The following is a 230,686-nucleotide window of genomic DNA, read 5'->3' on the forward strand; positions in this document are numbered from 1 at the left end:
CAAAAACAAAATTCTTTGTATGAAACAAAATTCATAGACTTTAATAAATCGGATTTACTAAAGTCAGATTTCAAGAACACAACATTTAAATTAGTAAAACAAGTTTTAAACAAAAAAAAGCAATATAGAATTGTTCTCTATAGTTTATTAAATAATAAGAAGAAAGATTCAATAGAATTTTATAGAAATAAAAAAAATGCAACACCGAATTATAATTATGTATGTCTTTCTTATTTAGATTTAAAACATAATGCAGTTTGGCAAATAAAATATTTTACACCAGGTTCAGAAATTATCTTATATAAAAAAATTGATATTAGTAATGATGGCAGTCTTCAATCCGATATTCTTTATTATTTAGATGAATCTTTAGATGTTGAAATGTCAAAGAATGATTTATATTTTAATTAAAAGAAAATATAATAAGCGTCTCGCTCGTGATAATTAGTTTGGATTAAATTTCTAAAGCATATTATATCTTAATTTAGATTGCGTGCACGAACGAGACGCTCGCGCTAGCTAAAGATTAGTAAGATTTGTATATAAAAGTAGAATAAAATAAAAATTGAAATGAGAAAAAAGTTTTTTTTTAAAGGTTCTAATATTAACCCTAAGTTTAATTTCATGCAATAAAAAGAAAGAAAAAGATTTAGAATTTAAAAAAGACAACAAAGAACTCATTGAAGATAATTTGACTGTTAATAATAATACAAAAGATAATATGGAAGATTATAAAGCAAAATATAAATCAAAAAAATACAATCCCAGAATCGAAAAAGATTGTGATTTAAATATGGATGGTCAAATAGATAAAATTATAATTTTTGAACCTTCTGAAATAACTAATAATAAGCTAACAAAAGAATCACCTGTTTGCGTTTTTATCAAGAAAGAAAAGGGCTATGATATTTTTGAAAATAAAAACATTATTTACACTTCTTTTTTTAATTCGATGGCTGAAGGTCTTCAAGATTTAGTGGTGAAAGATAATTATTTCACATTTGAAGAAAATAATCAAGCTGGAGATATTAAAGGAAATGATTATATAACTTTTAAGTATGACTTAAAATCTAACAAAATTCTATTACACAAATATAGTTTTGAATTAGTTAGTTTTGATGGTGAAAATGATAAAAATTTCACTTATGATAATACAGTATTTGGAAAAATATTCTTTAAAGATTTCGATATAGATGCTATAAAAGGGAAGATTAATAATCTAAAAAATGAGGTTCGTTGAAGAAAAACGCACCAAATCTAGATTTTTTTTGTAAGAAAAAAACTTTTAATTAGACATAGTGTTACAAGAGTATTTAATTAAACAATGAAATAAATTTTATATGAAAATTGAAAATTTGACTGAAGATACAGCTGCAAAAAGTAATAAAAAAAAGAAAATTATAATATTTATTTTTTTGCTGCTAGTCATTATTAGTGTGCTTGGATATGTTAGTTATGTCCATGGTAAACCTACAACTTCTAGTTATGAAAGGGATAAACCACGAATATTTACAATTAGTGAATATGACAAAATCAGCGAGAGTTTTAAGAAAGTAATTCATCAATTATTTTTACAAAATGATTATTTAACGGACGGAACATATTTCTTTACTAAAATACCAAGTAGGGCAAATAAAGTTATTGCCTACGGCAATTTTTCTAATAAAAAGCAATATAATGGAGTAGCTCAGGCTTATGACGAAGGATATATTAATGATGATATTGCTGTTGTTTTAGAAAAGAATGATTTTAGAAGCAGCGCTATTTTTTTACTATCTGAAAATGGTGATGTATTATATTATAAAGAATTTGAAGATGAACTACCAACAATTAAATCTTTTAAAAAAGGGGCTAAAATTTTCATGGATAGTGCTGTTCTACAAAAAGCACCATCTGATGGTATTTTAATATTTACTAAAAATGAGAAAAGAGTATTGATATATGTTCCGGAGAAGAACATATTTGAAATATTTTATCAATATACAAACGAAGATTTGAAGAATAGAGAAATTGATATGGACGATGATTATGAAGAGGAAGATATTGATTCAGTTAAAACGGCAAATAAATTTAGAGAACCTCTAAATATTGTAAATGATAGTTTAGAAAAAAAATAGTTTTTTTGGCCTTCAATATATATTATCTTACTTCTGCATAATCCTTTGTGCAAAATATTATTAAAAATCGTTGCTCAATAAAAACTTTTCAGTGCAAATTCATAATAACTCCTAAAACAATTTCCAAAAACAAATAAACCTTAATTACTAGCCACCACTGCTAATAATTATCCCTAAAAAACCTTATGTAATTCAATTGCATGAGGCATTTTGCTATGGAATAAACTTAAAAAAAGAATAAAGAATAAATCATGATAGAAAAATTAAATCACTTTCCGGTCAACTGGATAGATGGAATGAAAATCAATAAAAGTCATTTTTTGGCAATGCAGGACAATGTTTCTGAATTGGTAAATGATGCAATCGGAATTCACACCACACCAATAAGTTACGGATTATTAGATTCTGGAAATCACAGTAAAGAATCGACCAAAATTACTTTAGGAATCGATAATCACAAACTTTTGCGAGTTAGAGTAGAAGAATGTCATGCCATTACACCAAACGGCTCGAGAATCGAAATCAGTAAGGCAAATACAGATACGCTGGATCTTCAGGTTCCGTATCCAGAAGATACGTATGAAATAAAAGATGGTGAACAAATAGAATTGCTTGCCTGTATTTCGGTTAACTCCAGAAAGAGAATTCCGTTTGGAGAACCTGATCCAGATGAGGTTCCGCCAAGATATCCTTATACACAACCAGAATATAAACTTCACTTAATTAAAGCAGAAGAGTTCCGATCAGGAATCGGTTATGGAGGTTTTTATCTGGCAATTGGAAAAATTTTAATTGGTGACACAACTGTTTTAGACGAAAATTATATCCCGGCTTCAGTTACAGTGGGCTGCCATTCAAAATTGACAGATATGCAGGCGCAAATTGCGAGATCATTTGGTCAAATAGAGATTTATTCTGTTCAAATTTCCCAAAAAATCAATCGATTTCAGCAGTCTGGTGTTTTAGCACAAACGGTAATACAATTGTCAGACAATACCAGTTATTTCTTAGGCAATTGTTTAACACAGTTTCGCTGGTTTTCGTTGCACCAGCATCCAGCTGCAATGTTGAGTACTGTAGTTTCTTTTGCCAGAGTAATGAAAAATTTTATTGATTCTAAATCAGGAGCAGGAAAAGAAGAACTTTTAAACTATTTCGCTGAATGGTGTGATTTATCTCAAGGTGATTTGGAAGTTCTTTTTACAACATTAATTAACACAAATTACGATCATGTTCACATTGACAAAACTGCAACATTGACTATGAATTTCCTTTCGAAAATCGAAAAACTGTTCGACACTTTAAGCAAACTGGATTACATCGGAAAGAAAAAAGAAAACATCGAATTATTTGTGGCAGAAACCGAAAAGAAAGATATCGTTCACAATCCAAAAAGACATGGCTTTTTCATTAAAGATTAATTATAAAGTAAATATAAATTATGGAAGTTTTAAATAAAAAAGAGCGTCAAAAGGCATTTTACGCCTTTTTGTGTGCCTTTATCATCACTTTTATCGTGATGTTTTCTGCATTAGCATTTAACCTTTATCTGCCGACGGCTGAAAATAAAATATTGAAAGCAGAGAATGAAATGATGAAAAGAGAATACGATTATCAAACCAGTTTTTCAATCAAAATTGATAGCGTGAGAATGACAATCGATTCTATTAATTCGCCTAAAGTAGATAATGATTTTCAACAGCGTTTGGCAAATGTTATGGTGGCTAATATTTATCAGAAAATACCAAAAGACACTACAGACAATAAGCGATTGTATAACAATATTATTCTGGCGTATAAAAATATTATCGATTATAAAAAACAAATCAGAAGCCTTACACACAATGCACATTTAATAGACAGTTTAAATCAGTCGGCTAAGACATACAAAGAAGAATTAGAAAAAGTTAGTCGCGATTTAGATGTATGTCGTCAGATTTATCAAAATCAGTAAATATCAATTAAAAATAATAACTATTTAAATTTAAAATTATGTTGTCAAACTACGGAATTGGAGGGAACGAAGTAAAAATCGATGCAGATGAAGCGATCATTGCAATACCTCAAAACAGAACACTTGTAGCACAAAAACTAACTGTTGATGCCCCAATTAAACCAGAATTGGTTGAAGGAATTACGAATGTAGAAAAAGCTTTTGAGCACTTTAAACCAGAAGTAAAAGTGAATTTTGAAAACGCTGACGGAGCTACAAAAGTGGAAGCTTTAAAGTTCAAAAATTTAGGAGATTTTGGTGTAAAGGGAATTACGGCTCAAAGTAGTTTTCTTTCTGATTTGGAAACTGAAAAAGATCAATATCAAAAAATTATTCGTCAGTTAAAATCAAATAAAATTTTGAAAGCCGCTTTGGAAGATGGCGAAGCAAAAAAAGCTTTATTGGAAAGCCTTGGAACGTTGATTAACGAATTAAAAGAAAATAAATAATATTAAAAAATAAAAGATATGTCAAATAAACAAGCACACCAAAATATCGGAGAAGATACTGCAGTTTTAGAACGTAAAGTTTCGGGTGTTTCTATTGAGAAAAATGTTGAGAAATTAGCTAAATATGGTGGATTTGATTTACTGGAAATGGCAATTGAAGGAATTCAAAACCTAAATCCGGACAGAAAAGCAAGAAGAAAAATTTTCCTTGGAGAAGTTAATAAAACCAAAGAAAGAGAAACATTAAAAAAAACTTTAGAATTATGGTCTTCGATTTTAAGCAACAATGAAGCTTTAACCGACATGGTGGCGCAATGTGAAGATAAATGCAAAGAGTCTGAGGTATTGTTAAAAAAGAACCTTGCTAAAGCCGTTGAAGACACAAGAGAAATTGAAGCTGCTTATAGAACTGTTGCCTTGTTTTTCAAAAACACAGAAACAGACAAAGTTAAAAACGTTACAATTGTAAATGCTGATATTGAACAGTTAAAAGATCTTGATAATACTCGTTTTATCGATGCAATTCACTCAGAATTAGTAGATAATTATGATCGTTTAGATCTTAAAAACAATTATGGTATTCTAGTTATTCCAGGATATTTAGGATCAAATAAAGTAATCGAAAAATGGGCAAAAATTGCACATGAAAACAAAGTAATGTTGGTTACCGACTTTGAACATCTTGACGAACCGGATGATGTTATGGAAATGTTCGATGCAGCTTCATTAACTGGAGGCGATGCTTATCGTTCTAACGTAATTATGACTTGCAACTGGTTGGTAGGACGCGGCAGATTTGATCAAATAGGAGAAAGCGAAGACTTACACATTGCGCCTTCGGCAGCTTTGGCTGGAAAAATCTATAAAACATTGATGTCTCAGGTAACTGCGGGTAAAAAATTTGGAGGAATAAATGAAGTTGACGGTGTTAAGTTTGATCTTAAGAAAAGTGAAATCGCCAATCTTGAAAACCTTGGTTTAGTGCCAATGGTAAACGAGTACGGAAAAGTAATGGCTTTCTCTGCAAAAACATTATTCAGCGGAGATAATCTAGGTTTGCAAACATATTCTGTAGTTCGTGTTTTTGATTATGTGACAAAAGTATTGATGGATTTCCTTAACCGTCGTGCGTTTGAAAACTTTACGGCAAAAACGCGTAAAGAAATAATGAATCAAATTGTAGCTTTTCTTGATGGAATCACTGGTCCAGATAAATTAATTGAGAATTTCGAAATCAGAAGATTTGAACAAGATCCAATCCAAAAAGATAGAATTTACATGGATATTCATATGAAACCATACTTTCCAGCTAAAAATTTCCTTATCAAAATGGATGGTCATAAAGGCGATGACGGAACTGAATGGGATACAGATTACGAACAAAAGTAATTTTCAAATAAATGAAAGGAAACACAATTTTTGTGTTTCCTTTTTAAACAAATTATTGATCTTTTGAATGATCAAACCAAATAATTCAAATTCATGAAAGCTCTCAAAATTTTATTTTTAATTGTATTTTTTTCTAATTCATTTTCAGTTTCGGCACAAAAAATAAAACCGATAGATACTTTAAACTGTCCTATTTCGCAAAAAGAATTATTACTGGATAAAAAGAATTTTGCAAGTGTGCCTCCAATACTACTTCGTGTTTACAATGAAGATTTTGAATATGCTGTTTTTCAACTCGGAAAACGAAAACGAAAAATATACTTATACTTTAAAATTTTTACTGATAATGTGTGTGTCAAACAAAAACAACCTTTAGAATTATATTTCAAATCAGGAGAGTTATATATCTTAAAAAATTCATTTTCTGTTAATTGCGATGGAACAGCCGTATTGCAATTACGACAAAAGGATATAAAGAAAATAATGGCAAACAATATTAATTCAATTAAATTTTTTACGCTTAAAAAAGATTATGAGTTTAGTCCAAATAGTGTTGATAATGATAATTTAAAAGAATACCTGAACTGTTTGAAATTGTATAAAGTAAAAAAGCGTTAAAAATTAATATTGAATTTTTGTAATTGAAATTTTAAGATATGGCTATACCAGAATTAAATCTTTCGTTAGGTCTAACAGATAATAATGGTTCTGTTTTTTATGCAGGGAGTGGGGAAGGAGAAATCATTGTAAGAACAGATTCGGCTTTAAAACAGCATACAATTGATATTGTAATTTCTGAAAAGCAAATAGGAACTGTGAATTTGAAAACGAATTTAGGTACTGCAGAAATTCCCAATGAGATTGAAGTTCCTACTTATCAAATGATTGTAACAGACAGTAAAACAGATGAAAAGGAAATGTATCTCGTTACGCGGGACACTTACTTTTTTAAAGAACAAAAAACTAAAAAAGGATTATGGAATTTTCTTGGATTAAAGTTTTTAGCTACTAAAAATTTTCTTTTCGAAAACATTTCCTTCGAACCTTTAAACGAGGCAATTGAAAGTTTTGATATTTCGAAATACAGAAAATTAAATCAAGATGAATTGACTTATTCTTTTCAACAAGAAGGAATCAATATTCAGATTTATGCTGGTGACATAAATAATCTTAAAGTTCAAAAAGGAACAAGTTGCTTTGTAATTGTTGATGAAAAAAGAGGACAGCGTTTTATTGGAGATATTTTATATCGTGAAAAGTTTTTGAAACTTACTCCGAAAGTAAAACTTCACATTATAAAAAGGAAAATGGTTTCTAAATCTATAGAAACTAATAAAAAGGGTCAAACAGAAAAGCTAATTTATATTTAAAGAAATGAAAGGTGCTTTTTATAAACTGCCAATAGATTTTAATGCAATACTCCAAAAGAAAGAACTGGAAAAAACTTCGATAGAACATTCTATTGCACAGCAAGTAATTCTTTTAGCCACAACCACATTTGGAGAATGCAAATTTGACGAAACTTTTGGGTCTAAAATCTGGGAAATAGATTTTGATTTATTAATGAATGAAAATACATTAAAAGAGACAATCTCTAAAACAATGAAACAATCGTTGCTTTTGCATGAAAACAGAATAAAAGTAAATGAACTCAAAGTAGAATTGTCAGAAACAATGTATTTGGTTGATAATATAAGCAGATCAAAAAAAAGAGTTGATATAATCATTGATGCAACAATAAAAAGCACTAATAGAGGATTTAATTTTAGAGGATACTTCTTCGTTGGACCACTTTCTTACAAATAATAAAAAATATTTTTTGTAAAAATTAAGTGCATAGAGACTGTATACAGTTTTGGTTAAAATTATAAGTTTTTATTTATTTAAAAATAAAATTATGTAAGAAATAATTTATATATTTACAATATGAATAAATAAATTAATAACTAAAAATTTTTATTATGTCGTTTTTAACATCATTGACAGTTGCAGGAAAAGATTACAAAGTACTTAACGTAAGTTATGATTTAGCTCAGGAAACTGATGCTTCTGGTCGTCCATCTACGGTAACACGTGGAGGAAGAATTATGATCGAAGTAGAATCAACTGGCAGTACAGAATTGTTCGAATGGATGACAAACAATTTCGAAAGAAAAGACGGGTCAGTAAAATTCATTAAACGTGATTCTAATGCTACTTTAAAAGAGTTGAAATTTACTGAGGCTTACATGGTGAAGTACAAAGAAAACTTTGATCATAACAGTGACAATCCGTTAACGGAGACTTTTATGATTTCTGCACGTAAAATTTCGATGGGCGGAGGTGAATTTGATAATGCTTGGGTATAAAACTCAGGACTTCATCAAACTTAATTAAGCTTGAAACTATTAAAGGAAGTCCATACAAGGACTTCCTTTTTTATTAAATACCCAATAATACACTAACTAAAATATATATAAAATGAGCTTTTTATCAAAATTACAAATCGACGGTGAAGAATATAATGTACTTGAATTTAACATAGATTTTAAACAAGAGATTGATAATTCGAGCAAACCAATCGGAAATGCAAAAGGTGGAATTATAAAAATAATAATTGAGGCAACACAAAACAGCCTATTTCTATCGTGGATGTTAAATAGTGATTTGACTAAAGATGGGAAAATTATTTTTTACAGAAGAGATGCTTTAAGTAAAATGAAAGAACTAACGTTTGAAAAAGCATATTGTATCAACTATCACGAACAATTTACAAGTACAACAGAAGTGCCAATGAAAATCACAATGGAATTAGTAAGTAAAGAACTGACTTTTGGCGATGCAAAATTCTCCAATAACTGGATTGCTTTAGACTAAGTTTTTAATAAACAAAAAATACTATTTCATTATGGGACATTTTTCAGAACAGGTACACATAACTATCGGCAGTTTTACACAAAATATTATTTATTATGATTTAAAGCTGTCACAGAAAATGGCAGGTCATCACCATTTTTCATTTGTGTGGCAATATACGGCTAAAGCAGTTATAAACCCGGTTGATCAGGCGCAGGCAATGCGAAAATACATTGGCGATGAAGTGATTTTTACTTTTAAGAGCGTGACTGGTATCAAGCTTATGAGCAAAGGAATTATTACTGAATTATCTTCTATTGATAGACACGGCAGTGCAGCCGGTCTGCATATTACAGGAATAAGCCATAGCAAAGTAATTGACGATCTGCCAAAATCCAGAACCTATCTGGAAAGAGGAATGGATGACATTGTGCTTGATTTATTGTCTGAAGGACCAACAGAATTTTATCAGAGAGAATCTATTAGATCAACTTATCTAAAAGAATTCAATTATATGGCGCAGTACAACGAAACCAATTTTGAATTTCTAACAAGACTGGCATCACGATACGGCCAGTGGTTTTATTTTGACGGAATGCGCATGCAGTTTGGACAGCTTAAAAACTCAAAAATTAAACTCATTAACGGAGCTTCTCTGCATAGTTTTAAGATTCAAGCCAATATGACTGCGCACACCATTTCGTTAGCAGGTTATGATTATAATAATGCAGCTGGAATTCGCGATGCAGCAGCAAAAACAGCTACAGGCAGTAAGGACAGTTTTGCTTCTATAGTAGGATTTAATCAAGGCACCGTAACACAAGGTGAATTGAGTATTGGCGCTTATACAAATAACGCACAAAATAAAGAAGAAATACAGGAAATGGTCACGCTGCAAACAGCAGGAAGTGATGCAAACAGTGTGTATTACAGCGGAATATCTTATTTTCCTTTAGGATTAGGACAGACATTTACTATTGTAAATCAAACCATAGAACACCAGCTTGTCTGTATCGAAGCCACACACCACTCAGAAGTTCATGGCAATTATACCTGCGAATTCAAAGCGATTCCTGCTGATGTTTCCGCGCCGCATTATACCAATACAAAAGTTTTTGCCAAAGCAGAAACACAACCTGCGAAAATTGCAGATAACAATGATCCCGAAGGTCTCGGACGCATAAAAGTGGAATTCTATTGGGGAGCGGCAACCAAAACAAGTCAGTGGATCAGAATGATTCAGCCACATACCGGAGCCGGAAAAGGTTTTTATTTTATCCCAGAAATTGGAGAAGAAGTTTTGGTTGGTTTTGAAGGAGGAAATTCCCAAAATCCTTATGTAATGGGTGCGCATTACAATGGAAGTGAAACATCAGGTCATAATACTCCTAAAAATGATTTAAAGGTTATACAAACCCGTTCTGGAATTATAATTATCCTAAATGATGCTGATGGAAGTGTTTTAATTGAAGATCCAAGTGGGAACAAATATTTTATGGATGGAAACGGAAGTATGACTTGCGATGCTCCTAAAAATCTAACACTAAATGCAGGAGAAGACATCAATATAAATGCTGGGCAAAATATGATAACCAATGTTGGTCTTAATAAAACCAATACAGTTGGAGGCAATTATACAGAAATTATTACAGGGTCAAAATTCCTAACTATAGGAATTAATTTCATCCTAAATGTTACAGGAAGCGTACGTGAATGGATAAAAGGAAACAAAGAAACTGAAAGTAAAGATATCAAAAAACGCGCTAAAGAAATATTCATAAATAGTACAGAAGAAAATATTACGATGCTTGGCGCTAAAAATGTAAATAACCATAGTGGTGAAACCTCTAAAAACGGATAATCATGAGTATCATAAGTATTATAGAAGGAAGACTTACCGAAACGGCTACTGGCAATATAGAAATACATGCTACTGAAGGAGATCTTACAATAGCAGCAGCCAAACATAACAGACAGTACGGAGAAGAAGGCATAAATTATCATAATTATGAACCGCTGCATCCTGATGATTCGATGTCTGATGAAAAAATCGTGCGATTAAATCTGTTTTTTGATGGAACACAAAACAATAAAACAAATACAGAAGCAGGAAAAGAACATGAAAATTCCAACCATCTGGATGACAGTTATACCAATGATTATTCTAATGTAGCGCGTGGTTATGATGCGGTAGACCCAAATAAGGAAAACCAAATTAGGATTTATATAGAAGGAATTGGTACGGAAGATTCAGAAAGCGAAACTACTTTTTTTGGAAATATGCCCGACAACTCAGGAATTCCGCAGGGCGAAGGAGAACGAGGGGTTAAAGCCAAAGTGACTAAAGCTTGTTTTTTGTCTGCTGAAAGTTTACAGAAATATGCAGGAAAGAAAATGATACTTGAGGTAAATGTATATGGTTTTAGCCGAGGAGCAACAGCTGCTAGGCATTTTCTGCATGTGGCCACCACGCCAGCCGTAACCCATACACCACTGCTTAGCAGTAAGGAAACAGCCCTGCCTCCGTACGGTCTGAAGGGAGTGACCTATGCAAAAACGGATGAAACGGATGCACTGGTAAAAAAGCATGGCTTTTTTGGCGCCTGTCTGGCAGCTCAGGGATTTACTCCTAATGAAATTATTTTCAGATTTATTGGTTTATACGATACTGTTGCTGCTTATGGGGTAGACCATCGAGGCAAAGAAGTTTTTGGTGTCAGCATTATTGATAACGATACCAAACAGTTAGGATTAGATGCTGTAAAAAAAGCCTCTTTTGTATTGCAGTTTGCGGCCGATGATGAGCATCGCGATAATTTTGATTTAACCAACATTGACAGTGCTGGAATAAACGGCTTAGAAATCACGCTGCCAGGAGTGCATTCTGATATTGGGGGCTGTTATGTAGAGAATGATTCTGAAAGAGTAGATCTTTTTTATGAGCCTTATTTTAATAGGGAATGCGAAAAATTCAAAGAAATATTGATTGAGGAAGGCTGGTATAGTCCTGATCAATTGCATATTATTCATTCGTACACTAAAGATTTTACCCAAAAAGTACCAGAAGAATACAATGATAATCCCGTAGGATATTACGGTTTGGTAGGTATAAAAAAAGAAGTTCACAGGACGTATGATAAAGTGTCGCTCAATCGGATGTTTCATTATTCGAAACAATTTGATGTGTTTTATAAAACTTTAAATATAAATGATCATAAGATAAAAGACCCATTTTTAATGGGCGTAGACAAACAGTTAGTGCATTATATCAACACCTGTACGCATGTAAGAAATCAATATGTAAAACGGTTTAATGAAGGTGAAAATGTTCAAAAAGAATATTTAGCAGAAGTAAAAAAAATGCATTATAAGGATTTTATTCATGCAAATGATTTGAAGACACTTAGAAGAGAGTACCTGCATTGGTCTGCCAGTGCAACTAAATTTGGGTTGGGTCCCAGAGTAGGAGGTATAAAAAAAGCAACAGAAAGAACCCGTAACATACAATATGGATAGACTAATTAAAATTGTAGTCAGTGTAGTATTCTTACTACTTTTTATTCAAATAATACAATGCCAGATGAAAAAAAACTTACCGGAATTTTATGTTGAGATATCTGCTCCAGATAGCAAGTATGACGTAACTCCTATTTACGATACCATAAAAACTTTAGAAGGAGTTTATGCAGGTTTGCCTTATGGGAGCTCTTCTGGAAGATGGGGTGATTCAGGTTCTACATGGACAGCACAACGCGGAACTCCCATTGGAGCGGATATAACTTTTTATTCCCGCTATGAAGATGTTTTTTATCGTTTAAATGTCGATTTTCCTATAGATACTATTAAGGATTATATGGAAAGAGCCTATGCGAGAATAGATGATGAAAACGGAGAAACACAGGAATATAAAAAACTGGGTCGAGGCCACAAATCTTCGAGCGGAAACTCGTACGACAGTTTCAGCACTCTTGTTTTTGGTTTTGCGCCAAAAGGGATGGTGGTAGTGTGGTTAAATTTTGGGATTACCCGTATAGAGCTAGGCAGATATCAGGCAGAGATACTATCAGATACAGTAATTATTGAAAAAATAAAGAAAAAATATTTAAAGAAATATGGTTTAACTTCTGAAAGATATGATGAAGCGGCTAAAGAATATTTTCTTACAGATGCAAGCCCTCAAAAATGGTACAATTATCGCAGCCGTTACAATTGGCGCCCCGTAGTGATTTCAGAAAATCCTAAAACAGAACTCATACAAGTTCAGACTTCGTTTTACAATGGCGAAATAGAATGTATGCTTCGCCCATGGGTAATTGATCCTGTTTATAAAGAAAGAGCAGTTCCGTCAGAAATTAATGTAGTCTGGATGACAGGCAAAAAAGACGAAGATAAAAAACAGGCTTATCTCTATTTTAGTTGGGAAAAAGTAAATGAAGTTTTTAAAAAATCAGGTGGTAAAATTGATGTGCAGATCAAAATCTCGAAAGAAAATAACGTTGCGCTTATGCTCAATGGTAAGCCCTTTGAAGCAGACAGTACAAGGGTATTTGATTGGTCACCTAGTATGCTGGGCGGAATGATGTATAAAAATATAAAGTAGAGAGATAAAAAAGTAATTAGGAATAAATAGGTAAAGATAATATTCGCCTGAACTTAATTATGATTTATTTAAATTAAAAATTTATTATGAATAGACATATATTAATTGTGTTCATTATTTTCGGTTTTATAAGCTGTAATAATGCACAAAATAATAGATTGCCAGAAGAATATAAAAATTATAAGTCCTTAGATTCGATAGAAATCAAAGATACAATACAGTTTGGAAATCATTATTTGAAATTATTGTTTAAAAGCTTCGATCCGATTGAAGTAGTATTGTTGCCATCAAAGGAATTAATTGTAGTCACAACGAATAAAAAAGAAGGTTTTGATATTATAAAAAACTTTTTTAAATTAAATAAAAAAGGTGAGATTATAGATAGTATATCATTTGTTGAGAACTACAAAATGGGAAAAGAAGAACTGCTAAATAACTATATAGTTAACAAAAAACAAAAATATTTTAGAACTTGGCCATTAGACGGAAAAAAAAATAAGATAAAATTTATTTTACAAAATGAGAGAATGAACGCAGATCGTGTTACTGAAAAAAAAATGATAGATGAAATATTCAATAAAGCACAATTTAGAATAATTGATTATGATTTTAATTACGTTGAATCTAAAGATGATTCAAAAGTGATAAAAAAACAAAATGATGAAATAGAACCTGAAATTATAGAATTAAATAGAACAGTATACATAATTGTTTATTTAATGAACGGCGAATGGTTTAACTACTACACGTTTACAGATATTTCAAAACGAATTTCGCTGGATGAACTATTAAGTTCAAGAGAAGGCTCCAACACCTTATTCAAAAAATATAATAAAGCTGAAAAAGATTGGGAAATATTGGTAAATAAAAATATAGTTTATAAATACTTTCATAAGATTAAGAATCAAAAAATAATAATCCCAGGCGGAGGTAATACTTCTTATCAATCTGATTGGTGGAAAGGTCAATTATTTTCAAATATCGTTGTTAGTAATGATACTCTTAAAATATATGATTCATTATTTCTTGATGAAAACTGGCCATCAAAAACACCTATAATTATTAATAAAAAACAAATAGGTTCTTTACATAGAGGTGAAAGAGAATATTTTGAATCGTTAATGTATTATTTGAATAAATCTTTAAATTATAGTTTATTTACGAATGATGAAAAAAAATTATATATAATAAGAGAAAAAGATTCAATAAAATAAACTAAGATTATAATAGATAGATCTCCACCGGCTATCGCGAACGTCTCGATCATTCTGTTACCATTTCTCTTTCCTAAAATAAGTTTATACAAAAACAAAAAAATAAATAAACTTTTTTGAGGAAAAGACAATCAAACAATAGCTATATGTCTTTTTCAGTATTTATATTATTAAAAAATAAATTCAAATCAAATATAAAGATCACATTAATCTTTATCACCTTATTCTTATCCAGCTGTACCCAAAGCACTTTTTCGGGCTATGTACATGATTTTGACTCAAACAAACCCATTAAAAATGTCAGCATCAATATCAACGGAAACAGTATACAAACAGACAGCACTGGTTACTTTAGTCTGAATGTGAAATCAAAATCAAATTGTATCATAAACTTAAAAAGAGAAGGTTATGAAAATAAAAAAGTCTATCGAAAATCAGATCTTTCTAAACACGATACTTTGCAAAAAAGTAAAAATACAACCATTTATATGTTTAGAAACGACAGCGAGTTTTTGAAAAAATAAAATGTTTTTAGAAAAATGAATTTGTAATTCAATTACACTGAAAAAATGATATCATGAGACAAGAACGAATAAAAGACAGAGTATTAAAAAGAGCGGCCAAATCATGGGGATTTTCAGATGTAGAAATGGAAACATCTTTTGATCCAGTTGTATCGATGATGTTAAACGCATTATCCTATGAATTGGAAAAAATTGCCCACGAACTCGAAGATTCTAAAACCCGTGTAGTCGAGAGAGTATTAGAAATTATGTTTCCAGAAGTGACATCGGGAGCAAAACCCGCAAGAGCAATTCTGCATGCATTGCCAATAGAAAATAATATAAAAGTTTCTCTGCAAAATCAAATGACGGCAAGCAGAAGAATTCATAATATTTATAATCCGCTTGCACCAATTACAAAAGAGATAGTACTTGCGCCAACTCTCGAAGTAAAACTGTCTGCCTGCGAAGTAAAATATATTGCTTACGAAAGAAATTTATATCAAATCTCGAATCTTTTTTATAAAGATGTTGTTAGAGATTACAATCATACTTTGCCATCTGGAGAGATTTTTTTAGGAATTGAATTAAGCGATGAAAAAGTAATAGAGATCGAAGATTTAATGTTGTATATCGACATTAAAAACACCCATCAAAAAGAAATGTTTCATTATTATTTAAAACAAATGAAATGTTTTCTTGATGATAAAGAGATAAAAGTAAAAGAAGGTTATAATGTACCTCTTAATAATCTTGATATTGAAGGAATTATCAATAACAATTATTCTAATCTTACTGAAATCATGCAGGAAGTTAATGAGTTTTATTTCGATAATTTTTACACTTTAAAAGGAAGTTTAAAATATAAAAACATAAAAGAATATGCTGCTGAATATAAGCCTTTTGAAGAAGCTGTAGAAAGTGATAAATCTGTTATTTGGCTAAAAATGATATTTCCAGAATCACTAGTTCCAGAAATTATCGATAATGTTTCTTTTACAGCAAACTGTTTTCCAGTAATCAATAAGAAGAAACATGATCTAACCAAGACGCTAGACACTTTTTTATCTTATGTAGCATTAGATACTAAAAATGATATCTTTCTTGATATAGACGCTGTTGTAGATGGACTTAACAAACGTTATGAAATAAAAGAATTTAAAGAAGGCATTTTGGAAGAAGGAAGTGCTGTATTGAGAACAGAAGGGGTTTCCAGATTTGATTCTAGAACAGCTTCTCAGTTATTGCAAAACGTTTTAGATTTATTAAAAGATGAAAGTTCGTCTTTTGCTGGTTTAGGAAAAGATTTTATGAATAGCTCTTTGGTCGAAATTAACCAATTGTTAAATTCTGTAGAACAGCAAGCCAAAGAGAGTAGTTTTTCTAAAAATAATGATCCTTATTTAATGATTAAGCCTAAAGCTGATGATTCAATAGGGAAATCATTTAAAATTACTTATTGGTCAACATGTGCAGAGGAAGGAAATGATATTAAAGCCGGAACTGTTTTAGAATGCAAAGATGATTTATTTTTTGTGAGTCATACAACAACTCTTATGACGAATACAGTTGGCGGATTGAACAAACAAAACAATAAAGACAGGATTTTAGCTTACAGAAATGCTTTATTAACCCGTGGAAGAATCGTTACATTTGCTGATATCAAGGCCTTCGGATTTAATCATTTTAAAAACTCAATAGAAGATATCAGAATAGAAAAAGGAACACGAAAAGAAATATCTGTTACAGCTGGATTTAGCCGAACAGTTGATATTCATATCAAGACAAATCCTGAAGAAAAACAACATTTGTCAAAATCAGAATGGGAATATTTATGCGAAAGCTTCATGAAAAATCTTAAAAATAGATCGTCAAATGTGTTTCCATATAGAATGTTTATTGACTAAATAAAAACCGCCGAAAAGAAATTTTCGGCGGTTTTGTTTAATTGAGGTTTTATTTTGGTTTTACTGGTATTTTTTATCCGTAAGCGTTTTCATAAAAGCAACAAGCGCTTTTTCTTCTTTTATCGTTAAATTTAGTTTATCAAATGGTAGGGTTTGATTTTCCACTTCGTAACCTAAACCAATTCCGCCACCTTTATTGTAAAATGAAACCACTTCTTCTAGCGTTTTGAAAACTCCGTTATGCATGTATGGCGCTGTAACAGCTGAATTTCTTACGGTTGGTGTTTTGAAAGCGCCAACCAATTGCGGCATTTGATTGTATAAGTAACGCCCCTTGTCTGGACTTAGAGATTTTCCCGATGCTTCATTAGGAGTTCCGATAACTTCATGTTCGGTTTTGGAATAACTTGGCGGAACTGTTCCGTTAAACAATGGCGTAAAATGACAAGTTGCACATTTTGCTTTTCCCATGAAAAGATTCATTCCGTCAATTTCTTCATTATTCAAAGCAGTTTTATTTCCTCTCATATATTCATCAAACCTTGAATCAAAACTATTTAAAGAGCGTACATAACTGGCAATCGCATTTTGAATCTGCCAAGCTTCTGGTTTTGATGTTTTTGGATATGCTTTTTTAAAGAGTTCGACATATTTTTTATCTGTTTGAATTTTAGCATGAATATTCTCCATTGAGCCATGCATTTCATCTTTATTCTGAATTACATCTACACTTTGTTTTTCTAAATCCAATTGACGCATATCCCAAAATTGTGCATTTTGCAAAGACGCATAGGTTAGAGTAGGAGTATTTCTGGCTAAATTTATTCCAGTTAATGATACGTTTGTTTTTAAACCGTCTGTAAAAGCCTTTTCAGGATTATGGCAGCTTGCACAGCTTCGATCGTTATTTTTAGAAAGGCTTTTATCGTAAAATAATTTTTCACCCAAAACGGCTTTTTCTTTTGTAAAATTATAATCTTCCGAAAGTACAAAGGCATTTACATCAAAAGCCTCTTTGTCAAATAAAGTTTCAATTGATGGTTTTAACGGACTAGATTTTTTTACATTTTTAATTTTTTCTTCTTTTTGAAATGCTTTTAATTTTTTAGAAATCGGATTTAGATATTCGCTAATGAAAACCGCACGATTAAAAGAATTAAAATTATTATTCTTAGCACAATATTCTTGAGCCTTTTTTGTAATTTCTTTTAATTTAGATAATGATTTATTATCAGTATTAATTTTTTCAAGGGTTTCAGGAATTGAGATTAAACTTTCTCCAGTTTCGAGAATTGAGGACTGTAAAATCGGACTATCAAAACCTGTTATTCCTAGAGCAATAACCCTGAAAACATTCTGCTGAATGGCGTCTAGCACATAATCATCGCTTATAGCTATTACATCAAAAGTGTTATTAAGCTGTTTAATATTTGCTCGAAAAATATTTAATTCTCGTATTAAATCTTCTTTACTTTTGATGTCATATTCTGGATAAATAATTTCTTCCATAACCTGAAATCCGTGAGGTTCAAAAGATCTGTTTTCTTCAAGTTCCATTTCGTCAAGAGCAGGACCGTTCATGAATCTGGCTGTTTCCGGAATAAAATATTCAATTGCCCATTCAGTCCTTTTATATACTAAACGTGATTTTTTAAATTGCTCTACAATTTCTTTTTGTGATGAATTGTTTGTTACCAGTTTTTGAAATTTTGCAATTTCATTATCTAGTTTACTTAAATTAATAAGCAATTCTTGTTTAACTGTAGATTTTGATGTTTTGTTTTCTTTACAGGAAATGAAGAAACAAAATATTATAAATAGAAAAGTAAAATGGTTGAATTTCATAATGGTGTTGTAATAGAAACAACCCTTACTGTAAAATAAGGGTTGTCAAATAGATTTTGATAGAAATTTATCGCTGTACGTTTCTAATAATTACAGTTTGTCCACCTTCTTTGTTAGTTTGAGTTCCAGAACCATCTGCATTTTTAAATGCATCGCTCTGCCAAGTGTGTGGGTGAATATTTACCGTAAAAGTGTTTGGAACACCGATAATATCTGAAATGTCTTCCATAGCACCATATTCCCAGCTTCCAAATCTCATTTCGCCAGTTTGGTTGTATAGTGTATTCCATGCCACATCAGTTCTTTTGTGGTTCATGTTTAACCATGCTTTGTTTTGTTTTGAAGCAATGCTGTACTGCCAAATGTATGAATCGTGTTGAGCGGCTGTGTAATAGCTGTCACCATCTTCCTGAATGTAAACGTAGTTTTCAGTCACACATAAGTTATCTGGATTAATGATTCCAGTTCCAGGAGTACTATCACCTTCAACAGCTAATTCTAAAGTTCCTTTTAAAGGGTTTGTAGCATCAAGTTTCAATTTATAAACTCTTCCCCACATGGTATAACCTTCAACCGGAGCATTATTTGTTGCTTGACCAGTAGCAGTAAAATAGATTTCTCTGTTGTTAGTTGCTCTTCCTTTTCTGTAATCTACGTCTTCAACTCTAGAAAAACGAATCGCTTTTAAGTCATTTACAGTAGTGTTAATTACAGCTCCGGTTAAGTTTTTTGCATTTGGAATTTCAACAAATTCAACTGGATATGAGTTGTTTAATGTTATTGTTGTTTCAACCTGATTTCCATCAGTTCTTTTTAAAGCATATAATTTTCCGTTATTTAAGTCACCAACTGTACTTACATACATAATTAGCTGACCTGCACTTACGTGAGAAGTTGCGTAAGATTGATCTTCTCCAATTAAAATAACTGTTTTTCCAGGATAAGCTTCTTTTGGAAGCGGAACAGCATTTTCCATACTTGCTTTTCCTAAAGCAGGTAAAACTCTGTCTGTTCTTGCTTTATCTGAAGACAAACCTAAAGGATTAATTCCGTGTACCATACTTTCTTGACCGCTTTCTCCAGCCGTTAAAAAGATAGGACCAAATCCGTGGATTTCTGGCGTTGCTAAAGTTGCAGAACACAAACGTGTTAAACCTCCAACGCCATCAACTATATAATCACCTTTAACTGGTTTAAAAGTTTTATCTAAATATACTCTTGAAACTGATTGTAAGATTTCGTGGTTTGTAATCAAAATATAACCATCACTGTTTGGATCTTTCATTAATCCCGCACCATCTGGCTGCGCTCCGTAAACAAACGAAGGTGATTGTGGTAAAATATCAGAACTTGCAATTAAAGTGCTGATTTTTAAGCTTTCGAATCCAGTCATCGGATAAACAAAAGCAGGTACTTTTGATTGAGATGTAAAATCGATGCTAGCATTTACATCGTTTTTAGAATCTTTGTCATCATTTTGACAGCTTACTAAGGAAAGACTCGCTATTCCAAATAAAGCAATAGATTTAAGAAGGTTAGTTTTCATAATTGTTTTTTGTGTTTTTTTTTCGATAGAGCAAAGCTATCTTTCTAAAACAAAATACAGGTTATGTTAATTTTTTATTAATGCTAATAATTGTAAGTCTAATATTATCAAATAGTAAATTGGAAGTTTAGAATGTAAATTTAAGACTCATAAAAAAATCTTAAAGAGGCTTAAAAAGCTGATTTAGATTTACTGCTTTCTTATCTTTTAGTTTTTTAACAATCTTAAGAAAGGCAATTGCAGTAATGTACGCATCGCCCAAAGCGGTATGTCTGTCTTTTTTAGAAATATCAAATTTATCGGCAAGATCGTCTAAAGTATAATGATCTTTTCGCTCAAACAAATGAGATTGAATTAGCGTTTTTTTATATAAATAGGCTGTATCGAGAGTTTTGTTTGTCAATTGCGGAAGTCCGTTTCTTTCCAGCGCTTTATTAATCATGGTAACATCAAAAATAGTGTGATGAGCAATAATTATAGAATCGCCCAGAAAATCTAAAAACTGCTGTAAAGCCTCTAATTCAGTTGGACGTTTGACAAGTAAATCTTTTAAAATACCATGAATTTGTGCGGTAGATTTATCATAATGATCTTGTTTAAGATAAACCTCAAAACTTTGCTGAACATTTATAATTCCGTTTTGAAGAACCAGAGCACCAATGCATAGCATACGATCATTCTCATAATCAAAACCAGTGGTTTCTGTATCTAAAACAACAAAACGAGTTTCTTCGATTGTGATATTTTCATCAAAGAGATTGTTTTCTTCTTTTTTCCAAAAATTGAATAAACTCATTATTATACCAGATTTGAAATGTTAAAACGAACCGAAATTAATTCCTGAAGCTCTTTAATGGTTTTAAAAGTACGTTTCAATTTAATTTTTTCCATTTTGGTTAAAGATTCCAATTCAATAAACTGACCAGAATCATGATGCAAAAGTCCTTGTTTTGTTCTAAATTTTAATAAAGCTTTGAATGAATAAGAACACGATAAATATAATTCTCTATTATTAGTTTCCAATTCAGCTAATTTTTCAAATCGCTCTGCTGTATTGCTGATTCCTTTAATAGAATGCGATAAAATTAAAACGCGTGCAGCATCTGTAAGCGGCATTAAAGCTCTTCGTTTAATATCAAAATTGTCTTTGTTTGCACCGTCTTGTTCAACCAAAAATTGTCTAAAGAAACCTGTAGGAGACGGACTTTGCAAAGCTCCGCTCACTAAATGCATATAGAAAATCGGATTTGCTTTTATAGTTTCAAAAATATAATCTGACAACTGACTTACAATTTCTGTATCGCCATATGTAGAGCTATAATCAAAGAAAATGAAAGATAATAAAACCTCATTCTTTCCTGGATTAGTAATCCAATGATGCACTTGAGCTTTCCAATCATCTAAACTCATACACCATTTTGGACTCGAAGCCATCATATCGGCTGGGCAATAATCATATCCAATTTCAAAAAGACCTTTATTGACAAGTCCAGCAAATTTTTGAAAATAAATTCTGGTTTCATCTCTAAAAACTTCATTTACATTTTCGTAAACAATAGCATTATCTTGATCGGTATGCAACATTTGTTCACCTCTTCCTTGACTTCCCATTGCTAGCCAGGCAAATTTTACTGGTGGAGGACTACTCATTTTATCGATACAAATTTCGATTACACGAGTAGTGCAAGCTTCATTTAGTTCTGTAATAATTTTGGTAATTAAGGTCATCGGAATATTTTGATCCAAATAGCCTTGCAACAATTGCATTATTTGGTTTCGAATCGGTTTTATTTCCTTGATTTTTTTGGTACGTTTTAAAGCTTTTATTAAAACCGCAGGATTGTTTCCAAGCGCAACCATAACATCATGTTTCGATAAAATACCAACAGCTTTTGTATTTACAGTTCCGTCTTTGGTTAAACATAAATGGCTGATATTGCTTTTCATCATCGCCATTTGAGCTTCGGTAACGGTCATTTTTTTGGGATACGTAATAACAGGTTTTGTCATTATCGTTTCGGCTGTTGTTGTAATTGGGAAATCTCCAGTTACAATTTTATTACGAAGATCTTTGTCGGTCAAAATACCGATTGGAAGCATTTCATCTACAATCAGAATGGCTCCAACTTTCTTTTTATTCATAATGATAGCAACATCGCGAACGGTTGTAGACGGACTGCAAGTCACAATTTTTTTAGAATATTTTATAGGAGCTAAATCAAAAGAATGATTGTTAGAATGAAGATTATCATCTAACAAATCATCACCGTATAATTTATCTTTATGAATGTCAGAATACGGATTTCGAGTATTTGAAGCGTAACTTTCAATCAAGAAATTACCAACATTTCTGTTTTCGAGCGCATAAGGTTTAAAAACCGCAATTGGAATAGCGTACAAAATACTTTCCTCGTGCGCGACGGCTTCCATAATATAATTTTCTTGTGCCAAAAGCGGACGAAGACCGAAAATATCACCTTCATCGCACATGTCTAAAACGGTATTTTTAGTGCTTTTTTTTAGAGCAACAGCGCCTTTGTGAACCACATAAAAAGAATCGTGAGTTTTGTCGTTTTCTGCAAATATAACGGCATCTTTTTCTTTATAAATAATAGAAATCTGTTCGGACAGTTTTTCTAAATCTTTCTGATGTAAAAAATTAAAGGGCGGATAACCTTTTAAAAAGTCAGCAACTCTCTGCGAAATGGTATTTTTCATGTGGCTAGATTAAAGTTCTAAAGTACTATTTTAAATAGAAATGTAAAAGAAACACGTTTATTTTTTGAGTGACAAAGGGACAGAGTTGCAAAGAGACAAAGGTTTTGCTCACAGTTTTGTCATCCCGAGGAACGAGGGATCTTCACAAGTAACTCAATAAAGTTTTTCAATCCAAAAAAAAGCTCCTAAAATGGAGCTTAAATTTTTATAAAATCAAGAATTATTCAACTTTATGAACTGTGCCGCGCTGTTTTTCTTCAGAGCCGACCATTCCAAATTCAAAAGTATAGGAATCTTTAGAAGTCGTTAAAATTTTCATGCTGATAGCTTTTTCTTCAGCCATGTTTTTGGGATGCTTTTTTTGCAGAATATATTCGCAATCACTTACCCAACGAATGGTTGCGGTATCTGTTTTTCCTTCAAAAGTTTCGATTTCGATATCATCTTTGCGTTCAAAAAAAGTTGTTTTTTTTACGCCATTTACTTCGTATTCAAATTTAAATTTTCCGGTTTTAAAATCTTTGCAATTGTGTTCGGCATTATAACAAGAAACTAATGCCAAAAAAGGAAATAAGAATATAATTTTTTTCATTTTTTTTATGCTTTAAGCTTTAGGCAATAGGCTTTAAGCTCGATTAATAAGCGGTTTTGCTTATTGCATATAGCGTAAAGCTTATAGCTTTTATCATTTCAGTCTTTTTAATTCATCGTCAGTAAAGTTCTTAATTTCTTTTTCTTTGGCAAACTTTTCAGCGTTGTAATTTCCTGATTTATTTTTCGGAATCGATAAACTGTTCCATTCGCCTTTTTTCAATTGTTTGGCATAAAAAACAATCTGTCCGATATGATATGGATAATGTGCCAATTGACGATTTATGGCTTCGATAACTGTATGTCCTTCGTTTCTAATATAAATGATGTCTGAAAGCTGCGCTGGAGTTAAATTTTCTAAAGCATTTTCAAGGCAATTCCAGCCTTTATTCCAAAGTTCTAAAACTTCTTCTTTTGATTTTAAATCATTTTCGAATTCAGAATCTCGGTTTCGCCATTCTTTTTCTCCATCTGTGGTTAAAAAATCGGTCCAACGCGAAAGCATATTTCCTGAAATGTGTTTTATAATCGTAGCAATGCTGTTTGTGTCTTCATTAAAAGCAATAAAAAGCTGTTCTGGCTCAAGTTGATTTATTGCTTTTTCGCCAAGCATTTTATAATACAAAAATTGCTTTTTGGCACTTTCTAAATAAGAAAAATCAGCACTCATATTTATACAATTTTAATGTCATATTTATCCAGAAGCCCGACAATTCCTTCATTAGAAAATTGCGCTTTTTTCATCGGATTAAATTCAGGATCGATTTTGTAATTGTAAGCCGTTTTAAAGTTAACTCCCGCCAATTGTGTCTCGTTGAAAATAGCTCCGTCAAGATTGCAATTGTCAAAAACAGAACTTGTTAAATTCGTTCCGATAAAAGTTACTTCGCGAACCGAAGAATTGATGAATTTAGTTTTAGGCATTTTTTTGTTTGAAAATAAAGCGTAATCTAAAACGCATTCTTCAAACTGGACTTGAAATAAGAAATCGTCACATTCGTTAAAAGCGATTCCAAGAAGTTTACAGTTTCTAAAAGTGACATTTTTTAAACTAGTTCCCGCTAGACTTGTCATAGATAAATTGCAGTCAATAAATTCGCAATCTAAAAAAGTATTGGAACCAAAATTGCTGCTAGAAAAATCACAATTTTTAAAAACACAATCTTCAAACTCTCGATTATTTATTTTTTTGTTGATGTAAACAACTTTTTCAAATGTTTTCTGAATGTGAATTATATCTTCCATGAATGTTTTTTTGATTTTCGAGCATTATGGCGAACTCGCAAAATGTAAATTGAGTCGACAGTTATTTGATAAGAAATACTATATTCATAAACAGAATAAACTCTGAAAGTACCATCATTATTAGTTTTCTGTTTATCTAGTTTGTAAATTTCAGATTGTGTTTTAAGTATTTCGGTACTTTCAAACACGGTATTAATTACTTTATCTGCAATTTTGATAGATTTACTTTCGAAGAAAATATAAAAATGAATGTCTTCTAATTGATTCAAAGCATTGCTTGACCAAATTATTTTCTTCCCCATTTTTTCGCAATTTCTTTAGCCTGATCTTCGGTATAGAAATCACCTTTTTTGATACTATCTAAGGCATTTTCTATATCTAAATTATAAGCTGCATCCGAGTCAATTGCGGTATTATTAATTGAAAGTAAAAGGTTTTTTAGTTTTTCTACAAAAGAGGGATCTTTTACTTTATCAATTTCTTGATGAATCCAGTTAATTTCTGCTTGTATATCCATAACAAAGAATTTTAGTAAAGATACAAATTAGTCGTTAAATATACCTTTCATGATGATTTTCAATCCCAAAAAGATTAAAAACATAGAAGACAAACAAGCTACAATTCCAATTCCTAAAACAAGATAATGCCAATTTGTATGCTGATTCATAAATGCATTATAAATCATTGATGGCCCAAGAAACATCAGAGGCAAAGCGCCAGTTAGATATTTAACTCCTTTTCTTAGTAATTCTTTATTTGTTGCCATGACTTTTTGTTTCAAGTTTTCTTTGTTTCAAGTTTCAACTTACTTGACTTGTATTGAACCGCAAAGTACGCAAAGTTTTTTTAGATTAGAAACTTTAAATAAAGCGAAAAGTTCGCAAAGCTTTAAGAAAAAACCTTGCGAACCTTGCGTAAACCTTTGCGAACTTAGCGGTTAAATTATTAGTTAAGAATTATAATTATCGACAGCATTTCTAACGCTGCCATATTTTTTCAATAATTCTGATGCAACTTCATAAGAAACAGGAATTTCTCCCATAATCATTTTTACGCCGCGATCAACTAACTTAATGTTGCTCAATTGCATATCGACCATTTTGTTTCCGCGGACTTTGCCAAGCTGAATCATTGCTGCGGTCGAAATCATATTTAGTACCAATTTCTGAGCCGTTCCAGCTTTCATTCTCGAACTTCCTGTAATAAATTCTGGTCCGACAACAACTTCAATCGGAAATTGTGCTGTCAGAGCCAACGGACTTCCTGCGTTACAAGTAATACAACCCGTTATAATATTGTTTTGATTGCATGTTTCTAAACCTCCAATTACGTAAGGAGTTGTGCCAGAAGCCGCAATTCCAATCACGACATCATTAGAAGTAATATTATGATTCTGAAGATCAATCCAAGCTTGCGTCGGGTTGTCTTCGGCATTTTCTACAGCGCGTCTTATAGCGGTGTCGCCACCTGCAATAATACCATTTACTAAATCGAAAGGAACACCAAAAGTTGGCGGACATTCCGAAGCATCAACAACACCGAGACGTCCAGAAGTTCCAGCTCCAATATAAAACAATCTGCCTCCTAATTTTAGTTTTTCAACTATTTGCGGAATCAAAGCTTCTATTTGAGGCAAAGCTTTTTCGACCGCATAAGGAACGGTTTTGTCTTCTTGATTAATATTGGATAACAATTCATGAACAGACATTTTTTCTAAATGTTCATATTTTGATGTTTGTTCAGTAGTTTTCGTAAATGTCATTTTTATCGTTATTTAGACTGGTCAAAATTAACATTTTTTATCTCAATTTTGAAATTTAGTATACAAACTCACAAAGATTTAAAGTTTTGTTTGTCCTGTTGCGAATGCTTTCTTACATCTTCATTAAAAGAACTAAAATATTATATTTGTTAAAATTTTAAAAGATAAATGGATAAAATAGATTTATTGCAGGGAATTGGTCGAATTTCAGTTTTTGTTTCGTTATTGCTTGCATTTTTTTTATTAACTGTCAAAACCGAAAATAAATTGGCAAACCGATTATTTGCCTGTTTTTTTATTTGTTCGGCTATTGATCTTAGCGGTTTTTTTATTGAAGCAACTAATAGATTTGAACTTAATTTAGAGATTTTTAGATCTACTGCTTGTCTACTGGCAATGCCATTATTTTATCTTTTCGTCTTGGCAGTCTGTTATTCTGATTTTAAATTAAAATGGAAACATCTTGCGCATTTGATTCCATTTGTAGTGGTAAATCTGGTTTTTATACCCAGAATTTATCTGAGTTTTGACTTGACTTTAGAAGAATTTTTAAAGACTTTAAATCTAAAACCTGAAATTTACTTTATTCAGATTTTAATTGAATTTCAATATGCTTTCTATATTATAAGTGTCTTTTTGATTTTGCGAAAATACAGAGAAATCTATCTAGAAAATTATGCGAATCCAAGTTCAGCGACTTATAAATGGCTTTTTCAAATAACTTGTGTTTTTCTTATTTCGCATTCTGTTGTTGCTTTAAAAAATATATTGCGTTATAGCGGTTTTAAAGAAATATTTCTTTGGGCAAATGTATTAGTCGGAAGTATTGCTTTGTTTATAACATGTTGGTTTATAATGAAAGCACTTAATCATCCGGAGCTTTTTAGAGGAGTTAATTCTAAATTGAAATTAGCGAAAGACATTCTTCCTGAGGTTGAAGAAAAAACAGAATCAGTAGAAGAACAAAACGATTTGATCAAGATTCAGATTTTAAATTTGAAACAATATATGATCGAAAAAGAGCCTTTTCTAGATCCTTCGTTGACGATTCAGGAACTGAGCAATCAGATTAATATTCCTGTTCGAGAATTATCTATTTTGATTAATCATCATATGGATCAGCATTTTTTTGATTTTGTGAATGAATATCGAATTCAAAAAGCAATGCATCTTTTAAAAGATGAATCGAAAAAACAATTAACCGTTCTAGAAATTTTATACGAAGTAGGTTTTAACTCGAAATCTTCTTTTAATACTTCTTTCAAAAAATATACAAATTTAACGCCGACAGCTTATAGAAATGCTTTGTGATTTTAATTCTAAAATGTAAACTCTTAAATTTCTATTTTTGTAAAGATGCTTAAAAATAATTAATGGATATAATTAGCTTTTTAACTGGCATGGCCAAAATATCAGTTTTTGTTTCTTTATTGTTAGCAATTTTTTTGCTAACAGTAAAAACAAAAAATAAATTAGCAAACAGCCTATTTGCTTTGTATTTGATATTTTTTGCGATTGATAACAGCGGTATTTTCATCGATGACAACTTCATTAAAAACCATTTTAATTTAGAGTTTTTCAGATGGACTATTTGCGCTCTCATTCTGCCTGCTTTCTATTTATATGTGCTGTCAGTTTGTTTTGCAGATTTTAGATTAAAAGCGAAACATTTATGGCATCTAATTCCATTTATAATTACAAATGCGGTTTTTTTATTCAGGCTATATCTTTTAAATGATGGAGCAAAAATGCTTTTTTATAACCATCGCGATCAATCGCCAGAAATGTCTTTTTTGTTTCTTGTTTTAGGTCTTCAAACTATATTATATAGTATAGGAGTGTTTTTGATTCTTAAAAAGTATCGAACAATCTATCAGGAAAACTATACTAATCCTAGAACTTCTATTTTTAAGTGGCTGTTTCAAATTGCAATTGTACTTTTTGTTTTGTATTATTTATCGATACTTAAAAATCTTGTGAGATATGCCAACCTTGATTTTTTATGGATTTGGTCTAATACAATCTTGCAATTTCTTGTTCTAACAGTAACTTGTTGGTTTGTTTTAAAGGCTTTAAACTATCCAGAACTTTTTAGAGGAATCGATTCTAAATTGCTATTAACGAAAGATATTCTTTCTAAAGAAAATGAAAATCTTGCTGAAAAAAAAGAAAATCAAAACGATGCGATTACGAATCAAATTTTGATGTTGAAACAATATATGATCGAAAAAGAACCTTTTCTAGATCCGTCGCTTACAATTCAGCAACTTTCTAGTCAGATTGATATTCCGGTTCGAGAATTATCGATTTTGATTAATCATCATATGAACCAGCATTTTTTTGATTTTGTAAACGAACATCGAATTCAAAAAGCGATGAAGATCTTAAAAGATAAATCAAAAAATCAGCTTACGGTTTTAGAAATTTTGTATGAAGTTGGTTTTAATTCAAAATCTTCTTTTAATACTTCTTTCAAAAAATATACAAATTTAACGCCAACAGCTTACAGAAACGCTTCATAATTAAGGTTTTGTAAAAAGTCGTACTTCATGCTGAATAAAGTCGAACCAATTTCTAATCCAGAAATTGGTTCGACTTTTTTTTGTCGGTCGCGTACTCAGGATTTCTAAGGCAACTTTGCTTCAAATTAATCAAACAAGTTTAAAATTTAGAAATCATGAAAAAAACGAACCTGCTTATTTTTTTATTATTGCCTCTTTTTTGTTTGTCACAAACGTCATTTAAATTAAGTGGAAAAATTGCCGACGAAAAAGCACCGATAGCATGGACAGATGTCATAGTCTTAAATCAAGAAGGAAAAATCATAAACGGAATTACAACAAAAGAAGACGGTAGTTTTGAATTAATTCTTGACAAAGGATTTTGTAAAATAAAAATAAGTCCGATTGGATATTCGGAATTTGAAAAAGATATGACAATTGAAAAAGACGCCAATCTAGGCTTGATTATTTTTAAAGAAAAAGTGACAAATCTGGGCGAAGTTGTCATTCAAACTAAAAAAAATACCATCGAACAAAAAACAGATCGTTTGGTTTATAATCTTGAAAATAACGTAACAAATACTGGAGGCGATGCTTTGAGTGCTATAAATACAGCGCCAGGTGTTGCAGTACAAAACAATGCAATTAATATTCTTGGAAAAGGAGTTTCGAGAGTTATGATTGATGGAAGAATGATAGAATTAACGGGTGAAGAACTGAATAATTTCCTGAAATCTATTTCGGCTAGCGATATTAAAAATATAGAAATTATTAGTAATCCTTCGTCAAAATACGAAGCCGAAGGAACTGGCGGACTTATTAATGTTGTGATGAAAAAAGGAGCTCGAAATTCTTGGAAAAACTCAACGACAGCTTCATACGATCAAAATAAATATGGAATTTATGCTTTGAGAAATAACTTTTTTTATAATAAAGATAAGTTTCGATTTTCGGCAAGTATTAATGGAAAAGGAGGTTACAGAAGTATTAAAGAATCACTGGATATGTATTTTACTGAAGGACCTTCGAAGATGAAAGCGGGAACAAAATTAAATGAAGAAAATTTATCTGGTAAAATTGCTTTAGATTATGATCTTTCTGAAAAAACGACGATTGGTTTTCAGATTTTAAAAGATAAAAGCAATCCAGATTTTGACACAGATATTAGAATTAATAACTACAATTCTCAAAATCAATTGAATAATTATATAATTAATGAAAGTTTTTTGGATAGAAAATCTGGTAATGAAACTTATAACGTTCATTTAATTACAAAACTCGATTCTCTAAACCGTAAATTATCATTTGATGCAGATTATTTTAATTACAACTCACAATTTGATAGAGATTTTGTTGCCAATAATTATGATGCAGATGGAAATTTTGTAGACGTAAATCAGTCAGGGAGAAATCTTTCGAATCAAGATATTGATAATTTGAGTTTTAAGGTAGATATGGAACATCCGTTTAAGGCTTTAAATCTATCTTATGGCGCAAAAATGAGCTTTACAAAAAGCAACAGTAATGTCGTTTTTTACAATACGATTACAGGAACTCCGGTTTTAGATTCTAATCAGACAAATCAATTTAGATATACAGAAAATAATCAGGCGGTTTATATTAGCGGAGATAAAAAAATCAATGAAAAATGGAATTTTCAATTAGGATTTCGATTAGAAAATACGCAAACAAAAGGATTTTCAGAAACCTTAAATCAAGAAACTGTAAATAATTATTTTAAATTGTTTCCGACTTTTTATACTTCTTATCAAAGAAATGAAAACAATAGTTTTAGTTTTAATTATGGAAAAAGAATTCGCAGACCTGGTTTTTCGATGCTGAATCCGTTTCGAGTTTACATCAGCAGTAATAGTTATTCTGAGGGAAATCCGTTTTTGAAACCTTCTTTTAACGATAATTTTGAATTTACGCATTCGTATAAAAAAACATTGAGAACGAGTATTTTTTTAAATTCGATTAAAGATGGTTATGGCGTGATATTTACTTCGAATCCAGAAACAATGACACAGATTATAACTAGAGAGAATTATTTTAAAGGTCTTAATTACGGAATTGGAGAAACTTATTCAGTTAGTATCGCAAATTGGTGGGAAAGTGAGAATTCGTTATATCTTTTAGGATCTGATATTAAATTTATAAAAGATATTAATGCAACGCCTGTAAATGGTCTTCAGCTTGATTTTTCAACAAATAACACTTTTTCATTAGGTAAAAATTCTAAACTGCAAATTGATTTTAATTATACATCGCCATACAAAAGCGGATTGTATGATACAGGTTACACATCGAGTTTGAACATTGGTTTTAAACAAGATTTATTGAATAAAGCAATGCAGATTTCTTTTTTACTGAATGATGTTTTCTATACTTCTTATTTAAAAAATGACGTTTCGATTGTAAATGGTGTAAAACAAGTTTACAGTCAAAAAGAAAGTAACCGATTTGTTCGTTTAACTGTTGTTTACAATTTTGGAAATAATAAAATCAATGTAAAAGAACGTGCTTTTGGAAATCAAGACGAGAAGAAAAGAACGGGGAATTAGGTAGTTATTAATTTTTACCAGAAATATAAAACCTAAAATCCATAACAGCAGTGATGTCACTCTGAGCGAAGTCGAAGAGCACAACGTAAAGGGCTTCGACTTCGCTCAGCCTGACACTGTGAACAGAACTTGAAACCTGAAATTTAAAACTTGAAACTTTTTTTGCGTGAGGGATAGGAGCAAATTACCGAAGTAATGCGGATAGCCCGACCGAATTTGCGAAAGGCGCACATAAGCGGTTTGCTGAATAGCGCCTTTTGTGAATTTGGTCACGCCCTAATTATAAAAAGAACGCCAATAAAATTCCGAGAACTATCATAGAAACTTTAGCAACATTGAATTTGTGTCCTTCACTGCTTTCAAAAATTATAGTTGATGAAATGTGGAATAAAATACCAATTACGATTGCTGTTATTTCGGTGTAATAATCGTTTAAAATAGGTAGAAATTCAGAAGCAACAGTTCCTAACGGAGTCATAATTGCGAAAGTTAACATGAAGGCAAAAATGGCTTTTTTATTTAAATCGGCATTGATGAAAAATGTCGTTAAAATTACGGCAATCGGTAAATGATGAATGGCAATTCCGATTGCAAGACCTTGATGATGGCTTACCGGAAATCCTTCTAAAAAAGCATGAATACATAAACTGATAAACAAAAGCCACGGAATTTGCGACATTTTTGCATGACCGTGAACGTGTCCGTGTTCGGCGCCTTTTGAGAAAAATTCGAGCACAATCTGAAATAAAATTCCGATCATAATAAAGATTCCAATATTATGATTATGAGATTCGTAAACCTCAGGAAGAAGATGCATTACAGTTAAAGACAATAAAAAAGAACCGCTAAATGCCAGCAGTAATTTTAAATTGGTTTTGTTTTTTGGTTTAATAAACAAAGCCACGCCATATCCTAAAAGTACAGAAAATAAGGGTAGTAAATAGTTCATTTTTTATTGTTTAATCGTTGATTTGTTAATCGGATAATTGTTTTTTTGTTTAGCGATTAAACGGTTAAACAATTAAACGATTAATCAATTTACTTAAAAATCATGATTAATCTTTCGCTTTCGGTTTTGTGGAATTTTTTAAGCTTGTAATCTCCGAAAATATCTAGAAGATAAATTCCAGCTTCGTCCATCAAATCCTGAAAGTCTTTCAAAGTTAGTGCTTTTACTTTTTCTGTAAAATGATATTTTCTGCCTTGATCTTCAAAATCAATTTCTTTAAAAATATGTCCATCTTCAACATATCTTTTAATATGAAAATCAATGTCTTCAACCGTTTTCACTTCTTCTGGCACAAGATTTTCAATCACATTTGCTACGTTCATGAAATCAATTACAGCGAATCCGTATTCTGATAAACTTTCTTTAATTGCTTTTAAAGTTGTCAGGTTATCATCATCATTTTCGAAATAACCAAAACTGGTAAAAAGATTGAAAATAGCATCAAATTTTTCTTCAAAAGGTTCGCGCATGTCGTGCACTTTAAAGTGAAGTGTTTCGTTGCTGTTTTTACTGGCTTCTTCGATACTGTTTTCAGATAAATCTGCACCTAAGACATTATATCCTAATTGATTTAAATAAATAGAATGACGACCTTTTCCGCAAGCTAAATCCAATACTTTTGCTTTTTCAGGCAAATTAAGATAGTGCGTTAAATTGTCCATGAAAATTTGAGCTTCACGGTAATTTCGATCCTTATAAAGAATGTGATAATATGGGGTGTCAAACCACGAAGAATACCAGTTTTGATCGTGGCCTTCCGGATTTAGGTTTGATTCGTTATGCTTTTCAGACATTTATTCTATTTCAATTAATTCAAAGTCCGGCAAATTTAGTGTATTTTTGCCGAAAAATAACTATTTCGCTGTTATAGGTATTAGCGATTAGCTTTTTTTAATTGAAAAGAAATGGAAGAAAATTTTAAAATGATTGCCAAATGTTTTTTTGGCTTTGAAGAAATATTAGAAAAAGAATTACGCGCACTTGGAGCTCAAGATGTTGAAAGAGGCGTGAGAATGGTGAGCTTTAAAGGAGATAAAGGTTTTATGTATAAAGCCAATTTGTCTTTACGTACGGCGCTAAAAGTCTTAAAACCTATTTACTCTTTTAGAGCAAATAACGAACAGGCACTATATAAAGGGATTTCTGGTGTGAATTGGTCTAAACTTTTAAATGCAAATCAGACTTTTGTAATAGATTCGACGGTTCATTCTACTTATTTCAACCATTCTGAATTTGTTTCTCAAAAATGTAAAGATGCAATTGTAGATCAGTTTAGAGAAAGAACAGGTCAGCGCCCTAGTATTGATAAACAATATCCGGATTTACGAATTAATATTCATATTGATAAAGATCAGGTTTCTGTTGCTTTAGATACTTCAGGAGCTTCTCTTCATCAGCGTGGTTATAGAACAGCAACCAATATTGCTCCGATTAATGAGGTTTTGGCAGCAGGAATTCTTTTGCTTTCTGGCTGGGATGGTCAAAGTCATTTTTTAGATCCAATGTGCGGTTCTGGAACTTTCTTGGCAGAGGCGGCTATGATTGCTTGCAATATTCCGGCTAACATTAACAGAAAAGAATTTGCTTTTGAAAAATGGAAAGACTGGGATAATGATTTATTTGATACTATTATCGAGAGTTTAATGAAAAAAACGAGAGAGTTTCATTATACAATTAAAGGTTTTGATAAAGCTCCAAGTGCTGTTAGTAAAGCAAAAGACAATATCAGAAATGCCAATTTAGAAGATTATATATCGATTAGCGAAGATAATTTCTTCGATACTGAAAAAGAAGTGGAAGGGAAACTTCATATCGTTTTCAATCCGCCTTACGATGAGCGTTTGGATATTCATATGGAAAGATTTTACGCTAATATCGGAGATACTTTAAAGAAAAATTATCCAGGAACAAACGCTTGGTTTATTACAGCAAATCTAGAAGCGCTAAAATTTGTTGGATTAAAACCTTCAAGAAAAATCAAACTTTTCAACGGAAGCCTTGAAGCTCGTTTGGTAAAATACGAAATGTACGAAGGAAGCAAGAGAACGAAATTTCAGGTTTCTGAATAAGGTTCTAAGAGATTTAGTTTACGAAATTAGTAATAACACAATTTAGGTTCGAAATTTAAGTTCTAAAGTAAAAACCTTAGAACCTTAGCATCAGAACCTCAGTAACTTTTAAAAAACATGTCAAAATTACAATTAAGAGCTTTTTTATATCAATTAGGCGCATTTGCAGTCCTTTTTCTAGCATTCCGATATTTGATTGACGCTTATACTGGATTAACAGGATTCTGGATTCCGATGACTGCATTTATTGTGGGAACTATTGTTGGTCCAAAATTTCAAGCCGTAAGAACTAAAGACGGAGAAAAGCTTTTTATGAAATGGCTTTTTATTAAAGGAATTAAAGAAATCGGATAATGTTTCTTTTTGTAACGCTACTTTGATTCATACGCAATCAGCAATTAATTTTCAGTTAATTTGGTTTAGGTACTCAGGTTCTAAGCCACTAAGGTTCTAAGTTTTAATCTTAACAAAATAAAAAAAGCGGTAAATTCAACTTGAATTTACCGCTTTTTTATCTTAGTATCTCAGTATCTTAGCATCTTAAAAAAAAACTATTTTTTCTTCTTAGCTGTTTCTTTTACTACTTCAGAAGCCATTGTTTTCTTTTTGTAGATTGGAATAAAGTAGGAAACAGTATAATTAAATCCAACTCCAAAACTTCCGTCATACGTTCTGTTAAAACCTGGAATGTATAGGTTTTCAAAATCAGAAGGTTCGTTATTCATAACCAAAAGCTTAAGCTGAACTCCAAAACCAACAAAAACGTTTCTTACAACTTGCGCTTTCAGTCCTAAACCAACTTCTAACCAACCAGCAGTTAAACCGCTATATTTTTGATCTTTAGATATTTCAGGAAGTTCTCCCCAATACGGATTCGGATTGTAGATTTTATAGCTATGCAATTCTTGGTTAAAAGTACTAAAGCCGCCTCGCATTCCAATCGTGATAAGATTTTCCATATCCAGCCAGTTTTGGTAGAAGTTATAATCAAATCCACCTTTTATGTAAGTTCCAGAAGCCGAAGAAGTTAATCTATCATCGTTTGTTGTTTTATCTTCATAACCTAATTCGGCTGCTAAATAGTATTTTTTGGTTAATCTCCAATCTCCAACAAATTCAATTCCTTTATAATCTTTATCATAAAGTCCGCGAGTAAGTTTGTATAAATCTACACCTACGCGAAGCCCATAGCGATCTGTTTTTACTACGCTGTCTTTTTTTACATCCTGAACCTCTTTTTTTACAGTTTCAGTTTGCGGTTTTTGGGTTTTTACTTCTGTATCTTTTTTGTCTTTTTTATCTTTTGAAATCTCTGGTACGTCTTGAGCTTGTAATAAAAATACCGAAAATAATAAACAAATACTAGTAATAAACTTCAACGTGTGTTTCATTTTCAGAGTCGATATTTGGGTTAATTAATTGAACTGTAGACATCCAAACGGTGTCTCCATCTGGGTCTGTACGAGCAATTGACTTTACATTAAAAATAGTTTTAAAACCGCAAGCTCTCGATACATATACATTTTGAGTACTATAATTAATAGTCAAAACATCTGTATTTCTTTCTGCAGGAATGGTACTAGTAGCGTTATAAATTAATCTATAAGTTGTAATACTGTCATTAACTTTTAATGGTAATTGTATTTTGCTTACACCTGCAAAAGTAAGTCCAGTTGCTACATCCTTACCTTCACCAACAGCTGTTAAATTTGTTATTTTTCTTTCTACAGTTGGGTCGTCACTATAGTAAAATGTAATAACCAATCTAGGTGTAGTTGGTGTATTGGCATCGCAGATATCATCTTTCTCGCAGCTAGATAAGCCAAAAGTAAAAAGCAATAACAGAGAGACTAGTTTTTTCATCTATATTTTTTATCGAAGTTCTAAAAGTACAACATTTTCAACATGATGTGTCTGCGGAAACATATCAACAGGTCTAACACGCGTTACTTTGTATTTTTCATCCATTAAAGCCAAGTCACGTGCCTGTGTTGCAGAATTACAGCTAACATAAACCACTTTTTTTGGAGCAATTTTTAAAATTTGTTCTACAACATCTTTATGCATTCCGTCACGAGGCGGATCTGTTATAATAACATCTGGTTTTCCGTGCTGTGCAATAAAAGCTTCATTAAAGACTACCTTCATGTCTCCAACAAAAAACTCACAATTGGTAATATTATTGCGTTCTGCATTGGCTTTAGCGTCAATAATTGCTTCAGGAACACTTTCTACTCCGATTACTTTTTTTGCTTTTTTCGATACAAATTGTGCAATTGTTCCTGTTCCTGTGTATAAATCGTAAACTGTTTCGTTTCCAGTCAGGCCAGCAAATTCTCTCGTAATTTTGTATAATTCGTAAGCTTGGTCAGAATTAGTTTGGTAGAAAGATTTAGCATTAATACTAAATTTTAAACCTTCCATTTCTTCCAATATATAATTTCTTCCTTTATAAAGAATAACTTCTTGATCGTAAATTGTATCGTTTGGTTTTCCGTTTACAACATATTGTAATGAAGTAATTTGAGGGAATTTCTCGTATAAATGATCTAGAATTAATTCTCTGTTTGCTTTATCTTCTTCGAAAAACTGAATTAAAACCATAATCTCGCCAGTAGAAACTGTACGAATCATTACGGTTCTCAATAATCCAGAATGTTCTCTCGGATTGAAAAAAGCAAGATTATTTTCATTTGCAAATGCTCTGATTTCGTTACGAATCGCATTAGAAGGATCTTCTTGTAGATGACATTTATTAATATCAAGAATTTTATCCCACATTTTCGGAATATGAAAACCTAAAGCATTTCTGTTTCCTAAATCTTCAGTGCTTCCAATTTCTTTTTCAGTTAACCAACGGCTGTTCGAAAAAGAAAATTCCATTTTATTTCTGTAGAAAAACTGTTTTTCAGAACCTAAAATATCTTCAAATTCTGGAAGTTCGATTTTTCCTATTCTTTGCAAATGATTTTTAACTTCATTTTGTTTAAAAGCAAGCTGTTGGCCATACTTCATATTCTGCCATTTACATCCTCCACAAACGCCAAAATGTTCGCAAATCGGATCTACTCTGTAGTCAGATAATTCATGAAATTTTACGGCTTTACCTTCGTAATAAGCCTTTCTTTTTTTAAATGTCTGTACGTCCACAACATCTCCAGGTACCACATTCGGAATAAAGATTACTTTTCCGTCAGGTGCTTTGGCTACTGAAACGCCTTTTGCACCAGCGTCAAGAACTTGAATTTGATGAAAGACAACTTTGTCTGTATTTTTTCTTCCCATAGCGCAAAAATAAGCCTTTGAAAACTTTTACAAATTTTATTTATAAAATTTTTTAGAAATTCTTTAAAAAATTAGTTTACTTCAGTTTAAAAGTTAATTTTGTTTGTGTAATAAACCCAAAGAATTACAGTTTTAACCTACTATTATTGTTGCTTTATGAAGTTGTATCATACGCTCTCTCAAATAAGCTTTCTTAAAAGAAGTTATGCTTTTAAATTTCTATTTGTTGCATTTATCGGTATTCATATTCCTTTAATCGGAATTTTGTTTTTTGTACTTTATTTTCAGCACAATATTTCGCCAACATCCATTCTTGTTTTTTCTTTGGTAATGACGCTTATTGCAACTGGATTGACACTTCTTATTTTAAATCGATTAATAAAACCAATTCAGACAGCATCTAAAGCATTGGCCGATTACAGAAATTCACGAAAATTATCGGCATTACCAACAGAATATACAGACGAAGCCGGTTTATTAATGTGTAATATTCAAGAATCTATTTATGAGGCAGAAGGTTTTATTAATGAAAAACAAGATTTAATTTATATGCTTTCGCATGATTTGAAAAACTTTGCTGGAAATCCGCAAGGTTTGGCTAAATTGATCATAAGCGAAGAACCTACCGATTCTGTAAAAAATCTCGCTGAATTAATCTGTGAATCTACGAATCTTCAATTTAGATATATTGAAAATTTCATCAAGCTTTTAAAAGAACAAGATGAAGTGGTAAAAATCAATCAAGACATTAAAACCATTTTATTTCCAAATATACTTCCTTTTATTAATGAACAAGTTGAACAACGTTTATTAGACAAAAAAATAAAACTGAATTTAGTTTTAGAATGTGTCGAGGCTAAACTTAAAATTGATGAAGGTTTATTAATTCAGGTTTTAGTGAATTTGATCAGTAATGCCGTTAAGTTTTCTTATTTTGAAAGTGAGATTAAAGTCCGAATTTTTGCAGAAGATTCAAAGCTGATTTTGACTGTAAAAGACAGCGGAATTGGTTTTGATAAACATCAAATAGAAGAATTATTTAAGAAATTTACCAAAATGAGCCGTCTCGGAACCGCAAATGAAGGTTCTACCGGAATTGGACTGTATCTCTGCAAAAAAATAATAGAACGAAATAAAGGTCGATTGACAGCATCGAGCGACGGAAAAAATAGAGGTGCCGAATTTAGAATCGAGTTTGATATCTAATTTTCGTTCGTTTTTAGTACAATGCTTTTGCGTAACTTAATTTAGGTTTTCCATCAACACAATCTACCCCGGTTGGTGGTATTATAACTTCGCAGGTTGACATTATATTCCATTTTATGTCATATGCAGTTTGTGCGTCGGTGTATGCTTTTACTTTGGCAAGAAATGCTTCTTTGTTTATTTTTTTTGAGTATGGAATGTAAAGTGCTACGCCTCCACAAGCCTTAGTGCCAAGTGGAGTAAAATCCCAATCTTTTGCATCGGTACATGATTGCGTAGTGGCCAGAGAAAGCGTAATAATCTCCTGATGCATTTTTTCTAGTTTTGCTGCATCTTGTTCTTGAGTTGTGGCTTCATCATTTGTACAAGAAGCTAAAAATAAAGTTGCAAGTAAAATAAAACTTAGTCTTTTCATGGTTAGTGATTTTATAGTTAGTTTTATTATTAGATGCGGTGATTCACAAATGGTTGCGTGAATCTAAAAAAAAACTGAGATACATGAACAAAAAAAATGCAGTATCTCAGATTTAAAATATCTTTAAGAAATTACCAAAGCTGGTGAACAGCTGGTTTTATAAGATCGTTATAAATTTTATTCATTTCAGAAATTTGTTCTGAAGTTAATTTCGGAGTATCGTAAACCGATAAATTTGATAAAACATGATCTGTTTTAGATGCGCCAGGAATAATACAGCTAACTTCATTAAAACTCAAAATCCATTGCAGCGCGATTGGAGCAAGGTTTTGCGATTCTGGAAATAGCGCCTTTAAAGCTTCAACAGCTTTTAAACCTAAATCATAATCAATTCCAGAGAAAGTTTCTCCTTTATCAAAAGCTTCGCCGTTTCGGTTAAAATTACGGTGATCTTGAGAATCGAAAGTTGTTTTTGAATCAAATTTACCTGTTAAAAGTCCGCTTGCTAGAGGAACTCTCGCAATAATTCCGATGTCTTTCTTTTTTGCTTCAGAGAAAAATAATTCTGAAGGACGCTGACGAAATAAATTGAAAATAATCTGAACCGTAGTTACATTGTCATATTCAATTGCTTTTAATGCTTCTTCAACTTTTTCGACACTTACACCAAGATTAAGGATTTTTCCCTGTTCTTTTAATCGGTCGAAAAGTTCAAATATTTCAGGACGATAATATACTTCTGTTGGCGGACAATGTAATTGAATCAAATCCAAAGTTTCTAAACCAGTTCTTTTCAAACTGTCTTCTACAAATTTTTGAAGCACTTTTGGGGAATAACCTTCATTTACGTGAGGATTAATCTGTCGTCCGCATTTTGTGGCAACAAAAATTCGTTCAGAACGAGAGCGAACAACTCTTCCAACGGCAGTTTCGCTTAAGCCATTTTCATAAACATCGGCAGTATCAATAAAATTAACGCCATTGTCAATCGCAGTATTCAAAAGTTCGTCGGCAGTTTTATCATCAAATCCCGATCCCCATTTTCCGCCAACTTGCCAAGTTCCAAGTGAGATTTCAGATATATTAAAGTTTGTTTTTCCTAGTTTTCTGTAGTTCATTTTTTTCTTTTAAGGTTCAAAGGTTCAGAGATGCAAAGCGGCAAAGGTTTTTTTTGTTTCAAAGGTTTGGAAAGAGGCAAAGTTTTTTTACTACGTTTAAAAACCTTTGAACCTCTGAGCCTTTGTAACTTTGAACCTTTTAATCGAACAAATCCGAAGATAAATAACGATCGCCTCTATCGCAGATAACGGCAACGATAACTCCAGATTCTAATTTTTCGGCAATTTTTAAGGCAACTGCAACAGAACCTCCGCTGCTCATTCCTGCAAAAACACCTTCTTCAAGCGCTAATCTTTTGGTCATTTCTCGAGCTTCTTCTTCGCTTACATCGACAACGGTGTCAACTTTAGAAGCATCAAAAATTTTCGGAAGATATTCTTGTGGCCATTTACGAATTCCAGGAATCTGAGAACCGTCGCTCGGTTGTGCGCCAACAATCTGAACATTAGGATTTTTTTCTTTTAAATAAGTAGAAGTTCCAATAATAGTTCCTGTTGTTCCCATTGCGGAAACGAAATGCGTTACAGTTCCGTCAGTATCGTTCCATATTTCGGGACCAGTTGTTTTATAATGTGCTTTCCAGTTGTCGTCGTTTGCAAATTGATTCAGCATTAAATAACCGCCTTGTGCTACTTTTTTATCTGCATAATCTCTAGAGCCAATAATTCCTTCGCTGGCAGGCGTTAAAATAACAGTTGCACCGTAAGCACGCATAGTTTGAGTTCTTTCTTTTGTTGAATCTTCAGGAAGAACTAATTCTATTTCTATACCAAATAATTGAGCAATCATTGCAAGTGCAATTCCAGTATTTCCGCTCGTTGCTTCAATTAATTTATCACCTTTTTTAATTTCGCCTCTTTCTAAAGCAGCCGCAATCATATTATAAGCAGCTCGGTCCTTTACACTTCCTCCAGGATTATTTCCTTCGAGTTTAAGCAAAAGCTTTACATTTTTATTTTTAACCAAATTGACCGTTTCCATTAACGGAGTATTGCCAATCAGGTTTAGTAACTTATGTGAATTCATTTTATTTTTTTTCTTTGATTTTAACTTCAGTTGTAGTGGTATTCAAAACGATAGAATCTGCTGGAACAGATTTTGTAATCCAAGCATTTCCTCCAACAACACTATTTTTTCCGATTGTAGTTTTGCCTCCCAAAATGGTTGCGTTGGCGTAAATACAGACATTATCTTCAACTGTTGGATGCCTTTTTGCATTCTTCATTTCTTTACTTACGCTCAAAGCTCCAAGCGTAACACCTTGATAGATTTTTACATGTTTTTTGATAACAGTTGTTTCACCAATTACAATTCCGGTAGCATGATCTATAAAAAATGGCGATTCGATACTAGCGCCGGCATGAATATCAGTTCCTGTAATTCTATGCGCATATTCGCTCATTAAACGAGAAAAAAGCAATAAATCTAAGTGATACAATTCATGGCTTAACCTGTAAATAGCAATCGCATAAAATCCAGGATAACCTAGATAAACTTCATCAATACTATTAGAAGCTGGATCATTTTCTAAAATATATTCGGCATCTTGATTTAATTTTTCTAAAACGCCAGGAAGTTTTTCAAGAAATCTTTCCCAAATAGATCCGCATAAATTTTGCGGTTTTTTACAAGCTAAAACAGCGATTTCTTTAAAACGGATTTCTAACTCACTAATGCTTTCGTCTAAAGCTGCATTTGAATCAAAAAGGGTGTAAAAAAGCTTCTCTGTAAAATCTTCTGTTTTTGTTTTAATGCCGTAATTTATGTGCGAATGGCTCTTTAAAGCCTTTATATTTTGTATGATATTGTCTTTTGTCACAATGGTAAGAATGAATGAATAATTTTGGAACGTTAAAAGTAAGGTGTTTTTTGGAAATAAAGTCACGATTTAACTAAAGAAATTTTCTCTAGAATATCATATTTGTGATAAAAAAGTAATTGTAAACGAGATCTTTTTATATCATTCTTAAGAAGTTATTTACGTAAATTAGCCTATAAAATTTACAAAAATGAAAAACAATCAAACATTTAAAAGCGCTATTTCGGGGCTTTCTTTTTCTGAAAACGAGAAAATCTACGGGAAATCTATTCATGATCCAATTTTGGGTTTAATTAAAAAAGAATTTCCCGATTTTAATGATGATGATTGTATCGCCGTAAACGAGTTGAATTTGTATCGTCAAAAGTACATTTCGAATTACCTTTCAACAGAAATTGGAGCGCTTTCGGCTATGGAGAAAAGCGTTATTTCTTCTTTAAAAGATGATAAATCTATTGTAAGCACTGTAGAAGATGAGGAAGAAACACGAAATCTCGGACAAAGAGTGGCAGATCGAGTAGCAGATTTTGGAGGAAGCTGGACTTTTATTATCTCTTTTGTTGTTTTTATCACTATTTGGATCAGTTCAAATGTTTTAATTTTTCAAAATAAAGGTTTCGATCCATATCCGTTTATTCTCTTAAATTTAATTCTTTCTTGCGTTGCAGCTTTGCAAGCGCCGGTGATTATGATGAGTCAGAATCGTCAGGAAGAAAAAGATAGAAATCGAGCTAAAAAAGATTATATGATTAACCTAAAATCGGAATTAGAAATCAGAATGATTCATGATAAAATTGATCATTTGATTATGCATCAACAACAAGAATTAATCGAAATTCAGAAAGTTCAAATTGAGATGATGAATGATATTTTGGATCAGATTAAGAAATAAAAGAGAATTAAAATTTTAATTTTTTATCCCGAAGTTTCGGGACCAAATTCAAAAAAGGAGCAAAGCGACTTTTAGAAAATCTAAAATCTAATCCCGAGGCTTCGGGACTAAAATCTAAAAATAAAAGTGTTTTAAGTAATAACCTCCAAGCATAAAAAAGAGGTTTAAAATTGACATTCTCCAAATCAGTTTTTTATAGTTTTTAGATTTGTCTAAAAAATGAAGCGCTATAAAGCCGAAGAGCAAAAGGCAAGAAAATATCGCTGGATACTTTTTAAAAGCTGCTAAAAATTCGCCTTGAAAAAGTAAGAATAAAGAACGCTGAAAACCACAGCCCAAACAGTCAAAACCGAAGATGGATTTGAAGAGGCAAGGAATCATATATCGCTCTAAATTCATTGTAATTATTTTTGCAATTTTACTAAAAAAATATGACAAACGATTGGAGTAGAATGGAAGTGCTATTTGAAAGTTTTATACTTTTGAGATCTTAAACTTTGAATGAATGAAAGCTTTTAAAATTATAATAATGATTCTTGCGATTTCGGTTGCGTTGTATGAGCAAGTTTCAAAAGAAAAAAATATCTATATCATGATTGTTGCGATTGTAGTTTTCATGTTTGGAATGATGCAGCTGAGCGCAAAAACGCCAAGTAAAAATAACGATAAATAAGAGTAGGATGTTGGTAAAAGGAGATAAGGTTTCGGTACTCGACGAAGCCATAAACGGAACAGTTGTTTCGGTCAAAAACAATGAAGTTTTAATAGAAACTACAGATGGATTTATGATGACATTTTTTGTCAATGAATTGATTAAAATACAGGATTCCAGTAATTTAATGAATTCTATTAAAAGAATTAATTTAGATGAAGTTTCGAAAGAAAAAACAGAGCCAAAACCGAGAAGTTTTGTTAAAGAAAAGAAAGATAAACGTGATTTTGGAGTTCCAGAATTTGATCTTCATATAGAAAAATTAGTTCCAAATAAACGCGGAATGTCGAATTATGATATTTTGACTTTGCAGACCGAAACTGCAAAAAAACATATCGAATTTGCTATAAGAAACCGCATTCCGAAAATCGTTTTTATTCATGGCGTTGGCGAAGGAATTTTAAAAGCCGAACTAGATTTTTTATTAGGGCGTTATGACGGAATTGATTTTCAAGATGCCAATTATCAAAAATATGGTCTTGGCGCAACAGAAGTTTATTTTAAACAAAACAATAAATAAAATAAATTTCGAGTGCTTTAAAAGGTTCTTTTTAGGACATAAAAAACGTCTGTTTTTCGATCTGATTTATCTTAAAATCAGCTTCAGAAAACAGACGTTTTTTGTAAGAATATTTTATTTGGATTTCTGTAGAAATCTGCTCGTTTTATAAAGGCGCACTTTTAGTAATTGTTCCAAGAACGAAACTGGTTCCAAGTTTAAAAGAGGTTTTTCCTTTTTTCAAAACTACATTTTTAAGTACTATAGTATGTATAAGATTTTGTGCTACTCTTTCGGTCGAAACTTCTATAATGCCACCTAATTGTCCTTCCCATGTTTGATCAACAGTTGGAGTTTCTGGCTTTTTTTCTGCACAGATTGCAGCGTCTGTAAAAATACCTGTACCCGATTTTACTGTTCGATAATATACATTATTTTTTGTTGCTGTAATTGCGCTTTGATTAGGCTTATCAACAGGGGTAGCTTGAGTTCCAAATAAAGTTGTATCAATGTTTTCAACAGATAGGTAGAAAGAAGTATTGAAATTATAAATTCCGTTCATATAAGAACATTCTCTAACAGGCTGATCGACTACAAATGTTAAATTTGCCGCAGGTACGTTAGTAACATAATTTCCAAAAACAAATTTTTCGTTAGTTTGAACCCCAGAAGGTTTAGAAAATGTGATGTTTCTAAAAATTACACTGTGCGTGTATCCTGTTATTCGTGAACTTCCATCGGTTGCATTAGGAATTTCATTTGCATTACTCTCAATTTCTATTACTCCGTCTGTACCAATCCATTCTTCTGTTATTTTTGGAGTACTCGGCGGAATTGTGCCGCAAATGTTTGTAGCAGCTACAGTTCCATCGTATGCTCTATAAACTGCTCGATAAGAACCGTTTCCTTTTGCATCTATAGTGTAAGTATAAATAGAATCATTTTCATTTCTGAACGATCCCACTGGCATTTGAAGCAAAAGAGCTTCCTGAGTTTTTAATTTATAAACTAAAGTGCTAGTCGCTGCATCGCCGCAGGCTTCAGCTTCAGTTGTATCTCCAAAATCTATAGTATCTACAGTTAAATCTCCATCATCGCATCCATTCAAAATAAGAGCAAATAATAAGAGGGCAGCATATTTTTTCATTGTAAAATTTATTTTGGTCAAAAATAGTGAAAAAAATGCCAAATGATATTTAAGATTTGACAATTGATATTTCTTAACTTTGCAGCAATGAAAAAAGTATATCTAGATAACGCCTCAACAACAGCAATGCGTCCTGAAGTAGTTCAGGAAATGACTAAAATAATGCTGGAGGATTATGGAAATCCATCTTCTACGCATAGTTTCGGACGAAACGGTAAAACTATTATAGAGCTTTCTAGAAAAAGTATTGCTAAGTATTTAAATTGTACTGCTCAGGAAATTATTTTTACTTCTGGCGGAACGGAAGCTGATAATTGGATTCTTCGCTCGGCTGTAGAAGATTTAAAAATAGAAAGAATTATTACTTCAAAAATAGAACATCATGCCGTTTTGCATACGGTTTGGACGCTTAAAGAAGAATACAATATTCAAGTTGATTATGTAAATGTAAATGCTGACGGAAGTTTGGATTTAACGCATTTATCTAATTTGTTATCCGATGAAAAGAAAACTTTGGTGAGCTTAATGCATGTAAACAACGAAACTGGAGCTATTTTAGATTTAGATCGCGTTAGTTTGATTTGCAAGCAATACAATGCATTATTTCATTCGGATACGGTTCAGTCTATCGGAAAAACAGAAATAGATCTGCAAAAAACTCCAGTTGACTTTATTCTGGCAAGTGCACATAAATTTCACGGACCAAAAGGAATTGGATTTGCTTTTGTTCGAAAAAATTCTGGTCTGCAGCCGTTGCTTTTTGGAGGAGAACAGGAAAAAGGACTTCGCGCTGGAACAGAAGCCGTGCATCAAATTGCTGGAATGGCAAAAGCTTTGGTTATTTCTTATGAAAAACTAGACGAAGAAAGAGCCTACATAACAGAACTAAAAAACTATCTAGTTGAACAATTAGAAATTCATTTTCCAGATTTTAGAATTAATGGAAAAAAAGACGATTTTTATAATATCGTAAACATTATTCTGCCTTTTTCATCTGATAAAACATCGATGCTTCTTTTTAGTTTAGATATGAAAGGAATTGCGGTTTCTCGAGGAAGCGCCTGTCAATCTGGAAGTATAAAACCTTCACATGTTTTAAACGAAATGCTTTCTGATGAGGATTTAAAATTACCAAATCTCCGAATTTCATTTAGCCATTATAACACCAAAGAAGATATCGATTGGCTTATTGAAAGCCTTAAAGAAATTGATAATTGATAATTGATAATTATCAATTATCAATTATTTACGAATAACCTTAACCTGCGAATCGTTTGTTAATTTGATAATAGTTGAAGATTTTCCGTTGATTTTATCTTGGTTTAGGTTTACAACATAATCAACACCATTTATGATTTCTGGACTAATGTCTTTGAAAGCAATCGGTGTTGGCTGACCTGAAATGTTAGCAGAAGTTGAAACCAAAGGTTTTTTCATTCTCTCCATCAATTTATAGCAAAAAGGTTCTTTTACCAATCGAACGCCCAACGATTTGTCGGCAGCAATAATATTTGGAGCGACATTTCTAGCATCATCAAGAATTAAAGTAGTAGGTTTGTCTGATAAATCCCAGATTTGCCAAGCAACTTCAGGAATGTTTTTAAAAACATTGTACATCATCTTTTCTCCATTCATCAAAACAATCATGCTTTGGGTTTCTGCACGTTGTTTTAATTTATAAATTTTAGCAACAGCATCGGCATTAGTAGCATCGCAGCCAATTCCCCAAACAGTATCAGTCGGATAAAGAATGATTCCGCCTTCTTTAATCACTTCGTATGCTTTAATTATTTCTTCGTTCATTGTAAACAGCAATATATAATTCAGTTGCAAAAATAATCTTTATAGTTGGTAAAAAGTTTAAATTTAATTGACAATAATTAAGTTTTTGTGATTTATAAGATTATTTTTGTTGCTTAAGATAGAAGGTCAGGAAAAACAGACAATATAAAGCGCTAATTTTGTTTCGCTTTTTTACTTCTTAATTATGAATAATCTTAAAATACCACATGGATAAAAAAGCAGCAAAAATTGTTATTCCTGTATACAAGGAATATTTTGGAGAACTTGAAGAAAAATCATTTTTACAATGCTGTAAAGTTTTAAAAGATTATGAAATTGTAATCGTGCATCCAGAAGGATTAAATTGTACTTATCTAACAGAAAAGTATAATAATTTAAGCTTTAAAAGTTTTTCTAAACACTATTTTGCTACGATTGACGGGTACAATGAATTGCTGTTGTCTTCTATATTTTACGAAAGTTTTTTAGATGCTGAATATATTTTAATTTATCAGCTTGACGCTTTTGTTTTTAGAGATGATTTGATGAAATGGTGTCAAAAAGGTTATGATTACATTGGTGCGCCTTGGATTGCCACTTCTACAGATTCTTTCGGAATGAATATTTTTAATAAAGTAGCAAGATTGTTTAGATCGAAAAAGAAAAATGCTCGCGAACAGACTTTCTTTAAAGTAGGTAATGGCGGTTTTTCTTTGCGCAAAGTAGCTTCACATTATAACATTTCAAAAGAGCAGCAACAGTTTATAACTGAAGTTTTAAACGAAACGGATAAAAAAATCTACGCTATAGAAGATGTTTTCTGGTCGTTGAAAGCAATTGAATTTGATCCTAATTTTACAATTCCTGATTATAATGAGGCAGTTTATTTTGCTATTGATCGTAAACCAAATTTGGCAATGAAATTAACAAATAATGAACTTCCTTTTGGCTGTCACGCCATTAATAAACCAAAAGTAATTGACTTTTGGAAACCTATAATTGATCAATATTAGATAATACTTTTATAAAAAGCGTAATAATGTTTTTGCATAGTGCTAAGGTCGTGATTCTTTTTAACTAGTTCAAAAGCATTTGATTTTACATATTCGCTTAAATCTGAATTTTTTAAAATTTCGAGTACTTTTTCAGACAATGTTTCACTGTCTTTGATTGGTGTAAGAAAGCCCGTTTTTCCATCTGCAACGACTTCAGGAATTCCTCCTGCCATAGTAGAAACAACGGGAACTTTAGATGCAAAAGCTTCATATATTGTTAAAGGGAGTCCTTCAGTCACAGAAGTAAGTAAAAAAACATTAAACTCAGGTAATAAGTCTATTGTGTTTCTAAAACCGGTAAAATAAATGTCTTTTTTTAAATCATTGGCATCGGCATAATTGATTAGATCATTTTTTAAAGGCCCATCTCCAATAACTACAAATTTGATAGTTAAGGAGCAGCTTTTAGCTTTAATTTTTTTTGCTGTATCAATAAAAGTATAAATATCTTTTTGGTTTGTTAATCCAGCGATATTGCCAATTATCAAGGTTTCTGGAGAAAGACTAAATTCTTTATGAGCAAACTGTAGTTTGTTTTTAGAGAAAATTTTTCTACATCTATTGAATCGTAAATTGTAATTAATCGGCTTTTGTCTTTAATTATTTTGTCAAATATAGATTCAACAGCTTTAGAAACACAAATAATCTTCTTAATCCTAGGGTGAGAATATTTGTGTCTATTTAAAAATTTATCTTTGATTTTGTTGTTTCTTTTTCTGCTCAAAATAAGCGTTATAGATTTATTTAAAAACTTTAAAGCTATTAGAGCAGCATTTAATGCAGATGAATCATGTATGTGTAAAATATTGATATTTTCCTTATTGCAAATATTAATTATCGCAAGAGTTAGATTGAATAATTTTAGTCTGTTTTTTGTATAAGTGAAATAATCAGCTTTATCATTTTTACAAATTGAAGATAAAATAGAATTATTTGGACATAGAATGTATTGCTTAATATCACTTTTTTCTTTTAATAGCTTGTAAACGGTGTACATTTGAGCGTCACCACCTCTCAATTCAGTTATTGAAGTGACATTTAATATTTTCATTATTTTTTAAATTTTTGCAAAAATATAAGAAAAATATTACTTTAAAGAATAAATGATTTCTTTTTATTATTCTATGGAAGCATTTAACTATTTTTGAAGTTTTAAAACATAGATACTTATTATGCCTCTAGAAATTAGCGAAAAATTTAAAGTAGACGAGAAAGATATAAAAGAGATCCTGAATAATTTTAGCTCTTCTGGCGAACTTTTTGGCAACGGTGATCGTAATAAAATTAAATTGTTCAAATTAGACGGAAAAACGATTAATATTAAATCATTTAAGATTCCGAATCTAATAAATAAAATTGCTTATAAATATTTTAGAAAATCAAAAGCGAGACGTTCTTTCGAGTACGCCACAATTTTATTAGAAAAAGGAATTGGAACTCCAGCACCTCTTGCATTTCTTGAAAATTTTAATTTTTTAGGTTTAAAAGACAGTTATTATGTAAGCGAGCATTTGATAACAGAATTAACATATAGAGAACTTGTAGAAATTCCTGATTTTCCAGATCATGAAACTATTTTAAGACAGTTTACTAAGTTTTGTTTCGATCTTCACGAAAAAGGGGTGGAGTTTTTAGATCATTCTCCAGGAAATACTTTAATAAAAAAAATAGACGAGAATAATTACGCATTCTTTTTGGTTGATTTAAACCGAATGAATTTTCATAATTCTATGAGTTTTGAACAACGTATGAATAATTTTAGACGTTTAACTCCTAAGAAAGAAATGATTGCGGTAATGAGTAACGAATATTCTAAATTCTATACCGAGAAAAGCGAAGCCGAAATCTTCGAAAATATGTGGCAAGCTACCGTCGATTTTCAAGAAAGTTTCGCAAAAAAGAAAAGAATAAAAAAGAAACTTAAATTCTGGAAATCCTAAATTTCGCCGTATTTTTTCGCTTTTTCATGTAAAATATTTTTCTGTCTAATTATTATCGTAATTGTTGTTCCTGTCTTTATTTTTATATATTTATAAAAAACTAACAAATGAACTACGATAATAAACCAGATTCTTATTACAGTAAAATGCGTTTCGAGATGTTAAAATATCTTCCAAAGGATTCGCAAAAAATATTAGAAATCGGCTGTGGAAATGGCTGTTTTGGAGAATATCTTAAAAAAGAAAATAATAGAGAAGTTTGGGGTATTGAGTTAATGCCAGAAGAAGGCAAAGAAGCAGAAAAAGTTTTAGATAGAGTTTTTATCGGAAAGTGTGAAGATTTTATTGATCAATTGCCAGATAATTATTTTGATGCCATTTATTGTAATGATGTTTTAGAGCATTTATTTGATCCGTATTCTTTGTTAAAAGATTTAAAATCAAAACTTTCTAAAAAAGGTGTTGTAATTAGTTCTATTCCAAATATTAGATATCATAATCAATTTAAGATGTTTTTATTTAGTAAAAATTGGAAATACCAAGATCACGGTATTATGGATTTTACTCACATGCGATTCTTTACAGGAAAAAGTATAGAAAGAATGTATAAAGACGCAGGATATTTAGTAAAAACTCACGAAGGAATAAACAAAACAAAGTCCATAAAACCTTATTTGTTTAATATTTTGTTTTTATTTACGCAGTTGGATATTTTCTATCTTCAATATGCTACAGTTGCTTCGAAATCCTGATTTTTTTAAGTTCTTGAAAACGAGCTGAAACACTCAAAGCATTTAAATAGCAAATAGTCAAACCCTTTTTGCCGTCCAAAAAACCTAAACGAATCACAAATTGATTTAAGAATTGATATGCAGGACGGATATAAAAATGAAAAAAATTAGGTTTGGTGTTTTTTGAAAGTTCTTCTTGAGCTTTTAATTTTCCGTAAAAAATCATTTTTTGTTTATAATCATCAAAGGTGGAGTAAGAAAAGTGAATTAATTTATTTTTTAATTTTCTTACTTCGCCATTTATAACCAGTTTTTCGTGAACGATTTTTTCATGATTATAAAAAGCATTTTCCTTCTTAAAAAGACGAATAATTTTATCAGTCTGCCAACCGCTGAATCTCAGTCTTTTATCTTTAAACATAAAAGTTCGGTACATAAAATAGGCTACAGCTTTATTTTCTTCATTAATAGCGGTTTCGATTTCTTTTTTTAGATTTGGAGTTACTCTTTCGTCGGCATCAATAAAAAGAATCCAAGAATTTGAAGCTAAATTTATGGCGTAATTACGTTGAGAAGCAAAGTTTTCAAAAGAATGCTGAACTGTTTTTACATTCTTGAAAGATGAAGCAATCTCAAATGTTCTGTCAGAACTAAAAGAATCTACTACAATAATTTCGTCGGCAAATGAAAGATTTTCCAAAACATTTTGAATGTTTTGTTCTTCATTTCGCGTAATAATTAATGCTGATAATAATTGTTTTTCTGAAGAAATCATTGCCATTAATTAAAGCCGTTTTGTTTTAAAAACAATTTGATTCTATCTTCAAAAAAATCAGGTAAAAACTTCTCATATAAAGAGAGTGATTCTTTTTTGAGCATTTTCTCTGTTTTGTTTTCAAACAGAGCTGGTCTATAATCTTTTAAATGAACCGAAAGATGATGAATTCCGTCTTCAAAAGTCGCCCAGATTTTCTTTTCAATCCAAGGAGAAAAAATTATAAAAGAAGGTTTTTCTAATGCTTTTGCCATATTTATAGCGCCTCCGTCATTTCCGATAATAGCGTCGCATTGATTGACTAATCCAATAAAAGATCTTAAATCTCCGCCTAATAAATCGAAATAAATCTTGCTTTGTGTAGAAGGTTTACAAGTATTAAAAACAGTTTTAGCTTCTTCTAATTGTTTCGGAAAATAGTTAAAAAGGATATTTACGTCAGCATTGTCTGCCACATAATCTACCACTTTCGCCATAAATTCTAGCGGATAAGTTTTAAGTTTTTCGCTTCCTAAAAGGCTTATCATAATTGTTTTTCTGTTTTTATTAACCTGATGTTTTTCAAAAAGTGCGATTGCATCTTGATTTTCTTTTTCAGAAACAAACAATTTCGGAATTGGGTTAATTTCTGTTTTAAGATTAAGAGGTTCTAACAAAGAAAGCCTTCTTTCTATTGCAAGTCCAAGATTAGTCTTCGGAAATGGTTCAAACGGAACATTGTCTGTGTATAAAAAAGTTCTTCCAGGTTTTTTGTACGAAATTTTTCTTTTGGCATTACTAAGTAAAACCAAAATCCAGCTTTCTAATTTCGAATAAGCATCAATTAATATATCGTAATTTTCTTTTCGAAGTTGAATTCCTAATTTTAAAAGTTCTTTTTTGCTTTTTCGATGTTTTTCTTCAAATAAAATTACATTGTCAATGCTAGAATTTCCTTCTAAAACTGGAGTTGTAGAAGTGTAGACTAAATAATCTATTTGCGCATCTGGATAAGCAGTTCGGAGGTTATTGCAAATAATACTGCTTACCAAAACATCTCCAATCATTTTTTGTTGGATTACAAGTATCTTCATTTAAAATAAGGATGTATTAATGAACTACAAATTGAAGCAAAAAAAATCCAAATTCCAATCATTTTATAGAAAGGAATTTGGATTTTTTTAAAATTGAAATTTATATACTATAAAATATTAAACCGCAACATCATATTCACGAAGCGCATTGTTTAAAGAAGTTTTTAAATCTGTAGATGGCTTACGAGTACCAATGATTAAAGCACAAGGAACTTGAAATTCTCCAGCAGCGAATTTTTTAGTATAACTTCCAGGAATAACCACTGAACGAGCAGGAACAAAACCTTTCATTTCAACTGGTTCATCACCTGTAACATCGATAATTTTAGTAGAAGCTGTTAAACATACGTTTGCACCAAGAACTGCTTCTTTACCAACGTGTACACCTTCAACAACGATACAGCGAGAACCGATAAAAGCGCCATCTTCGATAATAACTGGAGCAGCTTGTAGTGGCTCAAGAACACCACCAATACCAACACCACCGCTTAAGTGTACATTTTTACCAATTTGAGCACAGCTTCCAACAGTTGCCCAAGTGTCAACCATTGTCCCTTCGTCAACATATGCACCGATGTTTACATAACTTGGCATTAAAATAACACCGCTAGAAATGTAAGCGCCGTAACGAGCAACAGCATTTGGCACAACGCGAATTCCTTTTGCAGCATAATCTCTTTTTAGTAACATTTTATCGTGATATTCGAAAATACCAGATTCCCATGTTTCCATTTTTTGAATTGGGAAATACATAACAACAGCTTTCTTAACCCATTCGTTTACTTGCCATTTGTCACCAACTGGTTCAGCAACACGTAGTTTTCCTGCGTCTACCAATTCGATCACTTCTCTAATGGCGTCAGTTGTTGTAGTTTCTTGTAATAAAGCTCTGTTTTCCCAAGCTTGTTCAATTATAGTCTGTAAAGAATTCATACGTTTTAATTTTTGGCAAAGATAAGGTATTTGTAGAAATCGAAAAAAGTAAAACGATTTGAAAATGTTACATATTTAACTTTTTGTTTCTTATTTGTAAGACTTTTTGATATGGTTTATTTAATAATTTACACAGTTAGCTCTAAAAGTTTTTTTTATGTCAAAATATGACAAAAGTCAGATTTTGTGCTTTTTCTTCTAAGTAATTTCGCTGTGTTGAAAAACATTCCATTCAAACAAAATAATCATATAAGCAGTAAGTATGAATCAAGAAAATCAGTTTCAGAACAGAGTAATCATTGATAAAGAAGTAGCTTGGGACAAAACCCGAGTTATTATGAGTAAAACTAATGCCTTTGGTATTATAGAATATGCCAATGAAGTTTTTGTAGATGTTTGTGGTTACGAAGACTACGAATTAATGGGGCAGCCGCATAATATTATACGTCACCCGGACATGCCGAAAGTTATTTTTAAGGTGCTTTGGGAGAATCTTAAAAACGGAAAAAATTTTCATGCCATTGTAAAAAACCTTGCAAAATCGGGAAGATATTATTGGGTAATTACCGATTTCGATATTGCTCGAGACGAAAATGATGTAATTGTAAATTACTTTGCTCGTAGACAAGCTGTACCGCAAGAAGTAATTGCTGTACATATAGAACCTTTGTACAAAAAGTTACTGCAAATTGAAGCAGCAAGCGGAGTTGAATTTAGTGAGAAATACTTAATTGGTTTTCTAGAAGAAAAAAAGAGAACTTACGTAGAATATATTAAGGAGTTGATTTTTGAACACGAAAAATCACAAGCTAAATTTTCGAATTATGTAGAAGAAGAGGGGGAGGAAGAAGAGGAACATAGAGGTTTTTTCAGTCGATTGTTCGGAAGATAAATAGAAGTTATTTTTTAGGTTTTTGAATATTTGGATAGAAAGTCCGTCTTGAATCTTTCAAGGCGGATTTTTGGTTTAATTTTTATTTACATTCAAAAGAATAACATTTGTCTTTTGAAATAAAATCATAAAAAAAATTGAAGTAAATTTGCTCAAAACTTGAAACATGCCAAGAATCCTCTCCATAGATTACGGACAAAAACGCACAGGAATTGCAGTTACAGACGAAATGCAGATTATCGCTTCGGGGTTAACAACAATTCCAACCCATACTTTGACCGATTTTTTAAAAGATTATTTTTCAAAAGAAAAAGTCGAAGCGGTTTTAATTGGAGAGCCAAAACAAATGAATGGACTTCCTTCTCAAAGCGCTTCTGTGATTAATGGTTTTGCAAAACATTTTGCGAATTTGTTTCCCGAAATAAAAATAATAAGAGTAGACGAGCGATTTACCTCAAAAATGGCATTCCAAACTATGATTGACAGTGGCTTAAATAAAAAGCAGCGTCAGAACAAAGGATTAATTGACGAAATTTCTGCTACAATTTTGCTTCAAGATTATCTTTCTTCAAAAAAATAACGCTGTAGGACGGTTTTTTTGTTTATAATTTAAAGGTTTTTAGAAATTCCTAACTTTTATCATGTAAAAATTAGTTTTTTTTTGCAATTAAAAAAGTACCTTTGCACTTTAAATAAAAATACTGTTATGCCTGACGAAACCATACGTTCAAATAGTGATGTAGTACTCATTGGCGCTGGAATAATGAGTGCCACTCTCGGAGTAATTTTGAAAGAATTACAACCAGATATAAAAATTGAAATTTACGAAAGATTAGATGTTGCTGCAGCAGAAAGCTCTGATGCTTGGAATAATGCAGGAACTGGTCACTCTGCTTTTTGTGAATTAAATTATACTCCAGAAAAGGCAGACGGAAGTATAGATCCTAAAAAAGCAATAAGTATTGCAGAATCATTTGAGATTTCTCGCCAATTTTGGTCTTACTTAGTGCAGGAAAATAAAGTTCCTTCTCCAGATAATTTTATTAAAAGCGTTCCTCATATGAGTTTTGTATGGGGTGACAAAAACGTTGATTATTTAAAAAAGAGATTCGACGCACTTCAAAGCAATCCGATTTTTGCTGACATGACTTTTAGTACCGATTTTGAACAGCTTCAAAAATGGATGCCATTGGTTATGGAAGGACGTAATGCTGACGAAAAATTAGCTGCGACTCATATGGAAATTGGTACCGATGTAAATTTTGGTGCTTTAACAAGAAGTATGTTTAATTACTTAGAAAAACTAGACGGCGTTTCTTTGTTCTTTAATCATGAAGTTAAAAAATTAAGACAGCGTGAAGATAAATCTTGGAGAATAAAAATCACAGATTTATCGACTGGAAGAAAACGCAAAGCGTATACTAAATTTGTATTTATTGGTGCTGGTGGAGGTTCTTTGCCTTTATTAGAAAAAGCAAATGTTCCAGAAGGAAATGGTTACGGAGGTTTTCCAGTAAGTGGACAATGGCTTAAATGTACAAATCCAGAAGTAATTGCAAAACACGCAGCAAAAGTTTACGGAAAAGCTAGTGTTGGAGCTCCTCCAATGTCTGTTCCTCATATTGATACTCGTGTAATTGATGGCGAAAAAGCACTTCTTTTTGGTCCATTTGCAGGATTTTCAACTCGTTTTCTTAAAAACGGATCTTATTTAGATTTGCCTTTATCAATTAAAGCAAATAACTTAATTCCGATGTTGGCGGCTGGTTATCATAATATTCCACTAACAAAATATTTGATTGAGCAAGTTCGTCAATCTCCAAAAGATAGAATGAAAGCTTTACGCGAATATCTTCCAACGGCACGTTCTAAAGATTGGAAATTAGAAAAAGCAGGGCAACGTGTTCAGGTTATTAAAAAAGATGAAAAAGAAGGTGGAGTTTTAGAGTTTGGTACAGAGGTTATTAATACTCACGACGGAACTTTGGCTGTTTTATTAGGTGCGTCTCCAGGAGCTTCTACAGCTGTTGGAATTATGGTTGATTTGGTTGGAAGATGTTTTGGAAATCAAATTAAGACGCCAGAATGGGAAGCGAAATTAAAAACAATGATCCCTTCTTATGGTCAGAAGTTAAATGAAAAACCAGAGCTTTTGGCAGAGGTTAGAAAACATACAGCAGAAGTTTTAAAAATAAAATAAGCTTCTCAATTATTTAGAATAAAAAACAAATCCAGATTAATTAATCTGGATTTGTTGCTTTTAGATCGGTTGTGTTTTTTAGAATTTTTTCGGCAAGATTACTCATCCAAATTAATTGCTCAATAACCATAGATGCTTCTTGCATTTTAGCTTGACGCGTTTCTTTGTCCAAATCATCATCTTCGGCAAGACGCGTGAAGTTTTTTCTTTTTAATTCTTCAAATTGTAGCGTCACATCTTCTTTTTCAAAAAAAGTATCTTTCAAAATAACTTCATTTCTTAAAACAGCAATGGCATGATCAAGATTGGCTAAAATTGTTTTTATAATATAATTGAATGATTCTGAAGCAGAAGTCGTTTGGTGCGACTGAATATAGGTTGAAAGTGAAGCTAAAGCTGATAATAAAGAGTGATTTAAAACCACTAATTTATTAACCAACGGCATAGTTTTTTGCTTCGATTTTGGTTCTTGCATCATTCGCTGAAAAGAAGTCATTAAATTGCCAATTTCAACAAAAGCATTTTTTCTCGCTAAACGATAAGATGTTGGAACTTCTCCTTTTTTATTATAAAAATCAGCAATTTCTTTTAAATACGTTCTGTTGGCGCGAATTGAATTTTCAATATGAATTGGCGTATTAATAAATTCCCAAGCTGGCCATAAAAAGTGATTGGCAATAAAAGCCAAAATTGCACCCGCAAGCGAATCTAATATTCTGTACTGAATTACTTCGTTAATATCTGGAGTTAGAATTCCGTAAATAAAAACAACATACATTGTCACAAACGTGGCGCTTATTTTATAATTAATCTGTGTAAATGAAATTCCCAAAAGCATACAAACAATAGAGAAAATACTCAGCGCAACGTGGTTTTGAATAACAGATACAATTCCAAAAGCTATCAGTCCGCCCAAAACCGTTCCGAAAATTCTATTGTAAGATCGTTCTTTTGTGAGTCCGTAACCAGGTCGCATGATTACAACTATGGTTAATAAAATCCAATATACATTTTGAAAAGGCAGTACTTGTCCGAGGAAAAATCCAATCAAAATCGTAATAGTTAACCTTATCGAATGTCTAAAAATAGATGAAGAATAACTTAAGTTCTCGATTAAAGTTCGTAACGGATAATATTGCGGAGTCAAGAATTTCTCAAGCTCTTTATCTTTATCTTTTAATTTATAAGACTGCATCGCCAAAGAAAATGCTCGCTGAATAATTTTGATTTTTCCAACCTGATTTTTGGCGTATTTCAGCATATTTGTCAGCATCAAAACACCTTCTGCGGCTTCTTCTTTTCCTAATGTTTTTTCGTAATCAAAAATGGCAAATTCTAGAGCGTCCAATTCATTTTTCAAATCGTGTTTGTCAACATATACACTAATATGACGAACATTTTTAGAAAGCTTTTTTAAAGTCGAAGCTAGTTTGTAAGCAACATTTTGATACGTTCTTAAAACATCTGGATGTTTAGCAAACTTTTCATGAAGTTTACTATGGTCGAAAGATGTATAAAGAGCAAGTTCCTGAATTTCAACCAAAGTAATAAAAACCAAAAGCATCTTTCTATTCTGACTCGTGATTCCAGAAGCATTCTGATTTCCAATAAGCATTTTTCTTAAATCTTCATGTATAAGATTTAATTCTACCTGAACAGCCAGTTGTTTTTCAATAATTGCTCTCCTATTGGCTTCTGGACTCCATAAATCGCCTCTTAATTTTAAATATTTGGCGGTCAGTTTTATTCCCTCAGCAATTTGAAGTTCTACATATTTATAAGGTTGTACAAAATGAAATACAAGTGATACAATTAAATATAAAATTCCTCCAATAAATATAAAACCCGAATATTCAAAAGCTTCCCAGCCTTCATGCAAATGCCCAAAAGAAAGCGAAATCGATAGTAAAGCGGAGAAAGAAATCAAAGTTGCGCGCTGTCCGTAGACCGAAATCATGGAACATATAAAAAGAAGAAATCCTAAAAAGATATAAAAAAGAAAAGGATACGGATAAACCAGATTTACAAGTAAGTTTACTCCAGAAACGATAAAAGATGCGGCAATTAATCCTTTAATTTTATGGCTAAGAGAACTCGGTATATCGCTGGGATATGTGTAAAAAGCTCCAAGCGCAATAGTAAAACCAATTTCGAAATGACCCAAAAAATTTAAAACCAAAACAGGAACAACAGAAGCGATAGTTACTTTTGAGGCATTGAAAAATGAAGTACTGTTAGTAAATTTTGAAATTTTATCAATCATAAATAGCCGTTTACTAGCAAAGGTAAGAATTGTAAGAGTGATTTTGGCATAATTATAGCTGAGATTTCTAACGACAATTAAAAAATATGATATAAAATAGTATAAGAATTATTCATTGACTATTTTTTACTATTTTTGCCAGCTGAATTATCAGAACTTTAATTCTGTTTTTTTACAGCTTAAAAATATAAACAAAAACAAATGATTTTACCAATTGTAGGATACGGTGATCCTGTTTTAAGAAAAGTTGGGCAGGACATTACGCCAGAATATCCAAACCTAAAAGAAACAATCGCAAATATGTACGAGACTATGTATAATGCGTACGGAGTTGGGCTTGCTGCACCGCAGGTTGGACTTCCGATTCGTTTGTTTGTAATTGATACAACGCCTTTTAGCGATGACGATGATCTTCCTTCAGAAGAACAAAAAGATTTGAAAGGTTTTAAAAAGACTTTTATCAACGCTAAAATCGTAAAAGAAGAAGGTGAGGAATGGGGTTTTAACGAAGGCTGTTTGAGTATTCCGGATGTACGTGAAGATGTTTACAGAAAACCAACCGTTACAATCGAATATTGCGAAGAGGATTTTGTAATGAAAACGGAAGTATTTGACGGTTTAATCGCAAGAGTTATTCAGCACGAATATGATCATATTGAAGGAATTTTGTTTACAGATAAAATTTCGTCTCTTAAAAAACGTCTGATTCAAAAGAAACTAAAAAATATTACTGAAGGAAAAACGTTTCAGGAATATAGAATGAAGTTTTTCGCAGCAAAAAAAGGAAGATAAAATTTCTAAAGTATCTTTAGAAAAAAAATAAAGCAAATTCTTAATACTAATTTTAATAAAAATGAATTTAACGAAAATTTTAGCCATTTCAGGAAAACCAGGTTTATATGAGTTAAAAGTTCAAACTCGTACAGGTTTTGTGGCGGAATCATTAATTGATGGAAAGAAAATTACTGTAAATCTAAAAAGCAATGTAAGTTTATTGTCTGAAATTTCGATTTACACTTATGCAGGTGAGAAACCGTTAACTGAAGTAATGCAGCAGATTGCCGTTAAAGAAAACAAAGGTCAAGCAATTTCTCACAAAGAAGACAATGCTACTTTAGCAGCTTATTTTAAACAAATTCTTCCAGATTACGATGAAGAAAGAGTTTATCCATCAGATATTAAAAAAGTATTAAACTGGTATAATACACTTCAAGCAAAAGGTTTAGTAACAGATTTAGCTCCTGCGGTTGAAGAACCAAAAGAAGAAGCTCCAGCTGCTGCAGAAAAACCTAAAAAAGCTCCAGCTGCAAAAAAAGCAAAAGCTAAAAAAGAAGAAGAATAAAAACTTTTCTTTTTGAATATATAATATCCTGTTAAGATGTTTTCTTGACAGGATTTTTTAATTTTACACAATCGAGTTTAAATCTAAAGAACTTCAAAATGAATAGACAAAATCAGTTAAAAGCGTTTGAAAGATTATTAAATATCATGGACGAACTTCGTGAACAATGTCCGTGGGATAAAAAGCAAACCCTACAGACATTGAGACATTTAACGATTGAAGAAACCTACGAATTAGGCGATGCTATTTTGGATAATGATTTAAATGAAGTTAAAAAAGAACTTGGAGATTTGTTGCTTCACATTGTTTTTTACGCTAAAATCGGTAGCGAAACCAGTGATTTTGATATTGCAGACGTTTGCAATGAAATCTGCGAAAAACTAATTCATCGCCATCCTCATATTTACGGAGATGTAAAAGTGGAGAATGAAGAAGAAGTAAAACAAAACTGGGAAAAGTTAAAACTAAAAGAAGGAAAAAAATCTGTTTTAGAAGGAGTTCCAAGAAGTCTTCCTGCATTGGTAAAAGCGAGCAGAATTCAAGATAAGGTAAAAGGTGTAGGTTTTGACTGGGAAGAACCTCATCAAGTTTGGGATAAAGTTCAAGAAGAATTACAAGAACTGCAAGAGGAAGTTCAATCTGGAAACCAAGATAAAATAGAAGATGAGTTCGGCGATGTATTATTCTCGATGATTAATTACGCTCGATTTTTAAATGTAAATCCAGAAGATGCTTTAGAAAGAACCAATAAAAAGTTTATTAAACGTTTTCAATATCTTGAAGGCAAAGCAGATGAATTAGGAAAACCACTAATGGATATGACACTCGCAGAAATGGATGTTTTCTGGAATGAAGCTAAAAAGCTTTAATTATCGGCTAATTTCTTTAAAGCGCGAACGTCTTTAAGCATAATTTTTTTTCCAACCAATTCAATTAAACCTAATTTATTAAAATCAGATAATAGACGAATACAGCTTTCTGTTGCCGTACCGATAATTCCAGCTAATTCTTCTCTGGTCAATTGCACTTTTAATGTTTTATCAGTGTCTTCACCAAATTCATCGTGTAAATGAAGCAAAGTTTCGGCAAGTCGCTGTTTAACTGTTTTTTGAACTAAAGCAATTTTCTCATTTTCAGATTCTTTCAAATCTTCGCAGACAGATTGCATCATATTCAAAGAAAACTGATTATTGCTGTTAAAGAAATTTATGATTTCTGTTTTCGGAATAAAACAAACTTCCATATCTGCAATTGCTTTTGCTGTCAAGTTTGCAGGCTCATTACTAATCATCGAGCGCTGTCCAAGAAGTTCACCAGATTTTACCAGTTTTACAATTTGATCTTTTCCGTTTGCGCTCAATTTAGAAAGTTTTCCAACGCCATCTTTTACACAAAAAACACCATTGGTAACTTCGCCTTCTTCAAAAAGCGCTTCACCTTTTTTAATTTTATAAGTGGTTTTGCTGTTTGCTAATTTTATAACTTCCTCTTTATTAAGTGCTTTTAAAGAGCTTAGCTGACGTACAATGCATTGATCACATTTATTCATGACAATAGTTGTTTGCTGCAAAAATAAGGATATTTAAGGTTTTGAAGCAGTATTACATGATAAAATTATAATAAAATAAGGCACATCTTAATTTGGACTCTTTTATTTTATTAAATTAGAATTCAATTTCAATAGAACATGACAATTATCATCTTAATAATTGTGCTTTAATTGGAAATTTGCGACAAATAAAAACAAGTTTATGAGGGAGCAAAGTTGTTTTCATTGTGGTTTATCTATTGAACAAAATGAAGAAATTGAGTTTGATGATAAGAAGTTTTGTTGTACAGGCTGTAAAACGGTTTACGAAATTTTCAGCGTTAATGACTTGACCTCTTATTATGATTTTGAAAAATCGCCTGGTGCCACGCCGCTTGACATCAAAGGCAAATACGACTTTTTAGAGAACGAATCGATACTTTCTAAAATTTTAGAATTTCAGGAAGGAAATACAGCAATTGTTTCTTTAAATATTCCACACATTCATTGCAGTTCTTGTATTTGGATTTTAGAAAATCTAAACCGTCTTCAGTCAGGAATCAGTATTTCTCAGGTTAATTTCCATGAAAAGAAAGTTCGAATTACGTTTAACTCAAATATAGTTTCTTTAAAAGAGATTGTTTATTTATTGAGTTCAATCGGCTATGAACCCTATATTAGTTTAGAAAATTATGGAAATGCAAAGGCAAAGGTTGACAGAAGTTTAACGTATAAGCTAGGAGTTGCTTTTTTCTGTTTTGGAAATATTATGCTGCTTTCATTTCCAGAATATTTCGAAATGAAAGAATTTTGGCTAGATAGTTACAAACCATTTTTTAGACTGCTTATTTTTCTTTTAGCATTACCAAGTTTTTTATATTCGGCGAGTGGTTATTATGTTTCTGCTTATCATAGCATTAAAACTAGAATGCTTAATATTGATATTCCAATTGCATTAGGAATTATTGTAATGTTTATTCGAAGCACTTACGATATGTTAATGGATCACGGACCTGGTTTTTTTGACAGTTTAGCCAGTTTAGTATTTTTCATGCTTCTTGGTAAAATGTTTCAGATTAAAACATATAGTTTTTTAAGTTTCGAAAGGGATTTTAAATCGTATTTTCCAATTGCTGTTACAAAAATAAATAAAGATACTTCAGAAGATAATGTTGCCATTTATGATGTTATAAAAGGCGATCGTTTATTGATTCGCAACCAAGAACTTATTCCAGTTGATGGAATATTGATAAGTGAAAATGCCGAAATTGATTATAGTTTTGTGACTGGAGAAGCTGTTCCGATTACTAAAAAATCTGGTGATAAGATTTTTGCAGGAGGAAAACAAATTGGAAAAGTCATAGAAATGGAAGTTTTGCATTCGGTTTCACAAAGTTATTTGACTCAATTATGGAGTAACGAGATTTTTCAGAAGAAAGTAGATCAAAAACACAAAACCATAACAGATGCGATAAGCCGTTATTTTACACCAATACTATTATTGATTGCCTTTGCTGGTTTTGGTTACTGGGTATCTATAGATGCAAATATTGCTTTTAATGTATTTACTGCGGTTTTAATTGTTGCTTGTCCTTGCGCGTTAGCATTAACGGCTCCATTTACTTTTGGTAATATTTTGAGAATTTTAGGAAAGAAGAAATTCTATCTGAAAAACGCCGTCGTGATAGAACAGCTGGCTAAAGTTGATACGATTGTTTTTGATAAAACGGGAACTATTACAACCAATAAAAAATCAAATATTCTTTACGAAGGAAATACTATTTCTGACGAGAATATCATTTTGATTAAGAATGTTTTACGAGGTTCAAATCATCCGTTAAGCCGCATGCTTTACGATTTTCTGCCAGAAACAAAACGCATTGCTGTAGAGAGTTTTCAAGAAATTACTGGAAAAGGAATTTTGGCTGTAATTGAAACTAAGGAAATTAAGATTGGTTCAGGTCAATTTGTACATGATATAGCTACAGATGGTTCGGAAATTGAGAAAACAGCTTTACATATTAAAATAGGAGGGATTTATTTTGGAAAATTTACTTTTCAAAATCAGTATCGTGAAGGTTTAGAAAAACTCTTTTCGACCTTGAGTAAAGATTATAAGATTAAAGTACTTTCAGGAGATAATGACGGTGAAAGGGCGAATTTAGAAGCGATTCTTCCTAAAGGCACTGAATTGATTTTCAACCAGAAACCTGAACAAAAACTCGAATTCATCAAAAAGCTTCAAGATCAAGGACAAAATGTAATGATGGTCGGCGATGGACTAAATGACGCTGGTGCATTAGCGCAAAGTAATGTTGGAATTTCTATTTCAGAGAATGTAAATGTGTTTTCTCCAGCATGTGATGCGATATTAGATGCTACAGAGTTTTCACGTTTAAATTATTTTTTAAAACTTTCAAAAAAAGCAATTTTTATCATTAAGATGAGCTTTACTTTATCATTGCTTTACAACGTTGTTGGGCTAGCGTTTGCAGTCACAGGAAACCTTCAGCCTTTGGTTGCGGCAATCATAATGCCATTGAGTACAATCACTATTGTAAGTTTTGTAACTTTTATGTCTAACTATTTCAGTAACAGAAATTTAGAATAGTTATAAATAATTCAAAAGATATTTTTTTTAATTTTATTATTCTTCTCTAAGCATGATAATTATCATATTTTAAACGCCGATTGCCTAGTAATTTTGTTAACATAAATTTACGGTATGAGTGTTATTTATCTTTTAATTTCAGTAAGTATTTTCGTGGCAATTTGTTTCTTCATTGCTTTCATTATTGCTGTCAAATCTGGCCAGTACGACGACGATTATACACCTTCTGTCAGAATTCTTTTTGACGATGAGACCAAAATTATTTCCCAAAATAATAATTCACCAATAGAAGAAAAACAAGTATAATTATGGAAATGGAACAGTTTTATTACGACAACAAAATTGTAAAAAAATTCATTTATGCCACAATACTCTTTGGAGTTGTGGGTATGTTAGTAGGGCTTACCTTGGCGGTAATGTACCTTTTTCCCAACATAACAGATGGGATTTCGTGGCTTAGTTACGGTCGTTTAAGACCATTACACACCAATGCCGTTATTTTTGCCTTTGTGGGTAACGCATTCTTTGCCGGAATGTATTATTCTATGCAGAGATTATTAAAAGCCAGAATGTTTAGTGATTTTTTAAGTAACCTTCATTTCTGGGGCTGGCAGTTAATTATTGTTGCTGCAGCGATTACACTTCCGTTAGGTTATACTTCTTCTAAAGAATATGCAGAGCTGGAGTGGCCAATTGATATTGCAATCGCTTTAATTTGGGTTGTAATGGGGATTAACATGATTGGTACAATGTTACGCCGTAGAGAGCGCCATCTATATGTAGCAATCTGGTTTTATCTTGCAACATTTGTAACAGTAGCGGTACTGCACATTTTTAACAATATCGAAATTCCAGTTTCGGCTTTAAAAAGTTATTCTGTTTACGCTGGTGTTCAAGATGCACTTGTACAATGGTGGTACGGACACAATGCGGTGGCATTTTTCCTTACAACTCCGTTTTTAGGATTAATGTATTATTTCGTTCCTAAAATTGCCAATAGACCTGTTTACTCATATAGATTATCTATTATTCACTTTTGGTCTTTAATCTTTATTTATATCTGGGCTGGGCCTCACCATTTATTATATTCTGCTTTGCCAAACTGGGCACAGAATTTAGGAGTTGCATTCTCAGTAATGTTAATTGCTCCATCTTGGGGAGGTATGATTAATGGACTTTTAACGCTGAGAGGTGCTTGGGATAAAGTTCGTGAAGAACCAGTTTTAAAATTCTTTGTAGTAGCAATTACAGGTTACGGAATGGCAACGTTTGAGGGACCAATGCTTTCTCTTAAAAATGTAAATGCTATCGCGCACTATACTGACTGGATCGTTGCTCACGTACACGTTGGAGCGTTGGCTTGGAATGGTTTTATGTCGTTTGCTATTATTTATTGGTTAATTCCTCGAATGACAAAAACCGATTTGTTCTCTAAGAAATTAGCAAACTTCCATTTCTGGATTGGAACTTTAGGTATTATCGTTTATACAATTCCATTATATGTAGCAGGTTTTCAACAAGCTTCTATGTGGAAACAGTTTAATCCAGACGGGACTTTAACTTATGGTAACTTCCTTGAAACCGTAACGGCTATTATGCCAATGTATTGGATGAGAGCTATCGGTGGTAGTTTATACTTAATTGGTATGCTGACATTGGTTTACAATATCATAATGACAGTTAAACAAGGTTCTCCAGTTGAAGACGAATTAGCTCAGGCTCCTGCTTTGCAAAGAATCAGCAGCGGAAGAGTGAGAGGGGAGAAATTCCACTCTTGGTTAGAAAGAAAACCAATTCAATTAACAATTTTAGCGACGATTGCTATTTTAATTGGAGGTGTCATTCAGATTGTACCAACGATTATGGTGAAATCAAATATTCCGACAATTTCGAGTGTAAAACCATACACACCTTTAGAATTAGAAGGGCGTGATTTATACATCAGAGAAGGTTGTGTAGGATGTCACTCTCAATCAGTTCGTCCATTCAGAAGTGAAGTTGAGCGTTATGGTGTTCAATCTAAAGCGGGTGAATTTGTTTACGACCATCCATTCTTATGGGGATCAAAACGTACAGGTCCTGATTTATTGAGAGTTGGAGGAAAATACAACGACAACTGGCACTTTAACCATATGTGGAATCCACAAAGTACGTCTGCAGGATCTATTATGCCAGGTTATAAATGGCTTTTTGATAATAAACCAATGGATATTTCATTGACGCAAAAGAAAATGCAGGCCATGATTTCATTAGGTGTCCCATATTCTCCAGCAGATGTTGCAAATGCACAAAGAACTTTAAGAGAACAGGCGGTTAAAATTGAAAAAAGCTTAGAAAGTGATCCTGATTTTGTGAAAAGTTATGAAGACAGCAAGAAAAAAGCTGTTGCAAAAGGAGAGAAATTCATTCCGATGAATGAAAGAGAAATCGTTGCTTTGATCGCTTATATTCAAAGACTTGGTACTGATATTAAAGTAAAAGAAACTAAATAACAGCATTATGTTCGAACAAATAAAACACAATATGGAAACAATATCGGGTGTAGAATTATACCCGATTATTTCCCTCTTGATTTTCTTCTTCTTCTTTGTAGGATTGGGCATTTGGGTATTCTCTTATAGAAAAGAAAAAATTCAGGAAATGAGTAATATACCTTTAGATGAAGGACTTAGTGTAATTACAAAAGAGATATAAAAATGAAAAAGTTTTTCCCAGTATATGTTAGATTACCGTTGATTTTTTTCATCGTATTTGGTTTGATGGAGTATTTTATTGACTCTGGAGATAAACCAGGGTTTGTAAAATTTCCGATGGTTTCCGTTTTCTTGTTTGTCTTCTTATTCATTTTAATTGCTATTGAAATTACGCTTAGCGCTGTAAACCGTGTTATGTATCAATTAATGACACCAGAAGAAAAAGCGAAAAAAGAATATGAAGAAAGTTTAAGCTTAAAAGAAAGCACATGGTTTAAAAACCTAATTCAAAGGCTAACGAAAACATCACCAATTGAAAAAGAAGGCGAACTTTTAATGGATCATGATTATGATGGAATTAAAGAACTTGACAACAATTTACCGCCTTGGTGGGTGTATTTGTTCTATATCTGTATCATTTTCGGTGTAATCTATGTTGTTCGTTACGATGTTCTTGGAGCTGACAATCAAGAAATGGAGTTGAAGAAAGAGATGGCTCAGGCAAAAATTGATGTTGAAGAATATCTAAAAACAGCACCAGATTTAATGGATGAAAAAACAGTTGTTCTACTTACCGATGAACCAAGTTTAGCAACCGGAAAAGAAATTTTTACAACAAACTGTGCGGCTTGCCACAGAGCAGATGGAGGGGGACAAATTGGACCAAACTTAACAGATGACCGCTGGATTTTAGGAGGAGGAATTAAAAATCTATTCCACACCATTACAAACGGAGGTAGAGACGGTAAAGGTATGATTTCGTGGAAAGGAACTCTTAAACCAAAAGAAATTCAGAAGGTTGCCAGTTATATTTTGTCTTTACAAGGAAGTAATCCGAAAGATCCAAAAGAACCAGAAGGAGAGGTTTGGGTAGATGAAAGCGCTCCAATAAACGATGCAACAGCTGTTGCTCCGAAAACAGATACCACACAAGTTAAAAAATAATTAGAATACAAATATCATGTCAAATTTACCAGACGAAGCGTTTAGAGATACCATCGGAACTATAGATGAAGGTGGTAAACGGAAATTTATTTTCCCTAAAAAACCGTCTGGTAAATTTTATGATTATAGAAAGATTGTCAGTTACGTTTTACTCGCAATTTTATTCATAAATCCGTTTATAAAAGTAAACGGAAACCAGTTTATGATGTTCAATATTTTAGAACGTCGTTTTAATATTTTTGGATTTCCTTTTTGGCCGCAGGATTTTTATCTTTTTGTGATTTCAATGCTTATCGGTGTTGTTTTCATACTTTTATTTACGGTTGTTTTTGGAAGGATTTTTTGCGGCTGGATTTGCCCGCAAACCATTTTTCTTGAGCTGGTTTTTCGTCGTATCGAATATTGGATTGATGGAGATCGCGGTGCGCAAACTCGTTTGGCAAGGCAAGAATGGAATGCAGAAAAAATTAGAAAAAGGTTCGTAAAATGGACTATTTTCTTTTTAATTTCTTTCCTTATTGCAAATGTCTTTTTAGCATATTTAGTTGGAAGCGACAAATTGTTTTTAATGATAGAACAAGGTCCAATTTCGCAGGCAAGTAATTTTATTGCACTTCTTATTTTTACAGGCGTTTTTTACTTCGTTTTTGTTTGGTTTCGCGAACAGGTTTGTATTATTGCCTGTCCGTACGGGAGATTGCAAGGAGTTCTTTTAGATAATAAATCGATTAATGTGGCTTATGATTTTGTGCGAGGAGAAAAAGAAGAAGGGCGTGCAAAATTCAAAAAAAATGAAGATCGAGCTTTAACAGGAAAAGGAGATTGTATAGACTGTCTTCAGTGTGTTCATGTATGTCCGATGGGAATTGACATCAGAAACGGAACACAATTAGAATGTACAAATTGTACAGCTTGTATCGATGAATGCGATCATATTATGGAATCTGTTGGATTACCAAAAGGTCTTATTCGATATGCTTCTGAAGACGAAATTGCTAAAAAAGAACCTTTCAAGTTTACAGCAAGAATGAAAGGGTATTCTGCAGTTCTCTTCATCTTACTAAGCATTTTTGTCGGAATGCTATTTTTAAGAACAGATGTTCAAGCAGTTGTTTTACGTTTACCTGGGCAGTTATTTCAGCATAATGGAGATAAAATCAGTAATGTTTACACTTATAAAATTGTAAACAAAACAATGAAAGATTACAATGATATTCATTTTGGATTGATCGATCAAAAGGGAACAATTAAAAATGTTGGGAAACAGCATTTTAAAGTTGCTAAAGAAGGAATTTCTCAAGGAACATTATTTATAGAAATCAATGAAGTTCTCTTAGAAAGCGATAAAACAAAAGTCAAAATAGGAGTTTATAATGGTTCTGAACTCATAGAAACTACAACAACAAATTTCTTAGGACCACGCAGTTTTAATTAAAATATATTATTATGAAAATTAATTGGGGAACAGGAATAGTCATTGCATTCGGATTGTTTATGACATTTATTTTATATTTTGTTTTTGAAGTGCAATCAAATTCTAAATACGATAATGATTTGGTTGTCGAAGAATATTATAAACATGACACGCACTTTCAGGAAGAAATGGCGAGAATTCAAAATGCGCATGATTTACAGCATAAACCGTCAATAAAATATACAGAGAATAACGGTGTATCCGTAACTTTTCCTGCTGGATTCGAAAGCGAAAAAGTAAAAGGAAATATTTTGTTATACAGACCTTCAAATAAAAAGTTTGATTTTAATACTCAGATAGCTTTGACCAATTCTTCATTGATAATTCCGCAGAAAAAACTAATTAAAGGACGCTGGGATGTTAATATGGAATGGCAGTACGAAGGCAAAAAATATTTAACTAAAGAAGTGATTTACGTAAACTAATCTCAAAATGTTATTCTCAGCATTCTTTTTAGGTCTTATCAGTAGTCTGCATTGCGTTGGAATGTGCGGACCAATTGCTATGATGCTTCCTGTAGACAGGCAAAATGAAGCAAAAAAGATAACGCAGATCATGACATATCATTTCGGTCGTTTGGCGGCTTACGCTACAATCGGATTAATTTTTGGATTATTAGGAAGAGGCTTTTTTCTTGCCGGATTACAGCAAAAAATGTCCATAATAATTGGTATAATTATGATTGTTGTGGTTTTAATTCCAGAGAAGAGATTTGCGAATTATAATTTTTCAAAACCTGTTTACAAAATCATTTCAAAAATCAAATCAAATTTAGGAAGCCAGTTTAAAAACAAAAGTTATAAATCTCTTTTTACAATTGGTTTGTTAAATGGCTTTTTACCATGCGGAATGGTTTACGTTGCTTTATTTGGAGCAATTGCAATGCAGAGCGCTAGTTTTGGTGTTCTTTATATGCTTTTATTTGGAATAGGAACGATACCGTTGATGACAGTTGTAGTTTATGTGAATTCATTGCTAAAATTGCCTTTCAGAAACAAAATCCAAAAGGCAATTCCGTATGTAGCTGTAATTATTGGAGTCTTATTTATTCTCAGAGGATTAGGACTTGGAATTCCTTATGTTTCACCATCTAATATGAGTTTATTTGTGCAACAGACTCCAAATTGTCATTAAAAATATATCTTACTTAATTATACAGTCATCGAAAACAGATTTGTTTCCGGTGACTTTCTTTTTAGATGCAAGTCAAAAGCCATGCAGATGTTACGTACAAAAGGTCTTCCTTCTTCTGTAATTTTAATTGAATTTTCTTCAATGACAATTAAACCATCATTTTCTATTTCTTTTAAAGCAATTAAAACTTCAGGAAGTTCTTGAAAATTTAGATATTCTTTTGTCCAAGAAGTTTCTAGTTCACAAGTTAAATTCAAAATATGTTTTCTGATAATTAAATCTTCTTTATTTAAAATATGCCCTTTTACGACAGGAAGTTTATCCCATTCTAATAATTGATAATAATCTTCTAGATTTTTAGTGTTTTGAGCAAAACTATACCAGCTGTCACTGATGGAAGAAACTCCCAAACCAATCATAACTTGTGTTTTAGAAGCACTATATCCCATAAAATTTCTGTGTAAATTACCATTATGAGCTGCTTTAAATAAACTATCTGTTTCTAAAGCAAAATGATCCATTCCTATTTCATGATAACCATTTTGTGAAAGCAGTTTTTTCCCTATTTCATAAAGCTGTCTTTTTTCGGCATCTTTCGGAAGATTTTCTTCATTAAAACCGCGTTGTCCGTTGCCCTTTATCCAAGGTACATGAGCATAGCTGTAAAAAGCTAATCGATCTGGTTTTAAAGAATTTGTTTTTTCAACTGTATCAATAACATCTTCAATAGTTTGAAATGGAAGTCCGAAAATAATATCGTGACCAATAGAAGTATAACCAATTTCTTTTGCCCAAAAAGTCACTTTGGCAACATTATGAAACGGCTGAATTCTATTAATAGCTTTTTGAACAGTAGCAGAATAATCCTGAACACCAAAACTTACTCGGCGAAAGCCCAAATCATATAATTTTTTTAGCTGTTCGTGAGTCGTATTATTTGGATGTCCTTCAAAACTAAATTCATGATTTTCTGCTTTTACAGCATAGCTGAAAATTCCAGTGATCAGCAATTCCAGATTTTCTTTAGAAAAGAAAGTTGGAGTTCCTCCGCCTAAATGTATTTCTTTAATAATAGGTTTTTCTGGAAGTATTTTGCAATATAAATGCCATTCTTTTAAAAGCGCTTTAATATAAGTTTCTTCAACAGAATGGTTTTTAGTAATGCGTTTATTGCATCCGCAAAAGGTACACATGCTTTCGCAGAAAGGCAGATGAATGTATAAACTAATTCCGTTTTTTGAATTGCTTTCTGAGAATGATTTTTGCAAAGAAGTGATCCATTTTTCAGTTGTGAAATCAGCTTCATTCCAATACGGAACTGTCGGATAGCTTGTATATCTTGGGCCTGGAACATTGTACTTTTGTGTCAAAGAGATTTTCATAATGACGGATTTAGTTTACATCAAAATTAAAACTTCAACGACGGAGATAAAATGACAAATATCATGTAAAGGGCAAAAAAAAGAGGCTCAAATTTGAGCCTCTTTAGTTGAATTAAATAACTAACGTGAAATAGAATCTTGGATGATTTTAAGCCATTTTTTTGCAAACTGATGATCTTGATAGACACTAATCTGTTTGATGCGGTCGTCATCAAAATCATAGAATGGAATTATTATCTTTTTAGATGTTTCTTTGTCCTGAAATTCGAAATCAATTTTAATAATGGTATTCGAATGTGCGTCTGTAGTTGGAATTAATTTACATGAATCAATTGTATTTAAATCAACATAAATTGATTCTTGCTGATTTGGATTGAAATTCATCAGAATGAATTTATTATTTTTTTGATCCAGTGTTAATGTTTTATTGTTGATCGATTCTGTCAAATCAAAACTTTCTGGATTAGAAGGATTAAATCTCTTTTTAATATTTAAAATTCTCGATTTACTTGCAGCGCTTGAACGTGCAGAAAAATATACTGGAATTGCGACAATAATTAAAATCACAATCCCCATAATGGTTGTTGTAGTTTCCATAATGTTTTAATGAAATAAATAAATGATATACACCGGCTTTTCGTTAGAAAGCGGTTATAGTTTGAAGAATAATCTTCGTCTAAAATCAAATTTTATTTACCAGAAAAAATGGAAAGCATAAAGTATGACTGAAACTTTTTTACTTTGAGTAGTAAATAGTTTTGTGTATGCTGAAGTAGATGTAATTGTTTGATGTTGTGGGATAAGAGGTAGAAAAGAATCTAAACACTTTAATATCCCAGATGAAGTGGTTTTGATATTCGCTGCAAACTGATAACTTCCTTGCGGCTGTATAAATGCAGATGAATCTCCAATTTCTTTGCAGAAATTAGAATCCGTTTTTTGTGTCTCATTTATGTGCACAGAGGCTGTGTCTGCCTGATAAGCAAACAAACCTGCAATCAAAAGTGCAATAAATACAACGGTTTTACGAATCCAATTCATTTCGGCGAATTTAAGTCATAAAACACAATTAATGAAATTTTATAGAATTAATTAACACTCAAAAAAAATCCTCAGTATTTTATTTAAAAAACTGAGGATTTAAGATGTTATTGTTGCATTTTAAAATAGTAATCTGCAGAATGTTTGCCACTTCCGTAAAAGAGGAAGAAAATACAGATAAATAAAACGACTAAAGCTAAAACTAAACTTTCAGAGTGCATTTTTCCCATAAAGTTTACGAGAACTGCACCAAATAAAATAGGCAATTGAGCCGCGATTGCCCAACGTGTCAATAGCCCGAAAATAATCATTATACCACCAATCATATGAGCAGGAGCAATGTAATGCAGCATAAACATTCCTCCTCCAAATTTATCAATAGGGGAAATTAAATCATGCAGGTATTGAATATTGGTGACAAACGAGACACCTTTCATAAATAAAAATCCACCCAAAACAATACGTACTAAATCAACTGGTAAATAAGTGTGCGAATTCGCCCATTTATTCAAACTTTTTACATTTTCCATGATGCTGTGTGATTAAAAATTATATACTAAGTTACTAATTTTTAATGATATGTGTATTTTAAATAGCTTTAAAATGAGTTTTTTGCTTTTTATTTAACGTATTGTTGAGAATTCTTAATTCTAAACTTGAATTACACCCAGATTAAATGGTTTTTGAATAGGAGCGTGGTTGGCAGCTTCGATTCCCATTGAGATCCAGGTTCTGGTATCTAAAGGATCGATTATGGCATCTGTCCACAATCTAGAAGCTGCATAATAAGGCGAAGTTTGTTCGTCGTAACGTCCTTTTATTTTATTGAAAAGTTCCGTTTCTTTTTCTTCATCAACTATTTCTCCTTTCGCTTTAAGCGAAGAAGCTTCAATTTGTGCTAAAACTTTTGCAGCTTGAGTTCCGCCCATAACAGCCAATTCAGCGCTTGGCCACGCAAAAATTAATCTCGGATCATAAGCTTTTCCGCACATGGCATAATTTCCTGCTCCGTAAGAATTTCCGACAATAACCGTAAATTTAGGTACAACAGAATTACTCACCGCATTTACCATTTTGGCACCATCTTTAATAATGCCGCCATGTTCCGATTTTGAGCCGACCATAAAACCAGTTACATCTTGAAGAAAAACTAATGGAATTTTTTTCTGATTGCAATTTGCTATAAAACGAGTTGCTTTATCTGCGCTATCAGAATAAATTACGCCTCCAAATTGCATTTCGCCTTTTTTGGTTTTGACCACTTTTCTTTGATTGGCAACAATTCCAACTGCCCAACCGTCAATTCTGGCATAACCCGTAATAAGAGATTGTCCGTAGCCGTCTTTGTAAGCTTCAAATTCTGAATTATCAACCAAACGTTTAATGATTTCCATCATATCGTATTGTTCGGTTCTTGCTTTCGGAAGAATTCCGTAAATATCATTTGGCTCTAAAGCAGGTTTTTCTGATTTGATTCGGCTGTAACCTGCTTTATCAAAATCACCAATTTTATCTACAATATTTTTGATTTTATCTAAAGCGTCTTTGTCGTCTTTCGCTTTATAATCGGTTACACCTGAAATTTCACAATGCGTTGTAGCGCCGCCAAGAGTTTCGTTATCGATAGTTTCGCCAATCGCTGCTTTTACCAAATAACTTCCCGCAAGAAAAATACTTCCTGTCTTGTCAACGATTAAAGCTTCGTCACTCATAATCGGAAGATAAGCACCGCCAGCAACACAGCTTCCCATAACGGCAGCAATTTGCGTAATTCCCATACTGCTCATTTGCGCATTATTTCTAAAAATACGTCCAAAATGTTCTTTATCTGGAAAAATCTCATCTTGCATTGGCAGATAAACTCCTGCGCTGTCTACAAGATAAATAATAGGAAGTCGGTTTTCCATTGCGATTTCTTGCGCGCGAAGGTTTTTCTTTCCCGTGATTGGAAACCAAGCTCCAGCCTTTACAGTAGCGTCATTGGCAACTACAATGCATTGTTTTCCTTTAATATATCCGATTTTTACAACAACGCCTCCAGATGGACAACCGCCGTGTTCTGGATACATTCCTTCTCCAGCAAAACCTCCAATTTCAAGACTTTTAGAATTTTCATCCAATAAATAAGCAATTCTTTCGCGAGCCGTCATTTTGCCTTCAGAATGCAGTTTTTCGATTCGTTTTTCGCCACCGCCTAATTTTACTTTGGCAAATTTTTGTTTTAATTCTGAAAGAAGCAGTTTATTGTGATCTTCGTTTTTATTGAAGTTTAAATCCATGATATAGTATTGATTTTACAAAATAGTGTTGGCTAATTTACAAAATCGATTGAAATAAACCGATTGCTTTGTGATGAACTTAGTTGCTGTTTTTATTTAAACACATAGAATTTATAATTTAAAGAAGGAAATAAAAAGAAACTAGTTTCTAACACATAGCGAACCTAACTCTATGTTTGTTGCAATAAATGAAACGCCTTTTTACATATTCTGAATCTATGTTTCTATGTGTTAAAAAATTATAACCCAATTATTTTTCTTTAATTTGCTATTTCATACTAATTAGTAATTTTTATGTCAAAAGCAGCAAATACACGACTAACCATTCTGCATAAAGCATTTGAATTGATTTATACCAAAGGATATCAAACTACAAGTATTGATGAAATTATTGCGACTACCCAAGTTACAAAAGGAGCTTTTTATTATCATTTTAAAAACAAAGACGAAATGGGAGTTGCAATTATTGAAGAGATTTTGAAACCAACAATGCAAGAACATTTTATAAAGCCAACGGAAGCTTCTCAAAATCCGATTGAAGATTTTTATGATATGATTTCGTATTTATTGCTTGAAGATCCTTTTTTGCAGGTAAAATATGGATGTCCAGTTGGAAATCTTACACAAGAAATGACGCCGTGGAATACAAAATTTAGCGAAGCATTAACTGAATTGGTCGATTTGTGGAAAGCAACCATGATAAATTCAATTAAAAAAGGAAAGGAATCTGGCTTGATTCGGAAAGATGTTATAGGTGAACAGGTCGCATTTTTTATTTTATCGGGCTATTGGGGAATAAGAAATTTCGGAAAACTTCAAAATAATAATTCTTCTTATCTAATTTATTTAAAGGAACTTAAGAGTTATTTAAATGGTTTAAAATAAATTATTATTCAAAAACATACTAATTAGTATGTTTTTGAATATATTTGCATTATCTAAATCAAAAAACAATGTATCAAACACTTTTAGAAGGCCATTCTTTTATGCGATGGCTTGTATTGTTGAGCTTATTATATTCTATTTTTATTGCTTATAAAGGCTATTCGCAAAAACTTCCTTTTACAAAAAAGAATAATCTCCTGCGTCATTGGACGGCTACAATTGCTCATATTCAGCTTCTTTTCGGGATTTTGGTTTATTTGCAAAGTCCGATTGTGAAATATTTCTGGAGAAATTATAAAGAAGAATTTCAAAATTTGGATGCTTCATTTTTCGGTCTAATTCACATCTTTTTGATGTTGATTGCCATAATTTTAATTACAATTGGTTCTGCTTTATCAAAAAGAAAACTTTCTGATGAAGAGAAGTTCAAAACTATGCTTATTTGGTTTTCTATTGCTTTAATTATCATTTTCATTGCCATTCCGTGGCCATTTTCACCTCTTGCCAACCGACCTTATTTTAGATAATTATGAAATACTTATTTCAAACAAATACCGGACGTTTAAGAATTATTGGGTTCTTGGAAGGAACATCACTTTTGATTTTACTTTTTATAGCAATGCCTATGAAATATGTTTTTGAAATGCCATTTCTGACTAGACCGGTAGGAACAATTCACGGCGCTTTATTTCTACTTTTTATATTTAATACAATAAGCGTTGGAGTAGAACAGAATTGGAAATTTAAGGATACAACATGGAAAGTTCTCTTGGCATGTATAATACCATTCGGGACTTTTTATATTGATTCTAAAATTTTAAGTAAAATTAAAAACGAATAAAAATATGATTTTTGTATTCAAAACAAATGTTGACAGTATTTCGAAAGTGAAGAAAATCACACCCAAACTGAATCGATTATTTCCAGATTCGAAGTGGAATTTTGATCTTGAAGACTGCGATAATATTCTAAGATTTGAATGTAAAGATGATATTATCGAAAAAGTAATTTTCCTGATGAAAGTTATTGGCTTTGAATGTGAAGCTTTATAAAACAAAAAAAACATCCGCTATAGCGGATGTTTTTTATATAAACGATTACGTGTAATTAATTTAAACACATAGAAACATAGGTTTTGTTTCTGTAAAAGGCATTTCATTTGCATTAACAAACATAGCTATGTGTAAATGATGTGTCATTTATTTTAATCTCTAACAAATTGAAACGATATAAATCTATGTTTCTATGTGTTTAAAAATATTTTAATTTGCAGATTATTTTTTAGTTGCACAAACCATTCGTTTTAAGATTGCCCATTGCTTTAATGCATCACGAGCTTCAACGGCAGGATAACCTAACATTGTTTTTCCTGCAGGCACATCTCCTGTAACTCCAGATCCTGCACCAATTACAGCTCCGTCGCCTATACAAGTATGATCTTTTATAGATGCGCTTCCGCCGATGATAACTCCATTTCCTAAAGTTACAGAACCTGCTAAACCGCTATTTCCTGCCATAATGCAGAACTTTCCAAGTTTACTGTTATGTCCAATCTGAACTAAATTATCGATTTTACAGCCGTCTCCCAGAATTGTAGAGCTAAATTTTCCGCGATCAACGCATGAATTTGCGCCAATTTCTACACCATTGCCAATAATTACATTTCCGATTTGCGGAATTTTTACTAATCCTTTTTCTGTACAAGGACGAAATCCGAAGCCATCAGCGCCAATTGTAGCATTTGGGTGAATGATGCAATCATTTCCAATATGGCAACGCTCCCGAATAACAGTTCCTGACCAAATAATGGTATTTATTCCAACTGTTGATTCGTCTAAAATAGTCACATTTGGATAAATTATTGCGTAAGCACCAATTTTTACTTTTGGACCAATATAGCAGCCAGCACCAATTTTAGCGCCTTCGCCAATTATAGCAGTTTCGTCTATCGTGGCAGTTTTATGAATATTGTTATGAAAGATTGGGGCAGGCGGGGCAAAAAGGGCTAAAATTTGCGACATTGCCAAATCGGCATTTTTTACTTTTATAAAAGCACGGTTTTCTCCAGGTTCAATTGAAATATCTTCATTTACCACAGCAATTGAAGCATTAGATGTAGACCAATATTTCTCGTATTTTTTATTTCCGATAAATGAGATTTCCGAAGTTGTTGCTTTTTCTAATTGTTCTGTGGCAGTAATGCTTTGTGAAGTGCTGCCGTAAATCACGCCATTAATAACTTCGTTAATTTCTTGAATTGAATAGGATCTCATTGACAAATTTTAATCGACTTAGGGTTATTTTTTGCCAAATAAAATGAATTAGATTTTAATTACCTAATTAATTTTTTCTGTTTCTTAATAATTGTTTAAAATAAAGATGTGATTTTTGAAAAATTAACATTAAAAATATTAATTAAGTGAAAGTTTTTTAATGTCTAGAAAGGCTTGTGATTAGATTTAGCATGAAAAAACTAAAATTTTGAAGCTAAAAAATAAATAATTTAATTGTTAAGTGATAGCTTACATTTGTTTTGTTAAATCATTTATATTGTGATGATTAAAAAAAAGCGATTCACTATTTTTAGGAATCGCTTTTGTAATTATTCTTTGATTTTTGATAATGAAACCGCATTGATGCAATAACGTAATCCGCTTGGCGGAGGTCCGTCGGGAAAAATGTGACCTAAATGAGCATCACAAACATTGCAGACAACTTCAACGCGAACCATTCCGTAGGATCTGTCGGCATGGTAAGCAATTGCATTTTCTTTAATTGGTTGAGTAAAAGATGGCCAGCCTGTTCCAGATTCGAATTTTTCGCTAGCATCAAAAAGAACCGTTCCGCAGCATTTACATTCGTAAATTCCAGGATCAAACAAACTGCATAATTCAGAACTAAAAGATCTTTCAGTTCCTTTTAAACGAGTAACCTGAAATTCTTCTGGAGTTAAGATTTGTTTCCATTCTTCCTCCGTTTTTTCCACTCTCTTTTCGGGAGCTGGATTTCCTTTATTTGTAAAATGAATTACATCTGCCCATTTTATCATAACTTTTTTGTTTTAAAGTTTCTCCCGAAGCTTCGGGATCAGGTTTCAAGTTTCAGGTTTCAAGTTTACTGTGACTGCAAACTGCGACTGAAGACTAAAAAACTGAATACTGAATACTGAGACTGTTTTACTCTTCCTCTTTCTGTCCCATCATCATTAGATAAGCTTTCAAGAAAGGATCAATATTTCCGTTCATTACGCCATCAACATCGCTGGTTTCGTAACCTGTACGAACGTCTTTTACTAATTTATAAGGTTGCATAACGTAATTACGAATTTGCGAACCCCATTCGATTTTCATTTTTCCAGCTTCAATATCAGCGCGTTGTGCTTGCTGTTTCTTCAACTCAATTTCATACAATTGAGAACGAAGCATTTGCATAGCGCGTTGTCTATTGTCTTGTTGCGATCTTGTTTCAGAACATTGAATCTGAATTCCTGTTGGTTTGTGAACTAACTGAACTTTAGTTTCAACCTTGTTTACATTCTGTCCACCAGCACCACTCGAACGAGAAGTTGTAATTTCGATATCGGCAGGATTAATGTCGATTTCGATACTATCATCTACAAGCGGATAAACGTAAACAGATACGAAAGAAGTATGACGTTTTGCATTACTGTCAAATGGTGAAATTCGAACCAAACGATGTACACCATTTTCTCCTTTCAGATATCCAAAAGAATAATCTCCCTCGAACTCTAAAGTTACAGTTTTAATTCCGGCAACGTCACCTTCTTGAAAGTTAAGTTCTTTTATTTTGTAGCCATAACTTTCTCCCCACATCATGTACATACGCATTAGCATTCCTGCCCAGTCGCAACTTTCTGTTCCTCCAGCGCCAGCAGTAATCTGAACAACAGCACTTAAACTGTCGCCTTCATCAGAAAGCATATTTTTGAATTCGATATTTTCAATATGCGATTGTGCCGAATCGAATTGTTCGTCTAGTTCTTCAACTGTAAGTTCTCCTTCTTTATAAAAATCATAAGCAAGCTGTAATTCTTCTGTTAGAGAAACAGCTTTATCATAATCTTCAATCCATTTTTTCTTGTTTCGAAGATTTTTTACAATGTTTTCGGCATCTTTTGGATTATTCCAAAAATCGGGTGCAAAAGTTTTTTCTTCTTCGTTTGCGATTTCGATTAGCTTGGCATCAACGTCAAAGATACCTCCTCAACGCACCAAGGCGCTCCACAATACCTTTTACTTGTTCGGCTGTTGTCATAAATTAATTAATAGGTTTTATATGTTTTTTAGAATTATTACGTTAATTTGGTCTAGAGAAACCAGCGAGTTAAATTTTACTAAAACTTACTGAGAATAACTATTTGTAATACGTAATTTTGCATACAAAAATAAGATATAGTTTTTAGAATATGGAAATAAATTTAATCAGCGATACCATAACCAAGCCTACTTATGAAATGCTGCAGTATATGTTTAACGCCCAAGTTGGTGATGATGTATACAAACAGGACCCAACGGTGATTGAATTAGAAAATAGAACAGCAGAGTTTTTTGGTATGGAAGCTGGGCTTTTTTTTCCGTCTGGAACTATGGCAAATCAGACGGCAATTAAACTTCATACGCAGCCTGGCGAGCAATTAATTGCTGATAAATATGCTCACGTTTATCATTATGAAGGCGGAGGAGTTTCTTTTAATAGCGGCGTTTCTTGCTGTCTTTTAGATGGAAATCGTGGAATGATAACTGCTGCACAAGTTAAAGCTGCTATAAATGATCCTGAATTTTATCATAGTCCGCTAACAAGTTTGGTTTGTGTAGAAAATACAACAAACAAAGGTGGCGGAGCGTGTTACGAATTAGAAGATTTAAGAGAAATAAAAAAGGTTTGCGATGCTAATAATTTGAAATTTCATCTTGATGGTGCGAGAATTTGGAATGCCTTAGTAGCTAAAAGGCAGAATCCTAGAGAATTTGGAGCTATCTTCGATACCATTTCAGTTTGTTTGTCTAAAGGTTTAGGTGCACCAATTGGTTCTGTACTGCTTGGAAGTAAAGCTGATATTCACAGAGCGTTGAGAATCAGAAAGATACTCGGTGGGGGAATGCGTCAAGTTGGATATTTAGCAGCAGCAGGACTGTATGCTTTAGCTCATAATATCGAAAGATTGGCAGAAGATCATCGCAGAGCAAAAGAAATTGCAAAAATACTAAGCACAAAACCTTGGATTGCATCCATCGAACCAGTAGAAACGAATATTTTAATTTTTTCATTAGCAGAAGGTTATAGCGACCAATTACTAATTGAAAAATTAAAACAGAAAAATATATTGATAAGTTCTTTAGGTCATAATAAACTTCGTATTGTAACACATCTAGACTATAAAGAAGTGATGCATACGTATGTGCTGGAAACGCTTTCGAAGTTTTAAAGAGAGGTTCAAAGGAGCAAAGGCTCAAAGGAACAAAGGAACAAAGGATAAAAAAAGGAGAATGTTTTTACATCCTCCTTTTTTTGTGACAAAGAAAGTAAACCTTTGAACCTTTGCCTCTCTGTACCTTTGTCCCTTATTTAAAAAGATTATCCATTCCAGGAATAGAAGGCATATCCATTCTGGCAACAGCGTCTAATTCTCTTTCGTTTACATTTGTAGCTTTTTCAATTGCTTTGTTTAAAGTTACAATCAGGTAATCTTCTAGTTGTTCTTTATCTTCTAATAAAGAATCATCAATAGAAAGTGATTTTATTTTTCTGCTTGCAGTAATAGTAACTTTTAATAATCCGTCAGCGCTTTGTTCATCAATTAAAACAGTATCTAAACGCTTTTTAGTATCTTCAATTTTTTGTTGGGTTTCTTTAAGTTTGCCCATCATTCCCATTAAATCCATTTTTGTTGATTTTTTAAATTATTTCAGACAAAATTAGTATATTGCTGTATTAATTCAATAGAATATTTTATGAAAAAATTAATTTTGTTCTGTTGGCTTTATGCTATTTTTGCGTCTTCATATTTAAAAATTAATGCTCAATCAATGCAAAATGATATATCGGCTCCAAAGGCTAAAATAATTCCAAAAACACTAAAAAAACATAAAGAATCCAGAGTTGACAACTATTTCTGGCTGAATGACAGAGAAAATTCAGAAGTAATAGATTATCTAAATCAAGAGAATGCTTATTATGAGAATATGACTGCTCATACTAAGGATTTAAAAGATAATCTGTTTGAAGAAATGAAAGGGAGAATAAAAGAAGACGATTCTTCGGTTCCTTACTTTTATAATGGATATTTTTATATTACACGTTTTGAAACAGGTCAGGATTACCCAATTTTCGCCAGAAAAAAAGGAAGCCTTTCTGCCGAAGAAGAAATTCTTTTCAATTGTAATGAAATGGCAAAAGGACATGCTTATTTCAAATTAGGAGGTTTGAGTATCAGTCCTGATAATAAATTTGCCAGTTTTGGAGTAGATATTGTTGGTAGAAGAATCTATACTATTCAAGTTAAGAATTTAGAAACCGGCGAAATTTTAGCAGATAAAGTAGAAAATGTTACAGGAGCATCTGTTTGGGCAAATGATAACAATACTATTTTTTATGTTAGACAAGATGAAACGACGCTAAGAGCAGACAAAGTTTTTAGGCATCAATTAAATACAGCTTCAGATAAAGATGTTTTGGTTTATGATGAAGTTGATGATACTTTTAATGTTTCAATCAGTAAAGAAAAATCAAGAAAATACATCGTTATTGGTTCTGGAAGCACATTGACGACAGAATATAGAATTTTGAATTCTAATGATCCAGACGGAGAATTTGTTGTTTTTCAGCCACGTGTACGCGGGTTAGAATACAGTATTTCGCATTACGAAGATTCGTTTTATATTTTAACTAATAAAGATAAAGCGACGAATTTCAAGTTAATGAAAACGCCTGAAAACAAAACAGGAAAGAAAAACTGGGTAGATCTTATTCCGCACAGAGAAGATGTTTTGTTGGAAGATATCGAAATCTTTAAAAATTATTTAGTTGTAGAAGAGCGTTCGAATGGATTAAACCACATTCGAATCATGCCTTGGAACGGTGAATCGGATTATTATCTTCCTTTTGGCAGTGAAACCTACAATGCTTACACAACAACAAACGTAGATTTTGACACCGATATTTTGCGTTATAGTTATCAATCATTGGCAACGCCGTCTTCTATAATTGATTTTAATATGAAGACTAAAACCAAAGAAATCTTAAAAGAACAACAGGTTTTAGGCGGAAAATTTGATAAAGAGAATTATGTAGAAGAACGAGTTTGGGCAACGGCAAGAGACGGCGTAAAAGTGCCAATTTCGATGATTTATAGAAAAGGATTAGAGAAAAATGGTAAAAATCCGTTATTGCTTTATGCTTATGGTTCGTACGGAATTACGATGGATACTTATTTTTCTTCAACAAGATTATCGCTTCTTGATCGCGGATTTATTTATGCAATCGCGCATATTAGAGGAGGAGAAGATCTAGGGAGACAATGGTATGAAGATGGAAAACTGTTAAAAAAGAAAAATACCTTTACAGATTTCATCGATTGCTCTAAATTTGTAATAGACCAAAAGTATACTTCTCCAGAGCATTTATATGCGGAGGGAGGATCTGCAGGCGGACTTTTAATGGGAGTTATTGTTAATGAAGCTCCAAAGTTATATAATGGAGTCATCGCTCAGGTGCCTTTTGTAGACGTAATTACCACAATGCTGGATGACAGCATTCCGCTTACAACTGGAGAGTATGACGAATGGGGGAACCCAAATAACAAAAAATATTACGATTATATGTTATCGTATTCACCTTACGATAATGTAAAAGCGCAGGAATATCCTAACATGTACGTGTCTACCGGATTGCATGATTCGCAGGTACAGTATTGGGAGCCAGCTAAGTGGGTTGCAAAATTGAGAGATTTGAAAACAAATGATAAACTTTTGTTTTTAGATACCAACATGGATGCAGGACACGGCGGGGCTTCGGGACGTTTTGAGGCTTTGAAAGACTTAGCAAAAGAATTTAGTTTTTTGTTAGATTTAGAAAAAATTAAAAGCTAATTAGATTTTTTTTGTTAAATTTGCAACCTATCAAGGTTAATTTAAAAAGGCCTTTGATTAACTATTTTTTTATGAAAGAAGAAATAACCGCTTATAATAATGTTTTAGAGTTAATAGGTAACACCCCGCTTATTAAACTAAATAAAATCACCGAAGAGTTAGAAGGGAATTTCTACGCAAAGGTAGAAGCTTTCAATCCAGGTCATTCCTCAAAAGATAGAATAGCATTGTATATTATTGAAGAAGCCGAGAAACGAGGAATTCTTTCGCCAGGAGATACCATTATTGAGACAACATCTGGAAATACAGGATTTAGTTTAGCAATGGTAAGCATTATTAAAGGTTACAATTGTATTTTAGCAGTAAGTTCAAAATCATCAAAAGATAAAATTGACATGCTAAGAAGTTTAGGAGCTAAAGTGTATGTATGTCCAGCTCACGTTTCTGCAGATGATGAAAGATCATACTATAATGTAGCAAAACGTTTACACGAAGAAACAAAAGGGTCAGTTTATATTAATCAATATTTTAACCAATTAAATATTGATGCTCACTACAACACTACCGGTCCAGAAATTTGGGAACAAACAAAAGGACAGATCACGCACTTAATTGCTTGCAGCGGAACAGGAGGAACTATCTCTGGAACTGCAAAATTCTTAAAAGAAAAAAATCCAAATATTAGAATTCTAGGAGTTGATGCTTTTGGATCTGTATTGAAAAAATACCACGAAACAAAAGAATTTGACAGCAAAGAAATTTACCCTTATCGTATTGAAGGTTTAGGTAAAAACTTAATCCCGTCAGCTACAGATTTTGATATTATTGATAAATTCATGAAAGTAACCGACGAAGAAAGTGCTCACTCAGCAAGAGAGATTACTCGTAAAGAAGGTTTATTTGTTGGATATACTTCTGGAGCAGTAATGCAAGCTATTAAACAATATGCTGAAGAAGGTGAGTTTACAAAAGAAAGTAACATTATTGCAATTTTTCCTGATCACGGTTCTCGTTACATGAGTAAAGTCTTTAGTGATGACTGGATGAACGAACAAGGTTTCTTTGATAGTGTTAACGAAGAAGAAGCTCAAAAAATCGAATTTGTAAAGTAAGCTTTTTACTTTTTAAAATATTAAAAAAACTCCATTCTTAATTGAATGGAGTTTTTTTGTTTTTGTTGTTTTTCACTTTAGGAAACGGTATATTTTATATTTTGAAATATTAATAATTTACCGTATAAATACGTAAGAAATTATTAATCTGTTTAATTTAAACTTATAATTTTAATAATATTAAAATAAAATAACTCAACGCATTTTAACGATAAAAATAACCAATATTCGTTGTTTTAACGAGTATTTAGGTAAGTTGTCGGAATTTTTTTCGGCAAAATTCATAATAGTCTAGTTTAGCTCTGTGTTAAAATAACATGAGTGTTTAATCCCAAAATCTAACTATTATGAAAAAATTACTACTTACACTATTGTTTGTATGTTATTTGAATGTTAATGCGCAAACACCGATTCAAGAATTTAACTTTAATGGTACTTTAAACAATACCGCAAACACGATCTCATTTATGGGGACCGATAATTTCGTGACGGATAGGTCAGGAAATGTAAAAGGTGCTCAAAGACTAAATAATAGAGCCTTAGAAGCTGTAATTGATAACGTTCCTCAAGGAAGAGCAGCAAGAACAATTAGTATCTGGGTTAAATTTAATGATATTGCTAATGCCAATTATATTTGGGGTTATGGAAATGCTTATAATGCGCAATATTGCGGTTTATTGCAGCAAGGAACCTCTTCTTCTAACTCAGATTTGAGTTTAGCAGCGTGGGGAGCTTCTAATGATGTTATTGTTTCTACACCTCTTGAAAAATATGTTTGGTACAATTATACGATTACATATGAAGGTGTTACTTCGAAAATATATCGTGACGGAAAATTGTTAAAGTATCTTGAGGGAATGACTAGATCTACAAATGGTAACGTTTTTAGGTTAGGCGAAATTAATACGACAATAGGAATTAATGCAGATGTAGACGATTTGAAAATTTATGATTTTGCAATGACTCCAGATCAGATTAAAGATTTGTATGAGAAAGAAAAACCTGTTCTTTCGACAGCTGTAACACAAGTTGATCAAACAAAAGCTACTGTTGTAAAAGGGAAAATTGTTAAACCAGCAAATGGAACAATTATAACTTCGAGTGATGTTAACACAACAAAAAGTGTTGAGGTGTATTCTCAAGGACAAAAATTAGTTGGAGGAAATACAATGAATATAAATGATCTTCCTGAAGGGACATATTTGCTTAAAATAAGCAGTAGTCCTTCTAAAAAAATTACATCCAAATAACTGCTTTACTTAATTTTTTTAATATTAGTTTTTATTGCGAAAGCAATTAATTTTTTTGAAATAGTGAATAAAAGTCTTCTAGTTTCCTGGAAGACTTTTATTGTTTTTTGTTCTAATCTAATTTTTTTAAAATGATATTTTCTTAAAATAGGTTTTATAAACAATTAATTTTTTTTTGACTAATATCGCTGTAAAGCGTGTGAAATGATTTTTGTGAGAATTCGTTATTTATGTGTAGGAATTATTTGTTCGTGTTGAATTAAAATTATAGATTTAACAAAAATTATGAAAATTGTAAAAGGAAAGATGGAACTATTGATTTTCATTCTTTAAAATTTTCATTTCCTGATATTTGCCGTTAACTTATTCTATTCTGATAAAAGCTATAAATATGAAAAAAATATTACTCACGTTAATGTTTGTAAGTTTTTTAAATTCAAATGCACAAAACCCTGTACAGGAATTTAATTTCAATGGAAATTTAAATAGTGCTGATAATTCAATTTCCTTTTTAGGAACTCCTGTTTTTGTAAATGATCGAAACGGAATTGCAAAAGGAGCTTTGAGATTGACCAATAAAGCTCTTCAGGCTGTTGTAGGAGAACTTCCGCAGGCAAATAAGCCAAAAACAATTTCTGTTTGGGTAAAATTCAATACCGTAAATGCTGCTAATTATATATTTAATTACGGAGCACCTGTAAATGGACAGTATTTTGCATTAATACAGCAACCTGCAACTTCAGGTCTATCTGATTTGAGTCTCGTTGGTTGGGGAGATGCAAATAATCTCGTGGTTTCTGTTCCTCTTGTAAAAGAAACATGGTACATGTACAGCGTTACTTATGACGGAAATGTTTCAAAAATTTACCGTAATGGTGAATTATTAAAAACTGTAGAAGGAATTCAACGTTCGGCAAAAGGTTATATTCTAAGTCTTGGAAAATTAAATACGGCGACTAGTATTAACGCAGATATTGATGATCTAAAGTTATACAGCGTAGCAATGACAGATGAACAAGTTTTAGAAGCTTACAATAGTTCTAAACCAACTATTGTCGCTCCACAAACAACTCAAGTTGCTAATACGTCAAAAAAGGCCGTTGCGCCTTCGGTAAAGGTACAGCAAGCTCCTGTTGTTGCTTCTTCTATAGAAACTAATAAAGCTAAAAATATTGAAGTTTATTCTGAAGGAAAAAGAATATTAGAAACAAATACAATTAATATTGGTGATTTACCAGACGGAACATATCTGATTAAAATATCAAATTCGGCTCCTAAAAAATAAGTACTAAAAAAGCCTTCTGAATTTTCAGAAGGCTTTTTTAGTTTTATTAGCTGATAACACTGATAACGATAAATAAGATTACAAGTGCTATAACGGCAAATTTCATAAATTTTGAGGATTGCATAAACGTAGGTTTTAAATTAATCTATTTCTGATATCAGCAAATATAATTTTTTTATTGAATTTAAAAAGTTAAAGTTCTTTAAATAACAAAAGCCCTAGAAATATCTAGAGCTTTTGTTATTTAAAAAAGAATGGATTATGATTCTTGCATAGTATGATAAACGTTCATTACGTCATCATCTTCTTCTATTTTTTCGATTAATTTTTCAACGTCAGCTATTTGAGCTTCAGTTAATTCTTTTGTGATTTGTGGAATACGTTCAAAACCAGAAGATAAAATTTCTAAACCTCTGTTTTCTAATTCTTTCTGTATAGCACCAAAACTTCCAAAAGGAGCGTAGATTAAAATTCCGTCTTCATCTTCAAAAACTTCTTCTGCACCAAAATCAATTAATTCTAATTCTAATTCTTCAGCGTCAAGTCCGTTGTTTGCAATTCTAAAGTTACAAGTATGATCAAACATAAATTCAACAGAACCTTGAGTTCCCATTGTTCCGTTGCATTTGTTGAAATAACTGCGAATATTAGCTACAGTTCTGTTATTATTGTCAGATGCTGTTTCAATTAAGATAGCGATTCCGTGAGGAGCGTATCCTTCAAACAAAATCTCTTTATAGTTGGCAGTATCTTTATTACTTGCATTTTTAATTGCGCGCTCCACATTGTCTTTTGGCATGTTGGCAGCTTTCGCATTTTGTATTACAGCTCTTAATCTAGAATTGGCGTCTGGGTTTGGACCGCCTTCTTTAACAGCCATAACGATATCTTTACCGATTCTGGTAAATGTTTTGGCCATTGCAGACCAACGTTTCATTTTTCTTCCTTTTCTAAATTCGAACGCTCTTCCCATTTCTAATAATTAGTTTTTGTGATGCAAAAATACGGTTATTCCTTATTTTTCCAAAAACAAAATTGCTCTTTTTTTATTGTTTTATTTTGTTTCAAGTTTTCGGTTTCAGGTTGCAGGTTTAGTGGATTGTGTTGAGTTTAAACGCAAAGCGCGCTAAGGTTTTTATTAAAGACTCATTATAAACGCAAAGTTCGCAAAGCTATGTGGATATTACTTTGCGAACTTTTCTATTTTCTAAAACTTAGCTTAAATTTTCTTAGCGAACTTTGCGTAAATCTTAGCGTTCTTAGCGGTTAAACCTGAAACTTGAAAACCTAAAACAAATCTATTTAGCCCCGCTGTTAAATTCATTGATAATATTTACAGCTTCATTGAGATAAGGATTCTTTTTAAGATTGTCCATTTGATACTGATTAATTGTTTTGTCTGTTGGATAAGCTCCTAATAAAAACTGATTAATGCTGGAATTGTAAATATCTAACGGATTGTTTTCATCATTAAACGTGTTAATCTCTGTCCAAAGAGCATCAAAAGTCTTTTTCTGTTTAAAAATAGCATCCAAGGTCATCGGAAGTTCTGATTTTGGAGTATTTATAAGCTGATCTATTTTAAGATTAACTTTCTTGATATTATTAAAGAAATAATTGTCAGCAAGTCTTGCAGAACTATTTTTAGCGATTTTATCAATCATATTGCGTTTTACGTATGTTCTATACTTCAAAAAAGGCTCAATGCTGTCATTTTTCATAGCTGTTGGAAAATCGCCTTCTTTCTGATAAATATCTTCATAAAATTCTGGAAGAACAACATCTGGTGTTACGCCAACATATTGATGGCTTTTTCCTGTAATTCTGTAAAATTTATTGATTGTAATTTTTAAGAAATCTGTACTCTTGTCTTCTTCAAGCGGAAGAATAGTCTGCATAGTTGCTTTTCCGAGCGTATTGCTTCCTAATAATAAAGCGCGATTGTAATCTTGCATAGTTGATGCAAAAAACTCGCTCGCCGAAGCCGTGTTGCTATTCACTAAAACAACAATCGGGCCTCTGTAAATAACGCCTTTTATAGGGTCGTTAATTACAGCTTTGTCTTTCTTATTATCAACCACGATAGAAATCGGTCCAGAATCTACAAACATTCCGGCTAATTTTATCGCTTCTTCCATCGAGCCTCCGCCATTATCAATTAGGTCAATAACAAGACCTTTCATATTATCTCTTACTAATTTTATCACTTCATGAGCAACATCATCAGCGCAGCCTTTTTGACTATTTCCGTCTAAGTCGGCATAAAAACTTGGAATTTTGATATATCCAACTTTACTTTCCTTGCCAATCATGAAACTGAAAACCGAATTTTCTTCGTCTTTCATTACCTGTTTTTCAATGTAAACATCAAAACTTTTACCTGAATTTCGTTTCAAAGTCAGCGTAATATGCTTGTTAGTTTCAGATAAAATCATAGTTGAAATTGATTCTAATGAGGCGCACGAAACTTGTAAAGTTTCTTTTTGATTGGAAATAGAAATAATTTGATCTCCTTTTTTTACCTGTCCAGTTTGATAAGCCGGACCTTTAGGATCAACTTCATCAATAATAATTTCGTTTTTTTCATTCAAGTTAACGGTCATTCCGAGCGATAAATGTTCTTTAGACAAAGAAGCCATAAAACTGTTTTTAGAATCATCGCTAAAATAAGCAGTATGCGGGTCAAAATATGTGCAGAAGAAATTATATAATTTTTCTTCCTGTTTTGTATTGCTTTCTAATAAAGTGCTAAAACGACATATTTCGTTGGTTACAATCTTATTTTTTGAAACAGCTTCAATAGATTTAAAATTGGTTTTTAAAGAATCTAAATTGTCGCTCATTTCGGCGATATCATCTAAAATCTGATAACGTAATTTTTTAATCCAGACTTTTTCTATGTCTTCTTTTTTAAGGTAAAAAGCAAAAGACTTTTTGTAAAAACGTATCGTGTCTTTTTTTTCGTAATCAATCGGTAAAGTCTGAATTTTTTCTAATACTTTTTTAGTCCGCAAAAGACCATTTGTATAAGTAGTTTTGATTTCGCTAAGAAAACTGCAATCGTTTTTTAGAATTAAATCATCTAAATTATAGCGATATTTTTTGGCCATTTCGTCATATTCACTTTTCAAAAAAATGTTACGCGAAGGATCTAATTCGTTAATGAGATTATCAAAAACGAAAACCGATAAGCTGTCGTCAACAGGTTTTGGTCTAAAATGTTCCGCTTGAACAAGGGCATTTATTTTGTTTAATATTTCACAAGTTTCTGCACTGTTCTGACCAAAAATGAAAGTTGATGTCAGCAAAAATAGGAGTAGTGAAACCTTTTTCATAAACGGAAATTCAATGTTTACCATTAAAGTTACACTAAATTTTTTAGAAAATACCGTATTTTTCTTTAAATATCGACAACCAAAAGTTTTTTTCCGTTGAAACGACAAATTATAAAAAACGGCTTTAAAACAAAAAAGCATTACTTTTTACGGTAATGCTTTTTTGAAATATATGAGTTAAAAAAAATTACTTTTTATAGAAAGGTAACTTTACCACTTTAGCAGCAACATCATTTTTTCTGATTCGGATAAAAATATCACTATCAACAGCGCTATTTGCAACAGTTACATATCCTAAACCAATTCCTTTATTCATAGAAGGCGACATAGTTCCAGAAGTTACAATTCCGATCACTTCACCAGAAGCGTCAACAATTTCGTAGTCTTGTCTTGGTACCGCACGTTCCTGCATTTCAAAAGCAACTAATTTTCTAGTAACTCCCGCTTCTTTCTGTTTTTTAAGAGCTTCAGAATTAGTAAAATCTTTAGTAAATTTAGTAATCCATCCTAAACCAGCTTCAAGCGGAGAAGTAGTGTCATTAATATCATTTCCATAAAGACAGAATCCCATTTCAAGACGTAAAGTATCACGTGCCGCAAGACCAATTGGTTTAATTCCGAAAGAAGCTCCGGCTTCAAAAACTTTATTCCAAATAGCTTCAGCATCTGCGTTTTTGCAGTAAATCTCAAAACCTCCAGAACCAGTATATCCAGTAGCAGAAATAATTACATCATTAAAACCTGCAAAATCTCCCACTTCAAAATGGTAATAAGTAATTGCAGACAAATCAACAGAAGTCAAAGATTGCATTGCTTCAACGGCTTTTGGACCTTGAATTGCTAACAAAGAATATTCGTCAGAAAGATTCTTCATATCAACACCTAAATCATTGTGAGATGAAATCCAGTTCCAATCTTTATCAATATTCGAAGCATTTACAACAAGTAAATACTCTTCTTCTTTCATTTTATAAATAATCAAATCATCAACAATTCCGCCTTCGTTGTTTGGAAGACAAGAATATTGCGCTCTTCCAATTGTCAAAGTCGAAGCATCATTTGAAGTCACTTTCTGAATCAAAGCCAAAGCATTCGGACCAGTTAACAAAAACTCTCCCATGTGAGAAACGTCAAAAACGCCAACAGCATTACGAACCGTTTCGTGTTCAGCATTAACCCCTTCGTAAGTAATTGGCATGTTATAACCAGCAAAAGGAAGCATTTTTGCTCCTAAACCTTCATGTATGTGCGTAAGCGCAGTATTTTTCATTGTGTTGTTTTATAAAATTGTTCTGCAAATCTATTCAAAAAATATCTAATTTGGATGCCTTAAATTATAAATTTCGCAATAATTAGGAGCTATTTCCTGCTATCCGCTATATCTTTTTGTTTTTAAAGAAAAAACAAAAAGGATGCCGCTACTATCAGGGCTAGGGGTGACCGTTAAAAAGATAACTTCGTGATTTCAATTTTTTATGTAATTTTAGTATAAAATCATGCTTTTTCAAGTTTAGCTATGTTTATTTAAACAAGTGAAACGCCTTTATACGCAAAATAAAACTATGATTCTATGTGTTTAAAAATTAACTGCAACAACTAAAAGAAGCTAAATGAAGTCTCCGAATTTAATCACCAAAGAAGAAATCTTAAAAATTTACAAACCTGTAAATCCGCACGCACACAAAGGAACACAAGGTCACGCCGTAATTATCGCCGGTAGTTACGGAAAAGTAGGAGCGGCGGTTCTAGCCTCAAAAGCTTGCCTAAAATCAGGTTGCGGACTCGTGACGACTTTTATACCAAAATGCGGTTATCAGATTCTTCAAATCTCGATTCCCGAAGTAATGACCGTTACGGACGAAAACACCAATTTTATCACCAATATTCATTTGCCATTAATTCCGCAAGCCGTTGGAATTGGCCCAGGAATCGGAAAAGAACTCGGAACACAAAAAGCTTTATTTGAATTTTTAAGAATCAACAAAGCGCCTTTAGTTCTCGATGCCGACGCTTTAAACATTATTTCAGAAAATTTATCTTGGTTAGAATTGGTTCCAGAAGACACCATTTTAACACCTCATCCAAAAGAATTAGAACGCTTGATTGGCAAATGGAATTCAGAATCTGAAAAATTTCAAAAAACAATCGCTTTTTCAGAAAAATATAAAGTTATTGTCGTTATGAAAGGAGCGCCAACATTCATTATAAACAGAACTTCAGTCTACGAAAATACAACTGGAAACGCGGCTTTGGCAACCGCAGGAAGCGGCGACACTTTAACGGGAATCCTGACAAGTCTTTTAGCACAAGGCTATGAACCCAAATACGCTTCAAAATTCGGAGTTTATCTTCATGGTTTAACAGCAGATTTAGCTTTACCAAAAACAGGTTATGAATCCTTCATAGCCTCAGATATCATCAAGAATTTAGGAAAAGCTTTTTTGAGTTTAGAAAAGTAATTTTTAACGCAAAGCTCGCAAAGTTTTTTCGCAAAGTTCACGAAGTTTTTAAAGTGCTTTGCTTTTTGAGTTCTCAAAGCTTTGTTCTCATTTTTGTCACCCTGAGCGAAGTCGAAGGAACGCAAAGATATTGCTCAAAGTTTAGTTTCTTCGTCGAGCTACTGGCGTCCCTTCGACTTCGCTCAGGGTGACAAGCTTAATGCAATACTTTGTAATTAAATCTTTGCGAACTTAAAAAGCAAAGCAAACTCAAAAAAACTTCGTGAACTTTGCGAAAAATCTTTGTGCTCTCTGCGTTAAAAATTTCACTCAATAAAAAAATCAAAAATTGTAAGTTTGTAGTATCAAAGATTAGAAACTTAGTAACTCAGTTTCTTAGCATCTTAGAATCTTAAAAAAATGAAAAACAACTTCGATCTTAGAACAGTAAACGTCATGCGTTATATAACGCCGCTGCGCGAAGGCGGTTCTTTACCAGCTTTGGCAGAAGCCGATGACGACTTTAAATATGTATTAAAATTTAGAGGTGCCGGACACGGCGTAAAAGCCCTCATAGCAGAATTAGTTGGCGGACAAATTGCAAAAGCCTTAAAACTCCAATTACCAGAATTAGTATTCGCAAATCTCGACGAAGCTTTCGGAAGAACCGAAGCTGATGAAGAAATTCAGGATTTACTGCAAGGAAGTCAGGGATTAAATCTCGCACTTCACTTTTTATCAGGGGCAATAACTTTTGATCCTGCGGTAACGACTGTTGATGCAAAATTAGCATCGCAAATTGTTTGGCTGGATGCTTATATCACCAACGTAGACAGAACTTTTAAAAATACCAATATGCTGATTTGGCATAAAGAATTATGGCTTATTGATCACGGCGCTTGCTTGTATTTTCATCATTCTTGGAACAATTGGGAACAGCATGCTAAAAGTCCGTTTGCATTGATAAAAGATCACGTTTTATTGCCACAAGCTTCGCTTTTAAAAGAAGTTGATGTCGAGTTTAAAGCGATTTTAACACCAGAAATTTTAGAAGAAATTGTAAATACGATTCCAGAAGATTGGCTTCAATGGGAAGATGCAGATGAAACGCCGGAACGATTGAGAAACGTTTATTTGCAGTTCTTAAAAACAAGATTAGAGAATTCAGAAATATTTGTAAATCAGGCTCAAAATGCAAGATAATCACTTATACGAATATGCTGTGATTCGTGTTGTGCCAAGGGTAGAGCGCGAAGAATTCCTGAATATCGGAATCATTTTGTTTTGCAAAAAAGCCAAATTTATAAAGGTTCTTTTTCATCTTAATAAAGAAAAAATACAAGCACTTTCTGCCGATTTCGACATCGAACAATTAGAATGCAATTTAACTTCACTGGAAAAAATCGCAAACGGCGCCAAAGACGGCGGTCCAATTGCTGAGTTTGAGATTCCAGAGCGTTTTCGATGGTTAACGGCAATTAGAAGTTCAGCTATTCAAACTTCAAGACCTCATCCAGGTTTGACTCAGGATTTGGAGAAAACGATCCAACGTTTGTTTGAAGAGCTTGTACTTTAAAAAGAGGTTCTGAGATACTAAGATTCTAAGATTTTCTTTCATGCATTTATGTGCAATATTGTCATTTCGAGGAACGAGAAATCTTCGCGAGAAGCTCTACAAAGATTGGACTCTCATTGCGGAGTTACTTGCGAAGATTTCTCGTTCCTCGAAATGACAAACTATATGGAAACTTTGTGGTTAAACCTGAAACCTGAAACAAATAAAACTAAACAACCTTCTCTAAATAGATAAACTCCAAAGGTTCTTCTGAAATCGTTACATGAATTTCGCTTTCAGGGAAAGCTTCTCTTTCGCCTGTGTCAACATAACCGTGACGTTTGTACCACGCAATAAGTTCTTCACGAACCGAAATAACTGTCATAATAATACTAGATAAATCAAGTGTTTTAGCATGATTTTCGGCTTCAGCCAAAAGCTTTTTCCCAATTCCGCTGTTTTGAAGTTCAGGCGAAACGGTCAGCATTCCTAAATACAATTGATTTCCTTTTTCAACCAATAAAACCGAACCAATAATTTTGTCATTCTCTGTAAATTTCAGAATCGTATTTTTTGGATCAAGAAAGATTTCTTTCATTTCCTGTTCGTCGGTTCTTTTTCCTTCTAGTAAATGCGCTTCGGTTGTCCAGCCTTTTTTAGAGGTTTCTCCTCTGTATGCTGAATTTATTAAAGTTGTTAATGCTGGAATGTCTTCGAGTAATGCTTTTGTAATCATTAGGTACTAAAATGAAATGTATTTTATAAAATTGAATAGAACAAAATTACATTAGAAAAATGGCTTCAGCCTAATCTTTAACTTTTTTTGGCTAAAGCCGAATTTAATTTAAAAATAAACCTCCAGCTAAAGCTGGAGGCAATTGATTTTGTATTTGTTGTGGGAAAAGAAATTATACTCAATATTTTGCCGGTTCGCCAACTTTAGGCAACGATTGTTTTATAAATGTTCTAATGTCTTCATTTGCAGTTTCTAAATCGGCTTTTCTTAAATACATCATATGACCGCTTCTGTAACCTTTCCATGACATTCTATCGTTTAGTCTTCCGCTCGGATCCATTTGCCATAAATCATATTTCGCATTAAAATAGTCACAAGCACCATCATAATATCCTGATTGCACCATTACATGTAAATATGGATTTTGTGCCATCGCCTGTCTTAGATTTTCTCCTGTTTTATCATTAGATCTGTCCCAAGGATGTACAGAACCAAACATATTGTATTTAAAATCAGTTTTGTAATTCAAATTATTGCGCAGATACATATTGATAGAAGGCGTAAACGAATGCAACCAAGAAGTAAGTTCTGCATTAAAATCTGGACTATCACCAGAATCTTTGCGATCAATACCTTTGTATCTTGAATCTAGTCTTCCGACTGTATAACCTTTATCTCTCAACAGTTCCTTCCAAAAATAATCATTAGGAACATCTAAATTATTCTGTAGAATAACTTTCTCCGAAATACCAGAATAATGTGCCATTTTAGCAGCAATTTCTTTTCTTTTTTGTTCTTCTAAAGATCCACCTTTACTAATAGCAGGTAAAAGTTCGTTGATGGTAAAATTCTCAACTTCAGGTAACATATCAGTTAAATCTTTGTTTTGAAGATCTGAACTAAGTGCTTTATGATACCAAGCAGTAGCTGCAAAATATGGCAATTTAAGAGCAGCATTAGAAACAACTCCACGAGTGATTCCTAAATCAGTAGGAGATACTAAAATTACTCCGTTAAGATACATCCATTGATTGTTTTGCAATTGAAGCGCCAAGCCCGAAACTCTTGTTGTACCATAACTTTCTCCAATTAGATATTTTGGTGAAGCCCAACGATTAGATCGGGTTACAAAACCATTGATCCAATCGGCTAAGTATTTAATGTCGGCATTTGTGCCAAAGAATTTTGAAGCAGGTATATCTTTGCTTGTCGCTCTTGAGTAAGCAGTATTTACAGGATTTACAAAAACAATATCAGCAATATCTAAAATAGAATAAGGATTTTCTTTTATTCCGTAAGGTTGCAAAGGATATCCTTCTTCATCAATATTTAACAATTTCGGACCCGTATAAGCAATCTCCATCCAAACTGAAGCAGATCCTGGACCACCATTAAATGAAATCACTAAAGGTCTTGAATCGCTGTCTTTTACATCAGAACGCTCATAATAAGTATAGAATAATCCAGCCATTGCTTTTCCGTCTTCATCCCAAACAGGCATTGTACCTGCAGTAGCTTTATAAGAAACTTTTTGACCTTTTATGGTAGTTGTATGGTTGGTGGTAACTTGAGAATCTGGATTGAAAGTAAGGTTAGCAGGTGAGTTTTCTTCTTTTGCAGAAGGTGTTTTCGGTTTTGAATCTGGTTTTGATTCTTGAGCGTAAGCAGTTAAAAATCCAACTAAAAGAAATGAAATTAATGTTTTTTTCATAGAATTTGGGTGTGTTATTAGATTTTTTAAAGATATAAAAAAATAATAAGCAGTATTTGCTAGCGCGAGCGTCTCGCTCGTGAACGTTCCAATTGGCTTTTGAATTTCTTTGTGTTCACGAGCGGGACGCTCGCGCTAGCGGGGGAGTGTTGTTAAAGGAAAAGGAGTGGAGACTCCCGACGGAGATACTTTTTTAAAACCAAGCGGTATATGGCCCTCAGATCATAAAGGGGTTTTGGCTACTTTTTTGGTTGCTGATTAACTCGAGGCTTTCCAATATCAATAGGTTTCTATTTGCTGGCGCGAGCGTGTCGCTCGTCAGCGTTTTACTAATTTGCTAATCTTTAGTTGCATGTGCAGAGAACGCTTGTGCCTGTATGAGTGTAATTTTTTTTATATTATTAAATTTCTCTGGTGTTGAATATTTTTGCAATATTTTAAATCCATTGCAAAGTTTCTTTGAAAAGTAAACTGAATTAAGTACGTTTGATGAAATTCTAATATTGTGATTGATTTAAATAAAATTTATCTTTTTCGGATGTTGCATATTGATAATATGGAACATGTGTTGGAATATGGAATCACTAAAATAAATTCTATTAACGCTAATAAAAATTACAAAGCGATTGGAGATGGGAGTTTAATTAATAATCGTAATTCATTTCCTATTCATATTAATGGAAAAACATTAAAGGATTACATACCGTTTTATTTTTGGTGTAGGATGCCAATGCTATATGTTATGCAAAATGGATTTAACGGAGTTCAAGCAACTTCAGCAGAAAATGTAATTTATTGTATTACATCTGTTGCTCAAATAATAAACTTTAAATTAGATTATATTTTTACAGATGGTCATGCAGTAAATTGTTTGAGTAGTTTTCATCTTCCAAATGAAATTTCAACTATTGATGAAATTATTGATTTAAAGGTAATAAAAGATCCTTATTGGAATGATCCTAAGGATTTAGATAAAAAGAGAAGAAAAGAAGCGGAATTTCTTGTTGAAAATGATATTCCTTACGAGGCGATCGGATTATATGCCGTTTATAATCAAAATGCAAAAAATAGACTTTTGCAATTAGGAATACCAAATGATAAAATTTTAATAAAAAGCGAATACTATTTTTAATATGCTCAAGTTTATAAAAGGAAACCTATTGGATAGCGATGCTCAAGCGTTAGTAAATACTGTAAACACAGTTGGCGTTATGGGTAAAGGAATTGCATTGCAATTTAAAAATCAATTTCCAAATAATTATAAAATCTACGCAAAGGCTTGTAAGAACAATGAGTTTCATATAGGAGAACTATTAGTAACTGAGGAGGAATCATTACTTGGAGGAAAAAAAATAATTATTAATTTTCCGACTAAGACTGATTGGAGAAAGCCTTCAGAGTATAGTTACGTAGAAAAAGGTATGATAGAACTTGTTAATGTTATTAAGAGTAGAAATATTAAATCTATTGCAATTCCTCCATTAGGAGCAGGAAATGGCGGTTTAGATTGGGATAAAGTGAGCCGATTAATGAAATATTATTTAAAGGATGTTGATTCTGAAATAACAATTTTTCAACCGAACGACGCAATAGAAGAAGTCCTAAAAAAGGAAAGGGTAAAGTTAACACCCGCAAGAGCAATGTTATTGTCTGTGCTTTTTGAATTGGTTAGAAATGGTGAATTTGTTTCAGAATTTGCTGCTGAAAAAATAGCTTACTTTTTGCAAAAATTTGGAGCAAAAGACAATTTTAAATTAGAATTTTCTGCAAATTTTTATGGTCCATATTCTGGGAAGGTTAAACATGTATTGTATTATTTGAATGGAAGTTATATAACAGGATACAGTTCTAAAGATAAAAAACCATTTGAAGAAATAGCACTTCGGGCTAATACTGAAAATGAAATTATAGATTTTCTAAATTTACCTGAGAATAAAAAATACAAAGAAATTACAGAGAATACTAAAAGTTTTTTAAATGGATTTTATTCTTCATTCGGATTAGAATTATTATCAACGATTGATTTTATTATTGAAAATAAAAAAACAAAATCAGAAGAAACTATAATAGAGCATCTAGAACAATGGAGCGAAAGAAAAAAAACGTTTTCTAAATTCATAAATATTGCAATGAAAAATTTTGAAAAACATAATATTCATTGTTAAAATAAAAAAGGCTACGAAATTTATTTTCTAGCCTTTTTATTTTAAAGCTATTTTTTACCCGCTGTTATATCCTGCTTTAGTGTGTTGCCAATTTATCTAACTGGATTTCTTTCATAAATGAAGTCATCGTATTAGCAAATTCTGTTTTATCAAATTGATGAAATCTATTTGAGTTTATAAATAACTTTAATTCCTCAAAAGCTTGACGAACACCATAAAGATTGTTGAAAGCATCTGGATTTTTACTTTTTAATTTGACTAGTTTTTTGATAAAATCCTTATAATCCTGATTTTGACTAATCGCTAAATAAATGTCTAAGGAATCTCTATATCTTTTTTCGATTAGAACACTTTGTGATTTGGTTAATAATGTTCCAACTTCATTCATTAATGGGAATTCGATCGGTTTTAGTTGGTCAATATCTAATTTATAGTTTTTATAGTATTTATTGTCAAATAATATTTGTGAACTTGGCAAAGCAATAGATTTCATTGCAAAATTTTTACTTAAATATTTATCTATAGGAATTTCAAATTCAATGTGCTCAACGTATATTTCTTTAGTTTTGAGTGTTTCTAGTGGATGAAGTAAATCCATGTTGTAAATAAATTTTTTGCCACATACATCAATTTCTTTAAATAGTTGGAAATCATGTTTTGCCGAAAGTATAAATCCAGCTTCTAAAAAAGCTAATATGACATCTTTTAATTTATCTTTTTTATAAGCACCATTGAATAAAATGTCTACATCTTTCGTTCCAGGATGGATAATTGGTTTTGAGTTTAGGAGATATGGGCTCCAGCCTCCAACTACTATATATTCTACATTTAAACTGTTTAGAAGGTCTACACATTCGTAGAGCATTCCATAGGCTCCATCTTGGATATTGTCAAATTGTTTCATCTCGCGTTTTTAAAAGTAGCATATAACTTGTTTAGTTTTCTTACTTTTCAAATATATGGTTTTTTGCTAAATTTTAAATTATGTAGAATAATTGATTCTGTTTTTTGTAAGAAAAAAAAATCAAAAAGAATATTTTAGAAGGTATGGATTGACTCAAAAAAACAAAACGACTGAAATAAGTCTCAGCCGTTTTATTTATGATAATATAATTGATTACCCCAAGAAACTCTTCAACTCCTCATAAGTCCCAATCTTTACACTAACTTTCTCCTCATTAATAACACTCTCAATCTGAGCAGGAATCGGAAGTGTAATACCCAAAGCAGGTTCAACAACATCTAAGAATTTAATAGGATGCGCCGTTTCTAAGAAAATACCAATGGCGTTCGGGTGTTTTTCCAGTTCTTTTTTCAAACCTACATAACCAACAGCGCCGTGCGGTTCTGCGATATAACCGTCTGTTTTGTAGATTTTCTTTAGAGCTTCAAGCGTTTCTTCATCAGTATAACTATAAGATGAGAAGTCTTTTTCGAAAGCTTTTAAGTCATTATTGTACAATTCCTGAATTCTAATAAAGTTACTTGGGTTTCCAACATCCATGGCGTTAGAGATTGTGGCTTTAGAAGGTTTTGGATCGTATTTTCCGTTTTCTAAGAATCTTGGTACTGTATCGTTTACGTTTGTAGACGCTACGAAATGTTCAATTGGCAAACCTAATTTCTTTGCCATAATTCCAGCGCAGATATTTCCAAAGTTTCCGCTTGGACAAGAGAAAACTAAAGGTTTGTTTTGGCTTTTCAACGCTTTGTAAGCAAAGAAGAAATAAAACATTTGCGGTAACCAGCGGGCAATATTAATCGAATTGGCAGAAGTCAGGTTTTTGTGCGCCAGAGTTTCATCCAAAAACGCTTTTTTTACCATATCCTGACAATCGTCAAAAACACCGTCAACTTCAAGCGCTTTAATGTTTTGTCCTAAAGTAGTCAATTGTTTTTCCTGAATGTCGCTCACTTTTCCTGACGGATATAAAATCACAACATCAACGCCGTCAACACCAAGAAATCCACTCGCAACGGCTCCGCCTGTATCTCCGGAAGTTGCAACTAAAACTGTGTTTTTAGCGTCTTTTTTATCTTTATTAAAATAGCCCAAACAACGCGACATAAAACGCGCTCCAACGTCTTTAAATGCCATTGTTGGCCCGTGGAATAATTCTAACGAATAGATTCCGTTTTCGACTTTCACAACAGGAAAATCAAAAACTAAAGTTTCGGCAATGATTTCTTTTAGTTTTTCTGCTGGAATTTCATCTCCAACAAATTGTTTGATCGCTTCAAAAGCGATTTCTTCGTGGCTTAAACTTTCGATTTTCTCAAAAAAAGAAGGATCAAGCGGTATAATACTTTCTGGAAAATATAATCCTTTATCAGTTGCTAATCCTTGTATAACAGCTTCCTGAAAAGAAACTTTTGGGGCATTATGGTTTAAACTGTAGTATTTCATTTCTATGGCTTTAGGCTATAAGCAATACGCTTTAGGCTTTTTCCTATGCTTGCTTGTAGCTTTTGTTTTTTATTTTTAATTATCTCTTCGTTTTGTCAGGCTGAGCGGAGTCGAAGCCCCGCAACGGATTGACATAACGTAAATCCTCAAAGTTTGTCATTTCGATGAACGAGAAATCTTCGCAAGTAACTCTGCAACGTTGAGCCAATCTTTGTCGAGCTTCTCGTGGAGATTTCTCGTTCCTCGAAATGACAAACTGGGTTTGACTTACTATGCGCGGGCTTCTCCCGAAGCGTCGGGATCGCTCAGCCTGACAAACTTTGTCTTAATACTTAATTCTTCGTACTTAATACTTTTCTACAAAATTCTTACACCGTCTGGATTAATCTTCGAAACGTGAATTTCATACGGTAAATTCATTTTTTCGTAAACGTCGCTCATGGCTTTTGCGATTTTTTCGGCGGTTTCTTTTCCTTTGCTTAAAGCGAAAATCGACGGGCCAGAACCTGAAATTCCAGAACCTAAAGCACCGTTTTCGTAAGCCGTTTGTTTGATTTGATCGAAACCTGGAATTAAAACGCTTCGTACGGGTTCAACAATTTCGTCGTGAAGTGATCTTCCGATCAAATCGTAATCTTTAGTATAAAGACCTGCAACCAATCCGCCTACGTTACCCCATTGCGTGATAGCACTTTTTAGGGAAACGTTTTGTTTTAAAACCGAACGAGCGTCAGATGTTTTTAACTCAATTTGCGGATGAACAACCGTTGCATATAATTCTTCCGGACTGTCAATTCGTATAATATCTAAAGGCGAATAACTTCTTACCAAAGTAAAAGCGCCTAAAAGGGCAGGAGCAACGTTGTCGGCATGTGCGTTTCCGCTGGCTAATTTCTCGCCTTGCATCGCAAACTGAACCAAATCTTTACGAGAATAAGGTCTTCCTAATAATTCATTAATTCCGAAAACCGCTCCGGCAGAACTTGCCGCACTGCTTCCGATTCCGCTTCCCGCTTTGATGTTTTTATAAATTTCGATTTCGAATCCAAAATCTAGTTCGTCTAAAGTTTCCAACATCGCCAAAGCTGCAACTCCAGAAACGTTTTTTTCGGTTTCCAAAGGTAAATCGGCACCGACAATTTTAGTGATTCGAACTCCTTTTTGATCGACTTTTCGAACAATCATTTCATCGCCCGCATTGTCTAAGCAAAGTCCCAATACGTCAAATCCGCATGAGAGGTTGGCGATAGTTGCTGGGCAAAAAAGTTTTATTTCCATTTTTTGTTGTTTCAGGTTTCAGGTTTAAAGTTTCAAGTTGCCAAACTTTGTGGGCTTAACCGCAAAGTTCGCAAGGTTTTTTCGCAAAGCACACAAGAAAAAACAAGCCTTTGCGAACCTTGCGTAATCCTTTGCGTGCTTTGCGGTTAAACTTCAAACCATAAACAAAAATTTATATATTTCCGATTCTAATAACGTCAGCAAAAATTCCTGATGCTGTTACCGCAGCTCCAGCTCCGGCACCTTTGATCAATAAAGGCTGATCTACGTAACGATCTGTGTAGAAAAGCACGATATTATCTTTTCCTTCTAAATTGTAGAAAGGATGATCTTTTGGAATGAATTGCAGGCCAACGCTTGCTTTTCCGTTTTCGAATTGCGCCACGTATTTCAATCTAGAATCTTTGGCTAAAGCTTCTTTATAAATACCTTCAAAATGAGAAGCGTGTTTAATTAACGATGCAAAGAAATCTTCGTTGTTTGTTGTTGCTAAACATTCTGCTGGTAAAAATGATTCGTTTGCAATGGCATCAATATCCATTTCGTAACCGCTTTCGCGAATTAAGATTAAGATTTTACGAGCAACGTCGATTCCGCTTAAGTCGATTTTTGGATCTGGTTCTGTGAAACCTTGAACTCCGGCTTCTTTTACCACATCGTGGAAAGAGTTGTTTTCGTCAAAATTGTTGAAAATAAAGTTCAAACTTCCTGATAAAACGGCTTGAATTTTATGCACTTTATCTCCTGATGCAATAAGGTTTTTTACTGTGTCAATAATTGGTAATCCCGCTCCAACATTCGTTTCAAATAAAAACGGAGCGTTGTATTGGCGAGATAAGCTTTTTAATTTTTTATAATTGTCGTAAGCAGATGAACAAGCAATTTTATTACAAGTTACAACGGCAATACTTTCTTTTAAGAATTTCTCGTAAGCTTCAGAAACCGTTGCGTTTGCTGTGATATCAACAAATATACTGTTACGTAAATTCAGGTCTTTTGCTTTTTTAATGAATTCTTCAATGCTTGCTGGTTCACCTTCGCTTAAAGCGGCATCCCAATTTTTTAGAGAAATTCCGTCTTCATCAAAAATCATTTTTCTTGAATTTGATAAAGCAATTACACGAACATTTATTTTTAAATTATCCTTTAAGAATTTCTTTTGGCTGTGAATTTGTTCAATGAATTTTTCTCCCACATTTCCAACTCCCATTACAAATAAGTTCAGCTGTTTTGTGTTTTCTTCGAAGAAATTTTCATGTAAAGTATTCAACGCTTTTTTAACGTCTCTTTCGTTAATTACAGTCGAAATGTTTCTTTCAGAAGCGCCTTGCGCGATTGCACGAATGTTTACGTTGTTTTTTCCTAAAGTACTGAACATTCTTCCGCTTAAACCTTGGTGATTTTTCATGTTTTCACCAACCAAAGCAATAATGCAAAGGTCTTTTTCTACATAACAAGGATCGATTTTGTTTTGTGCAATTTCGATTTCAAATGCTCTGTTAATCGCAGCTTCGGCATTATCAGCATCCGAATTTAAAATTCCAATACAAATAGAATGCTCAGAAGAAGCCTGAGTAATAAAAATGACGTTGATTTTTTCCTGAGACAATACTTCAAACAAACGTCTTGACGAACCTGCAACTCCAATCATTCCTGGGCCTTCAAGAGTTAAAAGCGAAATATTATCGATATGGCTGATTCCTTTTACAACAGTGTCTTTTGAAACAATAGTATCAGAAATTAAAGTTCCAACAGCTTCTGGCTCAAAAGTATTTTTGATTAAAATCGGAATGTTTTTTCTTAAAACTGGTTGAATTGTTGGCGGATATAAAACTTTTGCTCCAAAATGCGATAATTCCATCGCTTCTTGATACGAAATATTCGCAATTGGTTGTGCTTGTTTTACGATTTTTGGGTTTGCAGTAAACATTCCGTTTACGTCTGTCCAGATTTCCAATTGTTCAGCATCAAGTGCGCCTGCAATAATTGCGGCAGTATAATCAGAACCGCCACGTCCTAAAGTCGAAGTGATTCCGTCTAAAGTCTGCGCAATAAATCCAGGAAGAATATTGATTTTTGAATTATTTTCGGCAAAGTATTCTTTTATTAATTGATTTGAAACTTCGAAATTTACAACTGCTTTTCCAAAATCAGCGTTTGTTTTAATTAATTCTCGGCTGTCTTTGTAAACAGCATCATTGTTAATTTGCTGGTAAGCTTTCGCAATAATAAAAGATGAAAGTAATTCTCCGAAACTCAAAATAGTGTCGGCAGTTCTTGGAGATAATTCGCCAAGCAAGAAACATCCGTCTAATAAAGTTTCTAAATGATTAATGATTCTTTTTACGTGACTTAATAAACTGCTTTGCTCGCTAACAGGAATTAATTCTTTTAATGTGTCAAGGTGTTTTTTTTCGATTTCAGCGACAACTTCTCTAAAGCTTTCGTCGTTTGCTGCAGCTTTTGCCGCGGCAGATTGTAATAAATCTGTTACTTTACTTAAAGCAGAAACAACAACAACTAATTGATCTTGTTGTGCTTTTTGATTAACAATGTCAAGAACGAGTTTTATATTTTGAGCATTGGCAACCGAAGTTCCGCCAAATTTTAATACTTTCATTTTTGTGATATTTTTTAATGAGTTGCAAAGATTTTGAGTAACAGAGGTTCAAAGATTATCAACTGTGAACTGAAACTGAAAACTGCAACTTTTTTTCTTTTTAAATGTTTTTTATGTATCCAATAACTCTCTTCTTTCATGAAAAAAGTATAGGTAACCTAGAATTATATGTAAAAATGTATACCCCTAAGGGGTAGTAGTTGTTGTAGTAGAAATAATGGTAGCAGCAATCGCAACTCTAGTTGGAGTTGTCATTGTAGATTGATATTTTGTGCTGTTACTTTTCATTTTTGATTTTTCAAAAGTACAGTTTTTTATACAAGCTGGAAACTTAAAAGGCCTTTTTGCGAATATTTTAATAATTCAAATCTCAAAAAATCAATATTGAGTATTTGTTAAAATTCAATATGCTAATTTGAGGTTTTGATATATTTCAAGATGTATTTTTTGTGGATTCTCTCTTGGTAAAAAGTTGTATCTTAATAAAAAACTGCTCAAAAAGACTAGAGAATCAAGATATTCTCTATTAAGAATAAATTAAAAGCGTGGAACAGCTTTTATTGAAATTTTAATTATTGTGATAAAATGTTGCTTTTTAATATTGATTTGTTGAATTTTGACGTCTTAAATTGAAAAACATCATGAGAGAGATCCATTATATAAGTACAGAAACTATAACTTTAGAAACATTACAAGAGATTTTAGGCAATAATAAAATGCTTGAATTATCTGAAGAAGCTAAAGTTAATGTTCAGAAATGCCGTGATTATTTAGATAAAAAAATGGCAACACACACAGCGCCAATCTATGGAATTAATACTGGCTTTGGATCTTTATATAGTGTCAAAATTTCTAATGAGAACTTATCTAAACTTCAGGAAAATCTAGTAAAATCTCATGCTTGCGGAACAGGAGAGGAAGTTCCTGCTGAAATTGTAAAAATGATGTTGTTGCTTAAAATTCAATCTTTAAGTTACGGGCATTCTGGCGTTCAGTTAATTACATTGCAGCGATTAGTTGATTTTTATAATAATGATATTCTTCCCATAATATATACCCAAGGTTCGCTTGGAGCTTCTGGAGATTTAGCTCCTTTAGCGCATTTATCTTTGCCGCTTATCGGAGAAGGAATTGTTCTTTTTGAAGGAAAAAAAGTAGATTCAGCTGAAGTTTTAAAACATTTTAATTGGGAACCAATTGTTTTACAGTCAAAAGAAGGTTTGGCTTTATTAAACGGAACTCAGTTTATGAGTGCTTACGGAGCTCATATTTTAATTAAAGCTTATAAATATTCTTATTTGGCAGATTTAATCGGAACCATTTCTTTAGAAGGTTTCGATGGAAGAATTGAGCCATTTAATGAATTGATACATTATATTCGTCCGCATAAAGGACAAATTGTAACGGCGCAAAGAATTACTGAGTTTTTAGACGGAAGTGAAATTATTGCTCAAGAAAAAAAGCACGTTCAAGATCCGTATTCTTTCCGTTGTATGCCTCAGGTTCACGGAGCTTCAAAAGATGCAATTGATTACGTTCGAAAAGTATTCAAAACAGAAATCAACTCAGTAACCGATAATCCTAATATATTTATAGAAGCAGATCAGATTATTTCTGGCGGAAATTTCCACGGACAACCTTTAGCTTTGGCTTTAGACTTTATGGCGATTGCTTTAGCAGAATTAGGAAGTATTTCTGAAAGAAGAACGTATCAATTAATTTCTGGTTTGCGTAATCTTCCTGCATTTTTGGTAGATAATCCAGGATTAAATTCAGGATTTATGATTCCGCAATACACCGCAGCAAGCATTGCAAGCCAAAACAAGCAATTGGCGACACCTGCAAGTGTTGATAGTATTGTTTCGAGCAACGGTCAGGAAGACCACGTAAGTATGGGAGCAAACGGAGCAACAAAAGCCTTACGAATTTTAGATAATTTAGAACGTATTTTAGCGATTGAATTGTTGAATGCTTCGCAAGCAATTGCGTATAGAGAGCCACTAAAATCAAGTGATTTTATCGAAATGTTTGTTAACAGCTATAGAGAAGTTGTGCCTTTAGTAAAAGAAGATCGAATCTTACATAATGACATAGAAAACACGGTTTTATTCCTTAAGAGTTTCCAAATAGAAAACGATTTGTTAACAATGGCTTAACATTGCAAAATATTATTGAAGTAATTTTGCGGTATCAAAAATAAAACAATGTCAATAAACAGTATTTTCCAATTTTTAGTGCCGAAAGACAAAAAATTCTTTCCACTTTTTGAAGAAGCTTCAAGCAATTTAATTGAATTAGCTTCTAACTTACACGAAGCTGTAAATTTACCATTAAAAGAAAGAGAAATTCTTTTTCAAAAGATTGACGAATTAGAACAAAAAGGAGAAGACATTACACGTCAGACAAACCTTGAGTTAAGCAGAAACTTTATTACTCCATTTGACAGAGAGGATATTCACACGTTAATTACTTCAATTGACAACGTTGCCGATTATCTTCACGGTGCATCTAGCCGTATGAGATTGTATCAAGTTGATAAGATTACAAAATCTATCAGAAAAATGACAGAAATCAACCTTGAAGCTTGTCAAAATATTGATAGTGCTGTAAAAGAATTAAGAAACTTACAGAACTTTAAAGTTATTAAAGATGCTTGTTCTAGAATTAATAAATTAGAAAACAAGTCTGATAACGTATATAACAAAGCAGTTTTTGAAATTTTTGAAAACGAAACAGATGCTAAAAATATTATTAAATATAAAGAGGTGTTATCTGTTTTAGAATCAGCAACAGACAAATGTAAGAGTGTTGCGAACATACTAGAATCTATTTCTGTAAAACATTCTTAATTCAATTTTTCATTCTGAAGTTATAATTTTATGACGCTACTTATATTAATTATAGTATTAGCTTTAATTTTTGATTACATCAATGGTTTTCATGATGCGGCAAATGCTATAGCGACTGTTGTTGCAACAAAGGTTTTGACACCTTTTCAGGCGGTTGTCTGGGCAGCATTTTTTAACTTTCTTGCCTATTGGGTTTTCGGATTTGGTGTTGCAGATACTGTTGCTAAAACAGCGCACACAATGGAAATTAACCTAGTGGTTATTTTAGCTGGAGTCATTGCAGCAATATGCTGGAACTTATTGACTTGGTGGCTAGGAATTCCTTCAAGTTCTTCGCATACATTAATTGGAGGTTTTGCTGGAGCGGCTGTGGCGCATGCGATTGCTGTTCACGGATTCTCAGGTTATGTAGGTGAGGATGGAGCAACACATTACTGGTATGAAATTGTAAGTTGGTACAAGGCCGGAAAAGATGGCGGAATGCCTTCGGGAGTTATCATCATTATTGCTTTTATCGTTCTTGCACCGCTTTTAGGAGCTTTAGCTTCTTATTTAATTTCAATCTGGTTGCTAAATGCTTCACGTAAAAGTATTGGACCTAAGATTTTTACAGTAGCTTTAATGATTGCAACTATTTTGTTTGTTTATTACCAAATGGTTCCTTATGAAAAGATTGATAAACCAAGATTTGATTCACATTTTTGGAGTGTAGCTTTTGATTCTCATAATATTAAATGGTTTTTAGTTGCTTTTATCATCTTGACAGTTAGTGCATTTTGTTTGATATTTAGCAGTTTAAATCTACACCAAGCAGATGCGGCTTTGAAAAAAATGCAGTTATTGTCTTCTGCGGCATTTAGTTTAGGTCACGGAGGAAACGATTCTCAAAAAGTAATGGGAATTATTGCTGCAGCTGTAGCGGTTTATATCAATACAAATCCTGGAGTTCATATGGATGCTTGGTTAGATGTTGTGCTTCCAAATGACGATTTAGGAATTAAAGGTGTAATGCCAAGCTGGATTCCTTTAGCGTGTTATTCTGCAATTGCTGCGGGAACTTTAAGTGGTGGATGGAAAATTGTAAAAACAATGGGTTCTAAAATCACAAAAGTAAGTTCGTTTGAAGGTGTAGCTGCTGAAACTGCAGGAGCTTTAACACTTTACTTTACCGAGCACTTGAAAATTCCAGTAAGTACAACGCATACTATTACAGGATCTATTATTGGAGTTGGATTAACAAAACGTGTTTCTGCCGTACGTTGGGGAGTTACTGTAAGTTTAATCTGGGCTTGGATTTTGACTATTCCAATTTCAGCTTTATTAGCAGGTATGGTTTATTTTGTGCTAAGCGTATTTATTTCGTAAAATAGATTATTTTGAAATGCGAGTTAAATTGCATTTCTCCAAATATTAAAAAGCCGATTTCATATTTGAAATCGGCTTTTTTTATGGTTTAAAATAAAAAATAAGTATCTTAAAATGTTGCTTTAAAAACTTTTAGAGGCTATTGGTGAAATTTAATAAAATGATTTTTGCAAAATTATTTAGTAAAGATTTTACAAATTATAATTTAAAAGCAAATGGCAATGATTTTTGAAAAACCGATAATTCTTGAAGGTGAAGAAGGAAATGTAGTTCTAATTTATGGAGAACATATAATTGGAAACATTACAAAAGAAAATGCTGATTTAAGCATTGAAAGAATAGATAAAAACGTTTTCAATTCATCTGAATTTGAATCTATAATAAATATTAATGAAATCTTTGAATATGAATTTGAACCTGAAAATGATTCTCATATTATGTTTGAAGTTAGAAATGCAGATTCAGTAACTTATAAAACTATTGACTTTAAAGATTCTGAAACTACAAGGCAGGCAGAGAAATCAATTAGTGAAAAATTTAAACAATTAGGTTTTAAGCGAGAAGAAAAACAAATTACAGCGTTGAGTGCTGCTGTTATTCCGGGATCAGTTGCGGCTTTTGTTGCAGTTATGGGAGGAATTTTTACTTGGTATGCTAAGTCTCTTGAAACACGAGTAATAACTCGAACCCGAATTATAAAATGGTATGTTTATATATTCGAAAAAATTGCAGAAATTGTTGGTTTCTATCCGTTTTTGATTATTACGATAACTTTAACAGCATTTTGTTTAATATGGATGTTTAGAAGAATGTCTAATCCTCCGATTAAGATTAGTGCTGCGAAGTAATTTTTGAAAAGCCGATTTCAATTTGAAATCGGCTTTTTTGTGAATCTAAATTCAGAACTTCTGTAGATTCCTATGATTATGCTTACGCTTATAATGCGTTTGTTTTAAGTTTTTCTGATCTTCAGAAATAATACTTATTGTTCCGTCAATTTCTAGCATGGCAAGTTTTACGTTTTTAAAAAATTCTATTCCGTGTTCGCGCATGGCTTCTTTTAATTCTTCATCAGAAATGTCTAATTTGCTTAAAGCTTTAAAATCTAATTTCCCGTCGTGAATTAGAATTTGAGGTTTGTCTAATAATAAATCACCTAGAGTTTTGTATCTGCGTGTAAGTTTCTTGATTGCAAAGTTTGTTACAAATAATACTAATGCAGCAACCAATCCGCCTATAAGACTTGTGTCTGGACCAACCATTGCATTCTGAACAGAATTACTAATTAAAAGAATAAGAATTATGTCGGCGGTATTTAATTGCGAAAGTTCTTTTTTGCCAAAGATTCTTAAGGCAATTGTCATGAAAAAATAAACGGCTACACTTCGTATAATTATATCTAAATAAGGAAAAGTCATGTTTTTTATTTTAAAGTTAAATAAAAAAGCTTTGTCAAAGTTCGAAACTTTAACAAAGCTGCTAAATTATTTATGCTGTATTAAGTGTAAATGAACTTAATTATAATTTGAAATTCTTTTCAATAGCTTTAATCATTTCTCCTGCAACATCTTTATTAGTTGCGCCTTCAATTCCTTCAAGACCTGGAGAAGAGTTCACTTCGAGTAATAGAGGTCCTTTAGAAGATCGAATAATATCTACACCTGCTACTTTTAAATCCATTGCTTTTGCGGCTTTAATCGCGATCTTTTTCTCTTCGGCGGTTACTTTTATAACAGAAGCAGTTCCGCCAAGGTGAATATTGGCTCTAAATTCTCCTGGCATTGCTTCACGCTGAATGGCAGCAACTACTTTTCCGTCAATTACAAAACAACGAATATCTTTTCCGTTTGCTTCTTTAATGAATTCTTGAACTAAAATATTTGCATTTAAGCTTTTAAAAGCATTGATAACACTTTCTGCTGCTTTTTTTGTTTCAGCCAAAACAACTCCTTTTCCTTGTGTTCCTTCTAATAATTTTACAATTAAAGGCGAACCTCCAACCATTTTGATTAAGTTGTCAGTATCAAGCGGAGAATTAGCAAATCCAGTTGTTGGAATATCAATTCCGCTGTTTAATAATAATTGCAATGAATATAATTTATCACGAGATTGTGTAATTGCTGTTGCTGAATTCAAAACAAAAACCTTCAAAGCTTCAAACTGACGCGTCAAAGCACAACCATAAAAAGTAATGCTCGGTCTGATTCTCGGAATAATTGCATCGAATTGATTTAAAATCTTTCCGCCTCTATAATGAATCTCTGGAGTTTTGGCATCGAGTTTCATATAACATTCTTTAATATTTAAAAAATGCATTTCATGCCCGCGCATTTCGCCTGCTTCCATGATTCTTTTATTACTATAAAGTTCCGGATTGCTAGCTAAAAGTCCAATTCGTAAACCTGTAGTTGCCTTTTCAGAATTTTGGTATAATTCTTTAAGAGATTCTGCAGTAGGCTGTCCTAAAAGATATTTTTGCTCAGGATCGACTAAAACCCTTCCGCTCATAGCTTCGCGTCCTAAAAGCATTCTAAAGCCCATAGAATCACGATTGGTTAAAGTCATTTCGATTGGCCATTTTGCATCGCCAATTTTTAAGCTGGTCTGGATTACATAACGATGTTCTCTAAAACCACTTGAACTTTTTACAATTCGTTTGTCAACCAAAGGCGCTTCACAATGAATAATGGTTTTGATATTATTCTGAATCGGGTTAATGTCGAATTTAACCCAATTGGCATCATTTTTTATAAAAGGAGCTATGTTTAAAGCGTGCATTGCCGAAGTTTTAGCACCAGAATCAACACGAGCTTTGATTGTTGGAATTCCAAGTTCTGGAAATGAGCACCATTCTTCGCTGCCTAAAATGACTTTGTTTTGAAGCATATTTTATTTTTATGTTATAGAATTTAAATTCAAAAATAGCTATTTGCTTTTACTAAAGATAGTAAATTATACAAAAAAAATGCCCGTTATGTTATGAAAACGTAACGGGCATGTTATTTGTGTTATAAAATTTGACTAATTTATTGATTAGTCGGTTCTTCAGCTTTATGAATTTCTACTGATAATTCTTGTGAATCATCTTTAAGATCCATCATAATCTCATCACCCGAGTGTATTTTCGAAGTAATGATTTCTTCAGCTAATAAATCTTCAACATATTTTTGGATAGCTCTTTTTAGAGGTCTAGCTCCAAACTGTTTGTCGAAACCTTTTTCAGCAATAAATGCTTTTGCTTTATCTGTTAAGCTTAATTTGTAGCCTAACTCTGCAATACGAGAATACAGTTTTTTCAATTCGATTTCGATAATCAAATCAATATCTGCTTTTTCAAGTGCATTAAATACAATTACATCATCAATTCTGTTTAAGAACTCAGGAGCAAAAGTTTTCTTCAAAGCGTTTTCGATAATGCTTTTTGAGTTTTCATCAGCTTGAGCAGTTCTTGCTGCTGTACCAAATCCTACACCTTGTCCAAAATCTTTCAACTGACGCGCTCCAACGTTAGATGTCATAATGATGATAGTGTTTTTAAAGTCAATTTTACGACCTAAACTATCTGTCAAATATCCATCATCTAAAACCTGAAGCATCATGTTGAATACATCTGGATGTGCTTTTTCGATCTCGTCTAAAAGAACCACACAATATGGTTTTCTACGAACTTTTTCAGTCAATTGACCACCTTCTTCGTAACCTACATATCCTGGAGGCGCTCCAACTAAACGAGAAATTGCAAATTTCTCCATGTATTCACTCATATCGATACGAACTAAAGCATCTTCAGAATCGAATAATTCTTTTGCTAATACTTTAGCTAATTGCGTTTTACCAACACCAGTCTGACCTAAGAAAATGAAAGAACCAATTGGTTTGTTCGGATCTTTAAGTCCAGCTCTGTTACGTTGAATAGAACGTGCAATTTTAAGAACGGCTTCATTTTGACCAATTACTTTATTCTGAATTAATTCAGGCAATTGAGCTAATTTGTTGCTTTCCGTTTGTGCAATTCTGTTTACAGGAATTCCTGTCATCATCGAAACAACATCAGCTACATTATCTTCTGTAACTTCAATTCTGTTGTTTTTAGAATCTTCTTCCCATTGTTCTTGAGCAACGGCTAAGTCTTTTTCTATGCGTTTTTCGTCATCGCGAAGTTTAGCGGCTTCTTCATATTTTTGTTTTTTAACAACCATATTTTTAAGTTCACGAACTTCTTCTAACTGACGCTCTAAATCTAAAATTTGTTTAGGAACATCAATATTAGTAATGTGAACGCGAGAACCAGCTTCGTCAAGAGCGTCGATAGCTTTGTCTGGTAAAAAACGCTCAGACATATAACGATCTGTAAGTTTAACACAAGCTTCAATAGCTTCTGGTGTGTACGTTACATTATGGTGATCTTCATATTTGTCTTTTACGTTGTTCAAAATTGCAATCGTTTCTTCAACAGAAGTTGGTTCAACAATTACTTTTTGGAAACGTCTTTCAAGCGCACCGTCTTTCTCGATATATTGTCTGTATTCGTCAAGAGTTGTAGCACCAATACATTGGATTTCGCCTCTTGCTAAAGCGGGTTTGAACATATTTGAAGCATCAAGAGAACCAGTTGCTCCACCAGCGCCTACAATAGTATGAATCTCATCAATAAAAAGAATAATATCGTCATTTTTCTCAAGCTCGTTCATAACGGCTTTCATTCTTTCTTCAAATTGTCCTCTATATTTTGTTCCAGCAACTAAACTTGCCAAATCAAGAGTTACAACACGTTTGTTGAAAAGAATACGAGAAACTTTCTTTTGAATAATACGCAAAGCAAGTCCTTCTGCAATAGCAGATTTACCAACTCCAGGTTCACCAATAAGAAGCGGATTGTTCTTTTTTCTTCTACTTAAAATTTGAGAAACACGTTCAATTTCTTTTTCGCGTCCTACAACAGGGTCAAGTTTTCCCTCTTCCGCCATTTCTGTTAAATCTCTCCCAAAATTATCTAAAACTGGAGTTTTAGATTTTTTGTTTGACTTATTGGCGGGATTATTAAAACTGCTTTCTTTAAGACTGTCATCTTGTCCTGAATCGTCATTATACGATTCGTTTCTTGGCAAGTTTTCTAAGAATTCTTCTTCGTTCGGAGTCATATTTAAATACTGTTCTTTAGCTATGTCATAATCTATTTTTAGTTTATTCAATAGCTTGGTTGTTGGATCGTTTTCGTTTCGTAAGATACATAATAGCAAGTGAGCGGTGCTAATTGATGAACTTTGAAATACTTTAGCTTCTAGAAAAGTGGTCTTCAGGGCTCTTTCTGCCTGTCGGGTAAGGTGAAGATTTTTCTTTTCTGCATTTACTTCAACGCTTAGATTAGCTGGGCTCAGTATTTCTACTTTCCTGCGTAAATGATCTAAATCGACTGCTAGGTTATTAAGTATATGAATAGCTTTTCCGTTACCATCTCTTAAAATGCCCAGCATTAGATGTTCGGTACCAATAAAGTCGTGCCCTAAACGAAGTGCCTCTTCTTTACTGTACGTAATAACATCTTTTACTCTTGGTGAAAAATTATCATCCATAATATATAATTGGTATTGTAAATTTAGTGAATTACTGATTTAAAAACAAAAACCGTACCCATCGAGAATGCTTGTCAGCTAATAGACGAAAAAAAAGGCAATAAAAGCGTTAAAAAACGCTTAATTTATTAACTAAAAGCGAAATTAAAGTTGTTAATAAATCATTTAAATAAGTGTAAGGAAATAGCTGAAAAAATTTTAAAAAAACGTATCTTGGCACGCTTTGAAACTAATATAATTATTTAAACATAACAACTTATGTCTGAAGGAGAAAAGTTAATTCCCATTAACATTGAAGATGAAATGAAGTCAGCTTACATCGATTATTCGATGTCGGTAATTGTATCAAGAGCACTTCCTGATGTTAGAGATGGCTTGAAACCAGTGCATCGAAGAGTTCTCTATGGAATGTATGATTTAGGTGTAACTTCTAGATCTGCCCACAAAAAATCTGCAAGAATTGTAGGGGAGGTTCTGGGTAAGTACCACCCACATGGAGATACTTCTGTGTATGACGCGATGGTTCGTATGGCTCAGGAGTGGAGTATGCGATATTTATTGGTTGACGGGCAGGGTAACTTTGGTTCTGTAGATGGTGATAGTCCAGCAGCAATGCGTTATACTGAGGCTAGAATGCGTAAAATTTCTGAGGAAATTATGGCAGATATCGAAAAAGAGACAGTTGATTTTCAATTAAACTTTGACGATACATTATACGAACCAAAAGTAATGCCTACAAAAGTTCCAACTTTATTAGTAAACGGAGCAACAGGTATTGCAGTTGGTATGGCAACTAATATGCCGCCGCACAATTTAACTGAGGTTATCAATGGTACTTTGGCGTACTTAGATAATAATGATATTGAAATTGATGAATTGATGACTCATATTAAAGCACCAGATTTTCCAACTGGAGGTGTGATATATGGTTATGAAGGTGTTCGTGAAGCTTTTAAAACTGGTAGAGGACGTATTGTAATGCGTGCAAAAGTTGGTTTTGAAGAAGTTGACGGAAGAGAATGCATCATTGTTACTGAAATTCCTTATCAAGTTAATAAGGCCGAAATGATTAAACGTACGGCTGATTTAGTTAACGAGAAAAAAATTGAAGGTATTGCCAATATCCGTGATGAATCGGATAGAAGCGGTATGCGTATCGTTTATATCTTAAAACGTGATGCTACGCCAAACGTAGTTTTAAATACCTTATATAAGTATACTCAATTACAATCTTCTTTTAGTGTAAATAATATTGCATTAGTTAAAGGACGTCCTCAATTATTGAATCTGAAAGATATGATTCATTATTTTATTGAGCACCGTCATGATGTAGTAGTAAGAAGAACACAATTTGAATTACGCAAAGCGGAAGAAAGAGCTCATATTTTAGAGGGATTAATCATTGCTTCTGATAATATTGATGAAGTTATTGCGTTAATTAGAGGGTCTAAGAATACTGATGAAGCAAGAGAAAAGTTAATCGAAAGATTTAAATTATCAGATATTCAAGCTCGTGCAATTGTTGAGATGCGTTTACGTCAGTTAACAGGTCTGGAACAAGATAAATTAAGAGCTGAATTTGAGGAATTAATGAAGTTAATCGAGCATTTAAAAGCTTTATTAGCAGACATTAATTTAAGAATTGATTTGATTAAAGAAGAGCTTACAGAAATTCGTGATAAATATGGTGACGAACGTCGTTCTCAAATCGAATATTCTGGTGGAGATGTAAGTATAGAAGATTTAATTGCTGACGAAAGTGTGGTTATTACAATTTCACATGCTGGTTATATCAAACGTACAAACTTATCTGAATACAAAACTCAAAATAGAGGTGGAGTTGGACAGAAAAGTGCTGGAACAAGAGATCAAGATTTCTTGGAGCATATGTTCGTAGCAACAAATCACCAATACATGATGTTCTTTACGCAAAAAGGAAAATGTTTCTGGATGCGTGTTTACGAAATTCCAGAAGGAAGCAAAACAGCAAAAGGTAGAGCAATCCAAAACTTGGTAAATATTGAAAGTGATGATAAAGTAAAAGCTTTCATTTGTACGCAAGATCTAAAAGATAAAGATTACATCAATACGCACAACCTTGTAATGGTAACAAAACAAGGTCAGGTTAAGAAAACTTCTTTAGAGAAATATTCTAAACCAAGAGCAAATGGTGTAGCCGCTATTACTATTAAAGAAGGTGATGAGTTAATTGGTGCACAATTGACAAATGGAGAAAGTCAGATTATTATGGCTGTGAAGTCTGGTAAATTAGTTCGTTTTGAAGAAACTAAAACACGTCCGATGGGAAGAACTGCTTCTGGTGTTCGTGGAATTACTTTAAAAGATGAAACTGACGAAGTAATCGGAATGGTAACTGTTGATAAAAATGATATTGCTGAATCTCAAATTTTAGTTGTAACTGAAAATGGATACGGAAAACGTACCAAATTAGTTGACGAAGATGGAGAAGATGTTTATAGAATTACAAACCGTGGAGGTAAAGGTGTGAAAACGCTTAATATTACTGAAAAAACAGGTAAGTTGATTTCCATTAATATGGTAACTGATGCAGATGACTTAATGATTATTAATAAATCTGGATTAACAATCCGTATGGCAATTGAAGATTTACGTGTTATGGGACGTGCAACTCAAGGCGTTAGGTTGATTAATCTTAAAGGAAAAGATTCTATTGCTGCGGTAACAACTGTAATGAAAGAAGATGAACCAGAACAAGTTGTAGATGAAGATGGCAATGTAATCGAATCTGTAATTGAAAGAGTTAAACCTGATTTAGAAGTTCTTGAAGATGACGGAACTGTTGAAGAAGAAGATGACTCAGACGATGAGGAAATAGAAGAAGAAGACGAAGCTGAAGGCGACGACGAAGAATCTGAGGAATAATATTAAATTGAATAAAAATTAAATACAAACAAATATCATTATGAAAAGTAAATATGTAATACTTGCTTCTGCATTATTGATCTCTGTGGCTACATTTGCTCAAAAAGATCAAATTAAAAGTGCTGAAAAAGCTTTAAAAAGTGGAGATGCTCAAGGAGCGGTTACAATTTTGACTGGCGCAGAAAGCCTTGTTGCAAATGCAAAAGATACAGAGCAGGCTCAGTTTTATTTTGTAAAAGGAAATGCTTATTTAGATCTTGCTAACAAAAAAATTGACGAAAGTAAAAACTTATCTTTAGCAGCTGAAAGTTATAAAAAGTTAATCGAGGTTGAAAAAGCATCAGGAAAACAAAAATATTCTACAGATGCAGCAACTTCTATCACTAACATTAAAGGGTTGTTGATTAATTCTGCAATTGCTGATACTCAAGCAAACAAACATAAAGAAGGTGCAAAAAAATTGTACGATGCTTATGAGTTAGACAAAAAAGATACGATTAACTTATACTACGCTGCTTCTACAGCTGTTAATTCACAAGATTTTGATCTTGCATTGCCAATGTACGAAGAGTTAAAAAAATTAAACTATTCTGGAAAAGGAACTTTATTCCTTGCTACAAATAAAGCAAGTGGAAATGAAGATAACTTTAGCAGCGCAAAAGATAGAGATTTAGCTATAAAATTAGGAACTCACGAAAAACCAAAAACAGAAGCTATTCCTTCTAAAAGAGGTGAAATTTACAAAAATTTAGCTTTAATCTTAGTTCAAAAAGGGCGTACTGAGGATGCTAAAAAAGCTATCGCTGATGCAAGAAAAGCAAATCCAGAAGATACTTCATTAATTTTAACAGAAGCTAATTTATATCTAGAATCTAAAGACTTTGAGACATACAAAAAATTAGTTGGTGAAGCTTTAGAAAAAGATCCAAATAATGCAGATTTAGTATTTAATTTAGGTGTTATCAGTGCTGGTGCAAAAAACAATGCTGATGCTGAAAAATATTATTTGAAAGCAATTGAAATTAATCCTAATTATGCAAATGCTTATTTAAATCTTGCTGCTTTGAAATTAGAAGCTGAGAAACCAATTATCGACGAGATGAATAAATTGGGTACTTCTGCTAAAGATATGAAACGTTACGATGTTTTAAAGGCGCAAAGAGAAGGTGTTTTTAGAGGAGTGATTCCTTACCTTAAAAAAGCAAATGAATTAGATCCTAAGAATGAGGATGTTGCTAAAACATTATTGGGAGTTTACAAAGCGTTAGAAATGACAGCTGAGGCAAAAGCTTTAAAAGCTACAATGAACTAATTTTTAGTTTTCTATATTTAAAAAAAAACCATCCCGTTTTTACGGGATGGTTTTTTTTATGTTTAAATAAGATTTTTAAAGCAAGGTTGCCGATAATGTTATTGTCGTATTTAATAATTTAGAAATAGGGCAGATCTCTTTTGCTTTTGTAGCAGTTTTTTCGAATTCTTCTGCTGATATTGAAGGAACTTTACCTTTTAAATCTAAATGGATTAAAGTAATCGAGCCATCTTCAAAAGTTACTGTAGCTTCTGTAGTTAAATCATCTGCTGTAAAACCTCCTTCGTTAAGCAGAAAACTTAATTGCATCGTAAAACAGCCTGAATGAGCTGCAGCAATTAATTCTTCTGGATTTGTTCCAACTCCGTCTGCAAATCTTGTTTTAAAAGAAAGTTGTGCGTTATCTAGAGTAGTGCTTTGAGTGCTTATTGTTCCTGTTCCTTCCATACCAGTTCCTTTCCAGTTGGCATGCGCTTTTCTTGTAAATTTCATATTCTTTTAATTTAAAAATTGATGTTAAATGTTATTTGTTTGACTGCTTATTAATAGCTGTAACTCAAATATAATCAATATTTTGCAGAATAGTTTTATGAAATTTAATGAGAATGTTAAGTTTTAGGTCTTTTATAGAAAGTTGGATTGTGTTTTTAACGCAAAGAGCGCAAAGAAAAAAAACAAAGTTCGCAAAGCTTTTATAAACTTTGCGAACTTTGCGTAAATCTTGGTGCTCTTTGCGGTAAAATATGAGCAGTTTTTATTCTTGTCCTAAGTTTCGAAGTTGTTTCAATTTATCTTTCCAAACTTCGAGACTTTCTTTATGAATTGCGATGTTTTTTCGAACTTCAGTTACAATAGAATTCTCTTTTTTTGCATTCTTAGTGTTTGTAAAGAATTGGATGTTATTTTCTAATTGGAAAATCTCATTTTGAACTTCTTCAATTTTACGCATAATGAAGATTTTTTCATTATCTAGCTTGCGCGTATCGTTACTATCTGATAAAGAATCAATTCGGTTTGCAAAACGCATCATTTCAGATTCTTTTTTGCTTAAACTTAGTTTTTCAAAAAGTGCATCTAAAATTTTATTGAATTTGCCTTCAATATGTCTTCTTGAAAAAGGAACTTTTCCAAATCCTTTCCAAGTTTCAATATGAGCTTTTATAGCATCTAAATCAGTTTTATGATCTCCAGTTAGTTGGAAGGCTCTTAAAGTATCTAAATAAGCTTTTTTATTGTCAAAAGCTGCAACTTCTTCAACGTTTTCTTCAGATTTGTGTTCTTTTAATTTGTCAAAATAATGATTGCAAGCATCTTTAAATTCTTTCCAGATTTTGTCTGAATATTTTTTCGGAACGTGACCAATTTGCTTCCATTCTTCCTGAATTTGTTTCATTATAGGAGTTGTAGAAGCGAAATCTGTACTTTCTTGAAGGTCTTTTGCCTTTGCAACAAGAGCCATTTTTTTATTTAAATTATCGTTTTGATCTTTCTTAATGTCTTTATAGAACGAATTTTTGAATGCGTTGAAGTTTCTTACTGCAGTTTTAAAAGCCGCCCAAGTTTCTTCATTTACTTCTGATGGCACTTTTCCTGCTGCGAAAAACTCATTTCGCAACGCTTCTACTTTTTGAATTTGCACAAGCCATTGCGAGTGAGAATTTACTTTTTCTGTTCCTAGAGCTTCAATTTTAGAAATAATTTCTTTTTTAACTTCAAGATTTTGTTGTTCGTTAGCTCTTTGGCTTTCAAACAAAACTTCTCTTTTGTCATGAATTTTTTTAGTTAATTCACTAAATTGATTCCAGATTACATCACGATGTTCTTTAGAAACTGGACCAATTTCTTCTTTCCAGATTCTGTGTAAATCTTGCAGTTCGCGGAAAGATTTGTTTACATCTGCATCGTTAACCAATTCTTCAACGCGAGCGATAATCTTTTGTTTTAACTCCAGATTATGTTTAAAATCTAAATCTCTTGCTTCACGGTCTAAATGAAGATAATCATAGAAATTTTCAACATGAAAATGATAATTATTCCAAACGTGATTGTATTTGTCTTTTGGAATTGCACCTGCATTTTTCCATCTTTCTCTTAATTCATTAAAATGCTTAAGAGTGTCTTTGATATTTTCCTGTGGATTAATTAACTCTTTTAATTCTTCAACAATTGCCAGACGATTCTCTAAATTTGATTTTAAATTAGTCTGTAAATGTTTAAAATGAGCATTTCTTTTTTCTCTGAAAATATTGTAATATTCATCAAATTTTAGTTTCAGAGGTAAATGATACTCAAATTCTTCGCTCGGATCAGGATTTGAAGCTAAAAATTCTTCTTTTTTCTCCTCTAGAAGATGGTGATATTGTAGTAAAAAGGCCTTTTTGATTTCTTCGATATGATCTTTTACAGACATTATTTTGTCTAGATTGACCATTTTTTTTAGCTCATCGACAAGTGCGTCTAGAGAAAAAGTGTTATAATCTTGCATAGGAATATCGTGACGCTCCTTCAAAGTTTCGTCTTCACTTTCTTCTGCATTCGAATTTGTAATTACATCTAAAGCTTCCTGATGAATATTTTCATCATTTTCAACTTCTGAAGCTGAGTTTTCAACTGGAGCTTCAGACTCAGATATCTCAATTGCATCATTTGTTGCAGAATCGTTTATTTCGATTCCATCTTTTCCGTCTGCTTCTTGCAGGTTATCATTCTTTTCTTCTAACATCTTTAAAATGTATAAGGTTTTTATTTTACAATGCGAAAGATAGTAAAGGTGTTTCTAACTACAAAATAAATCGCTTGTTTATGCGCTATTTTACCATGAAATTCCTATTCTTTGCATTAATTAAGTATTGTGTTGGAAATGTTTTGATATAATGTTTAAAGTATCTTTAAATTCAGAATAATTATCTTTTTTTAGATTCTACTTTAATAAATTCAATTTTGTAGGGAACTATTTATTTTTTAGAAAAGGATTAAAACACCCATTTCAATTCCAAAATTATAAGTTCTATTTGCTCCGAAACCAGCACTTGGGTGAATGTAAACTAAATTATTTGGAGTAATTTTTCGACCAAATTCAACAAAGGCATTATTTTGAAAAGCGTCTAAAGTTGAATTATAACGAAAAGCAACATCGCCGGCAACCCAGTTCTTTCCAAAAAAGTGAAGCAAAACATTTTCAAAAAGTGTAACACTTATATCATTTCGATCATTTTCTCCCGCAAAACTGCCTTGATATTCTAAAGTAGAGAGCCAGAGAAACTTTTTTTCTGAAAAATATTTTCCGTAAACAACCGCGGGCATTACAACCCATTTTCCTGTGCCAAAATTAGGATCTGCAGCGGTGTTTGCATAAACCCTTGTTCTTAAGGCTATTCCGTTGCTATTTCGCATGTACGGAATATAACTAATTCCCATGCCGACATCTCCAATAGCTGTTTTATTTATTGAGTTGGTATTTGCCGAAATTAAAGGAAGATCGAAACGTAAGTTCCAGGCTTTGTTGCCGATCGGTAATAAAACTCGAACTTGTGTAGTATTAAATGATCCGTTGTCAGTATCTAAATATTCGTCAAAGAAAATAATTGTTTTAAGAAAATAATGATAACGAGGCTCAGAAAAAGGACTTTGCAAAGTATCATTTTCTTGTGCCTGAAGTAGATTGTGAAATAAAAAAAATAGAATGCTAAGTAATTGTATTTTCTTCATAACCACTTGTTTATAAGTGATTTAAAAATACAAAAAATACGTTAACATTCTATTTTTTTGGGTATGATTTTATTTATTCCAGATTTTCCAAGCTTTTTCGGCTTGAAAAATAAGCATGTCAAGACCATTTTTTATAACCGCACCTTTTTCTTTTGCTTTTTTTAGAAAAGTAGTTTCAGCCGGATTATAAATTAAATCGTAAGCAATATGTTTTTCTGTAAAGAACTCATAAGGCAAGTTTGGACAAGCATCAACGTTTGGACTTGTTCCAACTGGTGTACAGTTAATTATGATTTGAAAGTTGTCAAATGTTGTAGCATTAATCAAATCATAATCAATTATGTTTTCTTTTGCTTCTCTGGAAACAAATGTATACGGAATATTTAATTCGTCTAACGCGAAAGCAACACCTTTAGAAGCGCCACCAGTTCCTAAAATAAGGGCTTTTTTATGGTGAGGCTCTAATAATGGTTCTAAAGATTTTTTAAATCCGTAATAATCAGTGTTGTATCCTTTTAATTTTCCGTTTTTGGTAAATTTTATAGTGTTAACAGCACCAATTAAAGTTGCTTTTTTTGATAGTTTATCTAAGAATGGAATTACTTGTTCTTTATATGGAATAGTTACATTTAATCCTTTTAAATCAGGATTGTTTTTAATCAATTCTGTAAAATAGTTAATTTCAGAAATATCAAAATTTTCGTAGCTGTTACCAGCAAAAACTTCATTGTCAAATTTTTCTGTAAAATAACCTTTTGAAAATGAGTAGCTAATGTTGCGTCCTAATAATCCAAAACGTCTTCTTAATAAAATATCAACCATTATTATTTTCTATGTTTTTCTATATAATTTTTTACTGTTTTTCTTGACCAAACTACAGGAAATAAATCTTCAATTAAGATATAGTTATCAAAATTTAATCGTAAACCATTGCTTAAATGAAATTTAGCTTTTGTGTTATCTTGGATCATAAAATACAATCCAGCTAAACGATATTCGATTTCGTTTTCTTCAGGAAAATATTCTGTAGCCTGCAATAAAGTCTGAATAGCACTTTCGAATTCGCCTAAAAATTTAAGAATATCAACCCAAAACAACCAAGTATCAAGTGCGTAATCTCCAAATTCTACCGCTTTTCTATAGCCAAATTCTGCTTCTTCAAAAAAGTTCATTTGTTTGTTGATAGTAGCGTATCTTTTCCAATACAAACGATTTTGATTGTCGATTGCTAAAGCTTTATTTACAAAAAACAATGCTTTCTGATAGTTTTTCTGGCGAAGATGAAAATCAGTAATCGCAATCCAGCCTTTATCTAAAAGCGGATCTTCATGAACCGTTTGGTTGTAATATTGAATAGCTTTTGCTAAGTTTCCAAGCTTTTCATAACATTTACCAATTCGAAGTAGCGCATACGATGTTGCATCGTCTAATTCGATGGTTCTGTTATAGCTTTCAATCGCTTCGTTGTATTTTTTTAGGCGTTCGTAAGCTTTTGCTTTTTCCATAAAAGCACCTAAAAATTCATCATCAATAAGTGTTGCATAATCAAATGCTCGAATTGCATTTTCATATTCCTTTACACCGTAATGAAGGCGACCAAGCTGATGCCAAGCGATTTCGCTGTAAGGATTTCTGTTGATATATTCGTTCAGATAAACAATCGCTTCTTGATTTTGATCTAAAAATTCAAAGCAATATACGACGTTATAAAGAGCAGATTGGTCTTCTAAATCTTCTTCAAGACATTTAATGAAGTTTTCTTTTGCCAATTCAAGATTATCCATAAAAAGATATTCCATTCCGATCAAGTTGTACACATCGGCATAATCATCAGTATACTGCAAAGCAATTTTTAGTAATTCAACTGCTTTTTCGTGCTGATCTCTCTTGGAACAAATATTGGCTTTTTGGATATAAATTTCCTCGTTGTTTGGTTCAATTGCGTATAACTCATTCAAAAGCTTTTCTGCTAACTCGAGTTTGTCGTCATAAACCAGCATTTCTACTTGTACTAATTTTAAGCCCGTAGATTTTGGGTGCTGGTCTAACGCAAGTTTTAAGGCCTTTTTTGCTAAATTAGCCTTACCTATGTCTAAATAATGAAGAATTATTTCTTCGAATTCTTCAGAATCAAAAAAGAGTACTTTGTTAGTTTTTAACATAGACTCAAATTTAGATAGGGATAGGTTATAATCTTCTTCTTCGTTGCTTAATTGCATACTTCGTTATTTTGAAATTAGCCTACTATAAATTTAGGCAACCATATAATTGTTGTAAGGATAAGAAATTAATTGTTTTGAACAATTTAATTAACAATATATAGCGTTTTTTATTCTGTTTTTGGAAGAAATCTCTCTTATTATTAAGGGATTAGCTTCGGTTTTGTCAATTTTTAATTCTGGTCTAAAAAGTATAAGCTTAATTTTTAAGCTTTGCTCTTTTTTAAAATTTCATCCATAACTTCCAAAATAATTGCGCAGCCTTCTCTAATTTCGTTTTCTGAAATAGTTAAAGGCGGTGTAATTCTAATTGCGCAACCTTCAAATAAAAGCCAGAATAAGATCAATCCTTTATCTTGGCAATTTAAAATGACTTCATTAGTGATTTCCGCAGATTCTGTCATGGCAGCCAGCATTAATCCTTTTCCTCTAACTTCTGTAATCAAAGGATGTACCAAAAGCGATCTGAAGAGTTTTTCCTTATTTAAGGTTTCCGACATCAAATTTGTTTCAGTTAATTCTTGCAAAGTAGCCAAACAAGCTGACGCAATGACAGGGTGTCCACCAAAAGTAGTAATATGTCCTAATTTTGGATTTTCGGTTAAAAGATCCATTTTCTCGGCAGAAGCTGTAAAAGCACCAACTGGCATTCCGCCACCCATTCCTTTTCCCATTACAACAATGTCTGGAATAACATCGTAGTTTTGAAAACCAAATAGTTTGCCTGTTCTTCCAAATCCTGGCTGAATTTCATCAACAATCATCAAAGCTCCAACTTCATCGCAACGTTTACGGACTTTTTCAAGAAAATTGTTTTCTGGCTGAATAAAACCTGCTCCGCCTTGAATAGTTTCTAAAAGAATCGCGGCTGTTCTAGTTGTTATTTTTTGTAGATCTTCTTCGTTATTAAAAGTAATGAAATCTACATCTGGAAGCAGCGGTCTAAAAGCTTGTTTTCTTTCTTCAAAACCCATAACGCTCATAGAACCCATTGTGTTTCCGTGATAGGCATTATGGCAAGAAATCAGTTGACTGCGACCCGTAGTTCTTTTGGCTAATTTTAAAGCACCTTCAATTGCTTCAGTTCCAGAATTTACTAAATAGGTTTTATTTAAAGATTCTGGAAGGAGCGAAGCCATTAATTTACAATATTGAACGGCTGGACTTTGAGAATATTCACCATAAACCATTACATGAGAATATTTGTCTAGCTGATCTTTTATCGCTTGATTTACTCTCGGGTGTTGATGCCCTAAAGTACAAGCCGAAACTCCGGCAACAAAATCTAAATATTTTTTATCGTTTGTGTCGTATATGTAAGAACCAATGGCATGAGAAACCTCCATTCCCAATGGATAAGGAGAAGTTTGTGCTTGATATTTTATAAAATCTGGATTCATTTTTTAGGTACTAAATGGCAAAGGTAATAAGGTTTTGAGATTTTAAAGTTAATTCTATATAATCTTTAAAATTTTTGTCAGTTCTTATTTTTTTTCAAGTGATTCAATATCTAATACGTCAGTTAAACGATTTAAACTGTTTTTAGATAGTCTTTTAAAAGCAATTCCGATAAATAAAAATCGGATTATTAAGAGTTGGCCTAATGCTACAATTAGAAACAATAAAAATAAATGGACAGCTTGACTAAATAACTGAAAAATAAAACCAGCTATAGGCAAACACAATAATATAGCTGATAAAATTTGAAATGGTTTATTGATTTCTATCTTAACAACTCCACTTTTGTTGATGATTTCCCCAGTTAAAACGCAAAAAGCGCCTCTTCCAATTTCTGAAGAAATTAACCTGAAATTGTTATCGCTAATAATTCCAATAAAGGATTTGTCAGTTATTTTAGAACTTAAGCTTTCAGAAATTAATGTTCTTCTTTTTAGACGTTCTAGAGATTCTGTCGGTTCTCCTACCAATTTGAAACAGTAATTGTTTGTTGGAAATATTTTCATTCTTTGTTGGTTCTCTAGAGTTTGAAAAATACTACTTGCTGTTTTTTTGAGTTTCTTTCGAAGCAGGTTTTGCAGCAGGTTTCTTTTTATCGTAATTCAAAGTTTCCTTCCTGACTTTCATCGGAACATTTTTACCTTTTTCTTCTTCCTCTTTGCCTTGTTTAATAAGTTTTTCGTTCATTTCATTGTCCTCCGCAGTAAAAATATCATCTTTAGATTTTATTCTTTCATCGGCACGCCAAACCATTCCGCGCAGTTTTCGAGCATTTTCAGGCAATTCATCTTCTGGATAAATATCTCCATCAACTTTATTGAAAAACGTAATTGTTTCTATTGCATTATTTTCCAATATCATATTGATTTTACTGCTGACATTTTTGTTGATTCCAATCAATTCGTTGGTATTATTTCTCATAAAATACACAACTTCAGTATTTTTAATAACATCAACATCGTGAAGTTTTCCATCTCGGAATTTTCCAAATAAATTCAGCCCTTTTACCTGATTAAAACCAGTTCCGAGCGTATCCCGAGAAATGACAAAAGTGTTGTTGAGAACTTTTAAAGAGTCAATTTTTCTGGTCTGATTGTCACCAATTAAGTGCATAACATCTCCAGTAATCTGGCTTTCTCCGTTCCAAAGAATCGGTTTTCCAATTAATTTTGTTAATGCAGTTTTGGAGTCTGAATGTATAGAATCACACTTGCCACTCATATCGATTTTAAAAAAACGAACATTTTTATAAGCTCTCAAAATTCTTTCTCCTTCTTTTCCAGTTACCATAAGTTTTTGACCATGAATATAAACCGAATCATTTTCAACCAAATTAATGGCAACGGCTCTTTTAGTAACAAACATAGAATCTTTAAGCTTGTAAAGCTCGGCATAATGTCCTTTTACAATTCCTTTATTGATAGAATCTGTAATTTTTACATTTCGCGTTGCCGATGCAAATTCGGTATTTCGATTATAAAATAAACTATCGCCTTCTATTAGTCTGTCATCATATTTGATATATGATTTCCTGAGAAAATGCGCTAGATTCTTTTTTGTATCGTAAAAACCTTTTTCTGTATAAATGTAATTTTCTTTACTCGTAATAGTCGAAGGCCCAAGTAAATAAGTGTGTCCAGAATTACTGTAATAATCCAAATGATTCGATTTGATTACATATTTTGGATTCGTAATCACAACTTCGGTTAAAAACTGAAATTTCTTTTCTGTAGCATAATATCTTCCAGATTTACTTACCAAAGTATTATCTTTATTGACAATTGTACCTTTTGTATTGTAAAAAGCTTCTTGAACATTTCTATCAAAATTAATAGTATCTGTTTGCAGGGTTGCATCTGGAGAAGTCATAACGGCATTTCCTGTAGCAAAAGCTTTTTTGAAATTTCCGTTATATTCGGCATATTTACTGTTTAGAAATAAAGTATCTCCTTGATTTAGTTGAACATCTCCAAAAGCCTTTAAATAATTTTCTTTCTTAAAAAGATAGGCTTTATTACAAGTCATTGTAACGCCATCATGAATTAATTTTACGTTACCGCTAAGTAGTACTCCTCCTGGCACCAAAGCTTCATTAACTTGAACATCGTCCGAGTTCTCTATAATTATTTCTTTAGTTTTTTGTCCTTGTGCTTGTGTTTTAGCTTTAGCTTTTACTTGTGCAAATGTAGATTGGATGCTTAAAAAAAGCAGACCGTAAAATATGTAAAAGAGTGATTTCTTCAACTGATTAAATTTTTGTCAAATTTATGAAAAAGGATACAACCTCATATTGTTATTAGCATTAATTTATGTGTTTATTTTTTAAGGTTCAAAAGGTCAGAGCAACAACGGTTCAAAGTTTTTTATTTAAAATTCTTCGGATTTATGAAGGTATAAATTGCCTTTATTTATTTGAGTCTTTGTCATTTTGAATCCCATCAATTTTATCAACAAATTAAAGAACTCTCACGTTGTAGTTGGTGTTTTTGGAAGTTGAAGAAGACAAATGAAAGTAACTTTCTTTTAAGTTTTAAAAAATAAACTAAATTTAGTTGTTGGTTTTGCGATTTTGTATCGTTTCTAAAACCTTTAAAAGAAAAGATTAGATTAAAAAAAATATGATAAAAAGTAAGTTTATTGCTGTCGGAATCGCAACAACCATGCTGTTTTCAGGATGCAAAACAAAAGATTTAAAAATGAGTGAAGTAAAAGAAAATCATTCTAATGATAAGAAAATTGTAGTATATCAAGTTTTTACACGCCTATTCGGAAATAAAAATACCAATAACAAACCTTGGGGGACAATTGAGGAAAACGGAGTTGGAAAATTTAATGATTTTACAGATAAAGCACTTCACGAAATAAAAGATTTAGGTGTTAATTACATTTGGTATACAGGTGTGCCACATCATGCTTTGGTAAATGATTATACAGCTTACGGAATCTCAAATGACGATCCAGAAGTAGTAAAAGGACGTGCGGGTTCGCCTTATGCAGTAAAAGATTATTATAATGTGAATCCAGATTTGGCGGTTGATCCTGCAAAACGTTTGGAGGAATTTGAAGCTTTGATTAAACGAACGCACAACGCGGGTTTAAAAGTGATTATCGACATTGTTCCGAATCATATTGCTAGAAAATATGAAGGGAAATCAAATCCTGAAGGCGTAAAAGATTTTGGTGCAGATGATGATGTAACGATTGAATACAAAAGAGATAATAATTTCTATTACATTCCAAATGAACATTTTGAAATTCCAGATGGCGATAATCCTTTAAATGGAGAAAAAAATCCTTTAATTGATGGGAAGTTTGATGAAAACCCCGCAAAATGGACAGGAAATGGTTCTAGAAAATTCAAACCAGATCAAAATGACTGGTATGAAACGGTAAAAGTAAATTATGGCGTTCGTCCTGACGGAACCAAGGATTTTCCTGAACTTCCTGCGGGATTTGATCAAAAATCATATCAAGAACATTTTGCTTTTTGGCAAGATAAAGATGTGCCGAATTCATGGAAAAAATTTAGAGATATCGCTTTATACTGGACAGCAAAAGGGGTTGACGGATTTCGTTATGATATGGCAGAAATGGTTCCGTATGAATTTTGGAGCTACATGAATTCTTCAATCAAAATGAAAAATCCTAAAGCATTTCTATTGGCAGAAGTTTATAATCCGAATGAATATCGAAATTACATTCGTTTAGGAAAAATGGATTATTTGTATGATAAAGTAGAAACTTATGATAAACTGAAAGATGTTATTCGCGGCAAATCTTCTCCTGACGAATTAACAAATATCCAAAAAGGAATGTCTGATATTGAACATCATATGCTTCATTTCTTAGATAATCATGATGAACAGCGTTTGGCAAGTCCAGAATTTGCGGGAACTCCAGAAAGAGGAAAACCTTTAATGGTTGTGTCGGCAACAATCAGTACTTCTCCAACCATGATTTATTTTGGGCAAGAAGTAGGAGAGGCAGGAAATGAAGATGCAGGTTTTGGAAAACGCTCAAGAACTTCGATTTTTGATTACATTGGAGTTCCAAATCATCAGCGTTGGATGAACGATGGAAAGTTTGACGGAGGGCAATTGTTTGAATCAGAAAAACAGCTTCGTGATTTTTACAAACGTTTGCTGAATTTTACCATAAATAGCAGTGCTTTGATGGGAAATTTTGAAGAAATTCAATCAGCAAATCGTCAAAATAATGAAGAGTATGATGCTTTGTTGTATTCTTATGTTCGTTGGTCAGAAAAACAAAAACTAATTGTGATTGCAAATTTTTCTTCAGAAAAAGAAAGCGAATTTGAATTAAAAGTTCCTTCGACTATTATTTCAAAATGGAATCTAAAAGACGGTTCTTACGTACTTGTAGATAAATTATATTCAGATAGCAAAACGTATCTTACCGTTAAAAATGGTGAAGGTTCTGCAAGAGTAAAAATAAAACCTTCTGAATCTTTTATTTACGAAGTAAATTAAGTTTAATAAAAAACAGAAAAGTGCTTAGATCTAATGAGATTTAAGCACTTTTCTGTTTTTATATTTCTTTTAAAAGCGAAAGAATTTCTTTAATTGAAAAGGTAGCGCCGCAGACAAATTCATCTGATGCGCCATAATAAATAGTCAATGTATCGCCGTCAGGTTCCAGAATGTGACCGTTTGTAAAAACCACATTTCCAAAAAATCCGCTTAATTCATAATCCGTTTTTGGAAACATTATAGGTTCTTCAGTTCTTGAAATTATTTTGGAAGGATTTTCTAAATCCATTAAAAAAGCGCCTAAACAATATTGATGCGCTTCGTTTGCGCCATGATAAATCTCAAGCCAGCCTTTTTCAGTTTTTATCGGAGCAGCGCCAGCACCAACTCTTTTGCTATCCCAAAGATTTTTTCTAGTTTTTACAAGGCATTCATGATTTCCCCAATGAATGCCATCTGGAGAAGAAGCAATCCAAATATAATTACCACCAATATCTACACTGCTCGGGCGATGTAAAGCGTAAAATAATCCGTTTATTTTTTCTTCGAAAATCGCACAGTCTTTGTTGTGAGCAGGAAAAATCATTCCGTGTTTTTCAAAGTTTTTCCAGTCTGTTGTAGTTCTTAAACCAACGCCAACACCATTGTCAGAAACAGAAGTAAATGTCAGGTAATATTTCCCTTCAATAAAAGATACACGGCAATCTTCAATTCCAAAAGTTTCTAAAATTCCTTCGCCAACCAAATGTGGATAACCTTCGGGTTCGTAAAAGTGTTTTCCGTCTTCACTGCATAATAATCTAATGTGCGATAAAGTTGTTAAATAATCTACACCTTGATAATTAATTACACGGGCATCTGTTGCTGTAAGTTCAGGATGATCTTTTGCGATTTCAATAATTTGAATAGATCCTGTATTTGTTAAAATTGGAAACGAAATAATATTTCCTTTTTGCTTAGGTCTTTCGGCAACTCGCACAGCAAGCCAGATTTTATCCTCAAATTGAAACACACCAGGATTTAATAAACAGCTAATTTCTAAGCCTTCTCTGCTAGGAGGTAAATCTGACGGAGAAAGTAATGGATTTTCTATAAAACGATTGGCAATATCTTTCATGTTCTTGATTTCTAATTACCATTAAGTTATAAAAAAAAGCTGATACTTAAATTGTATCAGCTTTTCTTTTATACTTTTTTAACCTTTTTGAGGGCTTCGACGTAATATTCGTTTACTTTCTCCCAATTAATATGCTGGTAGAAAGCATTAATATAACTTCCTTTTCTATTTTGATAATCTAGATAATAAGCGTGTTCCCAAAGATCAATTCCCATAATTGGAGTTCCCGGAATTAAAGCATTTCGCATCAACGGATTATCTTGGTTTTCAGTTGTTGTAATTTGTAATTTTCCGTATCTATCTACAACAAGCCAAACCCAACCTGAACCAAATTGCTTTTCAGATTGTGCTTTAAATTGATTTGTTAAATTATTAAAAGAACCAAATTCTTTATTGATAGAACCTGCTAAAGTATCTTTAGGAGTTTGTTCTTTCGGAGTCAAAATATTAAAATAAAGCGTATGATTATAATAACCGCCGGCATTCTGACGAAGTTTGGCATTATTCAAATCCATCTTTTTTAAAATATCTTCAATCGGCATGTTTTCGAACTCAGTCGAAACGATTTCCTTATTAAAATTATTTGTGTAAGATAAATAATGTTTAGAATAATGTGTTTCTAAAGTCAAAGTTCTAATATCTGGAGCAAGACCGTCATAATTAAATGGCAGTTTTGTCATTTCAAAAGAACCTGGATCGGCTTTAACGTCATTTGGAGAACCAATAGATATTTTTTCTTCTTTAGTTGGAAGCGGAACTTCAACAACCTCGACCAGCTTGTCTTCTTTACAGGAAAATAATAGTAAAAATGAAGCTAAAGTGCTAAAAAGAACAACGTTTTTCTTCATAATGTTATTTATTTTGATGTTAATGAATTGATAATCTCAATGTAATTTTCTTTGGCCTCATCAATAGAAATATGGCTTATCTGCATCCAAGCATTGGTTTTAAAAGCGTCTCTCAAATCGAAATTTTCAGATTGATTGTAAACGGCAGTTCCAAAAGTTGCTTGTTTATAATACGCATACAATCTCAGCTGCACATCTTGCGGCAGCGATGCCTGAGTCATTGTCATAGCAATTTCTACAGCTTTAGCAAAGCGAATATCTAAATCTTTATCAGCCATTTATGCCTTTGTCGCAATAATTGTTTTTCCACCAATTGCTTTCTGATTTAACTCAACATTAATCGGTGTACCTAAAGGTAAAAATAAATCTACTCTTGAACCAAATTTTATGAAACCTGCATCTGTTCCTTGAACAACTTGCATTCCTTCTTTAGCATAATTTACAATTCTACGCGCCAATGCGCCAGCGATTTGTCTGTATAAAATTGCTCCAAAAGTTTCATTTTCGATAACTACTGTAGTTCTTTCGTTTTCTTCACTAGCTTTTGGGTGCCAAGCTACAAGAAACTTTCCTGGGTGATATTTGCTAAATTTAATAATACCATCCATTGCGTAACGTGTTACGTGCACATTGATTGGCGACATAAAAATAGAAACCTGTAAGCGTTTATCTTTAAAATATTCTCCTTCATAAACTTCTTCAATAACTACCACTTTTCCATCTACAGGAGCAAGGATATGGTCGCTGTTTCTAATTGCAATTCTTTTCGGATTTCTAAAGAATTGTAAGATAATAATCAAGATTAAAAGAGCTGCAAATTGAACAAGCATTCTCAGCCAAGAAATATCGATGAATTTATCAGCAATTAAAAGTACAGCTACTGTAAAAACAGTACCTAATAAAATAGACGGGCCACCTTCTTTATGAAACATAATATAAAATTTGATAAAATAAAAATATAATTGGTGCTACAAATATAACACTATCTAATCGATCTAGAATACCTCCGTGTCCTGGCATAATCGAACCGCTGTCTTTTATACCGGCAATTCGTTTAAATTTAGATTCTATTAAATCTCCAATAGTTCCAAAAACGCTAACAATTAAAGCGATTATAGTCCATATTAAAATTGATTTACTACTAAATTCAGGATTTGGCTGAATGTATAATTTAGAAATTAAAAAACCTGCAAAAGCTGCAAAAACAACACCACCAAGAAATCCTTCAATAGTTTTTTTAGGAGAAACGCGTTCAAACAGTTTGTGTTTTCCCATGGATTTTCCAACTAAATAAGCGAAAGTATCATTCGTCCAAATCAACACAAATAATCCAATAATAATCTTTGGATTATAATCATTTGTTCCAAAAGAAATTTTAACGATGAAAATAAATGGAAGCGTAATATATCCTAATAAATACAGGTATTTTGAAGACGTACTTATTTTCTGAACAGAATCATAAAACAGAAATATGATGCATTTTATTGAAACCACGATTGTAATAGCAAGAAGCACTAAATCCAATTGTTTGATATTGGTTTCTAAGCTAATATTGGAGTTAAATGTTTCATTTAGAAATTTGCTCGTTTGTTTGTTATAATGACTTACGAGAATAGTTGTAGAATAAACTAAAATTCCAAAAAGAATAGAAAACACTTTGTTTAAGTTTACGATATTAGAAAATTCGTATATCGTAATAATTAAGAAAACGCCAAAAAGAGTGATGAAGCTTTCTGTAGAAAACAATATGGAAGCTAATAATAAAGCGATATAAACAGCACCAGAAATGGTTCTCTTCAGTGTTTCGTTCATCTTAAAGATCTTCTAAAAGCAATAAATAAAGGTTTTTAGCAACACTTCCGTATTGTGTAAAATCTTCTTCTTTGGCTTTTTCGAAATATTTTATGGTAGTAATGTTAGTAGGATAGTCCCTTTCGTATTTACGTTTTATAGCGCTCAATCCGTCGCTTTTCATTGGCAAAATTTGGCTTGTTGTAGCAATAATAACAATGTTTGCTGGTAATTCGTTAGGTTTATTTTGTCTAATCTGTTTCGAAGAAAACAAGATAGAGCCTTCATCAGCTATAAGATTTTCGCAGCTGGCTAATAAAAATTTTGGTTTAGTTGGAGCAATATAAAACAATTTGTTTTCTTCTAATAAGCTAAAAAGTGCTGGTTCATAACATAAAACTTCACTTTCAAACCAATCATTCTCTTCTAAGATGTTTTCAAACTGTTCAGAAACTTCATCTGTGTTTTCACAGTACAAGAATTTACCTCCATTTTTTTTAAAATTGAAAATAAATTGCTCGTCTAAAGATAAATGACTGTTCTGTGCAGATGTGCCTGCATATTCGCTTTCGTGCTCTTCGTCAGAAGCGGCTTCACTTGAGCCAAATATTTTTTTGAAAAAATTCATTTTTTATATGAAATACTTTACATGTTAATTGAAAACGTTCAAAGATAAAAAAATCTTAATTCAAAAGGGTGTTTTGAATTAAGATTTTAAAAATTTATTACGTTTTTCGTAATTATTTATGAAACTACTTCTTCTAAATTTTTATCAAAAGTACGTTTTCCGAAAATATTTTCTAAATCATCTTTAAAGATAACTTCTTTTTCAATCAGAATATCAGCAAGTTGATTCAGTTTGTCTTTGTTTTCTTCTAAAATTTGAATTGCTCTTTGATATTGACCTTCAATTAATTCTGAAATTTCAGCATCGATAATTTTTGCAGTCTCGTCAGAATAAGGTTTAGAAAAACTGTATTCACTTTGTCCGCTTGAATCGTAATAAGTAACGTTTCCAATTTTATCGTTCAATCCGTAAATAGTTACCATTGCACGAGCTTGACGTGTAACTTTTTCTAAATCACTTAAAGCACCAGTTGAAATTCTGTCAAAAGTTACTTTTTCAGCAGCTCTTCCGCCCATTGTAGCGCACATTTCGTCTAACATTTGATCTGTTCTAACGATTTGTCTTTCTTCTGGCAAATACCATGCAGCTCCTAAACTTTGCCCTCGAGGAACGATTGTTACTTTAATAAGTGGTGCAGCGTGCTCTAACATCCAGCTTACAGTCGCGTGACCCGCTTCGTGAATCGCAATTGCTCTTTTCTCTTCTGGAGTAATGATTTTGTTTTTCTTTTCTAAACCACCGATAATTCTATCAACAGCGTCAAGGAAATCTTGTCTGTCTACTGCTGGTTTGTTATTACGTGCAGCAATTAAAGCAGCTTCATTGCAAACGTTGGCAATATCAGCACCAGAGAAACCCGGAGTTTGTTTTGCTAAGAAATCTAAGTCAAGACCTTCAACTTTTTTGATAGGAGCTAAGTGAACTTTAAAAATTTCAGCTCTTTCGCGAATGTCTGGTAAGTCAACAAAAATTTGTCTGTCAAAACGTCCTGCACGCATTAAAGCTTTATCAAGTACGTCAGCTCTATTTGTTGCAGCCAAAACGATTACGTTAGAATTTGTTCCAAAACCGTCCATTTCTGTTAGTAATTGGTTCAAAGTATTTTCTCTTTCGTCATTTCCGCCAGACATATTGCTTTTTCCTCTCGCTCTACCAACAGCATCAATTTCGTCGATGAAGATAATAGCAGGAGATTTTTCTTTTGCTTGTTTGAATAGGTCACGAACACGTGAAGCTCCAACTCCAACGAACATTTCTACGAAATCAGAACCTGATAATGAGAAGAAAGGTACTTGAGCTTCACCAGCAACAGCTTTTGCTAATAAAGTTTTACCTGTTCCAGGAGGTCCTACAAGTAAAGCTCCTTTTGGGATTTTACCTCCAAGATTCGTGTATTTTTCTGGGTTTTTAAGGAATTCAACAATTTCTTGAATTTCTTCTTTAGCGCCTTCTAAACCTGCAACATCTTTAAAAGTTGTTTTAATATCTGTTTTTTCATCAAACAATTTAGCTTTAGATTTCCCGATATTGAAAATCTGTCCGCCACCTCCAGCGCCTCCGCCAGACATTTTACGCATAATGAAAATCCATACACCAACAATGATGATAATAGGAAGTAAGCTGATTAAAATATCACTCCAGTTATTTTTCTGAAGGAAGTTATAATCTTTTAGTTTGCCCTCGCTAACCGCTTTTTCTAATTTAGTCTGAAAAATTTGGTCGCTACCAATTTGATCAAGAGTATAATGAGGTCCTTTGTTAGGCTGTTTGAAAATATCTTCAGCAACTTTTTTGTTTGCCGGGTCTTTAAGAGCCGCAGCATTTAAATATACATCAGCTTCAGCTTTATTGAAAACAATAACTTTTTCAATCTGACCTTTTTCTAAAAGCGTATTGAATTTAGAAGAAGTTAATTGAGCAGGTTCGCTTAAGCTTGATCCTCCTGTGGCAAAACTTATGAATAAAAAAACTAAAAGTATTGCGGTATATATTAACCAAGGACTTATTTTAAATTTATTCGGATTTGGATTATTATCTTTAGCCATTTAGTGAAAGTTTCTTTAGTATTTGTTCTCGATTGTAGTTATTTTGGCATCGCCCCAAAGGCTTTCGATGTTGTAATATTCGCGAATGTGTTTTTGGAATACATGAACCACAATGTGTACATAATCCATTAAAACCCACTCTCCATTATCGGTTCCTTCTACGTGCCAAGGCTTATCTTTTAAGTCTTTTGATACTGTTTTTTGAATTGAGTTTACGATGGCGTTAACTTGGGTGTTTGAGCTACCGTTGCAGATTACAAAATAATCGCATACAGCTGTATCTATTTCTCTTAAGTCAAGAATATCGATATCATTTCCTTTTACTTCTTCAATCCCTTTGATTATGTTCGCCAGTAGAACATCATTATTAATCGTCTTTTTCGCCATGAATTATTTTATATGTGAATTTGTAAAGTTACCAAATTTTGTGATTATTTTTGAACCTTAACAAAATATTAAATTAAGTTATTTAAATTATTTAATGAAACTAATCAAACTCGATGCCATAGATTCTACAAATGACTTTCTAAAGGCTTTATCAAGTCAGGATGAACTGGAGAATTTTACAACGGTAACAGCTGAAAATCAGACAAAAGGAAAAGGACAAGTTGGTGGAGTATGGAAGACAGAAGCTGGTAAAAACTTAACTATGAGCGTTTTGGTTAAAGATTTTCTCTTTAATAATGAAGAAGTTTTCAATTTAAGCCTGCTTGTATCATTATCGGTTGCAGAGGTTTTAAAATCGTTAAATATTCCTAATATTTGCATTAAATGGCCAAACGACATTCTGTCATACAATAAGAAGTTGGTTGGCATATTAATCGAAAATACCTTAAAAAGTGATGGCAGGATCGTGTCAGTTGTTGGAATCGGAATTAATGTTAACCAAACCGATTTTAGCGAACTGCCGACAGCTTCTTCCATTTCTGTAATTTCAGGAAAACCTTTTGATAAAGAAAAATTAGCGGTTTTAATCGTCGAAAAATTAAAAGAGAAAGTTCAATTATGGAAAACTTCATCTGAGAAGTTTTGGAATGATTATTTAAATTTATTGTTTAAAAAGGGAATTCCAACTGCATTTAGAGATACAAACAACCAAGATTTTATGGGAATCATTCAAGGTGTTTCACCAATTGGAAAACTCCAAGTTTTATTAGAAAATGATTCTGTTGCAGAATTTGAGATTAAGGAAGTTAAAATGCTTTATTGAGAGGTGTAAAGTGACAAAGAAACAAAGTGACAAAGGTTTTCTGTAGAGACGCACTGCAGTGCGTCTAACAATTGAAGAAATAAAAACTTAGTGTCTTTGTGCCTTCGTAGCAATAATAAAAAAAGCCCGATCGTTAAATCAGGCTTTTCATTTATAATTCACAATTTACAATTAATCATTAATTATAATTTTTTCATATTGTTTGCTAAAGTTTCGATAAACTTACTGATAGGGCCTTTAACCATCATTGCCATCATAGCGTTAAATTCGCCTTCAAAGAACAATTGAACAGCACTTTCTGAATCAGAAATCGTATCAATGTTTGAAGTCAATGTAAACGGAAGTTTATCACTTGCAGCACCCAAAACGATTTTGTTTGGAGCTGTTTTTTCTTTCATTTTCAATTTGATTTCAGGCATTCCTTTCAATCCAAAAATAAAAGCGTCTTCGCCAGTCACTTCAAATTTAGCGATATTATCTGGCATTAATTTTTCAAAATTCTTAACATCAGTCAATTGATCAAATAAATCTTGAGCTGATTTCTGAACAGTAACTTTTGGACTTTCTAAGTTCATATTTGTTTGTGTTTGTTTATTTTTTTAACGCAAATGTTTTTTTAACGCAAAGAACGCAAGTTTTTTTCTATACTATCACTTTATAAAACGCTAAGTTCGCAAAGCTAAATCAATAAAAAAAGCAAAGCGATTTTTTAGAAAATCTAAAATCTAAAATCTATTCCTGTCCCCAAGTAGAAGGACTTTCGTTCCATTCTAACAAAGTAGACTGTTGGTCTTCAGTGATATATTGTTTTTGAACCGCTAAATCTAATAAGTTTTCATAGTTGCTCAAAGTGAATAAATCCAAATTAGCTTCTTTAAAGTTTTCTTCAGCAACACCAAAACCGTATGTAAAAATCATGACCATTCCTTTAATATTCGCACCTTCGCTTCTTAAAGCTTCCACAGCCATCAAACTGCTTTTTCCAGTACTAATCAAATCTTCGACCACAACAACATTTTGTCCTTTTTGCAAAAAACCTTCCACTTGGTTTTGTCTTCCGTGTTTTTTAGGCTCTGGACGCACATATACGAACGGAAGGCCTAAACTTTCGGCAACCAAAATTCCAACTCCAATGGCTCCAGTAGCAACACCAGCAATCACATCAGGTTTTCCAAATTGTTTTTCGATATTTTTAGCAAATTCATCACGAACATAGTTTCTGATGCTCGGAAATGAAAGAATTAACCTATTATCACAATAAATAGGCGATTTCCAACCAGAAGCCCATGTAAAAGGATTTTCGGGATTCAATTTAATTGCATTTATTTGCAAAAGCAATTCGGCTGTTTTTTCGGCAGTATCTTTATTAAAAATCATAGTACAAATGTATAAAGTTTTTGTAAACGACAAACCACTTTTTTTGACAAATGAAATCTCAAAGGAAACAGATTTCCAATTGTTCTTGTTGGAGAGTATTGATATAGAACAGCTTATCATAAAAATTTTTCAAAATAAAATTCAAAAAGCGATTCTTTATCATCCAGACGAAAGTGAAATGATGAAAACCCTAAAAGCCAAAATTCCCGTAAATAAAGCGGGCGGAGGCTTTGTGTACAATAAAAAAGGTGAGGTTTTATTCATCTTTAGAAACGGAAAATGGGACTTACCAAAAGGTGGAATCGAGAAGGGAGAAGACATTGAAGCTACCGCAATGCGAGAAGTCGAGGAAGAAACGGGTGTAAACCAGTTAAGAATTACCAATAAACTGCAAAAAACGTATCATATTTTCAAACGCAACGGAAAATACAAGCTTAAAATCACGCATTGGTTCGAAATGCATTCTGATTTTGAAGGAACACCGCACGGACAAATTGAAGAAGGAATCGAAAAAGTAGCTTGGTTAAATCCAGAACAAATCAAAGAAGCGCTTAAAAACTCATACGAAAACATAAAATTATTGTTTGAAGAAGAAGAAGTTTCAACAGAAAAAATAGAACCGCCTGTCGCTTATCGATCAGGTCCAAGTTCTAATAATTAAAATTAGGGCGTGCCACCTATAAAAAAAATCCCCAATCAACTTTGCGTTCATTGGGGATTTTTTTTATAGCTGTCGGGCTATCCGCGCTACTTCGGTAGCCTGCTTCTATCCCTCACGTGGAGCTTCACTTTAAGATTAAGTTTGTTTCAAGTTTCAGGTTTTTTCGCTGGATAGAGCGCTAGTATAGATTCATTCCGTTAGGAATGTTTGGTTGGTAGAGAAAAAAATGTTTTTATACTTTTGATAGGAACGTTTCAGTAATGTTATAGATATGTTATTTGCAAAACAAGTGTCCTTAAAGGACACAATACATAACGTTGCAATTATTTCTACCGACAAGATATTCCTAACGGAATATTAAGTGTTTTAATATTATTTTAAATTTAGTCGACCAATGAAACGCTCGTTTCAATTTTAATTCAACTTTGACAAAGTTCTACACGTAAAGCTTTGCGACCTTATCGAAAGCCAAACCCAATTAAAATAAAAAATCTTAGCGCACTTTGCGTTAAAAAAGTCTACAAAACTCGATAAACAGGATACTGCATATGTGCCTTTTCATAATAAACAGAATGCTTGTAAATCCAATCTAATTGCGCTTCAGGATTTTTAGCGAAAGCTGGATCAGATTGTTTTTTAGCTTCTAATTCTGCTTTTAAAGTTGGATTTTCTTTTAAAAGATTTGCCGCAGTATCTTCAAAAATATATTCAGAATAATGTTCTTTCTGCTGTAAAATTGGATCAAAGAAATTCCAGTTAAAGAACGAATCAACGCCTTCTGGTTCAAAAGCTTCTAAAAGATATTTTATACCTTTTTGGTTCGTTGTCACAATGTAATCTCCTTTAACAAAAGCCATTTTAACGATTTTAGAAGTTACGGTTGTATTTCGGTGTAAATAATGTCCTTCGTAAGCAGACGGAACGGTTTTAAAATCGGTAATTCTATAACTTTCAACTTCTATAATTGTATCGTTTTTAATTTGTTTAAACGAGATATTGTTGTTTTTCAAAAGATCAATAATATTCCAATAACCTTTCGGAACAATATAAGCCGTCGGAATCACAACTTCTTTAACCGATTTAAATTCTTTGATGTACGGAACGTCTTTTTTATAAGGTTTGCTTCGGTCATAATACAAACGATTTCCTGTTGTTGCTTCGCTTTTTTTGTAACCCGCTTCATAACCTAAAAATGAAAAAGTAGTCGCTTTTGTGCTGTCCAATTCCCATTTTAAATTGTATGATTTCTTAGGCTGATATTGCTCTAAATTTTTTACTCTCAAATCTTTTATCTTTTGATAATTGGCATCGGTAAAATCCAAAGTCGATTTCATGTATTCGTAGGTCATTTTTACACGTTCGGCATATTTTTTCAACATATGCGTTTCGACCACAAAACCAATCGTATTAAATAGAGAAGTGTAACCCGTAGTATATCTAGGACTATCAACAAACTGCCCAAAACCTTTGTCTGGCGTATCTTTAAAAGAATCGACATAAGGCGTAGTTTCGATTTTCTTTTTCTGAAGATCTTTTACCAAAGCGGGCATCATTTCGTCGTTCATAAAATCGCCCAAAACCGTTCCGAGTTTATTATGTTGTGTCATAATATAAGTTAGTTTGTATTGATAATCAGAACCGTTACTAACGTGATTATCGATAAAAACATCAGCGTTTATCTTTTGGAAAATCTCGACAAAACTTTTTGTATTTCTCGTATCCGATTTCATCAAATCACGATTCAAATCGTAATTTCTTGCATTTCCTCTAAAACCGTAAATTTCTGGTCCGTCCTGATTGGCACGCGTTGTCGAATTTCGGTTCAAAGCTCCGCCAATATTATAAACAGGAATCGTAACCAAAACAGTATTTTTAGGAGCTTTCATTTTTCCTGTTGCCAAATCTCGGTAAAATTGCATAGTTGCGTCGATTCCGTCAGGTTCTCCAGCATGAATTCCGTTATTAACGAATAAAACCGCTTTGGTTTTTTGTATTTTGTCAAAATCAAATTCTTTGTCTGGGTTAAAAGTTACCATATGTAAAGGTTCTCCAGAATCTGTCAAACCCATTTCTTTCATTTGAATAGTTGGAAAATCATTCGCTAGCATTTTAAAATAAGCAATAGTTTCCTGATAAGTTGCCGATTGATTTCCGTTTCCTTTCTCAAAAAACGTGTCGTATTTTTTATTGTTTTGAGCGAAAAGAGTTATCGTGAAAAGTGAAAAGAGAAATGTAAAAAGTTTCATGGTTTTGGGTTTAATCGAAATCAAATATAGGTTTTTTGTTTCAAGTTTCATGTTTGATGCGCGTTGTGTTTTTTTAACCGCAAAGGGCGCAAGGATTTATATGTGGTAGGGTTTTTAAAAAACGCAAAGTTCGCAAAGCTTTGAAAATAAACTTTGCGACCTTTGCGTAAACCTTTGCGCGCTTTGCGGTTAAAAAACTTTCCCTACTTTTGCAAAATGAACAAAAAACACCCTTCCAACGATATACTTTCGAATTTAGGAATTGAGAACCTAAACGAAATGCAGGAAATGGCGCACGATGCCATTTTGAACGAAAACAATGTTTTATTACTTTCTCCAACAGGGTCTGGAAAAACATTGGCGTTTTTGCTTCCAATTTTAGAATTATTACAGCCAGAAATTTTATCGGTTCAATGTTTAATTTTAGTTCCATCTCGTGAATTAGGGCTTCAAATTGAGCAAGTTTGGAAGAAAATGGGAACGCAATACAAAGTTAATATCTGCTACGGTGGACATTCAATTGACACTGAAATTAAAAACTTAAGCAATCCGCCGGCGGTTTTAATTGGAACGCCTGGAAGAATTGCCGATCATATTGACAGAGATACTTTTAGAACCGATAAAATTCAGACTTTAATTTTGGATGAGTTTGATAAATCGCTTCAACTAGGGTTTCACGAACAAATGTCTTTTATTATCGGAAGATTAGCTAAAGTAAACAAAAAGGTTTTGGTTTCGGCAACTTCAGATATCGAAATTCCGAAATATACACGCGTTGTAAATCCAACTATTTTAGATTTTATTCCAGAAGAAGAGGAAAAAGCAAATCTTTCTATGAAAATGGTGATTTCGCCAGCGAAAGATAAACTGCCAAGTTTGTTCAATTTGATTTGTTCGCTGAAATCAGAATCGGCTATTATTTTCTGTAATCACCGTGATGCGGCAGAACGAATTAGCGATACTTTAAACGAAAAAGGAATTTATTCGGTGTATTATCACGGCGGAATGGATCAGGAAGAACGTGAACGCGCTTTGATTCAGTTTAGAAATGGAAGTGTTACGTATTTAGTTACGACAGATTTGGCAGCCAGAGGTTTGGATATTCCAGAAATGAAACACGTTATTCATTATCATTTGCCTTTAAAAGAAGACGAGTTTACACATAGAAACGGTCGTACAGCGCGTATGCAGGCGACTGGAACGGCGTATATTATCATTCACGAAAGTGAAAAACAATTAGACTACATTGATTACGAAATGAAAGTTTTGGATGTCGAAGGAAAAGTTTCGCTTCCAAATCCGCCTCAATTTCAAACTATTTATATCAGTGGCGGAAAGAAAACTAAACTGAATAAATTTGATATTGTCGGTTTCTTTTCTCAAAAAGGAAAACTAGAAAAAGACGATTTGGGATTGATTGAAGTAAAAGATTTCGTTTCGTTTGCAGCAGTAAAATTCAATAAAGTTAAAGATTTGCTGAAAAATGTAAGAGATGAAAAGATGAAAGGCAAAAAGTTTAAAATTGAAGTTGCGCGTAACGTGATTAAAAAAGTAGAAGAGGAGAAGAAAGGGAAATATTGATTTTAGATAATTTAGAAGAAAGAGGCAAGAGGCAAGATTCTAGCACAAAGATTAGAATTTAAATCTGACTTTTATAGGTTTATCTTTTTGTTTTTCAATGTTTTAAGAAGTTGTAACTAACTTTTACAATTTTATGTTAAAAAAATAATGGTTTGATAGGTGTTTTTTCAATATTTCTATGTTTTTTTGCTATAGTAAAATTGTAAACCCCAAATTCATTATGAAAAACATTATTACCATTGCTGCTTTGTTCTTTAGCTTTATTTCGTTTGCACAAATCAAAGTTCTTGAAACTGTTCCTGTTGAAAAATTAGGAAAAGTAAACAACAATTACATTCAAAAAATTGGAGACGAATACACAGTGTATTACACTACTATTCTAACTGATGATGATGATTCTTCTAATTTGAGAAAATTTTCATTCAAAAACCTTAATAATGATTACAATAACCTATACAACATCATTATGGGAGGTTTTACAGCAACACCTTTGTACGATATCAAATTAGAATTACCTAACAATTACATTTGGTTGCACTACACAGGAAACGTTGTTCCAGATAAAGCTACAGTTCAATTTATGGTTTCTAGCAAAGAAAGAGACGCTGCTACAAACAATGTTTCTGAGCCTTTAGTAAAAGATCAAATCAGTAAATTATTTCAGAAATAATTTTCTTTAAACAATATATTTAAAAGCCTGTTCAGTTTTATGAACGGGCTTTTTTGTTTCAAGTCTCAGGTTTCAAGTTTATAAACTTACCTTCAATTTTAACGCAAAACACGCTAAGTTTTTTTTATTTTAAAGGCTTTGTAAAAGCGGAAAGTTCGCAAAGCTTTGTAATAAAACTTTGCGAACTTTGAGTTAATAATTGCGGCTTTGCGGTAAAACTAAAAATCTTAGAATCTTAGCAACTTAGAACCTTAGCGTCTTTTTTTATATCTTCTTAACATATTGCGTAATAATCACAATCTGTTGTCCATCAACTTTTCCTTCTATATATTCGGCATTTTCGTGATCTAGACGAATGTTTCTAACTGCAGTTCCTTGTTTAGCAACCATGCTAGAACCTTTTACTTTAAGATCTTTAATTAAAACTACAGAATCTCCGTGTTGTAGTACTACGCCGTTACTGTCACGGTGAACTAATTTATTTTCGTCTTCTTCGCCTTCTCCAGTTGCTTTTGCCCATTCTAGCGTATCTTCATCCAAATACATCATGTCTAGTAATTCTTGTGGCCAGCCAGCTGAACGTAAACGGCTTAACATTCTCCACGCTACAACTTGTACAGGAATATTTTCATTCCACATACTGTCGTTAAGGCATCTCCAGTGATTTAAATCGACGTTGTCTGGATTTTCGATTTGGTCAATACAAGTGTTACAGGCTAATATAGCTTCATCAATTCCGCCTTTTTTGGTTGGAAGAACTTGATAAACTTTTAAATTTTCTTCAGCTCCACAAAGTTCACATTTAGATCCGCTTCGTTTGCTTAATTCTCTTTCGATGCTCATTATTTATTGTTTGTTTTAAAAATGCGAAATTACTTATAATTTGCTTCGCTGGCAAGTTTTTCTGTTTTAGTCATTGCGAGGAATTAAGCAATCTCATTTGCTAGATTTACTATAGTGTGTTTGCTTCGTTCCTCGCAATGACTTCAAGAGCTTGGATTATTTTCAATAGATTTTATTTCTTCACTCGAACCGCATTCGGAACCAGCATTTCATATTCGCCACCATGACGCAATACATCGCGCACAATGCTTGAACTGATGAAAGATGTACTTGCAGCAGTCAATAAGAAAACAGTTTCTATTTTCGAAAGTTTTCTATTGGTGTGAGCAATTGCTTTTTCAAATTCGAAATCCGCTGGATTACGAAGTCCTCTAAGAATAAAATTAGCTTTTAATTTTTTTGCTAAATCTATTGTTAAGCCTTCATAGGTGATAACCGAAATCTTTGGTTCGTTTTTAAATGTTTCTTCAATAAAACGTTTTCGTTCTTCTAAAGAAAACATGTATTTTTTTTCGGCATTAACACCAATTGCAATTACAATTTCATCAAATAAAGGAAGTCCTCTTTTGATAATATCTTCGTGTCCAAGTGTAATTGGGTCAAATGATCCTGGGAATATTGCTTTTCGCATTTCTTTAAGTTTCTAAGGTTCTAAGGTTCTGAGATGCTAAGATTCTAAGTTTTATTAGGATTGTGTTGAATCTTATTTTTTCTTTTTGTGAATTTGAAATTCTCTTTTTTGAAATTTTATACTTTATGTTATTCTTTTTGTGTTAATTGCTTCAACCCATTCGTCTTTTTTGCATACCTTACAATTTGCTGTTCCTGCTTTTTGTTCTTGAGTGTGCCCACAGAAACTACAGGAATAAATGCCATCAGACGGAATGAATTTGCTTTTTGCGTAGAATAAAGAAGGTAAAATAGGTAATCCGTATCCAACATCTTTGTCTTCGTAATAAAAAACGCTTATTTCTCCACTGGTTTCAATAAACGCGTGTTTTACTTGACCTAAATGTTCTATTGATTTGATACGCAATTCTGCGAAAAACTCGTCTTGCGCCAGACTTTCTTTTTTGAAAGTTGAAACAGAGAATTTTCCGTCATTAATCAAGCACTCCGTTTTTCCTTCAATAAATTCTTCAAACTTTTTGCTTTTTCCTGTCAACCAAGTTACCGAACGGTATAAAATAATAATTACAGTAAATACAATTGCGGCCGGAACTATTCCGACATCTTCATAAAACATTGGGTCGCCAGCGGCAGAACCTAATGCGATAATAATTACGGTTTCAAAGATTGATAATTGTTTTACACCTCTTTTCCCTGCTAATTTTAAAGTTAGCAACAAAATGATAAACATTACCGTTGAACGAAATATTACTTCAAAAATAAAAGCTTCTGGCAAGCTGTTAAAAAATAATCTATCCCACTCAAATATTTCTTTCATTTTTTTAAGGTGCTAAGGTTCTGAGATTCTAAGTTACTAAGTTTTCTGCCTTAAAAAACAAAAAGTGCTAAAATCTTAGAATCTTAGCACCTTAGTATCTTAGTAACTATGCCAAAGCTAACTCAATAGCATTTGTAAATAAATCTTCTAGCGAAATTCCGGCTGCTTTTGCTTGCTGCGGAATCAAACTTTCTGTTGTTAAACCTGGAATTGTGTTCATTTCCAACATATACGGTTCGTCGTTTACAATAATGAATTCGCTTCTTGAGAAACCTTTCATTTTTAAAACTTCGTAAGCGCGTTTTGCAGTTTCTCCCACTTTTTGAGTCAATTCGTCAGAGATTCTTGCTGGCGTTATTTCTTGCGATTTTCCTTCGTATTTGGCTTCGTAATCAAAGAAATCATTGTCTGAAACAATTTCTGTGATTGGTAAAACTTTAATTTCTCCTTTATAATTGATTACACCAACAGAAACTTCAGTTCCGTCAAGGAAACTTTCAATAATGATTTCGTTATCTTCTTTGTAAGCGACTTCAATTGCTATTGGAAGTTCTGCTTCCGTTTTTACTTTTGAAATTCCGAAACTTGAACCCGCTTTATTTGGTTTTACGAAACAAGGAAGTCCAACTTTTTTAACGATTTCAGCTGTATTGATTTCGTCTCCTTTATTCAAATAATAAGAAATAGCGGTTTTGATTCCGTATGGTTTTAAAACCGATAATAAATCTCTTTTGTTGAATGTTAATGCAGATTGGTAATAATCGCAAGAAGATTGTGGCAATCCGATTAATTCAAAATATGCTTGCATTAATCCATCTTCACCTGGAGTTCCGTGAATCGCGTTGAAAACACAGTCAAATGTGATTTTTTCGCCGTTTACAGTTACAGAAAAATCATTTCTGTCTATTGGAAATTCAGCATCATTTTGGTCTACATAAACCCATTTCTCCTTAAAAATATGAATTCTGAATCCGTTGTATTTTGTTTTGTCAAGATATTGGTAAACGACATTTCCGCTGATTAGAGAAATTTTGTATTCGCTAGAATAGCCGCCCATGATGATGGCAATGTTTTTCATGTTTTTGTTTCAGGTTTTAATTTGTTTCAAGTTTCAGGTTTTATCGTAAATCTGTTTTGAAACTTTATTTGATATGATTTTTTAATAAATAACGTTCTTATGAAACCGAGTGCCCTAGCCCCGATAGAGCCGGTATCTCCCGATTTAGAAAAACAAGGCTTTTTAGCCGTAGTTTTTGTTTATCAGGAATATAGGCGAAAGCGGGAAATAGCTCCTGAAAATTATCCTTAGTCTTTACTCAGGATGACAATCTCGAGACTTTCATGTTTTAAACAAAATTATCATTTTTTTTGAAACGAAATACTTTATCTTTGTCGCTATTAAAAATAAATTTATGAGTTTACGTCAGTATTTAACAAGTCGAGTTTTTTTCTTGCAATTGCTTGCGGCCGCAGCTATTATCGCGGTTATTGGTTACTTATTTATGCATTGGTTAACTTTTACAACAGATCACGGACACGAGATTGCTGTTCCGAATTTGTCTAAATTGACCGAGGAACAAGTGGAAAATAAATTAGACGAACTGGATTTAGATTATGTTCTTTTAGACAGTGTTGATTACAGAAGTGAATTTCCAAAATATAGTGTCGTAGAGCAAGATCCGCTTCCTGGAACTATGGTAAAAGTGGGTAGAAAAATTTATATTAAGATTAATGCTTCGGGCTTTTCTTCTGTGAAAATTCCTGATTTAATCGAAAAAACATATCGTGAAGCTGTGCCAACTTTAAAAGCTTTAGGTTTAGAACTTGGAACGATTACTTATATTCCGAATCTTGGAAAAGATATGGTCTTGGAAATGCGTCTAAAAGGCAGAAATTTAAAAGTAGGAGATCGTGTGCTTAAAGCGTCTAAAATTGATTTAGTTTTAGGTGACGGAAAAGCAAGTTATGTTGATGAAAGCCAGGCAGACAGTACAGCTGCTGCGCCTGCAGAAACCCCAAATGATGAACAATAATATTGAAGAAAATTTAGATCTGGAAGACGAATTATTCGAACATTACAGATTTGAAGTCCCAAAAGGTCAAGCGTTTTTACGTATTGACAAATATTTAATGTATTTGATTCCGAATGCCACTAGAAATAAAATTCAGAACGCGGCAACAAACGGAAATATCTTTGTTAATGATATTCCTGTAAAATCAAATTACAAAGTAAAACCTTTTGATGTAATAACTGTAATGTTGTCGCATCCACCGTTTGAAAATCATATTCTTCCTGAAGATATTCCGTTGAATATTGTTTATGAAGATGATGCTCTTTTACTGATTAATAAAGAGCCTGGAATGGTTGTGCATCCAGGTCACGGAAATTATACAGGAACTCTTGTAAATGCTTTGGCACATCATTTTGATAATTTGCCAATGAACAGCAGCGAACGCCCAGGTTTGGTTCACCGAATTGATAAAGATACTTCTGGACTTTTGGTTGTAGCCAAAACAGAAGCTGCAATGACGCATTTAGCAAAACAATTTGAAGCGAAAACTACCGAACGTGAATATATTGCTTTGGTATGGGGAAATGTTGTTGCTGAAAGCGGAACAATTGAAGGAAATCTAGCAAGACACTTGAAAGACCGCATGCAAATGGCTGTTTTTGATGATCCTGAAATTGGTAAACCTGCCATTACACATTATAAAGTTTTGGAACGTTTTGGTTATGTGACTCTTATTTCTTGTAAACTAGAAACAGGAAGAACGCACCAGATTCGTGCGCACATGAAACATATCGGACATCCATTATTTAATGATGAACGTTACGGCGGACATTTGATTCTAAAAGGAACGACTTTTACAAAATACAAACAGTTTATTGAAAATTGTTTTAAAGCTTTACCTCGTCAGGCGTTGCATGCAAAAACGCTTGGATTTATTCATCCAAATACTGGTGAATTAATGCGTTTTGATACTGAATTACCGCAAGATTTTCAGGATTGTATCGAGAAATGGCGTAATTATGTGAAATCGCACAATGTTGAAGATGAGGAATAATTAGATAATTTGTCAATTATAAAATTAGATAATTTTTTTGAACACAAATTCCACTAATTTGCACAGATTAATTTCGTGTAAATTAGTGGAATTCGTGTTTTAATTTAATTCTGAATGGTATTTTATTTTACCGATTGAACCAGTTTCTGACGGTAAAAGTTCAAAAACAGAAGTAGGAGCGAGGCCTTGTTCAATTCGGTGTGAAACATAAACAATACTCACATTTGTTTCCTGTTTTATTGTATTAATTAATTGAATAACCAAATCTACATTTTCGTCATCTAAACCTTCAACTGGTTCGTCTAAAATTAATAATGGCGGATGTTTTAAAACAGCGCGAACGATTAATGCAACTCTTTGTTGTCCGATAGAAAGATCAATGAAACGTTTTTTACGTAAATGTGCCATTTCTATCACTTCGAGCCATTGTGTTACAATATTTTTTTGATGTGTTGACGGTTCTGTATAAAGTCCGATTTGGTCAAAGAATCCCGAAAGAATCATTTGTTCAAGAGTGTGACCTTTTTGGAATAAATCGGTCATAGAAGTAGTAAAAATTCCGATTTGTTTTTTAATTTCCCAAACACTTTCTCCAGTTCCTTTTTTTCTTCCGAATAAAAATAAATTCTGTCCAAAACCTTTTGGATTATCGCCCGTAATCAAAGATAAAATTGTACTTTTTCCAGAACCATTTGGACCGATTAATTGCCAGAATTCGCCTTGTTTGATTGTCCAAGAAATGTTGTTAAGGATTTTTCGTTCTTCATAACTTACCGAAACATCATCTAATTTTATTAATACACTTTCGTGAAAATTATGTGGTTCTACAGCTTTTGGAATTGATGCTGTATTTAAAGTTTTAAAATAGTTTTCGGTTTTTACAAATGGATGCAATTCAAAAGTATTGTCTTTGATTAAAGCTTTATTTGGAACAAAATCTAATACATCAACAGTACGATTTAAAAGCTGAATAATAGCAATATCATTTGTCAAATCTTTTAAAGAATCGGCAAGAACAACTCTTGAAGGCTGATCTAAATGGTCAAACGGATTATCAAAAATGATGAAATCTGGTTTTTGATCAATACAATATTTTAAAAACTCTTTTTTGCGTTCTCCCGAAGAAAAAGTTCTCAGTTGTCTGTTAGAAGTTGTTGATGCTTCAACGCTATCATATTGAAATTCTTTTTCGATAAATTTCTCGATTGAAATATCTGAGAATAAAATTCCTTTTTGATTATTAAAAAGAGCTAATTCTCCTTTTGCTTCTCCGTTTAATATATTTTCTATAAAAGCCTTTTTATTTACCTGATTTGATAAAAGTATGTCCCAGTGTTGCATTGTATTCTTAAAATTTTGACTTTTTAGCCACAGATTATGAGGATTAAAAAGATTAATATTTGAATCTATTTAATCTGTGGCCAAATATAATTTTTATTCTAGTTTTTTGTTGTCATTTCGCGATCATTTCTAGACCATTCGCTCCACGATCCGACATATAATTTCGGAATCGGAAGCCCTGCGTAATCCATTGCTAATAAAGTGTGGCAAGCCGTAACACCCGAACCGCAATGCACAATTGTGTTCTCTGATTTTTTATCACCAATTATAGTTTTGTATTTTTGAGCCAATTCTGTTGAAGATTTAAATAACCCGTTTTCATCTAAATTTTCCATTAATGGAACATTTACCGCGCCCGGAATGTGTCCCGCAATTAAATCAAGCGGTTCTATTAAACCGTCAAATCTGTTTTTATCACGAACATCGATTACGATATTTTGATCGTTTTTACGTGCTTTTTCGACTTCTTCAATATCGGCTAAAGGTAATTTCCATTCCTGAAAAGGATATGTAGTTTTTTCAAAAGATTCAATTCCAGAATTTGTTGGAAAACCCGCTTGAATTGCCGCTTGATAACCACCATTTAAAACCTGAATTTTTTCATGTCCAATCGCACGCATCATCCACCAAAATCTTGCGGCGAAGTTTGATCCGTTTTTATTATCGTAAACAATAACGTGACTTGAAGGTGAAATTCCGAGAGAAGAAAGCTTTTTAGAAAAATCTTCTGCAGACGGCAAAGGATGTCTTCCTCCGTTGGCTGGGTTTTCTGAAATGGAAGCCAAATCACGATTTAAATCTACAAAACGAGCACCTTTTAAATGTTCATTCTGATAATTTTCAAAAGCATTTGCTCCGGCTCGTGCATCAATTAAAATGATGTTTGAGACAGAAATTATTTCTTCGGCAGAAATTAAAGGTGATATCGTTGCCATTTTTTTTTATTTTTTCTTCGAATTTCCCATCCAAAGAAGGGCATTCAAAATTAACTGACTTTGCGTTTTGTTCTCAAATGTGTACGATAAGGTTTTGTTTGTTCCGCCTTCATAATCAATATCATTGTGTCCCATATTTACGTACAGCATTTTGTATTTTTTGTTTGTCCAAACTACGGGATAATAACCGTTGTGCCATATTTCATGCGCTTTTGGTCCAGTTCCTAAAGGAAAACTAGATTCGTCAATTGCTAATAAAATTTCGATATCCGGATTTTTGGTTAAATCATTCGACCATCTGTACCATTCGTTTGGTGCAGAAATGAAAGTTTTAGGAATATTTTTGGTCACCGCATGCTGATTTTCAACTCGTAAAACTGCCGATGTTGGTTTCCAAGTATTGCTTCCGTATTCTCCAGATCCTAGAAAAGTATTGTGATACCAGTTCCAATCTTGATTATAGCTTGAATCATTTAATGCAAATGCTGAAAAATGAAACCCGATAAAGCCGCCTCCGTTTTCCATATATTTCTGAAAAGCTTCGCGCTGTTCTTTTTTTTCTGGACGTGTGTCTAAAAACAAAACAACTTGATATTTAGCTAGAAAATTTGGATTTAAATTTTCCCAATTACTGGTAGAATCATATTGAAAATGATTTTCTTTCGCCAGTTTTGGGAAATATTTATTCGCTTCATGCACAAAACTAATATGCGCCTGATCATTTTTTGCGGTATAAAATGCAATTACATTAAATTTTGGATTTTCTTTTTTGTTCTGAGAAAGACTTGAAAAAGAAATCATTAAAATAAAGAATACAATACCTTTCTTAAAAGCGGTTTTAGAATTTTGATTGAAAAAAAGCATGAATTAACTTGGAATTTTTTCGATCAAAATTTCATTTTCAGATTTATCAAAATAGGTGCAAGTCATTTCAACAATATCAACACGCCATTTCGCAATTCCGCTTTGTGCACAATGTTTGCAGAAAGTCATATAGTCGGTTTCGCCGTGCTGGTGTTTTACCAAAAATTCAATAAACAGTTCTTTGTTTGGAAAATCAGCAACTTTGATTTCAGGATATTTTTCTTCCGCAGTAGCGCTATAATTATTTAAGCCAAAATATACAACACTTCCGTCATGTACAAAAGTGTCATAACCTTTTACGCCTAAAATTATTAGGTCTTGAATATAATTTGGAAAGTCAGCACCGCTTTTCACTTTTGCATGCGCTTCTTTTATTTGCTCAATTGTAAACATAATTTATATAGTTTTTAAGTTAGTTTTTATTTCAAAAATACGATTAATGATTTTATAAATAAATCAAAAGATTCTATATGCGGTAAATGTCCAGTATTTGGAATTTCTGCTAATTTAGAATTCGGAATTGCTTTTTGAGTTTTCTTTCCCAATTCGACATAATTTCCCATTGTTTTCTGAATTTCTGCCGAAACCAAAGGTTTTCCTAAAGCCGTTTTATCTCTAGTTCCGATAATTAAAAGCGTCGGACTTTTTATATTTTTAAATTCGTATAAAACAGGTTGCGTAAAAATCATATCATAAAGAAGAGCAGAGTTCCAAGCCACTTTACTATAATCGGGAGCTGTTGTCCAGCCTGCACCAAGTTCTGCCCATTTTTGGTAATCGGTATTCCATTTTCCGTCATAATAATTTGCCATTTGGTATTTTTTGATGCCTTCGTAATTTTGTTTTAATTCCGATTCGTACCACCAATCAATGGGTTTATAAGGCACAATTAATTTCCAATCTTCCAATCCAATCGGATTTTCTAAAATTAGCTTTTCAGTAGTTTCAGGATACATTAATGCAAAACGAGTTGCGAGCATTCCGCCCATAGAATGACCTAAAATAGCTGATTTTTGAATTCCTAAATGATCTAAAAGTTGCTTTGTATTCTGAGCCAATTGCTGAAAAGTATATTGAAAATTATCTGGTTTTGTTGATTTTCCAAAACCAATCTGATCGGGAACAATTACACGAAATCCTTCTTTTGTTAAAGCTTTAATAGTTGTTTCCCAATAAGCGCCGTTGAAGTTTTTTCCGTGAAGGAGAACAATGTTTTTATTGTTGTAATTGTTGGGCTTAATGTCCATATAAGCCATTTTTAAGGTTTGGCGTTGATTGTTCAATTCTAAAAAATGAACAGGAAAAGGATATTCGTAATTACTTAAATTTATATCGAGAGACTTAATATTTCCTTCTTGAGAAAAAGTTAAAAAAGGAATTAAAAGTGCTAATACTTTAAAGATTTTCATATTTACGGCCATTTGTTTTAATAACTTATAAAGTTAAAACGTAACATTTTTAAAACAAAGCTTAAAATCTTAAAGTTATCAGAAAAAATTATTGTTTTAATGTAACAACTCGTTGTGGATATGGAATGTCAATGTTGTTTTCGTCAAATCTTTTTTTAATGCTTTGAAGTAAATCACAGTACATTACAAATCCGTCTGTAGAATTTTTTGCCCAAGCCCAAGCTTTTAGATTGACGCTAGAATCGGCTAAAGCGACTACGCGTGCAACGACCAGAGGTGCTTTTTCTTTTTTATTTTCGGCTGTGCGAGTGTCAATAAATAATGGATGTTTAGCGATTTCGTCTTTTATTATTTCCAAAGCTTTTTCGATATCAGAATCGTAACCAATTCCGATTTCTATTATTTTACAGCATTTTGTATCGTGCATATTCGTGTTTACGATAATCTGTGCGCTAATTACCGAATTTGGTATTATAATTCGGTTGTTTTCTGCATCTTTCAAAACGACTTGACGTAGATTGATATCTTCAACAGTTCCAACAAAATTGTTGATTGTAATTTTGTCATTGATTTTGAAAGGTTTGAAAATAACTAAAAATATACCGCTCACAATATTGCTTAAAGCTTGTTGAGAAGCCAAACCGGCAACAAGAGAAATTACGCCCGCGCCAGCTAAAAACGAATGTCCGATGATTTTAAATTCAGGAATTTGTATTAAAGCAAAAGCAAATCCTAAAATATAAATTATAGTGATGATTAAGTGTTTTAAGAATTTAAAACCTGTTGCATCATAATCTTTGTCGATTTGTTTTTTGTATAAAAGATAACGGAGCGCTCTGTCTGTAATCGCGCCCAAAACAATTGTTGTAATTGCTATGATGGCAATAAAAAATCCGATTCTAAAGTCTTTTATGTAATCTATCATAGCTTGTTTTTTAGATTAATGAGAAATAACAGATTCGATTAGCCAATCGTTGTTTACTTTTTTCAAATTGAATTCGATAGGTATAACAGCATCCATGTCTGGAGTTACAATAATTTGAGCAGTCGAATCGGTTATTTCTTTTTCAAAATAAGAAGCTTTTTTTTCTTTGTCTATAAATCTGGTTTTTTCCTTGTCTGGAATGCTTTTTTCCATCTTTTTGAGAGTTTCCAAAATCATCTGATTTTCTTTATTTGTAATCAGAAATTTTTTTGCGGTTTCAAAATCAAAATGGTTTGTTGCAGACAAATAAGCTTGAACAGTTTCTTTTGGTGATTTAGATTCTTTTGCAGTATTTGTTTTTTCAGAAGATTTGGTTTCGTCTGAAGGTTTATTTTTGCAATTTGCAAAAAGAGCCAGAATAGCAAAAAAAGAAAATAAACGTCTCATTTGTTTATATTTTAAAGTCCAACGAAATCATCGCTTTTTGGAAATATAGATAAAGCTTGAACAGCAATTTCTGGAGTAGGAGAGGCTAATTTTCTAAGTTTAGTGTCCATCCAAGCGCCATCAACTGTAATTGTTGCACAAAGTGTATCGTCTTCTCTTCTAAATTCGTGAATAATTGACCAGCGAGAAGCATCGGCTTTCATTTTTGAGGTTTTGGTATGAATGAAAATTTTATCTGAAAGTTTTAATTCTTTTCTAAAAACACATTCTTCTCTAAATAAAACAGGTCCAAAACCTTGTGTTTGCATAACTTTTAAAGTAAGTCCCAATTCTTCAAGGATTTCTATACGATGCTGTGCACCAAAATCGTAATATGCACTGTGGCGAACGTGAAAGTTTGGGTCAAGATCTGACCAACGAAAAGATATTTCTTTTGTAAATGAAGCCATTTTTTAAATGTAATTTTAATGAGAAATCGAAATTACGAATAAAAAGTGATTTTTATTAAAGTTTCATTTTCGATAATTCAACTTCCAGCTTATCAAAATTCTCTTCATTTTTATCTACAACATAAGGTTTCAGTTTCTGGCATTCTTCCTCGGTTTCAAAAAGCATTTTAAAAACCACTTTAGTTTGATTTTCTGCAATGGTTTCGAAAGTTGTAAGGATTTGAAAAAGTGGTTTAGAATGACGTTTCCAGGCAATCAGATTAGGTTTTTCTATTTTGATGAATTCGCATTCGTTGGCATAATTTCCGACTTCAGGACCGTGCATTATAAAACTCCATTTTCCGCCTTCACAAAAATTAAATTCGTGAAAAGTGTTAGTAAAACCTTTTGGTCCCCACCAATTTTGTAAATGTTCTGGATCGCTCCAAGCTTTAAAAACAAGTTCTTGAGGGAAGTTTAAAACTCGAGTTGTAACAATTTCTGAATCTGATGTTGTGGAAAGAATATCTGAAGTCATTTCTAAGAAAAAATAAATTAAACGGAAACTAAGATAAAAGTAAGTTTAATTTTTGATAATCAATTTTTTAGCTGAGACTTTCTTGATTATCCCATTCGTATTCTATTTTGTTTATTTTAATATAATAAGGAATCAATAGTAAAATTTCTAATCGTAAAGGAAAGTGTCCATCTTCTCTCGGCGCTATAAACATTGAAGCTACGCAGATTACAACTCCTACAATTGCATCAATTTTAGCGATTGATATGGCGTTGTCTTTTTCAAACCAAAGAGAAAATGCTGCAAATCCTTTCAAGGTCATAATAGCTATAATAAAAATTCCTATTACTGAATATGCTGTGTTACTAGAAAAACCGTAAAGAGATAATTCGACGTTGTCTGTAAATGCATTTCCAATTAACGACGCTAGACCGCAAACGGCTAAAATCATAAAAATCCAACAAAAGGTTTTAATCCACCATGGAAGTAATTTTCTTCTAATGATTTTCGGTTTATCAAATTCGTCAAATTGGCTTTCTAATTCCTGATTCATTTTTTTTGGTTTTAATTAATTTTGAGATTCTATTGGTTCTGTTTTAGAATTTAATTTTTTAACTATGAACGGTAAAGTTAATCCTTGTCCGATAAGTGTAAAAAGAACGACTGCAACTGAAATAAAAATAATGGCATTACGTTCAGGAAACGGATTCCCGTCTTCAAGAAATCTCGGAAGTCCGATGGCAATGGCAAGCGATACAATGCCGCGCATTCCAGACCAACCTAAAATAATACTGTTGTTGAAATCTAGAAGAGCATCTTCACTGATTTTTCTTCTGCCGCCGCGATTTTTCTGAAAGGCTTTTTGAAGGTTTATTTTTTGAAGAAATATTCTAACAAATCGTATTAATAATGCGACAATTGTAATGATAAAAGCGTAGTCAATATAGGGCAGAATCATATCGTCGTCGATATCTTTTAATACATATCTAAAATTAAGTCCGATTAAAATAAATATCAATCCATTTAATAAGAATATAATAATATCCCATAAGCTTCGAGAGCTGTTTTTTAAGCTTTCTGGAAAGACTTTTTTGCTAAAACGGGCAATTGCCAATCCTGAAACAACAACAGCAATAACGCCAGAAACATGCAAATGTTCGGCAATCAAATACGTTACAAAAGGCATTAAAAGCATAAAACTTATGGTAACGTTTGCATTTTTTTTGACTTTTTTTAAAATGACGGATAGTATTTTTGACATCACAAAACCAACAAGAAAACCTCCACCCAACAAAATAATAAATTGCAATGTAGCTTTCCAGATTACAAATGCAGACCCCATTACGGCAGCAACTGCAAATCGGTAAGCGACTAAAGCAGAAGCATCGTTTATTAAACTTTCGCCTTCGAGAATGGTTATGGTTTTATGCGATATTCCAAGACCTTTTGTAATACTTACTGCGGCAACGGCATCGGTTGCAGAAAGAATGGCGCCCAGTACAAATGCGAGCGGCCAGGTTATATCGGGAATCATATAATGAGCAACTACGGCAATCCAAAATGTGGTTAGAAAAACCAATGTTATGGCTAACGTGCTTATGGTATTTAGATTGGTTTTAAAATCTTTTGGCGAAATATTAAAAGAAGCATCATATAATAATGGAGGAAGGAAAAGCAGAAAAATAATTTCTGGATTGATTTCAATTTCATTCATAGTTGGAATAAAACCAATTGCAATTCCAACAATGACAAGCAGAATTGGATACGGCAGTTTTGCTTTATCAGCAAAGGCAGATAAACCAATAACAATGGCGAGTATGAATATTATGATGCTGTAGTTTTCCATTTTTATGATTTAGAAAAATACGAATGTAAGTAATTCAGCTGATTTTTAAGATATCTTCTTTGCGGTTGAGTTTAAAATAATTATTTAACTTTTCAATCTATTTTTACTGATATCCATAAATTTGAAATCGAGAGTTTTAGTTTATTCATTTTAGTTAAAAAAAATAAAATTCTTCGGCTTTAATTTGGTATTTCTTTCTTTCTAAATTCTTCAAGAGCAGGAAGTGTATTCGAAATTTCTGGATTTACTCAAATTTTAATATATTTCAATTCTAACTTTTTTAAGTTGATGAGCTTATTAAACGATAATGAATAACTTACAAATTCGGTAAATTATTTTGAAGCCTAGATTTTTAATGTTTTTCTGTCATTTGATTTATACGTTTTTTAGTAATATTATTTCTTAATATTTTTCTTGAGAACCAATTTCTAGGAAAATTAACTGAAATGTAGGTGCAATACTTGTTTGTGATTCTTAGTTTTTGATGGTTTCTCATAAATGAATCTACTTTTTTTTCAAATAATTCTCCACCATATTTAGGATAACGTTCAGAATCTTTATTTTTTTCTTTATAGATTTTCTCAATAAAATCTTGTTTTCGAATAAGATAGGCTTGGTCTGAAAAGCCATAGCCTGAATAAAAGTCTTCTATTTGTTCGAAAGACTCTTTTTCGGCTTCCCTAAAATTATAATTCCAAGTAGGATTTGCAACAATGATATTAGGATTTCTATACATTATCTCAATTGCATTTTTAATCCAATTTATGTTATTATTTACTGGGAAAGAATCACCCGAAAAGTGCATCAAATAATCAGTTTCACATTTATATATTCCAACTAATTCTGCTATTGAATAATAATATCCTCCATCAAAACTATCAGCGCTCAATTCAAAATGATCTAATACTAAAGATTCGTAATCTTCAACTACAAAATAATTGTCAATAACACCTTCTTTAATTTTTTGTTTACAATATTTTTCAACTAACTTTCTGTTTTTTACATTGTTAATAATGACGTGTTTCTTGGAAAAATTGAAATTACAATTGAAAATTATTTTATTTAAATAATTACCCTTTAATATATATTCCCAATCTTTTTCCCAAACTTTTGTTTCGAATGTAACCATTTTGTCTTATTTGTTATGGCATGTTTAAAATTTGATTATTCTAGCTTTCAACGTTTTTGATAGCTTACTTGTATCTATTAAGTCCAGAATGATATTTTACATACGAATGTAATTTTTTTTTATAAATTATTTAGAGAACTTTTAATTTGTTACTTAATTCTTGAAATTTTATCACACTAAGTGAAATAGCAAGTTAGATGAACATTTTCAAAATGACATTAATACGTAATTATGCCAAACCTGTCAGGTTCTAAAAATGTCATGTTGGCAGATGATTTTTAGGGCAAGACATTAAAACTGACAATTTTATTTAGATTTTTATCTTGGCACAAAGATTGACTTATGCCACCTGAGTTATAAAATTAAATCAAAAATTAAATATATAAAAAATGGGTAAAATAATCGGAATTGACTTAGGTACGACGAACTCTTGTGTTTCTGTAATGGAAGGTAACGAAGCAGTTGTTATCCCTAACGCAGAAGGAAAAAGAACTACACCATCTATCATCGCTTTTGTTGAAGGTGGAGAAATTAAAGTAGGTGATCCTGCAAAAAGACAAGCAGTAACGAATCCTACAAAAACGATTGCTTCTATTAAACGTTTTATGGGACACACTTTTGCTGAAACTCAAGAAGAGGCAAAAAGAGTTCCTTACAGTGTTGTAAAAGGTGACAACAATACGCCACGTGTGGATATTGATGGTCGTTTATACACTGCTCAAGAATTGTCTGCAATGACACTTCAAAAAATGAAAAAAACTGCTGAAGACTATTTAGGTCAAACAGTAACTGAGGCAGTTATTACAGTTCCTGCTTACTTTAACGATGCGCAACGTCAAGCTACAAAAGAAGCTGGTGAAATCGCTGGTCTTAAAGTTATGCGTATCATCAACGAGCCAACTGCTGCTGCACTTGCTTACGGATTAGATAAAAAAGGAAATGATCAAAAAATTGCTGTTTACGATTTAGGTGGAGGTACTTTTGATATCTCTGTTCTTGAATTAGGAGACGGTGTATTTGAAGTATTATCTACAAATGGTGATACTCACTTAGGTGGTGATGATTTTGACCAAGTTATTATCGACTGGTTAGCTGACGAATTCAAAACTGAAGAAGGTATTGATTTACGTTTAGATCCAATGTCATTACAACGTTTGAAAGAAGCTGCTGAGAAAGCTAAGATTGAATTATCATCTTCTGCTGAAACAGAAATCAATTTACCTTACGTAACTGCTACTGCTTCTGGACCAAAACACTTAGTGAAAAAATTATCTAGAGCTAAATTTGAGCAATTATCTGATTCTTTAGTAAAACGTTCTATGGAGCCAGTTGCTAAAGCATTAAAAGATGCAGGTTTATCTACATCTGATATCGACGAAGTAATCCTTGTAGGAGGTTCTACTCGTATGCCAAGAATCGCTGACGAAGTTGAAAAATTCTTCGGTAAAAAAGCTTCTAAAGGTGTTAACCCTGATGAGGTTGTTGCTATTGGAGCTGCTATTCAAGGTGGAGTTTTATCTGGAGATGTAAAAGATGTATTGTTACTTGACGTTACACCTCTTTCTTTAGGTATCGAAACTATGGGTGGTGTATTGACTAAATTAATCGAGTCTAACACAACTATCCCAACTAAAAAATCTCAAGTATTCTCTACTGCTGCTGATTCTCAACCATCTGTTGAAATCCACGTATTACAAGGAGAAAGAGCAATGGCTGCTGATAACAAAACTATCGGTCGTTTCCACTTAGATGGTATTCCACCAGCACCAAGAGGAGTTCCTCAAATCGAAGTAACTTTCGATATCGATGCTAATGGTATCATCAAAGTTTCTGCAACTGATAAAGGAACAGGAAAATCTCACGATATCCGTATCGAAGCTTCTTCTGGATTAACAGCTGAAGAAATAGAAAAAATGAAAAAAGATGCTGAAGCTAATGCTGATGCAGATAGAATCGCTAAAGAAAGAGCTGAAAAATTGAACGAAGCTGATAGTACTATCTTCCAAACTGAATCTCAATTGAAAGAGTTAGGAGATAAATTGACAGACGATCAAAAAACAGCTATCGAATTTGCTTTAACTGAATTAAGATTCGCTCACCAATCTCAAGATCTTGAGGCAATCCAAAAAGGATTAGACAATGTAAATGCAGCTTGGAAAACAGCTACAGAAGCAATGTACGCTCAAGGTGGTGAAGGGCAACAAGCTGCTCCACAACAAGAGCAGTCTTCAGGAGACAATGTTGAAGACGTTGAATTTGAAGAGGTAAAATAATTCTTTAGTATTAAGAAATTAGTACAAAGTATTAAGATAGAAAACCGAGTCATTTCTGACTCGGTTTTTTTATGGATATAATTTAATGTAGAGACGTACCGCAGTGCGTCTAACCGCAGTTTTTCTACAAACTGATAAATGTCATTTCTTCTTCGAATTCTTTTTCGTAATATTACTATTGTAAAATTTCTAGAATGAGAAAGATTAAATACAAGAAAGGACGCAAGCTGCAGCATATTACATTAGAGTACACAGGAACGCATAAAGAGCATGAAAGTGAAATGCAACTTTTTGTGTATGATGATAATGATGTTGTTGAATATGATAAGTTTACAGTTTTAGCCTTGAATTCTTGCTTTGATTATACAAAAAACAATTGGCTAAATGTTCATGGCTTAAATGACATTGGGTTACTTAAAACAATTGGTACACATTTTAAACTTGACGATTTTCTTTTAGCTGATATTTTAAACACAACCAAAAGAACAAAGTTAGAAGAGCAGCAAAACGTTTTATTCTTTAATATAAAATCCCTTTTGCCTTCTGAATATTCAGATAATATTAGTGTAGAACAAATCAGTTTTATTCTGAAAGAAGGAATACTTATTTCTTTTCAGGAAAAACGAAGTGATTTCTTTACACATATTCGTGAACGTTTACGCACACATGCAGGGATTGTTAGAACAAAAAAAGTAGATTATCTCTTGTACTTGCTTTTAGATGCTGTAATGGAAAATTTCTACATTACGTTGGAAGATGAGGAAGATAAGATCGAAGAATTAATCAATTTGACTAAAAAAGAAGCGAAACCTGTTATTCTGGAAAAAATCGAAAATCACCGTGATAATTTGAATTTCTTAAAGCGCTCCATTACACCATTGAGAGATTCATTATACTATCTTAAAACAATAAAAGATGACGATGAAAATAATGGTTTAATTCAAAAAGAAACGTTTAATTTTTTTATAAGACTGCATCAAAAAAGTTTGGAACTTTTAGAGCAAATTGAATCGGATATGAGCGCATTAGAAAGTGCTTCAAATTTTTATTTTTCGGAACAAAGCCGAAAAATGAATGAAATTATGAAAACCTTGACTATTATTTCTGCCATATTTATTCCATTAACTTTTATCGTTGGTGTTTACGGAATGAACTTTGAAAATATGCCAGAACTCAAAACAGAAAATGGCTATTTTGTGGTTATGGGAATTATGTTTTTGCTCGTAATAGGCTTAATCATTTATTTCAAGAAAAGACGTTGGTTTTAACATTTGTTAGAGTATAAAAAGAATTGAAATATCTAAATTTGTTATTTAGAATAAATATAAATAATTATGAGTAAAGCAATATATATAGCTACTAGTGATCACAATAGTGGAAAATCAATTATTACGCTCGGATTGATGAGTATTCTGATTGGAAAGACGGCTAAAGTGGGCTATTTTAGGCCTATAATTGAAGATTTTGTAGATGGTGAAGTAGATAATCATATCGAAACAGTCTTGTCTTATTTTAACCTTGATATTCAGTTTGAAGATGCTTACGCAATTACAAAAAGCCGATTGATTAAAAAGAAAAATAAAGGTAAAATAGGAGAAGTTTTAGATTTAATTATTGAAAAATATAAGAAACTCGAAGAACGTTTTGATTTCGTTTTGGTTGAAGGAACAAGTTTTACTGGAGAAGGAACTTCAATCGAATTGGATTTGAATGTTTTAATTGCCAAAAACCTTGGTATTCCAACCATAATTGTAGGTTCTGGTGTTGGAAAAACTTTAGAAGAACTTTTAGACAGTTTGTATTTGGTTTATGATTCTTTCAAAGTAAAAGAAGTTGAGGTTTTATCTGTTTTTGCAAATAAAGTGCAAACTGAAAATATCGAATTGGTTACTAAAAGTTTACAGAAAAGTTTACCATCAAATGTCCTGATCAATACAATTCCGCTGATTTCGAGCTTGAATAACCCAACAATGCAGGAAATTGTAAACGAACTGAATGCTAAAGTTTTGTTCGGAGAAAATTATCTGAATAACGAAATCGGTCATTTTAGTGTAGGTGCAATGCAACTTCACAATTATCTGGTTCATTTGCATGACAATGCTTTGGTAATTACTCCTGGCGACCGTTCTGATATTATTTTGGGAGCTTTACAAGCCAATGAATCAGCAAATTATCCAACCATTTCTGGAATTATTCTAACCGGAAATATTGTTCCAGAAGAAAGTATTTTAAAGCTTATCGAAGGACTTTCTGCTATTGTTCCGATTATAGCTGTAGATGGCGGAACATATCACATTACAAACAAAATTGGTTCTATAAAATCTGAGATTTATGCCAACAACACGCATAAAATTGAAACTTCGATTACAACATTTGAAAAATATGTTGATAACGACGCTCTGTCAGAAAGATTAATCACTTTCCAAGCAGAAGGTATGACGCCGAAAATGTTTCAATACAACATGGTTAAAAGAGCGAAACAGCACAGAAAACATATTGTATTGCCAGAAGGAAATGATGATCGAATTATTACCGCTGCATCTAGATTGTTAGATATGGATGTTGTTGATATTTCGATTATTGGAGATAAAAAACAAATTGAAAATAAAGTTATAGAGCTTGGAATTACGTTAGATTTTTCGAAAGTAAATATCATCAATCCAAAAGAATCTGAACTTTACGAAGATTATGCGAATACTTATTATGAGCTTAGAAAAGCTAAAAATGTAAGTATTACAATGGCGAGAGATTTAATGGAAGACGTTTCATATTTCGGAACTATGATGGTTTACAAAGGACACGCAGACGGAATGGTTTCTGGAGCTGCTCACACGACACAGCATACTATTTTGCCGGCTTTGCAGTTCATTAAAACAAAACCAAATTCTTCTGTAGTTTCTTCTGTATTTTTTATGTGTTTAGAAGACCGAGTTTCTGTTTTCGGTGATTGTGCCATTAATCCAAACCCAACGGCAGAACAATTGGCAGAAATTGCAATTTCTTCAGCAGAATCAAGTTTAGCTTTCGGAATTGAACCTAAAATTGCCATGCTTTCGTATTCTTCTGGTTCATCTGGAAAAGGAGATGAAGTAGATAAAGTGAGAACTGCAACAGCAATTGTGAAAGAAAAAAGACCAGATTTGAAAATCGAAGGACCAATTCAGTACGATGCTGCTGTTGATTTAACTGTCGGAAAAAGCAAAATGCCAGATTCAGAAGTAGCAGGGCAGGCGAGTGTACTTATTTTCCCAGATTTAAATACAGGAAATAATACTTACAAGGCTGTACAAAGAGAAACTGGAGCTTTAGCAATTGGACCAATGTTACAAGGATTAAATAAGCCCGTAAATGATTTAAGCCGTGGTTGCACGGTTGATGACATTATCAATACGGTTGTTATTACGGCAATTCAGGCGCAAGGAATGTAATTAATTGTAAATTGTTAATTGTCAATTATAAATTCCTTATATCAAATATAAAAACAAAATTAAGTCTTAAGAAAAAAAACTCAGAACCTTAGAATCTTAGCATCTTAGCACCTTTAAAAAAAATGAAAATACTTATTATAAACTCAGGAAGTTCTTCAATTAAATATCAATTAATGGTTATGCCTGAAAACGAAGTGATTTGTTCTGGAATGATTGACAGAATTGGTTTAGAAACATCAAATGTTACTTTTAAAACTGCCACAGCTTCGCGCGAAGAAACACTTCCAATCCCGAATCATAAAGTTGGATTACAAAAAGTAGCCAACATGCTTTTAGATCCTGAAAAAGGAGTAATTAAATCCACTTCAGAAATTACAGCTGTTGGACATCGTGTAGTACATGGCGGAAGCGATTTTAGTGATACAGTAAAAATTGACGATAAAGTTAAAGCAAAAATTAAACAGCTTTTTGAATTAGCGCCCCTTCATAATCCTGCAAATTTAGAAGGAATTAACGTGGCAGAAGAAATTTTTAGTTCAGCGGAACAAATTGCAGTTTTTGATACCGCTTTTCATCAAACCATGCCAGAAGTCGCTTATAAATATGCGATTCCAAATTATCTTTTGACAGAAAATAAAGTCCGTGTTTACGGTTTTCATGGAACAAGCCATAAATATGTTTCTGAAAAAGCAATTGGTTATTTGGAAAAGAATTCCAGAATAATTACCATTCATTTAGGAAATGGCTGTAGTATGGCGGCTATCAAAAACGGAAAATGTATTGATACTTCAATGGGATTTTCGCCTTCAAATGGTTTAATTATGGGAACGCGTGCTGGAGATATTGACCAATCTGTTGTTTTTTATATGATTAAAAATTTAGGCTATACGCCAGATGAAGTAAATGCTGTTTTGCTGAAACAAAGTGGTATGTTAGGATTAACGGGTTACAGCGATTTGCGTGATATTGAAGCAGAAGCAGAAAAAGGAAACAAAGATTGTCAGCTTGCATTGTATATGAATGCTTATAGAATTAGAAAAACTATAGGAGCTTATGCCGCAGCTCTTAACGGTCTGGATGCTATTGTTTTTACAGCTGGAATTGGTGAAAATTCATCTTACATGCGTAATTTAATCTGTACAGATATGGATTATTTCGGAATCGAAATTGACAAAGAGAAAAATCAAATTCGATCTAAAGAATTAAGAGAAATTAATTCAATAAATGCAATTGTAAAAGTTTTAGTAGTCCCAACAGACGAAGAATATGAAATTGCAAATCAGGTTTATCAATTGCTTGAAAATTAATAAAATTTCGGCAGAATGAAAATGTAACTATTTTATTTTTAGATTATAATAAGAAAAGCTTCCATTACGGAAGCTTTTTTACTTATCGAAAATTAAATTTTTGTAAGTATCTTTGAATATAAATACCACATATCTTGAAATCGATACTTTTAAAATCAGTTTTCTTCTTTTTCATTGCTTTACAGCTTCAAGCACAAGAATTACTTCCATTTGTCGAAAATTACAGCAAATCAGATTATCAGGGTGATAATCAAATCTGGAATGTCGTGCAAGGAAAAGACGATGCCATGTACTTTGCAAACAACCATTATCTACTTCGCTACGATGGTGTAAAATGGGAAAAATATACACTTCCAAACAAAACTATAATTCGTTCAATTTTAATTGAAGGCGATAAAATCTATTCTGGTTCTTATAAAGAATTTGGTTATTGGTACAGAAAAGACGGAACAATGCATTATGTTTCGATAACCAAAAATCTGAGATTGTTTGATGAAAAAGACAATGAAGAAATCTGGAAAATTTTCAGGTTCAATGGTTCGCTATATTTTCAATCTTTCAATGATGTTTTTATTTATAACGGAAAATCAATTGAGAAAATTAAATTTCCATTCCTTATTTCATACTGTTTTGCTGTAGATCAAAACTTATATGTTGCTTCTGTTCAGGATGGAATTTTTAAAATGAAAGACAAATACATCGCTAATCCAAAAGGTTGGGATGTTTTAAAGAAAACTGTTGTTCATGCCATCGAAAAATACCAGAACAAAACCTACATCTTTACACAAAAAAAAGGAGTTTTTGTTGTGGACCAAAACGGTTTAAAAAGTTGGGACAATCCGATAAACGAAATGCTGAAATCTGCAACAATAAATGTTGCAAAATTTATTAAAGGAGAAAAACTGATTATCGGAACTGGAAATCGTGGTATTATCATTTTAGATTTAAAAACCAATTCGTATAAAAACATTGAACGTGACAATGTTTTAATGAATAACTCGGTTTTGAGTTTAGGATTTGATAAAGAGAATGATCTTTGGGTTGGTCTAGATAACGGTATTGCTCATGTTGAGGTCAATTCTCCAATTTCCTTTTTTTATGACAATTCGGGTATTTTAGGATCTGTTTATGCCGTTGCAACAATCAATAAAGGGTATTTGATTGCTTCAAATCACGGTATTTTTGAATATAGTGCAGGAAAATTCAACATGATGTCTAATACACAAGGGCAGGGCTGGAATATTTCGCTTATTGATGGTAAATATATTATAGGTCATAACGACGGTACATTTTCATATGAAAATAATACTTTAACCAAAATTAACGGAGTTAGTGGAGGTTGGAATATGTCAAAAAGCAGTATAAACAATACTTATTTTCAATCTACTTACAGCGGTATTTTAGTTTATGATAATCCTTCAAATTTATCTCAATATAAAGTGATTAAGGATCTTGCAAAACCTATTAAATATGTTGCCCAAAATAAAAAGAATGAAATTTGGGCTGCCGATAATTATCGCGGATTGTACCGTGTTTTATTAGATGACAATTACAATACTTTAAAAGTAGAAAATGTTACACAGCAAAGTAAAATAAAAAACGATTTTGGAATAAAGATTTTTGAGTTTAGAAAAGAAATTCTCTTTTTGATTAATAATGTCTGGTATACTTACAATTCGATTTCTAATAAATTAGAGGAAAATGATTTATTTAATGCGAGCTTTAAAAATGTAACAGATATTGTTTCTATAGACGAAGATCATTTTATGGTTTTGCAAAATGGAATTTTATATCACATTTATGCTGAAGGAAATAAGTTTATTTGGAATATCATTCAGGAAAAATATTATAAGGGAAAATTGATCAATGAAAATTTGAGAATTTTTAAAACCGCAAATGACTATTTGTTTAATCTCGATGACGGATTTATTTCTTTAAAACTTCAATATGAGAATAAGCAAAATTCGAAAGTAGAATTAGAAGCTTTTAGTAATGATGTTTTAATTCCGAATGAATCAAAAATAAAATTCAATACCGAATTAAAGATTAATGTTATTTCTGGAATTTATGGAGCAAGTAAGCCAAACTTGTTTTACAAGTTGGATAAGAGTAGAGAATTTGTGCCAATTTCTGATGGATTAATAATTCTGAATAATTTAAGTAGCGGTTATCATTCGGTTGAGATATTCAAACACGATGGCGCAACTTACGATAAAGTTTTGTCTTATAAGTTTAGAGTGGCAGAACCTTGGTATTTTTCTTTTTGGATGATTCTTCTTTATTTATTGATTATTGGTGCAGTTTTATTCTTTTATTATAAATGGAATAAACTTCGTTATATGCAAAAATTAAAATTGCAGGCAGAAGAATTAAAACATCAGAGAGAAATTCTAGAAATGGAATTGAAGAAAGAGAATGAACTTAATATTCAGGAATACGAAAAACATATCTTAGAATTAGAACTGCAAACAAAATCTTCTGAAGTTGCTGGTAAATCGCTGTCAATTGCCAAACAGACAGAAATGATTGATAAAATTCAAACAATTTTAGAAACGGAGAAAGATTTTAGTAAACTTAAAAACGAAATCAAAAAAGCTATCAAGATTAATGAAGTGAATAAACACGAGTGGGAAATATTTGAAACCAATTTAAATCAAATTCACAACGAGTTTATTATTAATCTTTCTAAAAAATATCCACACTTGACTCCAAAAGATATTAAACTGTGTGTTTATCTTAAAATGAACCTTTCTTCTAAGGAAATTGCACCTATGATGAACATCTCTTTTAGAGGTGTAGAATTGCATAGATATCGTTTAAGAAAGAAATTAAACCTCACACAAGACGAAAACCTGTCGAAATTTTTATTAACTCTGTAAGTTTTGATTTTGTTTTTTACATATTTTGTATTTTTTAATATCATTTTTTATATAATTACGATACATCATTGCTACATCATAATGATATGTTAAAGGAATTTTATTAACATTTAAAGTGTTGATTATGATTTGTTTAAGTGTAAAATTTAACATAATGATGTAGCTATGTTGTAGTGGTATTTGATGTACTACAACGTTGTAATTGTTTAATTTGGCTCTACTAACTTAAACGATTACGTACTGTATGAAAAATTTTATTTTTAGCTTTTTAGCACTCTTGTTGCTGCCTACATATATGATGGGGCAGGCACAAGCAATTAAAGGGAAAGTATTAGACAGTAGTGGAATGGGGGTTCCGGGTGCTATTATTAGCGCTTCAGAATCTCGAACTTCTGCTGATGCCGACTTCGATGGTAATTTTACCATTAATGCTAAAGTTGGAGAGACCTTAAAAATCTCCATGCTTGGTTTTGACTCTGTTTCTGTACCAGCAACGGCAGGAGCAATGACAATTACTTTAAAAGAATCGGGTGATACCGCTTTAAAAGAGGTAGTAGTTATTGGTTACGGTACTAGAAAAAAGGTAGATAATACTACTGCAATTTCTTCTATTAAAGCAGAAGATATCACAAAAACTAAAGTTATTAATGCTTCTCAAGCTATTCAAGGTAAAGCTGCTGGGGTGCAAGTAACTGCTTCAGATTTACCAGGAAGCACACCTTCTGTTGTAATTAGAGGTTTGGGTACTGCTTTAGGAGGTAGATCACCATTATATATTGTTGATGGTATGGCAACAGAAAACATCAATAATATTAATGCAAACGATATTACTTCTTACGACATCTTAAAAGATGCCTCTGCATTAGCTATTTATGGTACAAGAGCAGCAAACGGGGTTATCATTATTACCACTAAAAAAGGTAAAGGTGATAAAGTTTCTGTTGAGGTTGAAAGCTTTGGTGGTGTAAGAACACCTCTTAAAAGAGTAAAAATGGCTGGAAGTAATAAATATGCTCATTACACTAATTCAGCTTTACAATCTACAACTTACTCTCAGGATCAGCCTGTTAATACAGATTGGTTTGACGAAATTACAAGAACAGGAAGTTATACTCAAAATAACGTATCTGTTTCTGGAGCAACGGAAAGTGTAAAATACTTTTTCAGTTTAGGTAATTATTCTGAACAAGCTGTTTTAAACGGTTTAGATTTCGGACGTACTACTTTTAGAAATAACAATGAATACAAAATTTCTAAAAAACTGACATTAACTCAAAACTTCAGCTTAACGTCTACAAAATCAACTCCAAAACCTTTGTCAGCTTTTACAAATGCTTACAAACAATCTCCTGTAGTTCCAGTATTTTTTCCTGACGGAAAATACGGAGTTGCGCGTGTTGGAGACAATGGTTTTGCAAATGAAACAGGATCTGCAATTAATAACGTTGGAAATCCAGTCGCTCAACTTGATTTCTTTGACGAAGAACAACGCAGTATTACTTTACAAGGAGGTTTAAAATTAGATTATGAAATTTTACCTTCTTTAAAATTTACTTCACAATTTAATGGTGAGTACTATACTTGGAAAAATTATAATTTCAGTGATACTAAAAATATTTGGGTGGCTGCAAATCCAGATAGACAAGCAAGTGAATATGAAACATTATTTCCAAATGCTAATATAAATTCATTGACAAAAGGAAGAGAGCAATATTATAACTGGAGTTTGTCAAATTATTTGACTTACAACAAAGTATTCGCCGAAATCCATGATGTAGAAGTTACTGCAGGTATTGAAACATACGTTAAGGGAGCAAGAGAAAAATTGACAATAGTAAGAAAGAATGTGAATTCAGATTCTAATTACTGGGCTCTTAAGGATAATGAATATGCTACAAACATTGTAAGTTATAAAGATGAGGTTTTTAACGAAACTAAATTGGCTTCTTACTTAGGTCGTTTCCAATATAAATTATTAGACAGATATTTATTTACTGGAACTGTAAGACGTGACGGATCTTCAAACTTTGCAAAAGACTACCGTTGGGGAACTTTCCCTGCGCTTGGTGCTGGATGGGTAATTTCTAAAGAAAAATTCTTAGCAGATTCTAAAGGAATCAATTTATTGAAATTAAGAGGAAGCTGGGGTAAATTAGGAAATCAAAATGTACCACTTAATAGTCAAGGATATACTTCAGGACTTAATGCATATTTAGGAGGTTCTATCTTGCTTGATGGAACTACAATTACATCACAAATTGATCCAAGTTTATCTTGGGAGATTACAGAAGAATCTTCTGTAGGTTTAGATTTCGAATTCTTAAACAGCAGATTAAAAGGATCTTTTGATGTGTATGATAAAAATACAAACAATGTAATTTTAAATACTAAACCTTATTTCACATCTGGAATTACGGCTGCATCTCCTGCTCATGTTGGAGAAGTATCTAATAAAGGTTATGAGATTTCATTACGTTGGGATGATAAAATTGGAGAAAACTTTAGCTACTATATCGGTGGTAACTTTTCTAACAACAAAAACGAACTTACAGGTTTGAAAAATGTAGTATTGTCTCCAGTTATTGGTGGTGGATTAGGAAATGGTCAAGACACAAAATTATTGGATAATACTACTGTAGGTCAGCCATTAGGAAGTTTCTACATCTATGAATATGCTGGTTTTGATCCTGCAAACGGACAAATGTTATACTATAATGCGGCGGGAGATAAAGTAACTCAAGATGCATTAAGCGCTACAGCAGATAAAAAATATGTTGGTTCAAGTTTACCAAAATCTAACTATGGAGTTTCTTTAGGATTTGTTTACAAAAACTTTGATTTCTCTGTTGATGGATACGGTACTTCTGGAGCAAAAGTATACAACGGTAAAAAAGCACAACGTTTCTCTGGTGAAAACATTGAAAACTCATTGGCTACAGATTTCTGGACGTTAAACAATACAACAGCTTCAAATCCAGCACCATTTAATCAAGTGCCAGTTGCTTCTACATACTATTTAGAGTCTGGTGATTTCTTTAGAATTAACAACATTACATTAGGATACAAATTGCCATTACAATCGGACAGTTTTATTTCTGCATGTAGAATTTATGTAAATGCAATTAACCCATTTATTACACAAAAATTCTCAGGATTTTCTCCAGAGTTAAACGGAGACGGTAATCCTTATGGAACTCAAGGAGTAGAGCTGGATGCTTATCCAACTTTAAGATCATTTGTAATTGGTGCTAATTTAAAATTTTAATAATATGAAAAAGATATATATAGCAACGTTTGTATTATCATCATTGTTCTTTACAGGATGTGCAGACGACTATCTAGATGTAGATCAAACAGAATCTATTTCGACAGACGATACAGAACTGTTTAATAATGAAGCAGGGGCGGCCCAGTTTGTAACAGCAATCTACAACAAGTTTTTAAATTGGGACATGACCTCTTTCGGATGGATTGGACTTTCAAGTATCACTTCTGATGATGCTGATAAAGGTTCTTCTCCTGGAGATACTGGAACAGATAAAGATGTATTGGATGCATTAACTTATAATGCCTCTAATCCTTCTGCAGAGAGTACTTTTATTGCCAATTACGATGGAATCAACAAATGTAATCAGGCTTTAAATATGCTTCCAAAATTAGATAAAGTAGATGCATCTTTAAGAAACAGATTAGCTGGAGAAGCTAAGTTTTTAAGAGCATTTATGTATTTCACTTTGGTAAAATGTTACGGAGGTGTTCCAATTGTAGATCATTTGCCAGTTCCTGGTTCAGAAGCTGACAGAGTTATGCAGTTAACACGTAAAACTGCAGCTGAAGTTTATGCTTTTATCGAAACCGATTTAAATGATGCAATTGCAGCATTACCTGAAAAAGGAGCTTATTCTGCTAATGAAAAATCAAGAGTTACAAAAGGTGCTGCTTATGCATTATTAGCAAAAGTAAGTTTGTACCAGAAAAAATGGCAGCAAGTTGTTGATAACGCTAACAAAGTAACAGGTTATTCTCTTGTTGCTGATTACGCTTCAATGTTTAGAGCAACTGGAAAATTTGATTCTGAATCTATTTTCGAAATCTACGCGCAAGGTGCTATACCTGCAAAAGGAATCGAAGGATATTCTAATACTCAAGGTGCTCGTGGTACTGGAGGATGGGGCTGGGGCTTCAACACGCCATCTCAAAGTTTAGTAAATGCTTATGAAGCTGGAGATGTTAGAAAGGCAGCAACAATCATTTTTAGAGGTTCAACTTTATACGATGGAAGAGTTGTACCTAATACAGTTGAAAACGAAAGATACAACTATAAAGCGTATTCTTCAGCATACACAGATGCATGGGAAACAGATGTTGATATTAAGTATTTGAGATTTGCTGAAGTTTTACTAATGAAAGCTGAAGCATTAAACGAATTAGGTCAAACTGGAGAAGCTATTCCATTGTTGAATCAGATTAGAAACAGAGCAGGTTTAGGAAATACTCCAGCAGCTTCACAAGCAGATGTTAGAATTGCAATCTGGAAAGAAAGAAGAGTAGAAATGGCTTTTGAGCACGATAGATTTTTTGATTTAGTGCGTACAGGTCAAGCGAAAGCAGCTTTTGCAGTAGATGGAAAAACATTTACTGAAGGCAAAAATGAATTATTCCCTATTCCGGCAACATTCATTAAACAAGCAGACGGTTTATCAGCTCAAAACCCTGGTTACTAATTCTTAAATCTAATTAAAATGAAAAAAAATAAATCTATTTTATTACTTTCTTTAGCTTTAGCTTCGCAAATTTTTGTAAGCTGTGAGGATAGTATAGATAAAACTAACAGTCCAATTCCATACGAGTCAATTGGCGGATATGAGAATTCTGATGAAGTTGCAGCTACACATTTGGTTTCTAAATTTAGTTTCGACGGAACAATTGAAGATTCTAAAGGTGCAATTACTGGCGGAACAGGAACAAATGTTTCTTATGAAACTGGTGTAAAAGGTACTGCTTATAAAGGCTCTACAACTTCTTTTATTGCTTACAATAATGTTGCAAATTCTATTGTAAACTTAAAGAATATTACTGTTTCTATGTGGATCAAAACTGATCCGCATACAGGAGGAGCACAGTCATTGTATATGCTTCCAAAGAAAACAGATTTCTGGGGTAATATTTTTACTCTTATTGAAGGAACAGGTCCAGCAACAACAATGCTGATGAAAAATCACATTCAAAGAGACGTTACACCAAGTATTCCGTGGGCGGGTCAATTTATTGAACATGGAGGCACAAACGTTTTACCAAATATGTTTGGTGCTTGGAAACATGTAGTTTGGTCATACAACGGAACAAGTTCTACTTATAGTTTGTATGTTGATGGTCAAAAACTAGTTTTGCCAACTTCTATTTCAAAAAGAAATGCAAGTGATCCAGCAACAGGTGGTGGTCCTTTAGGAGAATTAGCTAGCTCTGAAGTTTCAAAATTCATTATTGGAGGGTACCAACAGCATTTAGGTGCTCCTTGGGGAAATCCTGACGGATGGATGCTACATTATACTGGATTAATGGATGAATTCAGAATTTACGATTCTGCTCTTACAGATCCAGAAGTTACTGCTCTTTATAAATTAGAGAAAGATAAAAGATAAAGTTTTAAGCATACACCTGATGCAAATTCAGGTGTATGTTTTAATTAATAATTATAGAAATTGATAAAATGAAGTTAGGTTTATATATTATAATGTTTTTAAGTGCTGTTAGTTCATGTTCTTCATCTTCACCAGAAGGAGGAAATACAGGAGGCACGCCATTGCCAACAAATCCAACAACGCCAACAAAGCCGTTAACAGATACAGAAGCAATGGATCAAGTTCAAAAGGATGCAATAAAATATTTTTGGGAATATGCTGATCCAAATTCAAAATTGGCAAGAGAAAGATATCTTACAGAAGATCCAAATTTTGAGTCAAACATTATAACTACTGGAGGTTCTGCATTTGGATTAATGAGTATAATTGTAGGGGTAGAAAGAGGTTTTTTGCCAAGAGCTGAAGCTGTTTCTAGACTTTCAACAGCATTAAATTTCCTAGAAAAAGCAGATAGATTTCACGGTGCTTGGTCACATTGGATGGACAATACTTCTGGAAAAGTTATACCATTTGGGACAAAAGATAACGGTGGAGATTTAGTAGAAACTTCTTTTGTTTGTCAAGCTTTAATTACGATTAGAGAATACTTTAAAAACGGAAGTACAACTGAAAAAGAATTGGCAGCTAAAGCTGATGAACTTTGGAAAGGTGTAGAATGGGATTGGTATACAAGAGGCGAAAACGCATTGTATTGGCACTGGTCACCAAATTATGGTTGGGATATGAACTTCAAACTTGAAGGTTATAATGAATGTTTAATTACTTATGTAATGGCAGCTTCATCGCCAACACATCCAATTTCTGCAGAAGCATATCACCAAGCTTGGGCGAGAAGTGGTGCTATTGTAAATGGAGGTGTTCAATACGGAATTCCAGTTGTCTTAAGTTACAACGGAGCAGTTGGAAATGTTGGACCAATGTTTTGGTCGCATTATTCTTACTTAGGTTTAGATCCAAATAATCTAAAAGATAAATATGCAGATTACTGGCAATTGACACAAAACCATGCGAAAATCATGGTTCAATATAGTGTTGCTAATCCAAAAGGATTTAAAGATTATTCAGATAAATGTTGGGGATTAACGGCAAGTTATACTCGTAATCCTGACGGAACAACGGGGTATACAGCGCATCAGCCAAACAATGACAATGGAGTAATTTCTCCGACTGCAGCACTTTCATCTTTTCCATATACACCTGTAGAATCAATGAAGTTTTTACATTATTTATATGATGAAAATAGAGCAAAATATGTTGGAATAGCAGGACCATATGATGCTATTTCACCACAATATAATTGGGTAACACCACGATATTTAGCAATTGATCAGGGAACTATTGCTCCTATGATTGAAAATTATAGAACAGGTTTATTATGGAAACTGTTTATGAATGCATCAGATACAAAACAAGGTTTGAAAAAACTTGGATTTACTTCTGGTAAATACGGAATTTAATTGTCTTTAAATGAAATTTAGAATCACGCTTTTTGTCTTATTATTTACAGTATTTGGATTTTCACAAAGTGAAATAACTGGAAAAATTAATACCGTTATAATGTCCAAATACGAGTTGGGATATGCGTTGCATCGTCCAGCGAATACCAAAGAAAAAAAGCCATTGATTGTTTTTATTTCTGGTGACGGAGAAAAAGGAACTGATATTGAAAAGGTTAAAATAAATGGACCTTTTAAGTATTTAAAAACGCACCAATTAGATGCGTATGTTCTGGCTCCACAATGTAAAGAAGATGAAAACTGGGATATAGAATCAATTTATCAGCTGATTTTAAAAATTCAAAAAGAGAATAAAATCGATTCAGATAGAATATATGTTACTGGTTTGAGCTCAGGAGGTTGGGCTTCGTGGAATTTGGCTTTTGCACATCCGGATCTATTTGCAGCAAACGTACCTGTCGCTGGTTTTGTAGATTTAATTCAGTTAGAGCACGCTTGTGAAATAGCCAATATTCCGACCAGAATTTTTCACGGATTGCTTGATGATGTGGTGAATGTAAATTATGCCATCACGATTTACAAAGAATTGAAAAAATGCAATGCGAAAGATGTAAAGCTGACCATTTTTGATGACGCAAATCATGACAGCTGGACAAGAGTGTATGATAATCAAGAAATCTACGACTGGATGTTTCAGCAGAAAAAAACGAATACAAACAAATAAATAGAATAGAATGAAATCACTTTGATTCAAATGAAAAACTGAACGAAGAAAAGTGATTCCATGTTCCGATTAAAAACAAATATTAAATAAACATGAAAAACAAATTAGTCTTGCTTTTTTTAGGATGCGCGGTTTTGGGTTATGCTCAAAAGAAGCCTGCTAAAAACACAGTAAAAATTAAACCAAAGTCTGAATTTGTGGCGGAGTTAATGTCAAAAATGACTTTAGACGAGAAATTGGGTCAGTTAAACTTGCCAACATCTGGTGATATTACCACAGGGCAGGCAAACAGCTCAAATGTGGCAAAAAATATTGCTGAAGGTAAAGTGGGTGGTTTGTTCAACATTAAATCAGTTCAAAAAATTAAGGAAGTACAGAAAATTGCGGTGGAGAAAAGCCGTTTAAAAATTCCGTTGCTTTTTGGTATGGACGTAATTCATGGTTACGAAACAACATTCCCAATTCCGTTAGGATTGTCTTGTACTTGGGATATGGCTTTGATCGAAAGAAGTGCGCAGATTGCTGCAAAAGAAGCAAGTGCAGACGGAATCAATTGGACATTCTCGCCAATGGTAGACATTTCTCGTGATCCACGTTGGGGAAGAGTTTCTGAAGGTTCTGGAGAAGATCCGTACTTAGGAGGACAAATTGCCAAAGCAATGGTAAATGGTTACCAACAGCACGATCTTTCTAAAAACAACTCCATTTTAGCTTGTGTAAAGCACTTTGCATTATATGGAGCTCCTGAAGGTGGACGTGATTACAATACTGTAGACATGAGCCATATCAGAATGTTCAATGACTATTTTCCTCCTTACAAAGCAGCTGTTGATGCTGGTGTAGGTTCAGTTATGGCTTCTTTCAACGAAGTTGACGGAATTCCAGCAACTGGAAACAAATGGTTAATGACTGACGTTTTAAGAAAACAATGGGGTTTCAAAGGATTTGTAGTAACAGATTTTACAGGAATTCCTGAAATGATCGAACACGGAATGGGGAATCTTCAAGATGTTTCTGCTTTAGCATTAAATGCTGGAGTTGAAATGGATATGGTTGGAGAAGGCTTCTTAGGGACTTTGAAAAGGTCATTAGATGAGAAAAGAGTTTCTATCGAAACAATTGACAATGCGGTTAGACTTATTTTGGAAGCAAAATATGATTTAGGATTATTCCAAGATCCATATAAATATTGTGATGAGAAAAGAGCAAAAACTGAAATCTTTACAATGGATAGCAGAAAAGAAGCTCGTCAAATTGCAACACAATCTTTAGTATTATTGAAAAATCAAAACCAATTGTTGCCTCTTAAAAAATCTGGAACTATTGGTTTAATCGGACCATTAGCAGACGCGAAAGAAAACATGCCAGGAACTTGGAGTGTCGCAACAAAAATGGAAAATGCAGTTTCGTTATTAAGAGGAATCAAAGAAGTAGCAGGAGCAGGAACAAAAGTTTTATATGCAAAAGGAAGTAACTTAGATTACGATGAAACTTTTGAAACTAATGCTACAATGTTTGGAAAAACATTACACCGCGATTCACGTTCAAAAGAAGATTTATTAGCTGAAGCTTTAAAAGTTGCCGAACAATCTGATGTAATTGTTGCCGCTTTAGGAGAATCTGCAGAAATGAGTGGAGAATCAAGCAGCCGAACAAACTTAGAAATTCCACAAGCGCAAAAAGATTTATTAAACGCTTTATTAAAAACAGGAAAACCAGTTGTTTTAGTTTTATTTGACGGACGTCCTTTAGTAATTACTGACGAAGAAAAAACAGTTCCTGCAATTTTAAATGCTTGGTTTGCTGGTACAGAAGCAGGTTACGCTATTGCTGATGTATTATTTGGAGATGTAAATCCTTCAGGAAAATTAACTTCAACTTTCCCAAGAAGTGTTGGTCAATTGCCAATTTATTATGCACACAAAAATACAGGAAGACCACTTTCTAACACAGAAGGAAAATTCGAAAAATTCAGATCAAATTATATTGATGAAAGAAACGAGCCTTTATTTCCATTCGGATTTGGTTTAAGTTATACGACTTTCGATTATTCAAACATCAAAATTTCTTCTGATAAAATGAATGCATCAGGAAAATTAAAAGTAACAGTTGATGTAACAAACACTGGAAATTTTGACGGAAAAGAAACAGTTCAATTATACATTAGAGATTTAGTTGGTTCTGTAACAAGACCAGTTAGAGAATTAAAAGGTTTCCAAAAAATTGCTCTTAAAAAAGGAGAAAAACAAACAGTAAGTTTTGATATTACTGTAGAGGATTTAAAATTTTATAACTCTGATTTACAATTTGTAGCAGAGCCTGGGCAGTTTGATATTTTCGTTGGAGGAAATTCAAACGCCGATAAGAAAGTTAGTTTTGAGTTAACTAAATAGTTGGTTTATTGATTAGTAATTAGCCCTTCGCGTGTTTGGTTAGCGAAGGGCTTTTTTTTAAAATCAAAAATCTTTTTTGTAATTTTTTAACTACATTATTATGAATATTTTTAAAATATCGAGTCTGGCATTTCTGATTGCTTTCACATCTTGTAATGCTCAAAAAAATGCCATTGTAGCGCATCGCGGAGCGTGGAAAAAGAATAATCTTCCAGAAAATTCAATTGCTGCATTAAGATATGCAATTGATTTAAAATTGCCAGGTTCAGAATTTGATGTTTGGAGAACAGCAGACGATTCGCTTGTAATTAACCACGACGCGCATTACAATAAATTACTTATCGAAGAAACGAATTATGCTAATTTGATAAAATTCAAACTTTCTAACGGAGAAAAACTTCCAACATTATACGAGTACATTTCTGCGGGAATTAAAAACAATAAACATACTCTTTTAGTCTGCGAAATAAAACCTTCGGAACTAAGTAAAGAAAGAGGACAAAAAACTGCTGTAGCAACAGTCGAAACCATTAAAAAATTAAAAGCCAATAAAAATACCTGCTACATCAGTTTTGATTATGATATTCTGAAGAAAATCAGAGAAATAGATCTAAAAACTTCTTTGCAATATTTAGAAGGAAATAAATCTCCAAAAGAAGTTAAAGCTGATAAGATTAATGGCGTTGATTATCATTATTCTGTATTTCAAAAACATCCAGAATGGATTCAGGAAGCAAAAGAAAATAAGATTATTCTAAATGCTTGGACTGTAAACGAAGTGAAAGATATGGATTGGATTATTGAACATAAATTCAATTATATCACAACAAATGAACCCGAACTTTTAAAGGAAAGATTACAGGCAAAAAAATAATCTTTTAGACTTTATAAACTTAAAATCTAACCATGAAAAAAATATGTAAACATTTAACGCTGCTAATTTTTTTGATAACGCTGTTATTCAATCAAAATCTATCGGCACAAAAATTAGGTAAAACTGAGTGGTTTGATCCTAATAAACCCGCAACAACATATTGTAATCCAATAAATATTGGTTACAACTATACAACTTATAATCATAATGGAATTCCATATTCTCGTCGTTCTAGCGCAGATCCGGTTATTATAACTTATAAAGGCGAATATTATTTATTTGCAACAAATCAAGCAGGTTTCTTTTGGAGTAAAGATATGTCAGATTGGAACTTCGTTTACGGAAGTTTCCAGAGACAACCAGGCGATGACGATCAGTGCGCGCCTGCGGCTTGGGTTGTTAATGATACTTTATTTTACGTTGGTTCAACTTGGAAAAGAGATCATCCAATCTGGAAAACTGCTGATCCAAAATCTGGAAGATGGACACGTCATGTAGACAAAGCAATGCTTCCAACTTGGGATCCTGCGATTTTTCAGGACGATGATAAAAAAGTATACATGTACTATGGTTCAAGCGGAAAATTGCCTCTTGTTGGAGTAGAAGTTGATTACAATACTTGGCTTCCAAAAGGAAATCAGGCTGATTATGCAGAATTGTATAAAGCAACTGAAGTAGAAGATATTCAGAAAGTTTATGGACAAGTTAAAGAAGTGGCAATTTTAGATCCTTCTGCTCACGGCTGGGAGCGTTTTGGTCCAAATAATGATATGGAACCAGCACCTTGGGGAAATTTTATTGAAGGAGCTTGGATGACAAAACACAACGGAAAATATTATATGCAATACGGCGCACCAGCAACCGAGTTTAAAGGTTATGCAAATGGTGTTCACGTAGGAGATAACCCGCTTGGACCTTTTACCTATCAAAAACACAATCCGATGTCATATAAACCGGGCGGATTTGTAATTGGTGCTGGACACGGAAATACTTTTGCAGATAATTACGGAAATTATTGGAACACTGGAACTTGTAAAATTTCAATCAAAGACCGTTTTGAGCGTCGCATTGATATGTTTCCAGCTGGATTTGATAAAGATGATGTAATGTATTCGATTACTTCTTACGGAGATTTTCCAATTGTTTTGCCAACAAGTGAGCGTGATCAAACTAAAGGCGCTTCATCAGGATGGATGCTACTTTCTTATAAAAAGCCTGTAACTGTTTCTTCTTCTGAAGAATGTATGGAAGTTGAAACACACAGAATGGATAACGGCGGAAAAAAAGTATATGAAAAATTCTGCTACGGACCTGAAAATTTAACAGATGAAAACATCCAAACTTACTGGTCTGCAAAAACAAGCAATCCAGGCGAATGGCTCCAAATGGATTTAGGAAGACCAATGGAAATAAACGCTTTGCAAATTAATTACGCAGATCATAAAGCAACACAGTATAATAAAGCAATGGACATTTATTACCAATACAATATATTCATGTCTGATGATGCTGTAAATTGGACTTTGGTTGTAGATAAATCTAAAAATGATAAAGATGCGCCTCACGATTATTTAGAGCTTACAAAGCCTTTTAAAGCGCGTTATATCAAAATGGAAAACATTCATAACGCTTCAGGTTTATTTGCGATTTCAGATTTTAGAGTTTTTGGAAACGGATTAGCGGCAAAACCAAAAGCAGTTGCTTCTTTTAAAGTTGATAGAAATAAAGCCGATTCTAGAAACGCAATGATTTCTTGGAAAAAACAATCTGATGCAATTGGTTATAATATTTATTACGGAATTACGCCAGATAAATTATACAACAGCATTATGGTTTACGGCGATAATAGTTATGATTTTAGAGGTTTAGATAAAGGAACAAAATATTATTTCACCATTGAGCCTTTTAATGAAAATGGTATTGGATCAAAAAATAAGATTATCGAAGTAAAATAATTTTTATTTGATGAATCTGTAAAAGCTCCTGTTGCAAATTGAAGAATTTGTAATAGGAGTTTTTTTTGAGAAAAGGTTTAAGAAAAAGCTTTCGAACTGTCTGAAATTTTGTTCCTTTGTGAATATGCTGAATAGCAGATTAAACTCCAAAATTACTACACAAACTATGAAAAAAACGATTCTTTTAACTGCTTTAGTTTTAAACGGATTGACATCTTTTGCTCAGACAAACGATGAAAAAAACATCAAATTATTTTATAAAAAGGCATTAACCGAGGCAAAATGTTATACTTGGTTAGAATATTTATCTAACGATATTGGTGCTCGTTTATCTGGATCTAAAGGAGCAGAATTAGCAGTTGATTACACTAAAAGACAATTAGAAAGTTTAGGACTTGATAAAGTGTATCTGCAAGAAGTTATGGTGCCTCATTGGGTTCGCGGAGAAAAAGAAACAGCTTATATTTTAAATGGAAAAGAGAAAACTGTCGTTCCAATTTGTGCTTTAGGAGGTTCCGTAGCAACTCCAAAAACGGGTATTACAGCAGAAATTATCGAAGTGCAAGGAATTAAAGAATTGACAGAATTAGGAGCCGATAAGGTAAAAGGAAAAATTGTGTTTTATAACCGACCAATGAATCCTGAAAACATAGAAACTTTTACCTCTTACGGAGCATGTGTAGATCAAAGATATGCTGGAGCAAAAGAAGCTGCAAAATTAGGAGCAGTGGGAACAATTGTTCGTTCTATGAATTTACGTTTAGACGATTTTCCTCATACAGGCGCTCAGAGTTATGGCGATCTTCCGAAAGAACAATATATTCCGACTGCTGCAATTAGTACAAATGGAGCAGAATTATTGAGTAAATCATTAAAAGTAAATCCTGCTTTGAAATTCTATTTCAAACAATCTTGCGAAACTTTGCCAGATGCTTTGTCTTATAACGTAATTGGAGAATTGACAGGAACTGTAACACCAGAAAATATTATGGTTGTTGGAGGGCACTTAGATTCTTGGGATTTAGCAGATGGTTCTCATGACGATGGAGCAGGAGTGGTGCAAAGTATGGAAGTTATTCGTATTTTGAAAAACTTAAACTACAAGCCTAAAAATACCATTCGTGTTGTTTTGTTTATGAACGAAGAAAACGGCGGAAAAGGTGGCGCTAAATATGAAGAAGTTTCTAAGCAAAAGAAAGAAAACCACATTTTTGCATTAGAAAGTGATTCAGGCGGATTCTCACCACGCGGATTCTCAATTGAAGCAGATGATGTTAACTTGAAAAAGATCCAAGCTTACAAAGATCTTTTTGAGCCTTATTTAGTACACAGTTTTACAATTGGACATGCAGGTTCTGATATTAGTCATTTAACTTCTCAAGCCATTGTAAAAGCAGGTCTAAAACCCGACTCTCAACGTTATTTTGATTATCACCACGCAGCAAACGATAAATTTGATGCAATCAATAAAAGAGAATTAGAACTTGGTGCGGCAACAATGACTACATTAATGTATTTGTTAGATCAAAACGGAATCGAGATTAAAAAAGCAAATTAAGATTTCTAAAATCAACATACAAAAGCTGTCATTTTTGACAGCTTTTTTTCATAGAAATAATCCCAAATAAACAGAAAATAATTATGTCGCTCCGCTGGAGTTTTTCTGCTTTGTATAATTGTTTTCTATAAATATTATGCTTCTCTGAAGCAAAAACTTTTATGGACGGATTGTTTGTGATTGTTTTTTATTGTCAAGTAAGAATCCCAGAGGGATGAAATACTTATAGAATGTAATAATCGTTTTTTAATCAATTCTAAGAGATTTTATAATTTGTGTTTAAAGCTTCATCACAATCAAATAATAAAAAAACGTGATTGGAATATTTGAAACCAGAATAATGATTTTTACAGCAATATCTTTTCGCTGAAGCGGTAAATGAAGAAACCTTTCAGCCAAATGAACAAACATTATCAAGTTTACAATTATTGAAAACAAAGCAAACGGCCACGCAATAACAAAAACAATAGAATTTTCTTTAGAAATAATATAAAGCAGAAATAAGAGTGTACTTATTATAAAAGTGCCAATTGCTAATTCTATAGATTGTTTTTCTTCAAAAGGTTTATGAATCGTTTTCATGATTTTAAATTTTAAAAGTTTGCTGGATAGTTTGAATCGGAATTAATAACATTTTCGAAAAGTCCAAATAATGAAACTGAAAGGCATTTTTTCCGCGTTTATATTGTAGAATGAAATAGTTTATCCGCTTCGGATAAAAAATAGTTCCTGTTAAAATTACCATATACAAATACAAACTTCTTTTTCCGTTTCCGAATAAATAATACTGCATTCCGATTTCTTCGTAAACTGAAACGCCTGTATTTGTTAAAACATGAATAATGTCGTGATCTTCCAGTTTTTCCTGAATATCAAAATGATTTTTGAAGAGAAAATTACCCAAACCAAATCCTAAACTTTCTTCAGGATAATTCATTAATTTAAATTTATCAATATTCCAAGGTTCATTTTTCTTGAAATATTTTTGATAGGGTTTCTTAGAACATTCGTACAGTTTTTCAATTAAAAAATCTCTCATAAATATATTTTAAAAGTTCTTTGAATTTCAAAGTTAAATGACAAATAAAAAAGCTAGAAATAGTTCACTAGCTTAATTTATAATTTAATAAGTATCGATTACAGTTTTCAATAAATTAGAATCGGCAAGATCGGAAGGAGCAACTACTTTTTCTTCTAGCGGAATATCATTTCCATAACGCTCTTTTAGTATTTTCTGAACTCGGGAATCATTTAAATTAAAATCTTTCAATTCTCGCAATTTTGACAATTCAATTCCAGCAGCATTTTTGTAAATTTTCCAAATCAATTCAGAGCAATAGATTCTATTATCTGTCCATTCAAAATAAGCATCGTATTCTTTGCCATCAAATTGCTGACTGTATTGTTTCATTTTTTCTATAATCTGTGAGTTTAAAGCGCTTTCATCTTTTAATCTTTTAACCACATATTTATTATCTCTTCCATGTTTGATCCAATCTTCAATTGGAGTCAGTTTTACGGGCTGAACAGCTTCAAAAACAAACCATTTTCCGTTAATATCATAAATAATTCCGCAATGCGAAAACTTTGAATTTGTTGCAATACGCACCGCTTCGCATTGTTTTGATTCTGAAGTTTGAAAAATCAGATCGCCGTCTTTAAATTTACCTGCAACTGTTTTTTCTGATTTATTTCCAGTAAACGGATTATTAGGAAAAACTTTGATAGCGACAAATAACGCACATGCAAAACTTAAGATAAAAGTAACCAGAGGAAATAAAAACTTTTTCTTTTTCATAAAGTATAATTTAAAGTACTTTGAGGCACAAAGTAAATAATAAAAAAAATAGCTGCCAAATAAAATGACAGCTATTTTTTAAAATATATTTTTAGCAAATATTAGATTCTAAAGATGCCTCCAACAGCAATAATTCGCTGAAAGTAAGTAAAATGCTGAGAAGCTTTATCTTCATTGCTTGTTGTGGTTTTAATATCTGGCATATTTATATAACCACCTTTTAACTCGCCTTGAACATAAAAATGTTTAAAAAAGGTAATGTTTAAACCAGCTTTCGCAGAAACACCATAACCAGAAACGTGAAAATCATCATGACGTTCTTTTCCTAAAAGAGTAGTGTTTGTTTTTGGATATAAAATACCAGCTCCTAATCCTTCAGTTAAGTTAATCTGAACTTTATCAATATTAGGCAATCCGAACCATTTTGAAATATCATCAAATCTGGCAACTTCAGTATTAATGTAGTTCAAACCATCAGTATGCTCATACATTAAAAATGCAGGACCATTTGCAGGAATTTCACCATTATCATATCCACCTTCTTTAGCTCCGCCTTGCGACATGTCTACAGGTCTGTTATTGTACTCGCCATTATAAATAGATCCAGGATCATTTGCTGGCAAATTAATAGTTCCGTTAACATTTGCAATTTGATTTTGTGACATTACATATTTCATGTGGTCAACACCAATTGTAACACTATAATGATCGCTAAAAAAATAACCTAATCTCAAATTAGTTTGAGGAATAGTCATGTTAGCAGGATTAATGTAATCAACATGCCAGCCTTTTGGTTTATCATGAGCTGCCATATTTTCAACTGTAAAGTTGTAATCCTTTCCTCTGAAATTCACATCAGATTTAGAATAACTTTCTCTGTTTCCGCCCCACATTACAAAGAATTTTCCTTTATTGTGCGCAGCGTATTTTTGTACTGGAATTTCCTCCTGAGCAAATGTGTTTAAAGAAACACAAGTCAGTAAGAAAAATAAAATTTTTGTTTTCAAAGAACTTAAGTATTATAAATTAAAATGCGTTAACCGTTTTTCTGATAGCAACTAACTTGTTCATTAAACCTTCAAAATAGTCTAAATGAAGCATATTTGCACCATCACTTTTTGCATTAGCTGGATCAAAATGTGTTTCGATAAAAATACCGTCAACACCAACTGCAATACCAGCTTTTGCTACTGTTTCGATCATATCTGGTCTTCCGCCCGTAACTCCAGCAGTTTGATTTGGCTGTTGTAAAGAATGCGTAACATCCAAAACTGTAGACGCATATTGTTGCATAGTCGGAATTCCTCTAAAATCAACAATCATGTCTTGGTAACCAAACATAGTACCGCGATCTGTAACCATAACATTCTCGTTATTACAGTCTAATACTTTTTGTACAGCATGTTTCATGCTTTCTGGACTCATAAATTGCCCTTTCTTCAAGTTTACCACTTTTCCAGTGTTTGCCGCAGCAACAACAAGATCTGTCTGACGAACTAAGAAAGCAGGAATTTGTAAAACATCTACATATTGAGCTGCCATGTCGGCATCTTCGTTAGTGTGAATATCTGTAACAGTCGGAACGTGAAATGTTTCTGAAACTTTTCTTAAGATTTTTAATGCTTTTTCGTCACCAATCCCAGAAAAGCTATCAATTCTAGAACGGTTTGCTTTTTTGAAAGATCCTTTAAATACATAAGGAATCTGAAGATTGTCGGTAATACCAACTAATTTTTCAGCAATTCTCAACGCCATTTCTTCTCCTTCGATAGCACAAGGCCCCGCCAATAAAAAGAAATTCCCGCTGTCAGTATGCTTAATTTGAGGAATATGTTGTATGTTCATAATATGATTTTTTGACAGTGCAAAGGTAGTTATGATTTATGAGTTTCAGATGAAGATTTAAGATTATTTTATGAAGCTAATCCTGCTATCCGCTTCAAACAATGTTCACTGAACTCCGCTTAAAATAAATTACCTGTGAGGTAATCTTTTTCTCCAAATCCTTTTTTTCTTTGGTCGTTGCAGGAGCTTCCGTTGGTCGCTCTGCAACGACCAGAAAAAATAGGCTTTCTCAAAAAAGGATTTCCGCTTCTATCAGGGCTAGGAGTTTCGTGGAATTACGAAAAATTAAGTTAATTTTGAGTTTCAAAAAGTGATAAATTTACTCCAGCACATTCAGCAGTCAATTCATTAAACTTCTCTGAATCTATAATTCCAATTCCTCCTTGTGCCAATATTTCAATTTTATTCTCAGTTATAATTTTATAGTTAAAATTGGATAAATTTGAAATTCCTGTTTCTGAAGTTTGTTTTCTAATTTGACTTTGGTATTTATAATAGTTTTCATTACAGATTAAAATACCAGAGATTGCTCCCATGGTTAAATCGATAACTTGAAAATCTACAGTTCCAATAGATTCATTGTTTATAAGAATTTCACATTTCATATTTACTTTGATTTTTTTCGCTGATTATAAATCAAAAAATAAAAATTAATTCTGCTTCAATCTCAATCCCATCGGAACCATTAAAATTCCTTTTTCGTAAACATTCAAATAAAGTTTAATTGGTTTTTTTTGACCTTCCCATTTTAATTCATAAACATTCAAAAATCCAGCTCCCATGTTGCTTCTTTTGGTCGGAAACGGACAACAGGTTTCTAATTTTGTGTACGTTATTTTTTCGCCACTTGGTCCGGCTAAGGCATTAAGAAAACGAGATTCGTTTAAAGCTTCATTATTAGTATTTTGGAAAAATATATTTACAGGATAATCAGGATCGTAACCGTATTTTTTGTCTTTCGCAAATTGGTTAATGACAAAAGTATTGTCTTTTTTTAGAACTAAATCTGGAGCATTATCGTCTACATTTTTTAAAGTTGATTTCGTGCTTACACATGAAGTTACGGAAAGCAATAAGACAATAAAAAAGGCAATTTTTTTCATGAGTTTGGTTGTTATAAATAGAAGTAAATTATTCTTGCGTTTTCTTTGGATTTAGTTTTAAAATACCAACTACAATCAGATATTGTGCCAGAAGATAAGTCAGCATAATAAAAAAAGAGCTTTTTGGAATTGGAGCATAAAATTTATTTATAGCCAAAATACTATCAGAAACAACGAAGCAAAGTGCGCCAAAGAAAACCAGATAATTTCCAGGTTTTTCCCAAACTAAAAGTCCATTAACAGCAAATAATAACATAATTGAAATGATGGAAGCATAAACACTGACAGGAATTTCAAGATCTCCTAAATGTGGCATTAAAAAAGAAACCATTCCGATAAGATATAAAGCAATCAGGACGCTGCCAATAATAAAAAGCGTTTTATTCTGCTTTTTTCTAACTTTATTCTGTTTATTAAACAAAACACAGTAAAGAATATGTGCCGTTAAAAAGGCTAAAAGACCAAAAATAAAATAGGTTTCGCCAAGATCGCTAAAAAGCAAGATAACATCGCCAATCCACGAAAAAACAAGCGCGGCAAGCAAAGTATTTTGTGTTGGAAATTTTCTGTAAAAATAAGCGCCAAACCCGATAACAGGTATTAAAATAGGCTTTAAAAACAGATCAAAGCTCTCAAAACCTGACAAAAGAATGATTAAATAGACTATACTGAACGCAATATAAATCTTGAAAAAGTAAGAATTTCTCATAATAGGGGTTATGAATTTATATATTGGTTTTGTTTGATTTTAAATTCAAAATGTACAAAATAAATTGTTGCGAGAAAAGATAAAATCAGATAAGCAAAAATAATATAATTACTAATTGGAATTACGCGATTTAATCCGAACCAATCGCCATAATAGGTAATTATACAAATTACAAATCCTAATCTTAGTGATTCCCAAAATACAGCAAATTTACTTTTGTCCATTAATTCAGAGTAGCTATAGATTGTCAGGAAAATAAAAAAGCCATAAACAAATATGTTAGGAAGTCCGATTTTAGCAATATTATCGAATAAATAGCTTACAAATAATAACGTAATTAGTACTTGAACGACCGACCAATAAATTAATTTTGCTGAGTTTTGAGTTCCATATTTTTCAAAATCAAAAACATTTTCAATTTTGTTTACGGGATATTTTTCTTCAAAGTTTTCTGGACGCCAACCTGTTGGTTTAAACCAAATTGTTAGTTTGTCTTTCCATTTTGGAGCGCGCCAAGCATCTGAAATTAATAGACTTAAATGCTGAAAATTTATTTTAATCGGATTCCAAGTATTAGCTGGTCTTGTAATTCCGAATACAGGCGGAACATCATCTAATTCTTCCTGAAAAGTTCCAAAAAGCTTATCCCAAAAAATAAAAATTTGTGAATGATTTTTGTCCAAATATTCTGGATTTATGGCATGATGAACCCGATGATGCGAAGGAGTAACCAAAATATGCTCAACAAAACCCATTTTTTTGATGTGCTTGGTATGATACCAAAATTGTAAAAATAAATGTATAGGAAGTGTAATTGCAATAACAGAAGCCGGAACACCAAGTAATGCTGCTGGAATTAGTAAAAAAGTAAATAAATTAACCAAACTGGCAATTGGCTGACGAAGTGCGCAAGCCAAATTAAACTCTTCACTACTATGATGAATCGCATGTTTGTTCCAAAGAAAATTAATTTGATGTGCTAATCGGTGACTCCAATATCCGTAGAAATCAATAACAAAAAAGGCAATAAAATAGGAGAGAACGTTTGCTTCTAAATGCTGTAAGGCAATTTTAGAAACCAACCATTCGTAAGAAAGAAATGTAATGCTTAATCCTAAAACGTCTTTGACAGAATTAGTAATTCCGGAACTAATGCTTGATACGCTGTCGATAAGAGGAGCCGTATCATTTTTTTTATAAATGCCATATATTTTTTCGATAATAATTAATGTCAAAAAAATAGGCATTGCAATAATTAATATTTTTCCATATTCTTCCATAAAAAAAACATTCTATTTCATTCAAATATAGAATAAAATAGAATGTTTTTTACATTATTTGCAATTAAACAATTTCGGCGCTAAGCCCAGCTTCCAAAAGTTGTGTACATTGTGGTTTAAGTTTTTCGATCGGACCTGTTTTTACAGTGCATTTTCCGTTGTAATGTACAATTAAGGAACATTGTTCTGCTTGTTCTGCTGTGTGGTCGCAAACACGCATTAAAGTATCAATAACGTGGTCAAATGTATTAACGTCGTCGTTATACATAATGATTTCGTTATTAAAAACAGCCGCTTCTTTCTCACGGACTTTTTCTCTTACTTTTTCTTTAGTACTCATCTTATTTAGTTTTTTGTACTTTGTAATTACTCTATCTAATTTACGTATTTTAATGATACCCAGTTGTTTCTTTGTAGCTTTTTAACATACGTTAATCCTTTTTCAACACAAGAAGCATCTATAAATGGAATGTCTTCTTCGTAGAAACCGCTAAAAAGAATAATTCCTTTTGGGTTCAAAGCATCAACATAAGCTTGCATATCATTCAATAAAATATTTCTGTTGATGTTGGCAATGATTAAATCGTATTTTTTTCCAGCCAATAAAGCGGCATCGCCCTCATAAACGCTTATATGTTTACAGTTATTACGTTCAGCATTTTCAATAGAATTCAAATAACACCAATTGTCTATGTCAATTGCATCAATAGGTTCAGCACCTTTCATTTCGGCAAGAATAGCCAAAATTGCAGTTCCGCAACCCATATCAAGTGTTTTTAAACCTTTCACATCCATTTCTAATAAATGCTGAATCATCATGTGAGTCGTTTCGTGATGACCAGTTCCAAAACTCATTTTTGGTTCAATTAAAATATCAAATTCAGCATTTGTTTTTGGGTGAAAAGGAGCTCGAACGTGGCATTTTCCGTCAACATCAATTGGTTCGAAGTTTTTTTCCCATTCTTCGTTCCAGTTAACCTGATCTATTTCTTCAATGGTATATTCAATTTTAAATTCGTCAGATTGCAAAATGTAAATATCATCCAGAATATTCTCGTCCCATAAATCCTTTTTCACAAAAGCCGAAATTCCGTTTTCAGTTTCTGTAAAACTTTCAAACGCTTTTTCGCCCAATTCTGCCACTAAAATTTCCGAACCCAATTCTTTTGGTTCAATTGTAAAATGATATCCTAAATAGATGTTTGACATAAATAAAAAATTTTTGCAAAGGTAAGAATAGAAAGTAGAAGTTGTCTAAAAATCTAAAAGAACATTCTTATTTTAAGAATAATTTAAACATAAAAAAAGCGATGCGTAATGCATCACTTTGTATTTTGGTTTGCCACAGATTAAAAGGATTAAAATGATTTTAATATTGAACTAAAAAAATCTGTGAAAATCCTTTTAATCTGTGGCTAAAAATAAATTTAGATAGCTGTAACGATAGCTAAGAAATCATCAGCTTTTAAAGCTGCACCTCCAATTAAACCACCATCAACGTCTGGTTTAGAGAAAATTTCTTTTGCATTTTCTGGTTTTACAGAACCACCGTATAAAATAGAAACTTCGTCAGCGATTTCAGCTCCGAAAGCTTTACGGATAGTTTCTCTAATAAATTCGTGCATTTCTTGTGCTTGTTCTGGCGAAGCAGTTTCTCCTGTTCCGATAGCCCAAACTGGTTCGTAAGCTAAAACAACTTTAGACCAAGATTCTTTTGCAATATGGAAAACGCCATCACGCAATTGGTTTTCAACAATATTGAAATGATTATCAGATTGACGGTCTTTTAATTCTTCTCCAAAACAGAAAATAACTGTCATGTCATGTTTTAAAGCCGTATCTACTTTATTTGCGATTAAAGCGTCAGTTTCATGAAAAATAGCTCTACGTTCCGAGTGACCTAAAATTACAGTGTTAACACCAATGCTAGTTAACATATCTGCAGAAATTTCTCCTGTAAAAGCACCGCCTTCAGCTTGGTGAACGTTTTGAGCAGAAACTCCAATAGTTGTGTTTTTTAATTTTGTAGCGGCAGCTTGTAAGTTTACAAAAGTTGGAGCCACAATTACTTGTGCATTTGTTTTTGCTGGAATTTTAGCAATTAACTCGTTTAATAATTCTTCAGTTTGAGCTGCATTTTTATGCATTTTCCAGTTTCCTGCAACAATCGATTTTCTCATTTTGGTAGTTTTTATTATTTTTTAATTTTTTGTTTTTGAAGAAGCCAAAATTCAATTGTAATTGAATTTTGACATTGATATTTTTATTGAAAATTATTTCAATGATTTTAAAGTTTCGTCGATTTTAGCAAAATCAGTTTCGATAGCACGGTAAAGAGTAATGTTTCCTTTTTTATCCACAATGATGTAACGAGGAATCCAGTCTAAATCTATTGCTTTTCCGAAAAGACCTTTCATTCCGTCATTCATCATATAATGATCGCCTTTGTTTAATTCGTGTTTTTCAATTCCTGCTTTCCATTTTTCAGCCGTTTTATCAGCAGAAATAAATAAGTAAGAAACATCAGGATTATTGGCTTGTAATTCTTTTAATTTTGGCATTGCTTTCACGCAATCGCCACACCAAGAAGCCCAAACTTCGATTACCAAAGTTTTTCCTTTGTATTTTTTTAAGATGTTTTTAAAAGTGGTTTGACTATTGTCTGTTCCTAATAATTTTTCAGCTAAAGCTTCTTTAGAAAAAGCTGTTTTTTGAGCTTGCGAACAAGAAAAGGTAATAAATGCAATTACTACTAAAGCAATTTGTTTCATATGTAAAATAAATTATTTTTAAAATTAAGTACTGAATTCACAAAGTTAAACAAACAATTTGAAAGCCAAATGGAGATTAACAAAATTTGAAGACTCGTTTGTTTTGTAACAATAAGTTAAATTTTGGTTAGAAAAACAAGAATGAAATCGTAATAGTAGAGGAGAAATTCAGGTAATTTTTTTAACCATTCTTTTCGAATTCGAAAAAAAGAGTAATTTTTTGATTTGACGGATAACTTTTAGAGGAAAAAAACGTCAGATTTGAAGTGATAAAGCATAAAAAAAAGCTACAAATTAAATTGTAGCTTTTTTGGAGTAATATAATAGTAATTACAACTTCAAATCATCAACATCATTATAATGTACTTTTTGAACAATAGTTCCGTCATGAACAACAACAATACTTGGATTTGCTCTTTCGACAGTTTTTAAAGCTGTTCCGTCGCAGAAATAGAAATCAAGATCTAAAGCATATTCTTTTTTAGCTTTTGCAATTTCTTCAGCTCCAGAAGCCGTCATTCCGATTACTTTATAACCTTTTGCTTTTGCATCGGCACTAACTTTTGCTAATTTTTTCATTCCTTCAGGATTTGATAAATTCAAATCGTAAGTAACGAAAATCAATAATTTTGGTTCTTTTAATAATTCTTCTTTGTAATCAGAATCATCTTTTGTCATTGTAAAATCGTGAATTGGCGGTACGTAACCTTCAGAAATCACTTTGTCTTTTCTGTCAACAAATGTTGCGCCTTCTGGAATATTCATCAAATCTTTTTCTGTGAATTCTTTGTCAACGCCATTTACTTTGTAGATAAAAATCATTTCTACAACCGATTTTGGCGCACCTTCCGGAATTTCCATTCCTTTCTCAATATTTGTTCCCACTTTATACGGACGGAAATCTTTAATCGGATTATGGTTTAAAACCCAAACCGCCATAAAAACGCATAAAACAATACTGATTAATACGACGATATTAGTAATCATTTTTGAAAATAATGGTTTTACTAATTTCTTATTGATGAACAAAATCAAAATAAAGAAAAGTAAAACAACATCTTTTGTGAATGATTGCCAAGGCGTTAAGTGTAAAGCGTCTCCAAAACATCCACAATCTTTTACGACATCAAAATAAGCAGAGTAGAAGGTAAGGAAAGTGAAGAAAATAATTAAAAGCAATAAAGCCCAAATGGTTAGTTTCGATTTGTAACCGACTAAAAGCATTACGCCTAAAACTACTTCCAGAATTACCAAAAAGATTGCTAAACCTAAAGCTAAAGGCTCTAAAAATGGCATGTTGAAAACTGGTTCGCTAAAATATTCAGCTAATTTATAAGAGAATCCAACAGGATCATTTAGTTTAATTAATCCAGAAATGATAAATAATACACCGACAAATAATCGGGAAAATTGAGTAATAATGTTTTTCATGAGAAATCTATTTGGGATTTTATTTTTCGCCTAAAATTTCAAAAATTAATCTTGAAAATTTTTGAAATTCGTGACAAACATTTATTTGATAGGTTCTAGAATTAAAGCAAAAACAGAATAATTAATCATATCCTGATAATTTGCATCGATTCCTTCAGAAACTATTGTTTTTCCTTTATTGTCTTCAATTTGCTTAACGCGAAGAATTTTCTGCAAAATCAAATCAGTTAAAGAACTTACACGCATATCGCGCCATGCCTCGCCATAATCATGATTTTTGGCTTCCATCAAATCTTTAGTCAATTTTACTTTAGCATCATACAACTCAGTTGCTTTTTCAACGTCAAGATCCGGCTGATCTACAACGCCCAATTCTAACTGAATTAAAGCCATAATAGAATAATTGATGATTCCGATAAATTCTCCTTTTTCATCTTCATCAACTTTACGGACATCATTTTCCTGTAAACTTCTAATTCGTTGCGCTTTTATGAAAATTTGATCGGTTAGCGATGGCAATCTTAAAATTCTCCATGCACTGCCGTAATCTGTCATTTTATTGATAAACAACGTACGGCAAACCGCGATAACATTATCAAATTCTTGGGAAGTATTCTTCATTTATATGCTGTATATTTGCTAAAATTTCTTCAAAAATAAGGATAATTTTTTAAGAGTTTCAAGTTTCAGGTTTTCTTTGTTTCAAGTTTTTTCTAAACAAAGTGTTAATGCTGATAACTTGAAACTTGAAACTTGAAACAAAACAAACAATGACAATTAATTGCAAAGGTGAACTTATAGATTTATCATTCCCGAAAGTTATGGGAATTTTGAATGTTACACCAAATTCTTTCTTTGACGGAGGAAAATATAAAAACGAAGACGAAATTATTTCGCAAGTAGATAAAATGCTTTCTGAGGGCGCTACATTTATTGATATTGGCGCATATTCTAGCAAACCAAGTGCTGAATTTGTTTCCGAACAAGAAGAAATTGACCGTATTGTTCCTGCTATAGAATTGATTCTAAAGCATTTCCCTAAAGCATTATTATCAATTGACACGTTTAGAGCCGAAGTTGCAAAAGCAAGCATAGAAAGTGGCGCTGCGATTATAAACGATATTGCAGCAGGAGAATTGGACGGTAAAATGTTTGATGTAATTGCAAAATACAATGTTCCGTATATTATGATGCACATGCGTGGTAATCCGCAAACTATGCAGAGTTTAACGCAATATTATGATATTTTAAAAGAAATACTTTTCTATTTCTCAGAAAAAGTGAAAAAAGCAAGAGCTTTAGGAATCAATGATTTGATTTTGGATCCAGGTTTCGGTTTTGCCAAAACAACCGATCAAAATTATGAAGTAATGCAAAAAATGGAGCTTTTTAATTTGTTAGAATTGCCTGTTTTAGCTGGAATTTCAAGAAAATCAATGATTTATAAAACACTCGATATTACACCGCAAGAAGCTTTAAACGGAACAACTTTCTTAAATACTATTGCTTTGACAAAAGGCGCAAAAATTCTTCGTGTTCATGATGTAAAAGAAGCTGTGGAATGTGTTACTTTGTTTAATAAAATGAGTTTTTAAATCGCCAGTTTTGTCATTTCGACGAAGGAGAAATCTTCGTTGCTAGATTGACAAAGAATGGATTCTCATTGCCGAGTTACTTGCGAAGATTTCTCCTTCGTCGAAATGACAAACTTTGTGTAAAATGAATTTTAAAAATATGAAATACTTTACCCTAATTATAGCTTTCCTACTTTTCTCCTGCGGAAAAAAAGAAGACGTTTTACTTCCAAAATCAAACATCACAATTGTAAAAGATGTGCAAGATCTTTCGCCAATTTATATCTTTTTCAAAGTTGAAGGAAAAGATACAATTGCAGATGTAAATCGAAAAAGCAGTATTATTTCGACCAATTGGATTTTGAATATTGACAAACGTCTGCCTTTAAAATTGGTAATTCCAGAAGTAATGAAATTGCAGGAAAAAAAGCGAGCAGATAGCGCCCACAAAAATGAAAATGCCGAAAATTATTATTCTTACGCAGATTCTATTGGGAAAAATCTAGCCTTTTTGCCTTTCACGAAAGTGTTTTATAAAATGGAGAAACCTACAGCAGGAAGTTTTGTAGTTTACTTTAAAAAGGGAAAACAACAGGTTTTTATGGGGAATAAGGAAATAAAAATAGCAGAAATATTAAAGTATTTTTATAGCATAAAGTTTGAAAAAGTGCCAAATCTGGTGTTTCTATTTGATAAGGAAATGAGTTATGAAGATTATATTCAATATAAAATTCTACTTCAAAAAGATGTAACTCACAATCTTGATGTGCTTCCTGTAGAATTCATTTTTTAACTTGAAACTTTAAACCTGAAACAAAAAGTTACTGATGATGATAAGGTTCATTTCTTAAAATCGTGAATCCTCTATACAATTGTTCGATAAAAAATAAACGAACCATTTGGTGCGAGAACGTCATCAGCGAAAGCGAAACTTTTCCTTGGGCTTTTTTGTAAACGGTTTCAGAAAATCCGTAAGGACCGCCAATTACGAAAACTAAAGTTTTAACACCCGAATTCATTTTCTTTTGTAGTTCTTCAGAAAAACCAACGCTTGAGAATGTCTTTCCGTTTTCATCCAACAAAATCAATTGATCAGTTGCTGAAAGTTTAGACAGAATTAATTCGCCTTCTTTTTCTTTTTGCTGACTTTCAGATAAGTTTTTTACGTTTTTGATGTCAGGAATAATTTCCAAATCAAATTTGATGTAAAATGATAAACGCTTGGTATAGTCGTCAATCAAAGTTTGAAGCGATTTATTATCTGTTTTGCCTATTGCTATAAGTTTGATATTCATTGGTTAAAATTTTTAGTTTCGAATTATACTAATTCGCACGAATTTTATTAAACACATGGAGGCATAGTTTCTCTTTGTCTAAAACGGCGTTTCACTAATTGAAATGCACATAGCTATGTGTGAAAGCTTGCTTTTTTAGTAATCTTAAAAAGGAATAATAAAATATATGTTTCTATGTGTTTAATTTTTCAATACAAAGCTTATTTTTTTAAATCTGTGCGCTACGTTTTTTTATTTTCAAAAACCGTTTCGAAATGTTCTACAATTGGAAATAGTTCATAATAATGATGCAAAATCTTTTTCCATTCTAAATATGCTTCAGAAGTTCTAAAACTAATTGTATGATCTTCAAGTGTATATTGGTAATTATCCTAACAGGTTTCAAAAATCTGCTAGGTATTTTTAAGCTTTGTTAATTTTTAGAAAATTTCGTTTCAAAAGCTTTAAAACGATTATCTAAATCTTTAATCAATTGTTTTTTAACCGATTCATCTTGAATGAAGCTGTAATTGATGCTGTTATAAACGTATTTTTTAATTGTTTCGTAATTAACATCAGGATATCTTTTCGCTAATAAAACATATTGTTCTGTCATATTGCTTCTTAAAATTCCCGCGTCATCTGTACTGATTACAATTGGTACATTAAATTCTTTATAAAGCGTAAACGGATGTCTGTTTTCTTTTACTTTCAAAATGAATTCATTACTGGTCAAATTAATCTCAATCGGTATGTTTTTCTGAGCCATATATTTCAATAAATCATACGAATTAGCCTCGTAAGCAATATCCACTCCGTGACCAATTCTATTTGCGCCAGCGACATAAATAGCATCGTTTATGTGCCAAGTCAATTCTTCTGGTTGAACCAAACCTAAAGTTAATTCGCCCGCGTGAAGTGTGTATTTTACGTTTGGAAATTTAGAGTGGCAATATTTAAACATTACCATGTGAAGCCAATAATCTTTCATAGAATTTTCGCCATGTTCTGGAGAAACGATGTTTACACCTGCAGTCAGTTTACTTTCGCTTGACGAAATGAAAGCAATCACTAGATTTTTGAATAAATCAACAGGCTCCATAAAACGTAGCACAAAGTTCTGATAACGCATTGTAAATTTGTCGTCATCTATTTTTAAATCTTTATGAAGTTTTGCTAGGAAATTAGTATTGAAATCATTGGCGTACTTTTTTGCTTCTTTTTTCTCAAGAGATTTATATAAATCATCTAAAAGTTTGAGAACAGATTTTTCATCCTTTTGATTTGCTGCCTGACGTAATTTGTTATTAAAATCAGTCAAATCTGAAACATTCATGTCGCACGGAATTGTTGACAATTGCGTTTCGAGATAAAGAACATTTTCTGCAATAGCACGTTTTTTTAGTTCCAGCATTCCTTCTGCAAAATGACCTTTAATTGTAGGTTCAAATTTCATAAAAGAATCAAAAAACTGATCGTCTGAAGGTACAGAACCATTATAATCTTTAATCGACCAAGTCTGCATAACTTGTTGTTGATAATAGTCTAATTTTCCTTTGTTTTTAAGAGAAGTAAAGCTTTCCCAGTTTCCTTTTTCAGGTTTAGTTTTAGAAACTTCCATAGTTTCTAAGTTCAAGTAAAAATCTTCTGCAATGGCTCTTTCTAAAAGCGGTTCTGCGTAAACTGATCCTGAAAAATGGTGGTGTAAATCGCCTCCTTTTGGCATTTGTTGAAAAAAAGCTGTTAAGAGAGCTTCATTATTTCTGATTTTTTCTAAATAATTCTCAGCCGATTGAGAAAAGCCGATTTGTGTTATAAAAATACAGAAAAGCGTAATTATCCTTGTCATACTCTAAGTTTAAATTACGCGCAAATATACGAGTTTTCGGAGAATTTTGAAAATTGAATTTTGTTGCGTTGTTTTTTTAACGCAAAGAACGCAAGGTTTTTATTCCAAGCTTAACTTAATATAAACGCAAAGTTCGCAAAGCTTTGTCTAAAAAACTCTGCGAACTTTGCGGTTCAAAAAAACTTAGAACCTTAGAACCTCAGAATCTTAGAGGCTTCAAGAAAAAAGTACATCACGTATTTCTTCAACTTTATCAAAAACGCTTTTTGCAAAAGGACAAAGCGGAATAATTTTTAAGTTGTTTGCTCTTGCATAATCTACCGCTGCCATAACTAGTTTTTTGCCGACACCTTTTCCGTTAAAATCTGGGCTTACTTCTGTATGATCAATAATAAATTTGCTGTCTCCGGCCCAAGTGTAAGTCATTTTTCCGGCTTCTTTTCCGTCTTCTAGGGCTTCAAAATAGCCTTTTCTGATATCATTTATTTGTTGAATTTCCATATTATTTATACTAAAGAAGTTTCTATTTTAATTGTGTTTATTAGTGTTTTATGAACAGGACAACTGTTGGCAATTTTTAAAATTCGTTGTTTTTGCGCATCGTCTACATTTCCTGTAATTAAGATTTTGGTTGAAAATAAAGAAACAGTATGTTCTTCATTTTTTTCAAAATCTACCCAAATCGAAAGTTCTGAAACGTCCCAAGCTTTGCGGTCAATATACATTCGCAACGTAATTAAAGTGCACGAAGCTAGAGAAGAAGCCAGAAGTTCAAACGGACTAAAACCTAAATTTTTTCCGCCTATTTCTTGCGGTTCGTCAGAAATTAAAATATTACCTGTTTTAGAAGTTATTTCTGTGCGATATTTTCTTGTATCGATTGTTGCTTTAATTGTATCCATAAGTTATTTGATTCTTGGTTCTGGTAATGGCACAAATTCGGTTTCGCCAGGAACTTTTGGAAAAGTCTGTTCTGTCCAATCTTTTTTGGCTTTTTCGATGAGGTTTTTATCTGAGGAAACGAAATTCCAAAAGATAAAATGTTCTTCAGGAAAAGGCTGTCCACCAAAAATGTAAACTGTAGAGTTTTCGGCAATTTCAAATTCACAAAGAGAAGCTTCAGTTGTAATTAAAATTTGTCTCGGATCATAAACATGTTCGCCATTTTTTATACTTCCTTCTAAAATGTATAATCCACTTTCGCCGAATAAATCTTTTCCAATATTGATTTTTTTAGCTTCTTTGCTTTTAATTTCAATAAAGTATAACGGACTGTAAACAGGAACTGGCGATTTTTTGCCAAAAGCTTCACCCGCAATCAATTTATATGAAACTCCGTCTTCTTCCCAAGCCGGAATATCATCTGCTTCAACATGCGTAAAATTAGGTTCCATTTGTTCCAATTCTTTTGGAAGTGCCACCCAGATTTGTAATCCGTGAAGCATTTTATCTGAATGTCTTAAATATTCTGGCGTTCTTTCAGAGTGAACAATTCCTTTTCCGGCAGTCATCCAGTTTACGGCGCCAGGTTTTATTTCTAATTCCGTTCCTAAACTGTCGCGGTGCATAATGCTTCCTTCAAACAAAAAAGTCAAAGTTGAAAGTCCGATATGTGGGTGCGGCGGAACATCCATATTTTCATGATCACTTAAATGCGCAGGTCCCATATGATCGATAAAAATAAATGGTCCTACAGCTCTTTTTTCACGGAAAGGCAATAAACGCCCAACCATAAAGTTGCCAATATTGGCAGCACGTTCTTCGATAATTAAACTGATATTTGACATGTGGTATTTTTTATTTGATTTGAAAACAAAATTACAGTTGTGATAGAAATCTGTAACTTAATTTAGATTAAGAAAGCTTGTTTTTTTTTTTGATTTATAAAAGTAAGGAAAAACGTTGGTTAAGTTTTTACGTGATGATTAAATTTAATTTCAAAAAGTCCCAGAGGTAGGAAATATTTGTAGAATAATAAGGTTGCCACAACGACAAAGCTCCAGTGGGGCGAAATAAATATGTCGCTCCGCTGGAGCTCTTTTGTGGAAGACGATAATATTGGCTATAAATATTCTGCTCCCCTGGAGCATTTAAATTGGAATATTAATCAATCAATTCAAATTCCAAAACTTCACTCTCAGTTCCATTAATAATAATAGACAATTGATGAGTTCCTGTATGAAAAACACGTGTCGTAATCAATTTAAAAGATTGATTTCTTTCAATTTTAGTTAATTGATTCGGATGATAAATTTTCTCACTTATTTTAAACACTTTTTTAGCCAAATGTCCTTTTGCTTTTTTATAATGAACAGCGTATTCTAAACGAACTGTTTTTGGTTCTATATTTTTGTTATTTAAGTGAAAGTGAAACTGCAAATAATCTCCAATTTTTACAGTTGGAGTTTTAATTTCAAATAAAGAAAGTTCAATATTCGTGCTTTCTAAACCATAATGACTTAAAATTTCTGGATGTCCTTGTTTTAATAAAGTTCTGCATCCGTGTTTAATAATTCCGTCTGTTTCTTTGCTGTATCCTTTCCATTTATTGGCGATTTCTAATACAATCTTCGGATTATCTTTCGCAATATCATTTAAATTATTGGCAACGCTTCGGCGAACATATTCGGAAGGATCGTTTTTTAAATTTTCTAAAATAGGTAAAATAGAAGAAGGATCTTTTTTCAAAAACGGAATCGCCATTGCCCACGGTAATCTTGGGCGCGAACCTTCGCTTGCTAATCTTCGAACGTGATGATTTTCGTGTAATGACCATTTTACCATTTCATCGATCATTTGTTCTTTGTATTTTATAATGAAAGGGCGAACGGCAAATTCACAGCTTATAAATTGAGTTATAGAAACAAAGGCTTTTGCAGAGGTTTTGAAATCGTCTAAACCATACATTTCAATGTAATCAGCAAAAAAAATGAAAGCTAAATTGCTGTCTACGAAATTATTTTTCTTTAGATTTTCGATTATTTTATCAATTAAAGCAACGGCTTCAGGAAAATTTTGCGGCATAAATTGATGAAACACAACTGTTGTATGTTTCATTCGTTCTTTCCATTCTTTTTGAGCAAAATCACCTTCGTAAATTGCTTCAATAAATTTTTGTTTGTTGAATTTTGGATGCACTTCGGCGACAGCCTGACTAAATTTTTCGTAAAAAGAAACCGAGTAAATATCTTTAATTAATCCCATAAATTTTGCTTGATTGAACCTCAAAGATATTTAATGTTCGTTAAATTTTCTACCATTAAGGCATTAAGTTTATTAAGTTTTGTGCTTAATTTCTCTTTAATAAGTTACTTGTTTAAAAAAGAAATATTTTGCAATCATTGTTTAATGAAAGGGAAGAAGTGGCACTAAGAATTCGAACTTAATTTTCTTAATTTCTTAATGGTTAAAAAAGAAAATTTTAATGTTTTGAAAAATTTTTCATGTTAATGAAGCTTTCAAATCCATAAAATATATCCTAATTTAGCATTATTATTAAAAATAGAAAAATGATAAGCAAAGCTCAATTTCAAGCCGAATTACAACTTTTAATTACTAATGCCATCAGAGAAGATGTTGGTCCAGGCGATTACAGTTCGCTTGCCTGTATTCCTAATACAGCTCATGGTCAGGCGAAATTATTAGTAAAAGATCAAGGAATTATTGCTGGTGTTGAACTTGCTAAAATGATATTTGAATATGTAGATTCGAATTTGAAAGTGAAAACTTTTATTGAAGACGGAACGCACGTAGAATACGGAGAAGTTGTTTTTGAAGTTTCTGGAAGCTCTCAATCTATTTTAAAAGCCGAAAGAGTGGTTTTGAATACGATGCAAAGAATGTCTGCAATTGCTACAAAAACAAATCATTTGATGCAGCTTTTAGAAGGCACAAATGCAAAAATATTAGATACGCGTAAAACAACTCCAAATTTTAGAGTGGCTGAAAAATGGGCTGTAAAAATAGGAGGAGGCGAAAACCATCGTTATGCTTTGTACGATATGATTATGCTGAAAGATAATCATATTGATTTTGCAGGCGGAATTACGCGCGCTATTGCTAAAACAAAAGAGTATTTAAAAGAAAATAATCTGGATTTGAAGATTATTGTTGAAGCTCGAAATTTAGATGAAATTAGAGAGATTTTGCAAAGTGATGGAGTTCATAGAATTCTGATTGATAACTTTAATTATGAAGATACAAAAACGGCTGTAAAATTAATTGGATCAAAATGCCAAACAGAATCTTCAGGAAATATTAGCGAAAAAACCGTTCGCGAATATGCATTGTGCGGAGTAAATTATATTTCTTCCGGGGCTTTGACGCATTCTGTTTATAACATGGATTTGAGTTTGAAAGCGTTTTAAGGAAGTTATGAGTTTTGAGTTATAAGTTATGAGTTTTGTAAATCTAAAATCTATCCCGAGGCTTCGGGACTAAAATCTAAAATCAAAAAATATGTCGCAAGAGATAGAAGCTCGGATTGAGAAAATACCCGTAATACGGAATCTGGCTCGACTTTTAAAGACTATAAAATTGCCTTGGCTAGAAGGATTTTCGCTGTATGATTTGCTTGAAATGTACACTTTAGGAATTCTTGAAGGTGCTTTCTCTTATCATGCAAGTGCAGTTTCTTTTAGTTTTTTTATGGCGTTATTTCCTTTTGCGCTATTTATTCTAAACTTAATTCCGTTTATTCCGATAGACAATTTTCAGGAAGATTTTCTACAATTCGTTCAGCAAAGTGTTCCGCCGAATACTTATGATGCAATTAATAAAATTATAAGCGATATCTTAAATAATAGTCACTCAGGCTTATTATCATCGGGGTTTTTACTTTCTATTTTTTTAATGGCAAATGGAATTAATGGAATTTTGAGCGGTTTTGAATCGTCAAAACACGTTTTTGATAAGCGAGGATTTTTTAGGCAATATTTGGTTGCATTGGCAATTTCTCTGGTAATGACTATTATTTTGTTTGTTACAGTGGCAACAATTGTTGTTTTTGAGGTTTTTATTCAGAAAACGATTATCCAAGATGTCTTAAGTGATCGAATTCCATTAATTATTTTAGGAAGGTATTTGTTTGTAATTTTAATGATTTTGATAACATCTTCAATATTATTACGTTATGGAACAAAGCAATATAATAAAGTGCCATTTATTAGCATTGGATCTGTTTTTACAACGATACTAATTGTTATATCTTCATTCTTTTTTGGGATTTGGGTTATAAAATTTTCAAAATATAACGAACTTTATGGTTCTATTGGGACATTATTAATTCTAATGTTTTATATTTGGATAAACTGTATGATTCTGCTTTTAGGGTTCGAATTGAATGCTTCTATCAGAAAATTAAAACAAAAAAAAAATAAATAATATGAAAAATTTGATGCTAACTATCGGAGTGTTCTTCTTTGCCCTGACCATGCAAAGTCAAAGTGTAATTGGAAAATGGAAAACCATTGATGATGAAACTGGAGAAGCAAAATCTATAGTTGAGATTTATGAAAAATCAGGAAAAGTATACGGTAAAGTTGTAGATATTCTTCGTGATAGTCATAAAAAAGACGTTTGTGTAAAGTGTGATGGTGCCGAAAAAAATAAACCAATTTTAGGAATGGTAATTATGAACGGTCTTAAAAAAGATGGTTCTGAATATAATGGAGGAACAATTTTAGATCCTACAAGCGGTAAAAAATACAAATGCTACATCACTTTAGAATCTGCTGATAAATTAAAACTTCGCGGTTATGTTGGAGTTTCTTTGATGGGAAGAACTCAATATTGGACAAGAGTGAAAAATTAATTCAATTTAATAAATGCGAAAATTAGCTTCGATAATTTTATTCTTAGTTGTAGTTTCAAATAGTTTCGGACAATCTAAGAATTCGCCATTACAAATAAGTCATCTTTTGGGTGACTTTTATGTTTATAGAACATTTAGCGATTATAAAGGAACAAAGATTTCTGCCAATGCCTTGTATTTGGTTACAGATAAAGGCGTTGTGCTTTTTGATGCGCCTTGGGATAAAGATATGTTTCAGCCGCTTTTAGACAGTATTAAGGCAAAACATCACAAAGAAGTGATTATGCTTTTTGCAACACATTCTCATGACGATCGCGCGGGAGGATTTGATTTTTATAGAAAAAAAGGAATTAAAACTTATTCTATTAAATTAACTGATGATATTCTTAAAAAAGAAAACAAACCAAGAGCAGAATTTATTATTCCGAACGACAAAACGTTTACAGTTGGGCAGCATACTTTTGAGGTTTGTTATCCAGGAAAAGGACATGCATCTGACAATGTAGTAGTTTGGTTTAACAAAGAAAAAGTACTTTACGGCGGTTGTTTTATAAAAAGTACCGACGCAAAAGATTTAGGTTATTTGGGTGATTCTGATGTGAAAGAATGGAAGACTTCTATTGCAAAAGTTCAATCGAAATTCAAAAATCCTAAATATATTATTCCAGGTCACGAAGGCTGGAATAGTCTAGAATCTTTAAACCATACTTTGAAAATGGTTAATGAGTATTTGGCTCAAAAATCTGCTGGAAAAAAGTAACTTTGCAATCCTATTATATAGTACATGTTTTTTATCGAAGTTATTTTACCGCTTTCCTTAGCAAAAACCTTTACGTATCGTATTTCTGAGGCCGAATATCATTTCATTAAGAAAGGAATGCGTGTTGCGGTACCTTTTGGAAAAAGTAAAATATACACGGCTCTGGTTTTGGATGTTCATGAAAATGCGCCAACGCTCTACGAGGCAAAAGAAATTCATGAGATTTTAGATGAAAAACCAATTGCAACCGAAATCCAGATTAAACACTGGCTTTGGATTGCTAATTATTATATGTGCGGAATTGGAGATGTGTATCGCGGCGCTTTTCCAAGTGGATTATTATTAGAAAGCGAAACTATTATTTCACATAAAGCCGATGTAATAATTAATGATAGCGAACTTTCAGATGATGAATTCTTAATTTATGAAGCGCTACATCATCAAAGCTCTTTGAAGGTTCAGGAAATCGTTTCAATTTTAAATAAAAAAAATATACTTCCTACACTTCAAAAATTAATAGCAAGAGATGTTATTTTTTTAGAAGAAGAAATTAAAGAAACTTACAAGCCAAAATTAGTTCGATATGTAAAATTGCATGCCAAATATGAATCGGATAATGGCTTGCAAGAATTATTGGAAGTATTAAAAAGTGCCAATAAGCAAAAAGAAATTGTTTTAACTTATTTTCAGTTAAGTGCATCTGAAAAAAAGCCGATTACGGTAAAGAAACTTACTGAAGTTTCAAATTCTACATCAACAACTGTAAAGGCTTTAATAGAAAAAGAAATATTCGAAGAATATTTTTTACAGCATGATCGAGTTACTTTTAATGGAGAAAAATCAGAAAAAGAACTTGTGTTGAGTGAAGCGCAAGAAACTGCTTTTACTGCAATAAAAAATAGTTTTTCTGAGAAAGAAGTTTGTTTGTTGCATGGCGTTACTTCAAGCGGAAAAACCGAAATTTATATTAAACTAATTGAAGAATATTTGCAGACTGGCAGACAAGTTTTGTATCTCTTGCCAGAAATTGCATTGACGGCTCAATTGGTTTCTCGATTGCGTCTTCATTTTGGAGACAAGGTAGCTGTTTTTCATTCTAAATACAGTAATAACGAAAGGGTAGAGGTTTGGAAACAAGCACTTGAAAATTCAGAAAAAGCACAAATTGTTATAGGAGCGAGGTCGGCTTTGTTTTTGCCTTTCAATGATTTAGGATTGTTGATTGTAGATGAAGAACATGAACAGACTTTTAAACAAACTGATCCTGCGCCAAGATACCACGCGAGAGATGCAGCTATTGTTTTAGCGAATTTTCATAATGCGAAAGTATTATTGGGTTCTGCAACGCCAAGCATAGAGACTTATTTTAATGCTCAAGGGGGTAAATATGGTTTGGTTGAGCTTTCAGAACGCTATAAAAAGGTTCGTATGCCGGAAGTTCTTTTGGTAGATTTGAAAGACAAACATTTCAGAAAAAGGATGACGGGACATTTTAGCGATCTTTTAATAGAAGAAATCGCAGAGGCTTTGTCTTTAGGTGAACAGGTGATTTTATTTCAAAACAGAAGAGGATATTCTCCCATTATAGAATGCCTCACTTGCGGGCACGTGCCTCATTGCCAGCAATGCGATGTAAGTTTGACGTATCATAAGAATAAAAATCAGTTACGTTGTCATTATTGTGGTTATTCGATTGCAAAACCTACAAATTGCCACAGTTGTTCGAGTATTGACCTAACTACAAAGGGATTTGGTACAGAACAAATTGAACAGGAGTTGATTTCGTTATTTCCAAAAGCAAAAACGGCGCGTATGGATCAGGATACGACTCGAGGTAAATTTGGTTTTGAGAAAATAATTGATACCTTCAAAAATCGTGAAATAGATATTTTAGTTGGCACGCAAATGCTTGCTAAAGGTTTGGATTTTGATAATGTTAGTTTAGTTGGTATTATGAATGCCGATAATATGCTGCATCATCCAGATTTTAGAGCTTTTGAGCGTAGTTTTCAAATGATGACTCAAGTTGCTGGAAGGGCTGGAAGATCTGAAAAACAAGGAAAAGTTGTAATTCAAACTTACAATCCAAATCATAATACAATTCAGCAAGTTACAGACCATAATTATATAGGTATGTATAAGGAGCAGTTGTATGATAGACAGATTTATAAATATCCGCCTTATTTCAGAATTATCAAGCTGACTTTAAAACATAAAGATTACGATAAATTGAAAGAAGGTTCGATGTGGTTGTATCAGGTTTTGAGTCAAAATCTAGGAATGCCAGTTTTGGGGCCTGAAGAGCCAGCGATTAGCAGAATACGAAATGAATATATAAGGACTATATTAATTAAGATTCCGCAAAACCAGCATTTAGGAAACACAAAAAAAACTATTCAGAAAATGTTGAATAGTTTTGAGGCTGTTGCTCAATATAGAGCTATAAAAGTTGTTGTTAATGTAGACTTCTATTAAGAAGGAGTAGAAAGCGCTTTTACCAGATCTTCTTTTTTATTTCTGCTCAATGGAATTTTGGTAATACCGATTTCCGCAAATTTACTGTTAAAGCGTTCTACCTTATCTATATTAATAATGTATGATTTGTGCACACGAATAAATTTGTCTTTTGATAAATCATTCTCAAAAGATTTCATTGTAGAAAGTACAAGATTGCTGTCGTCTTCAGTAACTACTCTAACGTAATCTCCAAAAGCCTCAATCCATTTGATTTTTGAAGTGAAGATTTTAAGTTTTTTAAGATTACTTTTGATGAAGATGTGTTCACCTTCTTCTTCTTTAATATCTTTTTTAAGCAGATGCATATCAATTGCTCTTTTTACAGAAGCATTGAAACGATCTACAGCAATAGGTTTTTGCAGATAATCAGTAGCATCATAGTCAAAAGCTTTTAAAGCATATTCAGCTTTAGAAGTGATAAATATGATCTGAGGTTTAGATTTTAATCCGTCTAGAAAATCAAAACCATTTATAACCGGCATTTCAATATCAAGAAATATTAGGTCGATATTATTTAAAGAAATACAGCTTTTTGCTTCAATTGCATTAGAAAAATCCCCAATTAAATGCAATCCAGGATGATTATTTACCAACTTGGCAATAATTGTCCTTTGTATAGAACTATCATCTACAACAACACAGTTTAGTTTCATAACTTTAAATTTAGAATAAATTCAGGATAGCAATAGTAAAAGTAATGGTTTTTTTGGAAAAAAAACTAAAGTCGACGTATATTTTTTGCATTATGACGAATAAAAGAAAAAATATGTTGGTTATTTAAAATTAATCATTACTTTTGCACCCAATTTTAACAAATAAATATTGTATTTATGAATCATTATGAAACTGTTTTCATTTTAAATCCCGTTTTATCTGAGGTTCAGGTGAAGGAAACAGTAACGAAATTTGAAGAATTTCTTACTAGTAGAGGAGCTGAAATGGTATCGAAAGAGGATTGGGGTCTTAAAAAAATGGCTTACGAAATCCAAAACAAAAAAAGTGGTTTTTACCATTTATTCGAATTCAAAGTAGCTGGAGAAGTTCTTGTAGCTTTTGAAACTGAATTTAGACGTGACGAAAGAGTTATGCGTTTCTTAACTGTAAGTTTAGATAAACATGCTATTTCATGGGCGGAAAGAAGAAGAGCTAAATTAAAATCTACTAAAGCGTAATTATTATGTCTACAATTGAGCAATCTGCAAAAGGAAAAAAAGACGGAGATATCAGATATTTAACGCCTTTAAACATTGAAACTAACAAAACTAAAAAGTATTGCCGTTTCAAAAAATCAGGAATCAAATACATCGATTATAAAGATGCTGATTTCTTATTGAAATTCGTAAATGAGCAAGGAAAAATTCTTCCTCGTCGTTTAACTGGAACTTCATTAAAATACCAAAGAAAAGTTTCTGTAGCTGTAAAAAGAGCTCGTCACTTAGCTTTAATGCCATACGTGGCCGATTTATTAAAATAGTATATAAAAATCTAGTCGCTGGTTTCTGTTTAAGCAGAACCTAACTTCTAAAATATAAGGACAACAACATGGAAATTATTTTAAAACAAGACGTACAAAACTTAGGATTTAAAGATGATGTAGTATCTGTAAAACCAGGTTACGGTCGTAACTTCTTGATTCCTCAAGGATTCGCTACTTTAGCTACTCCTTCTGCTAAAAAAGTTTTAGCTGAAAACTTAAAACAAAGAGCTCACAAAGAAGCTAAAGTTGTTGCTGATGCAAAAGCAACTGCTGAAACTTTAAAAGCTCTTGAAATTAAAATCAGTGCTAAAGCTGGTGGAGAAAAACTTTTTGGTTCTGTTACTAATATCGATATTGCTGAAGCATTAGAGAAATCAGGTAACGCTATCGATAGAAAATTCATCACAAGCGGAATCGTTAAACGTACAGGAAAATACAACGCAAGCATCCGTTTACACAGAGATGTAATCGTTGAATTACCATACGAAATTGTTGCTGAAAAGTAATATTTCGAAATGCAATACTAAAATCCCGATGAAAATCGGGATTTTTTTTTAATATATAGTTAGTTAATAATTAGACTTATGGTTGATGGCTTGTAGCCTACAGCGTAAAGCATAAAGCCTAAAAAAAAAAATGAAATACGCAAGATTAACAAAAGAACAGTTTGACGAATTGCATGCTGAATTTGCAAGCTTTTTAGCGACTCAGACAATTGATAAAAAAGAATGGGATGAACTTAAAATAAACAAGCCTGAAGTAGCAGAGCAGGAACTGGATGTTTTTTCTGATTTGATTTGGGAAGGTGTATTGTCTAGAGCTGAATATTTAGAACACTTTTCTAAAAACCATATCTTTTTGTTTCATTGTTTTGATACTTACATTCAATCTATAGTTTTAAAATCTCTTTCTCCAGAAACAGATTTTTTAACAAAAGAAGGGCTTCAGTGGTTAAGTGATAATATGTTTACTGATAATATTGAGATGAAAGTTGGAAACAAAGTATTTACTGAAGAAAGGAATATTTCTATTTTCGAATTGATCAAACAAGGAGCATTTTTAAGTGATGGTCAACTTTTTAATCAAATTAATACCATTATTGAGTCTTAAACTCTAATAGACTTTTTTGAAAAAGGCAAACAATTAATTAATAATTGTTTGCCTTTTTTTTATTTTTTTAACTTTTGTTTAAACTTTTTGTTTTGAAATAGCAGGTATTTCTACGTGTTTATTTTAAATCTTTCAATCTTTGAGATTCTTAGAAATTCCTGAACAGTTCGTCGACTTTTTAGTATACATTGCGGATAATTTTTGCCTTATTTTTTATTAATTTGTAAGAATTTATTTTCTTTTTGACTTTTTAACATATTTTCGTCGATTTTTTGTTTAAGAAAATTATGACGACTTAATTTTGTTAAAATGCTTGATTTTTCTGATGTTTTTGAACGGTATTAGTTGTTTGATTAGATGTGTAAACATAAAATATAAGAATTTTATCCTTGTTTTGTGTTTGTGTTTTTTCTAATTTTAGAATACAAAAGTTAAACAAAGTTTTGCTTTAATGTTCTTAGAAAAAGAAAGATGATTTTAGGGTGTTTTTAAGAAATTTAAAAAAGCTCTTTCATTTTAATTTTTCAGGATTTAAAATCATTAATAACTTAATAAGTCTGTCTATGGAGTTGACAATTACTTTCTTTATCAAATTTACTTTAGTTGTTTGTTTTGTTTTAGCTTTAAATTATTTTCTAAACTTAGTTTGTCGTAAAGATAAATTAGGTCTTTCTTCACAATTAAAGTTTTTATCTGAGTTTTTATTTTTTAATAAACTGCATTTTTCATTTCCATTTCGACGGGTGTGTTAAATGTGGCAGATTTTGCTATGTATAGAATTATGAACATTTGATTTTTAGAAAACTAATCAATCTAAAAAGGAGAAAGAAATAATCAACTTTCATTAAAGAATGTTCTTCTAAATATATAAAGAGAATTCCCCAATTCTGCTTAAACCAAAAATTTTCATTATGAAAATTAGACCTACAACAAATCACTCCTCTTGGAAAATTGACTACAATCATTTTTCCTCAAAAAAAATGGAATGTATTTTATCTCATCGAGATAAAATCTGTTCTACGGTATGTTTCGATATACCGAATTCAACATAATTTTTTTCTGAAACGATTTTAAAAACTTGTTTTTAGGTTTTTATATTTTGTTTTAACTGTATGATTTTTAATTGATTGTTTAATTGCGTAGGCATTTGTGCCTATTGCGAGAGGTGTTTTATTGTCCATTTTCTAATCTTCCAAATTATGAAAAAAAAATTTACTTTTTGTAATCTCAAACTACACAAGAGATTATTGGGGCTTTTAACGTTATTTCTAATATGCACGAATGTGTTTTCACAAACTATTTGTAGACCAACGTCTGAAACAAATAGTCAAGGTGGATTGTTGTGTGTTGGATTGAATGTTGATATCCTGCCAACGCTTATGATAGCGCAGGCTTAAGCACTTTTGCAACCCTAACCAGCGCGGTCGGGGTAGGTTGTTTTGTTGAAGAGACATTAAATTTAGGTCAGACAGCGAGAGCTGGAGATCAAATTGCTATTTACTTTGGTACTGGCAATGGTCTTCTTGATGTAAGTTTATTATCAAATGCTTCAATTCAGAGTAAACTTAATGGAACCAATGTTGGTTCTAGTGTGGCTTTAAATAGTCCTCTTTTAAATTTGAATTTGCTTACTGGTAATACTGTCGCGGTGGCAAAGTATACTTTAACGGGTGATGCGAATCAAGTGCAAATTCAAGTTGGTGGGCTAGTAAATTTATTAACCGTCCTTCGAATTTATGATGTTCGCTTAGAATATGCGCAACCAACAGTAGCGGGAGGTTTTACACAAACAGTTTGTGCTGGATCTACAACTACGCTTACTGCAACACCAGCAGCAGGAACTACTTTGGCTTGGTATAGTTCTGCTTCTTCTACAACAGCGTTGGCAACAGGAAATACTTTTACAACGCCTGCATTGACAAGTAATACGACATATTATATAGGAATTTCAAGAACAACAGGCTGCGAAGGAAATGTTCGAGTACCTGTTGTTTTAAATGTTTCTAATCCAGTTGCTCCGGCAATTAATAATTCTGGAACTACAGTTTGTTCTACAGGACCAACCCAACAAACTACTTTATCCGTTTTAAACGCGATACCAGGAACGACATATTCATGGTATTCGGTAGCAAGTGGAGGAACTGCATTGGCAGCCGGAACGACATATTCGCCAACAGTTCCTTTGGGTACAACTACTTTCTATGTTGAAGGTTCAATAGGAAGCTGTATAAGTCCAACCCGTGCTCAAGTAAATGTTGTTTCTACATCTGTACCAGCTACACCAACAGTACTGACTCAGAGTGTTACAATTCAATCTGGTCAGAATGCAACATTAAGTGCAACGACTCCAGAAGTAGGAGCGCAATTAAATTGGTATGACGTACCTACTGGAGGAACAGCAGTTGCAACAAATACGGCAAATTTTACAACTCCAATTTTAACAGCTACCAAAACTTATTATGTTGAGGCTCAAAGTCCAAACGGAAGTTGTGTAAGCGCCGCGAGAGTTCCTGTTTTGGTTACCGTTCAGCCAACATCTTTAGTTGGATGTCTTGAAGCTGGAAGTCAGCAGATAGTTCAAAACGGTTTATGTTTACTATGTAGTTCTACAAATCCAAATAATGCTGTTGACGGAAATCCAGCAACTGCTACAAGACTTACTGTTCCAGTCGGTTTAATAAATGGTTATGTTCAGCAAACATTACAATTTAATAATCCTGGAAAAGCTGTAGATATTGTTGATGTTGAAATGGAATTGCCAGGAGGCTTAGCAGATTTATCATTGTTGGGTGCAGTTAGTTTAGCTACTTACAATGGAGCCACGTACAATAATGATAGAGTTGCGATAAACAATCCTTTAATTACTTTACAATTATTAAGTGGGAATCGTTTTAGAGCCAGTGTTACTGCAGGTGCAAATTTTGATCGTGTAGAAATTCGATTGGGAGGTTTGGCAACTGTATTGACGAGCGCGGACATTTATCAAGCAACCTATAGATTTAAAGTACCAGCTATTTCTGGTAATACAACTATTTGTAGTGGACAAACTGCGACCGTAACAGCTCCACTTGCAGTTGGTGAAACAATAAATTGGTATAGTGCTGCGACAGGCGGAGCTTCATTGGCTTCTACTGCTACATTTACAACACCGGCATTAACTGCGCCGGCAACTTACTATATGCAAGTTACAAGAAATGGTTGCGTAAATAGTGAAAGAAATCCAGTGCAAATATTGATTACTAATCCTGTAGAGCCTACGGTTACCGCATCACCAACAACAATTTGTAGCGGACAATCTACTACACTAACTGTTCAAGCACCAGTTACAGGTACTGTTTATAATTGGTATGATGCTGCAGCTGGAGGTAATTTAGTATTTACAGGTACTTCATTTGCAACTCCTGCTTTAACAGTTAATACCAGTTACTATGTTGAAGCCGCTATTGGAGATTGTACTTCTGCAACGCGTACTGCGGTAAACTTAACAGTTAGTCCAATACCAGCAACGCCTACTTTTGCATCATCAAATGTAATTATACAATCTGGTCAGACAGTTACATTATCTGTACAGAATCCAGTTGCAGGTGTTAGATACAATTGGTTTGATGTACCTACGGGAGGAGCTTCAATAGCTTTTAATACAACATCGTATACACCAAGTCCAGCTTTAACGGCAAATAAAACTTATTATGTCGAAGCGGTTAATGTAGGTACTGATTGCGCTAATCCCGCAAGAGGAGCTATCACTGTTACTGTAATTGCAAATGCAAGCACTTGTTTACAGGCTGGAACTCAGGCAACAGTACTTAGCTCAGGTGTTGTCTGTGCATTATGTAGTGTAACAAATGATAATGCATCAGTTGATGGAGATATCAATACATTTTCACATCTAAATATTACAGCAGGAGTTTTAGGAAGTTATATTCAACAAACGCTTATTTTCTCAAACCCTGGACAAACTGGAGATATTATAGATGTTGATTTAGAATTACCAGGAGGTTTAGCAGATGTGACATTGCTAGGTTCGGTAAGTCTTGCAACTTATAATGGAGCTACTTATAATAATGACAGAACTGCTATTAGCAATAATAGTTTAGTTGGTATTCAATTATTATCTGGAAATAAATTTAAAGCTAGCTTTAAAGCTACAGCACCGTTTGATCGTGTTGAAGTTAGATTTGGAGCACTTGCTTCTTTATTAACTAATTTATATATCTATCAAGCAGCTTATAGATATCCAGATGCAACAATATCAGGAGCTACAGCACCGATTTGTGTTGGAGGAACGGCATCATTGACAGCAACAACTACAGGAACAGAAACTTACACTTGGTATGATGCTGCGGTAGGAGGAAACATCGTAGCTGTAAATCCAACTGCTGCTTTAACTGCTTCAACAACTTACTATTTACAAGGAACAAGAGGAGGAACTTGTGAGAACAGTATACGTCAGGCAGTAACAGTTAATGTATTGCCAATTCCAACAGCAGCTGATATTGTAATTCCAAGTCCAGCTGAAGCAACTTGTGCAGGTGGAGTGGTTTTAAATCCATCAACAGCTATTGCTGGGGCACAATTTAAATATTACACAGACCAAAATAAAACTCAGGAAATTATAACAGGAACTATTGTTGCGGCACAGCCTGGAGTAACTTTTACGAAAGATGCTATAAGTGGCGCACTGACAATTGCAGGATTAAATGCAACAGGAACTCCTTATAATTATTTTATTGCGGCTTCAAATGGTGGGACTTGCGAAAATGCAATTAATGATTTAAAACAAGTCACAGTTAATTTTCCTTCAACTACTGTTTTAACTGTAAATGCTAATCCAGCTCCTGGCTGTGGTAGTTTTAATTTAGGAAATGCAATTACAAATTTTGATTCTACAGGAAATACTACTTATACATTTTATGATCCTTCAAATAATGTAATTACTGCCGATGCAGCAGCTAACATAACAACTGGTGGAGTTTATTCAATAGAAGCTCAAGGTACAGGAGATACTTGTCCAGCGGCAAGACAATCTGTAACAGTTGTTATTAATGCTTTGCCAAGTTTGGTAATAACGAATCCACAGGAATCTGTAAATGTTGGAACAAATGTAACTTTAACAGCAACTTCAACTGGTACAGTAACTTGGTTTGATCCGCAAGGAAATGCTTTAGCAGGACCACCTTTTTCTACTGGAGTTTTAAGTACGCCAGGTGTTTATACTTATACAGCAGTTGCTAGCGATGGAATTTGCAGTAGAACAGCAACAAAAGTTATCAATGTAATTGATTTAAGTAATTGTCAATCTTTAGCTGAAAGAGTCTATGCAACAGGGCAGACTTCTGGTTCAATAATTACGGGAACTGTTACTAATGGCACAAATGCTGTTGATGGAAATCCACAAACATTCTCAACCATTACAACAGGAGTTGGACTTTTAGGAGTTGGTACAACTTGGCAGAGTTTAACTTGGCCAGCAAATATCGTTAAAGGAACACCTGTTACAGTTAAGTTAGGATCGGAATACAGTTTATTAGCTGTTGGTCAGAATTTATCTGTAATTGGAACTAAAAATGGAGTTGACATTGGAGCAATGCAATCAGTATCTGGTTCATTATTAAATTTAATTTCAGGAGATAATACTTATGAATTTACTTTTGTTCCTTCAGATGCTTCAGGACCACAAGATTATGATGGAATTAGAATTCAATCTGCATCATTATTAAGTGTTGCTCAAAACACAAAAGTATTTGATGCTCATTACAATAGACAAGTTACAGCTGTGGCATGTACTCCTGGAGATATTCAGGATATTTTCTACGGAGCAACAGATTTAGGTCTTCCTGTGGGAGCAGTAACAGCTGCTGTTGGAGTAAGTGATGCATGGAATATTGCGGATAATGATGTAACAACTTTTGCAACTATGTACAGCGGAGTTGGTGCTTTAGCTGCGGCTGATTTAACAGTACAATTTAAAACTCCTTCTGTAGTAAGTGACACTTTAAGAATCGTGATTTCTAAACCAGGAGCACTTTTAGATGTTAATTTACTTACTGGGTTTACAATTCAGCGTTACTTAGGTAATGTTGCTGTTGGAGCTCCAATTCAAAACACAAGTACATTATTAAGTATAAGATTACTACCAGGAAATTCTTTGGCAATGGTCTTGGTATCTTCACCAACAGAAATCTACGATAGAGTTAGAATTCGTTTAGGAGGTGTGGCAGGAGTATTAGATTTCTTAAGAGTTCATACAGTAGAAAGAACAGCAAATACAACAGTTATTGGTGCTGATCCGCAAAATAAAATAACGGTCTGCCCAGGAAGTACCATAACACTTCAGATACCTGAAGAAGCTTGTTCTACTTATATTTGGTATGATGCTCTAACAGGTGGAAATTCATTATCTACTGGTATTTCTTATACATTACCAGCTAATTTACCAGCAGGAATTTATAAATATTATGTGCAGCCAGTACGTTACGGTTGCGAAACTTTTGCAAGAGGAGAAGTTACGGTTGAAGTAAAAGCTTCAGCTCCAGTTAATGCTTTAACAGACATTACTTTAAATGGAGGAACATCAACATCTGTTTGTACAGCTTCTGGATCGGTAACTTTAGCGACAAGTTTAAGCGGAACGCCTCTATTAACTAATCCAGTTTATTCTTGGTATAGTTTTGACGGAACAACAAGTCAGCTTATTGTAGGAGAAACAGCATCACAGTTAGTGATAAACGGATTAGCTCCAGGAACATATACTTATTATGTTGGAGTAACTTCAGACCAATTTTGTTTAACTGCGGAAGCAGATAGAAAACAGATTACGTTTACAATTTTACCTCCTTCTACAGCAAATGATATTTTGGTTGATGATGTTACAGTTTGTCACGATGCAGCTGCGACATTAACTCCAACAGCACCAACATTAGCAAGCCCTGTATTCACTTGGTATTTAGATGCTAATAAAACACAGCCAATTACTAGTGGAGCGGTTATTAATGGGGTTACTTATACTATAAATGCAGCAGGTCAATTAACAGCAACAGGTTTAACAGAAGCAATGAGTCCAAGTACTTATTATGTAGCGGTTTCAAGTACCAATACTTGCGAAAACCTTGCTGGAACATTACAAGATGCTGTAATATTAATTAATGACCCGAACACGCCAACTACTTTAGATAATACTCAGGATTTCTGTTTGTCTACAACGCCGACGGTTGCTAATCTTCAAGTAAATGAAACTAATGTAGTTTGGTATACTACACCAACTGGTGGACTGCCTTTAGCATCTACAACACCTTTGGCTAATGGAGTTTATTATGCAGGAGCAACAGATATAGTTTTTGGATGTGAAAGCAGTGTGAGATTAGCTGTTACAGTAACAGTGACTGATCCTGGAACACCAACATTAGTTACAGCTGGAACACAAAATTTCTGTTTAGTAGATGCTCCGACCTTTGCAAGCATTCAGACTAATCAGCCAAATATTGTATGGTATACGGCTTTAACAGGCGGAACTTTAATTCCATCAACGACAGCATTAACAACTGGACAATATTTTGCAGCAATTTCTGATCCAACATCAGGATGTGAAAGTGCTACAAGATTAACAGTTGATGTAATTGTAAATAATCCTGCAACGCCAACATTGGTAACAGCAGGAACACAAAACTTCTGTCAGGAAGATGCACCGACATTTGCGAGCATTCAGACAAATGAAGCTAATATAGTTTGGTATACAGCTGCAACAGGCGGAACTTTAATTCCATCAACAACAGCTTTAACAACTGGGCAATATTTTGCAGCAATTCTAGATCCAGCAACAGGCTGTGCAAGCGCTACAAGATTAACAGTTGATGTAATTGTAAATGATCCCGGAACTCCTACTTTGGTAACAGCAGGAACGCAAAATTTCTGTCAGGAAGACGCACCTACATTTGCAAGCATTCAGACTACTCAATCTAATATAGTTTGGTACACAGCTGCAAAAGGCGGAACTTTAATTCCTTCTACAACAGCTTTAACAACTGGACAATATTTTGCAGCAATTTCTGATCCAGCAACTGGCTGCGAAAGCGCTACAAGATTAACAGTTGAGGTAATTGTAAATGATCCAGGAACACCGACATTAGTTACAGCAGGAACACAAAACTTCTGTGTAGTTAATGCACCAACATTTGCAAGCATTCAGACAACTCAGACAAATATAGTTTGGTATACAGCTGCAACTGGCGGAACTTTAATTCCTTCTACAACGGCATTAACAACGGGACAATATTTTGCTGCGATTTCTGATCCGACAACAGGTTGTGAAAGCGCTACAAGATTAACAGTTGATGTAATTGTAACAGATCCTGCAACGCCTACAACAACTTCTGCAACGCAAACTTTCTGTTCAGGAACAAATCCAACAGTTGCAAATATTCAGGTAAATGAAAGCAATGTAATTTGGTTCACAACTCAAACTGGTGGAACAGCTTTGGCTTCTACAGCAGCTTTAACAACAGCAACTTATTACGGAGCTATAAAAGACCCAACAACAGGTTGTGAAAGTAGTGTCAGATTACAAGTTGCCGTAACAGTTGGAAATACAATTAATCCAACAACAAACAGTGCAAGTCAGACTTTCTGTTCTGCAAATGCGCCAACAATTGCTAATATTCAGGTTAATGAAAGTAATGTAACTTGGTATACTTCTGCAGCAGGAGGAACGCCAATTGCAGCAGGAACAGCATTAACTTCTGGAATTTATTTTGGAAATATTGTAGATGCAGCGACAGGTTGCGAAAGCACAACTCGTTTGCAAGTTACAGTTACAGTTGTTGATCCAGCAGGAACTCCAACAACTGCTAATGCAACTCAAAATTTCTGTACGCTAAATTCACCAACAGTTGCTAATATTCAAGTAAATGAAGCAAATGTAGTTTGGTATAGAACAGCAACAGGAGGAACAGCACTTCCAGCAACAACAGCTCTTACAACTGGTATCTATTATGGTGCGATTTCTAGCGCAGTTGGATGTGAGAATCCAGTGAGATTAGCAGTTACCGTAAATGTTAATGCACCAAGCGTAGTTACAACAACAAGCACAAATCAGAAATTCTGTTTAAATGCTGCGCCAACAGTTGCTAATATTCAAGTAAATGAAGCAAATGTAGTATACTATACTACTGCGACTGGCGGAACACCATTACCAGCTAATACTCCTCTTACAGCAACGACTTATTATGCTGCTGCATTGAGCAATACAACTAATGGTTGTGATAATGCAACAAGATTAGCTATTACAGTTTCATTCGAAAATGACGCTGCGTATCAAATTACAACAACAGATGATACTCCATGTGTTTTCAAAGGTGTAACGTATTCAATTGCCAACGGAAAATCTAATTATCTATGGACAATCGTTGGAGGAACAATCGTTTCTGGAGGTTCTACAGCAGATGGTTCTGTAACAGTTTCTTGGTCAGATATTGGACCTGGAACAGTAACGGTAGCTTACGTTAATACTTGTGATGAAAGAACAATTAAAACTCTAAATGTTAGTGTGTCAAGCTGTTCAGATTTGACAATTACCAATACAGTTAATAATCCGACTCCAAATTTTGGAGAACAGGTAACATTTACAGTAACGGTAAATAATGTTGGAGAAGGAGACTTCATCAATACAATTGTAAGTAATTTGATTCCTAGTGGTTTAGAGTTGGTAAGTTCATCTACATCAACTGGAACTTTTGATCCGACAACTCAACTTTGGACAATTCCAAGATTAAATGCAGGTCAAAGTGTAACACTAACAATTGTTGCTGAGGTACTACCAGGCGGCAATTACACAAGTACAGCGACTGTAGAAACTTCAACTCCTTTAGATGTTGATGCAACAAATAATTCTGCTTCAGTAACATTAGAACCAATTTGTTTAACTGTTTACAATGAGTTTACACCAAACAATGATGGTAAAAATGACTTCTTCAGAATTGATTGTATCGAAACTCATCCAAACAACGAATTGAAAGTGTTTAATAGATACGGAGCATTAGTGTACAGTAAAGTACATTATGAAAATGACTGGGACGGAACTGCAAATGTATCCGGAGTTGTTAATAGAGGAGATATGTTGCCAACAGGTACTTATTTTTATGTGATAACCATTGGAGATGGAACGGTTAAAAAAGGCTGGTTGTCTATTATGAGATAAGCGACTTCTATTAATCAAATTAATTAAACTAAATAAGTATCGTTATGAAACTATATATAAAATCATTAGAAACGTATTTCATTTTAATATGTTCTTTTATCACGGTTTGTGCCACAGCACAGCAAGAACCTCAATATACTCAGTATATGTATAATACTATGTCAGTAAATCCAGCTTATGCTGGGTCTACTGGCTCTACTGAAGCAGCTCTTTTATACCGTTCACAATGGGTAGGGATTTCTGGAGCTCCACAAACGCAATCATTCTCTATACATTCTCCTCTTAGAAATGAGAATTTAGGATTAGGATTGAGTATTGTTAACGACAAAATTGGTCCTTCTGATGAACTATATTTCGATGGAAATTTTGCTTATTCAATTCCTTTAGGATATGAAAAAAGACTTGCTTTCGGTTTGAAAGCAGGAGGAAGAATGCTAAATATCGATTGGTCTAAAGGAAGGTATTATGATAGTGATGATGTTTTGTTAAATCAGAATATCAACAATCAAATTAAGTTAGCAGTCGGAGCCGGAATTTACTATTACACCGACAAATGGTATGTAGGACTTTCTGTTCCTAGTTTTATGAGAAGTAATTATTATGATGATGTTCAAGAATCTATAGATTATGATCGTTTGCATTATTATTTAATGGGAGGATATGTTTTCGATTTGAATCCAAATTTGAAATTTAAGCCTGCATTTTTAGTAAAAGCCGTTAGCGGAGCGCCAATTACGGCAGACGTATCAGCAAATTTTATGATTCAAGAAAAGTTTGTTATAGGGGGAGCATATCGAACAGATGATTCTGTTAGTATACTGGCTGGTTTTCAAATAGCTCCAAGTTTTTTCCTTGGATATTCATTTGATTACACTGTAAGCCAATTGAACAAATACAATGATGGTACACACGAAATCATCTTGCGTTATCAATTTGTGCAAAAACAAAGCAAAATTAAATCTCCTCGATTCTTCTAAAAATAAAACTTATGAGAAAACTATATATCCTATGTTTAATTTTGAGCGTTACGTTTAGTTTCGCTCAAAAAACAAATTTGAAGAAAGCCGATGCTTTGTTTAGAGATTATGCCTACTTAGATGCTTCTAAAGCTTATGAGGAAATTCTGCAAAACATCAAAGATCCTTCAACTCAGACATTAAAAAATGCAGCAGATTCGTATTATTTTATTTCTGATTCTAGAAATGCACTTAAATGGTATAGAAAACTGTATGAAGCTCAAGGGAATAATCTGACTGATATTTATTATTTGCGTTATATCCAATCGATGAAAGCCGTTATGGATTATGATGAAGCAGATAAAATTACGAAAGAGTATCTGGATAAAAAAGGAGATAAAGCAGAAATTAACCGATATGTTGATCAAAAGAAATACATGGACAGCGTATCGAAAACAAAACCGCTTTATACCATTAAAAATTTAGATATTAATACTAGTAAATCAGATTTTGGAGCTACATTCTTCAAAGATAATATCGTGTTTACATCTGCTCGTGATACAACTAAGTTTAGCGAAAAATTGTATACTTGGAACAATCAGCCATTTTTAAATTTATATTTCGCAGAAAGAAATCCTGCTGATGGAAGTTTGTTTAATGAAACGGTTTTTCTACCAAATGTAATGACGAAGTATCATGAAGCGACAGCAAGTTTTGATTCTCAAGGAAAAACCATTTATTATTCTACTAATATTGTAAAGAAAAACAAACTGGTTATTGATGAAGCAAGAATTAATAATTTTCAAATTATCAAAGGATCAATTGTAGATAATAAATTAGAAAATCCACAAAAAGTATTTTTTGATAGTGAAGAATATTCGGTAGGACATCCTGCTTTAAGCGAAGACGGACAATGGCTTTTCTTTGCATCAGATATGCCAGGCGGTTACGGAGAAACAGATTTATATGTAGTAAAAATTGCAGGCGATGGTACAATGAGTACACCAGCCAATCTCGGGCCAACTATTAATACAATTGGTAATGAAGTATTTCCATTTTTCCAAAACGGAGTCTTGTATTTTTCTTCTGATGGTCATTACGGTTACGGAGATCTAGATGTTTACGAAAGTAAATTTTTATCCGATGGAAATTTTACAACACCAAGAAATCTTGGAGCGCCAGTAAATAGCAATAAAGATGATTTTTCTTTTATAATTGACAGAGCGGGTACTTATGGTTATTTGTCTTCTAATAGAGCCGGAGGAAAAGGCGATGATGACATCTATTCTTTCGTAAAAGGAAAACCAGTTTGCAACCAAAGTATTTCTGGAATGGCAATCGATCATAAAAGCAAGAAACCGTTAGCAGATGTAACCATTATGGCTTACAACTCATTTAGTGAGATTTTGGGCGAAACCACAACAAACTTTGAAGGGAAATATGCTATAGAAGTTCCCTGTAATAAAGTAGTTAAAATGATCGCAGCAAAACCAAATTACAGCAGCGATGACAAAACGGTAGAAACAACAGGTAATAATGGTGGTGAAATTAAAGATGTAAACTTTGAATTGAGTAACTATGATGATCTGGTTGTGAAGAAAAAAGGAGTAGAAAAAGTAGATGTAAATCCGATTTACTTTGACTACGATAAATTTGATATTACACCAAAAGCTATAGAAGAATTGTCTAAAGTAGTTTTCATTATGCAGAAATTCCCAAAAATAATTATTAAAATCGAATCGCATACAGATTCACGCGGAAAAGACGCTTACAACTTGAAACTGTCAGACAATAGAGCAAAATCAACAAGAGATTATATTCTTTCACAAGGAATTGATCCATCTCGAATTGAAAGCGCAATTGGTTATGGCGAATCTCGCTTGATTAATAAATGTAAAAATGGTGTAAAATGTACAGAAGAGGAGCACTTGTTGAATAGACGTTCCGATTTTATCATTATTCAAAAATAGTTCTATATTTGTATTGTAAATCTTTGATTATCAATGAAAAATATAAAACGCCAAAACCATTTGGAAGTTGGTTTTATTAATTCTTTTTTAAGAATAATGGACAAGGAGAAAATCAGACTGCATGAATTTGCAGTCTGATTTTTGATTTTTTAAAACTTTCATTTTTTGTGCTTTCGAACAAAAATAAATTCTAATTTTGATACATAGTTTTTCACATTTATAATCTGCAATATTTTAGAATTTTATGAGCATTCAAGAGACCATTCAAAACCTTAGAAATGAACTTAATCAACACAATTATAATTATTATGTGTTAGACAATGCTACAATTTCAGATTATGATTTTGATGTAAAATTGAAAGAGCTTCAAGATTTAGAAAACAAGCATCCAGAATTTTTTGATGAGAATTCGCCAACACAAAGAGTCGGTGGCGCAATTACCAAAAATTTTAAAACAATCGCACATCAATATAGAATGTATTCTTTAGACAATTCATATTCTAAAGAAGATCTTTTAGATTGGGAAAATCGTATTCAAAGAGTATTAGGAAATGTTAATTTGCAATATACTTGCGAATTGAAATATGATGGCGCTTCTATTAGTATTAGTTACGAAAACGGAAAATTAGTTCAAGCATTAACGCGTGGTGACGGTTTTCAAGGAGATGAGGTAACGAATAATATTAAAACTATAAAATCAATTCCTTTGCATTTAAAAGGAAACTATCCAGATAAATTTGATATTCGTGGCGAAATAATTCTTCCATTTGCCGGATTCGAAAAAATGAATCAGGAATTAATTGAAATTGGAGAAACACCATATTCAAATCCAAGAAATACAGCTTCAGGAAGTTTAAAACTGCAAGATAGTGCTGAAGTTGCTAAAAGACCTTTAGAATGTTTATTGTATTTTGTTACAGGAAATAATTTGCCATTTTCTTCACAATTTGAAGGTTTAGAATCGGCGAGAAATTGGGGCTTTAAAGTTCCAAAAGAAGCAAAGTTGGTCAATAACATGCACGAAGTTTTTGACTTTATAGATTATTGGGATGTTCACCGCCATAATCTTCCTTACGAAACAGACGGAGTTGTAATTAAAGTAAACAGCATTCAGCATCAGGAAGAATTAGGTTATACAGCAAAATCGCCTCGTTGGGCTATAGCTTATAAATTTAAATCTGAACAAGTTTCAACAAAATTAAAATCAATTTCTTATCAAGTTGGAAGAACGGGTGCTATAACGCCAGTTGCTAATTTAGAGCCTGTACAGCTTGCAGGAACTATTGTAAAAAGAGCTTCTCTTCACAACGCAGATCAAATCGAAAAACTAGATATTAGAATAAATGATACCGTTTTTGTTGAAAAAGGCGGAGAAATTATTCCAAAAATCATTGCAGTAGATTTAGATAAACGTCCTGAAAATTCTGAACCAACACAATATATAACACATTGTCCTGAATGCCAGACGGAATTGGTTAGAAATGAAGGCGAAGCGAATCACTATTGCCCTAATTTCTACGGTTGCCCTCCGCAAATTATCGGAAGAGTGCAGCATTACATTTCAAGAAAAGCAATGGATATTGAAGGACTTGGAGGAGAAACCGTAGCTTTACTTTTCAAAAATAATTTAGTTCATAATTATGCCGATCTTTATGAACTGAAAGTAGAAGATATTCTGCATTTAGAAAGAATGGCGCAAAAATCTGCCGAAAACTTGGTAAATGGAGTTCAGAAATCAAAAGAAATTCCATTTGAAAGTGTATTATTTGCACTTGGAATTCGTTTTGTTGGCGAAACTGTAGCTAAGAAATTGGCTAAACATTATAAAAATATCGATGCACTAAGCCAAGCTTCGTTAATGGATTTGATTTTGGTTGATGAAATTGGAGAAAGAATTGCAAAAAGCGTTATTGAATTCTTTGAAAACGAAGAAAATAAGAAAATTATAGAACGTTTAAAAAGCTACGGAATACAATTTGAAATTGAAGAAAAAATAAATCCAAATGCTACAGAAAAATTCGTTGGAAAAACATTCGTAGTTTCGGGAGTTTTTAGTCAATTTTCAAGAGATGAATTGAAGAAAACCATTGAAGACAATGGAGGGAAAGTGGGAAGCTCTATTTCTGCAAAAACAGATTTTGTTGTTGCAGGAGATAATATGGGACCAGCAAAATTAGAAAAAGCGACTAAATTGAATATTCCAATATTATCTGAAGAAGATTTTTTAAACAAATTAAATGAAACCGAATAAGCCGTCATTAATTTTGTTTTTTCTGGCATTGTTGTGTACCATCATTTTTGATTGGACACAACAAGACGTTTTTGCGACGTATGCCAAAGCCATTATTCTTCCGGCTATTTTTATTTATTTTTTAATAAGTAGCGAATTTCAAATTGGTAAAACAGAAGGAGGTATTTTTTTCTGTTGTTTTGTAGGACAGGTTTTTGATTTAATGGATATTGAACTGGGCGGCGTAATTAGTTTTCTCGTCGTCTACCTTTTAATTGTATTCATAATTCTTAGAGAACATGAAAGAATACAGTTAACAAAAAGAGATGTCCTGCCAATTTCGATTGTAGTGGTTTTTATTGTCTATTTATTAATTTCAGTTTTAAGCATAAAACTAGACAGTTTAGACAGATTTAATTTCATTTATATCTTGTACGGAGTTATACTAAGCATAATGAGTTATTTCTGTTTTGTAAGTTACATCACAAAAGGGACACATATTACTTTATTAATGTCCCTTATGGCTGTAAGCTATATCTTTTCAGATATATTTTATATTTTCAATGAATATTTCTCTTATTCTATTGTTTTGGTCTTAATACGAGACGTGACTCAAATTCTAGCTTATTATTTTATGGTAGAATACTTTTTAGAAAAAGCTAGAATTCAGAACAAGCCTATACAACAATAGAGGCGCTTTGGTTAGTGTGAGCTTTGTCTTTATCGAAATAAAAGTCAATTCTGCCTAAGTTAATTCCGTAACAACCAACTTGGTTAACCAAAACATCTTTTCCAGCTTTGTTTTTTACAACAGTTGGTTTGTCTAAGAAAGTATGAGTGTGTCCGCCAATAATCAAATCGATGTCTTGGGTTTGAGCTGCAAATTTCAAATCAGAAATTTTGTCAGCGTCATCTTTGTAATTGTATCCAATGTGAGAAAGACAGATTACTAAATCACATTTCTGTTCGTGTTTTAGAAGTTTCGTCATATCTTGAGCCACTTCAACAGGATCGTTGTAAACTGTTTCCAGATACATTTTTTTGTCTACTAAACCAGCTAATTCAATTCCAACACCAAAAACACCAACTTTAATTCCGTTTTTATTGAAGATTTTGTATGGTTTTACCTGACCATCCATAACCGTATTTTTAAAATCGTAATTCGAATTGATAAAATCAAAAGTAGCATGTGGAAGTTGAGCGTATAATCCGTCAAGACCATTGTCAAAATCATGATTTCCAATTGTCGAAGCATCATATTTCATCATGCTCATTAATTTAAATTCCAATTCTCCTCCATAATAATTAAAATATGGAGTTCCTTGAAAAATATCTCCTGCGTCTAATAAAAGCACATTTGGGTTTTCTTTACGAATAGTT

The 230,686-nt window shown here is 32.6% G+C and carries 211 protein-coding genes (2 of these 211 only partly in view); 102 read left to right on the forward strand and 109 right to left on the reverse strand.

Annotated elements, in window-relative coordinates:
- The 18 genes from NYQ10_RS11985 to NYQ10_RS12070 all read left to right on the forward strand — a co-directional run.
- Positions 1–411, forward strand: partial view of a hypothetical protein gene (locus tag NYQ10_RS11985; RefSeq protein ID WP_289876561.1) — the 3' portion only. The gene continues 171 nt to the left of window position 1, outside the view; the window shows 411 of its 582 coding nt (coding positions 172–582); its start codon lies off the left edge, out of view; it ends in the stop codon at positions 409–411.
- A 310-nt stretch (positions 412–721) separates the two neighbouring features.
- The gene (locus NYQ10_RS11990; protein ID WP_289876562.1) at positions 722–1,240 is read left to right on the forward strand and encodes a hypothetical protein; all 519 of its coding nucleotides are present in this window, start codon (positions 722–724) and stop codon (positions 1,238–1,240) included.
- A gap of 100 nt (positions 1,241–1,340) precedes the next feature.
- Positions 1,341–2,117 (forward strand): hypothetical protein, encoded by a 777-nt coding sequence (locus NYQ10_RS11995; protein WP_289876563.1) that lies wholly within the window; start codon positions 1,341–1,343, stop codon positions 2,115–2,117.
- Positions 2,118–2,368: 251 nt separating this feature from the next.
- Complete coding sequence (locus NYQ10_RS12000; protein ID WP_289876564.1) at positions 2,369–3,538, forward strand: hypothetical protein; 1,170 nt, start codon at positions 2,369–2,371, stop codon at positions 3,536–3,538.
- A 20-nt stretch (positions 3,539–3,558) separates the two neighbouring features.
- Entirely contained in the window at positions 3,559–4,071 is a 513-nt protein-coding gene (gene tssO, locus NYQ10_RS12005) for a type VI secretion system TssO (RefSeq protein WP_289876565.1), read from the forward strand.
- A 38-nt stretch (positions 4,072–4,109) separates the two neighbouring features.
- Positions 4,110–4,559 carry a hypothetical protein gene (locus NYQ10_RS12010; RefSeq protein ID WP_289876566.1) on the forward strand — a complete coding sequence of 150 codons (450 nt, stop codon included), beginning with the start codon at positions 4,110–4,112 and terminating at the stop codon, positions 4,557–4,559.
- A gap of 18 nt (positions 4,560–4,577) precedes the next feature.
- The gene (locus NYQ10_RS12015; protein ID WP_289876567.1) at positions 4,578–5,948 is read left to right on the forward strand and encodes a DUF5458 family protein; all 1,371 of its coding nucleotides are present in this window, start codon (positions 4,578–4,580) and stop codon (positions 5,946–5,948) included.
- Between the two features lie 93 nt (positions 5,949–6,041).
- On the forward strand, positions 6,042–6,566 hold the full coding sequence (locus NYQ10_RS12020; RefSeq protein ID WP_289876568.1) for a hypothetical protein: 525 nt from the start codon (positions 6,042–6,044) through the stop codon (positions 6,564–6,566).
- Between the two features lie 38 nt (positions 6,567–6,604).
- A complete protein-coding gene (locus tag NYQ10_RS12025; RefSeq protein ID WP_289876569.1) occupies positions 6,605–7,318 on the forward strand; it encodes a hypothetical protein in 714 nt (237 codons plus the stop codon).
- A gap of 4 nt (positions 7,319–7,322) precedes the next feature.
- Entirely contained in the window at positions 7,323–7,754 is a 432-nt protein-coding gene (locus tag NYQ10_RS12030; protein WP_289876570.1) for a GPW/gp25 family protein, read from the forward strand.
- A 155-nt stretch (positions 7,755–7,909) separates the two neighbouring features.
- A complete protein-coding gene (gene tssD / locus NYQ10_RS12035; protein ID WP_029269192.1) occupies positions 7,910–8,296 on the forward strand; it encodes a type VI secretion system tube protein TssD in 387 nt (128 codons plus the stop codon).
- A 112-nt stretch (positions 8,297–8,408) separates the two neighbouring features.
- Positions 8,409–8,804 (forward strand): type VI secretion system tube protein TssD, encoded by a 396-nt coding sequence (gene tssD, locus NYQ10_RS12040; RefSeq protein WP_289876571.1) that lies wholly within the window; start codon positions 8,409–8,411, stop codon positions 8,802–8,804.
- 31 nt (positions 8,805–8,835) lie between these two features.
- Entirely contained in the window at positions 8,836–10,644 is a 1,809-nt protein-coding gene (locus NYQ10_RS12045) for a type VI secretion system Vgr family protein (RefSeq protein WP_289876572.1), read from the forward strand.
- A gap of 2 nt (positions 10,645–10,646) precedes the next feature.
- Positions 10,647–12,299 carry a T6SS phospholipase effector Tle1-like catalytic domain-containing protein gene (locus tag NYQ10_RS12050; RefSeq protein ID WP_289876573.1) on the forward strand — a complete coding sequence of 551 codons (1,653 nt, stop codon included), beginning with the start codon at positions 10,647–10,649 and terminating at the stop codon, positions 12,297–12,299.
- Between the two features lie 64 nt (positions 12,300–12,363).
- A complete protein-coding gene (locus tag NYQ10_RS12055) occupies positions 12,364–13,383 on the forward strand; it encodes a DUF2931 family protein (RefSeq protein ID WP_289876574.1) in 1,020 nt (339 codons plus the stop codon).
- Between the two features lie 86 nt (positions 13,384–13,469).
- The gene (locus NYQ10_RS12060) at positions 13,470–14,597 is read left to right on the forward strand and encodes a hypothetical protein (RefSeq protein WP_289876575.1); all 1,128 of its coding nucleotides are present in this window, start codon (positions 13,470–13,472) and stop codon (positions 14,595–14,597) included.
- A 146-nt stretch (positions 14,598–14,743) separates the two neighbouring features.
- Complete coding sequence (locus NYQ10_RS12065; RefSeq protein ID WP_289876576.1) at positions 14,744–15,121, forward strand: hypothetical protein; 378 nt, start codon at positions 14,744–14,746, stop codon at positions 15,119–15,121.
- 53 nt (positions 15,122–15,174) lie between these two features.
- Positions 15,175–17,007 carry a type VI secretion system baseplate subunit TssF gene (locus NYQ10_RS12070; RefSeq protein WP_289876577.1) on the forward strand — a complete coding sequence of 611 codons (1,833 nt, stop codon included), beginning with the start codon at positions 15,175–15,177 and terminating at the stop codon, positions 17,005–17,007.
- A 60-nt stretch (positions 17,008–17,067) separates the two neighbouring features.
- Here the strand turns inward: NYQ10_RS12070 and NYQ10_RS12075 are convergent, their stop codons facing one another.
- From NYQ10_RS12075 to murQ, 11 genes are all read right to left on the reverse strand, one after another.
- Entirely contained in the window at positions 17,068–18,852 is a 1,785-nt protein-coding gene (locus tag NYQ10_RS12075) for a cytochrome-c peroxidase (protein WP_289876578.1), read from the reverse strand.
- A gap of 67 nt (positions 18,853–18,919) precedes the next feature.
- Entirely contained in the window at positions 18,920–20,398 is a 1,479-nt protein-coding gene (locus NYQ10_RS12080) for a hypothetical protein (protein WP_289876579.1), read from the reverse strand.
- Between the two features lie 160 nt (positions 20,399–20,558).
- Positions 20,559–21,194, reverse strand: coding sequence for a 3'-5' exonuclease (locus tag NYQ10_RS12085; RefSeq protein WP_289876580.1), 636 nt, complete (start codon positions 21,192–21,194; stop codon positions 20,559–20,561).
- 2 nt (positions 21,195–21,196) lie between these two features.
- A complete protein-coding gene (locus tag NYQ10_RS12090) occupies positions 21,197–23,116 on the reverse strand; it encodes a DUF294 nucleotidyltransferase-like domain-containing protein (protein ID WP_289876581.1) in 1,920 nt (639 codons plus the stop codon).
- A 220-nt stretch (positions 23,117–23,336) separates the two neighbouring features.
- Positions 23,337–23,708: a DNA topoisomerase IV gene (locus NYQ10_RS12095; RefSeq protein WP_289876582.1), complete on the reverse strand. Its 372-nt coding sequence runs from the start codon at positions 23,706–23,708 to the stop codon at positions 23,337–23,339.
- A gap of 93 nt (positions 23,709–23,801) precedes the next feature.
- The gene (locus tag NYQ10_RS12100; protein ID WP_289876583.1) at positions 23,802–24,377 is read right to left on the reverse strand and encodes a DUF1572 family protein; all 576 of its coding nucleotides are present in this window, start codon (positions 24,375–24,377) and stop codon (positions 23,802–23,804) included.
- A gap of 2 nt (positions 24,378–24,379) precedes the next feature.
- On the reverse strand, positions 24,380–24,952 hold the full coding sequence (locus NYQ10_RS12105) for a pentapeptide repeat-containing protein (protein WP_289876584.1): 573 nt from the start codon (positions 24,950–24,952) through the stop codon (positions 24,380–24,382).
- Positions 24,940–25,254, reverse strand: a complete 315-nt coding sequence (locus NYQ10_RS12110) for a type II toxin-antitoxin system RelE/ParE family toxin (RefSeq protein ID WP_289876585.1) — start codon at positions 25,252–25,254, stop codon at positions 24,940–24,942. The genes NYQ10_RS12105 and NYQ10_RS12110 overlap by 13 nt, the downstream gene beginning before the upstream one ends.
- Entirely contained in the window at positions 25,239–25,469 is a 231-nt protein-coding gene (locus tag NYQ10_RS12115) for a hypothetical protein (RefSeq protein ID WP_289876587.1), read from the reverse strand. The genes NYQ10_RS12110 and NYQ10_RS12115 overlap by 16 nt, the downstream gene beginning before the upstream one ends.
- Before the next feature lie 27 nt (positions 25,470–25,496).
- On the reverse strand, positions 25,497–25,718 hold the full coding sequence (locus NYQ10_RS12120; RefSeq protein WP_276174345.1) for a DUF6095 family protein: 222 nt from the start codon (positions 25,716–25,718) through the stop codon (positions 25,497–25,499).
- A gap of 183 nt (positions 25,719–25,901) precedes the next feature.
- A complete protein-coding gene (gene murQ, locus NYQ10_RS12125; protein WP_289876588.1) occupies positions 25,902–26,714 on the reverse strand; it encodes an N-acetylmuramic acid 6-phosphate etherase in 813 nt (270 codons plus the stop codon).
- 168 nt (positions 26,715–26,882) lie between these two features.
- Here murQ and NYQ10_RS12130 point away from each other — a divergent pair, with 168 nt between their 5' ends.
- The 3 genes from NYQ10_RS12130 (at position 26,883) to NYQ10_RS12140 (ending at position 31,779) form a co-directional block, all read left to right on the forward strand.
- Positions 26,883–28,025, forward strand: a complete 1,143-nt coding sequence (locus NYQ10_RS12130; protein WP_289876589.1) for a helix-turn-helix domain-containing protein — start codon at positions 26,883–26,885, stop codon at positions 28,023–28,025.
- 89 nt (positions 28,026–28,114) lie between these two features.
- A complete protein-coding gene (locus tag NYQ10_RS12135) occupies positions 28,115–29,236 on the forward strand; it encodes a helix-turn-helix domain-containing protein (RefSeq protein WP_289876590.1) in 1,122 nt (373 codons plus the stop codon).
- A gap of 155 nt (positions 29,237–29,391) precedes the next feature.
- Positions 29,392–31,779, forward strand: coding sequence for a TonB-dependent receptor domain-containing protein (locus NYQ10_RS12140; protein ID WP_289876591.1), 2,388 nt, complete (start codon positions 29,392–29,394; stop codon positions 31,777–31,779).
- A 280-nt stretch (positions 31,780–32,059) separates the two neighbouring features.
- On the opposite strand, the gene NYQ10_RS12145 is transcribed toward NYQ10_RS12140, so the two are convergent.
- Together NYQ10_RS12145 and NYQ10_RS12150 are read right to left on the reverse strand one after the other, a co-directional pair.
- Positions 32,060–32,728, reverse strand: coding sequence for a ZIP family metal transporter (locus tag NYQ10_RS12145; RefSeq protein ID WP_289876592.1), 669 nt, complete (start codon positions 32,726–32,728; stop codon positions 32,060–32,062).
- Positions 32,729–32,817: 89 nt separating this feature from the next.
- Positions 32,818–33,582, reverse strand: coding sequence for a class I SAM-dependent methyltransferase (locus NYQ10_RS12150; protein ID WP_289876593.1), 765 nt, complete (start codon positions 33,580–33,582; stop codon positions 32,818–32,820).
- 111 nt (positions 33,583–33,693) lie between these two features.
- Between NYQ10_RS12150 and NYQ10_RS12155 the strand changes: the two genes are divergently transcribed.
- Both NYQ10_RS12155 and NYQ10_RS12160 read left to right on the forward strand, forming a co-directional pair.
- Complete coding sequence (locus NYQ10_RS12155) at positions 33,694–34,857, forward strand: THUMP domain-containing class I SAM-dependent RNA methyltransferase (protein ID WP_289876594.1); 1,164 nt, start codon at positions 33,694–33,696, stop codon at positions 34,855–34,857.
- Positions 34,858–34,974: 117 nt separating this feature from the next.
- Entirely contained in the window at positions 34,975–35,211 is a 237-nt protein-coding gene (locus tag NYQ10_RS12160; RefSeq protein WP_289876595.1) for a hypothetical protein, read from the forward strand.
- Positions 35,212–35,408: 197 nt separating this feature from the next.
- Here NYQ10_RS12160 and NYQ10_RS12165 read toward each other — a convergent pair whose 3' ends face one another.
- The 3 genes from NYQ10_RS12165 to rlmD are packed head-to-tail and all read right to left on the reverse strand — an operon-like array spanning position 35,409 to position 38,142.
- Positions 35,409–36,248: a DUF6048 family protein gene (locus NYQ10_RS12165; protein WP_289876596.1), complete on the reverse strand. Its 840-nt coding sequence runs from the start codon at positions 36,246–36,248 to the stop codon at positions 35,409–35,411.
- Positions 36,220–36,720: a DUF6452 family protein gene (locus NYQ10_RS12170; RefSeq protein ID WP_289876597.1), complete on the reverse strand. Its 501-nt coding sequence runs from the start codon at positions 36,718–36,720 to the stop codon at positions 36,220–36,222. Before NYQ10_RS12170 ends, NYQ10_RS12165 begins: the two co-directional genes overlap by 29 nt.
- Positions 36,721–36,729: 9 nt before the next feature.
- A complete protein-coding gene (gene rlmD, locus NYQ10_RS12175; protein ID WP_289876598.1) occupies positions 36,730–38,142 on the reverse strand; it encodes a 23S rRNA (uracil(1939)-C(5))-methyltransferase RlmD in 1,413 nt (470 codons plus the stop codon).
- A 156-nt stretch (positions 38,143–38,298) separates the two neighbouring features.
- Here rlmD and NYQ10_RS12180 point away from each other — a divergent pair, with 156 nt between their 5' ends.
- Complete coding sequence (locus tag NYQ10_RS12180) at positions 38,299–39,348, forward strand: sensor histidine kinase (protein ID WP_289876599.1); 1,050 nt, start codon at positions 38,299–38,301, stop codon at positions 39,346–39,348.
- A 13-nt stretch (positions 39,349–39,361) separates the two neighbouring features.
- On the opposite strand, the gene NYQ10_RS12185 is transcribed toward NYQ10_RS12180, so the two are convergent.
- The 4 genes from NYQ10_RS12185 to epsC all read right to left on the reverse strand — a co-directional run bounded on the left by NYQ10_RS12185 (position 39,362) and on the right by epsC (position 42,701).
- The gene (locus NYQ10_RS12185; RefSeq protein ID WP_289876600.1) at positions 39,362–39,763 is read right to left on the reverse strand and encodes a hypothetical protein; all 402 of its coding nucleotides are present in this window, start codon (positions 39,761–39,763) and stop codon (positions 39,362–39,364) included.
- 131 nt (positions 39,764–39,894) lie between these two features.
- The gene (locus tag NYQ10_RS12190) at positions 39,895–40,881 is read right to left on the reverse strand and encodes an aldo/keto reductase (RefSeq protein ID WP_289876601.1); all 987 of its coding nucleotides are present in this window, start codon (positions 40,879–40,881) and stop codon (positions 39,895–39,897) included.
- Positions 40,882–41,020: 139 nt separating this feature from the next.
- Entirely contained in the window at positions 41,021–41,908 is an 888-nt protein-coding gene (gene cysM / locus NYQ10_RS12195; RefSeq protein ID WP_276174331.1) for a cysteine synthase CysM, read from the reverse strand.
- 1 nt (position 41,909) lies between these two features.
- Complete coding sequence (gene epsC, locus NYQ10_RS12200; RefSeq protein ID WP_289881037.1) at positions 41,910–42,701, reverse strand: serine O-acetyltransferase EpsC; 792 nt, start codon at positions 42,699–42,701, stop codon at positions 41,910–41,912.
- Between the two features lie 190 nt (positions 42,702–42,891).
- Here epsC and NYQ10_RS12205 point away from each other — a divergent pair, with 190 nt between their 5' ends.
- Positions 42,892–43,593, forward strand: a complete 702-nt coding sequence (locus NYQ10_RS12205) for a DUF1003 domain-containing protein (protein ID WP_289876602.1) — start codon at positions 42,892–42,894, stop codon at positions 43,591–43,593.
- Between the two features lie 114 nt (positions 43,594–43,707).
- Here NYQ10_RS12205 and NYQ10_RS12210 read toward each other — a convergent pair whose 3' ends face one another.
- Positions 43,708–43,992 carry a DUF2752 domain-containing protein gene (locus NYQ10_RS12210; RefSeq protein ID WP_354669338.1) on the reverse strand — a complete coding sequence of 95 codons (285 nt, stop codon included), beginning with the start codon at positions 43,990–43,992 and terminating at the stop codon, positions 43,708–43,710.
- 106 nt (positions 43,993–44,098) lie between these two features.
- On the opposite strand from NYQ10_RS12210, the gene NYQ10_RS12215 reads away from it, so the two are divergent.
- Positions 44,099–44,266: a hypothetical protein gene (locus NYQ10_RS12215; RefSeq protein WP_289876604.1), complete on the forward strand. Its 168-nt coding sequence runs from the start codon at positions 44,099–44,101 to the stop codon at positions 44,264–44,266.
- A 7-nt stretch (positions 44,267–44,273) separates the two neighbouring features.
- Positions 44,274–44,825, forward strand: coding sequence for a Smr/MutS family protein (locus NYQ10_RS12220; protein WP_289876606.1), 552 nt, complete (start codon positions 44,274–44,276; stop codon positions 44,823–44,825).
- 145 nt (positions 44,826–44,970) lie between these two features.
- Here NYQ10_RS12220 and NYQ10_RS12225 read toward each other — a convergent pair whose 3' ends face one another.
- Entirely contained in the window at positions 44,971–45,951 is a 981-nt protein-coding gene (locus tag NYQ10_RS12225) for a hypothetical protein (RefSeq protein ID WP_289876607.1), read from the reverse strand.
- Between the two features lie 87 nt (positions 45,952–46,038).
- On the opposite strand from NYQ10_RS12225, the gene NYQ10_RS12230 reads away from it, so the two are divergent.
- The gene (locus NYQ10_RS12230; protein ID WP_289876608.1) at positions 46,039–47,169 is read left to right on the forward strand and encodes a cysteine desulfurase family protein; all 1,131 of its coding nucleotides are present in this window, start codon (positions 46,039–46,041) and stop codon (positions 47,167–47,169) included.
- Positions 47,170–47,193: 24 nt separating this feature from the next.
- Here NYQ10_RS12230 and NYQ10_RS12235 read toward each other — a convergent pair whose 3' ends face one another.
- On the reverse strand, positions 47,194–47,754 hold the full coding sequence (locus tag NYQ10_RS12235; RefSeq protein WP_276174326.1) for an L-threonylcarbamoyladenylate synthase: 561 nt from the start codon (positions 47,752–47,754) through the stop codon (positions 47,194–47,196).
- Between the two features lie 206 nt (positions 47,755–47,960).
- On the opposite strand from NYQ10_RS12235, the gene NYQ10_RS12240 reads away from it, so the two are divergent.
- A complete protein-coding gene (locus tag NYQ10_RS12240; RefSeq protein WP_289876609.1) occupies positions 47,961–48,746 on the forward strand; it encodes a DUF5672 family protein in 786 nt (261 codons plus the stop codon).
- Here NYQ10_RS12240 and NYQ10_RS12245 read toward each other — a convergent pair.
- Positions 48,743–49,276 (reverse strand): glycosyltransferase family 4 protein, encoded by a 534-nt coding sequence (locus NYQ10_RS12245; protein ID WP_289876610.1) that lies wholly within the window; start codon positions 49,274–49,276, stop codon positions 48,743–48,745. The two genes, NYQ10_RS12240 and NYQ10_RS12245, sit on opposite strands and share 4 nt — an antisense overlap.
- On the reverse strand, positions 49,273–49,839 hold the full coding sequence (locus tag NYQ10_RS12250; RefSeq protein WP_289876611.1) for a glycosyltransferase: 567 nt from the start codon (positions 49,837–49,839) through the stop codon (positions 49,273–49,275). The genes NYQ10_RS12245 and NYQ10_RS12250 overlap by 4 nt, the downstream gene beginning before the upstream one ends.
- A gap of 121 nt (positions 49,840–49,960) precedes the next feature.
- On the opposite strand from NYQ10_RS12250, the gene NYQ10_RS12255 reads away from it, so the two are divergent.
- Positions 49,961–50,728, forward strand: coding sequence for a Kdo domain containing protein (locus tag NYQ10_RS12255; RefSeq protein ID WP_289876612.1), 768 nt, complete (start codon positions 49,961–49,963; stop codon positions 50,726–50,728).
- A 107-nt stretch (positions 50,729–50,835) separates the two neighbouring features.
- On the forward strand, positions 50,836–51,480 hold the full coding sequence (locus NYQ10_RS12260; RefSeq protein ID WP_289876613.1) for a class I SAM-dependent methyltransferase: 645 nt from the start codon (positions 50,836–50,838) through the stop codon (positions 51,478–51,480).
- Here the strand turns inward: NYQ10_RS12260 and NYQ10_RS12265 are convergent.
- From NYQ10_RS12265 to NYQ10_RS12275, 3 genes are all read right to left on the reverse strand, one after another.
- The gene (locus NYQ10_RS12265) at positions 51,458–52,234 is read right to left on the reverse strand and encodes a glycosyltransferase family 2 protein (RefSeq protein WP_289876614.1); all 777 of its coding nucleotides are present in this window, start codon (positions 52,232–52,234) and stop codon (positions 51,458–51,460) included. The two genes, NYQ10_RS12260 and NYQ10_RS12265, sit on opposite strands and share 23 nt — an antisense overlap.
- Positions 52,235–52,239: 5 nt before the next feature.
- Positions 52,240–53,307 carry a glycosyltransferase family 9 protein gene (locus tag NYQ10_RS12270; protein ID WP_289876615.1) on the reverse strand — a complete coding sequence of 356 codons (1,068 nt, stop codon included), beginning with the start codon at positions 53,305–53,307 and terminating at the stop codon, positions 52,240–52,242.
- Positions 53,308–53,424: 117 nt separating this feature from the next.
- Positions 53,425–54,240 (reverse strand): 2,3,4,5-tetrahydropyridine-2,6-dicarboxylate N-succinyltransferase, encoded by an 816-nt coding sequence (locus NYQ10_RS12275; RefSeq protein ID WP_057118644.1) that lies wholly within the window; start codon positions 54,238–54,240, stop codon positions 53,425–53,427.
- A 262-nt stretch (positions 54,241–54,502) separates the two neighbouring features.
- Between NYQ10_RS12275 and NYQ10_RS12280 the strand changes: the two genes are divergently transcribed.
- The 3 genes from NYQ10_RS12280 (at position 54,503) to NYQ10_RS12290 (ending at position 57,332) form a co-directional block, all read left to right on the forward strand.
- On the forward strand, positions 54,503–55,132 hold the full coding sequence (locus NYQ10_RS12280) for a PAS domain-containing protein (RefSeq protein ID WP_289876616.1): 630 nt from the start codon (positions 54,503–54,505) through the stop codon (positions 55,130–55,132).
- A gap of 166 nt (positions 55,133–55,298) precedes the next feature.
- On the forward strand, positions 55,299–55,712 hold the full coding sequence (ruvX, locus tag NYQ10_RS12285) for a Holliday junction resolvase RuvX (RefSeq protein WP_289876618.1): 414 nt from the start codon (positions 55,299–55,301) through the stop codon (positions 55,710–55,712).
- 126 nt (positions 55,713–55,838) lie between these two features.
- Positions 55,839–57,332: a malate:quinone oxidoreductase gene (locus NYQ10_RS12290; RefSeq protein WP_289876619.1), complete on the forward strand. Its 1,494-nt coding sequence runs from the start codon at positions 55,839–55,841 to the stop codon at positions 57,330–57,332.
- A gap of 40 nt (positions 57,333–57,372) precedes the next feature.
- On the opposite strand, the gene NYQ10_RS12295 is transcribed toward NYQ10_RS12290, so the two are convergent.
- The gene (locus NYQ10_RS12295; protein WP_289876620.1) at positions 57,373–59,595 is read right to left on the reverse strand and encodes an FUSC family protein; all 2,223 of its coding nucleotides are present in this window, start codon (positions 59,593–59,595) and stop codon (positions 57,373–57,375) included.
- 201 nt (positions 59,596–59,796) lie between these two features.
- Here NYQ10_RS12295 and def point away from each other — a divergent pair, with 201 nt between their 5' ends.
- The 3 genes from def (at position 59,797) to mazG (ending at position 61,806) form a co-directional block, all read left to right on the forward strand.
- On the forward strand, positions 59,797–60,387 hold the full coding sequence (gene def / locus NYQ10_RS12300; RefSeq protein ID WP_289876622.1) for a peptide deformylase: 591 nt from the start codon (positions 59,797–59,799) through the stop codon (positions 60,385–60,387).
- Positions 60,388–60,448: 61 nt separating this feature from the next.
- Positions 60,449–60,937, forward strand: coding sequence for a DUF5606 family protein (locus tag NYQ10_RS12305; protein WP_289876623.1), 489 nt, complete (start codon positions 60,449–60,451; stop codon positions 60,935–60,937).
- A gap of 98 nt (positions 60,938–61,035) precedes the next feature.
- A complete protein-coding gene (mazG, locus tag NYQ10_RS12310; protein WP_289876624.1) occupies positions 61,036–61,806 on the forward strand; it encodes a nucleoside triphosphate pyrophosphohydrolase in 771 nt (256 codons plus the stop codon).
- Here mazG and NYQ10_RS12315 read toward each other — a convergent pair.
- The gene (locus NYQ10_RS12315) at positions 61,803–62,486 is read right to left on the reverse strand and encodes a Crp/Fnr family transcriptional regulator (RefSeq protein ID WP_289876625.1); all 684 of its coding nucleotides are present in this window, start codon (positions 62,484–62,486) and stop codon (positions 61,803–61,805) included. The genes mazG and NYQ10_RS12315 overlap by 4 nt on opposite strands.
- A 202-nt stretch (positions 62,487–62,688) precedes the next feature.
- Here NYQ10_RS12315 and NYQ10_RS12320 point away from each other — a divergent pair, with 202 nt between their 5' ends.
- The 8 genes from NYQ10_RS12320 to NYQ10_RS12355 all read left to right on the forward strand — a co-directional run bounded on the left by NYQ10_RS12320 (position 62,689) and on the right by NYQ10_RS12355 (position 71,322).
- A complete protein-coding gene (locus NYQ10_RS12320; RefSeq protein ID WP_289876626.1) occupies positions 62,689–65,076 on the forward strand; it encodes a heavy metal translocating P-type ATPase in 2,388 nt (795 codons plus the stop codon).
- 114 nt (positions 65,077–65,190) lie between these two features.
- Positions 65,191–65,382, forward strand: coding sequence for a cbb3-type cytochrome oxidase assembly protein CcoS (gene ccoS / locus NYQ10_RS12325; protein WP_091491194.1), 192 nt, complete (start codon positions 65,191–65,193; stop codon positions 65,380–65,382).
- A 2-nt stretch (positions 65,383–65,384) separates the two neighbouring features.
- The gene (gene ccoN / locus NYQ10_RS12330; RefSeq protein WP_289876628.1) at positions 65,385–67,568 is read left to right on the forward strand and encodes a cytochrome-c oxidase, cbb3-type subunit I; all 2,184 of its coding nucleotides are present in this window, start codon (positions 65,385–65,387) and stop codon (positions 67,566–67,568) included.
- A gap of 7 nt (positions 67,569–67,575) precedes the next feature.
- Positions 67,576–67,770: a CcoQ/FixQ family Cbb3-type cytochrome c oxidase assembly chaperone gene (locus NYQ10_RS12335; protein WP_289876630.1), complete on the forward strand. Its 195-nt coding sequence runs from the start codon at positions 67,576–67,578 to the stop codon at positions 67,768–67,770.
- Positions 67,771–67,772: 2 nt separating this feature from the next.
- Positions 67,773–68,714, forward strand: a complete 942-nt coding sequence (locus NYQ10_RS12340; protein ID WP_289876631.1) for a cbb3-type cytochrome c oxidase N-terminal domain-containing protein — start codon at positions 67,773–67,775, stop codon at positions 68,712–68,714.
- A gap of 16 nt (positions 68,715–68,730) precedes the next feature.
- Positions 68,731–70,149, forward strand: coding sequence for a cytochrome c oxidase accessory protein CcoG (ccoG, locus tag NYQ10_RS12345; RefSeq protein WP_289876633.1), 1,419 nt, complete (start codon positions 68,731–68,733; stop codon positions 70,147–70,149).
- Positions 70,150–70,160: 11 nt separating this feature from the next.
- Complete coding sequence (locus NYQ10_RS12350; RefSeq protein WP_289876635.1) at positions 70,161–70,613, forward strand: FixH family protein; 453 nt, start codon at positions 70,161–70,163, stop codon at positions 70,611–70,613.
- Positions 70,614–70,620: 7 nt separating this feature from the next.
- Positions 70,621–71,322: a sulfite exporter TauE/SafE family protein gene (locus tag NYQ10_RS12355; protein WP_289876636.1), complete on the forward strand. Its 702-nt coding sequence runs from the start codon at positions 70,621–70,623 to the stop codon at positions 71,320–71,322.
- Between the two features lie 17 nt (positions 71,323–71,339).
- Here NYQ10_RS12355 and hemN read toward each other — a convergent pair whose 3' ends face one another.
- The 5 genes from hemN to NYQ10_RS12380 form a co-directional block, all read right to left on the reverse strand.
- Positions 71,340–72,704, reverse strand: a complete 1,365-nt coding sequence (hemN, locus tag NYQ10_RS12360; protein ID WP_289876637.1) for an oxygen-independent coproporphyrinogen III oxidase — start codon at positions 72,702–72,704, stop codon at positions 71,340–71,342.
- A 120-nt stretch (positions 72,705–72,824) separates the two neighbouring features.
- Entirely contained in the window at positions 72,825–73,301 is a 477-nt protein-coding gene (locus NYQ10_RS12365; RefSeq protein WP_289876638.1) for a hypothetical protein, read from the reverse strand.
- Positions 73,302–73,397: 96 nt separating this feature from the next.
- Positions 73,398–73,745, reverse strand: a complete 348-nt coding sequence (locus tag NYQ10_RS12370) for a hypothetical protein (RefSeq protein WP_289876639.1) — start codon at positions 73,743–73,745, stop codon at positions 73,398–73,400.
- Positions 73,746–73,852: 107 nt separating this feature from the next.
- On the reverse strand, positions 73,853–74,275 hold the full coding sequence (locus NYQ10_RS12375) for a DoxX family protein (protein WP_289876640.1): 423 nt from the start codon (positions 74,273–74,275) through the stop codon (positions 73,853–73,855).
- A 120-nt stretch (positions 74,276–74,395) separates the two neighbouring features.
- Complete coding sequence (locus NYQ10_RS12380) at positions 74,396–76,024, reverse strand: acyl-CoA carboxylase subunit beta (protein WP_289876641.1); 1,629 nt, start codon at positions 76,022–76,024, stop codon at positions 74,396–74,398.
- Between the two features lie 294 nt (positions 76,025–76,318).
- Here NYQ10_RS12380 and NYQ10_RS12385 point away from each other — a divergent pair, with 294 nt between their 5' ends.
- The 4 genes from NYQ10_RS12385 to NYQ10_RS12400 all read left to right on the forward strand — a co-directional run bounded on the left by NYQ10_RS12385 (position 76,319) and on the right by NYQ10_RS12400 (position 77,961).
- The gene (locus tag NYQ10_RS12385) at positions 76,319–76,909 is read left to right on the forward strand and encodes a TetR/AcrR family transcriptional regulator (protein ID WP_289876642.1); all 591 of its coding nucleotides are present in this window, start codon (positions 76,319–76,321) and stop codon (positions 76,907–76,909) included.
- 68 nt (positions 76,910–76,977) lie between these two features.
- Positions 76,978–77,436 carry a hypothetical protein gene (locus NYQ10_RS12390; protein ID WP_289876644.1) on the forward strand — a complete coding sequence of 153 codons (459 nt, stop codon included), beginning with the start codon at positions 76,978–76,980 and terminating at the stop codon, positions 77,434–77,436.
- A 2-nt stretch (positions 77,437–77,438) separates the two neighbouring features.
- A complete protein-coding gene (locus NYQ10_RS12395; protein WP_289876646.1) occupies positions 77,439–77,750 on the forward strand; it encodes a DUF3817 domain-containing protein in 312 nt (103 codons plus the stop codon).
- 4 nt (positions 77,751–77,754) lie between these two features.
- Positions 77,755–77,961 carry a hypothetical protein gene (locus NYQ10_RS12400; protein WP_276174297.1) on the forward strand — a complete coding sequence of 69 codons (207 nt, stop codon included), beginning with the start codon at positions 77,755–77,757 and terminating at the stop codon, positions 77,959–77,961.
- A 222-nt stretch (positions 77,962–78,183) separates the two neighbouring features.
- Here the strand turns inward: NYQ10_RS12400 and lpxD are convergent, their stop codons facing one another.
- The 3 genes from lpxD to prfB form a co-directional block, all read right to left on the reverse strand.
- The gene (gene lpxD, locus NYQ10_RS12405; RefSeq protein WP_289876648.1) at positions 78,184–79,182 is read right to left on the reverse strand and encodes a UDP-3-O-(3-hydroxymyristoyl)glucosamine N-acyltransferase; all 999 of its coding nucleotides are present in this window, start codon (positions 79,180–79,182) and stop codon (positions 78,184–78,186) included.
- A gap of 329 nt (positions 79,183–79,511) precedes the next feature.
- Positions 79,512–79,958, reverse strand: a complete 447-nt coding sequence (gene msrB, locus NYQ10_RS12410; protein ID WP_109192736.1) for a peptide-methionine (R)-S-oxide reductase MsrB — start codon at positions 79,956–79,958, stop codon at positions 79,512–79,514.
- A 127-nt stretch (positions 79,959–80,085) separates the two neighbouring features.
- A protein-coding gene (prfB, locus tag NYQ10_RS12415; protein WP_289876649.1) for a peptide chain release factor 2 occupies positions 80,086–81,184 on the reverse strand; the annotation gives its coding sequence in 2 pieces (ribosomal slippage) (positions 80,086–81,120 and positions 81,122–81,184; 1,098 coding nt in all).
- Positions 81,185–81,335: 151 nt separating this feature from the next.
- On the opposite strand from prfB, the gene NYQ10_RS12420 reads away from it, so the two are divergent.
- Positions 81,336–82,355, forward strand: coding sequence for a threonine aldolase family protein (locus tag NYQ10_RS12420; protein WP_289876650.1), 1,020 nt, complete (start codon positions 81,336–81,338; stop codon positions 82,353–82,355).
- A gap of 136 nt (positions 82,356–82,491) precedes the next feature.
- Here the strand turns inward: NYQ10_RS12420 and NYQ10_RS12425 are convergent, their stop codons facing one another.
- Positions 82,492–82,812, reverse strand: a complete 321-nt coding sequence (locus NYQ10_RS12425) for a YbaB/EbfC family nucleoid-associated protein (RefSeq protein ID WP_276174292.1) — start codon at positions 82,810–82,812, stop codon at positions 82,492–82,494.
- A 69-nt stretch (positions 82,813–82,881) separates the two neighbouring features.
- Here NYQ10_RS12425 and NYQ10_RS12430 point away from each other — a divergent pair, with 69 nt between their 5' ends.
- From NYQ10_RS12430 to NYQ10_RS12445, 4 genes are all read left to right on the forward strand, one after another.
- A complete protein-coding gene (locus NYQ10_RS12430; protein ID WP_289876651.1) occupies positions 82,882–85,017 on the forward strand; it encodes a S9 family peptidase in 2,136 nt (711 codons plus the stop codon).
- Between the two features lie 71 nt (positions 85,018–85,088).
- On the forward strand, positions 85,089–86,129 hold the full coding sequence (locus NYQ10_RS12435; RefSeq protein ID WP_289876652.1) for a PLP-dependent cysteine synthase family protein: 1,041 nt from the start codon (positions 85,089–85,091) through the stop codon (positions 86,127–86,129).
- 347 nt (positions 86,130–86,476) lie between these two features.
- A complete protein-coding gene (locus NYQ10_RS12440) occupies positions 86,477–87,379 on the forward strand; it encodes a LamG-like jellyroll fold domain-containing protein (RefSeq protein WP_289876653.1) in 903 nt (300 codons plus the stop codon).
- Between the two features lie 391 nt (positions 87,380–87,770).
- On the forward strand, positions 87,771–88,664 hold the full coding sequence (locus NYQ10_RS12445) for a LamG-like jellyroll fold domain-containing protein (protein WP_289876655.1): 894 nt from the start codon (positions 87,771–87,773) through the stop codon (positions 88,662–88,664).
- 259 nt (positions 88,665–88,923) lie between these two features.
- Here NYQ10_RS12445 and NYQ10_RS12450 read toward each other — a convergent pair whose 3' ends face one another.
- From NYQ10_RS12450 to gcvT, 3 genes are all read right to left on the reverse strand, one after another.
- Complete coding sequence (locus NYQ10_RS12450) at positions 88,924–89,637, reverse strand: YebC/PmpR family DNA-binding transcriptional regulator (RefSeq protein WP_184164613.1); 714 nt, start codon at positions 89,635–89,637, stop codon at positions 88,924–88,926.
- Positions 89,638–89,962: 325 nt separating this feature from the next.
- On the reverse strand, positions 89,963–91,999 hold the full coding sequence (locus NYQ10_RS12455) for a carboxy terminal-processing peptidase (RefSeq protein WP_289876657.1): 2,037 nt from the start codon (positions 91,997–91,999) through the stop codon (positions 89,963–89,965).
- Between the two features lie 187 nt (positions 92,000–92,186).
- The gene (gene gcvT / locus NYQ10_RS12460) at positions 92,187–93,269 is read right to left on the reverse strand and encodes a glycine cleavage system aminomethyltransferase GcvT (RefSeq protein ID WP_289876658.1); all 1,083 of its coding nucleotides are present in this window, start codon (positions 93,267–93,269) and stop codon (positions 92,187–92,189) included.
- A 340-nt stretch (positions 93,270–93,609) separates the two neighbouring features.
- Between gcvT and NYQ10_RS12465 the strand changes: the two genes are divergently transcribed.
- The 3 genes from NYQ10_RS12465 (at position 93,610) to NYQ10_RS12475 (ending at position 96,013) form a co-directional block, all read left to right on the forward strand.
- Complete coding sequence (locus NYQ10_RS12465; RefSeq protein WP_289876659.1) at positions 93,610–94,458, forward strand: NAD(P)H-hydrate dehydratase; 849 nt, start codon at positions 93,610–93,612, stop codon at positions 94,456–94,458.
- A 399-nt stretch (positions 94,459–94,857) separates the two neighbouring features.
- Entirely contained in the window at positions 94,858–95,640 is a 783-nt protein-coding gene (locus NYQ10_RS12470; RefSeq protein WP_289876660.1) for a HipA family kinase, read from the forward strand.
- A complete protein-coding gene (locus NYQ10_RS12475) occupies positions 95,630–96,013 on the forward strand; it encodes a DUF3037 domain-containing protein (RefSeq protein ID WP_289876661.1) in 384 nt (127 codons plus the stop codon). The genes NYQ10_RS12470 and NYQ10_RS12475 overlap by 11 nt, the downstream gene beginning before the upstream one ends.
- Before the next feature lie 208 nt (positions 96,014–96,221).
- On the opposite strand, the gene NYQ10_RS12480 is transcribed toward NYQ10_RS12475, so the two are convergent.
- Both NYQ10_RS12480 and NYQ10_RS12485 read right to left on the reverse strand, forming a co-directional pair.
- A complete protein-coding gene (locus tag NYQ10_RS12480; RefSeq protein ID WP_289876662.1) occupies positions 96,222–96,728 on the reverse strand; it encodes a GNAT family N-acetyltransferase in 507 nt (168 codons plus the stop codon).
- 178 nt (positions 96,729–96,906) lie between these two features.
- Positions 96,907–98,439 (reverse strand): S10 family peptidase, encoded by a 1,533-nt coding sequence (locus NYQ10_RS12485; protein WP_289876663.1) that lies wholly within the window; start codon positions 98,437–98,439, stop codon positions 96,907–96,909.
- Positions 98,440–98,944: 505 nt separating this feature from the next.
- Between NYQ10_RS12485 and darT the strand changes: the two genes are divergently transcribed.
- Positions 98,945–99,571: a type II toxin-antitoxin system toxin DNA ADP-ribosyl transferase DarT gene (darT, locus tag NYQ10_RS12490; RefSeq protein ID WP_289876664.1), complete on the forward strand. Its 627-nt coding sequence runs from the start codon at positions 98,945–98,947 to the stop codon at positions 99,569–99,571.
- Between the two features lies 1 nt (position 99,572).
- Positions 99,573–100,604: a type II toxin-antitoxin system antitoxin DNA ADP-ribosyl glycohydrolase DarG gene (gene darG / locus NYQ10_RS12495; protein WP_436836291.1), complete on the forward strand. Its 1,032-nt coding sequence runs from the start codon at positions 99,573–99,575 to the stop codon at positions 100,602–100,604.
- Between the two features lie 76 nt (positions 100,605–100,680).
- Here darG and NYQ10_RS12500 read toward each other — a convergent pair whose 3' ends face one another.
- The 4 genes from NYQ10_RS12500 to thrA all read right to left on the reverse strand — a co-directional run bounded on the left by NYQ10_RS12500 (position 100,681) and on the right by thrA (position 106,909).
- On the reverse strand, positions 100,681–101,508 hold the full coding sequence (locus tag NYQ10_RS12500; protein WP_289876666.1) for a hypothetical protein: 828 nt from the start codon (positions 101,506–101,508) through the stop codon (positions 100,681–100,683).
- A 213-nt stretch (positions 101,509–101,721) separates the two neighbouring features.
- A complete protein-coding gene (gene thrC / locus NYQ10_RS12505) occupies positions 101,722–103,011 on the reverse strand; it encodes a threonine synthase (RefSeq protein ID WP_289876668.1) in 1,290 nt (429 codons plus the stop codon).
- Between the two features lie 357 nt (positions 103,012–103,368).
- Complete coding sequence (locus NYQ10_RS12510; RefSeq protein ID WP_289876669.1) at positions 103,369–104,289, reverse strand: homoserine kinase; 921 nt, start codon at positions 104,287–104,289, stop codon at positions 103,369–103,371.
- 172 nt (positions 104,290–104,461) lie between these two features.
- Entirely contained in the window at positions 104,462–106,909 is a 2,448-nt protein-coding gene (gene thrA / locus NYQ10_RS12515) for a bifunctional aspartate kinase/homoserine dehydrogenase I (RefSeq protein ID WP_289876670.1), read from the reverse strand.
- Positions 106,910–107,550: 641 nt separating this feature from the next.
- Here thrA and hutH point away from each other — a divergent pair.
- The 4 genes from hutH to NYQ10_RS12535 all read left to right on the forward strand — a co-directional run bounded on the left by hutH (position 107,551) and on the right by NYQ10_RS12535 (position 111,971).
- Positions 107,551–109,065 carry a histidine ammonia-lyase gene (gene hutH / locus NYQ10_RS12520; RefSeq protein WP_289876671.1) on the forward strand — a complete coding sequence of 505 codons (1,515 nt, stop codon included), beginning with the start codon at positions 107,551–107,553 and terminating at the stop codon, positions 109,063–109,065.
- Positions 109,066–109,113: 48 nt separating this feature from the next.
- Positions 109,114–109,758: a DUF47 domain-containing protein gene (locus tag NYQ10_RS12525; protein WP_184164697.1), complete on the forward strand. Its 645-nt coding sequence runs from the start codon at positions 109,114–109,116 to the stop codon at positions 109,756–109,758.
- Between the two features lie 30 nt (positions 109,759–109,788).
- Positions 109,789–111,123: an inorganic phosphate transporter gene (locus NYQ10_RS12530; protein ID WP_289876672.1), complete on the forward strand. Its 1,335-nt coding sequence runs from the start codon at positions 109,789–109,791 to the stop codon at positions 111,121–111,123.
- 221 nt (positions 111,124–111,344) lie between these two features.
- Positions 111,345–111,971, forward strand: coding sequence for a hypothetical protein (locus tag NYQ10_RS12535; protein WP_289876673.1), 627 nt, complete (start codon positions 111,345–111,347; stop codon positions 111,969–111,971).
- Positions 111,972–112,022: 51 nt separating this feature from the next.
- Here NYQ10_RS12535 and NYQ10_RS12540 read toward each other — a convergent pair whose 3' ends face one another.
- From NYQ10_RS12540 to NYQ10_RS12550, 3 genes are all read right to left on the reverse strand, one after another.
- The gene (locus tag NYQ10_RS12540; protein WP_289876674.1) at positions 112,023–112,541 is read right to left on the reverse strand and encodes a DUF421 domain-containing protein; all 519 of its coding nucleotides are present in this window, start codon (positions 112,539–112,541) and stop codon (positions 112,023–112,025) included.
- 100 nt (positions 112,542–112,641) lie between these two features.
- Positions 112,642–114,009, reverse strand: coding sequence for a 30S ribosomal protein S6--L-glutamate ligase (gene rimK / locus NYQ10_RS12545; protein WP_289876675.1), 1,368 nt, complete (start codon positions 114,007–114,009; stop codon positions 112,642–112,644).
- A 140-nt stretch (positions 114,010–114,149) separates the two neighbouring features.
- Entirely contained in the window at positions 114,150–116,696 is a 2,547-nt protein-coding gene (locus NYQ10_RS12550; protein WP_276174272.1) for an ATP-dependent Clp protease ATP-binding subunit, read from the reverse strand.
- 258 nt (positions 116,697–116,954) lie between these two features.
- On the opposite strand from NYQ10_RS12550, the gene gyrA reads away from it, so the two are divergent.
- Positions 116,955–119,600: a DNA gyrase subunit A gene (gyrA, locus tag NYQ10_RS12555; RefSeq protein WP_289876676.1), complete on the forward strand. Its 2,646-nt coding sequence runs from the start codon at positions 116,955–116,957 to the stop codon at positions 119,598–119,600.
- Positions 119,601–119,640: 40 nt separating this feature from the next.
- A complete protein-coding gene (locus NYQ10_RS12560) occupies positions 119,641–120,912 on the forward strand; it encodes a tetratricopeptide repeat protein (protein WP_289876677.1) in 1,272 nt (423 codons plus the stop codon).
- A gap of 75 nt (positions 120,913–120,987) precedes the next feature.
- Here NYQ10_RS12560 and NYQ10_RS12565 read toward each other — a convergent pair whose 3' ends face one another.
- The 8 genes from NYQ10_RS12565 to NYQ10_RS12600 all read right to left on the reverse strand — a co-directional run bounded on the left by NYQ10_RS12565 (position 120,988) and on the right by NYQ10_RS12600 (position 130,541).
- Complete coding sequence (locus NYQ10_RS12565) at positions 120,988–121,404, reverse strand: OsmC family protein (RefSeq protein ID WP_276174269.1); 417 nt, start codon at positions 121,402–121,404, stop codon at positions 120,988–120,990.
- 262 nt (positions 121,405–121,666) lie between these two features.
- Positions 121,667–123,634 carry a DUF349 domain-containing protein gene (locus tag NYQ10_RS12570; RefSeq protein ID WP_289876678.1) on the reverse strand — a complete coding sequence of 656 codons (1,968 nt, stop codon included), beginning with the start codon at positions 123,632–123,634 and terminating at the stop codon, positions 121,667–121,669.
- A gap of 239 nt (positions 123,635–123,873) precedes the next feature.
- The gene (locus tag NYQ10_RS12575; protein ID WP_289876679.1) at positions 123,874–124,620 is read right to left on the reverse strand and encodes a lipid A phosphoethanolamine transferase; all 747 of its coding nucleotides are present in this window, start codon (positions 124,618–124,620) and stop codon (positions 123,874–123,876) included.
- Positions 124,621–124,689: 69 nt separating this feature from the next.
- Positions 124,690–125,442, reverse strand: a complete 753-nt coding sequence (locus NYQ10_RS12580; RefSeq protein WP_289876680.1) for a shikimate dehydrogenase family protein — start codon at positions 125,440–125,442, stop codon at positions 124,690–124,692.
- Between the two features lie 2 nt (positions 125,443–125,444).
- Positions 125,445–126,839 carry a tetratricopeptide repeat protein gene (locus NYQ10_RS12585; RefSeq protein ID WP_276174265.1) on the reverse strand — a complete coding sequence of 465 codons (1,395 nt, stop codon included), beginning with the start codon at positions 126,837–126,839 and terminating at the stop codon, positions 125,445–125,447.
- Between the two features lie 206 nt (positions 126,840–127,045).
- A complete protein-coding gene (locus NYQ10_RS12590; RefSeq protein ID WP_289876681.1) occupies positions 127,046–128,239 on the reverse strand; it encodes an aspartate aminotransferase family protein in 1,194 nt (397 codons plus the stop codon).
- An 84-nt stretch (positions 128,240–128,323) separates the two neighbouring features.
- Positions 128,324–128,803, reverse strand: coding sequence for a hypothetical protein (locus NYQ10_RS12595; RefSeq protein WP_289876682.1), 480 nt, complete (start codon positions 128,801–128,803; stop codon positions 128,324–128,326).
- Positions 128,804–128,834: 31 nt separating this feature from the next.
- The gene (locus NYQ10_RS12600) at positions 128,835–130,541 is read right to left on the reverse strand and encodes an OstA-like protein (protein WP_289876683.1); all 1,707 of its coding nucleotides are present in this window, start codon (positions 130,539–130,541) and stop codon (positions 128,835–128,837) included.
- A 374-nt stretch (positions 130,542–130,915) separates the two neighbouring features.
- Between NYQ10_RS12600 and NYQ10_RS12605 the strand changes: the two genes are divergently transcribed.
- Entirely contained in the window at positions 130,916–132,787 is a 1,872-nt protein-coding gene (locus NYQ10_RS12605) for an alpha-amylase family protein (protein ID WP_289876684.1), read from the forward strand.
- A gap of 58 nt (positions 132,788–132,845) precedes the next feature.
- Here the strand turns inward: NYQ10_RS12605 and NYQ10_RS12610 are convergent, their stop codons facing one another.
- The 8 genes from NYQ10_RS12610 to rsfS form a co-directional block, all read right to left on the reverse strand.
- Positions 132,846–133,904, reverse strand: coding sequence for a glycoside hydrolase family 130 protein (locus NYQ10_RS12610; protein ID WP_289876685.1), 1,059 nt, complete (start codon positions 133,902–133,904; stop codon positions 132,846–132,848).
- 68 nt (positions 133,905–133,972) lie between these two features.
- Positions 133,973–134,752: a superoxide dismutase gene (locus NYQ10_RS12615; protein WP_276174260.1), complete on the reverse strand. Its 780-nt coding sequence runs from the start codon at positions 134,750–134,752 to the stop codon at positions 133,973–133,975.
- An 8-nt stretch (positions 134,753–134,760) separates the two neighbouring features.
- The gene (locus NYQ10_RS12620; RefSeq protein WP_276174259.1) at positions 134,761–135,030 is read right to left on the reverse strand and encodes an acyl-CoA-binding protein; all 270 of its coding nucleotides are present in this window, start codon (positions 135,028–135,030) and stop codon (positions 134,761–134,763) included.
- Positions 135,031–135,684: a phosphatidylserine decarboxylase family protein gene (locus tag NYQ10_RS12625; RefSeq protein WP_289876686.1), complete on the reverse strand. Its 654-nt coding sequence runs from the start codon at positions 135,682–135,684 to the stop codon at positions 135,031–135,033.
- Positions 135,674–136,564, reverse strand: coding sequence for a phosphatidate cytidylyltransferase (locus NYQ10_RS12630; protein ID WP_289876687.1), 891 nt, complete (start codon positions 136,562–136,564; stop codon positions 135,674–135,676). The genes NYQ10_RS12625 and NYQ10_RS12630 overlap by 11 nt, the downstream gene beginning before the upstream one ends.
- Position 136,565: 1 nt before the next feature.
- Positions 136,566–137,171 (reverse strand): lactate utilization protein B/C, encoded by a 606-nt coding sequence (locus NYQ10_RS12635; RefSeq protein ID WP_289876688.1) that lies wholly within the window; start codon positions 137,169–137,171, stop codon positions 136,566–136,568.
- A 116-nt stretch (positions 137,172–137,287) separates the two neighbouring features.
- Complete coding sequence (gene ftsH, locus NYQ10_RS12640) at positions 137,288–139,216, reverse strand: ATP-dependent zinc metalloprotease FtsH (protein WP_289876689.1); 1,929 nt, start codon at positions 139,214–139,216, stop codon at positions 137,288–137,290.
- Between the two features lie 15 nt (positions 139,217–139,231).
- Entirely contained in the window at positions 139,232–139,603 is a 372-nt protein-coding gene (gene rsfS / locus NYQ10_RS12645; protein WP_115886694.1) for a ribosome silencing factor, read from the reverse strand.
- Between the two features lie 94 nt (positions 139,604–139,697).
- On the opposite strand from rsfS, the gene NYQ10_RS12650 reads away from it, so the two are divergent.
- The gene (locus NYQ10_RS12650; RefSeq protein WP_289876690.1) at positions 139,698–140,426 is read left to right on the forward strand and encodes a biotin--[acetyl-CoA-carboxylase] ligase; all 729 of its coding nucleotides are present in this window, start codon (positions 139,698–139,700) and stop codon (positions 140,424–140,426) included.
- A gap of 182 nt (positions 140,427–140,608) precedes the next feature.
- Here the strand turns inward: NYQ10_RS12650 and NYQ10_RS12655 are convergent, their stop codons facing one another.
- Both NYQ10_RS12655 and pyrE read right to left on the reverse strand, forming a co-directional pair.
- Positions 140,609–141,001, reverse strand: coding sequence for an SRPBCC family protein (locus NYQ10_RS12655; protein ID WP_289876691.1), 393 nt, complete (start codon positions 140,999–141,001; stop codon positions 140,609–140,611).
- A 157-nt stretch (positions 141,002–141,158) separates the two neighbouring features.
- Positions 141,159–141,803: an orotate phosphoribosyltransferase gene (pyrE, locus tag NYQ10_RS12660; RefSeq protein ID WP_289876692.1), complete on the reverse strand. Its 645-nt coding sequence runs from the start codon at positions 141,801–141,803 to the stop codon at positions 141,159–141,161.
- Between the two features lie 7 nt (positions 141,804–141,810).
- On the opposite strand from pyrE, the gene NYQ10_RS12665 reads away from it, so the two are divergent.
- Positions 141,811–142,464 carry an NUDIX hydrolase gene (locus NYQ10_RS12665; RefSeq protein ID WP_289876693.1) on the forward strand — a complete coding sequence of 218 codons (654 nt, stop codon included), beginning with the start codon at positions 141,811–141,813 and terminating at the stop codon, positions 142,462–142,464.
- Positions 142,465–142,982: 518 nt separating this feature from the next.
- Here the strand turns inward: NYQ10_RS12665 and NYQ10_RS12670 are convergent.
- The gene (locus NYQ10_RS12670; RefSeq protein ID WP_289876694.1) at positions 142,983–144,710 is read right to left on the reverse strand and encodes a M14 family metallopeptidase; all 1,728 of its coding nucleotides are present in this window, start codon (positions 144,708–144,710) and stop codon (positions 142,983–142,985) included.
- A gap of 216 nt (positions 144,711–144,926) precedes the next feature.
- Between NYQ10_RS12670 and NYQ10_RS12675 the strand changes: the two genes are divergently transcribed.
- Together NYQ10_RS12675 and NYQ10_RS12680 are read left to right on the forward strand one after the other, a co-directional pair.
- Positions 144,927–146,291 (forward strand): DEAD/DEAH box helicase, encoded by a 1,365-nt coding sequence (locus NYQ10_RS12675; protein ID WP_289876695.1) that lies wholly within the window; start codon positions 144,927–144,929, stop codon positions 146,289–146,291.
- 220 nt (positions 146,292–146,511) lie between these two features.
- Positions 146,512–146,961: a hypothetical protein gene (locus NYQ10_RS12680; RefSeq protein WP_229352010.1), complete on the forward strand. Its 450-nt coding sequence runs from the start codon at positions 146,512–146,514 to the stop codon at positions 146,959–146,961.
- 264 nt (positions 146,962–147,225) lie between these two features.
- On the opposite strand, the gene NYQ10_RS12685 is transcribed toward NYQ10_RS12680, so the two are convergent.
- The 4 genes from NYQ10_RS12685 to NYQ10_RS12700 form a co-directional block, all read right to left on the reverse strand.
- Positions 147,226–147,804, reverse strand: coding sequence for a PhnA domain-containing protein (locus tag NYQ10_RS12685; RefSeq protein ID WP_289876696.1), 579 nt, complete (start codon positions 147,802–147,804; stop codon positions 147,226–147,228).
- A 172-nt stretch (positions 147,805–147,976) separates the two neighbouring features.
- On the reverse strand, positions 147,977–148,435 hold the full coding sequence (gene coaD, locus NYQ10_RS12690; protein ID WP_229352005.1) for a pantetheine-phosphate adenylyltransferase: 459 nt from the start codon (positions 148,433–148,435) through the stop codon (positions 147,977–147,979).
- A gap of 123 nt (positions 148,436–148,558) precedes the next feature.
- The gene (locus tag NYQ10_RS12695; RefSeq protein WP_289876697.1) at positions 148,559–149,251 is read right to left on the reverse strand and encodes a DUF421 domain-containing protein; all 693 of its coding nucleotides are present in this window, start codon (positions 149,249–149,251) and stop codon (positions 148,559–148,561) included.
- A gap of 106 nt (positions 149,252–149,357) precedes the next feature.
- A complete protein-coding gene (locus NYQ10_RS12700) occupies positions 149,358–150,329 on the reverse strand; it encodes a D-alanine--D-alanine ligase (RefSeq protein ID WP_289876698.1) in 972 nt (323 codons plus the stop codon).
- Between the two features lie 334 nt (positions 150,330–150,663).
- On the opposite strand from NYQ10_RS12700, the gene NYQ10_RS12705 reads away from it, so the two are divergent.
- Together NYQ10_RS12705 and NYQ10_RS12710 are read left to right on the forward strand one after the other, a co-directional pair.
- Positions 150,664–151,284 carry a PASTA domain-containing protein gene (locus NYQ10_RS12705; RefSeq protein WP_289876699.1) on the forward strand — a complete coding sequence of 207 codons (621 nt, stop codon included), beginning with the start codon at positions 150,664–150,666 and terminating at the stop codon, positions 151,282–151,284.
- Complete coding sequence (locus NYQ10_RS12710) at positions 151,274–152,317, forward strand: RluA family pseudouridine synthase (protein ID WP_289876700.1); 1,044 nt, start codon at positions 151,274–151,276, stop codon at positions 152,315–152,317. Before NYQ10_RS12705 ends, NYQ10_RS12710 begins: the two co-directional genes overlap by 11 nt.
- 99 nt (positions 152,318–152,416) lie before the next feature.
- On the opposite strand, the gene NYQ10_RS12715 is transcribed toward NYQ10_RS12710, so the two are convergent.
- The 12 genes from NYQ10_RS12715 to NYQ10_RS12770 form a co-directional block, all read right to left on the reverse strand.
- Entirely contained in the window at positions 152,417–153,658 is a 1,242-nt protein-coding gene (locus tag NYQ10_RS12715) for an ATP-binding cassette domain-containing protein (protein WP_289876701.1), read from the reverse strand.
- Between the two features lie 98 nt (positions 153,659–153,756).
- Positions 153,757–154,593, reverse strand: a complete 837-nt coding sequence (locus tag NYQ10_RS12720) for a sulfurtransferase (protein ID WP_289876702.1) — start codon at positions 154,591–154,593, stop codon at positions 153,757–153,759.
- A 6-nt stretch (positions 154,594–154,599) separates the two neighbouring features.
- The gene (locus NYQ10_RS12725; protein WP_289876703.1) at positions 154,600–155,457 is read right to left on the reverse strand and encodes a ThuA domain-containing protein; all 858 of its coding nucleotides are present in this window, start codon (positions 155,455–155,457) and stop codon (positions 154,600–154,602) included.
- Between the two features lie 3 nt (positions 155,458–155,460).
- Entirely contained in the window at positions 155,461–155,850 is a 390-nt protein-coding gene (locus NYQ10_RS12730) for a DUF1398 domain-containing protein (protein ID WP_289876704.1), read from the reverse strand.
- A 26-nt stretch (positions 155,851–155,876) separates the two neighbouring features.
- Positions 155,877–156,866, reverse strand: a complete 990-nt coding sequence (locus NYQ10_RS12735) for an alpha/beta fold hydrolase (RefSeq protein WP_289876705.1) — start codon at positions 156,864–156,866, stop codon at positions 155,877–155,879.
- An 88-nt stretch (positions 156,867–156,954) separates the two neighbouring features.
- On the reverse strand, positions 156,955–157,791 hold the full coding sequence (locus NYQ10_RS12740) for a mechanosensitive ion channel family protein (RefSeq protein ID WP_289876706.1): 837 nt from the start codon (positions 157,789–157,791) through the stop codon (positions 156,955–156,957).
- Positions 157,792–157,806: 15 nt separating this feature from the next.
- Entirely contained in the window at positions 157,807–158,238 is a 432-nt protein-coding gene (locus tag NYQ10_RS12745; RefSeq protein WP_289876707.1) for a hypothetical protein, read from the reverse strand.
- An 11-nt stretch (positions 158,239–158,249) separates the two neighbouring features.
- The gene (locus tag NYQ10_RS12750; protein ID WP_276174236.1) at positions 158,250–158,687 is read right to left on the reverse strand and encodes an acyl-CoA thioesterase; all 438 of its coding nucleotides are present in this window, start codon (positions 158,685–158,687) and stop codon (positions 158,250–158,252) included.
- Positions 158,688–158,742: 55 nt separating this feature from the next.
- Positions 158,743–159,204, reverse strand: coding sequence for an SRPBCC family protein (locus NYQ10_RS12755; RefSeq protein WP_289876708.1), 462 nt, complete (start codon positions 159,202–159,204; stop codon positions 158,743–158,745).
- A 67-nt stretch (positions 159,205–159,271) separates the two neighbouring features.
- Positions 159,272–159,736, reverse strand: a complete 465-nt coding sequence (locus NYQ10_RS12760) for a hypothetical protein (RefSeq protein ID WP_289876709.1) — start codon at positions 159,734–159,736, stop codon at positions 159,272–159,274.
- A gap of 15 nt (positions 159,737–159,751) precedes the next feature.
- The gene (locus NYQ10_RS12765; RefSeq protein ID WP_289876710.1) at positions 159,752–161,029 is read right to left on the reverse strand and encodes a Na+/H+ antiporter; all 1,278 of its coding nucleotides are present in this window, start codon (positions 161,027–161,029) and stop codon (positions 159,752–159,754) included.
- A gap of 352 nt (positions 161,030–161,381) precedes the next feature.
- On the reverse strand, positions 161,382–162,158 hold the full coding sequence (locus NYQ10_RS12770; RefSeq protein WP_289876711.1) for a hypothetical protein: 777 nt from the start codon (positions 162,156–162,158) through the stop codon (positions 161,382–161,384).
- Positions 162,159–162,547: 389 nt separating this feature from the next.
- Here NYQ10_RS12770 and dnaK point away from each other — a divergent pair, with 389 nt between their 5' ends.
- The 14 genes from dnaK (at position 162,548) to NYQ10_RS12840 (ending at position 186,648) form a co-directional block, all read left to right on the forward strand.
- Positions 162,548–164,431, forward strand: coding sequence for a molecular chaperone DnaK (gene dnaK, locus NYQ10_RS12775; protein WP_276174232.1), 1,884 nt, complete (start codon positions 162,548–162,550; stop codon positions 164,429–164,431).
- 194 nt (positions 164,432–164,625) lie between these two features.
- On the forward strand, positions 164,626–165,699 hold the full coding sequence (corA, locus tag NYQ10_RS12780; protein WP_289876712.1) for a magnesium/cobalt transporter CorA: 1,074 nt from the start codon (positions 164,626–164,628) through the stop codon (positions 165,697–165,699).
- A 66-nt stretch (positions 165,700–165,765) separates the two neighbouring features.
- Entirely contained in the window at positions 165,766–167,859 is a 2,094-nt protein-coding gene (pta, locus tag NYQ10_RS12785; RefSeq protein WP_289876713.1) for a phosphate acetyltransferase, read from the forward strand.
- 122 nt (positions 167,860–167,981) lie between these two features.
- A complete protein-coding gene (locus tag NYQ10_RS12790) occupies positions 167,982–169,166 on the forward strand; it encodes an acetate/propionate family kinase (RefSeq protein WP_289876714.1) in 1,185 nt (394 codons plus the stop codon).
- 134 nt (positions 169,167–169,300) lie between these two features.
- Entirely contained in the window at positions 169,301–172,045 is a 2,745-nt protein-coding gene (locus NYQ10_RS12795) for a helix-turn-helix and ligand-binding sensor domain-containing protein (RefSeq protein ID WP_289876715.1), read from the forward strand.
- 244 nt (positions 172,046–172,289) lie between these two features.
- The gene (locus NYQ10_RS12800; protein ID WP_289876716.1) at positions 172,290–175,310 is read left to right on the forward strand and encodes a SusC/RagA family TonB-linked outer membrane protein; all 3,021 of its coding nucleotides are present in this window, start codon (positions 172,290–172,292) and stop codon (positions 175,308–175,310) included.
- 4 nt (positions 175,311–175,314) lie between these two features.
- Entirely contained in the window at positions 175,315–176,769 is a 1,455-nt protein-coding gene (locus tag NYQ10_RS12805; protein ID WP_289876717.1) for a RagB/SusD family nutrient uptake outer membrane protein, read from the forward strand.
- An 18-nt stretch (positions 176,770–176,787) separates the two neighbouring features.
- Positions 176,788–177,687 carry a LamG domain-containing protein gene (locus NYQ10_RS12810; protein ID WP_289876718.1) on the forward strand — a complete coding sequence of 300 codons (900 nt, stop codon included), beginning with the start codon at positions 176,788–176,790 and terminating at the stop codon, positions 177,685–177,687.
- 68 nt (positions 177,688–177,755) lie between these two features.
- A complete protein-coding gene (locus NYQ10_RS12815) occupies positions 177,756–179,144 on the forward strand; it encodes a glucoamylase family protein (protein WP_289876719.1) in 1,389 nt (462 codons plus the stop codon).
- A 10-nt stretch (positions 179,145–179,154) separates the two neighbouring features.
- On the forward strand, positions 179,155–179,868 hold the full coding sequence (locus NYQ10_RS12820; RefSeq protein WP_289876720.1) for a prolyl oligopeptidase family serine peptidase: 714 nt from the start codon (positions 179,155–179,157) through the stop codon (positions 179,866–179,868).
- A gap of 92 nt (positions 179,869–179,960) precedes the next feature.
- Positions 179,961–182,261 (forward strand): beta-glucosidase BglX, encoded by a 2,301-nt coding sequence (gene bglX, locus NYQ10_RS12825; protein ID WP_289876721.1) that lies wholly within the window; start codon positions 179,961–179,963, stop codon positions 182,259–182,261.
- A gap of 100 nt (positions 182,262–182,361) precedes the next feature.
- Positions 182,362–183,135 (forward strand): glycerophosphodiester phosphodiesterase family protein, encoded by a 774-nt coding sequence (locus NYQ10_RS12830; protein WP_289876722.1) that lies wholly within the window; start codon positions 182,362–182,364, stop codon positions 183,133–183,135.
- A 32-nt stretch (positions 183,136–183,167) separates the two neighbouring features.
- Entirely contained in the window at positions 183,168–185,090 is a 1,923-nt protein-coding gene (locus NYQ10_RS12835) for a discoidin domain-containing protein (protein ID WP_289876723.1), read from the forward strand.
- Positions 185,091–185,256: 166 nt separating this feature from the next.
- Positions 185,257–186,648: a M20/M25/M40 family metallo-hydrolase gene (locus NYQ10_RS12840; protein ID WP_289876724.1), complete on the forward strand. Its 1,392-nt coding sequence runs from the start codon at positions 185,257–185,259 to the stop codon at positions 186,646–186,648.
- A 279-nt stretch (positions 186,649–186,927) separates the two neighbouring features.
- Here the strand turns inward: NYQ10_RS12840 and NYQ10_RS12845 are convergent, their stop codons facing one another.
- The 15 genes from NYQ10_RS12845 to NYQ10_RS12915 form a co-directional block, all read right to left on the reverse strand.
- A complete protein-coding gene (locus NYQ10_RS12845; protein ID WP_289876725.1) occupies positions 186,928–187,230 on the reverse strand; it encodes a hypothetical protein in 303 nt (100 codons plus the stop codon).
- 4 nt (positions 187,231–187,234) lie between these two features.
- Positions 187,235–187,687 carry a hypothetical protein gene (locus tag NYQ10_RS12850; RefSeq protein WP_289876726.1) on the reverse strand — a complete coding sequence of 151 codons (453 nt, stop codon included), beginning with the start codon at positions 187,685–187,687 and terminating at the stop codon, positions 187,235–187,237.
- 84 nt (positions 187,688–187,771) lie between these two features.
- Positions 187,772–188,446, reverse strand: a complete 675-nt coding sequence (locus tag NYQ10_RS12855; RefSeq protein WP_289876727.1) for a YiiX family permuted papain-like enzyme — start codon at positions 188,444–188,446, stop codon at positions 187,772–187,774.
- A 101-nt stretch (positions 188,447–188,547) separates the two neighbouring features.
- Positions 188,548–189,453 carry a hypothetical protein gene (locus NYQ10_RS12860; protein ID WP_289876728.1) on the reverse strand — a complete coding sequence of 302 codons (906 nt, stop codon included), beginning with the start codon at positions 189,451–189,453 and terminating at the stop codon, positions 188,548–188,550.
- Positions 189,454–189,472: 19 nt separating this feature from the next.
- A complete protein-coding gene (gene kdsA / locus NYQ10_RS12865) occupies positions 189,473–190,291 on the reverse strand; it encodes a 3-deoxy-8-phosphooctulonate synthase (protein ID WP_184163646.1) in 819 nt (272 codons plus the stop codon).
- Positions 190,292–190,581: 290 nt separating this feature from the next.
- Positions 190,582–190,896, reverse strand: a complete 315-nt coding sequence (locus tag NYQ10_RS12870; protein ID WP_289876729.1) for a hypothetical protein — start codon at positions 190,894–190,896, stop codon at positions 190,582–190,584.
- Between the two features lie 45 nt (positions 190,897–190,941).
- Complete coding sequence (locus tag NYQ10_RS12875; protein WP_289876730.1) at positions 190,942–191,394, reverse strand: 2-dehydro-3-deoxyphosphooctonate aldolase; 453 nt, start codon at positions 191,392–191,394, stop codon at positions 190,942–190,944.
- A 28-nt stretch (positions 191,395–191,422) separates the two neighbouring features.
- Positions 191,423–192,103 (reverse strand): lysoplasmalogenase, encoded by a 681-nt coding sequence (locus NYQ10_RS12880; protein WP_289876731.1) that lies wholly within the window; start codon positions 192,101–192,103, stop codon positions 191,423–191,425.
- An 8-nt stretch (positions 192,104–192,111) separates the two neighbouring features.
- Entirely contained in the window at positions 192,112–193,383 is a 1,272-nt protein-coding gene (locus NYQ10_RS12885; RefSeq protein ID WP_289876732.1) for a sterol desaturase family protein, read from the reverse strand.
- Positions 193,384–193,447: 64 nt separating this feature from the next.
- Positions 193,448–193,723 (reverse strand): ATP-dependent Clp protease adaptor ClpS, encoded by a 276-nt coding sequence (locus NYQ10_RS12890; RefSeq protein ID WP_012025489.1) that lies wholly within the window; start codon positions 193,721–193,723, stop codon positions 193,448–193,450.
- Positions 193,724–193,758: 35 nt separating this feature from the next.
- The gene (gene prmA / locus NYQ10_RS12895) at positions 193,759–194,592 is read right to left on the reverse strand and encodes a 50S ribosomal protein L11 methyltransferase (protein WP_289876733.1); all 834 of its coding nucleotides are present in this window, start codon (positions 194,590–194,592) and stop codon (positions 193,759–193,761) included.
- A 218-nt stretch (positions 194,593–194,810) separates the two neighbouring features.
- A complete protein-coding gene (gene tpiA / locus NYQ10_RS12900; RefSeq protein WP_289876734.1) occupies positions 194,811–195,563 on the reverse strand; it encodes a triose-phosphate isomerase in 753 nt (250 codons plus the stop codon).
- Between the two features lie 93 nt (positions 195,564–195,656).
- Positions 195,657–196,154: a TlpA family protein disulfide reductase gene (locus tag NYQ10_RS12905; protein ID WP_289876735.1), complete on the reverse strand. Its 498-nt coding sequence runs from the start codon at positions 196,152–196,154 to the stop codon at positions 195,657–195,659.
- 330 nt (positions 196,155–196,484) lie between these two features.
- Positions 196,485–197,585: a BT_3928 family protein gene (locus tag NYQ10_RS12910; protein ID WP_289876736.1), complete on the reverse strand. Its 1,101-nt coding sequence runs from the start codon at positions 197,583–197,585 to the stop codon at positions 196,485–196,487.
- Between the two features lie 81 nt (positions 197,586–197,666).
- Positions 197,667–198,206: a DUF1599 domain-containing protein gene (locus NYQ10_RS12915; RefSeq protein ID WP_289876737.1), complete on the reverse strand. Its 540-nt coding sequence runs from the start codon at positions 198,204–198,206 to the stop codon at positions 197,667–197,669.
- A gap of 149 nt (positions 198,207–198,355) precedes the next feature.
- On the opposite strand from NYQ10_RS12915, the gene folP reads away from it, so the two are divergent.
- Together folP and NYQ10_RS12925 are read left to right on the forward strand one after the other, a co-directional pair.
- Complete coding sequence (folP, locus tag NYQ10_RS12920) at positions 198,356–199,180, forward strand: dihydropteroate synthase (RefSeq protein ID WP_289876739.1); 825 nt, start codon at positions 198,356–198,358, stop codon at positions 199,178–199,180.
- A gap of 139 nt (positions 199,181–199,319) precedes the next feature.
- Positions 199,320–199,952, forward strand: coding sequence for a hypothetical protein (locus tag NYQ10_RS12925; protein ID WP_289876740.1), 633 nt, complete (start codon positions 199,320–199,322; stop codon positions 199,950–199,952).
- A 28-nt stretch (positions 199,953–199,980) separates the two neighbouring features.
- Here the strand turns inward: NYQ10_RS12925 and rlmH are convergent, their stop codons facing one another.
- The 6 genes from rlmH to NYQ10_RS12955 form a co-directional block, all read right to left on the reverse strand.
- On the reverse strand, positions 199,981–200,454 hold the full coding sequence (gene rlmH, locus NYQ10_RS12930) for a 23S rRNA (pseudouridine(1915)-N(3))-methyltransferase RlmH (RefSeq protein ID WP_035648259.1): 474 nt from the start codon (positions 200,452–200,454) through the stop codon (positions 199,981–199,983).
- 412 nt (positions 200,455–200,866) lie between these two features.
- Complete coding sequence (locus NYQ10_RS12935) at positions 200,867–202,282, reverse strand: adenosine deaminase (RefSeq protein ID WP_289876741.1); 1,416 nt, start codon at positions 202,280–202,282, stop codon at positions 200,867–200,869.
- Positions 202,283–202,498: 216 nt separating this feature from the next.
- Positions 202,499–202,783 (reverse strand): GNAT family N-acetyltransferase, encoded by a 285-nt coding sequence (locus NYQ10_RS12940; RefSeq protein WP_289876742.1) that lies wholly within the window; start codon positions 202,781–202,783, stop codon positions 202,499–202,501.
- A 5-nt stretch (positions 202,784–202,788) separates the two neighbouring features.
- On the reverse strand, positions 202,789–203,184 hold the full coding sequence (locus NYQ10_RS12945) for an OsmC family protein (protein ID WP_289876743.1): 396 nt from the start codon (positions 203,182–203,184) through the stop codon (positions 202,789–202,791).
- A 3-nt stretch (positions 203,185–203,187) separates the two neighbouring features.
- The gene (locus tag NYQ10_RS12950; protein WP_289876744.1) at positions 203,188–204,069 is read right to left on the reverse strand and encodes a pirin family protein; all 882 of its coding nucleotides are present in this window, start codon (positions 204,067–204,069) and stop codon (positions 203,188–203,190) included.
- A 316-nt stretch (positions 204,070–204,385) separates the two neighbouring features.
- Positions 204,386–205,486: a DNA alkylation repair protein gene (locus tag NYQ10_RS12955; protein ID WP_289876745.1), complete on the reverse strand. Its 1,101-nt coding sequence runs from the start codon at positions 205,484–205,486 to the stop codon at positions 204,386–204,388.
- Positions 205,487–205,791: 305 nt separating this feature from the next.
- On the opposite strand from NYQ10_RS12955, the gene nadC reads away from it, so the two are divergent.
- From nadC to priA, 5 genes are all read left to right on the forward strand, one after another.
- A complete protein-coding gene (nadC, locus tag NYQ10_RS12960) occupies positions 205,792–206,649 on the forward strand; it encodes a carboxylating nicotinate-nucleotide diphosphorylase (protein ID WP_289876746.1) in 858 nt (285 codons plus the stop codon).
- A gap of 91 nt (positions 206,650–206,740) precedes the next feature.
- Positions 206,741–207,664 carry a YihY/virulence factor BrkB family protein gene (locus tag NYQ10_RS12965; RefSeq protein WP_289876747.1) on the forward strand — a complete coding sequence of 308 codons (924 nt, stop codon included), beginning with the start codon at positions 206,741–206,743 and terminating at the stop codon, positions 207,662–207,664.
- A gap of 1 nt (position 207,665) precedes the next feature.
- Positions 207,666–208,094, forward strand: coding sequence for a DUF2147 domain-containing protein (locus tag NYQ10_RS12970; RefSeq protein ID WP_276174146.1), 429 nt, complete (start codon positions 207,666–207,668; stop codon positions 208,092–208,094).
- A gap of 13 nt (positions 208,095–208,107) precedes the next feature.
- The gene (gene bla-B1-FLAV, locus NYQ10_RS12975; RefSeq protein WP_289876748.1) at positions 208,108–208,854 is read left to right on the forward strand and encodes a subclass B1 metallo-beta-lactamase; all 747 of its coding nucleotides are present in this window, start codon (positions 208,108–208,110) and stop codon (positions 208,852–208,854) included.
- 24 nt (positions 208,855–208,878) lie between these two features.
- A complete protein-coding gene (gene priA / locus NYQ10_RS12980; protein WP_289876749.1) occupies positions 208,879–211,329 on the forward strand; it encodes a replication restart helicase PriA in 2,451 nt (816 codons plus the stop codon).
- Here priA and NYQ10_RS12985 read toward each other — a convergent pair.
- A complete protein-coding gene (locus NYQ10_RS12985) occupies positions 211,326–212,024 on the reverse strand; it encodes a LytR/AlgR family response regulator transcription factor (RefSeq protein WP_184163564.1) in 699 nt (232 codons plus the stop codon). The two genes, priA and NYQ10_RS12985, sit on opposite strands and share 4 nt — an antisense overlap.
- A gap of 177 nt (positions 212,025–212,201) precedes the next feature.
- Here NYQ10_RS12985 and rpsF point away from each other — a divergent pair, with 177 nt between their 5' ends.
- The 9 genes from rpsF (at position 212,202) to NYQ10_RS13030 (ending at position 229,997) form a co-directional block, all read left to right on the forward strand.
- Positions 212,202–212,543 carry a 30S ribosomal protein S6 gene (gene rpsF, locus NYQ10_RS12990; RefSeq protein ID WP_026729424.1) on the forward strand — a complete coding sequence of 114 codons (342 nt, stop codon included), beginning with the start codon at positions 212,202–212,204 and terminating at the stop codon, positions 212,541–212,543.
- A gap of 5 nt (positions 212,544–212,548) precedes the next feature.
- A complete protein-coding gene (gene rpsR, locus NYQ10_RS12995; protein ID WP_002987043.1) occupies positions 212,549–212,845 on the forward strand; it encodes a 30S ribosomal protein S18 in 297 nt (98 codons plus the stop codon).
- Between the two features lie 68 nt (positions 212,846–212,913).
- Entirely contained in the window at positions 212,914–213,354 is a 441-nt protein-coding gene (rplI, locus tag NYQ10_RS13000) for a 50S ribosomal protein L9 (protein WP_276174141.1), read from the forward strand.
- Positions 213,355–213,484: 130 nt separating this feature from the next.
- Complete coding sequence (locus tag NYQ10_RS13005; protein WP_289876750.1) at positions 213,485–213,958, forward strand: DUF6495 family protein; 474 nt, start codon at positions 213,485–213,487, stop codon at positions 213,956–213,958.
- Positions 213,959–215,582: 1,624 nt separating this feature from the next.
- Positions 215,583–224,150, forward strand: coding sequence for a gliding motility-associated C-terminal domain-containing protein (locus tag NYQ10_RS13010; RefSeq protein ID WP_289876751.1), 8,568 nt, complete (start codon positions 215,583–215,585; stop codon positions 224,148–224,150).
- Positions 224,151–224,194: 44 nt separating this feature from the next.
- Positions 224,195–225,127: a PorP/SprF family type IX secretion system membrane protein gene (locus NYQ10_RS13015; RefSeq protein ID WP_289876752.1), complete on the forward strand. Its 933-nt coding sequence runs from the start codon at positions 224,195–224,197 to the stop codon at positions 225,125–225,127.
- Positions 225,128–225,138: 11 nt separating this feature from the next.
- Positions 225,139–227,076, forward strand: a complete 1,938-nt coding sequence (locus tag NYQ10_RS13020; protein ID WP_289876753.1) for an OmpA family protein — start codon at positions 225,139–225,141, stop codon at positions 227,074–227,076.
- Between the two features lie 244 nt (positions 227,077–227,320).
- Positions 227,321–229,327, forward strand: a complete 2,007-nt coding sequence (ligA, locus tag NYQ10_RS13025) for an NAD-dependent DNA ligase LigA (RefSeq protein ID WP_289876754.1) — start codon at positions 227,321–227,323, stop codon at positions 229,325–229,327.
- Positions 229,314–229,997, forward strand: a complete 684-nt coding sequence (locus NYQ10_RS13030; protein ID WP_289876757.1) for a hypothetical protein — start codon at positions 229,314–229,316, stop codon at positions 229,995–229,997. Before ligA ends, NYQ10_RS13030 begins: the two co-directional genes overlap by 14 nt.
- Here NYQ10_RS13030 and NYQ10_RS13035 read toward each other — a convergent pair.
- Positions 229,984–230,686 carry the 3' portion of a bifunctional metallophosphatase/5'-nucleotidase gene (locus NYQ10_RS13035; RefSeq protein ID WP_289876758.1) on the reverse strand. 209 nt of this gene lie beyond the right edge of the window, so the window shows 703 of its 912 coding nt (coding positions 210–912); its start codon lies off the right edge, out of view; its stop codon occupies positions 229,984–229,986. The genes NYQ10_RS13030 and NYQ10_RS13035 overlap by 14 nt on opposite strands.

Source organism: Flavobacterium johnsoniae, assembly GCF_030388325.1.
GTDB classification, from domain to species: Bacteria; Bacteroidota; Bacteroidia; order Flavobacteriales; family Flavobacteriaceae; genus Flavobacterium; species Flavobacterium johnsoniae_C.

What these genes read in the sequence shown, in the direction of transcription:
- lpxD (WP_289876648.1), bottom strand. Translation starts at nt 79,182, where the DNA reads ATGAGATCCTATTCAATTCAAGAAATTAACGAAGTTATTAATGGCGTG.
- ccoG (WP_289876633.1), top strand. Translation starts at nt 68,731, where the DNA reads ATGTCAAATTTACCAGACGAAGCGTTTAGAGATACCATCGGAACTATA.
- NYQ10_RS12810 (WP_289876718.1), top strand. Translation starts at nt 176,788, where the DNA reads ATGAAAAAAAATAAATCTATTTTATTACTTTCTTTAGCTTTAGCTTCG.
- NYQ10_RS12105 (WP_289876584.1), bottom strand. Translation starts at nt 24,952, where the DNA reads ATGGAAGATATAATTCACATTCAGAAAACATTTGAAAAAGTTGTTTAC.
- murQ (WP_289876588.1), bottom strand. Translation starts at nt 26,714, where the DNA reads ATGACATTTACGAAAACTACTGAACAAACATCAAAATATGAACATTTA.
- NYQ10_RS12450 (WP_184164613.1), bottom strand. Translation starts at nt 89,637, where the DNA reads ATGGGAAGAGCGTTCGAATTTAGAAAAGGAAGAAAAATGAAACGTTGG.
- ccoS (WP_091491194.1), top strand. Translation starts at nt 65,191, where the DNA reads ATGAGTGTTATTTATCTTTTAATTTCAGTAAGTATTTTCGTGGCAATT.
- kdsA (WP_184163646.1), bottom strand. Translation starts at nt 190,291, where the DNA reads ATGAACATACAACATATTCCTCAAATTAAGCATACTGACAGCGGGAAT.
- NYQ10_RS11990 (WP_289876562.1), top strand. Translation starts at nt 722, where the DNA reads ATGGAAGATTATAAAGCAAAATATAAATCAAAAAAATACAATCCCAGA.
- NYQ10_RS12320 (WP_289876626.1), top strand. Translation starts at nt 62,689, where the DNA reads ATGAGGGAGCAAAGTTGTTTTCATTGTGGTTTATCTATTGAACAAAAT.
- NYQ10_RS12400 (WP_276174297.1), top strand. Translation starts at nt 77,755, where the DNA reads ATGATTTTTGTATTCAAAACAAATGTTGACAGTATTTCGAAAGTGAAG.
- NYQ10_RS13005 (WP_289876750.1), top strand. Translation starts at nt 213,485, where the DNA reads ATGAAATACGCAAGATTAACAAAAGAACAGTTTGACGAATTGCATGCT.
- NYQ10_RS12180 (WP_289876599.1), top strand. Translation starts at nt 38,299, where the DNA reads ATGAAGTTGTATCATACGCTCTCTCAAATAAGCTTTCTTAAAAGAAGT.
- NYQ10_RS12970 (WP_276174146.1), top strand. Translation starts at nt 207,666, where the DNA reads ATGAAAAATTTGATGCTAACTATCGGAGTGTTCTTCTTTGCCCTGACC.
- NYQ10_RS12915 (WP_289876737.1), bottom strand. Translation starts at nt 198,206, where the DNA reads ATGAAGAATACTTCCCAAGAATTTGATAATGTTATCGCGGTTTGCCGT.
- thrC (WP_289876668.1), bottom strand. Translation starts at nt 103,011, where the DNA reads ATGAAATACTACAGTTTAAACCATAATGCCCCAAAAGTTTCTTTTCAG.
- NYQ10_RS12120 (WP_276174345.1), bottom strand. Translation starts at nt 25,718, where the DNA reads ATGGCAACAAATAAAGAATTACTAAGAAAAGGAGTTAAATATCTAACT.
- rimK (WP_289876675.1), bottom strand. Translation starts at nt 114,009, where the DNA reads ATGCTTCAAAACAAAGTCATTTTAGGCAGCGAAGAATGGTGCTCATTT.
- NYQ10_RS12565 (WP_276174269.1), bottom strand. Translation starts at nt 121,404, where the DNA reads ATGAAATTTACAAGAAAAGCGCATGCCAACTGGAAAGGAACTGGTATG.
- rplI (WP_276174141.1), top strand. Translation starts at nt 212,914, where the DNA reads ATGGAAATTATTTTAAAACAAGACGTACAAAACTTAGGATTTAAAGAT.
- NYQ10_RS12735 (WP_289876705.1), bottom strand. Translation starts at nt 156,866, where the DNA reads ATGAAAATCTTTAAAGTATTAGCACTTTTAATTCCTTTTTTAACTTTT.
- NYQ10_RS12020 (WP_289876568.1), top strand. Translation starts at nt 6,042, where the DNA reads ATGAAAGCTCTCAAAATTTTATTTTTAATTGTATTTTTTTCTAATTCA.
- NYQ10_RS12070 (WP_289876577.1), top strand. Translation starts at nt 15,175, where the DNA reads ATGAGACAAGAACGAATAAAAGACAGAGTATTAAAAAGAGCGGCCAAA.
- NYQ10_RS12760 (WP_289876709.1), bottom strand. Translation starts at nt 159,736, where the DNA reads ATGAATCAGGAATTAGAAAGCCAATTTGACGAATTTGATAAACCGAAA.
- NYQ10_RS12745 (WP_289876707.1), bottom strand. Translation starts at nt 158,238, where the DNA reads ATGAGACGTTTATTTTCTTTTTTTGCTATTCTGGCTCTTTTTGCAAAT.
- NYQ10_RS13020 (WP_289876753.1), top strand. Translation starts at nt 225,139, where the DNA reads ATGAGAAAACTATATATCCTATGTTTAATTTTGAGCGTTACGTTTAGT.
- NYQ10_RS12235 (WP_276174326.1), bottom strand. Translation starts at nt 47,754, where the DNA reads ATGAACGAAGAAATAATTAAAGCATACGAAGTGATTAAAGAAGGCGGA.
- NYQ10_RS12130 (WP_289876589.1), top strand. Translation starts at nt 26,883, where the DNA reads ATGGATAAAATAGATTTATTGCAGGGAATTGGTCGAATTTCAGTTTTT.
- NYQ10_RS12650 (WP_289876690.1), top strand. Translation starts at nt 139,698, where the DNA reads ATGAAACTAATCAAACTCGATGCCATAGATTCTACAAATGACTTTCTA.
- NYQ10_RS12620 (WP_276174259.1), bottom strand. Translation starts at nt 135,030, where the DNA reads ATGGCTGATAAAGATTTAGATATTCGCTTTGCTAAAGCTGTAGAAATT.
- NYQ10_RS12685 (WP_289876696.1), bottom strand. Translation starts at nt 147,804, where the DNA reads ATGAGCATCGAAAGAGAATTAAGCAAACGAAGCGGATCTAAATGTGAA.
- NYQ10_RS12845 (WP_289876725.1), bottom strand. Translation starts at nt 187,230, where the DNA reads ATGAAAACGATTCATAAACCTTTTGAAGAAAAACAATCTATAGAATTA.
- NYQ10_RS12965 (WP_289876747.1), top strand. Translation starts at nt 206,741, where the DNA reads ATGTCGCAAGAGATAGAAGCTCGGATTGAGAAAATACCCGTAATACGG.
- NYQ10_RS12985 (WP_184163564.1), bottom strand. Translation starts at nt 212,024, where the DNA reads ATGAAACTAAACTGTGTTGTTGTAGATGATAGTTCTATACAAAGGACA.
- NYQ10_RS12570 (WP_289876678.1), bottom strand. Translation starts at nt 123,634, where the DNA reads ATGTTAGAAGAAAAGAATGATAACCTGCAAGAAGCAGACGGAAAAGAT.
- NYQ10_RS12475 (WP_289876661.1), top strand. Translation starts at nt 95,630, where the DNA reads ATGCAAGATAATCACTTATACGAATATGCTGTGATTCGTGTTGTGCCA.
- NYQ10_RS12290 (WP_289876619.1), top strand. Translation starts at nt 55,839, where the DNA reads ATGCCTGACGAAACCATACGTTCAAATAGTGATGTAGTACTCATTGGC.
- tpiA (WP_289876734.1), bottom strand. Translation starts at nt 195,563, where the DNA reads ATGAGAAAATCGATTGTTGCAGGAAACTGGAAAATGCATAAAAATGCA.
- NYQ10_RS12950 (WP_289876744.1), bottom strand. Translation starts at nt 204,069, where the DNA reads ATGTCAAATATCAGTTTAATTATCGAAGAACGTGCTGCCAATATTGGC.
- NYQ10_RS12435 (WP_289876652.1), top strand. Translation starts at nt 85,089, where the DNA reads ATGAAAGAAGAAATAACCGCTTATAATAATGTTTTAGAGTTAATAGGT.
- NYQ10_RS12185 (WP_289876600.1), bottom strand. Translation starts at nt 39,763, where the DNA reads ATGAAAAGACTAAGTTTTATTTTACTTGCAACTTTATTTTTAGCTTCT.
- nadC (WP_289876746.1), top strand. Translation starts at nt 205,792, where the DNA reads ATGATAAGCAAAGCTCAATTTCAAGCCGAATTACAACTTTTAATTACT.
- ruvX (WP_289876618.1), top strand. Translation starts at nt 55,299, where the DNA reads ATGCCAAGAATCCTCTCCATAGATTACGGACAAAAACGCACAGGAATT.
- gyrA (WP_289876676.1), top strand. Translation starts at nt 116,955, where the DNA reads ATGTCTGAAGGAGAAAAGTTAATTCCCATTAACATTGAAGATGAAATG.
- tssD (WP_289876571.1), top strand. Translation starts at nt 8,409, where the DNA reads ATGAGCTTTTTATCAAAATTACAAATCGACGGTGAAGAATATAATGTA.
- NYQ10_RS12605 (WP_289876684.1), top strand. Translation starts at nt 130,916, where the DNA reads ATGATAAAAAGTAAGTTTATTGCTGTCGGAATCGCAACAACCATGCTG.
- pyrE (WP_289876692.1), bottom strand. Translation starts at nt 141,803, where the DNA reads ATGATTTTTAATAAAGATACTGCCGAAAAAACAGCCGAATTGCTTTTG.
- tssO (WP_289876565.1), top strand. Translation starts at nt 3,559, where the DNA reads ATGGAAGTTTTAAATAAAAAAGAGCGTCAAAAGGCATTTTACGCCTTT.
- NYQ10_RS12210 (WP_354669338.1), bottom strand. Translation starts at nt 43,992, where the DNA reads ATGAATTTAGAGCGATATATGATTCCTTGCCTCTTCAAATCCATCTTC.
- NYQ10_RS12010 (WP_289876566.1), top strand. Translation starts at nt 4,110, where the DNA reads ATGTTGTCAAACTACGGAATTGGAGGGAACGAAGTAAAAATCGATGCA.
- NYQ10_RS12215 (WP_289876604.1), top strand. Translation starts at nt 44,099, where the DNA reads ATGAAAGCTTTTAAAATTATAATAATGATTCTTGCGATTTCGGTTGCG.
- NYQ10_RS12935 (WP_289876741.1), bottom strand. Translation starts at nt 202,282, where the DNA reads ATGACAAGGATAATTACGCTTTTCTGTATTTTTATAACACAAATCGGC.
- rlmD (WP_289876598.1), bottom strand. Translation starts at nt 38,142, where the DNA reads ATGGGAAGAAAAAATACAGACAAAGTTGTCTTTCATCAAATTCAAGTT.
- NYQ10_RS12580 (WP_289876680.1), bottom strand. Translation starts at nt 125,442, where the DNA reads ATGGTTGATATTTTATTAAGAAGACGTTTTGGATTATTAGGACGCAAC.
- NYQ10_RS12065 (WP_289876576.1), top strand. Translation starts at nt 14,744, where the DNA reads ATGTCTTTTTCAGTATTTATATTATTAAAAAATAAATTCAAATCAAAT.
- NYQ10_RS12655 (WP_289876691.1), bottom strand. Translation starts at nt 141,001, where the DNA reads ATGAACTTAGAAAGTCCAAAAGTTACTGTTCAGAAATCAGCTCAAGAT.
- NYQ10_RS12595 (WP_289876682.1), bottom strand. Translation starts at nt 128,803, where the DNA reads ATGAAAATATTTCCAACAAACAATTACTGTTTCAAATTGGTAGGAGAA.
- NYQ10_RS12270 (WP_289876615.1), bottom strand. Translation starts at nt 53,307, where the DNA reads ATGAAGATACTTGTAATCCAACAAAAAATGATTGGAGATGTTTTGGTA.
- NYQ10_RS12635 (WP_289876688.1), bottom strand. Translation starts at nt 137,171, where the DNA reads ATGAATTTTTTCAAAAAAATATTTGGCTCAAGTGAAGCCGCTTCTGAC.
- NYQ10_RS12820 (WP_289876720.1), top strand. Translation starts at nt 179,155, where the DNA reads ATGAAATTTAGAATCACGCTTTTTGTCTTATTATTTACAGTATTTGGA.
- NYQ10_RS12740 (WP_289876706.1), bottom strand. Translation starts at nt 157,791, where the DNA reads ATGATAGATTACATAAAAGACTTTAGAATCGGATTTTTTATTGCCATC.
- NYQ10_RS12205 (WP_289876602.1), top strand. Translation starts at nt 42,892, where the DNA reads ATGAAAAACAATCAAACATTTAAAAGCGCTATTTCGGGGCTTTCTTTT.
- prmA (WP_289876733.1), bottom strand. Translation starts at nt 194,592, where the DNA reads ATGTCAAACATCTATTTAGGATATCATTTTACAATTGAACCAAAAGAA.
- hutH (WP_289876671.1), top strand. Translation starts at nt 107,551, where the DNA reads ATGAGAGAGATCCATTATATAAGTACAGAAACTATAACTTTAGAAACA.
- NYQ10_RS12060 (WP_289876575.1), top strand. Translation starts at nt 13,470, where the DNA reads ATGAATAGACATATATTAATTGTGTTCATTATTTTCGGTTTTATAAGC.
- NYQ10_RS12510 (WP_289876669.1), bottom strand. Translation starts at nt 104,289, where the DNA reads ATGGAAATAAAACTTTTTTGCCCAGCAACTATCGCCAACCTCTCATGC.
- NYQ10_RS12830 (WP_289876722.1), top strand. Translation starts at nt 182,362, where the DNA reads ATGAATATTTTTAAAATATCGAGTCTGGCATTTCTGATTGCTTTCACA.
- hemN (WP_289876637.1), bottom strand. Translation starts at nt 72,704, where the DNA reads ATGAAAATCTCTTTGACACAAAAGTACAATGTTCCAGGCCCAAGATAT.
- NYQ10_RS12335 (WP_289876630.1), top strand. Translation starts at nt 67,576, where the DNA reads ATGTTCGAACAAATAAAACACAATATGGAAACAATATCGGGTGTAGAA.
- NYQ10_RS12840 (WP_289876724.1), top strand. Translation starts at nt 185,257, where the DNA reads ATGAAAAAAACGATTCTTTTAACTGCTTTAGTTTTAAACGGATTGACA.
- NYQ10_RS13030 (WP_289876757.1), top strand. Translation starts at nt 229,314, where the DNA reads ATGAAACCGAATAAGCCGTCATTAATTTTGTTTTTTCTGGCATTGTTG.
- NYQ10_RS12835 (WP_289876723.1), top strand. Translation starts at nt 183,168, where the DNA reads ATGAAAAAAATATGTAAACATTTAACGCTGCTAATTTTTTTGATAACG.
- NYQ10_RS12710 (WP_289876700.1), top strand. Translation starts at nt 151,274, where the DNA reads ATGAACAATAATATTGAAGAAAATTTAGATCTGGAAGACGAATTATTC.
- NYQ10_RS12350 (WP_289876635.1), top strand. Translation starts at nt 70,161, where the DNA reads ATGAAAATTAATTGGGGAACAGGAATAGTCATTGCATTCGGATTGTTT.
- NYQ10_RS12485 (WP_289876663.1), bottom strand. Translation starts at nt 98,439, where the DNA reads ATGAAAAAAACATTAATTTCATTTCTTTTAGTTGGATTTTTAACTGCT.
- gcvT (WP_289876658.1), bottom strand. Translation starts at nt 93,269, where the DNA reads ATGAAAAATACTGCGCTTACGCACATACATGAAGGTTTAGGAGCAAAA.
- NYQ10_RS12445 (WP_289876655.1), top strand. Translation starts at nt 87,771, where the DNA reads ATGAAAAAAATATTACTCACGTTAATGTTTGTAAGTTTTTTAAATTCA.
- NYQ10_RS12730 (WP_289876704.1), bottom strand. Translation starts at nt 155,850, where the DNA reads ATGTTTACAATTGAGCAAATAAAAGAAGCGCATGCAAAAGTGAAAAGC.
- NYQ10_RS12250 (WP_289876611.1), bottom strand. Translation starts at nt 49,839, where the DNA reads ATGAAAATATTAAATGTCACTTCAATAACTGAATTGAGAGGTGGTGAC.
- NYQ10_RS12420 (WP_289876650.1), top strand. Translation starts at nt 81,336, where the DNA reads ATGGAAATAAATTTAATCAGCGATACCATAACCAAGCCTACTTATGAA.
- NYQ10_RS12680 (WP_229352010.1), top strand. Translation starts at nt 146,512, where the DNA reads ATGAAAAACATTATTACCATTGCTGCTTTGTTCTTTAGCTTTATTTCG.
- NYQ10_RS12550 (WP_276174272.1), bottom strand. Translation starts at nt 116,696, where the DNA reads ATGGATGATAATTTTTCACCAAGAGTAAAAGATGTTATTACGTACAGT.
- NYQ10_RS12135 (WP_289876590.1), top strand. Translation starts at nt 28,115, where the DNA reads ATGGCCAAAATATCAGTTTTTGTTTCTTTATTGTTAGCAATTTTTTTG.
- NYQ10_RS12615 (WP_276174260.1), bottom strand. Translation starts at nt 134,752, where the DNA reads ATGAAGAAAAACGTTGTTCTTTTTAGCACTTTAGCTTCATTTTTACTA.
- coaD (WP_229352005.1), bottom strand. Translation starts at nt 148,435, where the DNA reads ATGCGAAAAGCAATATTCCCAGGATCATTTGACCCAATTACACTTGGA.
- NYQ10_RS12355 (WP_289876636.1), top strand. Translation starts at nt 70,621, where the DNA reads ATGTTATTCTCAGCATTCTTTTTAGGTCTTATCAGTAGTCTGCATTGC.
- dnaK (WP_276174232.1), top strand. Translation starts at nt 162,548, where the DNA reads ATGGGTAAAATAATCGGAATTGACTTAGGTACGACGAACTCTTGTGTT.
- rsfS (WP_115886694.1), bottom strand. Translation starts at nt 139,603, where the DNA reads ATGGCGAAAAAGACGATTAATAATGATGTTCTACTGGCGAACATAATC.
- NYQ10_RS12805 (WP_289876717.1), top strand. Translation starts at nt 175,315, where the DNA reads ATGAAAAAGATATATATAGCAACGTTTGTATTATCATCATTGTTCTTT.
- NYQ10_RS12850 (WP_289876726.1), bottom strand. Translation starts at nt 187,687, where the DNA reads ATGAGAGATTTTTTAATTGAAAAACTGTACGAATGTTCTAAGAAACCC.
- folP (WP_289876739.1), top strand. Translation starts at nt 198,356, where the DNA reads ATGACAATTAATTGCAAAGGTGAACTTATAGATTTATCATTCCCGAAA.
- NYQ10_RS12380 (WP_289876641.1), bottom strand. Translation starts at nt 76,024, where the DNA reads ATGGATTTAAACTTCAATAAAAACGAAGATCACAATAAACTGCTTCTT.
- NYQ10_RS12910 (WP_289876736.1), bottom strand. Translation starts at nt 197,585, where the DNA reads ATGAAAAACATTATTACTCAATTTTCCCGATTATTTGTCGGTGTATTA.
- NYQ10_RS12790 (WP_289876714.1), top strand. Translation starts at nt 167,982, where the DNA reads ATGAAAATACTTATTATAAACTCAGGAAGTTCTTCAATTAAATATCAA.
- NYQ10_RS12115 (WP_289876587.1), bottom strand. Translation starts at nt 25,469, where the DNA reads ATGGATATACAAGCAGAAATTAACTGGATTCATCAAGAAATTGATAAA.
- NYQ10_RS12395 (WP_289876646.1), top strand. Translation starts at nt 77,439, where the DNA reads ATGAAATACTTATTTCAAACAAATACCGGACGTTTAAGAATTATTGGG.
- NYQ10_RS12055 (WP_289876574.1), top strand. Translation starts at nt 12,364, where the DNA reads ATGAAAAAAAACTTACCGGAATTTTATGTTGAGATATCTGCTCCAGAT.
- NYQ10_RS12375 (WP_289876640.1), bottom strand. Translation starts at nt 74,275, where the DNA reads ATGGAAAATGTAAAAAGTTTGAATAAATGGGCGAATTCGCACACTTAT.
- NYQ10_RS12590 (WP_289876681.1), bottom strand. Translation starts at nt 128,239, where the DNA reads ATGAATCCAGATTTTATAAAATATCAAGCACAAACTTCTCCTTATCCA.
- NYQ10_RS12430 (WP_289876651.1), top strand. Translation starts at nt 82,882, where the DNA reads ATGAAAAAATTAATTTTGTTCTGTTGGCTTTATGCTATTTTTGCGTCT.
- NYQ10_RS12260 (WP_289876613.1), top strand. Translation starts at nt 50,836, where the DNA reads ATGAACTACGATAATAAACCAGATTCTTATTACAGTAAAATGCGTTTC.
- bglX (WP_289876721.1), top strand. Translation starts at nt 179,961, where the DNA reads ATGAAAAACAAATTAGTCTTGCTTTTTTTAGGATGCGCGGTTTTGGGT.
- NYQ10_RS12370 (WP_289876639.1), bottom strand. Translation starts at nt 73,745, where the DNA reads ATGAATTGGATTCGTAAAACCGTTGTATTTATTGCACTTTTGATTGCA.
- NYQ10_RS12540 (WP_289876674.1), bottom strand. Translation starts at nt 112,541, where the DNA reads ATGACTTTTCCTTATTTAGATATAATTATACGAAGTGTAGCCGTTTAT.
- thrA (WP_289876670.1), bottom strand. Translation starts at nt 106,909, where the DNA reads ATGAAAGTATTAAAATTTGGCGGAACTTCGGTTGCCAATGCTCAAAAT.
- NYQ10_RS12155 (WP_289876594.1), top strand. Translation starts at nt 33,694, where the DNA reads ATGGAAGAAAATTTTAAAATGATTGCCAAATGTTTTTTTGGCTTTGAA.
- NYQ10_RS12230 (WP_289876608.1), top strand. Translation starts at nt 46,039, where the DNA reads ATGAAAAAAGTATATCTAGATAACGCCTCAACAACAGCAATGCGTCCT.
- NYQ10_RS12095 (WP_289876582.1), bottom strand. Translation starts at nt 23,708, where the DNA reads ATGAAAAAAATTATATTCTTATTTCCTTTTTTGGCATTAGTTTCTTGT.
- NYQ10_RS12295 (WP_289876620.1), bottom strand. Translation starts at nt 59,595, where the DNA reads ATGATTGATAAAATTTCAAAATTTACTAACAGTACTTCATTTTTCAAT.
- cysM (WP_276174331.1), bottom strand. Translation starts at nt 41,908, where the DNA reads ATGAATTCACATAAGTTACTAAACCTGATTGGCAATACTCCGTTAATG.
- NYQ10_RS12160 (WP_289876595.1), top strand. Translation starts at nt 34,975, where the DNA reads ATGTCAAAATTACAATTAAGAGCTTTTTTATATCAATTAGGCGCATTT.
- NYQ10_RS12715 (WP_289876701.1), bottom strand. Translation starts at nt 153,658, where the DNA reads ATGCAACACTGGGACATACTTTTATCAAATCAGGTAAATAAAAAGGCT.
- NYQ10_RS12870 (WP_289876729.1), bottom strand. Translation starts at nt 190,896, where the DNA reads ATGAAATGTGAAATTCTTATAAACAATGAATCTATTGGAACTGTAGAT.
- NYQ10_RS12725 (WP_289876703.1), bottom strand. Translation starts at nt 155,457, where the DNA reads ATGCTTTTTTTCAATCAAAATTCTAAAACCGCTTTTAAGAAAGGTATT.
- NYQ10_RS12875 (WP_289876730.1), bottom strand. Translation starts at nt 191,394, where the DNA reads ATGAAAAAAATTGCCTTTTTTATTGTCTTATTGCTTTCCGTAACTTCA.
- NYQ10_RS12100 (WP_289876583.1), bottom strand. Translation starts at nt 24,377, where the DNA reads ATGAGTGCTGATTTTTCTTATTTAGAAAGTGCCAAAAAGCAATTTTTG.
- NYQ10_RS12385 (WP_289876642.1), top strand. Translation starts at nt 76,319, where the DNA reads ATGTCAAAAGCAGCAAATACACGACTAACCATTCTGCATAAAGCATTT.
- NYQ10_RS12440 (WP_289876653.1), top strand. Translation starts at nt 86,477, where the DNA reads ATGAAAAAATTACTACTTACACTATTGTTTGTATGTTATTTGAATGTT.
- NYQ10_RS12170 (WP_289876597.1), bottom strand. Translation starts at nt 36,720, where the DNA reads ATGAAAAAACTAGTCTCTCTGTTATTGCTTTTTACTTTTGGCTTATCT.
- NYQ10_RS12665 (WP_289876693.1), top strand. Translation starts at nt 141,811, where the DNA reads ATGTATAAAGTTTTTGTAAACGACAAACCACTTTTTTTGACAAATGAA.
- rpsR (WP_002987043.1), top strand. Translation starts at nt 212,549, where the DNA reads ATGTCTACAATTGAGCAATCTGCAAAAGGAAAAAAAGACGGAGATATC.
- NYQ10_RS12885 (WP_289876732.1), bottom strand. Translation starts at nt 193,383, where the DNA reads ATGGAAGAATATGGAAAAATATTAATTATTGCAATGCCTATTTTTTTG.
- NYQ10_RS12575 (WP_289876679.1), bottom strand. Translation starts at nt 124,620, where the DNA reads ATGAAGAAAATACAATTACTTAGCATTCTATTTTTTTTATTTCACAAT.
- def (WP_289876622.1), top strand. Translation starts at nt 59,797, where the DNA reads ATGATTTTACCAATTGTAGGATACGGTGATCCTGTTTTAAGAAAAGTT.
- NYQ10_RS12015 (WP_289876567.1), top strand. Translation starts at nt 4,578, where the DNA reads ATGTCAAATAAACAAGCACACCAAAATATCGGAGAAGATACTGCAGTT.
- NYQ10_RS12675 (WP_289876695.1), top strand. Translation starts at nt 144,927, where the DNA reads ATGAACAAAAAACACCCTTCCAACGATATACTTTCGAATTTAGGAATT.
- NYQ10_RS12695 (WP_289876697.1), bottom strand. Translation starts at nt 149,251, where the DNA reads ATGAAAGAAATATTTGAGTGGGATAGATTATTTTTTAACAGCTTGCCA.
- NYQ10_RS12470 (WP_289876660.1), top strand. Translation starts at nt 94,858, where the DNA reads ATGAAAAACAACTTCGATCTTAGAACAGTAAACGTCATGCGTTATATA.
- NYQ10_RS12145 (WP_289876592.1), bottom strand. Translation starts at nt 32,728, where the DNA reads ATGAACTATTTACTACCCTTATTTTCTGTACTTTTAGGATATGGCGTG.
- NYQ10_RS12530 (WP_289876672.1), top strand. Translation starts at nt 109,789, where the DNA reads ATGACGCTACTTATATTAATTATAGTATTAGCTTTAATTTTTGATTAC.
- NYQ10_RS12045 (WP_289876572.1), top strand. Translation starts at nt 8,836, where the DNA reads ATGGGACATTTTTCAGAACAGGTACACATAACTATCGGCAGTTTTACA.
- mazG (WP_289876624.1), top strand. Translation starts at nt 61,036, where the DNA reads ATGAATAGACAAAATCAGTTAAAAGCGTTTGAAAGATTATTAAATATC.
- ftsH (WP_289876689.1), bottom strand. Translation starts at nt 139,216, where the DNA reads ATGGCTAAAGATAATAATCCAAATCCGAATAAATTTAAAATAAGTCCT.
- NYQ10_RS12090 (WP_289876581.1), bottom strand. Translation starts at nt 23,116, where the DNA reads ATGAAAAATACCATTTCGCAGAGAGTTGCTGACTTTTTAAAAGGTTAT.
- NYQ10_RS12525 (WP_184164697.1), top strand. Translation starts at nt 109,114, where the DNA reads ATGTCAATAAACAGTATTTTCCAATTTTTAGTGCCGAAAGACAAAAAA.
- NYQ10_RS12800 (WP_289876716.1), top strand. Translation starts at nt 172,290, where the DNA reads ATGAAAAATTTTATTTTTAGCTTTTTAGCACTCTTGTTGCTGCCTACA.
- NYQ10_RS12480 (WP_289876662.1), bottom strand. Translation starts at nt 96,728, where the DNA reads ATGATTACAAAAGCATTACTCGAAGACATTCCAGCATTAACAACTTTA.
- NYQ10_RS12670 (WP_289876694.1), bottom strand. Translation starts at nt 144,710, where the DNA reads ATGAAACTTTTTACATTTCTCTTTTCACTTTTCACGATAACTCTTTTC.
- NYQ10_RS12030 (WP_289876570.1), top strand. Translation starts at nt 7,323, where the DNA reads ATGAAAGGTGCTTTTTATAAACTGCCAATAGATTTTAATGCAATACTC.
- NYQ10_RS12905 (WP_289876735.1), bottom strand. Translation starts at nt 196,154, where the DNA reads ATGAAACAAATTGCTTTAGTAGTAATTGCATTTATTACCTTTTCTTGT.
- NYQ10_RS12465 (WP_289876659.1), top strand. Translation starts at nt 93,610, where the DNA reads ATGAAGTCTCCGAATTTAATCACCAAAGAAGAAATCTTAAAAATTTAC.
- NYQ10_RS12855 (WP_289876727.1), bottom strand. Translation starts at nt 188,446, where the DNA reads ATGAAAAAGAAAAAGTTTTTATTTCCTCTGGTTACTTTTATCTTAAGT.
- rpsF (WP_026729424.1), top strand. Translation starts at nt 212,202, where the DNA reads ATGAATCATTATGAAACTGTTTTCATTTTAAATCCCGTTTTATCTGAG.
- NYQ10_RS12700 (WP_289876698.1), bottom strand. Translation starts at nt 150,329, where the DNA reads ATGAAAAACATTGCCATCATCATGGGCGGCTATTCTAGCGAATACAAA.
- NYQ10_RS12110 (WP_289876585.1), bottom strand. Translation starts at nt 25,254, where the DNA reads ATGGGGAAGAAAATAATTTGGTCAAGCAATGCTTTGAATCAATTAGAA.
- NYQ10_RS12500 (WP_289876666.1), bottom strand. Translation starts at nt 101,508, where the DNA reads ATGAAACAATTTGACAATATCCAAGATGGAGCCTATGGAATGCTCTAC.
- NYQ10_RS12770 (WP_289876711.1), bottom strand. Translation starts at nt 162,158, where the DNA reads ATGGTTACATTCGAAACAAAAGTTTGGGAAAAAGATTGGGAATATATA.
- NYQ10_RS12945 (WP_289876743.1), bottom strand. Translation starts at nt 203,184, where the DNA reads ATGGATACAATTAAAGCAACAATCGATACAAGAAAATATCGCACAGAA.
- NYQ10_RS11995 (WP_289876563.1), top strand. Translation starts at nt 1,341, where the DNA reads ATGAAAATTGAAAATTTGACTGAAGATACAGCTGCAAAAAGTAATAAA.
- NYQ10_RS12705 (WP_289876699.1), top strand. Translation starts at nt 150,664, where the DNA reads ATGAGTTTACGTCAGTATTTAACAAGTCGAGTTTTTTTCTTGCAATTG.
- NYQ10_RS12150 (WP_289876593.1), bottom strand. Translation starts at nt 33,582, where the DNA reads ATGTCTGAAAAGCATAACGAATCAAACCTAAATCCGGAAGGCCACGAT.
- NYQ10_RS12720 (WP_289876702.1), bottom strand. Translation starts at nt 154,593, where the DNA reads ATGGCAACGATATCACCTTTAATTTCTGCCGAAGAAATAATTTCTGTC.
- NYQ10_RS12455 (WP_289876657.1), bottom strand. Translation starts at nt 91,999, where the DNA reads ATGAAAAAGGTTTCACTACTCCTATTTTTGCTGACATCAACTTTCATT.
- NYQ10_RS12165 (WP_289876596.1), bottom strand. Translation starts at nt 36,248, where the DNA reads ATGAAACACACGTTGAAGTTTATTACTAGTATTTGTTTATTATTTTCG.
- NYQ10_RS12085 (WP_289876580.1), bottom strand. Translation starts at nt 21,194, where the DNA reads ATGAGTTTATTCAATTTTTGGAAAAAAGAAGAAAACAATCTCTTTGAT.
- priA (WP_289876749.1), top strand. Translation starts at nt 208,879, where the DNA reads ATGTTTTTTATCGAAGTTATTTTACCGCTTTCCTTAGCAAAAACCTTT.
- NYQ10_RS12955 (WP_289876745.1), bottom strand. Translation starts at nt 205,486, where the DNA reads ATGGGATTAATTAAAGATATTTACTCGGTTTCTTTTTACGAAAAATTT.
- NYQ10_RS12425 (WP_276174292.1), bottom strand. Translation starts at nt 82,812, where the DNA reads ATGGATTTAATGGGAATGATGGGCAAACTTAAAGAAACCCAACAAAAA.
- NYQ10_RS12925 (WP_289876740.1), top strand. Translation starts at nt 199,320, where the DNA reads ATGAAATACTTTACCCTAATTATAGCTTTCCTACTTTTCTCCTGCGGA.
- darG (WP_436836291.1), top strand. Translation starts at nt 99,573, where the DNA reads ATGCTCAAGTTTATAAAAGGAAACCTATTGGATAGCGATGCTCAAGCG.
- NYQ10_RS12940 (WP_289876742.1), bottom strand. Translation starts at nt 202,783, where the DNA reads ATGGAAATTCAACAAATAAATGATATCAGAAAAGGCTATTTTGAAGCC.
- tssD (WP_029269192.1), top strand. Translation starts at nt 7,910, where the DNA reads ATGTCGTTTTTAACATCATTGACAGTTGCAGGAAAAGATTACAAAGTA.
- NYQ10_RS12075 (WP_289876578.1), bottom strand. Translation starts at nt 18,852, where the DNA reads ATGAAATTCAACCATTTTACTTTTCTATTTATAATATTTTGTTTCTTC.
- NYQ10_RS12750 (WP_276174236.1), bottom strand. Translation starts at nt 158,687, where the DNA reads ATGGCTTCATTTACAAAAGAAATATCTTTTCGTTGGTCAGATCTTGAC.
- NYQ10_RS12585 (WP_276174265.1), bottom strand. Translation starts at nt 126,839, where the DNA reads ATGCAATTAAGCAACGAAGAAGAAGATTATAACCTATCCCTATCTAAA.
- NYQ10_RS12225 (WP_289876607.1), bottom strand. Translation starts at nt 45,951, where the DNA reads ATGAAAAAATATGCTGCCCTCTTATTATTTGCTCTTATTTTGAATGGA.
- NYQ10_RS12625 (WP_289876686.1), bottom strand. Translation starts at nt 135,684, where the DNA reads ATGTTTCATAAAGAAGGTGGCCCGTCTATTTTATTAGGTACTGTTTTT.
- NYQ10_RS12240 (WP_289876609.1), top strand. Translation starts at nt 47,961, where the DNA reads ATGGATAAAAAAGCAGCAAAAATTGTTATTCCTGTATACAAGGAATAT.
- NYQ10_RS12025 (WP_289876569.1), top strand. Translation starts at nt 6,605, where the DNA reads ATGGCTATACCAGAATTAAATCTTTCGTTAGGTCTAACAGATAATAAT.
- ccoN (WP_289876628.1), top strand. Translation starts at nt 65,385, where the DNA reads ATGGAAATGGAACAGTTTTATTACGACAACAAAATTGTAAAAAAATTC.
- NYQ10_RS12265 (WP_289876614.1), bottom strand. Translation starts at nt 52,234, where the DNA reads ATGATTTCTTCAGAAAAACAATTATTATCAGCATTAATTATTACGCGA.
- msrB (WP_109192736.1), bottom strand. Translation starts at nt 79,958, where the DNA reads ATGATAAAATGGGCAGATGTAATTCATTTTACAAATAAAGGAAATCCA.
- NYQ10_RS12815 (WP_289876719.1), top strand. Translation starts at nt 177,756, where the DNA reads ATGAAGTTAGGTTTATATATTATAATGTTTTTAAGTGCTGTTAGTTCA.
- NYQ10_RS12315 (WP_289876625.1), bottom strand. Translation starts at nt 62,486, where the DNA reads ATGAATAAATGTGATCAATGCATTGTACGTCAGCTAAGCTCTTTAAAA.
- NYQ10_RS12050 (WP_289876573.1), top strand. Translation starts at nt 10,647, where the DNA reads ATGAGTATCATAAGTATTATAGAAGGAAGACTTACCGAAACGGCTACT.
- NYQ10_RS13015 (WP_289876752.1), top strand. Translation starts at nt 224,195, where the DNA reads ATGAAACTATATATAAAATCATTAGAAACGTATTTCATTTTAATATGT.
- NYQ10_RS12220 (WP_289876606.1), top strand. Translation starts at nt 44,274, where the DNA reads ATGTTGGTAAAAGGAGATAAGGTTTCGGTACTCGACGAAGCCATAAAC.
- NYQ10_RS12630 (WP_289876687.1), bottom strand. Translation starts at nt 136,564, where the DNA reads ATGAACGAAACACTGAAGAGAACCATTTCTGGTGCTGTTTATATCGCT.
- NYQ10_RS12280 (WP_289876616.1), top strand. Translation starts at nt 54,503, where the DNA reads ATGAATCAAGAAAATCAGTTTCAGAACAGAGTAATCATTGATAAAGAA.
- NYQ10_RS12535 (WP_289876673.1), top strand. Translation starts at nt 111,345, where the DNA reads ATGATTTTTGAAAAACCGATAATTCTTGAAGGTGAAGAAGGAAATGTA.
- NYQ10_RS12560 (WP_289876677.1), top strand. Translation starts at nt 119,641, where the DNA reads ATGAAAAGTAAATATGTAATACTTGCTTCTGCATTATTGATCTCTGTG.
- NYQ10_RS12890 (WP_012025489.1), bottom strand. Translation starts at nt 193,723, where the DNA reads ATGAGTACTAAAGAAAAAGTAAGAGAAAAAGTCCGTGAGAAAGAAGCG.
- NYQ10_RS12765 (WP_289876710.1), bottom strand. Translation starts at nt 161,029, where the DNA reads ATGGAAAACTACAGCATCATAATATTCATACTCGCCATTGTTATTGGT.
- NYQ10_RS12755 (WP_289876708.1), bottom strand. Translation starts at nt 159,204, where the DNA reads ATGACTTCAGATATTCTTTCCACAACATCAGATTCAGAAATTGTTACA.
- NYQ10_RS12305 (WP_289876623.1), top strand. Translation starts at nt 60,449, where the DNA reads ATGAATTTAACGAAAATTTTAGCCATTTCAGGAAAACCAGGTTTATAT.
- NYQ10_RS12275 (WP_057118644.1), bottom strand. Translation starts at nt 54,240, where the DNA reads ATGAATTCTTTACAGACTATAATTGAACAAGCTTGGGAAAACAGAGCT.
- NYQ10_RS12365 (WP_289876638.1), bottom strand. Translation starts at nt 73,301, where the DNA reads ATGGAAACTACAACAACCATTATGGGGATTGTGATTTTAATTATTGTC.
- pta (WP_289876713.1), top strand. Translation starts at nt 165,766, where the DNA reads ATGAGTAAAGCAATATATATAGCTACTAGTGATCACAATAGTGGAAAA.
- NYQ10_RS12340 (WP_289876631.1), top strand. Translation starts at nt 67,773, where the DNA reads ATGAAAAAGTTTTTCCCAGTATATGTTAGATTACCGTTGATTTTTTTC.
- NYQ10_RS12140 (WP_289876591.1), top strand. Translation starts at nt 29,392, where the DNA reads ATGAAAAAAACGAACCTGCTTATTTTTTTATTATTGCCTCTTTTTTGT.
- NYQ10_RS12880 (WP_289876731.1), bottom strand. Translation starts at nt 192,103, where the DNA reads ATGAGAAATTCTTACTTTTTCAAGATTTATATTGCGTTCAGTATAGTC.
- NYQ10_RS12190 (WP_289876601.1), bottom strand. Translation starts at nt 40,881, where the DNA reads ATGAACTACAGAAAACTAGGAAAAACAAACTTTAATATATCTGAAATC.
- NYQ10_RS12000 (WP_289876564.1), top strand. Translation starts at nt 2,369, where the DNA reads ATGATAGAAAAATTAAATCACTTTCCGGTCAACTGGATAGATGGAATG.
- NYQ10_RS12080 (WP_289876579.1), bottom strand. Translation starts at nt 20,398, where the DNA reads ATGAAAACTAACCTTCTTAAATCTATTGCTTTATTTGGAATAGCGAGT.
- NYQ10_RS12390 (WP_289876644.1), top strand. Translation starts at nt 76,978, where the DNA reads ATGTATCAAACACTTTTAGAAGGCCATTCTTTTATGCGATGGCTTGTA.
- NYQ10_RS12255 (WP_289876612.1), top strand. Translation starts at nt 49,961, where the DNA reads ATGCCTCTAGAAATTAGCGAAAAATTTAAAGTAGACGAGAAAGATATA.
- bla-B1-FLAV (WP_289876748.1), top strand. Translation starts at nt 208,108, where the DNA reads ATGCGAAAATTAGCTTCGATAATTTTATTCTTAGTTGTAGTTTCAAAT.
- ligA (WP_289876754.1), top strand. Translation starts at nt 227,321, where the DNA reads ATGAGCATTCAAGAGACCATTCAAAACCTTAGAAATGAACTTAATCAA.
- NYQ10_RS12610 (WP_289876685.1), bottom strand. Translation starts at nt 133,904, where the DNA reads ATGAAAGATATTGCCAATCGTTTTATAGAAAATCCATTACTTTCTCCG.
- corA (WP_289876712.1), top strand. Translation starts at nt 164,626, where the DNA reads ATGAGAAAGATTAAATACAAGAAAGGACGCAAGCTGCAGCATATTACA.
- rlmH (WP_035648259.1), bottom strand. Translation starts at nt 200,454, where the DNA reads ATGAATATCAAACTTATAGCAATAGGCAAAACAGATAATAAATCGCTT.